The sequence below is a fragment of the Kordiimonas aquimaris genome (assembly GCF_025574485.1).
Lineage (GTDB): Bacteria > Pseudomonadota > Alphaproteobacteria > Sphingomonadales > Kordiimonadaceae > Kordiimonas > Kordiimonas aquimaris.
Genome location: NZ_JAOBPO010000006.1, coordinates 1 through 180,950 on the forward strand (window position 1 = coordinate 1; position 180,950 = coordinate 180,950).

Below are 180,950 nucleotides of genomic sequence, written 5' to 3' on the forward strand. Positions count from 1 at the left end.
GGTGGTGGTGATGATACGGTGTCTGGCGGCATTGGCACAGACAGTGTTGACGGCGGCGCAGGCAATGATGCTCTGCGTGGTGATCAGGGTGATGACACGGTGCTTGGAGGCGCGGGTAACGACACCATTGATGGTGGCAGTAACGCCGACTTCCTGCGCGGTGATGCGGGTGATGACAGTATATCTGGTGGTTCGGGTGATGACCGTGTGTTTGCTGGTCCTGACGACGAAGGCAATGATACGGTTGAAGGTAACCGCGGTAATGATGTTGTTGGCGGCGGTGCCGGTAATGACTTTATCGTTGGTGGTGACATTGACGGTAATGGCACAGATGCATCAGGTAATGACAGCCTGTTTGGTGGTGATGGTGATGATGTCATCATTGGTGGTTCGTTCGATACGACAACAAATATGGCAGTGAACGGAAACGGCGGCCGTAACACCATCTATGCTGGTGCTGGTAATGACAGCATCATTGGTGATGATGGTGGCGATACGCTTGGTGGCGGCAACGGAGATGACAGTGTCACTGGCGGTATGGGTAGTGACATTATCTATGGTGGTCGTGGCCCTGGTGAAGACACACTTTTTGGTGGCGGCGGCGATGATCAGGCATTTGGCGCATCAGACAATGATATGGTTAACGGTGGTGCTGGTAATGACACCCTGTTTGGCGGCGCGGGCGATGACACAGTTGACGGCGGTGATGACAATGATCTGATCTTCGGCGGTGCCGGTGATGACAATATCACTGGTGGTGACGGTAATGACACGTTCGCTTTCATCACAGGCTTTGGCAATGACACGATCACTGACTTTGGCACAGCGGACGGTGACAGTGACACGCTCGACTTCTCCGAGATCGAAGGCCTTGTGCTGGCTGACCTGCTATCCTCAGCCACGTTTGATGCGAGCGGTGCCACGCTCACCATCGGTACCCATGGTACACTGACCCTCGAAGGCATCAACCAAACCGAACTGCAAGCACTGTTTGATGCAGGGCAGGTGGTAGGTTAGACTTTCAGGTAAACCATACTCAATGAGGAATTGAACAGCTGCCCAATATGGTGATTCAAAGCATGCTTGCGTAACCAATACGATAAAAAGGCCCCACATGGGGCCTTTTGCTTTAGAAAATATAGCTAAGTTTTAAACATATAGATGAAAATATTGGTTCGTGTATAGGCGCAGATTATAGGTTCATAGCGAAGCGCTATGTTCTCTCGGTTGACACCACTATTTTACCAACTTGTTCTCCCTTAAGCATATAACGGTATGCGGCGATGGCATCGTTAAAACCGAAGACCTTATCAACCTTGGGCATTAATAGACCTTTTTCTTGGCGTTCGAGAACGTAGTTTACGCCGCGTTCTCGTTGATCTGCGTGGCGTATATGATTGAACAGCGAATAGGGGATAACGGTTGCGGCTTTGCGAACCATCTTTACGATGTCCACCTGAGCATGCATGCCGCGCAGAACACCGTATATAAACACGAGCGCATTTTCAGCAAGCGCCTCAACGTAATCATCGATGAAATCACCGCCAATCGGATCGTAGACAACGCGAACGCCTGCACCGTTGGTTGCTTTGAGAATTCGGGCGGTGAGGTCCTCTTCATCTGTCGCCACAACATAGTCTGCACCACTGGCAAAAATGTCTGCCATTTTCTTACTCGTGCGTGTTGTGGCAATAACGATTGCGCCAACATCTTTTGCGAGCGCAATGGCGCCAAGTCCTGCACTGGAACTTGCGGCAGGAATTAAAACGAAATCGCCCCGCGTCAGTTTTGCCGTTTCAATAAGAGGATAATAGGCAGTCAACATTTCCATCCAGGTCGAGGTTGCTTCTTCCTTAGATAAGGTGTCCTGCCAAGGGGCGATGAAATCTGCGTTAAAAACAGCATGCTGGGCGTGAACACCATATGTACTGTTAGCGTGCGGAAGTGTGCACACACCGTCGCCGACCTTAAAACCTTTCACATTCGAACCAATGGCTTCAATAATACCAGTGGCTTCTGAGCCTAGGCCAGAAGGCAAGGATGCAACAGAATAATGGTTGTCCTCTAAATACAGAATGTCGGCTCGATTGAGAGCAAAGGCTTTTACATCGATTAGCACTTCGTTCGGTCCAGGTTTTGGCCGGTCAATTTCTTCGATCCGAAGCGAGTCTACACCGTTCGTTTCGTGAAATTGCAATGCTGTTGTTTTCATTTGAAGCTCCCCATAAGTTAGTGGCGATAAAGCTGCCAATCAAAGATGGGTTGACAGATTCTTTTGAAATCAGGGTGAATTTTCACATTGCAACTAACGAGGAGCAATATCTAAAAAGGGTAGGGCGTCGACGAATAACCCACCCATAAGGGTGGCTAATAGCCATGGAATCCAACGTTCTTTCATTTCGAAGCCTGGTGTTTTTGGAATGCTGGCCTTTTTCATTTCAATCATGTGTTTGGTTAATTGGGTTTCTAAAAAGCGAGCTAGTTCTTTGTTGTAAAAGCCTTCTTGCGGAATGAATCTGCTCGTTTTGGCGTTGGGACTATCGAATTGTTGAAACAATAATCCGGTATGTAAGCTTGTAGCCCAAACTCTCATTCTACCTGAATCTGCGAATTAAATAGTATTGATATAGCTTGGTACATAAAGCTACTGTCGAAGCTCTCAGACAAGGGAAGTGGGGACAAATGCAGGACACAAGCTATTTTGGAAACTGGTTTATTCCGTCTAAAATTGAGCCGGAACGACCAAATATTAGGCTTGTGGAACGGCAGCGCTTAACGAATAGGCTGACCAGCTGGCTTCAGAAAAAATTGATCCTTGTGATCGCGCCAGCAGGTTTTGGTAAATCAACATTGATCTCTCAGTGGCGAGATTCGCTGCGTAAAGAGCAGATTCTGTGCCCATGGCTTTCGTTAGATGAAAATGACTTTGATGGCAGACAGTTTTTATCATACTTTACCTTATCGCTCGCAGCTGCCGGTTTTGAGCTGGATGAACTGGAGGTAGGGGCAAAAAATGGATTTGCCGATTCATCTGAACGAGTCATCCTGCGACGTTTGATTTCTGAAATTGAATTGAATGATACACCCTGCGTCATGGTGTTAGATGATTATCACAGGGTATGTTCACCGCAAATTGACACCTTGTTAAAGCAACTGATCAAAGAAACACCTCAATCCTTTACCATTTTGGTGAATAGTAGGGTGGTGCCTGATATTGATTGTGCGACACTGATTGCGTCTGGCATCGCGGTGGAACTCGGATCTGATGGGCTACGGCTTACCGAAGACGAAGCGAAGCAAGCCGTTGGCTCGGGTTTTGTCGCTAATGTTTTTTCTGCAATTTATGAGAAAACCGAAGGGTGGCCAGTGGCGGTACAGCTTGCCCGGCTTGGCAGTGGAAGCTTAAATACTTTCCCTGCTTCTGCCCCCGGGCACCCAAACAGTTTTATTGCCTCTTATCTTACCGAACAGGTCGTGAACTCTCTCGAAGATGAAGCGCAACAATTTCTGTTGTCCACCTCTGTTTTCAGTCGATTTAGTGCCGACTTGCTTAATCATGTATTTGAAAAACCAGATGCATGGGCAAATATGGAAATGCTTAGTCAATTGAGCGCATTCATAATTCCGATGGACCAGGAAGGTACATGGTTTAGATATCATCACCTATTTTCAGAGTATCTTTTTGAGACCTTGCGTAAAAGTAATTGGGATCGTGTTCGTCACTTGTGTTTTCGGGCCAGTGATTGGCACTGGGAAAATGGTCAGCCGGTGGAAGCGGCAAATTACGCATCAAAAATCAAAGATTATCAACGGTGTGCTGACATAATCCTTGAGCTTGGTGGGTGGCAAATCATTGTTACGCGCGGCATTGGTTTTATGAGGAAACTTCTTCGTTTTGTGCCGGAAGACGAATTGAAGAATTTTCCGCGTGTTGCCCTGGCAAGAACCTACTTGCATTGTAAGGACGGCGAGCTTCAGCAAGCGCGATTTCTGTTTGATAGCACTAGTTGGTCCAATCGTGATTGCGCGGAACCTAAATGGTTGCAAGACCAGTTGGTGGTTGGCCAGCTCCTCGGTGTTTATCAGGACATCATCATGGATGAGGCAGACTTGGATGGTTATATTGATCGAGCAAAAGACGGTTTGCCAGAGCTGGATTCGCTATCCATTGGTACGTTGAGGTGCATGGAAGTAAACGGTTTTTTTGCCAACGCTCAAATGATGCCTGTTGAAGACTGTCTGACAGATGCCTCTCAGCTTATGCGTCAAGGCGGGTCGGTTCTGGGGCTAAATTATTGCTATGTCCACGCTTGTGTCGCTGCCCTATATCGGTGTGACTTCGATGCGGCTGTGGCCCATGCCAAGATTGCTTATGAAGAAGCTGAGAAAAATTTTGGCGCCGATAGTGGCCTCAAATACATCGCAAAGTCACTTCGGTTTGCTATTGCTGTTTGGTCAGGCCGGGCGAGCGATAGTGACTTGCAAGCATTTGTGGCGTCGTTGACGGACCTTGAGGAACATGATGGCTGGACCGAGGTATATCTGATTGGGCTAGATGCCGGTTATCACCTAGCGGCCAGTAACTCTGACTGGGCAACGGCTTATTCGATTGTGGAGCGGTATCAAAGTGTCGCTTCCACTAGAGATCTGGCAAGATTGAAGCTTTTTTGCAAAGCCTTGAGGGTGGAAGCTGCTCGGCATGTTGGGTATGAGCACGAAGTTGCTCCTCTTGCGAGCAAGGTTGTAGCATTGGCTTGTGACATTGATGATCCCTCAAATTGGTTTAGCCGTGTCATTGCCTCGACAAAATTATATGCGTTGGGGTTGGTGCCTGGTCAGCAAGCAGAAAAGCTACTAACCGACAACATTATATGGACGCGGGGCCGAACCCTTAATTTTTATCATGTTAGGCTTGTGGCGGCCCAGGCTGAATTTTACCTTGTGCGAGGGAACAGCAAACGTTTAGTTGAGCAGTTGTCATTGCTGGTAGAACTGTGTGCTAAATATGATTTTTTCTGGCCGTTTAAAGTGAACGCAGACTTGAAGAAAGCTTTGTATAATCACCGTGATCACCTTGGAAGCTCCAGTGAGGGGGTCAACAAGGCTTTTGTTGACAAATTTCTCTCAGGCCAGTTTGAAAGCGATCAACCCAAAGGGCCTGATATATTAAGCTTACGGGAACGGCAGGTTCTAACCTGCTTGGCAGAAGGACAATCCAACAAGTTGATTGCCAGAGAGCTGGACCTCACAGACAACACAGTCAAATTTCACCTCAAAAACATTTACATGAAACTTTCCGTTGGTCGGCGAGGTGAAGCGGTATTTGAAGCTCGACGAAAAGGCCTGATTTAGCCTTGCAAAAGCCGACCTACCCATGTGGGCAGGTTACAGTTCGGCCAAATAAACGTATTCTCTGTTTAAACGACGGAGATACATATGAATGCCAATCACACAATGGCGATTGTAACACCGCTTGGGCAGTTTCGGATAAAATTGAATGAGGGCCGAGCGCCTGCGACTGTTAATTATTTCAAGAAACTGGTCGGAGAGGGGATGCTAGACAACACCTCTATTTTCAGGATCGTCAATAATCAGAACAATAGTTATAATCCGGATTGCCCTATTAATGTGGTACAGGGTGGCCTGCGTGAAAATGGTCGCGAGTTTCTTCCGTTTCTCAAGCACGAGTCAACTTTGCAAACTGGCATAACCCATACGAAATGGACTGTCTCTGCCGCTCGAATGGGAGTTGGAGAGGTCTACGGAAGTTTTTTCATAATGATGCGAGATGAACCTGCTCTCGATTTTGGTGGAGGGCGCCACCCTGATGGTCAGGGCTTCGCAGCTTTTGGTGAAGTCTGCGCGGGCTTCACCATACTAGATGAGATATTTCAGCGCGCGGAATCTGAAGAGTATTTACGCCAAGAGATCCCAATAATCAGCGCGAAACTAGAATAACTACCCGATTGGGTAGGGCTGACTTGTAGTGCCCCACCCAAATAAGGGCTAAAACTACCCCGATGCGATATTGCAGCCAATGTTTTCTAAGCTCACTATTAAGGGAACTAAATCCTTGGGAGGGAATAATGAAAAAATACCTGAAAATGAGTGTGGCCACCTGTGCTTTGACAATTGCAGGCATTAATAATCAGATATTGGCGCAGGACGAGCAGTCTGAAGACCCTGAGTTTGCATTTGAAGAGATAGTGGTAACGGCGCGTGGACGCGAAGAGTCTTTGAAGTCTGCGCCGCTTTCGGTATCGGTGCTGAGCAAGCAGACTATCGAAGATGCGCGGGTCAACCGTGTCGATGACTTTATAGCTTTGACATCTGGCATCACAATAGCTAATTCGCAAGATGCGGGTACAAATTTCATAACCATCCGAGGTATGTCGCAAACCAGAAATGGCGAGCCGCCTGTGGCTGTGATTGTTGACGGCGTGTTGCAGGTTAATTCTCGTACCTTCGACCAAACGTTGTTCGATGTTGAAAACATTCAAGTTCTGCGCGGGCCGCAAGGCGCCAGATACGGACGCAACGCCACAGGTGGCGCCATTATTATAAACACTGTTGGGCCATCAGAGAGTTTTGAAGGTTATGTTCGCGCTGGTGTTGGCAGCGGTGAAGAATATAGCGTTGAAGGGTCCATCTCCGGTCCGATAACGGAAGACACATTGTCTTATCGCTTGTCAGGTAGTTATACGAACCGAGACGGTGTGTTCGAGAATTTCGTTCTTGATGAAAATGTAGACTATTTTGAGGATGTTACTGTTCGGGGCCATTTGCTCTGGACGCCAACCTCTAATTTTTCTGCTGATGCGCGGGTGAATATCATAAGAACTGATGCTGGATCACTTAATTTTTCCTATCAGCCAGCGATTGTTGACCCTGTTACTGGTCTTCCCAATTTTGACTTCACCATTGCCGACGCAGATTTGGTTGAGCGCAACTTCTCGGCGAATAACTTAGGTCTTGATGACCGGGATGTTACGCAGTTTTCTCTGCGCATGAACTATCAGGCTGATTGGGGTGAGTTTTCATCAGTAACCAGCTATGACAGTATCACACAGAGCACTGGGAGTGATCAGTTCCCCTATACGGCGGCTTCAAGTGTTACCTTTGGTGCATTTCCATTTTTTGATGGCACTCAGTCACAGTTTTTCGACATTGATGCCTTTAGTCAGGAAATTCGTTTTACTTCAAACAGCGATCAACGCCTCCGCTGGATGGCAGGAGCTTACTTGCTGTTGACCGATCGTTTTGTATCTTCGTCTATTGCAAACGATTTGGAACAAGGCATCACGAGGGTTAGGCGCGAACCAGTGTCTCCTGCATCAAGTCCGCTGACGTCTTTCATTGCAGATGACAATGACAACACTGCCTATGCATTTTTTGCGGCTGTGGACTATGACATTGCAGAGAATTTGGAATTGTCTTTTGCCGGCCGGTATGACCGGGATGAACGCAAACAAACAGTTTCACCGGATCAGGGTTTGTATGCCAACGGCGTGGTGGTTACGCCTGTTGGGGCAGCAGGAGCCGTTAATCAGGCAAACTTCGGTAAGTTCCAGCCGAAAGTCAGTTTGCGGTATATCGCGACTGAAGATTTCTCAATCTATGGTTCTTGGGGGCAGGGCTTTCGTAGCGGGCAGTTTAACCAAAATGGTGTGGGTGCAATCGCTGCAGGAGCCGGGGTCTCTGGCGTTTCTGACCTATTAGGAAAGGAAACGACGGATACCTTTGAAGCAGGGTGGAAATCTACCTTTTTGGACAACCGCGTATCACTCAATGGTGCGCTCTATCACACCACAGTTAAAAACGCACCTTACTTCGTTTTCATTGGGGCTGTAAGTGCGCAGGTTCTCGTACCCATTGATGAGGTAACCATCAAGGGCGGCGAGTTGGAACTCACAGCAAGAGTGACACCAAACCTGGATTTCTACGCTGGTCTTGCAATTTCTGACTCGGAAGTTAATGAGTATAACGTGACACCTTCTGCTGTTGGCAATGAGGCTCCTTATGTACCGAAATCCGCCTTGAATATTGGCGGTCAGTACAGAACTGAAATTACCTCAGATATCGGTTTGTTCATGCGGGTCGACTATGAGCGACGTGGTCGCCAGTTCTGGGATCCGGAAAACACGACTGAGCGGTCGGCAATTAACCTGGTCAACGCAAGGCTGGGTATTGAAGATAATGACGGCGCATGGTCGCTCACCGGGTCCGTTACTAATTTGTTTGATGAAGTTTACAACTCCGAATGGGTATTGGGTGGGTTTGCCCACGCCGGGCAGCCAGACATCTGGCGCTTGGACTTCCGTTACAATTTCTAGCTCAGGTTGGGGAGGTGCCACAGGGCATCTCCTGCCAACAGTTATTACGGAATGAATTTCGCCGTTTAGGTGTGCACCGAGAGTGTTTTCGGCTGATGGTTTCTATTGCCTAATTTACATCAGTCTGCGGCGTTTGAACTAATTTTGGAGGAAAAAATGTATCGTGTAGCAGCTGATATTGGCGGGACATTCACCGATTTCGTGATCGAAGACCAGAAGTCGGGTGAGATAACGATTGGGAAAGTTCCAACCACGCCCGAAAATCCGGCCCGTGGGATCCTTAATGGGGTTAGTCAGTTAATTGGTGACCCTAAAGATATTGAGTTTTTTGTTCACGGCACGACTGTAGGCCTGAACGCTTTTCTGGAGAGGAAAGGCGCGCGAGTACTCCTCATAATGACATCGGGTATCAGCGATACATATACAATTGCCAGAGGGCACCGAGAGGAACTCTATAAACTTCACTACCGCAAGCCAAAGCAATTGGTGCCTCGCAAGGACGTTCATGAAGTGTCTGAGCGGCTGGGGTGGGATGGTTCCGTTGTTACGCCTTTGGATGAAAGTTCACTGCAACCAATCATTGACAAAGTTAAGGCAGAAAATATTCCAGCGGTGGCTATATGTTTGCTTCATGCTTACGCAAACCCGGCGCATGAACAAAAGGTTGCTGAAATATTGGCCAAAGAATTGCCCGGTGTTTCTATCTCCATGTCTCATAGCGTGGCACCGGAGTGGCGCGAAGTAGAACGCGCTTCTTCTACGGTTATGGATGCATATGTTGCACCCGTTGTGGAATTGTATCTGGAGACGCTTAAGCGCGAATTTCTCGAAATAGGCATGCAGCAAACCATTCATGTCATGCGTTCAAATGGCGGTGTTATGACAGATACGCATGCAAGCAAGCATCCTATTACAACGCTTCTATCTGGTCCCGTTGGCGGCAGTATTGGCGGCGTAGAGCTCTCGAAAAGCACCGGTGTAGAAAACCTTTTGTGCGTGGATATGGGCGGCACATCTTTTGACCTGAGCCTTGTTGTCGACGGTCAGCCTGAACTGTCAAACGAGACAGTATTGCAAGGGTTACCTCTGCTTATGTCGATTATCAATATTGATACTGTTGGCGCGGGCGGCGGATCGCTGGCATGGGTGGAAAATGGAGGCTTACGTGTTGGCCCTCAAAGTGCAGGCTCCGTTCCAGGGCCAGTTTGCTACGGCCGGGGTGGCACGCAGCCTACCATTACAGACGCCAATCTATTCTTGGGCCGCTTGGGCAAAGGCTCTCTTCTAAACGGCGACATGACACTGGATATGACGTCAACAGCAAGCGCCTTTGAAACGCTTGGCCGCGAAATTGGTCTGAGTGCAACAGAGTTAGCGGAAGGCATGATTGCAATTGGCAATGCAAAAATGGCCGACGCCATGCGGACCATTACTGTAGGCAGAGGGATCGACCCCCGTGAGTTTACGTTGGTTGCTTTTGGCGGTGCCGGGCCAATGCATGCCGTTGAACTGGCACGTGAACTTGATATTAAACAAATAATAATTCCCAGATTTCCCGGCACTTTCTCCGCTTGGGGTATGTTGCAAAGCGACATTCGCCACGATTTCAGTGTGACCTACTATGCCGTTTCGGATGAGGCCGATACTGATCGGCTGGCCGGGATGTTCAAGGACATGCTGGATGATGGTAAAAAAGTGCTGATTGAAGAAGGGGTGCCAGAGCCACATATGGAATTCACTCGCTCAATAGACCTGAGATATGTCGGGCAGGAATATACCATCAATGTTCCCCTTGCGGATGCCGCAAACCTTGATGCGGCGATCGAGAAATTCCATGATCTGTATCAGGCACGGTATGGCCATGCTCTGCATGAGGCAGCTGTTGAAATTATCAATTTGCGGCTGGCGGCCATTGGACGCCTGGAGCGGGCCGCGGTGTCTGGGTCTACAGAGCAAGCGTCACAAGAGCCGCTCGTTGCTCACCGGAACATAATTTTTAATGGGCGCTCTCATCGCTCCCCCATATACAAACGTGATTTTTTGCCCAAGGACGGTGTGTTTCAAAGCCCAGCCGTGGTGGAGGAAGCCAGCGCCACAACCATTATTCCGCCGGGCTACACATTCAAAATCGACGATATCGGAAATCTGCTTATCCAATCGGAGGAGGACGTATAATGACTACCGAAGTAAATCCAATTACGACAGAAATTATTCGCAATGCCTTCAATTCCATTGCAGAAGATATGAATGCGGCACTTATTCGCAGCGCTTACACACCGATCATCTATGAAGGTAAAGACTGCGCCGTCGCGCTCCTGGATGATACAGGCGAAGTGCTAGGTCAATCGTTAGGGCTGCCGCTGTTTTTGGGCAATCTGTCCCTGTGTGTGCAAATCGTTGCCGAAATGCACGGTTGGGATTATTTCGGCGAGGGCGATGTTGTCTTCCTGAACGATTCGTACATCGCGGGAACGCATCTCAATGACGTTACCGTAATTGTCCCCATATTCTGGAAGGGCGAAAGGATAGGCTTTGCTACCTCTCGTGCGCACTGGCTCGATGTTGGTGCTAAGGATGCAGGCCAGCCTACCGACTCCCATGAAATTTATCAGGAAGGTATGCGATGGGCGCCGACCAAGGCTTACCGGGCTGGTGAGCCAGTTGACGATATTTTGACTTTCCTGAAGCGAAACAGCCGGTTTGGTGACGCATTGCTCGGTGATTTGCATGCCCAGATCGCTGCAGGCAACACCGGTAAAGACCGCTTTTGTGCTTTGCTGGATCGCTTTGGCCTTGAGACAGTTTGGGCGTCGCGTGATGATATTTTCAGGCAGTCTGCTGAAATGGAACATGAAACAATCGCAGCTATTCCCAACGGCGTTTATTCTGCGGAAGGAGCGCTCGACAGCGACGGCCTTACGGACGACGCTGTGCCGGTTAAGCTAACCGTTAAAGTCGAAGGCGACCACATGACGGTTGATCTGACAGGGTCAGCGGAGCAGACCCGAGGGGCTGTTAATTGCGGCGCAACTCAAACAGTTTCGGCGGCAAGGGTGGCTTTTAAGCTGCTGGTGAACCCGAGGCGACCGGTTGACGGAGGCACATTTACTGCCCTTGATATTGTGGCGCCAGAAGGGTCGATTTTTAATGCCCAAGAACCTGCTGCATGCTCATGGTATTTCTCTTCGCTTGGTTTACTGATCGATTTGTTCGTCAAGGCCATGTCAGACGTGATGCCTGACACTGCTGCTGCTGCGCATTACGGCGATTCCATGGTGCTGATCCTAACGGGCTATGACCAGTCAAAAAATGATGAGCTTTTTGTCGCAGTAGAAGCCAATACCGGCGGCTGGGGCGGCTGGAATGGTAATGATGGACAGGACTGTTTGATCAACAATGTAAACGGCAGTTTCCGCGATTATCCAATAGAGGTCTATGAAAACCGTTACCCTATTCGCATCCAGAAATATGGCATCAGGGCCGATAGCGGCGGGGCCGGTAAATATCGAGGTGGAAACGGTAGTGTCCGCGAGTATCAGATCACTAATGACGCCAATATGTCGCTTTGGTTTGAACGGTCTAAGACGACTGCGTGGGGTTTATTTGGTGGCATGTCAGGCAAACCGCCGGAAGTTGTTGTTACACATCCTGATGGCACTGAACTGCGTGCGCTGAAGAGCAATGCAACCCCCCTGATGGCTGGTACGGTCATTCAGGTGAAAACCGGTGGTGGTGGCGGGTACGGTATTCCAGCGCAGCGCGACCCTGACCTTGTTCAGGCTGATATCGAAAACCATTATGTTACCGATACTGAGGCTGAAAAGTCATATGCCGTTTGATGTAATGGGTTGGACATAGAGTTTTGCCAATGGAACGTGAGTGCATTAACCTGTATCTGAAAAATGTCTCTGTTTTTAACGGACATGATGAAGAGGTTTTGCCAGCTCAGAACATCCTGATTGAAGAGGGGCGGTTTGCTAAAATTGGGCATACCGTTCCTTCATCTCAAAATGTTCACACCCTTGATATGACCGGTAAATTTCTGATGCCCGGCCTTATTGATGCGCACTTTCATGCCTACGCGTCCGATCTGGACTTTGCAAAATTAGACCAGTTGCCCCAGACTTATCACGCGTTGAAGGGCTCAGAGCTATTGTCGGGCGCACTTCGGCGGGGCTTTACCACCGTACGCGATGTGGGGGGCGCGGACTATGGCCTGTGGCAGGGATTGGAAGATGGGCTGTTTACCGGCCCCAGGCTGTTTTATGCGGGCAAAGCCCTTAGCCAAACGGGCGGCCACGGTGATATGAGGCCACCATCGCTAGAGCCTTGCGCTTGCGGTTCCAGTGGCATGCTTACCAAAGTTGTTGACGGCGTTGATAATATTCGCGCTGCTGCGCGCGAAGAATTAAGGCGCGGTGCAAGCCATATCAAGGTTTTTGTCTCCGGTGGAATTTCTTCCCCGAGCGACCCAATTTGGTCCTTGCAATACTCGGACCCGGAACTGGAAGCTGTTGTTGATGAAGTAACCCGACGAGGGGCATATGTGGTTGCTCACGCTTACACCCCTGAAGCGATAGCCCGGTCAGTCAAGGCTGGTATCAGGTCTATTGAGCATGCCAACCTGATAACCCCGGAAGTGGCCGGCGAAGCTCAAGCGGCGGGAGCCTTTGTTGTGCCAACATTGATAACCTATGACAGTCTTGGTCGTTATGGCCACGAGACTGGTGCGCCCGATACAATGATTGCCAAACTTGATGAAGTTGCTTCAAAGGGACTGGAATCTATTCGCATTTGTCGGGAAGCAGGCGTAAAAATCGGATTTGGTACAGACCTATTGGGGGAGCTACATAAATTTCAACGGCAGGAAATTTTACTTCGGTCAAAAGTTGAAACTCCCTTTCAGATATTAAATTCCGCGACAGCAGTTAATGCAGAGCTTATGGGTCTTGAACGTGAAATTGGAATAATTCAAGAGGGCACTTTTGCAGATTTTCTCATGCTGAATACTAATCCATTGCAAGAGTTGTCGTCATTGGCAAATGGCGAGGCAATTGAAGCTGTGTATCAAAGTGGTCGTCGTGTTGGATAATGCTCCACCTTGGCTTTCTTATAGCTTTTGAAAACGTTGTTGCTTATCTCAACGACAAAATAGCCTGTCACAGTTGGGATTTAATATGCGCATCAGCGGCCAAAACTGAAAGTTCACTTACTCTATCCAGATTTGGCGTCTAGATCATAACCTTGTTGTCCGAACAGGAAAGCCCAACAATATGCGAAGCGCCTGATCGTCAAGTTGCTGATCTTTCAAGAAGATTACTAGCTTACCATATCTCTGAGCCTCTAGATTGTACTTTTATTGTCTATGGTCTGAGTATTGAGTGTTATTAGAATTGTAGCAAATAGGTGTCCATGTCTAGCTCCAACTTTTGCGGTTATGGAATCTATATAGCTTAGCCCTGCAAGAAGTTTGAAACAGCTATTCCTGTTTAATTAAATCATTCGATGTCAGGTGTGTTCACCGTTATTTGTATTTACAAGTGAGGAGCATGTTCTCTAACAGTTGTGAGAGAACATGCTTTCTTTAACGAGTGTTTGTTTTCCATACGCACAAAGGGTTTTGGCTTGAAGGATCTATCTTCTGACAGCGTTTTATTAACGAGAGTTGCCGCACATGACCGTGATGCTTTGCACACGCTTTATGGACGATACGCAGAGAGCATAACGGCATTTGTTAAGAACTGGCTTAGTGACCCATTTGAAGCATCGGATATCTTGCATGAGACCATGCTTGAAGTCTGGCGGTCCGCTGAGAAATTTCAGGGACGTTCATCTCCAAAAACCTGGATATTCAGTATTGCGCGCAATAAGTCCATTGATCGCAACCGCAAAGCATCACGTTCCATAGTACAAGAGATTGACCCAAATATATCGGATGACGCACCTGATCCGCAAAGTATTGCCGAGCGGTTTCAAAGTGCTGACAAAGTTCGTGCGTGTATCGAAAAACTTAGTGCTTTGCATAAAGCAGTTATTCATTTGGCTTTTTATGAAGACCTAACGTATCCAGAAATTGCTGAAATAGAAAAACGACCGCTTGGCACTATCAAGACGCGGATGATGCATGCAAAAAAACTGCTAATGCGCTGTCTGGGCCAGTAAGAGGTTTACTTTTTGTAAACGCTTAAGACTATTTCAGGTTTTTCTTTAAAGATTTTTGTTGCTGACACTCGGCCAGCTTCATCTTTAAAAGTTACTTCGTAAATGCCAAGTGCACTTGGTCCGCGCGTAATATTTGCACCAGTTTTCAGAAAGAGAGTACGTATTTCACTTTCGGTGACATTGGGTGTGAATGTAACTTGAAGGCTAAAACCCTCCGAAGTTTCTGATACGGTTTCATATGTAGCTTGTTCGTTCTGACCTGTATCCTGAATAGTGAAAAATGTGGCTTGTCCTAGTGCAATAAAAGCAAGAGCAGCTGTTGCAAAACGCCATATACGATTATTGTCATTGGCTGCAATGGGTGCAGTATCTGTTTGCTTTTCCTGGTCGAGATCACGAACAAGGCGAGACCAGCCCAATTCATCAAAAGGCGCTGATTCAGCAGGCTTTTGTACAGCACTTGCAAGCCCATTATAATATGCAATTTCTTCAGCAACGTTCATGTCTGACTGTGCAACAGTATCTATATTGCGTCGAAGATCATCGCTAACGCGGCCTTTTACATAGTCTAGCAGCGCAGCACTTTTCTCGTCTTCGGTCATGTTTTCAAACAATTCAGACACTCGTAACTCCTCAGTCCAATTTACTTATTACGCGAACATTGTTGTCAAAACAATGTGCAGATACTTTCTCTGTCGTATCAGCATCACAATAAGTTCATTTATTTTTACAGCGCTCAGCCTTTTCCTGATTGGAATATTAAAATAGACACTCAGCATTGGTTGGGGGTGTTGTGTGATGAGCTGTTGTCGCACTTGCTTTGGTAAGGGGTTACCCTTGTTTTTTAAACGGTGTCTATATCTTATTAATCTAGTGCTTTCACATATGTTGTGGAATGGCGGCGATGTATTGGCATCGGACACACCTAGTGATTTCAGTATTTTTGGTCGTGCAATCACTCGACTTCAAATCGGAGATAATGATTTTTTATCGAGAAGGGCAACAGGACTCACCCAGTCGGTTCGTTTAGCTGCAGAAAAAACTATAACGCCACGTCTCACGTTTTTAGTTGAGGGTGAAGCGGTTGTTGCGATTGTCGATAAGTTTAACGACGGCACAGGAAACAATCCTAACCGTTTACTGATACCTGATCCCAATACACTGGAATTAAACAGGTTGCAGTTGCAATACTCGCTTGATGAACAGTCGTTTTTAACTGTGGGCCGGCAAATTCTAGCGATAGATGATCAACGTATTCTTGGTGCAACACCTTTCCGCCAAAACACGCAAACTTTTGATGCTGTGCATTTTTCAAAACGGTTTGGTAGTCAGGCAACGTTTCAGGCAGGTTACTTCAATAAAGTATACCGACCGCTTGGTGGTGACAATATAAATGGCCGATTTGCAGGTAATTCCTATTTTCTTACCGGTAATATTGAAACACCTTTAGGCCGTTTAGGTGGCTTTCATTATGCGTTAGATCTTGAATCTGGGCCTGATGTTAATGCTAACAATCGCGCTTCTTCGCAAACTACAGGTGTGCGGTTGGACGGGCGCTTACATAGAGAAAATTACGGGGTAGACTGGGAAGGTGCGTATGCACGGCAGCGTGATTATGCTGATAGCCCGTTAAATTATGACGCTAAGTATTGGCTGGCAAAAATATTGTTATACAAGGGTGAAACAAGGTTTGGTTTCAGTACGGAGGTTTTAGGCGGTGGAGGTGAGCAATCGTTTCAAACACCTCTTGCCTCGCTTCGAAAGTTTCAGGGTTTTGCAAATGTTTTTCTCATCACGCCCATTAATGGTGTCGTAGATATTGAGGCTAATTTTGCATGGAAAGCTGGTACAATTGCTGCTTTTGAACGAGTTTCTGCAAAAATAAGCCATCATTGGTTTTCAGCTGAGCGTGGTGGTGCAAATTACGGTAATGAAACAGATGTCACTATTGAAGGCACATACCGTGGTAATGTGTTGTCAGTCGGTGTTGCATCATATCGTGCAAGTACTTTTGCGACGGACACCACGAGGTTTTTTCTAAGTCTTCAGCGTCATTTTTAATAAAATTAAGTTTGAACCAAACAAGATAACAAGACGACTGATTGGAAAGTAACGCGTTAACAAGGCCATAAGTTATGCAACTACAATCTATATGTGCAGGATTGATTACACTTTTGACAATTACGGGATGCTCGCAGCAATTGCCTATTGCTTCCAGTAGTTCTGAGTTACTTGCTGTAAATCAGAATGTAACAGACGATACTAATGTCATTGTTTTGGTGAGCTCGAACCAGGCAGCCAATCGGTTGATGATAAATGCTGCCCGGCGTGGGTATCAATTAAATAGCAAAACTGGTCTGTCGTCGCTTAATCTTATCATGCTTGATTTCGAGCGTCCCATAGGGGTCAATGGCACCATTGCTATCAATGACATGAAAACCATGGAACCAAGCGCAACAGCAGAATTGGACCATCACTACACAATTCAGGCAGAGGAAAACATGCCTTCGCCGCGCCAATATGCAAGCACGATGATCAACTGGCCTGAGCATGGCTGCAGCGCCAAAGTAAACATTGGTATGATTGATGGCCTTGTGGATCAAAAAACGGAACGACTACGCTCTGCAATGATAACGACGCGTGACTTTACCAATAGCAAACCATTGGTATCTGCGCATGGTACGGCAATCGCTGACCTGCTTGTTGGGCCGGGTCGTTTAAAGGACGCGCATCTTTATAGTGCGTCAGTTATTGGTGCTGGTTCAAAAAATAATTCCAGTGCTGGGGTATCCGAAGTTATTGAGGCTGTTGATTGGTTGCTTTCCTCAAACGTAATGCTGGTTAACATAAGTTTGGCAGGGCCATACAATGCAGCGCTCGACCGAGTTGTTAAAGGTGCTGCTGCTCAAGGTATGATTATTGTTGCTGCTGTTGGCAATGACGGGCCAAATGCGCTTCCACGGTATCCAGCGGCATTTGAAGATGTGATCGCGGTAACTGCGATCGATAGCGCCCACGCGGTTTTTGCTGCAGCAGGCCGGGGTCATCATGTTGATTTTTCTGCTCCGGGCGTAGATGTCTTTGTCGATGATGGCCAGTCGCCCCGGTATCTTAGTGGTACATCTGTTTCTGCACCGTTTGTAACAGCGCTTATCGCAAGCGATAGTAAGCTTGCTACACTTGATGCTGTTGATTCCGTTCGGTCCCGTATGGCGAGCAGGGCAACCGACCTGGGCGCATCTGGGCGTGATCCTGTATTTGGTGCTGGCCTTGTACGCGTTCACGAGCAATGTACAGTTAAAAGCTGAAAACAGATAAATTTGAGTTGGTATAAAAGGCTTTTTCCAAGCCTTTTTGCTTTTTTAAGCCTAAATTTCTAATCTTTTATAAAAATAATTGAACCATCTTTGATGCTGATCCGACTGAGCCACATATCAGAAGGGTTATGCCATGAGTTGATGGTTTTAAAGCTCGTTATCGCTCTTCTGAGGTTTGACATTTTGTGACTAAGGAAGAGATCGATATGACACAGGCTATAGAGAACGGACGAACGAAGTCTAACAGGCTTTCAATGCTTAGGACTTCAGTATCAATACTAACACTTTTGAGTGCTCCAGGTTTTATTAGCGCTGCACATGCGCAGGCAACCGTTGATAACGGCGACAACGCGACAGTGACATCTCAAGCGGACGGTGAAACTATCACTGTATCGTCTGGTGTAACAAGCGAAGTAACCGGTGCTCCGGTCATCGTTGGGGCAACTAACAATGTAGTTGTCAACAACGCAGGTACTTTGCGCACGCGCGGCGTTACGCAAACAGTACAGTTTAATGCAGATACTGCAGGCAGCGTTTTGAACAATGCTGCAACGGGAGTGCTTGAGGCAGAATCTCGTGTCGTTAACATTGACGGTGACGATGTCACAGTTAACAACAGTGGTACAATCTTGGGCATTGGCAGCCAACGTAACGGCACAGTGTACGCAAATCGTACCGCAAACAACTTCAGCATTAATAACATTGGTGCAGCATCTGTAATTGACGCAGGTGCAGGCAATGACGGTGCTGGTATTGCGCTGGAAATTGGCGGTGGCGGTAATCCAATCGCAGGCTCAATTACCAATGAAGGTACTATTCAGGGTCGTGGTCAGTCGACAACAGGCGGCACAGCGGGTGACGGCTTACGTTTCTTCGGCCCAGGCCTTGCTCCAGTTTATGACTTTGCTGGCGACATAACTAACTCTGGAACAATCACTTCTGAAGGTGCTGCGAGTGTTGTTTCTGGCGTTCGTTTTAGCAATCGGATTAATTTTTCTGGTACACTGACTAATACAGAAACTGGCGTTATCTCAGGCGTAAATAATGGCTTGTATTTCGGTGATGCTGATCATGCAGACGGCGTTGTTGATAACGCAGGTACTATCTCATCTGACAGTCGTGCACTGAACATTGACGGTGTTGGCCTCACGGTTAACAACACAGGTGCAATACTTGGTACAGGTAATCAGCGTAACGGTACAGTTTATGCTGATAGTACAGCCCAAGACTTTACGCTGAACAACAGCGGCACAATTGATGCTGGTACTGGCAATGAAGGTGCTGGTTTCTCTGTTGAGCTTTCAGCAGAAGGCAACGACTTTAGTATTATCAACTCAGGTGATCTTATTGGCCGCGGCAATGCAGCAGCAGGTCTGGCAACAGCCGGTGATGGTATCAGACTTGAACGTACACGTGTTGCTGGTGCGCTGGATGGATCAACAACTGGCCTGTTCACTGGTACAATCACCAACTCAGGTAACATTACATCAGAAGCCGCTAACGGTACTGCAGGCGGTATTCGCGTTGTTAACGGTGTGTCTTTTCAGGGCACACTCACTAATGAAACTGGCGGCGTTATTTCAGGCATTCAAAATGGTCTGTACTTCGGTAATCCAACGCCTGCTGGCGGCGGTGACCACACAGGCGGTGTTGTCAACAATGCTGGCACAATTTCATCTGGTAGCCGTGCACTAAACATTGATGGTGTTGGTCTTGTTATCAACAACACTGGCTCAATACTTGGGCAAGGCAACCAGCGTAATGGTACAGTTTATGCTGATAGCACAGCCCAAGACTTCACACTGAACAACAGCGGCACAATTGACGCTGGTGCTAGCAATGAAGGCGCAGGCTTTTCTGTTGAACTTTCAGCTGAAGGTAATGATTTCACAATTACTAACAGCGGTGATATCACAGGTCGCGGTCAGGCAAGCGCTGGCGCAGCAACAGCAGGTGACGGTCTTCGTTTTGAACGCACACGTGTTGCAGGCGCGCTAGACGGTACAACAACTGGCCTGTTCACAGGTGCCATTGTTAACTCTGGCCAAATCCGTTCTGAAGCAACTGCTGGAACAACAGGCGGTATCCGCTTTGTAAACGGTGTATCCTTCCAAGGTACACTGACAAACGAAGCTGATGGTGTAATCTACGGCACAAACAATGGTCTGTATTTCGGTAACGCAACGCCTGCGGGCGGCGCAGACCACACAGGCGGTGTTGTGAACAATGCTGGCACAATCACTTCTGCAAGCCGCGCTCTCAACATTGATGGCACTGGTCTAGTTGTGAACAACCTCGAAACTGGACGTATCGTAGGTGCGGGTAATCAGCGTAACGGAACTGTTTACGCTGATGGTACAGCACAAGGCTTTACATTCAATAATGCTGGTCTCGTTGATGCTGGCGAAGGTAATGAAGGTTCTGGTTTTGGTGCTGAAGTGTCTGCTGCTGGCAACAACTTCACGCTAATCAACTCTGGCACAATCCAAGGTCGTGGTCAGGCATCTGCTGCTGCAGGCGGTGCTGGTGACGGTGTCCGCGTTGGTAACGTTGGTAATATCGGCACTGTTACTGGCGAAATCACCAACTCTGGTGCGATCCGCTCAGAGGCAACTGCTGGCACAACAGCTGGTATTCGTTTTGTAAACGGCATTGGCTTCCAAGGTACGCTCACTAACGAAGCTGGTGGCGTAATTTACGGCACAAACAATGGTCTGTATTTCGGCAACCCAGTGAGCGGCGAAGGCGCTGATCACACTGGCGGTGTTGTAAACAACGCTGGTACCATTACATCTGCAAGCCGTGCACTGAACATCGATGGTATCGGTCTAGTTGTGAACAACTCTGGTAATATCGTAGGTGCTGGTAATCAGCGCAATGGTACTGTGTATGCGGACAGCACAGCGCAAGACTTCACACTGAACAACAATGGTACAATTGACGCTGGTGCAAGTAATGAAGGCGCTGGTTTCTCTGTTGAGCTTTCAGCAGAAGGTAATGACTTCACAATCACTAACTCTGGCGACATCACTGGTCGCGGTCAGGCAAGTGCCGGTGCTGCAACAGCAGGTGATGGCCTTCGCTTTGAACGCACACGTGTTGCGGGTGCATTGGACGGATCAACAACCGGTCTGTTCACAGGTACAATCACCAACTCAGGTAATATCACGTCTGAAGCTACTGCTGGTACAACTGGCGGTATCCGTTTCGTAAACGGGGTGTCCTTCCAAGGTACGCTAAACAACGAAGCGAGCGGTGTTATCTCTGGTGTGAACAACGGCCTTTACTTCGGCAACCCAGTTCCTGCTGGTGGTGCAGATCATACGGGCGGTGTTGTTAACAATGCTGGTACAATCTCATCTGACAGCCGCGCACTGAATATTGACGGTGTTGGCCTTACGGTAAACAACACAGGCTCAATTCTTGGTACAGGCAATCAGCGTAACGGTACTGTATATTTTGACGGCACTGCCAACAATGTAACGCTGAATAACTCAGGCACAATTGATGCTGGTGCAGGCAATAATGGCTCAGGTGTATCTATTCAGGCACTTGCAGGTACACGCACGCATACAATTACAAACAGTGGCACAATTCAGGGCCGCGGTGATGCGCTGGCATCTGGGGCTGCTGCTGGTATTCGGGCGTTTTACCCGCCAAACATGATGCGCCCTGGCGTTGACTTGACCATTGATAACTCTGGTTCAATTGGTTCAGAAACATCTGCGGGTATCTTGCTTGAAAACATTACATTTACAGGTTCAATTACAAACTCTGGTGATATTTCAGGTGCAACCGCTGCGATTGATACACGTACATCATTTGGTAATGTCGTTATTAACCAGACGGCAGGTAGTCTGAACGGTGATGTTTTGACTGGTTCTGGTGACGATATGCTGAATATCACTGGTGGCGCATTGAATGGTAACGTTGATCTGGGTGCCGGTTCAAATCTAGTGAATATTACATCGACGTCAGGCTTTGTCGTTGACGCGGCTCGTACGATTGTGAGTGATGTTGCTATTGCCAACAATATCAATTTCGGCCTTGGTGGTGGACTTGCCGTTACTGGTGACGTGTCACTGGCGGCGAACACTGCTATTACACTCGGTACAGGTGATGTAACGGCAATTAATTTTGGCCAAAACCAAAGCCTGATTTCCACGACAGGTACACTGACAGATGCTGGTGCTTCATTAACTGATAACAGTTTCCTTGTAGACTTTGATTTGGTTTCAACAGCGTCTGGCCTTTCTGTTACGCCGACAGTTGCTAATCTTGGTGCTGTTTCTTCTGACGCAAACATCAATGCATTCGGTAATGCATTTGCATCAGCCCTGGCAGCAGGCGGAAATGCAGCATTTGCAGCTAACGCAAATGCTGTGGATGCTTTCACAAGCAATGCACAGTTTGAAGATGCTGCAGCAGCTCTATTACCGTCACTTAATAACGGTGTGCTGCGTGAAGTGTACGAAACTCAAAACGAGGTTCTGTCTCTGATTGAAGATCGCGTATCTCCATCTGCTCCTGATGCAAAAGGTGTTTGGGGACAGCTATTTGTTCGCAGTGCTGACCGTGACGGTGAAGGGTCAGCAACGCTGACAGGTTATGATGCTACGGCTTATGGCTTTGTGCTTGGTGCGGACACGTTAATTGGTGATGCAACGCGCGCTGGTGTTGCTTTCTCATACACAGACCTTGATATTGATGAGGCAGGCGGTGCACGTGAGAATACGTCAGTAGATGGTTACTCTTTGTCAGCGTATTTCTCATACGAGCAAGGTGCTGCTTTCATCAACGGCGCTGCGTCATATTCTTTCAACAATGCTGAGGCAGAACGTGGTGGCTTACTCGGAAATACAATTGCCGGTGAGTATGACGTTAATCAGTTCGCAGCAACGTTGAAAGCGGGCCATACACGCCAACTGGATACGTTTGAGGTGACGCCGTTTGCAAGCCTTGAGTATGCAACGCTAAGCCAGGAAGACTTTAGTGAGCTTGGTGGCTTGAACCTGAATGTTGATGCAAGTGGTATTGATCTGTTTGAGGCAGGTGTTGGCGTTAAGTTGGCTGCACCATCAGGCAAAACTGGCTTACAGTTTAGACCTGAAGTGTCTGTAGCTTACTACTATGACTTCATAGGCGACCAAAACCTCATCAATGCAAGCTTCGCTGGTGCAAATGCCTTCACTCTTGAAGGTGTTGACCCGAGCCGTAGTAGCTTTGAAGTAGATGCTGCTCTCGGCCTGTTCGAAAGTGAAACTGTATCGTTCAATGTTGGATATGACGGTGAGTTTCGTTCTGGCTATTCAAGCCACGGTGGTAGCGCACGTCTTCGCTTCAAGTTCTAAAGCGCATGGGGTCGGTGGTATGTTGTCGCCGACCCTTCTTGCCTTTCTTTTCCCTGAAGATAAAGATAACAGACAGTTGCTTATTCAATAAAAGTAGGCGCTGCGGCTATTCGGAGACCAACGGGATCGTTCTTAATGGTTTAAGCTTTCAGGCAAAACATGCTGGATTAGTAATTGAACAGCCGTCTAAAATAGTGCTTCAGAGTATGTTTCTGTAACCAATATGATAAAAAGGCCTCAAATGGGGCCTTTTTGCATTTAAAGCTGTAGGTAAGCTTTGCATCTGAAGGTTAAAACATTGGCTCACATCAGAGGCATCAATTCGCATTGAAATAGTCTATGGAGCGGGGCTCGCTTTACTTGTTACTTTGATCATGTTTCCTTACTTTGCAAGTCGACAAAAAGCAGCGAAGAAAAACACTGTTAGTAATGGCATTAAATAATCATTCTACAGTGCGGGCCAGGCATGTCATAAAAAGAACAGACTATGCGGAAAGTATAGTGGGCTATATGAGTGCTTTAGGTGTCAATTTTTTGAAGTCGGGTAAAGTAGTGAATACATTTAGGCATCTGTTTGAACTATGTTGAGACAGGTTGGACTCTATTTCAAAAGTGACTGCGTATATAGGCTTACAGCTATAATGGCCCTATTATTCGGGCTTGCTATAGTTGAGCCAATACGTTCACTTTCAGCATCAAACAGTATCTCTCATGAGATCGTTGTATCTGGCATTGAAGGTAGTGATTTCGCGAAAGTACGTAGCACTTTTAATGACGCTTCTTTATTAAGGGCGGCAAAGTCTCAGAAATTTAGATCAACTTCAAACTTTCGTGCACACGTCAAATCGGATGCTGACTTGATGCGCCGCGTCCTAAGGTCAAACGGTTATTATGCTGCAAAAGTAACGACACGCATTGCGAGCTCTGACAATCGGCTTAGGGTTGAGTTAATTGTATTGCCTGGCAGTCGGTATGTGTTTGGACATATAGAGTTTGAGTTTCAAGGTTCGACCCCGGCAACTGATATTATTGTAGAGTTTGAGAAGCATATTGACCTGACATATGGTTCTCCAGCTATTGCTACAGACTTTATTGCAGCCGAATCTCGTTTAAGTGATAGCCTTTCTGGGCTTGGATTTCCTTTTGCGCAAAAGGTAAAACATGACCTTGTTGTCGACCATCAAACCAAGCAGTTGAATATTACTTTTATTGTAGAGCCAGGAACTCGGCGGCGGATGGGCCGTGTGTTCTTTAAAGGGTCGGATGCCGTCAAGAAATCTTATCTGAGACGATTTATAATTTGGCAGGAAAAGGAGTATTTCCAGCAAGACTTTATTACGAATTTACGCACTAGTTTATTGCAGACCAGTTTGTTTTCACAGGTGTCCATTGATCTTGTTTCCCGAGAAAAGGACTATGTGGATATCTCTATTACTGTTGCGGAGGCAGCGCCGCGCACGATAGGGGCTTCAGCAGGTTATTCAACTGCTGAAGGTGTCAGCACAGAGGTGTTTTGGGAACACAGAAATATGTTTGCCCGAGGCAGCCTGTTAAAACTTACGGCACGTGGTGCTGAAATTGAACAATCTTTTTCTGGTCAATTGGAATTGCCACATTTTGCTCGATTGAATCAGACTTTGTCATTCGAGAGCCTGTTTAGACGCCAGAATACTGATGCTTTTTTATCATATGAGGCCGAGCTGCGAGCAAACATTGATCGAGTGATAACATCCAATTTTGCGCTGCAAGCTGGCGGCGTGGTTGAATATAGCGATGTTACCGATACCGAAGGAGACAGGGATTTCCTTATTGCTTCATTGCCGCTTGGTATTCGCTGGGATAGTTCAGATGATCTTCTTAACCCAACACAAGGCCTAAGGGCTTCATTGATTACAAGCCCTGCGTCCAACCTAACCAGTAACAACTTTAGTTTCCTGAAGAGTGAGTTTCGGTCCAGTGCTTATTTTTCATTTCACGAGAGCAAAAATATTGTTTTGGCCCTTAGAGCTCGTGTTGGCTCAATTGTGGGTGTTTCAAGTGAGGCTCTACCGGCAACGCATCGCTTTTTTGCTGGCGGTGGTGGTTCCATTCGCGGTTTTTCATTCCAAAGAGTAGGCCCGTTAGATGCTGAAGATGATCCTACTGGAGGCCGATCTGTTGTTGAGTTTGCTGCTGAGGCACGTTTAAAAGTTAATCGTGATATTGGTATTGTGCCCTTTATCGAAGGGGGTAATGCATACCGCGATCAGCTTCCTCAATTTTCCAATTTCAGATGGGGTGTTGGTATTGGCGCACGTTATCATACAAACTTTGGTCCCATACGATTTGATCTAGCGATGCCGTTAGACCGACAGCCAGATGAAGGTCGTTTTCAGATATATATCAGTTTGGGGCAAGCGTTTTGATGCGGAGTAGTGCTTTGAAATATGGGCGTATATTGGCCATTCTTGTAAGTATCGTTATCTTTGGGTTAATTAGCGGTCTTTTATATCTCGATACAGGTGCGGGTAAGAGAAATCTTGTCAGTTTGGTAAATTCTTATTCTGTAAATGAAGACAGTGGGGTCACGCTTGGTGCCATTGAAGGCTCACTATACTCCGGTTTCAATATTTCCAGCATTTCTTTGTATGATGAAAAAGGTGTGTGGCTTGATATTGAAAATGCCGAAGTTGAATGGTCTTTTTATGCATTGTTAACCAAGCATATCAATATATCGGACATGGCTGTGCAGAAGGCGCACTTGAAGCGCTTCCCAACAACCCAAGCAACAACAACGAAGCGCACGCCAACTTCATTTACACTGCCTGTTTTGCCAGTTGATGTAAGCATTGACCGTTTCAATGTAAGCCGTATTGAAACGAACACCAGTATTTTGGGCAAGCAAGCCGTCTTTCAAAGTAAAGGCGCATTACATTACTCGAAAGAGTATGACACCGTAAAACTCAAGGCAGAATTGGTCAGCGACGGCAAGTATCAGGATCAAATAACTGTTGATATAGCAATAGATAAGCCGGCAAATACATTGTTCCTAGATATGACAATGGAGGGCCCAAAGGGCGGTGTGTTTGGGCCAATAATAGGGATTAGCCCCGAATATGATGTTGTTGCAAACTTAGACGGGGAAGGTGCGCTAGATAGCTGGAAAGGGGTGCTGTTAGCTCGCGTTGACACAACGGAGATTGCTAACGCCACACTTGAAACGGCAGGTCCAACATTAACTCTTCGAGCAAATTTAAATGGCGGGAACTTTATTCCAGACACAGGTGCTGCATTGTTTGGCCGTACTGCAACATTGGCCATTGATGTTAAGCCCGCTGAGAAAGCAGAAGAGCGGTATGTATCGGTTGCGCTTCAGGCAGAAACGATAACCTTGGATGTCACAGGTTATGTAGCGCCAGACAATATAACGAAGACACGATCTCTTGGATATTCGCTCAAAATCATAGATGCAGAGCCTTTTAACCGCTTTTTAAAACCAGTTCATATTCGCCCATTCACACTGCAAGGTAAGCTTGAGCGTGTGAATGAAAACGTAAGCCTTTCAGGTGATTTTGCGACACTCTCCTTCTCGTATGAAGAAGGCCAGTTAAATGCAGACTTGGGCGGAGAGTTTTTGGCTGATTTTACGCATGGAGCAATAGATTTAGATACAAAAGGGATCATATCCAACATTAGCGGAGACAACCTTTCTTGGGATCAGGATGTTGTTGCCGGAGGGCTTGACTGGTCAGTTGGAGCTACGATTGACAGCCAGGATTTTGGTGTGGCTATCCATCAACTATCATTAACGAATGCGCTTATTGACTTTAGCAGTAAAGGGGAAGTGGCGGGTGAACTGTATCCTCTTCAGGCGTCTTTGGATGTATCGCTTAAGGATATTAGCACTGTGTTACCTATGGCTACAGGCCGTGTAAGAATGTTGGCAGAATTTCAAAAAGATAGTCAGAATAGTTTGCTTGAAGTAGTGGCTTCGGCCGATGCCGATGAATTAACGTTCGAGGATCCCAGTTTAAATGCTTTCATAGGAGCTAAACCGACAGCCAATCTAAAAACACAGTTGAAAAATGATGGCTCTGTGTCGCTGTCTAGCTTGTCAGTTAAAGGTTCTTCTTTGCTATTGCAGGCAACAGCTGACATATCATCCGATCAGGAAATACAAAGTTCTGCGTTTGAACTGGACTTGATTGAGTTGGAAAAGATCAACGAACTGGACGGCATGAGCTTGGCCGGAGGCGTTAATATTGCAGGTAACCTTTCAGGTCCAGTGAAGTCGCCCACGGTTAAGGTGGAAACTGAATTGAGTGAGCTGACACTGCAGGCAATAAGGTTGCAAAACCTTAAGCTACAGCTGGAGGCTTCTAATATATTGGCAACGCCTGATGGTACAGTAACAATTCGCAGTGATACGAGTGCAGGAGAGCTGATTGCTACGGCCGTGATGACAAGTGATGCACGGAACAGGTTTATCATTCCGAAACTTGATGTTTTACTCGGTCACTATAGTGTTACAGGAAAATTGGAGAAGCCAATTGGGCAACCGTTTATCGGTGCAATAAACGTAGTGACAAGCAATCAGGTTGCTTCAAGCAAGTTGCCATTTGGTCATGTAACCAGCGATATTACATTAGCTAATATTAACGAAAAACAACAAGTGGAAGTCTCCGCCGCGCTTAAAGACTTTGTGGTGCCGCTAAAGGTCTCTGATTTTGCAAGTGTTGAGTCTGGTATAGTTTCTGCAAAATTGTTGCTTGATGATACTCTCTCAAGCATTGAAGGCAATATTTTGTTAACAGACGTATTCCACCCAGACATACAAATAGATCATGCGGCCATAGCGTTGAATGGCACAAAGGATGCAATAAACTACACGACCCAGATCCAGAAGACGAAATTAAACGCCTATGATATCACTCTATTTGGCGACATTTCATTAAAACCCGATGATAAACGCGTCAGCTTGTCTTTAGATGGCACATTGGGTGACACGGTTGTTCGTACCTCGCAGCCTATCTTGTCAAGGTTTTCGGCTGATGCGCTAGAGATTGAACCATTTTCAATAACGCTGGGGAATGGCGAAATCCTTGGAGATATTACTTTATCCAGCGAGCAAGCTCACTTGCAGGTTAAGGCAAAAAATGCTGACCTTGGATCGTTCTATACCATGTTCCCAAGTTTGCCTGTATTAGGTGTGCTAGATGGAAGTGTGGCGCTAACAACGGAGCAAGGACGCTCAGAAGGTGTGATTGATCTTACTTTGTCTGAAGTTCAAGCGAGCGGTGGTGCTGTTGCTCTGGATGAAAATCTATTGATTGCATTAGATGGCAAATTATCCGATGGAATAACCACAATAGATGGCAAGATTATCTTGGCTGATACTTTACGTTCCAGTTTTTCTGCTGCAATACCTTTAAGAATGAAAGTTAACTCACTGGAATATGTTTTACCTCAAGACGAAGCCATAAACGGCGAAATAAATTGGCAAGGCAACATTGGTGCTATTTGGCCAATGTTTGAAATGATAAATCATGATCTGGATGGTGTGATAACGGCAAAACTTAACTTGAGTGGGACACTGGGAAGCCCGGACATTGACGGAGACGTTAATTTAAACGGTGGGAGTTACGATAATACGCAGACAGGTTTTGTCGCTGAAAATATTCAACTGGGAGCGACAATTGCCGACCGGCGCCTGACCATAGATCAATTAACCGCTACTGATGGAGGTGCAGGCCAAATCGAAGCAAGTGGTTCTGTTTTGATACTTGAAAATTTCTTACTAGACGCAGATGCCTCTTTATCTCTTAAGGAAGTGAATTTAGTGCGCCAACCAGAGATAGCGATTAAGGCTTCGTCTACCCTCAATTATGTTAAGCAGGGAGCTGATACGAGTTTAATGGGTGATGTTGTTGTGGAGAGCGCCAACATAGGGTCAGTTTTGCAAAGCCAGCCTTCAATCGTAGAACTTGATGTACGCGAAATAAATGGACAAACTGGCGAAAGTGACATTGTTAACAATGATTACCCTCGCGCATTCCCTCCGACACAGTTGGATATCAATTTCACCGTTCCCAACAGGCTGTTTATTCGCAGTTACGGATTGGATTCGGAATGGTCGTCGCAACTCAAAATTTCAGGTTCTTCGGAAGAACCTATAGTTAAAGGGACAGCAAACTTACTGCAGGGAACGTTTGATTTTTCAGGCAAGCGTTTTAGCCTAACCAAGGGTGATCTATTGTTTCAGGGGGATGATGTTGATGATCCGGTGCTGAATATCAGCGCGGAACATCAATTACCAAACCTTACGGCCATACTTTCAATTCAGGGCAGAGCGTCTGAACCAACACTTGAAATCAGTTCCGTGCCCAGCTTTCCGCAAGATGAGATATTATCTCGTGTCTTCTTTGGTACATCAGTGGCTGCATTATCACCGATAGAAGGAGTTCAGCTTGCATCAACGATACATTCATTCACAAATGGCGGTGGGCAGGGTGTTTTGGGTAATGTGCGACGCACGTTGGGTGTTGATAGGTTATCGATCAACCAATCAGCAGGCCGTGATTATGGTACGACAATAACAGGCGGGAAATATCTCACGGACAATATCTATGTTGAGGTAACATCGGCGCCCGCAACACAGGAAACGGCAACGGCTGTTGAGGTGGGGCTAACTAAGAATTTATCTCTGATTACACGGAGAACACTTGATCATGACAGCAATCTGGCGATCCGGTGGTCCTGGAATTACTAGATACTAAAGTGAAGATGTAATTTTTGTCGTATAAGTTTACGATCTTCACTTTAGCTGTTTCTCAGTTTTCTTTGCTTAGCAGTCTATAAGTATGATTGATAAACCTATGGCGCGGTGTGAGTCCTGCAACGGAGCTATGCTAGAGAAAATAGAACAAGCTTTCTCAGTGTTTTGAGAAACGGGTAACTATGAGCTTCAGGTAAAGTCAAACAACTTAGCGCAACTCATGTGTACCTTCATCTTCCACTTCTGGATCACAATTGATGATTTCGCCAGAAGGGCTCTTCACATTAATTGCCACATGATAATTAATAGGGCTTTCATTCTCGTTCTTATTTGCATTTATGATCTTTATCGAATTGCCGTCAGGAGCAAAGGACGGTGCAGTGAAGCTGCCTTCCGGAGGCTGAGGTTTGACGCCCCATGAGTGGATATTGTAACCAGATGTCTTAAGAAAGATTTCAATTGTAGATGTACCTTGTGGTATAATAACCGGCCCGGCCTTGGGCTCGTTACATTCTGGGTTGTGCCAATAGTAATGCTTTTCTTTTTCAATCGTTAGATAATAAGTCTTGGATAGGTCAGCGTTCATGAGAATCTCCTTTTGCATCTGCTTGTAGGTAAGGTGTGTCGGTAGTGCCGATAGGTAAAAATGTCGACAAGTCAGGATTTCGATAACTCGTTGCCATTAACTTGGCAGAAATTCCCTGATCGATCTCTGGTGATGCTAGTAGCTGAGAAAGAGCAAGAAGCAAGGCTTGCACCTTTGGAGGTCTTGGGTCTTTGGTTGCTTGGGTCAGTTTGACACCGGCCTCCCTAAGGTCTGCAGCAAAGTCAGGCTTACTGCCATCACAGCAAAAGCTGATTAACTGAGCCTTGGTGACCAGTAATTCGGCGTTTAGCGTAATAGCTTGCGCGGTATCCTGAGCGATCATACTTTGGGCGTCTATTGCTCTGTCTATCATGACGATTGCTGCTGAATTTTGATTCATAGCAGCAAACAGGCGCGCTTGTTCCTGTTGAATAAGAGGTATAAAGTCTTCAGCTGTATCTAGTGATATCGTTGCATACAACGCAGACGCCTCGCTTATTTGATTGAGCCCTTCATCAATCATATTCAAGTGGCGTAACACCTTTGTTCGCAATAACATCGACCAAAACATCCGTTGTTTGTAACGGTTGTTCATTGGGTCATTTGTCATTAGTTGCCTCAAATGGATCTGTGTGGCTTTGGTGTATTGATCGGCATATGTCAGCTCTCCAAGGTCATAGAGAGAGAGTGCCAAACGATGCTCTAGAAGTGCGCGCTGACGCACCCTTTTGTAGTCATCAGGCACTGATGACTGAAGAGTTTTTGCTTCTGCGAGAGCAGTTTCATATATGATGCGCGCTTGCTTAAGCTGCCCGGTTTTCATCAACGTAGTGGCTTGCCAGGAAAGGGTATTCGCCAAACCAGAGCGAATTGTTGTGTCATTGGGGCGGCGCTGTAAAATCTGCTGTTTCATATCTGCAGAAAGGCCTAGATATTGTTCAGCAGCTCTAAGGTTACCAGTTTTTTCAGCAAGCGAGCCAAGGTTAGTTAAAGCATATGATTTTTCGATGTGCCAATTAATATTTGAATTCTCTAATTCGATGAGTTGAGATGCGATATCAAGGTAGGTTTCCCAATGCTGTTTTACCGCAGCATAGTCACCTTGCTTGAATGGAATGTAACCTAGCCAATAGTGCGTGATCATGGCTTGCTCTAGTAGACTTGCCTTATTGAGAAACCCTTGGTGTGCACCATTCAATAACGCTGCGCTATTTTCGAAAAAAGGAAGCGCTCGATCATATTCCAGTTTTTCGGTGCGAACTTGTCCCATAATATTCAGGGCTTCTGCCCATTGCGTAAGTGATTCTTCCGTCAACTGATCTGTACCAGCTGCTTCAAAATAGTCTTGTGCTCGGGCACCAACAATTTCGATAAGTTCCAGCTTGTCAATCGGTTCAAGCTTTTGCTTCAAATCATGCAATACTGCTGAAATCAAGCTTTCAGCATTTTGCTTTGTCTGTTGCAACTGCGTATTCTTTTGAATAAGCGAATAGCTAAGGGCCGCTAACCCTATAGCTGCTGAACTAATCACTCCGATTGCAGTGTGCCGTATTCTTTTTCTGCGAGACATTTGAGCAGCAGATTTTTCAATGAATGTTAATTCATGCGGAAGAAACGCATATGAAGGATGATGCGATATCTGTCGTGCCTTGTTTGCGGTTTCCCGCGATATGCCAAGGTATCTCTCCTGTTTGTCATGGGATTTCCAGCGGTCAGCGGCCGTTTTAAGGTCATGGCGGGCGTACATTGTTTCGATATTAGTGCCTAGCCACGTGCTGCATATGCTCCATTTTTCAATAAGGCCGCGGTGTGCCAGTTGGACGCCAATCCAACCATCAACGATCGTTGCTTTTAAAATATTACTGTCGATAAGCTTTGCAATTAGTTGTTTTTCACTATCGCTTCCAAGCGTGTTTAATAGCATGGGGTCGGCGCAGACCAAATCATCTCCGGCTGCATTCAATTTTATGAAAGAAACAATTAGATATGAAAGACTTCTTCGTTCTTTTTCTGAAACTTCAGCCAGTACCTCGTCTGCTTGTTTCGCAAGAAATCCTGCAACACCACCCATTTGGCGATATTGTCTAAATGTAATTCTGTTTTGAGACCTACCATGGTAGAGGTAGAATAGCATCTCCTGTATAGCCCCTACAGGGACTTGCTGCTTAGATATATCGTGAACAATTATCGCATCAAGTGGTTCGCGGGCTGTTTCATCAAAATCAAATTCAAGACCTGCCGCAATTGCTGGAAAGCGTAGAACATCTTCTATTTCGCTTTGATTGAATTCTGGGACTGTATATCGAAATGCTCGTGCAAAGTTGACAGAACATTGATGTAAAATTTTTTTACTTGCAGGTTTAGCTGCTGTAATTAAGCGAAAATATCCACTTTCGCTTAATTTAGATAAAAGGAGACCTAACAAAGCAATATACTTTGTTGATCCACAATCTAACGGAATATTAAGATGATCAATTATAAGCGTTGATAGCTTATCTGTCGGTGCTTTATGTTGGTTTTTCCTGAATGCAACATTTAGTAAGTCCGCGGCACCGGTATCTCCCTCTAAGGATGAGACTAACAATTGTTCATAGTGAGACCGCGTTTTGTCCCTACTCATTAAGCCTTCTTGGAATAACCAATATAGTAGGGCTTGATGAGGGGCTATCTCTGCATGTTCCAAAAAATCGAATAGATATATTCCGCTCAGTTTACCCGCACAGCTTTCAGTTTTGTTTAGATATGGAATGATTCCTGCCTTGAGAAGCGAACTAACGCCGCATCGTGGTGCTCCTACGATGTGAATCCATGGGGTAGTTTTTCCGGATAATAAATATAGATGCTTGCTAATTTCTTCGATAACTTGAGTGCGACCAAAAAAAATTGCGGCTTCGGTTGTGTCATATGATCGTTTACCCGGATATGGTGTTCGGTCTAGCCAGAAATCTACAGCTACCGATCCGGATAATCCAATCTCGCTAACTTCCGCTATAATCATGTACCCTTTGCGAGGGATTGTTTTGATGTATTTGGGTGCTTTTGCTTGATCGCCCAAAAACCGTCTCAGTTCTGCGACACATTTGTGGACAGGGTTGTCCCCTAGGGCCTTGTTTGACCAACAAAGCTCAAGCAGCTTTTCTGCACTTAACACCCTACCGCGACGGCTGCATAATATCACCAACACATCCATTAAGCGTGGCTGGATATATGTCGGGCCTGACGGCAAATGAACCAGGTTTTTCTGGGGTTCAACAAGCAAGTCATCAAGATAAAAAGCTGTATTAATCATATGCTTCTGACCAACTGGGGTATTGAGCCTGAGGATGTAAACCAACGCCAATATGTTTGTTTTAAAGTCACCACCATCTTGATCTTTTTGAGTTAATATACAATCAAAAAGAGCATACATAAGCTTGTAGATTAATAAAAATTAACCGTAAGTTAAGTGAGAAATTATGGTTAATATATTGTTTTTATTTGATTATTTTCCTTGGTAAGATCGCAGTAAGAATAATCAATATCTTTGTAAGGACTACTCTCTTTAATTGTGTTTCGTTCCTAACCGTCATTACTGCAATCAATTTATCTCAACTCAGAATGACAATATTAACACATTCTATAATTAGGAAAGAACAGACCAATGTTACAAAAAGCAAATCAAAATGTGGATCAGATTTTCGAACTGAAAAAGACTTTCCGGGAAATATTTCCGGAAGAATCAAAGCTTCTTGAGAAGGCTAAATCAGACGAGCAAATCGAACAACTTCGCCAGAAGTTTTTTAATGAGCAAATCGCTAAACTAAAAGGTATTGTGGACGACGAAACACTTAAGACTCTTACTGAAACCGGTGGTGTGCCTATGATCCTTACACCTTCACAATATAAAGCGCTCAAAAATGCGCGAGGCGAAGCGATCAAAGTACAGCTTACGAGTATGGTTAATACTTTAGCCTATATCAAAAAGTTACAAGATCCCTCATCAGAAATGGTGGCCGGTGAATTGCTGGCAACCGGAGTCGGTGCAATCGCAACCGGAATTGCAGCTTTCAATGCAACCCTCAACGCTGGTGCCGCAGTGACAGCTGCGGCGCTTGCCGGTGTGGAAGTCCTTACTGTTGCCGGGATAGTTGGTATCATTGCCGCGGTTATTGTCGCTATCTTTATTCCTATCCTATTCTTCATGCTGAAACCTGCTGTATGTTTCACTTTTGTTATGAATGAGATAACGGACGGTGGTGGACAATTAACAATAAGCGGGGACAATAATCCATATTGTGTCCACGGTAAGGTTGATAGCGTTACACCTCAAATATCTAACGCTATACAGTTTGCTACGGACTTGTACCCCGTGGGCGGTTTTGTTGTAACAACAAAGAATGATAACGCGCTGGTGGGTACCCAAGCAGGCTTTGTTTATAACTACACAGACACATCGGGAGCTAGTCATGACTTTGCTTTTGGTACTGAATGTCCGCTGACAGGCATTTATGTTGACAATAACTGTTATTGCCAAGTGGGTGGGACTGCTCAAGGGGCGGCTGAGGCGACAGATGATCATAATCAGCAGTCCTACACAAATGCAGGGACTAATTACACATTGGAGATCAATTGTAATTCTGGCTCTGGCAGCCACGCCTATTATATTGCACGTGTAACACCAAATAGTGCTGGCTAATATTTGAACAACAAAGAAGGTCGGCCTGCTTGGCCGGCCTGTTATGGAAATCCGATGATGCTGTATCATGGAGTTAAAAGGCAGGGTATTGGCGTTGGGCTAGAGTAGTGTGACAGTATTGTTTAAGATGAACAATAAGTTGACATAACCTAACGTCGTTTCAACCACGATATAGATAAAACGCTGACGCAGATCGTTTTCGTAAAATGATTTTGTAATTAAGCACCTAAAATAGTTGTCATATAACCGACCACTTTCACATTAACTTCATTTACAGTCTGTAGAGAGAAAGGATTGATCAAAAGCAATAATCCTTGAGATGCGAAGTATCGGCGTTACAATGCAGTTTAGATACGCATGCTTTGTTAGTTGGGGAGTTAGCGAGCAGGGCTTTACATTTCCTATTTGGAGCAAAAAATGGTTTTAAAACCTACAATAGCGAACCTGTTTGCGCGTTCGCCGTTTAAGCCACTGCAGGAGCATATTGAGCTGGTCAGCCGTTGTGCAGCAGAGGTTGTGCCGCTTTTCGAAACATTGATTGCTGGTAATGACGCTGAGCACCAAGCTGTTATTGATAAGATATTTGCGCTTGAGAGTGAAGCCGACAAGATCAAGCATGATTTAAGAGAACACCTACCAAAAACACTTTTTATGCCGGTGGACCGCGGAGATATTCTGAAAATTCTAGACCTGCAGGACCAAATTGCTGATACAGCACAGGATATTGCTGGTTTGTTGCAAGTACGTAAGTTTGATGTGATTCCTTCATTCAGTGAGCCTCTTCTGGCTTTGGTACAACGCTGTATTGACGCATGTGTTTTATGCGAGAAAATTATTAATGAGCTGGACGAATTGATAGTTGTAGGCTTTAAGGGCCGTGAAAGCGAGATCGTTGGCAGCATGATAACAGAACTAAACAAGATTGAGTCAGATACGGATCAAATGGGTACAGACCTAACTCGCTTATTGTTTACTATGGAAGGCCAGATCAGCGACGTTTCACTAATTTTATGGTCGCGACTGATAAGAGATATTGGGGGGATGGCAGATTATGCGGAAATGGTTGGTAATCGCCTCCGCTTATTAATTGCCAGGTAAAAACAGAATAACATATTAGCTATACAGAGCTGGAAATAGAATGGATATTATTACGCAATACGGCACGATTTTTATAATCGTAGCTGTTGTTTTTGGCCTATACATGACATGGGGCATCGGAGCAAATGATGTTGCCAATGTGATGGGCACATCTGTGGGCTCAGGCGCCATAACAGTCGGGACGGCTATCGGAATTGCTGCGGTATTTGAGTTCGCTGGTGCGGCTTTGGCCGGTGGTCATGTTACACAAACAATACGAAAGGGGATCATTGATCCTTCGGCGATTGCGGGAACACCGGAAATTCTTATTTACGGTATGCTGGCAGCTTTGCTGGCTGCTGCAATATGGCTCATGGTTGCTTCCAATCGAGGTTGGCCTGTTTCCACGACTCATACTATAATTGGCGCCATTGTAGGCTTTGCTATTGCTGGGATTGGCATAGATGCCGTCAATTGGCCGAAGATTGGTGAGATTGTTCTCAGCTGGATTATATCGCCAGCTATCGGTGCTGTTATCGCATTCTTGCTTATGATTAGCATACGCTCTTTGATTTTAGACACGGATGACCCTTTCCGGCGTGCTAAACAATGGGGGCCTGTTTATATTTTTCTAGTTGGGTTTATCATTTCATTGGTGACTCTCTTTAAAGGCCTCAAGCATTTAGATTTGGAGCTTTCCATTGAACAAAGCTTCATGGCAGCTTCCGGATTTGGTTTGTTTACCGCATTTATCGGGTGGTTGATGATCAAACGCGTTAAAGTCGATGAACATGCCGATAAAGACTATCATTTCTCAAGCGTTGAAAAAGTGTTCATACCCATGATGATTTTCACCGCGTGTGGGATGGCATTCGCACATGGCTCCAATGATGTTGCCAATGGTGTAGGGCCAATTGCTGCGGTGGTTGGCATTGTAAATAGTGGTGGTGAGGTGCTTCAGTCATCTGGATTGCCGTTGTGGATACTGCTCTTGGGTGGTTTCGGGATTATTCTCGGCCTTGCTACATACGGTTATAAGGTTATGCGCACAATTGGCACCAAGATTACCGAGCTTACACCAACACGCGGTTTCTCGGCGACGATGGCTGCGGCGGCGACTGTTGTGCTAGCATCTCGCACAGGCATGCCTGTTTCCACTACGCATATTGCAGTTGGTGCAGTTGTTGGTGTTGGAATGGCGCGTGGTGTTGGTGCTATCGACCTTCGGGTTGTGTCAGGCATCGTAATGTCATGGGTTATTACATTACCTGTAGGCGGTGTGTTAGCTGCGTTGTTTTTCTACATTATACGAGGAATGTTCTCGTAAGAGTTTGGGCAATTTCAGACTTCAGGTTGTCCACTGATTAAATGCTGGTTCGTGAATTCTACAATGGGTTCACGAGCCAATTCATAGGCTTGTAATCCATTTTGTCGGCCAATCATGAAACCAAACCGGCTAACGCCAGAGCTGTAGAGTATGTGAAAATTCTTTATTCTAGTAAAGTTTTCCCATACACCTCCTTCCTCTGAGGGGCGGGTGTGTCCAACCAGAAATGGCGTCCCTTTTTTGACACGCAAAGCTTTCCTGAAGTTTTTAATATCGCCCTTTGTATATCCCATTGAAAACCCGGGGCGGATAACCCGATTATGCGTCACTTCATAGGCGTAACCTTTAAGTTTGGCAATATCTACCAATGTTTCGAATGACACGGTTCCTCTCGCTGGTGCTGCGTGCGTTGCAATGAAATCTTTTGATCTAACGATATAAGGTAAGCCTTGAAAAAACTGTTGTACTCGATCTCTATACTCGATGCCGCGTTGCTCTATCAATTGTTGTTCAAAGAGGACACCTTGCATTACATCAGCCTTGGAAACGTCAGCTGAGAATGATTCGTGATTGCCGCGTAACATAAAAAAGTTTTGCGGAAACCGACATTTCAATGTCATGATTAAATCAAGCATTAAAGTGGAACTTTCCATATTTTCCAGTTCATGATCCATGTCGCCGTGGACCATATCGCCAAGTAAGACCAAACACGATTGTCCACTCTCCATGCCTTGCAAACCTTCAGGGAGGGCAAGGATTTTCAGAAGGTTGTCTATTTGACCATGCAGGTCACCAACGATTACCGGCTTAACACCACTTGGCAGTTCAATAATCGCGCCCGGTTCACCCCATTGATTTAAAGGCCTGTATGCTTCATTTTTGAGAAGTTCATTAGTAGCATTAATTAAACTCAAAGCTTGATGTGGTGGCAGAATTTCAAAAGGGCCGCCAAAAATGGAATGCAAGCTTTCAAGAGCTGAGATACGTGTGTTGCGAAGCCTTTTAATGTCATAATCATCAGGTAAAGACTGAACAACTATCTTGGCCGTAGATTCGTTTCTATCAATATAAAGTACACCTTTTTTATTGATGAGTTTTATTGGCTCTTTATTTAGTATTTTGGGTAGAGCCAGAGTATGCATCGTTTTCGATTTTCCACCTAGCAGTACACTTGAATCGCTCTTCAAGTGCGTCATGCCACCTTCACCGTTAAGATATCTGTTCATGTCCAGGATGAGCCAGTCTTTCGGGTAGCTCTTTTCAGGATCACCGAGAGGCTGATCTTTAATAATGAGCAAGCGCTTGTTCCGAATAGTGAGATGAAACCTTTCTACAGCTGGTGGTAGTTTGTTTATACTTCCTAACGTTTGTGCATTAGGCGTGGGTGTTAATACGCTTATGTGGTCTCCGCGCAGCTTGCTAGCAATAGAACGTATCCATACGCCAGGAAGTGCGACAAGTGGGTCAGAATCTGCGAGTGCGATTACTGGCGTCGAGAATTGCTTAGGCGGAGAATTGTAGCCATCACGCACATGAACGGGCACTCCCTGAGTGTGCAGATGTTGTGCAATTTGGAGGTATGCTTTGCTTTGTGCCTTCACTATGTCGAGGTCAAGGTGCTTTTCAAAAGGGAATAAGCCGCTTTGCGCACGCTTTTGTCGCCAGAACAAGGCTTTTTCAGGCGGTGGAATAACAAATTCAAAAACAAATTTTTGCCGCAGGTTTTTAGCTGTGAAGCCAGCATGGTTTGGTGGAATTTGTACACGAGACCAATCCATTTCGAGCGAGCGGAAATTAGCCAACCAATCTTTGTCAAATACGGTTAAAGACTCTTTGCATTCAAATAATGGGACACCTATATGAACTTCTCTTGGACGAAATGTTAGTGTGCTGTCCAACCACCATTGTTTACTTAAATCCAGATATCCTTCAAGAGGCCAGCCGCGCAGACGCCTAATAAGTGTCGACTTTCCAGAGCCAGGAGGGCCTGTTACGAAAAGTTGACGATATTGAACACCACGCGGTAATAACACGCCGCGATAATCATAGACATCGTCACACTCTACAAGATCTCTGTAGAAACTCTTGAGCATTGCTCAATATCCTTTTCGTTAACAAAAAGGTAAGATAAAAGACTGTATCAGGCGACTACTATTATGGATGATTAGTATAATTTCTGCGATTTTCTATAAGTCTTTGCCTGTAACATTTTGACCGGACCTGAATTACCAATCAACCTGAAATCTCAGGCTTAAAGTATCCACACTATTTTCACCATCTTGGTTGTTCAGTGATACATTTAAAGCTTTGTCAATTTCATTGTGGCTATAATTGGCTGTAACGCGAGTATAACGATTCAAATACCAGTTTAAACCAATGAGATAGGTGTCTTGTTCGCCGCCGTATACACCATCGCTGGTAAGATCAATTCTGTCGAATTTAGCGGCTATTTGCCATGCCCCAATACCACCATCAGTTGCCGGGTTGATAATCTTTGGACGGCCCCAGATACCTTTCTTTATATCCAGTGGTTGGTGCTCACCAGTCAGAAAAAAGCCTGCTTCGAAGTAACCGCCATAAAACAGTGCATCTCTGCCGTCTGCGCCTGCATTATATGCGTCCGTAATACCAACTTCAGAGGCAGCATGAAATGATCCATATTGAACAGCAGATTCAAACCCGTAAAACAGATCTTCGGTGGCGACACGATCTGTTGCGATAAAGCTTGGGCTGAGGTGTAAATGCGCACGTTGGCGATAACGCAGAGGTGCTTCGTCTTTGGTGTTGCGGTACCTTGTAGACGCGCCAAGTAACCACTTGCCGTTTTCGAGCTCATCACCATATGTTGCGCGAGCTGCAAATACTTCGCTTTCATTTTCAGCATTAGAGTCTGCGTTACCTTTAAAGGCACCAAGTTCTATCATCCAATTGTCATTGCCGGTGATAAAGCCTATGCCAAAATGACGATCAAAATCGAATGCATCTGTGAAAGCTGCGCGTTCAGCAAATGTTATGTGCTTGAGAGATGTAATTTCTTCTAATGAATTGTTGGACTTGAAATGACCAAACCGGAATTTGCCAAACCCTGTTTTATATTCAATGTAAGCATCTTCAATAGACACTTCGTTTTCGGCAAAATCTGCGACCAAGCGGTAGCCTATATTTTTCCAGGCTTTACCTTCAACAGCAAGTCGGGCTGACCGAAACTCAGTCGCCCTGATGTCAGTAGAGTTATTTTCATCGGTGATACTGGCTACATCAGTGAGTATGCGTCCACGTACATTGAATTCAAATAGGCCATCTGGTGTGCCCAGGGCAAAACCAGGCTCAGCTTTTGTGATGATCGGTGTGTTTGCAACTGAAACAGTTTCTTTCGGTACAGCCTCTGAAATCGGTATTGGCATAGTCGTTTGGTTTTTTTCCAATTCTTCTATGCGTCTGGCGAGTGCCGCGATTTGTGCTTTCAATTCCTCAATAGACTGTGCTTTTGCTTGTGAAATCCCGGTTAGGAATAGTGCGGTAGCCGAAAGCAGTGAGACAGCAAGATTTGTGTTCATCTTCGAGGTCTTTCAAAAGGTTGTCTTTGTATTTACTTCGATCTCTAGTTATTGACTGACAGAGATGTTTTTTCTCAAAACCATACCAGTAGGCCATGCCTCTCCACAACGTTACCGCATGCTTTTATTCGCAACAGGATAGTTATTTGATAATGTATAATTAGCAAGTTTGTTACACTTTTATGACAAATGTCATATTTTTGAAATATTTATGTAACAAAATGTAGCCTATTGGAGGATAAAGCCTACTATATGCTTTTAAATGTTCAGGTATTTTGGGTTCGTGATAATCTGATCATGTGTGAAATAAAAAAGGATATGCGGCATGCGTTTGCGTCACATAGAGGTGTTTCATGCTGTTTACTCAAGTGCTTCAGTGAGCAATGCCGCAAAGCTTCTGAATGTATCCCAGCCTTCTATTAGTAAAGTACTAAAACATGCTGAAGACCAATTAGGTTACCGGTTATTTGAGCGGGTCAAGGGCAAGCTTATACCAACACAGGAAGCGCACCGGCTTTTTAAAGAAGTGACCAAAGTTTACACACACTTAGATAGCCTGCAGAAGCTCTCTGAAAACCTTGGCGCTAAACACGAAGGCGTTATTCGTATCGCGTCAACGCCTGCGCTGGGTTTAAATGTTATTCCGCAGGCTGTGGCGTCATTTATCGAGGCGAATGACGAAAGCCGTTTCGTACTTGAAACACTTCATCTTGATCAGATTATCACATCATTGCATGAGGGGAAGATTGATCTGGGTATCGTATTTGATCCTGCAAGCTACCCAAATGTTCAAGAATTTGTACTTGGTTCTGGCGAATTAGTATGTGTTGCACCCAGGAATAAAATTCTACCTGTGAACGATCGAATTTCACTTGCAGATTTAAACGACCTACAGTTCGTCAAGCTGCACGGGCGTGGTCCGCTTGGGCAACAACTCAACCGGCAAATTGATGCAAGTCGATTAGATTTTAATACGGTTGCAAGTGTGGAAACATACCACATGGCAAAGCAATTGGTTGCTATGGGGGCAGGGGTTGCCATCATTGATGAGATAACGGCCCGTTCTGATCCACAGTCGGACATACAAGTTTTACGCCTTGAATGGCCGACAAGGTTTCAGATCAAGGCGCTGGCACTGGAAAGCGAACCGTTATCTCTAGTGTGTCAGGATTTCGTTATTCATTTACAGCACACTATCGATCAATTTATGTCCGAAAAAATTACCTGATTTTCCTGTATTCGGCAGCTGTGTCACAAACAGCGTCAACCTATAACTTTTGGTTATGGGTTTGTTCATTAACAGAATTAGCCTACTTAAAACCTGTGGTTTATTGTGGGGGTAATAACCAATCACATTTGGCAAAGAACGCCATCATTTGAATCCTGGGGAGGAGTATCATGAAAAAACAACACAACCTGAGACGGTTGCTTTTATCAACTGTATGCACGTTTGTCAGCGCATCGGTTTATGCACAAGATACCGACACTGAGGCTGATGCAATTGAAGAAATTCAAGTTATTGGTTCACAAATCAAAGGCGCGCGTATCACTGGTGCATTACCAGTATCAGTATTAAACACTGAAGACATTAACCTAACCGGCGCAGTATCAGGTGATGAACTGTTTCGTTCCATTCCCCAAACAGGGTTTGTTGCCTTTAACGAAAACAATACTGGTGGTGGTGTCAATGGTGCTCGTGGTGATGTGAATTCGATCAACCTACGTGCACTCGGTACCGGTAATACACTAACCCTGTTAAATGGTCGGCGGATGGTATTACACCCAGGTTTCCAAACTGAAAACCTTGTGCCAGTTGTGTCGTCAAATACGAATACCATTCCTACCTTCGGTGTTAGCAGGGTAGAGGTGCTCCGCGATGGAGCCGCTGCGATTTATGGTGCAGATGCTGTTGCTGGTGTTGTTAATACTGTGCTGCGTGATGATTACGAGGGAATCACCATTGGTGGTCGATATGGCTTTGCTGACAATACGGGCAGGCAGGACTTGACTATCAATGCTAATGCTGGCTTTGAGCTTAATGGCGGAGCAACACATATTACGTTGTTTGGTAATTATTATAATCGCAATAGAACTGCTGCTACAGAGCGAGATTTTTCTGCATCCTCAGATCGTCGACAATTTTTGGAAGGAACGGATTTTGAAGGCGATAGTCAGTTCCGCAACACTTCCATTAGTTCACCGTTTGGTAGGTTCCGCGCAGGTATTCGCATTGATGAAATAGGTGATGATGATTTCCACGTGCAGCCAGCTTCAGGTGATTTTGCTGCTAGCTGCCTTGTTGATCGTGGTGATGGTGTTTGTTTTGATAATGGTACGACACTTGAAGATCCATTGCGTTACGATTTTGATGTACGCAGAAACCTACACTCACCGAGAGATCGCTTTAACTTTTTTGGGATGTTAACGCACGAATTGGAAAACGGTACCGAATTCTATGCCGAAGCAGGGTACTACAGAAGCGAATTTGAGTCTCAGGGATCACACGGTTCTGTTCTGTCATCTCAGCGTTTCTTCATTCCAGCTACTGCTTTTTATAATCCATTTGGTGCGACAACGTTGCCAGACGGATCACCCAATCCCAACAGGATTGCTGGTCTGACCAACGTGCCTGATGAAGGTGTAGACATTCAGGTGCGTAACTTACGCCCTGTGGATGCTGGTTTGCGTATTACTAACGTGACAGACGATAGCTATCGTTTCCTTGCCGGCTTCCGAGGGAGTTGGGGTGATTGGGATTATGATACTGCAGTATTGTATTCCGAGGCTGAAACTTCTGACGTAACGAGTAATCGCCTTTCGCTGACGTTGTTCCAGCAGGCAATTGCACGTACAGATGCTAGCGCATATAATCCGTTTGCGGGGGGAAGCTTAACTGACCTGGCAGGCTCAACGGCTCCTGCGAATAGTGAAGCCACTCTCGACTCGTTCCGAATTGACGTAAGGCGCGACAATAAATCAACGTTATTCCTGACGGATTTCAAGCTTTCAAATAGCTCTATTTGGTCTTTGCCTGCCGGTGATGTTGGCTTTGCTACAGGTATTGAAGCACGCCGCGAAGGTTTCTTTGATGACCGTGACGACCGCCTTGATGGCACAACAACATTCACCGACAGTGTTACAGGTCAATTTGTAACAACAAGTGATGTGCTGGGGTCAAGTCCGACACCTGATACTTCCGGCAGCCGCTGGGTACTTTCAGGTTTTGCCGAACTTGCTGTACCAGTTGTTAGTCCAGATATGGAAATCCCGCTTGTTCAAAGCTTTGATCTTCAAATTGCAGGACGCTATGAAGATTTCGAGATATCAGGTTCCACATTTAAGCCAAAAGTTGCGGCGTCATGGGTCGTTACTGACGGTTTGATGATCCGTGGTGCATGGTCAGAAGGCTTCCGTGCGCCAAATCTTGTGCAAATCTTTGATACCGGTATTCGCCGCGTTAACACACGCGATGATCTGGTGATTTGTCAGGCACGTGTTGAAGCCGGTGATTTGGAAGACCTTGGCGCTTGCCCTGGTGAGGGTGTTGAAAGCGTTCGCTCTGGTACTGAAGCTCTCGATAATGAAGATACAACGCAGTACAATATTGGTGTAGTTCTGGAACCAGGTTTTCTCCCTGGTCTAACGTTAACCGCTGATTATTGGCGTGTGGAACAAAGTGGTATTGTTGGTATTTTTGGAGATCAGAACCAAATCGCTCTTGATCTTCTGCTGAGAACACAAGGTAGTTCTAACCCTAACGTTGTTCGCGGTGCTGTTGATGCTGACCTTGAAGCAATTTTTGCAGCAAGTAGTCTTTCTCCAGCAGGTGAAATCATTGAGGTGCGCGATCCATACACCAATTTGGATGATCGAACTGTTGAAGGCTTTGATTTTGCTGCCGTATATCGCTTTGACACGGATAATGCTGGTCAGTTTACGTTCAAATTCAATGCGGCAAACCTGCAAACATTCACACAAACACCAGGTGTTCTTGGGCAGCAACTACTGGATGCTGTCAATTCAGGTAGTCTTCCAGACTCTGTTGAGGTAGCCGGTATTGGTGACTTGATTGAGCAAAATGGCCGCCCTGAATGGCGTTTCACATCTAGCATCAATTGGCGCAAAGACAATTGGGGTGCTGGCCTGTTTGGACGTTATGTTGGAGCATTCAATGATACCAGTGCGGACGCGACAATAAACGGAGAGCGTGTTCTATTCCGTGTGGATGATTGGTTCACCATGAACGCTAACGTTAGCTACAGCGTTGATGACGGTATTCTTGAAGGTACAAGGTTCCGGGTTGGGATTAACAACCTGTTTGATCAGGATCCACCACTTGCGGATGAAAGCTTTGGCTTCTATGGATCAATTCATTCTGCAACTGGACGTTTCTTCTTCATCGATGTTCGCAAGACGTTCTAATCGTGAGTTGGGGGCTTTGGCCCCCATTTCTCTAAACGGAGGAGTTTAGGCAATGCACGTTGCCATATTGGGGGCTGGAGTTATAGGTGTAACAACTGCATTTGCACTTGCAAAAAGAGGATGCAAAGTCACGATTTTTGATCAGGCAAATTCAGTTGCTGCTGGTGCAAGTTATGCTAATGGTGCGCAACTGTCGTATAGTTTTGTTGATCCTATGGCATCGCCTGCGATGCTTAAGAAATTACCGTCTATTCTGTTAGGCAAAGACCCTAATAGCAAACAGGAACTATCCCTCGCGCCTGACCATTTGAAATGGGGCGCGCATTTTGTTGGGAACTGTATCGAGCCCAAGGTTAATACAAACCTCAAGCAAGCTATCACACTTTCGCTGGAGTCCCGAGACGCATTACGTGAATTGCTGGACCAACACAATATATCTTTTCGCTATAAACGAGCAGGCAAGCTGGTTGTCACCAGAAGTGTAACTGGCCTTAAAAATATGCAACGAGCAGCGCGAGTTAAGTCGGCACGTGGCATAGAAATGCGCGTGCTAACCGCAGATGAGTGTTGGGAACTCGAACCCACAATAAAGCAACACTTTGGTGATATAGTTGGCGGCGTTTATGCTCCTGATGATCATGTAGGTGACGCTCGGCGTTTTACAACAGCTTTGTCACATATATGTACCGAAGAATACGGCGTTGCGGTCAAGTTGAAGCAAACAGTGCGCGGATTGGCTTCCGTGGGAAATCAGGTTGTTGGTATACAAACTGACAAAGGAGTTTTTGCTGCCGACAGTGTTGTTGTCTGCCTTGGAGCAGGGTCGGCATCTTTTCTTAAAAATTACGGTATTCCCGTACTTATTGAGCCAATTAAAGGCTATAGCTTTACAATCCCTGCAAGTGATCAGGCACCTTCAATCAGCTTAACGGATGCTGATAACAAGTTGGTTTTCGCGCGGCTACAAAGTGAAGTGCGTATTGCTGGATTAGCCGATTATGACGGCGATGACATGAGTTTACGAGAGCACCGACTTAATGCATTAAAGGATACCGCCAGGCGCCTGTTTCCTGCGATTGGAGATTATCATCATTCTGGTACAGGGTGGGTTGGTGCGCGTCCAATGACACCTGATGGCCTGCCCATCATAGGGAGGACCAAAATACAAAACCTGTTTTTGAATACAGGGCACGGTATGCTGGGCTGGACTTTTGCATGTGGTAGTGCGGAACGCATAGCCAAAATGATGACAAATAATGGCACCGAATATTTAAACGATCAAAGGGCAGCACAATGAAGGTATTTACAATTAAGAACATGTTTGTAGCTTTTCTTTCGTTGTTTGTTGTCGTTGTTCCGTCATCATTTGCTAATGCAGATCAACCGAAACAAATTTGCAAATTTGATGCATTGGTTATCAGTGCTGATTTCTCCGGTGGCAGGGTAAATGGTTGTAAGCAAATTGCTGCTTCACATTACAGAGTGTTTATTACGCCAGAAGATGAGCCACCAATTAACCCAAGTCCTTGGTATGCATTTAAATTGGTGCCATCAGAAGCTGGTGAGGTCAGCATTGAGATAAAATATACGCATGGTAAGCATCGCTATTGGCCGAAAGTTTCCAGTGACCAGGAAAATTGGAGCAGATTATCTCGCAATGCAGTTGATGTGCTTGAAGACGGTAGTGTCAAACTTTCTATCGCTCTTGAAAATCAGCCAGTTTATGTTGCAGGACAAGAAGTGCTCACCGCGGCATTTCACAAAAATTGGGCGCGAGAACTGACTGCAAGCCATGACTTGCTTTTTGAACAAATTGGTCAATCCAAACAGAAGCGTTCAATTTTTAAAGTTGAGACCAAAGGCGGTGCAGCACAAAAAGATTATATATTCGTTGTTGGGCGACAGCATCCTCCGGAAGTAACTGGTGCATTGGCATTGCTTCCTTTTGTTGATGAAGTTTTTGGTGGTTCTGATCTTTCGAAACAGTTCCTCGAAATGTTCGGTGTGATTGTTGTACCAATGCTTAACCCTGACGGTGTTGAAAACGGGCACTGGCGTCACAACACAGGTTCTAAAGATTTAAACAGAGACTGGGGTCCGTTTACGCAACCAGAAACTCAGTTAATGAGGGAAGAACTCAATCGTTTCAACGCGGATGAAAAATTGTGGCTGTTTTTAGATTTTCATTCAACGGGACGTAATGTTCTTTATACGCAAGGTAATGAAGAAATAACAGCGCCAGCCGATTTTGCAGTCACATGGTCGAAGCGTGCAAGAGAACGCTTGCCAAATTATGAATTTGAGCAAGCAGAGCGACCGGTAACAGAACTGCCAACTTCAAAAAATTATGTCTATTCGACGTTTGGTGCACCTGCAATCACTTATGAAGTTGGGGATGAAACTGATCGTGAAGCTATCGAAAACGCCGCCCGAGTTTTTGCTCAGGAAATGATGCATATTCTGCTTGAAGCAAAGGCGAAAACCAAGACAAAGGATTGATTTAATGCGCCAAATTACCCTGAGGGTATTGAGTATATGTATCTGTTTCGTTGTTAGTGCGTGTTCAGAGCAGCCCTATGACTATCTTATTCGTGGTGGCCTTGTTGTTGATGGTACCGGGAGTGCTGGCAGAATTGCAGATGTTGGTATTGTTGGCGATAAAATTGTCTTTGTTGGCGATGCAGGCAATCACGTCAGTCAGCATATTATTGATGCCAGCGGGATGGTTGTGTCTCCAGGTTTCATTGACCCACACACCCATGCGTATGGGGAACGGCCAGACGAGGGTGTTGACTATCTTAGAAGTTATATAACGCAAGGTACGACAACCGTCTTTTCAGGTAATGATGGTGGTGGGCCGGTTGATAGTGAAAAAGCATACCAGAGAATGACTGAGGCTGGACTTGGTGCAAATTTTGGCCTGTTTGTTGGTCATGGTCAAGTTAGACGTGCTGTTGTTGGTTTGGATAACCGTAAAGCAACCAGCGAAGAACTGGAACAAATGAAAGAGCTGGTTGAAAAAGCGATGAAGGCAGGTGCTCTTGGTTTGTCTAGTGGCCTGTTTTACGCGCCGGGCAGCTTTGCAGATACACAGGAAGTCATCGAGTTAGCGAAAATTGCTGTAAAATACGGCGGTGTGTATGAGAGCCACCTAAGGGATGAAAGCAATTATTCCATCGGTGTTGTTGGTGCTGTTCGTGAAGCAATCGAAATTGGAAGAGAAGCCAGAATACCTGTCCATATTGCACATATCAAAGCACTTGGCGTTGATGTGTGGGGACAGAGTGAAGAGATTATTGAGATCATTGAAGCTGCTCATGCTGAAGGCATTCGTGTTACGGCAGACCAATACCCCTGGCTTGCATCAGGCACAAGAGTTAGTAACGCGCTTATCCCGCGTGCAGCTATGGCTGGCGGTGTAGATGCGTTGCACGCCCGTTTGCGTGACGAAAATGGACTAAGTGAATTAAAACAAGCCATGGCTGAAAACCTAAGGCGTCGTGGTGGAGCTGAGTCAATTTTGTTAACAAGTGGCAGCGATGAATGGCGAGGCTTAAATCTTGGTCAATACGCAGCAAAATTAGACAAGGCACCAATAGATACTGCTGTGGAGATAGTTCTAGCAGGCGATGCGAAGATTGCATCCTTCAATATGAATGAAAATGATGTTCAAAATTTCATGCGACAAAAATGGGTGATGACAAGTTCAGACGGGGGTGATGGCCACCCTAGAAAGTTTGCTAGTTTTCCGCAGAAATATCGCCAGTATGTGGTTGATCATAAAACATTGTCGTTGGAAGAGTTTATTTATCGGTCTTCAGCTTTAACGGCTGAAACCTTTGGTATTAAGGATCGCGGAGTGTTGCGTGAAGGGATGAAAGCGGATGTTTTGATTTTTGACACTGCAACCTATGGACCCGTTGCGACATACGAAAAGCCAGATCAAATATCCAAAGGTGTGGTTTACCTTTGGATTAATGGGCAAATGGTAATTGAAAAAACAGTCGTTCAACCTTCGATGCCAGGTCAGGTAATTAAGCTGGTACAATAAGTTTTCATTAGTGATAATCACTATTTTTAAATTCACATTACCTGAACAGATTATCTTTGTAGTGAACCAGTTACCCCTATTTTCGTATACAGAGTATGAAAATATACAGGGTGAGTTCTGATCAATGAACAACATTGCAGTTATCGGCGCGTCTGGCGCTATTGGCGGCGCATTGATAAGACAACTTGCCTTCAATCATCCAGAGTCTGAAATACGGGCATTTTCCCGCTCACCAACGCAATTTGATCTGCCTAATGTTCATTCATCTCATATAGACTTGCTTGATGAAATGTCGATTGAAATGGCTGCGGGTTCCGTTGAAAATGCTTTAAGCCTCATTATAATTGCTAGCGGCATCTTGCATGATGATCAGGTGAGCCCTGAAAAATCGATGCGGGAACTTTCAGTGCAAAAGTTCGAACAACTTTTCGCAGTCAACACTATAGGGCCATCTTTAGCCATCAAACACTTTGCACCAAAACTAGACCGAAAAGAACCTTCTGCTTTGGCAGTTCTCTCAGCAAGGGTCGGTAGTATCAGCGATAATCAACTTGGTGGCTGGTATGCTTACAGAGCATCTAAAGCAGCTTTGAACATGGTTATTAAAACAGCGAGTATTGAGCTGGCACGCCGTAATAAGTCTGCTGCAATTGTTGGCTTGCACCCCGGCACTGTTGATAGCAAGTTATCGGAGCCGTTTCAGTCTAACGTACCTGACGGTAAACTATTCTCGCCTGATCACTCTGCCGATATGATGCTAAAAGTACTTGTTGATCTAAAAGCTGCTGACACAGGCTTTGTATTTGATTTTAACGGTAAACGCATTCCTTTTTAGGTAATATTAATGAAGAAAAAGCTATCAATAATGTGGTTTCGCCAAGATTTACGTTTGGCTGATAATCCTGCGCTGTGTAAAGCCGTCAAATCAGGTCATGTTTTACCGATATATATTCTTGACGATGTAAGCGCAGGTAACTGGCAAATGGGTGGAGCAAACAGGGTTTGGTTGCACCATAGCCTCCTTGCTTTATATAAATCTCTGGACGGCATGTTGTCGCTATATCATGGCAACGCAGCCGATGTATTCGAAAGTTTATTGTCTCGTTTTGATGTCGTGAATGTTTTCTGGAACCGCTGTTATGAACCATGGCGTGTTAGCCGCGATGGTATGATTAAAAGTATGCTTCAAGATCGGGGTGTTTCAGCCAAAAGCCTTTGTGGTTCATTATTGTGGGAGCCATGGGAAGTTGCTAAAGCTGACGGTACGCCGTACCGCGTGTTTAGCCCGTTTTATTACAAAGGGTGCCATGCAGCGAGCCCGCCTCGTGAACCATTACCTGTTCCATCCTCGATTTCGGCAGCTGTTGACGACTTGTCGTTACCGCTTGAAAAACTACAGCTTTTACCATCACACCCTCGCTGGGATGAAGCTATGATGGCTCATTGGGAGCCGGGTGAAGCAGGTGCTTATGAATGTTTGGAAATTTTCTTGGCAAATGGCCTTTCTGGATACAAAGAAGGCCGTAACGTTCCGTCAAAAGCCAATGTTTCACGTCTTTCTCCTTATCTTCAAACTGGCGAGATATCTCCAAACACTGTTTGGTATCGTGCTCGATCTGTTGCTGAAGGCAAGGACCTTGATCATTTTTGTTCGGAATTGGGCTGGCGCGAGTTCGCCTATCATTTATTGTATCATTTTCCCAACTTGCCAGAGGAAAACTTTCAGGCAAAATTTGATACATTTCCGTGGGGCGAAAATAATGATGCTTTAAGTGCTTGGCAAAGAGGCATGACAGGCATTCCGATTGTTGACGCAGGCATGCGAGAATTGTGGCAAACCGGATATATGCATAATCGCGTACGCATGATTGTTGCTTCGTTTTTGATTAAAAACCTTTTGATAGATTGGCGAAAAGGGGAGGTGTGGTTTTGGGATACACTTGTTGACGCTGATCTTGCAAATAATAGTGCGAGTTGGCAGTGGGTTGCTGGTTCTGGAGCAGACGCTGCACCTTATTTCCGTATTTTCAACCCTGTCAGTCAAGGTTTAAAGTTTGATCCAAAAGGAGTTTATATCAGGAAATATGTCCCTGAATTGCAAGATATGCCTGATAAGTATTTATTTGCACCATGGGAAGCACCTGCTGATGTGTTGGAAAATGCAGGGGTAGGTTTGGGAACAGATTATCCCAAACCTATTGTTGATTTGAAAACATCTCGAGTACGTGCCCTTGATGCTTTTAAAAGCCTGAAAAACCTTACTTAATTACTAATTTAGCGTCATTCACAATTATGCATGGCTGCAATTTTAGCCATTTCTGCAGAGTAACGCTCGTCAACTGGGATAAAGTTGCCGCTTGCTTCGTCGTATGCGGTAACGCCGCCGGATTTAATATCATAAACCCAGCCATGCAGTTGCACATCACCAATAGCTAACCGCATCGCGACAGTTGGGTGAGTTTTCAGGTGCTGTAGTTGCAGCATTACATTTTGCTCCAACAGCATTTTCATCTGCTCTTCTTCTGATAGGTCTGCGCCCATTCGCTTGACGATATCTACAGCTGCTTTTGAATAGCCCAACCATTCTTTAATATGAGGTAATGCGTTGAGGTCTTCGGGGTTGCCAATTGCGCCCTTCATTGCGCCGCACTCTGTATGGCCGCAAACGACGATATGCGGCACATTCAATGCAGCGGTCGCAAATTCAATAGATGCAGTCATCGCACCAGTGTTGTTGGTGTGCGGTGGTACAATGTTTCCCGCATTACGGCAGATGAACAGCTGCCCAGGTTCTGTTTGTGTAATCATCGCTGTTTCAATGCGCGAGTCAGAACACGTTATGAATAGTGCTTCTGGCGACTGGCCTGTGCTTAGTTTCTCAAAAAACTCTTTCTTTTCGGGAAAAACTTCTTTTTGAAATTTAACTACCCCTGCTGCAAAGTGTGGCATGATATGATTCTCCTGCTCAATATCAGATTAATTCTTGTATAGGCTTAAGTTTTATCTTTATCGAAAGATACAAAACCAGCACATTACTATTCAGAGTTATAACACCTTAATTTCTCAATGTATGTTACGCTTTATAAACATAGCGTGATAGTTATAAGCTATTTAAAGCAGTCACCTGTCATTGGTGTGGAGTATTTCAATAGTAATAATATATGTGATACTATATCATTACATAAAATAAAACAGCTCAATGAGGAAGCAATGAAACATATTACCGTGACCTTGACGCAGATGTTGACTTTAATGGCGTGCCTGGCCGGATTAAACCGCGGTTTATCTGCCCAGGAGTCTGAAGCAGTAAAAAGCGAAGCCGAAACATTTACCATCGAGACAATTACAGAAAACCTTGATGTTCCTTGGGCAATGACTTTTCTTTCAGAAAATACTGCATTGGTAACTGAGCGTGAAGCAGGTAGTCTTTACAAACTTGATGTGACTTCAGGTCAACGTGACGTCATTCAGGGCCTACCTGATATTTTAAGGGACCGACCGATCAGCTCCGGTATTTTTGATGTGAGAGCTCATCCAAACTTCAGTGAAAATGGCTGGATATACATGGCTTATGGAGTTGGAACTGTTGAAGGAAACGGACTAGCAGTTGATCGTTTTAAGTTAGCCAATAATACTATTCAAAGTCGTGAGCGATTGTTTGAAGCAACGCCAATGATAGCTGGAAAGTGGCACTTTGGTGGACGTTTAGTGCTTGCCGATGGTTATTTGTACATCTCTACAGGCGATGGATATGATCACTCTGCATTGGCTCAGGATCTATCGGCGCATGCCGGTAAAATACTGCGGTTGCATGAAGATGGGCGTGTTCCTGATGATAATCCTTTTATAAATCAGCAAGAAGCTTTGCCTGAAATATGGGCATACGGTGTGCGCAACCCTCAAGGTATGGCATTGGAGCCGGAAACTGGTGTTGTATGGTGGAATGAACACGGCCCCCAAGGCGGCGACGAAATCAACCGAGCAAGTAAAGGCACAAATTATGGTTGGCCGATAATCACTTACGGCGAAGAATATGGTGGTGGCCCGATAGGTGACGGCATCACGCACAAGGACGGTATGGAGCAGCCAACATATTACTGGGTTCCCTCAATCGCGCCAAGCGGTATGACATTTTATAATGGATCCGTATTCCCAAAATGGCAGGGCAACGCATTTGTCGGTGCTTTGGCATTAACACATATTAATCGTTTGGTGATCGAAGATGGCCGTGTTTTGCATGAAGAGCGGCTTTTAGCGGATAAAGGTTGGCGCGTACGTTTTGTAGAGCAGGGACCAGACGGTTATATCTATTTTGGTGTTGATGATGGCATGATTATGCGCTTGGTGCCGTCACAGTAACGGTTTGTAATCTATACTATTTTCTAGTCCTGATTCACTGGCGTTGCAGTGAAAGTCCTTAAGTCATATGGTCGCTGTGAAACCAGCATTTGGCTAACGATTGATGCAAAATCGCAATTAGTCGTTAGCGGAACCATAATTGTTAAGGAGCAATAAGATGACCAAAGCATATGACCCGAAGGATGATGGAGCAGAAATGTCATTTGATGGGCGTATGTCTTATGGTGACTATTTGCAGCTGCACAAAGTGCTGGACGCACAAAGCCCACTTTCTGAAGCGCACGACGAATATCTCTTCATAATACAACACCAAACATCTGAATTGTGGATGCGATTAGCATTGCACGAAATGAGTGCTGCCAAAGAAGCAATCCAAAAAGATGATTTGCCGACTTGTTTTAAGATGTTGACGCGCGTTGCACGTATATTTGAACAATTGAACTCTGCCTGGGATGTGCTGCGCACAATGACACCTAGCGAGTATACCCAGTTCCGGAACGCGCTTGGTCAGTCTTCCGGCTTTCAATCATATCAATATAGAGCAATCGAGTATCTTGCGGGTAACAAGAACGAGGCAATGTTACAGCCTCATGTACATGTTGAAGGCGTGCATAGTTATTTGAGTAAAATATTATCAAAAACAAGTATTTATGATGAAGTCTTAAAGTTATTATCTCGGCGTGGGTTTGATGTTTCCGTATCAAGTCTAGACAGGGATTGGACACAAGCTTATGTGGCGGACGACAGTGTAATAAATACCTGGAAGACAATATACGAAAGCCCGAATGAGTACTGGGATCTATACGAACTGGCTGAAAAACTAATTGATTTTGAGGATTATTTCCGGCGTTGGCGTTTCAATCATGTCACTACCGTTGAACGTATTATGGGCTTTAAGCGCGGTACTGGTGGCACTTCGGGTGTTGGTTATTTACAGAAAATGCTTGCCGTTGTTTTATTCCCGGAACTTTGGGATGTTAGGACATTATTGTAAAATAAATTACCGAAATTCACACCCTGTTTAACTTTTACGAGTATTATTTGAGGTGACATAGAAATATACGGCTATTCATATAGAGATGCTTTTGGGGGCTTTTATGAGTATTATTAAACACATACCGTGCGGGCTGAGTGTGATTGTCTTAACGACATTTTCTTCTATGCAAGCCAGTGCACAAGGGGGCAGCAAAGTTGACTTTCAGCTTGATGCTATTGTCGATGTGCGCGGAATATTAACCGATGACGAAGTCGGTATTTTTGATAATGGGTTCGGTAAAGTAAGGTTTGGCGGCGACCCTGATGGGAGTGGTAGCCGGCAACGTATTCGTTTTGGCGAAGTCGCTCTTGTTGGCAGGCTTGGGTTTGGCGACGGTTTCACGGCGGTTGCGCACATTCAGCATAACCCTGATGAGCGGGCGCCGCTTGACATTGTGGAAGCTTATTTACGTTACAAGCCTGTTCAGTTGCGCGCCGTTCAATATGGTGTGCGTGTTGGCGCATTTTTCCCGCCGGTCAGTTTCGAAAATGAGGCTCTCGCATGGGGAAATAAATACACCATAACCAATTCTGCTGCGAACACATGGATTGCTGAAGAAGTTAGGCCCATTGGTGCTGAATTTACCGCTGATTATCGCGGTGAGGTGCTGCGTGCTGGTATTCAGGCAACAATATTCTGGGGTAATGACCGTGTTGGAGATGCACTTGGTTTTCGTGGATTTACCCTTAACGATAGCAAGATCGGTTTGTTTGGAGATTTGCCTGTCGCTTCAGTAGAGGGGCTCCGATTAAATACTGAAAATCAGCCTTTTGTTGAAACTGATGGAAGACCCGGGTTTGCTTTGGGCGCTAATGTACGCCAACCGGGCCTCGGTGAGCTGCGTATATATGCATATGATAACAGGGCCGATTCTACTCAGGTAGGCTCTGAAGGCAGACTTTGGAGAGCGCGTTTTGTTAACATCAGCGCAAAGCCAGAGCTGGAAAACAACTGGACCTTGATAGGACAGTTTCAATTTGGTACGACCAGAGTGCAGCCTACAGATGATGATACTCGATTTTTTGGTACAAATTTTTCAACGGGATCTGTATTGCTTGCGAAACAACTGGGAAGTGTCCAGCTAGCAACGCGTATTGAGTATTTTGATCAAAATGACCCTTCTACAATAGGGTCATTCCCGCTTGGTGAAAATGGATGGGCTTCAACAAATAGTGTCCGTTTCAGAGCTGGGAAAAACCATGTTATTACCGCAGAATATTTGCACGTCAGTTCTGACCGTGCAGGCGGGCCGCAAAATACACCAATCAGTCTAAATGAAAACCTATTTCAGCTTAGTTATCAATTCCGGTTTTAAATTCGATTACCTCTAGTCAGAGCTGTGCTATTGCGTTACGGCATTTGATCAATGGTGATACGCGATTTATCGGGGGTTTGGATCTAATGGCTTGGGCAAACTATGGCACAAGAAGTGTTGATGGTAGGCTGAAGTCTGCTTTCTTCGCAATCTTTCCCAGCGTTTGCCTTACCGGTATATACTCTACCAATGCTTGGGCGTCAGACATCCCAATTGATTATAACGACATTGAAACCATTGAGGTTGCGGGCCTTGCTGTTGTTGGTAAAGATAACACAACAGGTACTGTTGATCTGATCACTGTTCAACCGACTACTTTAACACATGCCTTTGTTTTGCCTGATGTCATTGCAACAACGCCGTCGTCGAATATAAGAACTAATTCACGAGGTGAAACGCTGGTATCAATCCGCGGAAGTGGTGATCGACAGTTAGCTGGTTTTTTTGACGGGGCGTCAGTAAATGTTCCTTGGGACAATCGTATTGACCTGAATTTGCTACCTTTGAGCGGCGTATCTCTGATTAGCGTCTCATCTGGCCCGTCAGCTGTAAGTTATGGTGGTGGTACGGCAGGCGGCGTTATCGAGATTCAACCAATGACAGATCAAGCACCCGCTGTCGCTATTGAGGTTGGCTCGGGGCAACAGCGCCGTGTTGATGCCAGCTTTGGTTTGGAAAATAACGCAATAGACCTTGTATTAGCTGGCGGCCATTGGCAACGTGATGGCATAGTTGCTGAACGAGGCACGCGGTCTGTATTTGCAGCATCAGGTGACGGGCTAATCACCAACACAGATCGAAAGCAAAGCAATTTCCTGGCGCGGCTTTCACATGACTATGATGGCAGTAGCGGATTAGCCGCATCAATATTGTACAATACGGCAGATTACGGCGTGGCACCTGAGCAGGGCCCGAATTTCTCAAGCGATGATGCCAGGTTTTGGCGACTTCCTGATAACACATACTTGCTGGCAACACTTAATGGCCATTTTGGTATAACGGAAAACATTTCTAGCGATATTGCCATTTGGAAACAGACATTTAATCAGGATATCCAATCCTTTTCCGATGATACATACAGCGTGATAGAAGACACTCAGGAAGATCGTAATGATACATATGGCGTCAGAACTGTTTTAGCATACGCAGATGGTGCTCAACGTTTAACCATAAATGGCTCCGCATTGTGGTCGCGCCATGACCAGAAAGAACTCAAGCTATTAACAAATTTTACCTCTGAAGCTACGTTCACACAACAAACCTATGGACTTGGTTTTGATTACAGTCGCGAAATTAACAGCAATTTAAGTACAGTTCTTGGAGTGGGTTACGATGTATTTGATCCTAGGCGAACTGCTGGCCGTGAAGGTACTGGACGCTTCTCTGGTTTAAATGTTGTTGCAGAGATTAATTACAGGGCAAGCAATACGTGGTTATGGCGGGCAAGTGCAGGGCGACGTGTGCGACTACCTACAATGCGAGAGTTGTTCGGTGATGCCATAGGGCGCTTTATGCTTAATGCAGAGCTTAAACCAGAAGAAACGTTGCAATTTGAGGCGGCGGCTTCGTATCAGACTGAAGCAATGTCTGTTCAGATTGTATCTTTTCTGTCAGTTGCAGATAACACTCTGGATCAACGACGCGTTATTGTGGGCGAAAGTACGTTGCGGCAACGTTTTAATCGTAACGGGTCTCGTACTTTCGGCGTAGAAGCGAGCGGGGAGATGCAGCTCACTGATAGGTTATCAGTTGACGGTAATGCCACATGGAACAAGCATAGTGTTCAGCGGGAAATAGTTGATAATTCCACTCGTCGACTGTACCTTTCAGATCGTCCCAATTGGCTTGCGCGCGCAAACGTTGCATATCAATTAGGACAGCATACGACTTTTGGGCTGAATGTTGTATATAGGGGTGAGGCACGATCACAGGATGGGGAAGGTAATTTTCAACAAATAAATGCAGCAACGCAAGTTGGACTAGCATTAACGCACCAGCTTTTTGGTGTAACTGACAGCTTTGGTGTTGCACTATATGTGCGAGCCGATAACGTAACGGACACATTTGTTGAACCCCAGCTTGGTTTGCCTGATCAAGGGCGTACATTACGATTTGGATTGACCGCTAGTCTTTAACTCGCGGTTTGACACCACGAGAGGAAGCGGTTGAAAGCGCAAGTTCTATTTCGGAAAATTCATCACTGGGGGTCGATAGCTGTCGCGTTGCCTTTGGTGCTGATGATTGGTGCGGGTTTATTTCTTATGCTTAAGAAGGAAATAAACTGGATTCAACCAGAAACTCAACGCGGCAGTATTGTTGGCGTTCCTTCTCTCTCTGTTCAAGAGCTTTTCACAATTGCTAAATCAGTTGAAGTGGCTGAGTTAAGTTCCTGGGAAGAACTTGAGCGCGTGGATTTCAAGCCTGGCAAAGGTGTTGTTAAATTTGTTGGCGCAAATGATTGGGAAGTGCAGGTTGATACGCACTCCGGTGAGATTCTTCAGGTATCTTATCGACGATCAGATTTTATTGAATCATTACATGACGGTAGTTTTTTTGGTGACGGGGTGAAGCTTTACCTCTTTCTACCAGCCGGTATTGTGTTGTTTGTCCTGTGGTTGACAGGGCTTTATTTGTTTTTCTTACCGCACATCAAGAAAGGCCAAAAAAATCGAGCAAAAAAAGCTCAAAAAATTGGCAGTGTAGAGAGGAATACTCAACCAGCTGAATAATTGGGGCCAGTTATACGCATGTGTAAATTGGTTTGTTTAAGGGGAGCTACCAATATGTCGATTAAAAGTAAAATTGCAGCACTTATGGCTGCAACTACACTTGTTAGTAGTGCAGCGCTTATGCCTGCCTTAGCTGAGACAAAAGAAAAAGATTTCTTTGTTGAGCCAGCATTTTTAGACGGTCTTGAATTTAGAAATATCGGCCCATTCCGAGGTGGCCGTGTAACCACAGTTGCTGGTACTACGAGTGACAAGCGCGTGTATTATATGGGTGCAACTGGCGGCGGTGTCTGGAAAACTACAAATGCAGGCAATAGTTGGAAAAACGTATCTGACAAGTATTTCAAAATGGGTTCGGTTGGCGCACTGGCTGTTGCTCCGTCTGATCCAAATGTGGTCGTCGCTGGTATGGGCGAGTCACCGTTTCGTGGTGTAGCATCATCGCACGGTGACGGTGTTTATATCTCCCGTGACGCAGGTAAGACTTGGGAAAACGTAGGGCTGAAAGAAAGTCGCCAGGTTTCGACGGTTCATATTCACCCAACAAACCCTGATGTCATTTGGGTTGCTGTGCAAGGTTCCCCTTGGGCACCGACGGAAGAACGCGGCGTATATAAAACAACAGACGGCGGTAAAACCTGGAACAAGACACTGTTTGTTGATGAAAACAGCGGTGCAATTGATTTGTCAATTGACCCGAATAATCCGCGTATTCTTTATGCTGCGATGTGGGATACTGACCGCGAACCATGGCTTATTCGCTCTGGCGGCCCAGGATCGGGAATATGGAAATCTGTTGACGGCGGCGAGACATGGACAAAAACCATGAAAGGCCTACCAGAAGAAGTTGGCAAGATCGGCGTTGTGGCATCGCCAGCCAAATCAGACCTTGTTTGGGCTATCGTTGAAGCGAAAGAGAAGGGTGGTCTTTATAAGTCGACTAATGGTGGTGAAAGCTGGACTTTTGTAAACGGTGACCGCCGCCTGCATGCGCGTTCGTGGTATTACATGCACGTGTTTGCCGACCCGCAAGATGAAAATAAGGTGTTTGTTCTGAATGCCCCATATATGCAGTCTATCGACGGCGGTAAAACTTTCACACAAATCAGCGTGCCACACGGCGATACACATGATTTGTGGATTAACCCTGAAGATACAGATGTGATGATAAACGCCAATGATGGTGGCGGTACGGTGTCACTCGATGGCGGCGAGAGCTGGTCAACGGTTTATAATCAACCGACACAACAGTTTTATCGCATTAATGCTGACAATAATTTTGCTTACCGTGTTTATGCTGGACAGCAGGATAACAGCACGATTGCACTATTAAGCCGTGCGCCTGATGGTTCCATCGGCCCAGAGGATTATCATGCAGTTGCTGGGTGTGAAAGCGGCTTTGTTGGTCTCGACCGTGACAATCCGCGTTATGCTTACTCTGGCTGCTATTTGGGTCAAATCGGTGAATATGATTTTGAAACAGAAACAGTACGTGACGTTAGGGCATACCCTGAAACATCGTTTGGTAAAGAACCAAGAGAACGTAAATACCGGTTTAACTGGAATGCGCCTATTGTCGTTTCACAACATAACCCAACCGCGATATACCATGCTGGCAATAAAGTACTGAAATCGACAGATCGCGGTGTAAGCTGGACGGAGTTCAGTCCGGATCTCACACGTAATGACCCTGAAACGCAGGGTTTTGGCGGTGGCCCCATCACCAATGAAGTTTCAGAAAATTACAATACGATCGCGTACCTTACTGACAGTGTGCATGATGCAGGTACATTCTGGGCGGGCTCAGATGATGGTCTTGTTCATGTAACGCGTGATAACGGTGCAACATGGGAAAATGTTACACCGCGCGGCGTTGGTGTGGCGCTAGTGAATGCTATTGATGTGTCACCGCATGATCCAGCGACAGCATATGTAGCAATAACACGCTATAAAATGAACGATCACACACCAATGATCTATAAAACTACTAATTATGGTAAGCGCTGGACGCAAATCGCAGACGGTATACCTGATGGTGATTTTGTGCGTGTTGTCCGTGAAGATACAGAGCGTAAAGGCATGCTGTATGCTGGTACAGAAACTGGGCTTTATGTATCGTTTGATGATGGCAAAGCATGGCAACCTATGCAACTTAACTTGCCGCATGTCCCGATAACAGACATCAAAGTGCATGGTAAAGATTTGCTCTTGTCGACCCAAGGTCGCGGCTTCTGGGTTTTGGATGATATTGCACCGCTGCGTCAAATATCTGATGAAGTTGACGATACGCCGGCAACATTATTTGCGCCTTCAACCGCATATCATGTGACAACTGCTGGTTCGCGCAACGGCGGACCAACAGCGCCTAATCCACCGCAAGGTGCATTGCTGTATTACGCATTGGATACTGTACCTGAGGAAGGTGTTTCAATCGAAATCCTTGATGACAATGGTGCCGTTATTCGCACGCTTAAGTCTGACGAGAAAAAAGGCGGAAAAGGCGGCGGTAATGGCAGTGCTTACACGCTACCCATTAAAGCTGGACTTAATCGCGGCCTTTGGGACTTGCGCACTGATGCACTGAAGAAAATTGACGGACTATGGTCTGTTGCAGGTGGTGCTGATGGCAAGGTTGATGGTTATATTGTTGCACCGGGGACATACACAGCACGTATGACTGCGGGAGACAATGTTGCGGAACAGTCTTTTGACGTGTCATGGGATCCGCGCCTGGATGTCAGTGCTTCAGATATCAATCGTCAGGTTGATCTTGCTAAACGCACATATGCTATGCTCGATGAGTTGCAGCGTTCTGTTATTGCAATGCGCACAGCGAAGAAGCAGGCTAAAGTTCAATCTGAAGCCCATGGGGATGTTGAGAGCATTAAGTCGACAGGTGAAGCTGCAATCAAGGCCATTGAGGCATGGGAATCTGGTTTAATTAACGTTGATCGTGAATTTTTCCAGGATGTGCTGAACTGGCCTGATAAATTGCACTCTGATTTGCAATTCCTTGCAGGCGTTTTCAACGGTGGTATTCCTCCAGTTAATGCTGGCGCACAACAGCGCTTTGATGATCTAGTTCCTGTTTTCGACGCTGCAATGCGTGCACGTGATGCGGTTGTGTCGAGTGAAATAGCTGCGTTCAATGAAGCATTTGCTGCAAGTGGTCGATCAGCGATTGCGGCGCCTGACTTTGCTGCAGAGTAAATCAATATAATTCAACTTGAGGGGGCGCTTGGCGCCTCCTCTTCCGCGATTAAGAGGGTAATATGAAGAACATACTAAAATCAGCGGCTTGTGTGGCTGCTCTCATGATTGGTGCGAACAATGCATCTGCCGAAATTGATAATGATTTACTGTCAGGCATAAAAGCGCGCGTTATTGGCCCTGCGGCTATGAGTGGTCGTGTAGCTGCGATTGATGCTGTTGTTTCTGATCCTAATCATATTGTTGTTGGTGCTGCCACCGGCGGTGTGTGGATATCAAAAAATGGTGGTTTGAATTGGACACCAACATTTGATGGTGAAGAATGTGCCTCTATCGGTTCTGTTGCGATCAATCAAAGCAACCCTGACATCATTTGGGTTGGTACAGGCGAGGGCAACACACGCAACTCCACATCAATTGGTTGCGGTATGTTCAAGTCACTGGATGGTGGCAAAACCTGGAATAAAGTAGGTCTGGAAGATAGTGAGCGTATCAATAGCATTGCTTTGGACCCGACAAATCCAGATGTAGCTTATGCTGCAGTGCTTGGTAAGCTTTGGGGTGATAGTGACGATCGTGGCCTTTATAAAACAACCGACGGTGGGGAGACATGGAATATTGTCCTCGCTGGTGATGAAACTACTGGCGCGACAGATGTTCAGATGGATCCGTCAAATCCAAACAAACTGTTTGCGTCGATGTGGCAATTCAGACGCTGGCCGTTTTTCTTTAAATCAGGCGGTCCGGGTTCCGGGTTGTTTGTCTCACATGACGGCGGTGAAAACTGGAAACAATTAACAGAAGAAGATGGTCTACCAAAGGGTGAGCTTGGTCGTTCTGCATTCACCATTTCTCGCAGTAACCCTAACCGCGTATACGCTCTCATCGAGGCTAAAGAAAGCGCTCTATCACGTTCAGATGATGGTGGTCGCACGTGGACAAGTGTTAATACGGATACAGATATTAATGACAGGCCGTTTTATTATAACGGCATATCAGTCGACCCCCAAAACCCTGATCGCGTATACCGCGTTGGTTCACGGGTGAAAATGTCTATCGACGGCGGTAAAACGTTCTCATTTGTCGATAAAATAAACTGCTGCGCGCCGCGTAACGATATCCATATTGATAATCACGCCTGGTGGATTAACCCGAACAATTCAAAGCATATCATTGATGGTAATGATGGCGGATTGGGCATCACACAGGATGGTGGTGATACATGGCGTTTTGTTGCCAACTTGCCACTGGCGCAGTTCTACCATATCGCTGTTGATAACGATCTGCCTTACAACGTTTACGGTGGTTTGCAGGATAACGGTGCATGGCGTGGACCTTCGCAAGTTTTTGAAAACGGCGGTATTCGCAATCTACATTGGCAAGAGGTTGCCTTCGGTGACGGCTTTGACACAATCCCTGATCCAACAAACAGCCGCCGCGGTATCTCTATGAGCCAAGGTGGGTTCCTGGTTAGTTGGAATTTGGATACAGGAGAGCAACGTCTCATTCGCCCAAAAGGACCTGAAGACGGAACAGAGCTTCGCTTTAACTGGAACGCAGGCTTTGGACAAAGCCCATTTGATTCTAACACCATCTATTATGGCAGTCAGTTTGTACACAAATCGACAGACCGTGGACTGACTTGGGAAATTATCAGCGACGATCTGACAACCAATAACCCTGAGTTCCAAACTTTCAGAGAAAGTGGTGGTATTACACCTGATGTGACCGCTGCGGAAAACTACACGTCGATTACATCAATTAATCCATCTCCTGTAGATGAAAATGTGATCTGGGTTGGTACTGATGATGGCCGTGTACACGTAACGCGTGATGGAGGTACAACATGGAACAGTGTAGAAGATAATATTCGCCGCGGCCCTGACCGTGGCTGGGTACCTATGATTGAACCATCACGTTATGATGCTTCAATTGCATTTATTGCAGTTGATGACCACCGACGAGGTGATAATAAACCGTATTTTTATCGCATGGAAAATTACGGTGAACGGTGGCGTTCTATAGTGACCGACGACCTGACAGGTTATGCTCTATCCATCCGTCAGGATCACAAGGACGAAAACCTTCTGTTTGCAGGAACGGAATTTGGTCTGCATTTCAGCACCAACGGGGGCAGGGAATGGACTAAATGGGCCGAGGATGTGCCAACTGTTTCTGTGATGGATATTGCCATTCAGGAGCGCGAGAATGATCTTGTGCTCGGTACGCATGGGCGTTCAGCATACGTGATTGACGATTATAGCGCTTTACGCGGTATGAACGATGATACGTTTAGTGAGCCACTGAAAATTCTATCCATAACAGACGGCCAGCAGTATATTGCGAGCCAAACACCATCGACGCGTTTTCCGGGTGATGGCGAATTCAGGGCTGATAACGAGCCATACGGCGCCATGATTACATTTGTTGCCTCAGGTGACGATATTCCTCACGCTGATTTTGAGCAGGAGAAAGCACGCAAGATTGCTATGCGTGCAGCAACGGCTGAAGAAGACAGCGAGGAGAAGTCTGCGAAGAAAGCAACGGACAGAGTCACGGTTAAAATTAGTGATAGTTCGGGCAATGTAATCCGCACATTCAAGTCTGACATCGTGAAAGGTGTAAACCGTATTGTTTGGAACATGCGTCAGGACGGTGTGCAGGCTGCACCTCCAGCGCAGCCAAGAAAAGATGGTACACTGCCTGCCGGTATTGAAGTATTGCCTGGTAATTACAGTGTTACTCTGGAATACGGCGATATCACGGATAATAGCGATTTGCGTGTTCTAGCTGATCCGCGCAGCCAGTTTACGGTTGAGCAACAACGCGTGAACTATAATACGCGCGCTAAGCTTTCTGCATTACAGGCACAAATTCAAAAGGCATTGACACAAGTGATGAACGCACGGCGTGATGTCGATACCTTGATGACGCTGATTAAGTCGAATAATTCTGAAGAAAGTGACGCTTACAAAGATTTGAGCAAACAAGCTTCTGATGTGAAAAAAGCGTTTGAAGAAATGGAAAAACGTTTCCGTATTCCACTCGGAACACGCGGCATTGTTTTCCGCGGTGGAAACGTTAGTGCAATTCTCGGTACTGCCAATGCTTATGTGGGCAGCACACGTGATGTTCCAAACGAAGCGGCGCGCCAGCAAATTGCACGTGCGGAAGCGGCGATTACTGAGGCGGTGGATGCAACTAACAAGCTCATTTCTGATGATTTGGCTGCATTGCGGTCTGCAGTTGATGAAGCTGGTATTGGTTTGTTTAACCAGACCGAAATCACTGAAGTAGGCGAAGAATAAAACCTAAAGCCCCGGCTTTACCGTTGGGGCTTTTTCAAATCACGCGACACGCGAAAATACGGCTGCGTGTATCCTTGGGGGACAATCTATGACTACCAAACCAAAGTTTCCAAAATTGAAATCGCTGGCTATCTGTGCTGCATTACTTTCTGGTTCGGCATTAATGCCCGCGCACAGTGCTGACGCTAATCCTTTTGCAAGCTTGAAGCTTAGAAATATTGGGCCAGCCCTTACATCTGGTCGTATTTCCGACTTTGCCTTTCATCCTGACAAAAAGCATGAATTTTATGTGGCAACTGCATCAGGCAACCTATGGAAAACAAACAATAACGGCATTACTTGGCAAGCCTTGTTTGAAAAAGAGGCGTCCTATGCTCTCGGTGTTGTTACCCTTGATCCAAATAACAGCGATACCGTTTGGGTTGGCACCGGCGAAAATAATGCGCAGCGTTCTGTAGCCGACGGTGACGGCGTCTACAAATCTATCGATGGCGGCAAGACATGGAAAAATATGGGCCTGAAAGCATCAGGGCATATTAGCCAGATATGGATTGATCCAAATGATAGCGACATTGTTTTGGTGGCGGCGCAAGGCCCGCTTTGGAATTCTGGTGGAGATCGCGGCTTATATAAAACGACTGATGGCGGTGCAAGCTGGAACCATATTCTGGAGATAGACGAGCACACAGGCGTTAACGAATTTGTTGTTGACCCTAATGATCATGACAACATTGTTGTTTCAACATATCAACGCCGCAGACATGTTTGGGTTTTGATTAACGGTGGGCCCGGTAGTGGCATTCGGCGTACAACGGACGGCGGTGTAACTTGGACAGAAGTTTCATCTGGCCTGCCAAGCAAAGATGACATGGGGCGGATAGGTTTGGCACAAGCGCCTTCTGCACCGAACACATTATATGCCATCATTGAAGCCAGCGACGCAGAACGCGGTACATACAGGTCAGATAATTTTGGTGTGACGTGGCGCAAGCAATCAGGCCATATCACCACTAGCCCTCAATATTACAATGAGATTGTGGTAGATCCTAATAACCCGGACCGTATTTATTCTATGGATACTTTTAGCAGTGTTTCAGAAGACGCTGGTAAAACGTGGACACGCTTGTCTGCAAGATTCCGTCACGTGGATGATCATGCCTTCTGGATTGATCCGGATAATAGTGATCATGTCTATATTGGCGGTGATGGCGGTGTATACGAAAGCTGGGACCGTGGCCAGAACTGGCGCCACATGCGCAACCTGCCAATAACCCAGTTTTACCGCATTCAACCTGATAATGCATTGCCGTTTTACAATGTTTGCGGTGGTACGCAGGATAATAACTCTTTGTGTGCGCCGTCCAGAACAACAGATATTCACGGTATTGCAAACGAAGATTGGACAATTATCCTAGGCGGTGACGGGTACGAACCGCAGCCTGATCCAACAGACCATAATATCATCTACACACAATATCAGTACGGCGGGTTGGCGCGGTATGACAGGCGCACGCAAGAGCGCGTTTATATGACGCCGCAACCAGAGTCCGGTGAGAATATCCCCAAGTGGAACTGGAACACGCCGCTAGTGATTAGCCCGCACGATAACAAGCGTATCTATTATGCTGCGGAACGTGTGTACCGGTCAGATGATCGCGGTGATAACTGGGCATCGATTAGCCCCGATTTGACGCAAAAAGTAGACCGTAACCAATTAGAAGTTATGGGCCGTGTCTGGAGCGTGGATGCTATCGCGAAAAACGATTCTACATCGCTTTATGGCAGTATCATAGGCTTAAGCGAAAGTGCGATTGTGCCAAACCTGCTTTATGTAGGCACTGATGACGGCCAGATCAGCGTGTCTGAAGACGGCGGCGGTAACTGGCGTTCAGTCAATAGTTTCCGCGGTGTTCCAGACATGTCTCTTGTTGAGGATGTTCAGGCCTCGATGCATGATGAAAACGTTGCATACGCCGCAGTTGATAATCACAAACGCGGTGACTTCAAGCCTTATTTGTTGAAGACAACTAACAAGGGGCGCACGTGGCGTTTAATAAGCGGTAACCTGCCTGAACGGGGTTCTGTGCATACAATTATTGAAGACCATGTTGATCCGAATTTGTTGTTTGTTGGAACCGAGTTTGGTTTGTTCTTCACACAGGATGGCGGTGAGAATTGGCACCCGATGAAAGCAGGTTTTCCAACCATTGCTGTACGTGACCTGGAAATTCAGCGGCGTGAGAGTGACTTGGTCGTCGGTACATTTGGTCGTGGTATCTATATTCTGGATGACTATAGCCCATTACGTTTCAGTGCGGACCAGGTTGCTGGAAACGCTGCTACTACCTTCCCTATGAAAGACACGTGGCTTTACATTCAGGGTGATCAGTATGGAAACGAACTGAAAGGCAGTCAGGGTGATAGCTATTATACGGCTGAAAACCCGGATTTTGGTGCAATATTCACATATTACCTAAGTGATGGTTTCAAAACAAAAGCTTCTGTGAGGCGCACGGCAGAGCGTGCAATTGAAAAAGAAGGGGGTAATACACCTTATCCGTCTTGGGATGCTTTGCGTGCAGAGGATACAGAAGAGGCACCAACGGTATTATTAACCATTACAGATACCAGTGGTGATGTTGTGCGCCGTATTGAGGCACCTAAAGGCAAAGGCATGCACCGTATTGCCTGGGACTTGCGCCTTGATGCTGCTGAACGTGTTTCTCTGCGTACACAATCCGGCTATGTGCCGCCGTGGGTGCGTCCTCCTTTTGGTCCGCTGGCGTTACCGGGTGAATATACTGCCACACTTGCTGTGAGACAAAGCGGCGAGCTTAGTTTACTTGGTGAGCCGCAAAACTTTACTGTTAAGGCGCTTAACAATAGCCCGGAAATCACTACTGATCGGGCTGCATTGCTTGATTTCCAAAAGAAAACAGCAGCGCTTCGCCGAGCAGTGGATGGTACAAACGGTTTAATGGGTGAAATGCGCCAACGTATAGACCATTTGGGTGGTGCGCTTGTGCGCTCCGAGAAGTCAACTGAAGCACAAAAAGCAGCTTTGACAAGTATAGAAGCAGATCTGCAAGTGGTTAGTACAATGATGAATGGCGATCGCACGATTGGATCACGCAATGAACCTGTACCTATGTCCATTAACCGTCGTGTTGGCTCTATTATTCAAGGGCATTGGCGTTCTCAGGCACCAGCTACTGGTTTGCATCAACACGCATATGAGATTGCAGCGCGTGAGTTTACGGAAGCACTAAGTCGTTTGCGTAATATTGATGAATGCCTGCAAGCTTTTGAAGATGATATGAATGCTATTGGCGCGCCGTGGACGCCTGGGCGTGTTCCTGTTTGGCAGCCATAATAAACAAAACGAGATAATGATTACTAAGGGGCTTCGGCCCCTTTTTGTTTGCCTCTAAAGCGCTTGGAAAGAGTGGGGGCATGCTCAAAAATAAAATCCCGGAATGCTTTTAACCTGGCAGTTTCTTTGAGGTCACGGTGTGTTAAGACCCAAAATTCCATAGATGGTACAGGTTCGCTAAGCTGCACAAAAGAGTCGTCATCATCCATCAATATACATGGCAAGTACCCTAAGCCCATATCATTGCGAACGGCTTCGCGTTGAATAAGCGCATTATCATAATGACCAGATAATGCCAGATGAGGGTAGGGTGAACGTGCTATCCATGCTGGATTATCTTCAGGTGTTCCCCAGCCAATCCATTTCGCATCAGATGCAGGGTCGTTGGGGTTGGTTTTCTCAAGATAAGTTCTGCTCGCGTAAACGGCTTGGTATACCGTGCCGAGCTTGCGACCGACTAGATGAGGTGAGGGAGCATTAGTTACTCGCAGTGCAATATCAGCTTCGCGTCGGTTAAGGTCGTATATGCTTGCAGAATCATCAATCTTGATAGTGATGGCAGGGTGTTTTTGCTGGAACGCAGCAATAATTGGCATCAAACAGCTAATCGCAATCGCGTCAGGCATGGTTAAAGTGATATTACCTTCCATGCCTTTATCGCGACCCAAAGTTTTCAGGTGATAAGCGTCTACCTCTTGTCGTAGCTGCTGCGCAACAGGAACAAGGTCACGGCCTGCTGTTGTCAGTTTGTATCCTTCAGGTAAGCGATCAAACAAACGTGCAGAAAGGTTGCTTTCCAGGCTGTCAATACGGCGTGAAACTGTGCTGTGGCTTATGCGGAGGGTCTTCGCTGCGGCGCGCATTGAAGGTGCTTCTGCAACAGCGAGGAATATTTTTAGGTCATCCCAATTCATCATGGTGCATATATGGACCAATGTGTTTGATTTTCAATCCCTGTTTTAATTGATATTTATAAACACATGTCTTCAAGGCATTGCATTTTGCTATGCCGAAGTTCTATTCAAGGGGAAAATATTATGACACTTCCAATCACGGCGGCTACAGCTGCTGCTATCCTCGCAATTATTCAGGTTTTTTTGATGATTGCTGTCGGTAATAAACGCCGGGCAACTTCAATATCGTTTGGTGATGGGGGCGATGCAGATTTGTTAATGCGTATGCGTCGGCATGGAAACTTCATTGAGAACGCACCAATGTTCTTAATTCTATTATCTTTGCTAGAGATGTTGGGCGGTGCACCAGCAGCAGTGACTGCATTTGCTGGTATATTTATTGTAACGCGATTGTCGCATGCATATGCACTGTCAGGCGAAAGCAATGCTATTGCTTTCCGGGTTATTGGTGCTTTGGGTACTGCAGTCAGCTTACTAGGAACTGCAGGCTTTATCTTGTGGCAAACTAAGTACGTTGTAATCGTTTAGAGCGATTTATTTGTGCAAATAAATTGGTTAGACGAATAAATGAAATCACTGTAAGTAAAGCTCAACAGCCAAGCTAGGGAGATAGCAATGATTAATTTTCTACCACACACTGTATTTAAAACACGAGTTCGCAACGAAGCTTTGGATGGCCCCAATCCTTTTGAATGGAAAGACCTGACAACTGCTGAAATCTTTGAGAATAAAAAGGTTGTCGTATTTTCGTTACCAGGTGCTTTCACACCTACGTGCTCAACAAGTCACTTGCCACGTTATGAAGAGCTTTATGATGAATTTAAAGCGCAAGGCGTTGATGCCATTATTTGTGTGTCCGTAAATGATGCATTTGTTATGTATCAGTGGGGGCAGCAGCAAGGTGCCGAAAATGTTTTCTTGCTTCCTGATGGTAGCGGTGAATTCACACGTAAAATGGGTATGCTTGTATGCAAGGATAACTTAGGTTTTGGTATGCGTAGCTGGCGTTATTCTATGTTTGTGGATAATCGCAAAGTTGAAAAAATGTTCATTGAAGAAGGTTTTGATGACAATTGTCCAACAGATCCGTTTGAGGTTTCTGACGCGGACACAATGTTGGAATACTTGAAATCTCGCTAATAGTATCGACTGACAACAGTTTAATTTACTGACACCGCCTTGCATCAGTGAGGCGGTGTTTTGTTATTGAGGTAGTTGGTATGATCTTTTGACGGTGCCATAAGCTATGTGAGATTCGATGGAAGCGATACCAGGCACTGTGTGAAGACTAAGTTTTACGAAGCTTTCATAGTCTGAGAGGCTTTTACCTACTATGTGCACGAGATAATCAGCTGATCCAGCCATCAGAAAGCATTCCACAATCATATCCATGTTTTGTATGCGATTTTCAAATGCTTGTACTGTTGCTTCGTCGTGGCGTTCCAGGCGGATCATTGCAAAGACGCTAATAGGCCAACCGCATTTATTTTGGTCTAGAACGGCTGTGTAACCGGTAACAAAGCCCTTGCGTTCCAATTTTTTTACGCGACGCAAACAAGGTGATGGCGACAGGTTAACTTTAGCTGCTAGTTCGTTGTTGGTAATTCGGCCATCTTTTTGCAGTTCTTTGAGTATTTTTTGGTCAATAGTATCCATTTTTCACCTATATTAGCAGATTATGCCAATATATGGCCATATAGAGGTTGATATTGCAAGCCTATTGCTGCGTATTTTTGATATATTCTCAATATTGTTCGGCGTTCCGATGTGGAATGCAGATGCAGAATAAATGGGGAATGCACATGAAACAGTCAAAAACAGGCTTTGCAACACGCGCTATTCATCATGGACATGATGCCAGCACACATCATGGTGCATTAAACCCGCCAGTTTACATGACATCAACGTTTGCGTTCCAATCAGTGGAGCAGGGCGGAGAAATGTTTGCCGGTGAACGCGAAGGTCATTTCTATACGCGCATTTCAAACCCCACGCTTTCTTTGCTGGAGACACGTTTGGCAGATTTGGAAGGCGGCGAGGCTGCTCTTGCCACTGCCTCTGGTATGGGCGCGATCTGCGCCGCTATCTGGACTTTAATCGCGCCTGGTGATGAAATTATTACGGACGGCACACTTTACGGCTGCACCTTTTCATTTTTCCGTGAGTCACTGCAGAAGTTTGGCATTACCATAACGCATGTAGACCTGACAGAAGAAGGCGCGCTTGAAAAAGCGATAAGTGATAAAACCAAAGTGGTTTACTTCGAAACGCCAGCAAATCCAAATATGCGGATAGTCGACATTGAAGCAACAGCAGCTGTTGCAAAGCATGCTGGCGCAACTGTTATCGTTGATAATACTTATTGCACACCTTATTTGCAGCAACCGCTATCATTAGGGGCTGATCTTGTTGTGCATTCTGCAACAAAATATCTAGGTGGCCACGGTGATCTGATTGCGGGTGCTGTTGTCGGGTCCGCAGAGCTTATTCAGGAAATTCGTCTTGTTGGTCTTAAAGACATGACCGGCGCAGTTCTTTCACCGCAAGACGCCAACCTTATATTACGGGGTTTAAAAACACTTGAATTGCGTATGGAGCGTCACTGTGACAGTGCCGAAATTGTAACTGAATACTTGGCAGCGCATCCTATGGTAACCAGTGTTTACTTCCCTGGTCTGGAAAGCTTTAAAGGTCATGAGATCGCCAAGAAACAAATGGCGCGCTTTGGTGGCATGATCCCATTCGAGGTTGAAGGCGGATTAGACGCGGCCACAAAGTTGTTGAATAGCCTGAAGCTTATTCAAATTGCTGTTAGCCTCGGTGATGCTGAGACATTGATCCAGCATCCTGCAAGCATGACGCATTCAACATACACACCGGAAGAACGTGCAGAGTTTCATATCAGCGATGGCCTAATTAGATTGTCTGTTGGCCTTGAGCATGTTGATGATGTTATCGCTGATCTTGACGCCGCGTTTGATGCTACATATGGCATTTCACTTCTAAATAGCGATAAAGACCATGCAAGGGCAGCAGAGTAGAAAAACTTGAGATGGCCTTGCATGCTTAACGATTGAGAAAATCGGTTTTCTCTTTGTCGCGCAATAAAAACTTTAACCACTCTAGCAGGTCATTTGCGCGACCATAGTTGCGGAGAGAACCACGGCTATTTTTATAAGCTGTTTCAACGTCCATACGTAGCAACGCCCGTTGTTCTTCGGTCATTGAACGGTATAAAAATGTACCAACCCTTATCCTGTCATGCAGTACCTGTGGTTCATGTTCTGAAAGCTTGCGCGCTGTTTCCCATGCTATAACAGCTTCAGCGTGATCATTTGGATTAATTGCTTGCAAGTTTGCTAAGCGCCGCCACGCAGATTCAGATATTGGCGCCATTTCGATACTTGCTTTTACCGAAGCTATAGCTTTTTCAAGCTTTTCAGGAGTTGCGCCCAAGGCAACATATGCAAGACTAAGGTCGTTGGCTGCACGTGGCATATCAACTAAGCTTAAAGCGGTTTCCCGGCTTTCGATCAAAACGTTTTGATCATCTTCAGTTATCGTTTTTCCTTCTGCAATGTCCTGTAGAATAGGGTCTCCAGCGGCCATCCAGATTGATGCCAGAAAACGCGGTGCGCCGAAGCCAATCAAAAGCAATGCAGAAATAGCCATCAGTATATTTGAGAAACTCAGAGTTTTCATGTTTTGTTGTGCTGCTTGATATTAGGTTGTTCCAGAACTCAGCCAATACTGAGATTACATCGTACTTTATGCCATTCGACCCAAAATGAATCAATGATTCTGAAATAGTGTACGATATTTGTTGCTGTGAAATGCATGTGGATGGGATAAATATTCAATGCCTTGTATTTCAACCATGATGCGTGCTTCTATTAAGGCTGATAAGATGGGAGCAGGTTTTGTTAAATCAGTTAAGGTTACCAGTTCTTCTTGTGCCCATGTTTGTTCTGGTGTCCGGTGTTGCCGCCAGCCTTTATGATTTACCTTCTTTTTTGATGTTTGTCTCAGGGATAAACGAATGGATATTGTTCCATTTTTCGGATTTATTTAATTGGGCCAGCTTTTTGTTTGTGTTGACCTGTGTATGGGTGTGGTTTTCGCCTCTAGGTGAAGTAAAAATTGGTGGTAAAAATGCGGAACCGTTACTTTCTAAATGGCAGTGGTTTTCGATTACACTGTGTACAACAATAGCTATTGGTATCCTGTTTTGGGCAAGTGCAGAGCCACTATTCCATTTTTATGAGCCGCCTGCACAGAGTGGAATTGAACCAGCTTCACCCGCTGCTGCCAGGTTTGCAATTTCATCGTTGTTTATGCATTGGTCGATAACGCCGTACGCTATATATACCGTGCCGTCGCTTGCGTTTGCTCTTGCATACTACAACCTCGGCAAAAACTATTCACTTAGCGGGCCCTTGTCGGTGGTCTGGAAGCCGCTTTCATATCGCGGATCCCGCGATATATTTGATGCAATTGCGCTTTTTGCCTTAGTGGCTGGTATGGCTGCAACTTTAGGGGTGGGTATATTATCTATTGCTGGTGGTATTGGTTTAACATTTGGTGAGGCGACTAAAGGCTACCTTACTGCTGCTGTTGCGATTGCGATCATTGCCACATTCACTGTTTCATCGATTACAGGGTTACTGCGCGGTATCCGTATTTTATCGGATATTAATGTGCGTTTCTTCTTTATTTTATGTGGTTTCCTACTTGTGTTAGGGCCCACTGGCGACATATTTTTAACTGGAATTCTCGGTATCGCAGATTATGCGGTAGAGTTTTTGCCGCGATCTATCGGGATGGGAGCAACCGCTGACGATGGTTGGCAGCGATCATGGACCAGTTTTTATTGGGCAAACTGGTTAGCATGGGCGCCGATAACAGCCATGTTCCTTGGTCGCATTGCTCGCGGCTATACCGTTAGGCAATTTATAACGTTCAATCTTATATTACCGGCTGCTTTTGCCATTGTTTGGATGTCTATATTCGGCGCGAGTGCGCTGGGCGCGGATATGGCGGGCGGTGCGTTATATGAAACATTAAAAGCTGATGGGCCAGAGTCTGTAATTTATGCGCTTTTTAATACGCTACCTTATCCAAGCGTTTGGATTGTTTTGTTTGTTGTACTCTCATTTGTCTGTTTTGTAACAGCTGCGGATAGTAATACAGAAGCAATTGCAAACGTATGCCAAAAAGGCCCTGATGCGCACAGAGGAACTAAAGAGCAGGGTGGTCCTACAACGAACCTTTATATGAAAGTGATTTGGGCATCTCTCATTGGTATAACCGCCTGGACAATGGTTACGTTTTCAGGAGTTGATGGTGTGCGTATGCTGTCTAATCTGGGCGGACTGCCGGGATTGATTATTGTATTCCTAATGAATATAGCGCTTTTGAAGATGGGTACACGTTATCTGGATACCATCAGTAACGCGTAATAGTGAAACTTTCTGTTTCATTTTAATCTGCGCTGTATGCTCCGCTAGGTGTTTCTCCCTTGTAAAACTCATTGTGTTTTGTGTGCAGCGGTTTGGTGGCAGCCTTTAGCCTTTGTTTTTAAAGTAAAATAAACTTTATACGTCATTAGTATGCGCTTTCTAATTTCTCTCTGTAGATTACAGCCATGGTTAAGGAGCCGGTGGGAACAAATGACCCCAAGGCATGAAAATTAACGCTGCACTATATAAAACTAGGCAGCTAGGTAACAGAGAAGGAAAAGATTATGGCTATCATGGAAAACATTCAGAATTCACAGGTTGTTCGTGTTTATCGTCAAGGTTGGTTGGCATGGCTCGGCGCTCACAAAACTGCGTTTGATCTTGCACAAGACGGTGTTGAGAAACTCGTAAACAGCCGCGAGCAACTGGTAGAAGAGCTAGTTGAAAAAGGCGAAGCTGTTGAAGATATGGCTCAAGACAACTTTGGTAAAGTACGCGGCATGATCGAGCCTCGCTTTAACGAAGTAAGTGAAAAAGTTTCTGCAGCACGTAGCAAAGTGTTTGCACGTTCTACTGAGGCATCAACTGATCGTTTTGAAGAGTTGTCAACTGAAGTTGCTAAGCTTGCAAAGTCAGTGTCTGCACTGAGCCGCAAAGTAAACACGGTTAAGAAACCTGTAGCTAAAAAAGCAGCTCCTAAGCGCAAAGCTGCCGTTAAAGCGACTGCTAAAAAAGCTGCCCCAGCTAAAGCAGCTACTACACCAGCTACTGAAACTAAAACAGCGGCATAATAATTAGTCCTTCGGGCTAATCGGCTGACAGGTCAGGTCCCTCCCCCCATTTTATCGGGCCTGTCAGCCTCATTTTTTAATATAATTCATTAAATCTTTGTTTAGGCGCTCCATTTGGGCGCTTTTTTAATAGCATCATGTGAGGAAACTCGTCAGTATATTGATGTGCATTCAGCAGATGCGATGCTGATATACAAATGAATAAAGGGGAGTTGTTATGGCGCGTTCCAAGAAAAGTGTTGGCGAAAAAGCAGCTGAAACTACAACAGCGTTTAGCCCAATCGTTGGCGTTCATCGATCTGAACTGGTCAAATCTCTTGGTGTTGTATTGAAACAAGCTGCGTTAAATCCAGTAAATTTCGGGCAGCATTTCCTGAATTATGGCAAGGACATGGTTGATGTGGTCAAGGGCACGTCGGAGTATGCCCCGCACGCAAAAGACCGTCGTTTTCAAGATAAAGCATGGACCTTCAACCCACTGTATCGCCGCGGCATGCAGTCGTGGATGGCAATGAAGGAAAACCTCAATAACTGGCTTGACGAAGCCGAGATTGATGAACTCGACCGTGCACGTGCTCATTTCATTCTTGATGTCGTTGCAGACACGCTAGCTCCGACAAACTCGTTGATTGGCAATCCGGCTGCTATGAAGCGGCTATACGAAACAGGCGGTATGTCTGTCGTTGCTGGATTAAAGAATGCATATAATGACATGGTTAATGGTATTGGCATTCCCTCTCAAGTGGATGGGCGGCCATTTAAGGTTGGCGAAAACTTGGCAACTACGCCAGGCGACGTTGTTTTCCGCAGTGAGGTATTGGAAATCATTCAATACACTCCGACAACGGAGAAAGTGCATTCTATCCCCTTGATGGTCATTCCGCCGCAGATCAATAAATTTTACGCTTCTGATCTGACGCCAGACAAAAGTCTGTTCCGTTATCTTTTGGATCAAGGTATTCAGCTTTTTGCAATTAGCTGGCGTAACCCGGGCGTGGAGCAGGCGCATTGGGGTCTTGAGACATATATCGATGCTGTTATAGAAGCTATGGACGCGGTAATGAAAATTACACGTTCGAAGAAAGTTAACATATCCGGTGCCTGCTCTGGTGGAATAACAGTGGCGACCCTACTTAGTCATTTGGCAGCAGAAGGCGACGACAGGGTCAATTGTTCCACCTTTCAAGTTTGTGTGCTGGACCCTCGTCAGGAAGACAGTGAAGTTGGTGCGCTTGTTTCCGAGGAAACATTGGAGCTTGCACGTAATCGTTCTGCTGCAAAGGGTATTCTCTCGGGAGATGACCTTGCGCGCACCTTTGCCTGGATGCGCCCCAATGACCTGATTTGGAATTATGTCGTTAACAATTATCTTCTTGGCGACAGTCCACCTGCTTTTGATATTTTGTTCTGGAACAATGACACAACTAATCTTCCTGCAGCATTGCATTCCGATTTCTTGGACAGCTATATGTCCACACCGTTTGCAAACCCGGGAACAGTAGAATTTAAAGGCAATAAGCTGGATCTGGGTAAGGTTGATCATGATAGTTTTATTGTTGCGGGCTTTACAGATCATATTACGCCCTGGCGTGCCTGTTACCGCACAACAAAGCTGCTTGGTGGCAACAATGAATTCTACGTGTCAAATAGCGGCCATATTCAATCTTTGCTAAACCCACCTGGTAACCCGAAAGCAAAGTATTATTACAATTCTGACCTAAGCGAAGGTCAGGCTGATGCCTGGATGCAAAATGCGGAACTGAGGGATGGTTCGTGGTGGTCTGCGTGGTTTGAGTGGCTAACCGAGCGGTCAGGTGCAATGAAAGCTGCCCCTAAATCTGCAGGTAATAAAACTTATACATCATTAGCAAAAGCGCCCGGCGAATATATATTTGGCTAGAAATTATAAATAGTTAATCATTATTTTTAATGTAACAAATGCGCATATTGATATGCCTGATTGTGGAGTTCCAGTTATATGGGTCATATGCCCGATATTAATGTGAGCAGTAAAATGGCTCCTAGTATCTCAATGATTGATGTGGGGGGGCAGTTGCTGCGCACTGCTGTGTGGCGTGGTGACGGTAAAGCAAGGCCAATACTGTTTTTCAATGGTATCGGTGCAAACCTGGAAATGGTAGCGCCGCTTGGTGAAATGATGCGTGATCGCTGTGATGTCATTGTATTTGATATGCCGGGAATTGGTGGCTCGCCTTCACCTATAAAACCATACCGCCCCAGTACTGTTGGTAAATGGGCCAATAAAATTCTGGACTATTATGGTTATGACACTGTCGATGTAATGGGGGTTTCCTGGGGTGGTGGTGCTGCTCAGCAGTATGCGCGTGACTATCCTGATAGGGCAATGTCTCTCGTATTGCTGGCGACCAGTGCTGGCATGGTTATGGTGCCGGGACAAATAGGTGCAATTAGGCGGATGGCTAATCCGCGCCGGTATATCGACCCTGATTATATGATCAAAAACTTTGAAGCACTATATGGTGACGCTGTCGATGACAGTTCTAAGGGGCACACTAGCCGCATTATGCCGCCAACAAAGCGTGGCTATATGTACCAGCTAATCGCTATGTTGGGGTGGACCAGTGTTCATTTCTTGCCTAATTTAAAGCAACCAACGCTCATTATGTCTGGAGATCGTGATAGTATTGTGCCACTTGCCAATGCACGTATCCTTAAGTCATTGATACCGAGAGCGGATTTGCGAATTGTTCGAGGTGGTGGGCATCTGTTTGCGGTATCAAGGGCCAATCAGGTTGTGCCGATTATGTCGCGTTTTCTTGATGATCATGCTGATGACCGACTAGGCGGAGACAATTAGGTTGCTGCGTTGAAACTCTCATTTTTAAGGAGATCGTAATGTCTGGGAAATCTAAAAAAGATATGGATATCGCTCGTAAAGTCTGGCTTGCAGGAATAGGAGCCTACGGACGTGCGATCGGTGATGCGCAAGATGCATATGCCAAGATGGGTAAGGAAACCACTAAGGTTTTTGAAGAGCTTGTCGGGAAAGGCCAAGAGCTTGAAAACAAAGTGAGTACTGTCGCTAAGCAATATGCGCCTGAGATAGCAGAAAAACATCGCACTAATGTTGAAGACCGTATGGAGCGCATGAAAGCTGCTCTTGGTCTCGCTGAAACATCCGCTGATCAAGCTGAAACCATTGAACGCCTTGAGGCGCGGCTTGATAGTATCGACGCCAAGCTTGATAAATTAATTGCAGCTTCCAAGCCAACATCTGCGAAGCCGCGGACACGCAAAGCAAAGCCTGCAGCTAAGAAAGCGACAGCCGCTAAAAAATAGAAAGTATTCGTTTGCCTCATTAACCGGCGATAAAAAATGAAAACAAAAGACAAAATTCTGCAATGCAGCCTTAATCTTTTTAATGAGGAAGGGGAGCAGAATGTCACGCCGGTGGATATTGCCAACGAAATGGAAATCAGCCCAGGTAATCTGTATTATCATTTCAAGGGCAAAGACCCGATTATAAAACAGTTATTTTTAGACTTTGAAGAAGAGTTCCGTATGGTGCTGAATGCACCGGTTGAAAAACCGTTAGAGCTTTCGGATAACTGGATATATTTCTATATTTTATACGAAGAAATAGCTGACTTTCGGTTTTTTTATCGTAATTTACAGGCAATCTTGGAAAGGTACCCAGATATCGAACGCCGCTTCCGCGGTTTGGTGTCGCTTAAGGTTAAAGCTATGACATCGCTGATTAAGCGCTTAAGCGAGACAGGGTTTATTTCTATTTCAGATATTGAGCTTGAGCAAATGGCCGAACGTTTTGCCTTGCAGCTAACATATTGGCCTACATATCAAACGCTGATGGACGAAACGGCCTCAACACCTGCCTCAATTCATAAGGGCGTATTTGGCTTGATTAGTCAGTTAACACCCTATGTGGTTGAGGGGAGTGACACATTTCTTAAATTGCTCACTGATTTCCGTGATAAAATGCTTAAAGCAGCTGGCTAACAGTCTAGTTGCTCAGCGTATCTGTTTTCTGTTTTTCTCAGCTTATAGCGTATTCCAACAATAAAACACGCCAAAGGTGCCTAAATATTGTGCAGACCTTTGGTTTTTTGACTAAATATTGCACGGAGTGTTTGACGGCTGCTTTGATCACTGTCATTAATATGACCGAAATGTGACCGGGGAGGGTCCATTGATGACAATGGTCAGGAGAAATGTGTGTTTAATAAGTCTGGTAAAGTTAAAGCGCCTTCCGCTTTGTTAATTATGATGGAAGGGCGTGCTCTGTATGAATATGGAGCTATGAAATTATCTGCACCGTTCTTGAAACGTTTACCACGAGGCGATGGTCATCCGGTTCTAATCTTCCCGGGTCTAGGCGCTTCGGATTTTTCAACTAAACCCTTACGGTCTTTCCTTGATGATCGTGGTTATGCAACGTATCCGTGGGATTTGGGCCGGAACTTTGGCCTTCGCGAAGGCATTCTGGAAGGAATGCTTGCACGCCTTGAAGAGGTGTATGAAAAACATGGCCGGAAAGTTAGCCTTGTTGGCTGGAGTTTAGGCGGTATTTTTGCACGAGAAATTGCGAAAATGCGGCCGCAAATGGTGCGCGGCGTAATATCACTTGGCAGTCCGCACTCTGGCGATCCACGTTCTACGAATGCATGGCGCTTTTATGAGTTTGTTGCAGGTCATTCTGTTGACAAACCACCAATTGAGACAACGCTTCATAAGGCACCACCAGTGCCTACAACATCAGTGTATACGAAAACGGACGGTGTCGTAGCGTGGCAAAGTTGTGAGCAAGCCAAACCAGTTAGTCCCTGGAAGGCGCGTCACACAGAAAATATTGTTGTATCAGCAAGCCATTGCGGATTAGGGGTCAACCCAAGCGTAATGTATATCCTAGCTGACCGCCTGTCCCAGCGCGAAGGAAAATGGCGCCGTTTCTCAAATGTTGGTAGTCGAAAAATGTTTTTCGATACACCAGAGCTTGTACCAGAAGCTGCGGCATAAAAAATAAAATAATGGGAGGGTCTTATGGAGCCTCCTTTTTTCATTCTATGGCCTGTATGTGTCGTTGATGCTTGTTAGTAAGCATTTTCTAATTTTGTGTGTTATACATATTGAAAATGCGGGGGCAGTCATAATTTGATGCTCTTTTAGGGTCAGTTTTTCCATTTCGGATTTTCTGATGACACTGTGTTTAGGGTCTATGCAAGCCTATTGTTGTTGGACCACGGTGGATGTTGATGACAGGAGATATAAATGCATAAACTTTCGGGAATGGATGCAACTTTCCTTTATATGGAAACTGACGAAACGCCGATGCATATTGCCAGTTTGCTTATGTGTGAACCAGCAAAGGACGGGGACAACCCATACGAAGCATTAAAGTCTCAAATTGCATCGCGTATTCACGAAATCCCCTCGTTTCATCGTAAGCTAATGCATACACCTTTTTACATCGATCATCCTGTGTGGGTGAGCGCTGGTGAAATTGATATGGATTATCATATCAAGCATGCGAGGTTACCTGCTCCTGGAACTGTTGAGCAATTGCGCATCCTTATTCAGGGACTGCATTCCGCGACGCTTGATCGTGATCGTCCGCTTTGGCAATTTTATATTATTGAAGGTGTTGAGGATCCGGCTTTTGGCCTCAAAAAGGGTAGCTTTGCTGTATACAGTAAAGGACACCATGCTGGTGTTGATGGCGGAGCAGGGATATCTGCAATGGATATTCTTTCCGATCGTGCGCCTACACCGCGTCCACCTTTGCCGAACCGAGCAATTAGATTAAGCACAGAAAAACCAGGTTTCTTTGAGCTGCTTGGTAGCGCATACGGCAAGTTTATGCAGCAACAAGCTGATGTGATTGCAGCACTTCCCGCTTTGTCGAAGGCCATTGGTAACCTTGCTAAAGTCGTTATTGAAGACGGTAGCGGCATTTTGAAGACAATGCAGCCAGCGCCTAAAACGCGTTTTAATGTACGTATACAAAAACAGCGCGCATACGGTGCGCAGTCGCTTTCTTTGTCAGAAACTATCGCTCTAGCCAAACGCTCTGGTACGTCGCTTAACGATGTTGTTATGTCTGTTTGTGGTGGCGCTTTAAGGCGCTATTTTGAGCGACACAACGAGTTGCCAGCAAGATCGCTGGTTGCGGGTGTGCCTGTGTCCCTACGTGAATTGGGTGATACCAGCAATAACAATCAGGTTGCCGCTATTACCTGTGAGATTGGTACAGATGTTTCTGATCCACTAGAGCGTTTGCGCCGCGTGAACGAAAATGCCAAGCGCTCGAAAAAGCAACTTGGCGCAGTTAAAGAAGTTTTCCCAACAGATTTTTCTTTCTTCGGTGCGCCTGTACTGGTGTCAGCTGCAGCACAGTTTGCAAATAGAACAGATGTGGTTAACCGTATGCCAGCGGCGATGAACGTTGTTATTTCTAACGTTCCCGGACCACGCCGCCCTATGTATTTTGCTGGAAGTAAAGTTATTGCATATTTTCCAGTTTCTATTGCAACGCACGGCTCTGCGCTTAACATTACATTGCAAAGTTATGTAGACCGATTGGACTTTGGCTTAATTGCTTGCAAGATTGCTGTACCAGATGTGCAGGATATTGCAGACGATATTGTTGAAGAGTTTGCTTTGTTGAGAGCCGCCATCGATGCTCAAGAGAAGGTTGTTGCTGCTGCTAATGACGATAGCGCACCCAAGGCCAAGAAGTCGCCTAAATCTAAAGCTTCTGATGTAAAACCAGCGGCTAAAACGGTAACAGCGAAAGCCAAGGCGGCTAAGCCTGCTGATGTGCGAAAAGCTACGCTATAAAGATAATTTATGTGGTGGGTTTACTGCTTTGTAGTAGGCCTGCCAAATAATATTGCGTTGATTGTTCAATTATCTCGTCGGTCGATATATCTGGAACAAGATTCTGGAAATTACGATCAATCAGAAGACACGCAGTGCCATGTACCGTTGCCCACATTTGTGTTGAAACATGGAGTGTATTAGATGGGTCTAGCCCATTTTTCACAAGAAATACGGCAATGTTCTTTAACAGAAGTGAATAACAGCCGATGCCTTTTGTGGGGGCATCCCGCATGAGGGCATTAGCTGTAAAATCTGGGTTAGATACCTCAAAAATATCTATAATGGCAGCGCCTTTTTCTGGGCAGCCTTTCGACGGCAGCATTGTATTGAGGTTTATTTCCGGATCGTGTTGATGATCTCTAAACATTAATCTGAACAAGGTTGGGTAAGTGCTTGCAAAATCGACATAAGCGCAACCTAACTTCGATATAGTGTCTATCTCGCCGGGCTTCATATCGTTTGTTTTTGTGAGCATTAGGTTTACCAGCATTTGAAAGCCCTGCTCAGCAACTTCAAAAAGCAACTCAGCCTTGTCAGAAAAATGCCTATAAGGTGCAGCAACACTTACACCGGCGGCTTTGCTCGCGCCTTTTAGCGTGAACGATTCAGCGCCTTGCTCACAAACAAGATTAACAGCCGCGCCTATCAACGTTTCACGAAGGTCTCCGTGATGGTAGTTGGGCTTATCTTTCTTGTGGTTTATTTTTGAGTTCACTGTGTCTGCCTAAAAAGTGCAATGCTACTATTGTAATGTTAATGTCGATAACATATGTTAATCACACTAACATTAATCAAGCAAGGCAATTATAAGCCGGATGAATAGTAGGTTTAAAAGAACATGGCAGCGCAATCCAAAACTGTTTTAGAAATTACGCGACAAACTATATCCACTGTCGTTGCATTGGTGGCTATCGCAGTTGTTATCTTGCTCGTGACTGTAGGATTATACCAGCGGGCGGCGATCAGTAAGCAGACAGAAACTTTTACACTCCCTGTCAATACGTCCAAAGTCACGCTGCAACTCGAGTATATGGTGAATGATTTTTACGCGGGCAGGGTGGAAACGCTTCAAGCAAATGACCTTTCATTTGAACAGCCTGGAAAAATTCTAGCAATGTTTGTTGACGAAGGCACTGCCGTTAACAAAGGAGATGCAATCGCTCAACAAGATACGCTGATATTAGAAGCAAATCGCTCGCAGACAATGGCTTCATTAGAACGTATTGCAGCACAAGTTCAACTTGCACAACTAACAGAAGCGCGCCGCAAGAAATTGTTTGAGCAGGGTCACTCGAACGAACAGCAATATGATGAAGCGCGCTTGAATACACAGACATTACAAGCGCAATACAAAGAAATTGAAGCTGCGTTAAAAACGATTGATGTCAACATTGAAAAATCAACATTATATGCCCCTTTTGATGGTATTGTAGGGCAGCGTTTTGTTGATGTAGGTGGTGTCCTGAATGCGGGAACGCCTGTTGTTAATTTGATGGAAACAGGTGTGCAGCTTGCCCGTATAAGTATGCCTGCCATGCGAGTTGCTTTGCTAAATGCTGAACAAAATTACGAGATTGCTTATGGCGATAAAAAGATCTCCGCAAAGATATATTCAGTAAGGCCGGATGTTAACTCTCAAACGCGCACACAAGATGTACTTTTCAAGCTTGATACAGAAACACCAATCGCAATTGGTGAGCTGGTTGAGTTGCAGTTTGCCAATAGCCGAAAAGAAAATGGCTACTGGATGCCAACGGAAGCGTTGGTTGAAGGGACGAAGGGATTATGGACTGTATTTGCAGTTGGGGATGACAATGTTGTTGTTCGAAGAAGCGTGGAAATTATTCATGCAGAAACCAGCCGTGTTTTTGTTCGTGCGAATTTGGGCGCTAATAATCAAGTTGTGACTAATGGTACTCACAGGATTGTGCCAGGCCAGAAAGTGGCGCCAACCAATGAGCGGAGCAAGTAGCATGTTGACGCTCTTTTATCGCGAATGGCGCGTATTTGCGCTGGCTGTTGGCATTATTGTTGTTACTGGGCTGACCGGTATCAAGACAATCGGGCGACAAGAAGATCCTACCATTGTGAATCTTTTTACCACTATTTTGACGCCTGTCCCGGGGGCGAGCCCTGGTCGTGTTGAAGCGCTTGTCACTGAAAAAATCGAAGAAGAACTAAAGAAGATTGAAGAAATTGAAGAGCTTAACTCGACCTCACGAGAGGGCCTCTCCATTGTTGTTGTTGAGCTTTCCCAATATATTAGTGATACGGAAATAGAGTCTGCCTGGTCTGAAATTCGGGATGCGTTATCTGATGCCGCACGTAATTTTCCTGCCGGTGTGCCAGACCCGGAATTTGATTCAGATAAGTTCGGTGCCTTCACTGCGATCAGCGTATTGACGCCGCGCGATGCAGATTATTACGTGCCGGCGCAACTACAGCGGTATGCCGAGCTGCTACAAGATGAGTTGCGCCAGTTACCCGGCACCAAACAAGTACGGTTGTTTGGTGATCAAAATGAGGAAGTTCTTGTCACTGTAAATGCAGACCGTGCAAACAATATGGGCCTATCTCCAGATATGATTGTTGATGCAATCAGTCGCGGAGACAGCAAGGTACAAGCAGGCCAATTGCGTGGTACTGAAAACAATTATTTGTTGGAAGTGGTGGGTGAAATTCGCTCATTGGAACGTGTACGGAAAATTCCTGTTCTTGCGCTGCCTTCCGGTGCTGTTGTGCATGTTGGTGATATAGCCAGTGTTGAACGAACAACTATTCAGCCTATCAGTAGTATTGGTTACGCCAATGGCAGACCTGCTATTTTACTTGGTGCTTTGATGGAAGAAGGGCTTCAGGTCGATACATGGATTAAGCGTTTGCGTGAAGAAACCTCGAATTTCGAGCAAACTCTGCCTGAGGACATTGAACATAGAATTCTCTTTGATCAGAGTCAGTATACTGTCGATCGTTTGACAGATTTAACGATCAATATTTTAATCGGTTCTTCTCTCGTCATTATTGTGTTGTTTTTCACGCTTGGTTGGCGCGGCGCATTTATCGTCGCCTGTATTCTACCGTTAACAACGCTGCTTTCGATTTCTGTTTTGCAGTATGTTGGTATTCCAATTCACCAAATGTCAGTGACAGGCCTTATTGTTGCGCTTGGGTTACTTGTCGATGCAGCAATTGTTATGACGGATGATATTCGTCGTCGATTGATTAATGCTACACCGCGTTTACAATCAGTTGAGGAGGCGGTGCGACGACTTTCAGGGCCATTACTGGCTTCAACTGTTACAACAGTATTGGCTTTCCTTCCTATGGCTTTACTGCCTGGGCCAGCTGGAGATTTTGTGGGCTCTATCGCCATTTCTGTAATCGTTATGTTGGTGGCATCATTTTTCCTTGCTCTCACTATAACGCCAGCATTGGCTGGTTGGTTATTGCCAGCTAAGGGGGAAGGCAAATCCCATGCGTGGTGGGCGCGGGGTATGAAATCTGGCCGGGTAGGTGAACTGTTTGAGCGTTCCGTTGGTTGGGCTATCACACACAGACCTGTTGCTTTGTTTGCTTCACTTGCGCTTCCAATCATTGGATTGCTTGCGTTCCCCACACTCACGTCGCAATTTTTCCCCGGCGTAGAAAGGGACCAATTTCATATCCAAATGAAGTTGGATGGAAACGCATCCATCGAGGAAACACGTTTGCTTGCGCGCGCTGCGGATATTATTATTGCTGACTATCCTGATATAACGTCAGTGACATGGATGGTAGGAGAGAGTGCGCCGAGCTTTTACTACAACATGCAATCTAATCAGGACGGCGTTGCAAGCTTTGCTGAAGCGCTTATCACTACTTCCTCTGAGCAGGCGACGAGGCGCGTAATTCCGGAATTACAGGCCATACTGGACCGTGAGTTTCCGCAAGCTCAAACATTAGTAAAGGGGTTGGTTCAGGGTCCGCCAGTTTCTGCCCCAGTGGAGATTTTGGTTAAAGGTCCGGATTTGAACGTGCTGCGTGATATTGGTGAGCAGATACGCGTTCGTATGAGCCGTGCGCCTTACATTGAGCATACACGTGCGACTCTGATGGGCGGTAGCCCCAAAATCTTATTTAGCGCCAATGAAGATCAGGCCAACGTGTCTGGCGTACCTCTAACAGCGGTTTCGCGTCATCTTGAGGCTGTTCTTGAAGGTGTTTCGGGTGGATCATTATTGGAAGGTTCTGAAGAGCTGCCTGTACGCGTACGTTATGAAGATAAATGGCGTCAGTCGCTTGATCGCCTGCGTTCTGTTGATGTGCCAGTTACCGGTGTGGTTGGTGGGCGTTATCAGAGCATGCCGCTTAGTGCGCTGGGTAGTGTCACGATTGCTCCGTCTGAAAGTCCAATTACACGAAAAGACGGTGAGCGTACAAATACTGTTCAAGGTTTTACCCCTAACCATATTTTACCAGAGGTAGCGTTTGCTGCTGTTCAAGCTGAGCTGGAGCGTGATCCGATTGAAGTGCCCTTTGGGTATCGTTTTGATATAGGCGGGGACTCTGATGAACGGGCCTCAACTGTTGACAATTTGCTGGCACCGATCGGTTTAATCGTTGTGTTGACAATCGCAACGATTGTTTTGACATTTAACAGGTTTAAGCTGTCCATGATTACGGGTGTTGTCGCAGTGCTATCCATGTGTATGAGTGTGCTGGCACTCGAAATTTTCGCATATCCATTTGGTATTAATGCGCTCATCGGTGTTATTGGTTCTATTGGTGTGTCCATTAATGCCGCAATAATTATTCTAACAGCATTGCAGCAAGATGCTGGTGCAATGGCAGGCAATGTTGATCGGATACGCGAAATTGTTGTTGAAAGCAGTCGCCATATCATATCCACAACAACAACAACGTTTGGTGGGTTTTTGCCACTTATTATTGAAGGCGGAGGTTTTTGGCCACCGTTTGCCATGTCAATTGCAGGCGGAGTTCTCTTGTCTACGATTATTTCGCTGTATTTTACGCCTATAGCTTTCACAATTACAGTAGCTAAGCATAAGCGTATCAGCGGGGAGACAGAACCTGTAGCTGCATAATGAAAAAGGAGATGGCGGATCATCATCTGCTTTAGAAACTCAACACTGATAAAGTTTTGTTAGTCTCTAAGCATCTGCATTCCCAATGCGTAGCGGCGCTGGAAACCCTTCCAGTAAGCTTTACCGTCATGGTTGCCGCTGCTGTATTGACCTCCGACATAGCCACCAAGTTTCAAGGGCCACTGACCGTCATTGGATTTGATAGGTTTAACGTTTATAAAATCAGCCATTTCATCCTGTTGCTTCAAGTGCAAACCCATAAATGCGGTCACGAAATGCTGGTTTATGCCTGTGATGCGATCACGGCGCCAAACAGGTTCATTGAACCAATCAGTTAGATCAAAATGAGTGTCAGCTATTGGTGGCTCAGGGTTACCGCCAACGCTGTGTCGGGCATTGCTGTATACAAGCATGTGCTTTTTTGTGCTGGATGCATTGTCGTAAATCCAATGAATGCCGTCCTCGTAACCCGATACATCATCGGCGTCACCTGCAATAAAAAAGAGCGGCACTTGAATGCTGCATAGTGCTTTGGTTGTCCATGCGCGATTTGCAGGCGCACCGCCCCATGGTGCGATTAGTGTAACAGCCTTGAGGGCAGGGTGTGGCTCAATATCACGGCTATTTTCTTCCATGATGCCATCGCTGAGTGTCGCGGGTATTTGTGCAAAGCTTGGACTAGCTGCGTCATATGGTGCGCCCGCAGAAGCCACCGCACCAAAACCGCCCATGGAATAGCCTATCAGGCCAATGTTCTCGCTATCAATGATAGAACTGATAGGGTGATCAGGCGTTTCCGCTAGTTCAACTAGCTTGTCCATAATAAATCGCTGATCGCGAGCGCGGTTAATAATAGTGCTGCCAAACGAGATGCCAAAACTTTGTATGTCTGTATACGGTATATCCATATGATCAATGGCTGCAACGATGTAGCCCTTTGAGGCTAAATTCTCGGTAAGGTAACTGAGAAAAGTTGGCCAGTTACCGTAGCCATGTGAAACGATAATTAGCGGAAATTTCCCGCCCAATGCAGGTGTGGCATCTGAATGGGCAATACCTTTAATTGTGTATGTTTCCGGAAACCCTTCAGGCCTAACACCTGGTCGAAATGGTAGCTTTCCCGTGTACTCGGCTGGAGAACTATCTGTCGGAGTGTGAGCAGCTGGATACCAGATGTGTATGGGGATAGTTCTAGGAGCTGGTCCCTTGCCCTGCATGGCTTCTGTGATGCTTGGTCTTTTGTCATCAGTGAAAGCCATTTGCGTTACGCCGACTGCATATTTACCAAGTGCGGCCAGTTCCGGAGCATCTGCCTTGGGAATGCTGTAAGCGGTTTGATTGGTGACGTCGTGAGGGTCTTCGGCAAATGATGCCGTATGAGAAATTGACATAATTAATGGAGCCATAAACAAGATTGGGAGATATCGCATAACTACCTCTTTGGAATATGCTCTACCATAATCATAATTACTTCCATTATCTAAACGATTTATGCCTTAAAGCTTGCACTTGCTTGCGATTCAGTGTTGTTTGGGCGCCAGATTTTCGCTGGCTACTTACGGTGCTATAGCGGAGCATGAAATTTATGCCATGACGGCATACAACAATAGAATAGATTTAGTTGGGAATATAATGGCTAACAATATCGTACCTGTCACACGGGAAGAGCATCAAAATGTTAAAATTCGCACTGATGCTGGCATTGGTTACACAGAAAAAGTGCACGTTGTGCCGGTTGTGGTCAATGAGTTTGCAGATGTAGCGGCAAACAGTCCCATTGTTTTCCTTAAAGATGAGAAAAGCGATCGCTTCCGCCCAGCTTCAATGCTTGGCTTGCGTGTGGAAGAAAACCTTTTTTACCGTGATGGTGAGTGGGTTGGTACGCATATTCCTATGAATTTGGGCCGCGTACCTTTCTCCATTAAAGCCATTGGTGATGGGAAACAAGTTGGCGCAGCAATCGACATGGATAGTGATCTTGTTGGTGAAGAAGGCTCGGCTCTGTTTGACGAAAATGGTAAAGAAACAGAATATTTTGAGCGTGTAACGCGCTTTCTTGCTCAACTTTTCGAAGGTGAGGTTGCTTCCCAAAAGTTTATGGAGACTCTGGAAAAGCAGAATTTGCTACGTGAATTCCGTTTGTTGCTTGAAGATGTTAATGGCGTGAAAACCGAACTGACAGGTTTATGGACTCCTGATAACCAAGCCCTTCAAAATCTTCCTGACGATGTTGCTCTTGAGATGCATAAATCGGGTCACTTGGCTGCAACACATGTTGCTATTCAATCTATGGCGCAAATCAAGCGTCTGGTTCAGTTGAATAATCAAAAGGGCGGCACGCTTGTTCGTTCCATTAATGTAGATATGATTGATCCAACAAAACAAGACACATAGGAACTCTTAATGGCTGGCAAAGACTGCGTCCTTGCAATTGATCAAGGTACAACGAGTAGCCGTGCGATGGTCTTTGATCGGCGCGGTGCAGTCATTGCCACTAGCCAATATGAGTTCACACAGTATTTCCCGTCAGATGGTTATGTAGAACATGACCCCGATGAAATATGGAAGACAACTCTTAAAGCAGCGCAAGACGTTGTAACCAAAGTTCGAACCGAAAATTACAATGTGACGAGCATTGGCATTACCAATCAACGGGAAACATCTGTTGTTTGGGATAAAAAGTCCGGTGAGGTCATCCATAATGCAATTGTATGGCAGGACCGCCGGACAGCGCCCGTATGTCGCCGTTTAACGGCAGATGGTTGCGGTGATATGGTACAAGCAAAAACTGGCTTGCTACTTGATCCTTATTTCTCAGCTACAAAAGCTGCCTGGATTATAGATAACGTACGCGGGGCGAGAAAACGTGCTGAAGCAGGTGAATTGGCCTTCGGAACTATTGATAGTTTCCTGATTTGGCGCTTAACGGGCGGCAAAGTTCACGCAACAGATGCCACTAATGCTTCAAGGACCAGCTTGTTTAATATCGAAACGCAAAACTGGGATGAAGAGTTACTAACTCTGTTTCGCGTTCCAGCCTCAATGTTACCAGAAGTGAAGGATTGCGCAGCTGATTTTGGTGCAACAGATGCATCATTGTTTGGAAAGAGCATTCCTATTCTTGGCGTAGCAGGTGATCAACAAGCGGCGGCCATTGGGCAGTGCTGTTTTCACGAGGGGTCGATTAAAAGCACATACGGCACTGGTTGTTTTGTGCTTGTAAATACTGGCAACAAAATACTGCGATCTCAAAATCGTTTATTATCGACAGTGGCTTATCGGCTAAATGGCAAGCCCAGTTATGCTCTTGAGGGTTCTATATTTGTTGCTGGTGCTGCCGTTCAATGGTTACGTGACGGTATCCAGATTATTGATAGCGCACCAGAGTCAGAAGCTTTGGCAGAAACAGTCAGACCAGGGCACGGTGTTTATATGGTGCCTGCCTTTACCGGGCTTGGTGCGCCGTACTGGGATCCCGATGCCCGCGCGGCGGTTCTTGGTATGACACGTGCCACAGGGCGAGCCGAGTTAGCAAGCGCTACGCTCGAATCTATTTGTTATCAAACATATGATCTATTGGCTGCAATGGAGAGAGACGGGGTGAAACCAAACGCTTTGCGTGTTGATGGAGGTATGGTTGCCAATAACTGGATGAACCAATTTTTGGCTAACGTTCTTAACCTTCCCGTTGAACGGCCTAAAGTAATGGAGACCACCGCACTGGGTGCTGCATATCTTGCCGCACTCCAAACGGGTGTTACGATGAAGGACATTGAAAGCAATTGGAGTTTAGATAGAAAATTCACTCCTGAGCCATTCGACTCTAGCAAACTTCTGGCGGGTTGGCACAAAGCGGTAGAATGTGTGCGATCATTTTCATGATGAAAATGACATAAGTTAAAGTTTTCCACCTTCAATATCGGTAATTTGCATATTTAACGTGACATATTCCGACAGGTTTTTCTGCGCAATGCCGCGCATAATTGATGCCATCTTCCTGTAAAGTTCAGTTCTTGGTGAACCAGGGCGCCATGCTAAAACAACGCCGCGCATAAAATCCGTATAAGCAAATTTAACTGATGTAACATCACGGCGTGGTGCTATCTCGGATTTCACATACAAAGAAGGCAAGAATGCCAAGCCAAGACCTGTGCCAATCATGTGGCGCAATGTATCAAGGCTTGTTCCTTCATAGTCGCGCAGTAATCGTGCCCCGAACTGGGCAGCAATTGTTTGCATCAAATCAAACAAGCGGTGTTTTTCTTCAATAGCCAACAGGTTTTCACCCTTAAGTAACTCTGGCGACACTTCGTCCATGTTTGCAAACGGATGATCAAGCGCGCATACAAGAACCAGCGGTTCGTTAAATAGCGGCTCAATACTGAGATTAGGTATTTCCATTGGAAGCGTTGTAATGATGAGGTCATAATCACCATTTGTGAGACCCACCTCAAGGTCACGAGGTTCCTTTTCACGCACAAACATCTTTAGCTCTGTGAAGGTCTTGTGAATTGTAGGGATAACCTCGGGAAGGAAGTAGGGACCTAGCGTTGGTGGTACGCCTAAACGGTATGTTCCAATAAGATTACCTTCCGCATCCGCTGCAAGGCGTTTAATGGACGTCATTTCTTTTATCATAACTTCTATATGCGGCATGAACGCTCTACCTGCAGGTGTCAGTTCAGTGCCTTGGCGTGACCGCTGCAGCAATGTGACACCAACACGTTCTTCAAGCGTATTAATTTGTGCTGTCAACGTGGGCTGAGACACATCAAGTCGTTCAGCCGCTCGCCGTAAACTTTTGACTTGGCTGATGGCGTGTAAGTACTTTAGTTGTTTATATGTTGGATCCATATCGCTTTAGTTTAGCCTTTTCACGGTGCTGTGATCGTGTGTTACTGTGATATAGAAATACTATCACATGTAATTAAAAAGCATAGGCATTAATTGTAACGCCAACATGTTACATTATTTCATTGAGTTGAGACTCGCATCATGCAAGAGCGGCGAAAGATATTTCGCCACAAAACTCAATATTAAGGTTAAGGTAAAAATGAAAAAAGTAATCGACGGCGTTGCTAGATTTAAAAGCGAAGTTTACCCGCAACATAAAGATTTGTTTGAAGAATTATCTTCTGGTCAATCTCCAGAAGTACTTTTCATTACATGTGCAGATAGTCGCATTGATGCCAACATGATAACGCAAACGCACCCGGGTGACCTCTTCTTGGTCCGTAACGCAGGTAATATTGTGCCGCCGCATGGCCCAGCTGCTGGAGGGACTGTTGCTTCGATTGAATTTGCAGTTGGAGCACTTGGAACTACTGAAATTATAATTTGCGGACATACAGATTGCGGTGCCATGAAGGGCGCGCTTGCACCTGAAGGCCTAGAAGAATTTCCACATGTTTGCGGATGGTTGAAACATGCTGATGCAGCAACGCGCATTATCAAAGACAATCATGCAGAACTTGAGGGTGAAGAGAAACTAAATCGTATGATCGAAGAGAATGTAATTGCGCAGATACAAAACTTGAAGACACATCCATTTGTTGCTTCTCGTCTTGCTTCTGGACGTGTGCGTTTGCATGGCTGGGTTTATGAAATTAAAACCGGCACAATTAACGCCTACGATGAAACAACACGTGAGTTCAAGCCGCTGGATGGTGATACACTTCAGGCGGTTTATTCAATGACTGCTGCTGAATAGGAGGCTACAATAGCATTTTTTGACACGCGTAATATCCGCGGCGACGTAATGGGCGGTTTGACTGCCGGTATTGTCGCATTGCCACTTGCACTAGCATTCGGTGAAGCTTCGGGCGCAGGTCCGATTGCCGGTTTGTATGGTGCAATAATCGTTGGCTTCTTTGCCTCACTTTTTGGTGGTACTGGTGCCCAAATTTCAGGCCCAACAGGACCGATGATTGTGGTTTTTGCTGGCGTTTTCGCTGGCCTGTCCGGCGACCCAAAGCTGGTATTTCTAGCTGTTATTTTAGCTGGAATTTTGCAAATTTTGCTCGGCGTTTTAAAGTTTGGGCAATATATAAAATTGGTACCATATCCGGTTGTTTCCGGTTTCATGAGTGGTATCGGCGTTATCATTATCGCTCTGCAAACAGCGAGGCTATTTGGTCATGAACCAGAAGGAAAAGGTACAATACCTGCTCTTATCTCAATACCTGGTGCAGTATCTGACCCAGTATGGATTGCACTAGCTCTTGGTTTGCTAACGCTTGCTATCGTGTTTTTCTGGCCAAAAAGCTTAGGTAAATATATCCCTGGCGCTCTTGCTGCACTTCTTATCGGTACGCTTGTAAGTATTGCTATACCAGGTGCTCCACTGTTGGGCGATATTCCTACTGGATTACCCTCACTGATTATTCCGACCATATCATCTGATGCAATGTTCCTTGTGCTTGAAGCAGCTATATTGCTCGCGCTACTTGGTGCAATTGATAGTCTATTGACGTCTCTGGTTGCTGATAACATGACCAGAACACGGCATAATTCTGATAAAGAACTTATTGGTCAGGGTGTTGGTAATACTATTGCTGGTTTCTTTGGCGGCATCCCTGGTGCTGGTGCAACGATGCGTACTGTGGTTAACATTCGTTCTGGTGGACAGACAAAGATATCAGGCATGATTCATGGTGCACTTTTGTTCGCGGTTGCTGTTAGTCTGGCACCATTAGCGGCACAAATTCCTCATGCTGTTCTTGCAGGTATACTTGTTAAAGTTGGGTATGACATCATTGATGTGGCATACATCAAACGAGCACACAGAGGGCCGCGTTGGGACTTGGCACTGATGATTATCGTGTTAGGTCTGACGGTATTTGTAGACTTGATCACTGCTGTTGCTGTTGGCGTTGTCTTGGCCGCCTTGGCGTTTGTGAAACAAACAGCAGATCTTCAGCTGAAATCCCTAGCCAGTGCTGAGCCGCGTACAGACAATGAGCAAGAGCTTGAATTGCTAAATACTGTTAGAGGTAAGGTGACCATATTTGATTTTGGTGGTCCACTAAGCTTTGGTGCAGCGGCTGATTTTGGTCATCAGGTTCGTGAGAAATGGAAAGATGGTCAGGTTGCTCTTATCCTTGATTTTTCCCGCGTTCCAGATATTGACCTGTCGGCTATTATGGCGGTTGAAACGATCGCAGAAGACGCAATACTCGCTCATAAGCAAATCATAATCTCTGGTGCTTCCGGGAAGGTAAATGAACTTTTACATGGACTGGATGTTGGACAGAAAATACCTGAGAACCATTGGTTTGATGATCGACTTAAAGCACTACAATTCGCTATAGCGTCTCTTTCGGATAAGCCTGCTGCTGAATAAGGCAGTTAAAACTGATAGAGTTTGCTTATAATAACAAAAAACACCCGGTTACATTGTGACCGGGTGTTTTGCTACATCTGTATAGTACAAACAACGTCTGCGGTACCGTTAGATTCCTATAAATGGCTGTGCAACGCGAGCCAGCATGCTCTTGAGTTTTATAGGTGCTTCAGTAACAACAAGGCAGATACAATCCTCGCCCTCGTCGATCATCGGTTGATGATCTTTTATATGGTCAGCAGCAATCTCCAGATCTCCAACGCAAAAGCGGGTTTCACCAACGTGATAACTGCCCTGCAAAACAAGTGTCATTTCTTGACCGTTGTGATCATGCTTGGGCATCTCTGTGCCACCTTTCGCCTTAAGAAGCCATAGGCGTTCACCGTTTTCTCCCTTACACAGTTTTGCTTGACGCAGGCCAGGGCCCATTACACGCCATTTAGGTTGATGGCCAGTTAAGCGTACATAGTCGACTAGCGGTGCAGGGGCTGCCTTTGTTGGCATTATGTGTTCAAGCGTAAGCGGACGAGACGACACTTGTTTCTCGCTTGAGTAAGGGCGATCTAGCGCCGCTTCAATTTTATCAAATAATGTATTAGAAACTGATGCCTTCTCCGAGCTGTCAAGCAACTCGCCACCAATATCTTCAGCCGTTTTAAGCTTTTCCTTTAGTTCAGGATGAAAGCTAATATGTGTTGCGACAAGAGTTGCTTTTGCTTCTGTGAGTGTGCCAGCTGCATATGCAACAATCCATTCATCTGGAATGAGTTGTTCTTGCTTCATTAATAGTCTCCAAGTTCCGCACGCAGCTTTTGGAAAGCAATGCGTATCCGTGATTTCACGGTGCCCAGCGGTAAGTCTAAGTGTTCTGCAATTTGTGAATGAGACATGTCTTGATAAAACGACAACTCAATAACGGTTCTCAAATTATCCTTTAATTGGCTCATAGCCTTTGTAATACGTTTCTTGTCTTGACCTTGGATCACTGGTGTATCGGTTTTTTCGTCCGCTTCTACAAACTGAATATGATCATCTACATTAACTTCTACATATTTCTGCTTGCGTACCTGATCGATGAATTTATTTCTGGCTATGCGAAATATCCAGGTAGAAAGCTTAGCTTTCTTTGGGTCAAACATATGCGCTTTGTGCCAAACCGTAACCATAACTTCCTGTGTTAGGTCTTCGGCTGCCTCATCGGATATTTTCTGCTTAAGAATGAATGATTTGATTCGTGGTGCAAAGTGGTCAAACAGCTTTTTAAAAGCCTGTTTACTACGTTCTTTTGCAACTTGCGCGGCAAGCATTTCAAGCGTTTCGGATGGAACGGCGATGATATGTCTACCTTTGACATTGAGTTGGTCATGGAAAGCTCTTTGGGAAGACAAGCATTGGCGACTGGTTTGTGTCAAGGCATTGTAATGCGGCGTTTCAATAGTTTGGTGTTCGGCATACATATTTGATCTCAGTTATCCAATGTGACTTATTAAACACCTAAGTGCGCTTTACTATTTGGCTTGAGGAGAATTCCGGCAATCACATGTGCGGTGTGAGCAGCGAGGAATAAGTAGCTCTCGTACATGTTCAAATTTGCCTGCGGCACTAAGCGTGCAAGCAGTATTGTTCTCGCCGAATTCTCCTCATGTAATCTTTACGCACAGCATCGGTGTTTGGATCTATTCATATGGAATAGATTTTGGCCTGTATCCAAAGTTTATGCAGGTTATTCGTGTGTAATTTTAGGTAAAATTAAGACCGTTTTTCCGCATATTGATATCGAATTCTATCTTTAAAATCTCGTTAAGACTTTTGGTGCGATAACAAGTTCGACTCAGGGAATAAACAACCATCAGGCGATCAGGCAAGTATGTGTGAACAAGTGTTCTTGTGATAATTTGGAGTTTGTTGTGGCTATAAAGATCGTTCGGTTTCTCATTCAATCCTTTGTTTTAATGGTTAGTGTTTCTGCTTGCCAAACGGTACTTCCGGCATCGACATCGTTGCCTGTAGGCTCCACAGTAGCTCCGCCACTGGGTTATGATGCACTATGTGCCCGTACGCCGAGCGAGTGTGTTTTACCTATCTCCAAAGCAACTAACAATATGGTTGGCAGCTTACTTATTCAGGCAAAAAGCCTTGTTATTCCTACGTGGGAAGAAGGCGGTGGTGATTATTGGCAATCGTTGACGGAACGCGGCCCGGGAGACTGTGAGGATTTTGCCCTGACACTGAGAAGAAGTTTGCGTGAGGTACTGCCCGAATACGCTGGTGCGTTCAGGCTCGCCACTGCTTACACAGAAACAATGCAATATCATGCTGTATTAACAATCGAGACAAGCCAGGGCACAGTTGTTTGCGATATTCGCTTTCCTCAATGTGCTGATTGGAAAACATTCCCTTATAAGTGGCATTTAAGAGAAGTTGTTGGGCAACGAAATTGGCAGGATATTAGTGGCGAAGGGTCTCAATTTTTTGCATCTGTTCAATCGAGTATGCCATGAAATTTATTCACATGAATTAAAGATAAAAATAAAGACCGCCGCCGGCGGTCTTTAAATTGTTTGCCAGTAATGTTGATTTATAAATTTGCGTAGCGTTCAAGGTGATGCTCGGCATCACCGAAAAGCGTTTCATTCACTAACAGTCTTTTTACATAAGCACCCAATGCGTATTCATCGGTCATACCAATGCCGCCATGCATCTGGACACTTTCTTGTCCTATACTGCGGCATACATTACCTACTTTTGCTTTAGCTGCAGATATTACACGCATGCGAACAGTTGCATCAGGGTTGGTTGCTTCAACAGAAGCTTCCATTGCAATAGACTTTGCCTGTTCATATTCAACCATGACATCGACCATTCGGTGCGCCAGAACCTGAAATGATCCAATAGGTCGACCAAACTGTGTACGTGTGCGCAGGTATTCTTTGGTCATTGCAATAATTTCTTCGATAGCACCAATAGAGTCAGAAACCAGAGCAGCTGCGCCGCGGTCAACTGCCGCAATGATAATATCTTCAGACTTGGCCTGATCGCCCATTAAAGCATCAGTTGGAAGCTTGACGTCTGTTAACACTATATCCGCTGCACCACGTCCATCTAGTAATTGATATGCGCGAACAGAGACACCGTCTGTATCTTTGGGGACTAGGAAGAGAGAAGGGCCATCTGCGTCAGCAGAAACAATATAGTAATCCGCTGTGTCACCTCCTAGTACGACAGCCTTATGGCCATTTAAGCTCCAGCCGTCCGGCGTTTTTTGTGCGGATGTATTGGTACTAAGTGGATTATAACGATCACCAGGCTCGTAAAAACCTGCGGCAAATTTTTGCGTGCCACCAGCAATCGCTTCAAGATGCGCGAGCCCGGCATCACCCATGGTTTCACCGATAATATACGCAGCAAGAACTACATTGCTGACAAAAGGCTCTGGCACCAATCTACGACCAAGCTCAGCGCTGATAAGTGCAACATCTGTATGATTGCCATCGAAACCACCAGCCGCTTCAGGTAAAGGCATTGCCATTATACCTAGCTCAGTTAACGTTCCCCATAGTTTCGGGTCGTGGCTGGTCTTGCTTTCCAGCAAACTGCGGTATGTTTCAAAATCAAAATCTTTTGCTAATGTTCGCTCCAGCGACTGCACCAGCATTTTTTGTTCTTCTAAATAGTCAAAATTCATTTCTATTCTCTATCTACTATTTGGTGCTGTCTAGAAGCCGAGCATCATTTTGGAAACAATGCTGCGCTGAATTTCATTTGAGCCGCCGTAAATGCTGATTTTGCGGGTGTTAAGATAATGAGGCGCAGAGCGTGCTTGTGCAGTGCTTCCTGCAAGTTCGCCGTTCCAGCCTTCTTCCGCAGCTTCGGGCTGAAAGGGAAGAGCATAAAGGCCTGCTGCGTCCATTTTTAATTCATACAGTCGCTGCGCTACTTCACTACCGCGAATTTTTAGCATTGATGATACAGGCCCTGGGTCCATACCCCGCTCTGTTTCCACCAGCATACGTTTGTTAGTAAGGTCTAAAGCACGTAATTCGATCTCTACTTCTGCAAGTTTCAATTTGAATGTAGGATCTTCGCTTAAAGGTTTTCCGTTTTTCTTTTCCGTTGCTGCCAGGCGTTTCAGGTTTGCTAGTTGTGCTTTTGATTGACCAACTGCGGCAATTCCAATGCGTTCGTTTTGCAGCAGGAATTTTGCGTAAGTCCAGCCCATGTTTTCCTGACCAACAAGGTTTTCAGCAGGAACACGAACATCAGTAAACCAAACTTCGTTAACTTCGTGGGAACCGTCAATTGTAATGATAGGACGAACTTCAACACCTTCGCTTTTCATATCAATCAGAATAAACGAAATACCGGTTTGCGGTTTTGCGGCAGATGGGTCTGTGCGCACAAGGCAGAAAATCCAATCGCCGTATTGACCAAGCGTTGTCCATGTTTTCTGACCATTAACAATGTAATGGTCGCCGTCACGAACAGCCGATGTTTTTAAATTTGCCAAATCTGAACCAGCACCAGGTTCAGAAAAGCCTTGAGACCACCAGTCTTCGCCGCTTCTGATTCCGGGCAAGAAGCGCTCACGTTGTTCATCGTTACCAAAGTTAATTAAAACAGGCCCGAGCATTGATACACTGAATGGCAATACGCGAGGCGCGCCCATGAGGTGGCACTCTTCATCAAAGATTGCATATTCAACAGGGCTCCAGCCGGTGCCACCATGTTCCCGTGGCCATAAAGGTGTTGACCAACCTTTATCACCCAGAATTTTATGCCAACGGCGATATTGATCTTCTGAAAGATGCGCACCGCTACGCTGTGTTTCTCTAATATCTTCGGGTAAGTTTGCTTCTAGAAACGCCCGTACTTCATCGCGAAACGCACTCTGCGCTTCAGTGAGATTGAGGTCCATCTTTCACTCCAATATTCACAAGATTTCGCGGTTAATGTAGGCGGCGAAAGACAATTGTCCACTATTTTTAATGGTTCGTATTATACGGAAAACGAGAGAGTGGGGAATCTAACTTCGTCAGATAAGGTCAAGCGAGATATTCTAGTATCGTGTCATAGGTGAAAAAGTATTAAATTAGGCACCTAAATCCGCAGCAATGCGGGCTTTTACATTACGCTCTGCCGTTTCAAGAATACTTGAGCCTTGAGTGTTAACTTGTGTTGTAATTTCATTTTGGATTGAAATAAGGCGAGCAAAGTACGGTGATTTTTCTTTTTCAACTGCAAGAGACTCAAGTTCAGCAGCTCTAAAGAACTTACTGTAGGTCGTTGCCAATATATGTTCCCAAGCGCTTTTATGCTGTTCGCGCTCAAGAATAATTGCGTTTACCACGATGCCTTGTACAGCTTTTAGGCCTTTAGCTCTAATTGCGGAAAGGACAAGCCTGTCACGCTTCATAGTTTCGAGCAGCAGAAGCGAAAGATTTTTATTCAAGCCCGTTTTCTTTACGAATGTTAGTGCAGCATCAAACCCGCTTTGGTTTGGTGTTGAAAGAAAAGGGCTTGCTACATCAACATTTGATGGTGTGCGGCCAAGGCCAAGCGAACCAGGTGCGATCATTGAAGCGGATGCAACAACGGGCACGTTTGATGATGAGGCGGCATATCCGCTGAAAGATACAAAACAAGACCCAAGTAGTGTCAAAGCAACTATTTTAGTCTTACTTGCCAATAATGTTGTTTTCATTGTCATCATGCTCAAATGTTCAAAAGCCGTCACTTCATTAATCATTCAGACTCATAAAGTGCTGATGAGCGCCTATTAACGCGGTGTTAAATACTTTTCTGCTTTTTTTTACGAGTGTCATAAAAAATTCATATGAGAATTTCCGACTCGGAATGGAATGAGTAAGATGTTGAAAAATATATGGATTTTAATGTTTCACATTGAAAAAAAATATTATCTAATAAATTCAGTGAGTTAAATTAAGCTTGCTACAGAAAAATTACATATGTTACACAAAACTGTAACAAACGTGACGATAATAGAAAGATTTTGAAAAGGAGGTTCATATGCGTTTGATGAAAACAGGAACCTTGCTGAGTATGACACTTGCTGCGACAGTTTCACTGCTTGATAACAGTCGAATCGCCAGTGCTGCCAATATAGATCCCCAAGATTATGCTACAGAAGAAATGGGCTCTGCAGACTGGAGTGCTGCGGAAGCGGCACTACTCGGCATTAACGTCGCCGAAGAAGATAAAGTGTTCGCCAAACTTAACTTGGCATTTGTCTATAGCTCAACTGGTAGGCGGGATCTCGCTATCTCGCTCTATAATGAAGTTTTGCAAGAAGATAAAAATCCATATGCATTAACTGCAAGTGGTAAACCTCGGCGTGTTAAATCAATTGCGCGGTTGGCTCTTGCTAGTTTGAAAGAAAACTAGGAAACTCTCGCTAATTGCAAAGAAAAAGAGTGTGCTATAGGGCGCACTCTTTTTTTATGAACTCATTCTAATTAAAGAGTATGCAACCTTAATGGTGTGTATTTTAACGTTTGCTACATTATGACCCGGCGTTGTGCCGCCGTGGTTATAGGAATTTAGAGTGATAAATGCAGGCTGATAACAATCAATTTGATCTTCATCCGGTAACCATTGCGGCCATGACGCTGATTTTTGGCGGACCGTTAGTATTATTATTAATAACAGGTCAACCTTTAGTCTTGGCTATGGCTGTCTATGTGAACATGACGGCATTGTCATTTTATGACTTTCGTGAATATCGACTTCCAAATCTGCTAACCGGTAGTTTCTTCCTTCTCGCTACAGGGATTAGTTATGTATTTGGCCCATATGCGATGCAGCATCACGTCATTGGCGCTGTTCTGGGCGCTGGTTTGCCCTTGTTGTTGAACACTGTTTACCGTCACTGGCGTGGACGAGACGGTATAGGTATGGGAGACATTAAATTATTGGCCGGGGCAGGAATGCTCCTCGCTTGGCCAGCACTACCACTAATCCTGTCTATTTCGTCAACATTGGGAATCGGCTATATTTTGTTAAGGCATGGCCCGAATAGGGTTAAAGCGGGTGTAACATACATTCCTTTTGGGCCATTCATTGCTTTTGCCACAATTACCCTTTGGTTGTTTAATTAGCGAATAAGTAGAATAATGGTTGTATTTTTACCACAAATGCTCGTTTGCGGTTCATTTTTTGAACAATTTTAAAATATGACAACAAAGTAAACTTACTGAAAGAAAACTGAAACACTTCTCGCATACCCATTCGCCAGATGCGTGGGGCCGCATTGCTGCGTCCTGTCATCGTGATTTTTTTGGATGAACATTCCAGAGCTTATGCGCTCTAATGGGGACAGAGATGACCAACCTGAATATTCTAAAGAAGACTTTACTGGCAGCTGTTGCATCAGTAGCTCTTGTTGCATGCGGCGATGATAGCACTGAGTTAGCTTCTCCTGGTACACAGGGACCAAACCCTGGTACCGGTTCTGGTGGAGGAGATGGTGGCAGCGGCGGCGATGGCGGCGGCGGAACAGATGGTGGCGGTAGTGCAGGTAACTGTCCTACTGGAACAACCGATGTTGCTGTTGGTTCGGAAACGCATTGTCAGCTAAGTGGTACGCTTACGAGCGATGTTACACTTACTGCTGGCAACATCTACCAACTTTCTGGCCGTGTTGCGGTTGGTGTTGATGTTGGCGCTGACGGTTCTGCAGGTGCAGGTGACCCTGCGACCCTCAGCATTGAACCAGGCGTTTTCGTATACGGTGCCACAGCTTCAGATATTCTGATCATTTCACGCGGATCTGAGATCAACGCAGTTGGTACTGCAAATGATCCAATCATTTTCACATCTGCACTAGATCTGGGTTTTGCTGATGAACTGGGATTGAATGCAACACGCACTTCTTTCAGCGGTGCTATCCTTGACCAACCGTTCACGTCAGAATGGGGCGGTTTCATTGTTAATGGTCGTGCAACGCTTAATACATGCAACGGTAACGGCGTTTGTGAAGCTGACGGTGAGGGCGATAGCGGTCTATATGGTGGTAACGACGACACTGATTCAAGTGGTACAATGCGCTACGTTCAAATTCGTTATGCGGGCAATCCGATCACTGCAGATGATGAGTTAAACGGTATTGCATTCCAGGGCGTTGGTTCAGGAACAACTCTTGAGTTTATTCAAGTGCACAACGGCGCCGATGATGGTGTCGAATTCTTTGGTGGTACAGCTCAGGTTAAATACCTTGTAATCACAGGCGCAGATGATGACAGCCTTGACTGGACACAAGGTTGGCGCGGCAAAGCCCAGCATGTTGTAATTATTCAAAACCCTAATCAGTCTGCATCTGACCAAGGTATTGAAGCTGATAACTTTGGCGATGGTAATGATTTCTTGCCGCGTGCGCAGCCTCAACTCGCGAATATGACAATTGTTGGTAGTGCAAGTCGCGCTGGAGAAAGTGATATTGGAATACTTCTCCGTGAAGGTACGGGTGCAAATATTATTAATACTGTTGTTTCTGATTTTGGTGACGCTTGTCTGGATATTGATGATGCAGCCACATTTGCTGCAGCGGGTGCAAGTGCAACCAACTTAAACGGTTCACTAACAATTCAAAGTACACTTCTTGGCACTAACTGTGCGGAAGTGTTTAATACAGACAATGACAATACGTTTGATCTAGCAGAGTTCTTTAACGGTCAGTCTAATAATGTTGTTGGAGCAACATCACTATCAAATCGTTTCATCAATGGCTCAGCTGAAAATGCAGTGACCGCAGTAAACCCAGCTACGCTTGATACATTTTTTGATGTAACAGACTACGCTGGTGCTGTTCGTTCGTCTGATGCCACTGATAACTGGACACTTAATTGGACATTTGGTTTGAATGCAGAACCGTCTTGCCCAACCGGTACAACAGAGAATGCAAACGGCGCATGTGTGATTGCGGGTACTTATACCGAAAACCTGACATTGGTCTCAGGCCTTGATTATATCCTTGATGGTCGTGTGGTATTTGGTGTGGATGCTGGACCGGATGCCGCTAATCCGCTTGCAACTGCCGATACCGCAGATCTTACAATTGAGCCTGGTGTAACCATACAAGGTGCTGACCAGCAATCATTCCTAGTAATATCACGTGGCTCTAAATTGAATGCAAATGGTACGGTAGACGCGCCTGTTACCTTCACGGCGTTGAACCCTGAAACGCGTGACCTTGATGTTGATACATCGCTCTGGGGCGGCATTGTGATTAACGGTCGCGCTACACTCAACACATGCAACGGTAGCGGAACATGTGAAGCTGACGGTGAGGGTGACAGTGGTCTTTACGGTGGTGTTGATGATGCAGATGACAGCGGTCAACTATTCTACACGCGCGTAGTGTTTGCAGGTAACCCGATTACCGCGGACGATGAACTGAATGGTGTCGCTTTCCAAGGTGTTGGTTCTGGTACTGAAATTGACTTCCTGCAAGTGCATAATGGTGCAGATGACGGTGTTGAATTCTTCGGTGGAACAGCACAAGCAAAACATCTTGTTATTACTGGCGCTGATGATGACAGCCTTGACTGGACGCAAGGTTGGCGCGGTAAAGTACAGTTTGTGATCATTGCACAAAACCCTAACCAGCCCGCAACCGACCAAGGTATTGAAGCTGATAACTTCGGTGATGGTAATGACTTCTTGCCACGTGCGCAGCCTCAAATTGCCAACGCAACTATTCTTGGTGCTGGTGCTGCTGGCGGCGAGAGTGATATTGGCATTCTTCTTCGTGAAGGCACGGGTGGTAACATTTTCAACACTGTCGTTGCCGACTTTGGCGATGCGTGTCTTGATGTTGATGATGCAGCCACCTTTGCAGCCTCTGGTGGAAGCGCAACAAATCTGACAGGTACTTTAACATTACAGTCAACACTGCTCAGCACAACATGCGCGGAAGTGTTCAACACTGATGATGATAATGCCTTCGATCTGGAAGCCTGGTTCCTTGGCCAAAGCAATAATCTTGTTGCTGCAGATAGCCTGACTGAATTTGCTGGTGCAGCAAGCTTCAAAACATACATCAATGGCGCAACAGAAACTGGTGCAACAGCAACTGATGTAAGTGCAGTTGATAGCTTCTTTGAAGCGACAAGCTTTATTGGTGCTGTACCAAGTGCCGATAACAACTGGGCAGCTGGTTGGACTGTTTGGTTAAACGATCAATAAAATAAGAAATCGCGCGCCGCAATGAAGACATGCTCGTCTTTGTTGCGGCGCTCTTTGCATAACCGGTCATTGTTGATGGTAGCAGATATGAAACTGAATAATACAAAACTTAAAATGGCACTTCTGGCGTCAACCGTCTTCCTGGTGCCAACGCATGCCTTTGCTCAGGAAAATCCTGACCAGGAAGAGGACCGGGAGCAAGCAGCAAGGTTTGCTTTGCAAGGTCTTGATGTTGAAGAAATAACTGTAATCGGAAGATATATTCCTGACGAAAAGCGAGCAACGTCAGAGATATCAAACATTCTTGATGCCGAAGCCTTTACTTTAGCGGGAGACGGCGATGTTGGTTCTGCTTTGCAGCGCTTGCCCGGCTTGTCTTTGGTGGGCGGTAAATATGTTTATGTGCGCGGTCTTGGAGAGCGTTATTCAGCTACGCTTTTGAACAATTCAGGTATTCCTAGTACTGAACCACTGCGCAAGGTTGTACCGCTTGATATTTTCCCGACAGCAATTATTCAAGACGTTCTGGTTCAAAAAACATACTCTGCAACATATCCAGCGGAATTTGCTGGTGGTGTGATCGATATTCGCACCAAAAAAGTGCCTGATGATTTTGTACTGGAAATCGGTATTTCAGGAAAATATAACAGCGAAGCTACCGGAAAAACGGGCCTTAGTTATGATGGCTCGAATTCAGAAATTTTCGGTTTTGGCGGCTCTTTGCGCACAATACCAAGTGAAATCCTGCAAGATGTGACGCTAGAAAGCTTGACGCCTGATCAGCTTGAGGCCGCCGGAGAAGCTATTCCAAACATCTTTTCGATTGATAACGAGTCACTTTATCCTGGTTTAGGTTTTAACGCGATCTACGGCGACCGTTTCGAGGTCGGTGACGAGGGCGCGTTTGGCTTCTTTGCTGCTGTAGACTATGATGTGAATACGCGTAACCGTGTCGGTGTCCGCCGTGATTTTAACGTCGACAACTCAGGCCCTGTAGAGAACTTCAATTTCGCTCCAGAGATTTGTGATCGAACGGGCTTTGAAGGTGGCGGTGATGATTGTGGTTTACGTCAGACAAACCTTGATGTTGCCTTAAATGGTATTCTGTCGCTCGGTTATGAATTCAACTCAAGCCACTCAATCAATTACACAGGCACTGTTCTTCGTCAGTCAACAAAACGTTCATTGATTGAAAAAGGTATTTTTGCTGCTGAACGTGATGCTCTTAGAACACGTTCGACAATTGACTTTATTGAAAGTCAGGTTTGGACCAATCAGTTAAGCGGCGAGCACAATGTTTCGCTATTTGGTGATAGTGATACTTTCCAGGAAGCAAAAATAGAATGGCGTGCGAATATCTCACGTTCTGACCGTGATGCGCCTTTGCGCCGTAATACGGTTTATGAATTTGATGATGTGCTTGGTGAATTCCTTATTTTGGCTCGCCCTGATGGTAATGTCACATCATATAGCGCACTTGATGAAGAAACACGCGAGTTCGGGCTGGATATTGAACAGCCATCATATATTGGCGATTTTGCAGTCGATTTTGCTGGCGGTTTCACATATGCAGAAAAAGAAAGAAGCTTCGGTCTAGTTCGCTACAACTTTGCCATTCCTTCTGGTGCTTCAACTGATTTGCGCAGACTTGCACCAGAAATTATCTTTGGCCCTACAAATATTGACCCTAACGGTATTCGTTTAACCGAGATTTTTGATGCCTCTGATTTTTACGATGCAACGTTTGAAAACATTCAGGCTTATTTCAGTGCCGATATCGAGATTTCCGAGAAAGCACGCTTGTCTCTTGGTTTGCGTTATGAAGATTCAGAACAGATTGTAAATACTGTTGACCGAACAACACTTGACCCGATTCAGGTTACTCAGCTAGGCGAATTCTTGCTGCCTGCAGCCACATTTACATATGAGATCATTGAAAATATGCAAGTGCGTTTGGCATACAGCCAGACCATTACACGTCCTGATCTACGTGAACTTTCTGTTGCCCCGTTTATTGATGATGAGCGAAACATTACTGTTAGAGGTAACCCAACGCTACGTATTACCGAGATCAACAACTATGACGCACGTTTTGAATGGTACTTTGACGCTGGTGAAAGCTTAACTGTTGGCGCTTTCTATAAAGAGTTCTCAAACCCGATTGAACAGTCTGTCACTGCTTTTGGTGAAGGCCGCCTGATTACTTATATCAACGGTCAATCTGCAGAATTAAAAGGTGTTGAAGTTGAGGTTGAAAAAATTCTGTTCTTACAAGATTGGTTCGATTGGAACTGGCTGGGCACGCGCGAAGTGTTCATGAAAGCAAACGCATCATATATTGACGGTGAAACAATTACTGCCGAAGCTGATCTTGGTATCGTGACAAATGCAGTTCGTGCATTTCAGGGGCAGTCAGAATATCTGGCAAACTTCCAGATTGGTTGGCGCGATTATGATCGCGGTGAAAACCTTGCGTTTGTTTTAAATTATACTGGCCGCCGTCTTTCACTCTTGGGTGTTTTCGGTGCTCCAGACGAATTTGAAAGCCCGCCGATACTCTTGAATTTTGCATACAGCAAGGAATTCGAGGTTGGAGGTAGGCCGCTTACTGTTAGTTTTGAAGCGGATAATATCCTCAATGACAGTATCCGCTTCACGCAAGCAGGACTTGTTACCGAGGGATATGATTTGGGTACAACCCTATCGTTAGGCTTCAAATATTCCTTCTAATCGCATATAAGAGATCAATGATCTTTAATTGGCCTACTGCTGCGGCGGTGGGCCTTTTGTAAAACGAATGATTATGACCCACTCAAACGTATCAGTGACTGTGAATTCAAATACTGAAATAACCTCGGTTAAAGCCGTTAGTGCTGTTCAAGTGCCTAAAATGGGGCGCTGGCTCATTGGTTTCATTGAGGCTTTAATGATCGTTTGTCTGGCTTATCTGATCGTGAGTGTTTTCTATGCGTTCATTGCACCGCGGCCTGATTTTGCTGCTACATTTCATGCCGCTAGCCAAACTGTTTCGCGCACTAATGAAAAAGCGCCCTATGACACTATCGTTGCTTTCGACCCTTTTTATCGCAAATTAGGTGCTGTTGAGGTGCAAACTGCAGCACCTGAAAGTTCGCTTAAAATAACAATAGCAGGTTTACGTGTTGGTGATGATGGAAGCGGTGCTGCGATTATAGATGTACAGGGTGATGGGCAAAAGCTGATCAGCCTTGGTGAAGAAATCACACGCGGTATCACGCTATCCCGAATCTTCGCAGATCGTGTCGAAATCAATCGACGCGGCGTGCGCGAGACGGTTTATATGGCGAAGCAACCCACTATTGAACGAAACCAAGTTGCGAATGCATCACAGGCAGTATCAACTGTAGAAAGCAGAGGCAGCGGTGTTGACTTTGCTGATGTGTTAGCGCGTATAAGATTAGCGCCTTTGAAAGATGAAGCTAGCCGGCGGATTTCAGGGTTTCGCGTTACTAATGAAACGCCAGCATCACTGCTTGCAGGGACAGGGCTCGCGGTTGATGACGTTATAAAATCAGTAAACGGTTCGCGTTTATCGTCATTTGAGCGTATGCAGGAGTTGGGTGAAGAATTACAGACTGCAACAGCTATTACCATTGAGATTGAAAGGCGGGGTCAAAAAATGACGCTGACTTTATAGGAATGAATAATATGATCCCTAAAAATAGCACAATGGTTTTGGCGGCTTTCATTTTGTCCTTTAGCTTGTTCGTGACCAAAAGTGCTCATGCACAACAGTCGCAAATTCTAAACTACCGCGATGCAGATGTGCGTGTTTTCATTGACGATGTTGCCCAACTCACTGGACGGTCATTCATTATTGATCCTCGCGTTAGAGGTAAGATTAATGTTGTTTCATCGACGCCTTTATCACAGGAAGGGGTGTTTCAGACATTTTTGTCTGCTTTACGTGTTAACGGATTGACTGTTGTCCCGACGTCGAGCGGTGCGTTTAAAGTTGTTCCTGATGATGTTGCTGCCCAAGACGCAGGCCCAGTGGACGAGTCTCGTATAGGTGATCAGTTAGTTACACGTGTTTTTCGCCTGAATTATGCAGACCCGCTTGCTGTGCAAGCTGCAACCAAACCGTTTGTATTTAAGAATGGTAGAACTTTTGCGCGCAAAGGCATGCCAATTATGATCGTTACAGATTATGCAGATAATCTGGAACGTATCAGCAAACTGGTTGCTACAATGGATGTGGACAAATCAGTCATACGCACAATTGCACTAGAGAATACCTCTGCTACAGAAATGGCAGAGATCGCGCTGAGTTTGTCAACGCAGCCCGGCTTCGAAGATACTGCTCGCCAAACAATGACAGCTATCCCCGTTGAAAGTAGTAATACACTGATTTTGCGAGGACAAGCCGCTGTGATGGATACCTTCTTACCCATTATTCGCGATTTGGATGCTAACAATGCATCGCGTGGTGATCTTAGAGTGATATATTTACGCCATGCTAACGCCGAAAGTCTGTTGCCGACGCTTGAGGCTGTTACCCGTTCAATTACGCAAGCAGGTTCTGCTGGCGGCACTGCTGCTTCAGATGTGACGGTATCGGTATATTCAGGAGCGAATGCTGTTGTGATTAATGCCGCTGCTGAGATGCAGCAGAAAATTGGCAATGTTATTCGCATGCTTGATATTCCCCGAGCGCAGGTGCTGGTAGAGGCAATTGTTGTTGAAGTTTCAGAAGGTGCGGCAGAAGAGCTTGGCGTGCAATACATCCTGGCTGGTGGTGATGGTAGCAACATACCGTTTACTGTTTCTAACTACTCTAATACAGCCCCCAATTTACTTGCTGTTACAGGTGCTTTGCTCGTTGATGATACCAACAGCACGACCGATAGCGATAACAACACAACTACTACCACAAACAGTGCCACTACAGATCTATTGCAGGGAACTGCAGTTGAAAGCCTGCTTGGTTTAAATGGTTTTGCTTTAGGCGCTTTAGGGCAGGCGGATAATGGTACTATTTTTGGTGTTGTGTTGAATGCGCTTAATCAGGATACAGGGAGTAACATCCTTTCTACGCCGTCAATTTTGACAATGGATAACGAGCCAGCAAGGTTTTTGTCCGGTCAGGAAATTCCTATTACAACGGGTGAGGCACTAGGGAGTGCTAACGTTAACCCATTCCGAACGATTGAGCGTAAGAACGTAGGTATTCAGCTTGAAGTCACCCCTCAAATTAACGAGGGTGAAGAAATTAGATTACATATTCGCCAGGAAATTTCATCCATTGCCGGCCCTTTAAGCGCTAACTCGTCAGAGTTAATTACAAATAAACGTGAGATTGAAACCACTGTTCGCGTTAAAGACGGTGACATTATTGTGCTTGGTGGCCTTATTCAGCAGAACGAAGCTATCTCGGTCGACAAAGTACCATTTCTTGGTGATATTCCTCTTTTGGGGCGCTTGTTCCGTTCAGACCGTCAAAGTGCGACTAAGACAAACCTGATGATGTTTTTACGCCCCACAATTGTACGCACAAGTGAAGACCTGGCACCATTAACCGCTCGTAAGTACAACTACATGCAAGCGCGGCAGATTGGTGTTGAGTCACAATTGTCTATTGACCAGCTTGTGCAAGAAGTACTTGGCGGTGAGCCGCCTGCTGGCACGCAGCAACCAGTAAATAACAATTAATCCTTATGGCTGAAATGCAGGACATATCAGCGCAAGAAATTCCTAAGTTGAATTATGGATTTGCGCGCGATTTTGGTATTGCTGTAACGGGTGTTACTGAAGCAGGTATTGTTGTTGCCATTCGTGCTGGTACGGTGCCGCGTGCACTAACAGAAGTACGCCGTGTTGTTGGCGAGATCGTACAGATCGAGCGAAAAAACCCACAAGAATTTGATGCACTCCTATCTGACCTTTACACATCGGACGGCTTATCAATTGAAGATGAGGGCGCTCTTGATGATTTGGACAGTGCACTTGAAGGTATGCCTAAAACGGCAGACTTATTGGCTAATGACGATGATGCCCCCGTTATTAGGTTAATAAACGGATTGATGGCTGAGGCAGTGAAAACGAGAGCATCAGACGTGCACCTCGAGCCATTTGATAATAAGCTATCGGTGCGTCTGCGTGTGGACGGTGTGCTGGCTGAAGTTGCAAGTCTGTCTGCCAAACTCGCCCCATATATCGTGTCACGCGTGAAGGTTATGGCGCGGCTTGATATTGCTGAAAAACGCATTCCTCAAGATGGTCGGCTGTCATTGACACTTGGGGACCGAGAATTTGACGTGCGCGTCTCAACATTGCCTTCAAGGCACGGTGAGCGGGTCGTTTTACGATTGCTCGATACCTCACAGGCTCACCTGACATTATCTGACCTTGGCATGCAATCAGATGTTCATAAGCAATTGAAAGAGCTGCTCAAAGAACCGAATGGCATTATCCTTGTAACAGGCCCTACTGGATCAGGCAAAACAACGACACTGTATGCAGGTCTAAGTATTTTGAATGATCAATCGCGCAATATTATGACTGTTGAGGACCCTGTTGAATATGCGCTGGCTGGCATTAGTCAAACGCAGGTTAACAGTAAAGTTGGAATGACCTTTGCGTCTGGCTTGCGTGCAATATTACGACAAGACCCTGATGTTGTGATGGTCGGTGAAATTCGAGATCATGAAACAGCAGAAATGGCAATTCAAGCAAGTTTAACAGGCCATTTAGTACTTTCAACTGTGCATACAAATAGCGCCGTTGCAGCAATTACGCGGCTGCGGGATATGGGGGTCGAACAATTTTTGTTATCATCGACCATAAAAGGCATCCTGGCTCAAAGGTTGGTTCGAAAATTATGTGATAATTGCAAGGTTCCAGTAAAAGACCCTGCTGAGTATATAGACAAGTTAGACATCTCGTTATCAAACGCAACAACCATCTATGATGCTGCGGGTTGCGATACATGCAATCATACAGGATATACTGGCCGACGTGGCATATATGAGTTGGTGGTTGTAGACGATACATTGCGCCGCATGATTCAAGGCGGGGCCAGTGAACAAGAGATGCAAGCACACGCTTTTGCTAAAGCAGATACGCTCAGTACTAGTGGGCAGCGCCTGATTGCTGACGGTGTAACGACTGTTTCTGAAGTGCTGCGGGTTTCCAGGCTGAAGGAGGCCACAGGTGCCGGCATATGAATATCAAGCACTTGACGCACGTGGACGTAATCGCAAAGGCATTATCTCTGCTGATAGTGAGCGCGATGCACGTCAACAACTGAAAGCCTCCGCGCTTTTCGCAACAGCAATGGTGCCGGCAAAAGCGAGTATAGCTTCGCGCAGTAAGTTGTTTGATTTTGCTAACAAACTAAGCGCCAAGGATTTAGTGCTGATAACACGCCAGCTATCTACCATGCTTGAAGCAGCTACACCGCTTGAAGAAGCGTTAAATATCATTGCAACAGAGGCTGAAAAGCCTGTCATCCGGTGCGTGTTAACACGCGTGAGAACAAGTGTGATAGAAGGAACGCGCCTATCCGCAGCTCTTGAACAAGAAACCCAAAGCTTTGATCCGCTTTACTGTGCAATGGTTGGCGCTGGTGAAGCATCAGGCAATCTTGCTGGCGTGTTATCAAATGTTGCTGATCAGCGCGAAAAGACCGAAGAAACGAAACGTAAAGTGCAAACAGCCATGATTTACCCGATGGTGCTTGCATTTGTTGCGATTGCGGTCGTGACTGTGATGATGATTTTTGTTGTGCCGCGTGTCGTTGAACAATTTGCTAACTTTGGCGGGGAATTGCCGACGCTTACTATTGCTGTCATTGCAGTTTCTAACTTTCTAACAAGTTACGGTGGCAGCCTTGCTGTAGTATTACTGCTGGTAATTGTAGGGTTTGTACTTGGAATGCAGCAAGCAGGGTTTCGTTTGTCGGTGCATACGCTATTATTAAAACTACCTGTTATCGGTGGGTTGTTGCGTACAGTTAATGCTGCACGATTTGCCCGCGCATTAGGCACGCTAATAAATGGTGGTAGTCCTGTATTGGAGGGCTTATATGCGGCGCGTGCTACTTTATTGAATAAACGTATGCAAGCGAGCCTCGACACGGCTATTGCAGAAGTTCGGGAAGGTGGCAGCCTTTCTCAAACACTGCGCAGAAGCGGACAGTTTCCTGCAATGTTGTCATACATGATTGCCGCTGGAGAAAGGTCTGGTCAGCTTGCCGAGATGCTAACGAAAGTGGCTGACTATCTTGATCGTGACTTTGATGGATTTACCAAAACTGCACTTGGGCTTCTGGAGCCTCTCATTGTTATATTCATGGGTGTCGTTGTTGGTGCAATTGTTATTTCGATTATGTTGCCGATTTTGCAGCTTAATCAGCTTGTTCTTGCGTGAGGAGCGATAAAATGAAGGTGTTTTTAGCAATTAAGTCTTTAAAAGACCTGTTTGATAGAAAAAAACAGATATTGGCAAAAGACGAAGGTTTCTCGCTTATAGAATTGATGGTTGTGCTGGTCATTATGGGGTTGCTGACATCCATCGTTGTTGTTGTTGCTCTGCCAGGCCAGGACAAGGCGCTGATCACCAAAGCAAATGCTGATATACGTACAATTTCGCAAGCGGTTGATTTGTACCGTATGGATACGCTGCGTTATCCGTCAACGGAAGATGGGCTTGAGGTTCTTTTGACTGCGCCTAAGGCCGCATCATACCGAACAGAAGGCTATATACGTTCTATGCCCCTCGATCCTTGGGGTAATCCGTATTATTATTTGTATCCGGGTGAGAAAAGTACGTTTGACGTATTTTCACTTGGTGCAGATGGACGCCGCGGCGGCGAAGGTCTTAATCAAGATATTGGTAACTGGCAATAAAGTGAAAAATTGGCTCCATGACAAAGCACCTAGAAGCGAAGCAGGGTTTTCCCTGATTGAGCTGATGGTGGTTATGGTAATCATTGGTTTAATGACGAGTGCAGCGGTTATTCTGGTGCCAGAACAAACGCCGCCCCTAATGGAAAGCGCGCGTAAAGCCGCTACAACAATGACTGCGTTACAAAGACAAAGTGTAATGACAGGGCGTGTATATGCCATTGATCTACGGGCAGGGGCGCTTGATGTCCGTTATCAGACACAAATGGGCTGGGCCAAAGCGTCAGGTGTAATCACTGAAAACAGTATATTTCTTGAGGCTGCGGAAATCAGTTTGGGTGGTGTTCGAGTGACGAAAGCCAAGACTTCCAATGATTTTTTGCCACAATTATGGTTTTTGCCAACTGGCGAGTTTCAATCATTTCAGATGGTGGCTGAAACAGATAGTGGACAGATATCATTAGATGCGATTGCGGGTCAAAGCATAAGGGTTACCTCTGATGCGCAGTAAGAAATGCAAGTTGAACACCGACACAGGCTTTTCACTTATTGAATTGCTGGTTGCATTAGCGGTGTTTTCAATTGCTGTTCTTGCTTTATTAGAAAGTCAAGGTAGCAGCGCACGCGCGGTAAGCGCGGTTAAAACGCAAACGCTTGCAAACTTTGTCGCTGATAACCGTGTTGCATTGTTTTCAGGCAGTATTGCTTTGCCTGCTCCCGGTCAAACCAATGGTCAAAGTGAACAAATGGGTGCAGTATTTTCTTGGCAAGAAAGCCGGCAGGTAATTGAGGGTACGCCCTTAATGCGGATGACAGTTTCTGTCTTTGACCAAGAAAACATAGAACGGGCGTCATTAACAGCCTTCAGGAGGATAGATTGATTTATCCTTCGAATAAGTTTCGAGACAGTGGCTTTTCATTAGTTGAAATGCTGGTGGCGTTATCCATTTTTTCTGTGCTCAGTTTGATCGGGCTGGTTGTTCTTCGCAATTTTGTTGATGGTCAGTTTGCCTTACAGCAAGCCGATACGCGAATTAGCCAAATTCAACTTGCTAGTAATATAGTGCGTGATGACCTTGCTAATGCAGTTATTCGACCAGCCAGAGGCATTCTTGGTGAGAGCGGTAGGTATTTTGATGGTGGTGTTCAATCTGCAATATTCGGCGCAGATGATGCTCTTCTATTGAGGTTTGTTCGAAGCGGACATGCCGCCAGCAGCTTTGATCTGAATACTCCCAATATTCAAACTCTAAATTACGCTTTCGAAAACAATAATTTTGTTAGACGTAGCTATGCCCGCCCAGATGCAACTGACACAACACCTGTTCTAAGCCAGACATTGCTTGATCAGGTGAAGGGTATGGCCATCCGGTTTCGCGTGCAAGGTAATTGGGTTGATGGTTTGCAGTCTATTGTAGGTTCACGTCAAAGCTTGCCTGAATTCGTAGAGTTGCAGTTTGTGTTCATGAATGGTGAAAAACTGACGCGTGTGTTTAGTGTAGGCATAAGCGGATGAAGCAAATTTTGAACATCAAAAAACGCATTCGCAAAGATGATGGCGCAGCACTTGTTACTGTCCTGCTGTTGGTGTCTATCATGAGTATTGCTGCTGTTGTTTCGTTTGAGGCAGTTGGATATGCGGTAAAACGCACAGCTGCCGCGCGCATGTATGATCAAGCAAGATTATATGCGGTAGGGGGTGAGCACATTGCAAGTATTGCAGCAGGAAGGCTGGTAACAACAGATCAAGCCTTGTTAAGGACTATAGGGTTTGATGGCGTCAGCGATATTTCTTACCCCATTGAAGGGGGCTTTATCACAGGTCAGCTTATTGATGTTAGCAATTGTTTTAATGTGAATAGTTTGGTGAGTGGAGCTGATAATGGAACATTTGTTCCTGATGATGTTGCAGTAGCTCAGTATCAATATTTGCTTGAGCTTGTCGGGTTTTCTGAGGGTGAAGCCGATCATTTGTCTGCCAGTTTGCTTGATTGGTTGGATAGCAATAGCCGTCAATCTCCACGCGGCGCTGAAGATTATGATTATGCTGCTTTTGATCCACCATACCGGGCGGCCAATACTTTGATGGCTGATATTAGCGAGTTGCGATTGGTGAGTGGGTATACTGAAGCTACGCGTGAGTTGATGGTTCCTTTTTTGTGTGCCTTGCCTTCGACATCACCCGCAGTGCTTAATGTTAACAGCTTAAAGCCTCCGGGCGGTTTGTTGTTGGCGGCGCTTGTGGGGCGCGGGGTAACATACCAGCAAATGCAAGGCCTTATTGCCGAGCGTGCTGCACGAGGATATGAAACAGTTGCAGATTTCTGGAATGAGGCGATGTTTAATGGTCGTTCAATTAACCAGAATGTGCGCGCTTCTGTTGAGGTGAAACCTTCGCGGTTTATAGCTCAAATTCATGTTAATTATTATGATGCTCGCGTATATTTAACATCTTATATATGGGCTGCTAATAATGGAAAGACGCAAGTTTTGAGTAGAGCGTTTGGAGCTGTTCAGTGAGTAAATTAGGCTTTGTTTTCTTAAGTGACGGTGGCCGCCAGATTATGCATATGGTGCATTCTGATGGTGCCACATTAACTTTCGATGGCACTCCACAAGAGTTTTTAAATGACGACACCGGTATTGATCACATCATAGCAGTGCTGGCAGGCGAGGATGTTAGTACATGGTCTATTGATGTTCCTGATATAGCAGACAATAAGCTCCTTCAAATACTGCCCGTGCAATTGGAAGACATGAAGGCCGTTATAGGCATTGACGATCATTATGCATTACTGTCAAAAAACGAAGACGGTACAAGGTTGGTTGCCTGTGTTTCTGCCAAGGTAATGGAGGAGACCTCCCAAACGCTTGCTGTAAATGGTATTAACGCAGATTTGTTGATAGCGGATTACTTATTATTAAAGAAGACAAGCGAAGCAAACATTGTTCGTACATTTGATGATGATAGTCGATATATTTGTCGGTTATCTGATGGTTCAGGTTTTGCAGCTAACAAGCTGATAATAAATGAATTAACTCCTATTAATGATATTGATGAGTTAGGGCTTCATAATGTTTCACTGGATTCACTACAAAGCTTAAATCTACTGCAAGGTCGCTACAAACGAGGCGTAGCAATCGCAGCTTACCTGCCATTTCTATACCGGGCTGCGATTTTGGCCGGCATGCTATTACTCGTTTGGGCAGGTTCGGTGTTCATGAGTGCACAGCGTGATCAGGCTGAGGCTAACGCTTTAAGTGCTGAAACCGAGGCGTTATTTAGAAATGCATTTCCAGACATTACCCGCATCGTCAATATGGAAGCACAAGCTCGCCGGCTTATTACGCAAGGCACTTCCAGCGCAGGGGGAGCATTTCTCCGTATATCTGAAGATATTTTTGTAACGGTTGCTAATTTTGATGGAGCAGTGCTGGAAGGGTTGAGATTTAATGAAGAGCAAAGTTCGTTCTTTGTTAATGTTTCGTTTGCTGTTTTTTCTGAAAGCGATGATTTTCTTTCACAGCTTAGAGCTAAAGGCTTGCGCGTGACAGAAGGGGGCAGCAGGCAGGAAGATGGGCGTGTTATTACTGATATAGCCATTGAGTTAGCGCGATGAATGTTTATTGGAATAAGTTATCAACACGTGAGAGAGCTCTTATTATGGGAGCAGGTGGTCTATTCGTCCTTCTCATTCTCTCGCTTGTGATTGTACGCCCCTTGATAAATTATCAAGCAGGTTCTGAGGCAGAGCTGATTGCAGCAAAAGAAGAATATCGTGTGATTGCGTCTTTGGTAGCGTCATATAATACTACACAAGATAAACGTAGTATATCTGCACAGAAATTGCCTAGCTCACAATCTCCCCGTATTTTAATTTCTACGTCAGCCCGCGAAAAAGGCTTGATTGTGTCACGGATTCAACCGTCGGAAGATGGTAATTTAACTTTATGGATGGACAGTGTTTCGTCGATCGTTTTCTATGAATGGCTAAATACATTGGAGCAAAGACACAGCTTGTCACCAAACTTGGCATCACTGCAAAAGAATGGTGATGGTACACTTAGGGCACAGATTCAGTTTTCGGGTGTACAATAATGATCTCTGTGAGAACTGCAATCATACTGTTTTCTGTTAGCTTCGTATTTTTTATCGCTACTTTGTTGCCTGCCTCCGTAATTTTGACGCTAAAAAACTTTAGGACAAGAACAGCCTATAGTCACGTTGAGGGCTCGATCATGCATATGAATTTTACGGATTTGAGCGTCGATAGTGTCTATATAGGTAATTTTGAATTTTCTCCTGATTTTCCAGCTATTCTTTGGGGTGATGTTGGCGGGAATGCCAGTTTTTCAGGCTTGGGGCGACAAGCCGATATAGATTTCAAGTTAGAAAATTCTGATACTTTAGTGATTGATAAAATGACACTGCTAATGCCTGTGGCTTTGGATACAAACATAGGCAAGTTGAGCGGCGCACTTCGCTCTCAAAGTAACGGCGCCGTAATTTCTTTGTCCAGCGGTTGTCGTTCAGGCGGTTTTAACTTTACGACAACCATGTTTGATGACTTGTTCCAGCAAATAGGCATGACGGCACCTGAAATTTCTGGGCGAGGTGTTTGTGAAGCTGGTGGTATGATAGATGTTAATCTTGCTGGCCAATCAGACGCGCTAGAATTAACTATTTCGGGACAAGTGCACTCCAATCAAGATTGGAACGCTCCTTCATTTACACTTACAGCGGTTGTTGAGCCGCCTAGGGGGCGTTTTTTTGCCGATAATGTAAAGCAGCTGTTTTTAACGGCGGGCTTGTCACCTGTTGGACGGGGATATAGTCTTCCGCTGCAAACAGGAAGAGTAGGGAATTGATGATGAAATTCTACAGCGCTTTAACGCCGTTTACATTTTTTTCTACACTTCTGTTGCTAGCTGGTTGTGGTGTGATCAAGCCGCCTACGGAGCAGATTACCCAGTCACCGGAAGCCATTGAAGAAAGTACGAACAAGCGTTTAGGAGATGATGAAATATTGTCCCGTATTTCTGCATTGCCGGGACAGACCTTGGAGGATAGCACTTGTGGTTTGTTCTTGTGGTTGCGCCGTGATGATGCACCGTTAATTTTTTTCCAAAGATCGAACGACCCAAGCGCAACCATGATCCTTGATGGTGTAAGCCAATCCTTACCGCGTATTTCGGCCACTGAGTTAATTGGATTCAACTTTTTTGAAAATCAGACTTTTGAAAATAATGCATTTAAGCTTTCGGTAAAAACTAAAGCTGAAGCAGTGCGTAGTATTCGCCAAGGTATCAAAATTGAAACGGGTAGTATATCTATGACCACCAACAATGGCTGGTCTGCGGCGCTTCCTGTCGCTGGCGTTGTTGGCTGTAAGTAAATTAAGCATTAGCAATGTTACTGGCCGTAACAACTGGATTTTTGGAAACGTTGCCCTATGTCTTTGTTCAAAGGTAATGAGCTGTTATTAATGGCTTGAGGACTAATCGGTAAAATATAAATAAGTTAAAGGTTTAGCTGTGGTTGTATCTCTAGAAAAACGCGGTGAAATTGCTGTTATCAGCGTCAATAACCCGCCAGTAAATGCACTTTCCCATGGTGTCAGAGACGGTATTCTTACACATATTCAAGCATGCGATGCTGACGAAGCTGTAAAAGCAATTGTGATCGCGTGTGAAGGTCGTACATTCATTGCTGGTGCAGACATCAAGGAGTTTGGTGCACCGCCAAAGGCGCCGCATTTACCTGATGTTGTTCAAGGTATTGAAGATGTAAGCAAGCCCGTGGTTGCTGCAATACATGGAACTGCGCTTGGCGGCGGTCTGGAAGTAGCATTAAGTTGTCACTATAGAGTGGCACTAACCTCAGCAAAAATTGGCTTACCTGAAGTAAAACTTGGCATTTTACCAGGTGCTGGAGGCACACAGCGATTCCCGCGTATTGCAGGTGTGGAAAATGCACTTGATGCAATCATTAGCGGCCGTCATGTGAAAGCTGCTGAAGCTGCCAAGTGGGGTGTTATTGATCAACTTGTTGAAGATAATGTTCTGGATGCTGCTATTGCTATGGCAACAGCTAAGATTGCTGAAGGTCCTCGACGTACTGGCGAAATGGAAATTGATAGTAGTGTTTACGACCAAAGCTTTTTTGACGGCTTCCGGAAATCAATTGCTCGCAAAACACGCGGTTACTTTGCGCCTGAACGTTGCATTCGCTGTATCGAAGCAGCAGTGGTGTTGCCGCTAAAAGAAGGCTTGCAACGTGAACGTGAGCTATTCATGGAATGTATGCAAAACCCGCAAGCGCGAGCGTTGCAACATATGTTTTTTGCAGACCGTCAGGTATCGCGTATTCCGGGCATTGATAAAACAACACCACGCCGTGAGATTAAAAAGGTTGGTATTATTGGGGCTGGCACGATGGGCGGTGGTATTGCCATGAATTTTGCCAATGCTGGTATTCCGGTAACTTTACTTGAAGTTCAGCAAGACGCTTTGGATCGCGGCTTAGGCGTAGTCCGTAAAAATTATGATCGTACTGCTGCCAAGGGCAAATTAACAACTGAAGCTGTTGAGGCGCGTATGGCGCTATTTAACGGCACGCTTGATTATGCTGATCTATCAGACTGTGACCTTATTATTGAGGCCGTGTTTGAGACCATGGAAATTAAGAAGAAAGTGTTCTCATCGCTGGATGCAGTTGCCAAGGAAGGTGCAATTTTAGCCACAAACACGTCTTACCTGAATGTTGATGAAATCGCGGCCATCACCAAGCGCCCTGCTGATGTGCTTGGTCTTCACTTCTTCTCTCCGGCTAATGTGATGCGTCTATTGGAAATAGTTCGTGCTGAGAAAACGGACCCCGCCGTACTTGCAACATGTGTTGATTTAGCGAAGAAAATTGGCAAAGTCGGCGTAGTGGCGGGTGTTTGCCACGGATTTATTGGGAACCGTATGCTGGGTCATTATTTCCGAGAAGCATCTTTAAGCGTTATAGAAGGCGCGCTTCCTGAAGAAGTTGATGCGGCTATGTTTGACTTTGGTATGCCAATGGGGCCAATGACTGTGTCCGATATGGCAGGTCTTGATATTGGTTATTTGAACCGTAAAGGCATGGACAGGGCAGACTATGAGACGAGCGCAACAGACTGGATGGACCGTGTCGTTGAAATGGATCGTAAAGGTCTAAAAGTGGGCGCTGGCATCTATGATTATGATGAAGGTAGCCGCACGCCTAAACCTTCAGCGACTGTTATGGCAATCATTGAAGAAGAAAGCGCCAAGCTTGGCATTGCACGTGAGGGCAAAACCGCAGAGGAAATCGTGGAACGCTGTGTTCTGGCTCTTGTCAATGAAGGCGCCAAGATACTCGGTGAAGGTATGGCTTACCGAGCCAGCGATATTGATGTCGTATATGCCAATGGGTACGGCTTCCCGCCGTATCGTGGCGGTCCTATGCACTATGCGGACCATCTGGGATTGAAGAATGTATATGAGAAGGTTTGCGGTTTTGCCGAGAAATACGGCAAACGCTGGTGGAAACCTGCACCGCTTTTGAAAGAGCTGGCCGAATCTGGCAAAAGCTTTGCCGAATATGACCGAGAAAACGCGAAATAAGCCAATATGTGCACTGAATTATATGTAAGGAAAGATAATGTCTAACTATCTTGTCGATACTTTTGGCCTTGAAGGCAAAGTTGCTCTTGTTGCAGGGGCATCATCAGGCATTGGCGCGCAGTTTGCCAAAGCGCTAGCAAAAGCTGGTGCTAAGGTCGTGCTTGGAGCTCGTCGTGTTGACCGTATCGAAGCGCTTGCAGCCAGTATTGCTGATGAAACAGGTAGTAAAACACTTGCTGTTGCTCTTGATGTGACGGACCGCAAAAGTGTTGTTGCAGCTTTTGATAAGGCTGAAGAAGCTTTTGGAACCGTTACCGTTGTTTGTAACAATGCGGGTATTGCTATCCCCAACTGGTCTTTGGAAGAAAGTGAAGATGATTGGGACAAAACAATGAACACAAACCTTAAAGGTATGTGGCATGTGGCACAAGAGTCAGGAAAGCGTATGGTTGCAGCAGGTGTTGGCGGTTCAATCATCAATACGGCATCCATTCTTGGCCTTGGTGTTGGTGGTATGCAAACCAGCTACGCAACAAGTAAAGCTGGTGTGCTGCATATGACACGTTCAATGGCTACAGAGTTGCAACGATTTGGTATCCGTGTGAACGCTATATGCCCGGGATATTTCAAAACTGAAATTAATGATGAGTTTCTTGAAACCGAGCTTGGTCAGAATATGCTGAAACGATCACCAGCTAGACGGGCAGGGCGGTTGGAAGAGCTTGAAGCGCCAATGTTGATGTTGGCGAGCGATGCGGCCAGCTTTGTAACAGGTGTTGCATTACCTGTTGATGGTGCGCATTCGGTGACGCTGCCATAATCTTCTAGGGATATAGGCAAAAGAAAAAGGGTGAGAGCAGATGCTCTCACCCTTTTTCGTATGTCTTGTTTCGTCTTCTAGAAGTTTACGCGGAACGCTGCACCAATTACGCGAGGCTCGTTCACGTATGCAGTAAGGTTGTTGAAGTCGATACCACCTTTGATGTTTGCTTCGTTGGTAATGTTACGACCAAATAGAGCGACTTCGTATTTTGCGTCATCCCAGCGGTAACCAACCTTTAGGCCGCCTTCAAAATCACCAGTTGCAGTGTATTCTACTGACTCGTAGATAAAGAAGTTAGTGCGTCCCTGGAATGCCCAGTCAGTTAGAATGAAGAACTCTGTGCCATTCCCAACAGGAACGGTGTAGTCCGCAACAAGGTTAAGTGTCCACTCAGGCGCTTGTGGTAAAGGGTTGCCATCTACAAATGCACGTCCGTCAGTGGATAGTGGGTCAAGTACAGTACACTGGGCACAAACACCAACTTGGAGGTTAGGGTCGTCAAGTTCTGTGTAGTTGTAAGCAAAACCAGCTGTCAGTAATAGGTTCTCTGTAGCGAGGAATTCAATGTCTGTTTCAAAGCCATAACCGATAGCTTTGTCTGCGTTCACAAGCTGGATCAGGTTACCACCGCCGCCAACAGCACTAAGCTGCAGGTCGCTGATGTCCCAGTAGTAAACAGATGCGTTCCAGCGCAGGCGATTATCAACTAACTGAGATTTGAAACCTGCTTCATAAGAAATGATGGTTTCTTCTTCAGCAATTGAAGGTGCACCAAAGAAGGCAATATCGCGGCCTTGAATTGTAGGAGCACGGAAGCCTGATGCAACACGTGCATATACAGAAAGCTCGTCGTTAACTACATGATTGAGAGCAACATCCCAGCTTAGGCGAGACGCTGAAACTTCACGTACGAAGACTTCGCCTGTTCCACCTGATACAGAACGCATGTCACGCTCATCATCTGTGAAGCGTGCACCAACGGTCAGCGTTGTTGCGTCGCTCACATCATATGCAACATGACCAAACACGGCCCAAGCTGTATTTTCATGCCTTGCTGCAGTGTCAGGAATGAAGAACGGTGATGTTCTTACAACGTTTGTTGAGTCAAAGTAGAAGAAACCAGCTTGCCAGAACAAATTCTCTTCTGCTTGCTGTGCAAAACGGAATTCTTGAGTGAATTGAGCGGCATCGTCAGTTGAGCCTTGTGTCGTAGACTGGAACGGGATGAAACCCGGACCATTTGGGTTGCCGCCATCAATATCACCAAGACTGAAACCTTCAGCATCTTCAAACGCAGTGATAGATGTTGCAGTGATGCCGTTCGCAAACTCATAGTTCAAACGAAGTGAACCACCCCAGTTTTCATACTCTTGCGGGTTATTGTGTGTATCACTGAAGAAAACAGTATTACGATCGAAGTTGTTGTTCAACTGATTGCTGCCAGCCGTTAATACGTTGGCGCGGAACAGAGCCGAAGTACCTTCATTGTTACGGTAGTGAGCATTGAACAATGCTGAGAAGTTGTCACTTTCATGCAAGAGCTGGACACGGGCCGCTTTCTCGTTAAAGCCGCCAAGCGCGTCCTCGGTGCCAAGGAATGCATTGTCGATGTAGTTATCGCGGTCTTGCAGCAATACAGAAATACGACCAGACAGGTTATCTGTCATGCCGCCGCCGTATGCAGCTTCCAGGTTTTTCTGTCCGAGGCTACCGTAGCTAGCTGTTAAATAGCCGTTTTCTTCCTGGGTAGGCTTGCGTGTATCAAATTTAATGATACCCGCAGGTGTATTACGGCCAAATAGTGTGCCTTGAGGACCGCGCAATACTTCAACACGCTCAACGTCAAACAACGGGAAGCTTTTGAGAACAACGTTTTCCATTACGACGTCGTCCATAATGATGGACACCGGCTGAGAAGCTATCAGGTCGAAATCTGTATTACCCAAACCACGGAGGTAAAAACGTGGTGCAACACGACCATTTGAAGATTCAGCGTTCAATCCAGGAATACGTGCAGCAAGTAAGCGAATATCAGCACCACCAGCCGAAAATTCGTTGATGCTATCGCCTTGTAATGTAGATACAGAAATTGGAACATCGCGCAGGCTTTGTTCACGACGTTGTGCTGTTACAACGATTTCTTCAAGAGCAAATCCATCGTTATCGTTCTGTGCTGAAGCGCCAGTAGAGATCGCGAGCATCGAACAACCAGCAGCTAGAAAAGCACCAGTTTTTGAGAAGGTTTTTGTCATCGGTAGTTCCCCGTTTCTTTATGTCTAACAACCTACAAACCACAAGATACTTTAGTTTGTGTTGATCAGCGGTATTTCTATGGTTGGGATATATGTCAGAATTGAAAATTGCGACTAGAAAACGCAGATTTGGGAGCAGGCTGGTTGTTAGGGTCTTTCAACTGTTGCAGAACCGCAACCAGTATGGTCTTTTGAACTCATATGAAATGTAATTTGGAATGATGATGCAGTTTTCAAATCCGCTAGTCGAAGGTCGACTAATTAAGCGATATAAGCGTTTTTTGGCAGATGTAGAACTTGATGACGGAAGTGTTGTTGTTGCGCATTGTGCCAATAGTGGGTCAATGCTTGGGTGTAAGGAAGAAGGCAGCCGTGTTTTGCTGTCTCCTAATACTAATCCGAAGGCCAAATTAGATTGGCGCTGGGAAATGGTTGAAGTTGATGGGTTTCTTGTTGGTATCAACACGTCTCATCCAAATGGTATAGTAGAAAGTGCTATTCGAGACGGTATTATCACTGAGCTTCAAGGTTATGAAAGTTTGCGACGTGAGGTGAAGTACGGTGTTAATAGCCGTATCGACATTTTGCTTGAAAACCCCGGGTTATGTTATGTTGAAGTGAAGAATGTAACGCTGAAAATTGGCGATGAAGCACAGTTTCCGGATGCAGTAACCGTGCGTGGTACAAAGCACCTGAATGAATTAACTCAAATGGTGGCTGATGGGCATCGTGCAGTTATGGTATATCTGGTGCAGAGAGAGGATTGTGTGTTCTTTCGCCCAGCGGCAGCTATTGACCCCGTTTATGCAGATGCGTTAAAGGCAGCGAGCGCGGCTGGCGTTGAAATATTGGTTTACCAATGTAATCTTTCGTCGGACGCAATTACGGTGACGTCACCGTTGCCTTTTTCCGTTGATCCGGAATAAGAAATGAAACCCGAACTAGTACGCCAAGTATATAGATACGATAAGGACTGACAGAATGAATTATGTTGAAGGTGCAGTAGCTCCAGAGGTGCGTACTGGCGCTATTAAGTTATACGGTGACGATGCACTGGATGGCATGCGTGCCGCAGGACGCTTGGCAGCCGAGACGCTGGATTATGTCACTCCTTTTGTAAAAGCTGGCATTACAACTGATGAAATTAATACAATCTGCCATGATTTTATCATTAATCATAACGCTGTGCCTGCGCCGTTAAATTACCGCGGGTTTCCCAAGTCGGTTTGCACATCGATTAATCATGTTATTTGCCATGGCATTCCAGGACCCAAAAAACTGAAAGATGGTGACACTCTTAATATCGATGTAACTGTTATACTCGATGGATGGTTTGGTGATACAAGCCGCATGTTTTTTGTTGGTAAGCAGAAATTGCTCTCGCAACGTTTGTGTCAGGTTACCTTTGAAGCAATGTGGAAGGGTATTGAAGTTGTGAAGCCTGGCGCACACCTGGGAGATATTGGTGCCGCCATCCAGAAACACGTGGAATCACATCGCTACTCAGTTGTACGCGACTTTTGTGGACACGGAATAGGGCGTGTGTTTCATGACGAGCCCAGCGTCATGCATTTTGGCAAGGAAGGAACAGGTGTTGAACTGCGCAAAGGTATGTTCTTCACTATCGAGCCTATGGTTAACGCAGGCAAGCCTGGGGCAAAAGTGTTGGCTGATGACTGGACCGCTGTAACACGTGACAAGTCACTTTCCATGCAGTTTGAGCACACGCTTGCTGTTACCGATGACGGATATGAAGTATTTACAAAATCGCCCAAAGGATGGGAATGCCCGCCTTATGATCTGCCATCAGCAGGTTAGAATACCGTGACAGATCAAGAAGATCATCGGCACGGTCACCGCGAACGTTTGCGGAAACGTTTCTTGAGGGGTGGAGAAGATGCTTTAGCCGATTATGAGCTTCTAGAGTTGTTGCTAATGTTTGCTATTCCACGCAGGGACGTGAAACCTTTGGCAAAAGAGCTCATTGGTAAATTTGGCAGTTTTGCAGGCGTTATAAACGCAGATACTGATGTGTTGTTGAAAACGAAAGGTCTGGGTGAAAGCACTGTTGCTTTGTTAAAAGCTTCGCAGGCATCAGCAAATTTATTGTCTAAAACGCATGCGAGCAGCAAGCCGGTATTGTCAAATTGGCCTGCGGTTCAAGCATACTTGCAAACAAGTATGGCTGGCTTGTCACGAGAGCAGTTTCGCCTTCTGTTTTTGGATCGTCAAAATCGACTGCTTGCTGATGAAGTTATGAGTGATGGCACGATAGATCACACGCCTGTTTATCCACGTGAAGTAGTGCGCCGCGCGCTGGCAAACAATGCAACAGCGCTTATTCTGGTGCATAATCACCCATCAGGTGATGCAAGTCCCAGCAAGGCAGATATAACGATGACACACAATCTTAAAGAAGCGTGTGCAAAGATAGATATTCAAATTCATGACCATATAATTGTTGGTAAAATGGGGCAGTCTAGTTTTCGGGATTTAGGCTTGTTGTAAATTAGATACCTTGATATCAAAATATCGACTTGATGACGACTTGGATCAAAGAAGCATTTATGTATTGGCAGCAGAAATCGCAAAAGAAAGATGTACTACAGAGTTTACGTGTTTCAGCCAAAGTAGTTCTGGTGTCTAAGGACGGTAAAGTTCTGATGATGCGAAAAGCTAATGGTATTCCTGATTTACCAGGTGGGAAAGTCGATAAAAACGAAGATCTTTTTGATGGCCTTAAACGTGAAATCAAAGAAGAAATTGGCCTAAAGGCTAAGAAGTTTAAGTTTATAACATCGTGGATAAAAATAAAAAACGGTGCGCGCGATCGATTGGTCATCGTGTTTGAAGCGCGAACCAAGGCAAAAGCAAAAGCTGTAGATATAAAGCTCTCTAAAGAGCATGTTTGGGCTGAATTTGTTGACCGTGGCGGTTTCGAAAAGATCGAAAATATACCATATGGGTATGCCAACGCCGTCGAACTTTGTTTTAGTCGGTATGAAAAGCGCAAAGCTAAACTATAACTTTGCGCTTTATTACATTATTGGTTGCGGGCTGCGATATCCGCCAATCTTGCGTCTATCGTTGAGCGGCTATACCATCGACCTTCAGCCATAACGCCGGCTTGATCAAATAGGTTGCGGGCATCACGTCTTGGGTCATTGTTTAGCAAAACCAGATCGGCCCGTTTTCCGTTTTCGATAGTGCCAAAGTTTGCTTGTTCCTTGAAATATTCGCCAGCATTGCGAGTTGCGATCGCAAGAATATCTGATGGACTAAGACCTATATCAACTAAAGACTCAATCTCACGCCAGATAGAAAAGCCGGGCACACTGTATAACTGAGGTGCATCGCTACCCATCACAATTTTGGCGCCGCCGTTGTACAGTGCCTGCAACATCCGATTGCGGTTGTCCTTGGCATATGCATTGGGATTTTTATTGATGTCCGTTAATCTACGCTTCCATGTCTCGCGTGTTTCGCGTGGCATATATTTGTTTTCAAAGCGTGCAGCGAGTGTATCCGCCTCACCGCCAGCAATTAAAATTTCGAACAATGGATGGGTTGGTACAATCCAGCTCTGATATGTATTATTATAAAGGTCGACGGCTTGTTGCAGTTCTGCATCTGTAAGTGTGTGGTTAAAGCCATCAAGCAGTTGAATAAACCCATCCATATGGTCAATTGAGGTTTGCTTTTTTTCAAGAGCGCGCTGAATGCCAACATCTGCAGGGACATGACCACCGAAAGGAATGCCTACTTCATGTGCTGTATCTGCAATGGCATCATATTCTGCACGGCTTAGGCCAGGGTGGATTTTAAGAAGATCCCAGCCATCTCTTTTATATTTTTTTACCTTGGCAACACCGTCAGAGACCGAAGACACTGAGTTGCCGTTTAAGCTTGGTGCAGCGAGATATAAAGCTGGACCAGCCATTTCTCCGTCCTGTACCGCTTTTCGCATATCAAACTGTACAGTATTTCCAAGCATGCCGCGCACGGTCGTAACGCCACCAGCCAAGTATAGAAACAGTGTATCTTGAACGAGTTGTGATCTTGCAGCGCCTTGAGGTAGATGCCCATGCATTTCTGCCAAGCCTGGAATCAAAAACTTTCCATTACCATCGATGATCTCTGCGTCGGCGGATTGTTCGAAGCCTGCATTTGATGCACCAACATACGTAATGCGCCCATCCTTGACGTATACATATGCGTTTTCAATGACTTTATCACCTTCCATAGTGATAGCGGTTACACCGGAAAATAACGTATCAGCTGCAGCGGACATTGTTATTAACGCCGATAAAAGTATCATGATTAGAAAACGCATAGCTTACCTCCCCATATATGCAGGCCAGCATGCTTCAGTGCGATGTAGAAGATGTCAAGTAACAACCAGACGAGGTGATCATCCACTTGCGATAAATCACCGGTTCTGCTAGCAGAACCACATATATCTTGCCTTCAATTGTGCCTTAAGGAAAAAATAGCATGATTCCTCGTTATTCCCGTAAAAAAATGACTGACATTTGGGAAGCGGAAAACCGTTTTCAAATCTGGTTTGAAATTGAAGCGCATGCTTGTGATGCAAATGCTAAACTGGGCCGTATCCCTGAGGCTGCGGCAAAAGCTGTGTGGGAACGTGGTAAATTTGAAGTTGAGCGCATTGACGAGATTGAGCGCGAAGTAAAGCACGATGTGATCGCGTTTTTGACCAACCTTGCAGAGCATGTAGGTGACGAAGCACGTTTTGTTCACCAGGGTATGACATCTTCGGATATTCTCGACACATGCTTGTCTGTGCAGTTGATGCAGGCAGCGGATATTATTATTGATGACCTCGAAAAACTTCTTGTTGTGTTGAAGCGTCGTGCTCTTGAACACAAACACACAATCTGTATTGGCAGGAGCCACGGCATTCATGCAGAGCCTGTAACCTTTGGCCTGAAGATGGCGCAAGCCTACGCTGAATTTGACCGTTGCCGTGACCGTATGATTGCCGCACGCAAAGAAATAGCTACCTGTGCAATTTCTGGTGCTGTTGGCACATTCGCTAACATTGATCCATTTGTAGAAGAATATGTGGCCGAGCAGATGGGACTTGAGGTCGAACCTGTTTCCACACAGGTTATTCCGCGTGATCGTCATGCTATGTATTTTGCGGTTCTCGGTGTTATCGCGAGCTGTGTTGAACGCTTGGCTGTTGAGGTCCGGCACCTCCAGCGAACAGAAGTTTTGGAAGCGCAGGAATACTTCTCTAAAGGCCAGAAGGGTTCAAGTGCAATGCCACACAAGAAAAACCCGATCCTGACAGAAAACCTGACTGGCCAAGCGCGTTATATTCGCGCATTTGCTATGCCCGCGATGGAAAACGTTGCCCTTTGGCATGAGCGCGATATCTCGCACTCATCTGTTGAGCGTTATATCGGTCCAGATGCAACTGTTGCTCTTGATTTCTCGCTTGCGCGCCTTACGAGTGTGATGGATAAGCTCTTGGTGTATCCAGATAACATGCTTGATAATATGAACAAGATGGGTGGCTTGCCTAACAGTCAGCGTGTTTTACTCGAGCTGACACAAGCAGGCGTCAGTCGTGAAGATGCATACCGACTTGTACAGCGCAATGCGATGAAGGTTTGGGACAGCAAAGGCAGTGTGCATTTGCTTGATTTGCTTAAAGAAGACGAAACTGTAACAGCCAAAGTGTCTGTTGAGGAGTTGAACGAACTCTTTAACATGGACTATCATACCAAGCACGTGGACACGATTTTTAAACGCGTCTTCGGTGGATAGGCAGTTATACTAAAACGGTGGGGTCTAAGACTAGCCTGTAACAACACTCTGGAGGGTGCATTGGGTAAGGCTTTGAATAAAAACGATGTTTTTGGTGGAACGTCGGCGCGTCAGGTTGATGCTCCAACTGCACCTTTGACAAAACAGCTTTTTTCGCTTTGGCAATCCAAGTGTGGCGCTGATGATATGCCGTTACGTCATGAAATGGATGCTGCGTCATTACAAAGCATGATGCCCTATATCTACATTGTAGATATTCTTGATGACGGCGCTGATTTCTGTATGCGTTTTATGGGGTCAGCAATTGTGCAGTCTATTGGGCGAGATTATACTGGTGTAAAAGCGAGCGAGAATAAAGACGCGGAATCTAACTGGCGTGCTTTGGTTTATCGCAGCGTATATGAAGCGAGAAAACCCATGTTTACACGTGTGCCCTTGTCTGATTTTGAGCGGAGCCATGTCATGACTGAGTGTGCATTATTGCCACTTGCTAACCGTCACGGTGACTTCAGTATGATAATGTGCTGTGCAACGCCGTTACAATAAATACAGCAACGCTGCAATTTATGACCTTGGAGTCGCATATGGTTAATGCTGCACTGTTAATTATTGGCGACGAGATATTGTCTGGTCGCACGCAAGATAAAAACATTCAATACCTGGCTACATGGCTAAATGAAGCTGCGATCCAATTGGTGGAGGTGCGTATTGTTCCGGACGTTGAAGCAGAAATTGTCGCTGCCATTAATGCACTGAGAGAAATACGTGACTATGTTTTTACCACCGGCGGTATTGGGCCTACCCATGATGACATCACATCCGCAAGCATTGCCGCTGCATTTGGTGTGTCGCACGGCGTCGATGCAGAAGCTTATCGGCGTTTGAGCGAATATTACGGTGAGGAAGACTTCACGGATGCGCGTAAACGCATGGCCATGGTGCCTGAAGGAGCTTTACTTATTGATAATCCAGTCTCCATTGCACCAGGCTTTCAAATGGAAAATGTGTTTGTGCTGGCAGGTGTGCCCAAGATTATGCAGGCGATGCTGGAGAAACTGCGTGACCGTTTAAAGGGTGGACGCAAAGTTTGGTCACAGTCTTTAACGATTCATGCACCCGAAAGTAAAATGGCAGGCGCACTTGAGCGTATAGAGCGGGATACTGACAGTGTGAGCCTTGGTAGCTATCCATTCTTTCGTAATGGTAATGTCGGAACACAGATTGTTATTCGCTGTCCGGATAAGTCTTTGATTAATCAGGCAATGGACGCACTTTTGTCTGCGGTTGCTCGTATGAATTTTGAATTTGAACGACCTTCAGAAATCGCATAATTGCTGATTTATTAGGTGATGAAACAAAAGAAAATTCAATAAGCTGATTTTCCGCATTGTTTTTTTCTGTCAGCGTGGTTTATAACCCCATTGTCTTGTAGCCAGCGCTGCTACACTGTGTGCCCGCATGATGGAATTGGTAGACATACAAGACTTAAAATCTTGAGACCCTTGTGGTCGTGCCGGTTCGAGTCCGGCTGCGGGTACCACTAAACTTCTATATAGATTTAATCGCCGCATGAAATGCCTGAGCGCTTATTTGCGCTCAAACATCATAAAGGCTTCAATGCCGTTTCTCATGGCCAGCACATCCATTTTGTCACTAACGGCATAAGGCGTGTGGATGGATAATACAGGCGCGCCGAAGTCAATTGTATCAATGTTATGACGCGACATTTCACGGCCTAGTGTACCGCCGCCCGCGCGCGCAACCTTATAAGTGGCGGTTTGCCAGGGAATGTCCTTTGAATCAAGTGCGGCTCTGGTCCATGCTGTAAATTCGCTAGTTGCATCCAGGCCTTGGCCATAAAGTTTGAAATTAATCCCCATGCTCAAGCGCGGTGCATTTCCAACCTCCCATGCGCCGGGATTAAGGGGATTAATGCCTGGGTTAACATCAATAGACAGTGCTTTTGACTTAGCCAGTGCACGGGTTAGCAATGGTTGCCGGAAGTCATTACCCATCTCTGCGTAAAGCAGTTCACCAATCAAATCTGTCAAGTATGACGAGGAAGCGCCGGTGTGGTTTACGTTGCCTGTTTCTTCATTGTCGGCAAAGTTAACAACAACAGTTTGCGGTGGTGTTTTTATCTCCAGCGCCGCTTCAAGGCTGGTAAAGGCTGATAGCCTGTCATCCTGGCCGTATGCCGCGATGAGACGCTTGTCGAAACCCATGTCGCGTGGGCGCATGGCGGGCACAAGCGATAGTTCAGCGGAAATGAGATCAGCAGCTGAAATGCCGTACCGGTACTTAAGGTGACGTAACACCCATTCACTTGCACCGTATTCACCTTTTGAACCGTGTGGCCCTGAGGCAACGATAGGGTCTAGCTCTTCATACTGAACGAGTTCCCGCGCACTGCGCTTGTACTGGTCGCGTGAAACATGCGGCGAAAGATCAGGGATCATGAAGATTGGATCATCTTCATTGAGGCCTACAGATATCTCGACAGTTGTACCGTCTTTTTTGTCGACGCGCCCAACCAGCGCAAGTGGCAGGTTTGTCCATTGATAGGTTTTGATACCGCCATGGAAATTGGTCTGGAAAACAGCAAAACCTTCTTTGCCGTATAATGGGCGGCCTTTAAGTTCAAGGCGAGGACTATCGATATGGCTTGCAACAATGCGGACACCATCTGAAACAGGGTTTTCACCGCCAATGATGAGTGACAACGCGCGATCGCGGTTTATCCGATAATAACGATCACCAGCATTAACTTTTGTGCCAGCGCGCCATTCTTTGTAACCGGCGTCCTTTGCTGCTTTTACTGCCGCAGATACAAAAAGTAGTTCTGTTCGTGCGGTATGTAGGAAGCTTTTATATTTTTCACCTAAATCGGTCGCGGATTTTTGTTCGCGGTCACTGGCGTTAGTCCAGCTACTTATACAGGTACCCTGATTGCATGTTTCTTCTGCGTTCTGTGAATGAACTGCAGTAGTGGACAACAATAGCCCCAGCATTAGGGTTGATACTGTATATTTTGCTTTCATGGTTTCGCCTCTGTTTTTTTGGTTGTTGACGAATTTATGCATCATAAATTGCCTCAAGCCAATATTTAGCGGTGCGTTGTTCCCATGCTAAGACAAAGTGTCATTGACAGGTAATGTTAGTGGAAACGTGAAGGCCTATACAGCATTCAGTTCTGGTGTTACCGTGTATTTCTGTGTGTTATGCCTAGCATCCTGGAGGCCTATTGATGTCATCAAAAAACCGTTTGCACCCCATTCCAAAACCAGATGGAAACCCTGTTATTGGCAATGTGTTGTCGGTCGATCCGGATGCGCCATTGCAGGCGCTAATGGAAATTACGCGCGATTTAGGTCCAATATTCTGGCTAGACATGATGGGCGCGCCGATGGTGGTCGTTTCTGGTCCGGAACTGGTAAAGGAACTATGTGACGAAAGCCGTTTTGGCAAGGTGGTACGTGGTCCATTGAAGCGTATTCGCGCCGTTGGTGGTGATGGTTTGTTTACTGGTAATTCCGATGACCCTAACTGGTCCAAAGCTCATAACATACTCATGCCAACATTCAGCCAGAAAGCAATGGAGGACTATTTGCCGATGATGGCAGATATTGCGGACCAATTGCTGCTGAAATGGGAGCGTATGAATGCCGACGACGAGATTGATGTCGTTCGTGATATGACTGGGCTAACCTTGGATACCGTTGGCTTGTGCGGGTTTGATTATCGTTTTAACTCTTTTTACCGTGAAGATTTTCATCCTTTTATTGGGGCCCTCAATCGTACGCTTGAAACATGCATGGTGCAGCGAGGTTTGCCTTTTGAAAAAGTTATGTTGCGTAAACGGCTTGAAGAAATGGGCGATGATGTTTCCTTTATGAACAAGTTGGTGGATGATATTGTTCTTGAGCGAAGGCACGGCGGCGATAGTGCGCAAAAGGATTTGCTAAACTTTATGCTGGCTGGTGTGGACAAAGTCACAGGCGAAAGCTTGTCTGACGAGAATATTCGTTACCAGATTAACACCTTTCTCATTGCAGGGCATGAGACGACCTCGGGCCTGTTGTCATTCACTTTCTATTATTTGCTGAAAAACCCAGATGTGCTTGCCAAGGCATATGCCGAGGTTGACGAGGTGCTGGGCAACACGGTTGATGCTCCTGTCACGATTGCGCAAATAGGAAAGCTGGATTATGTGCGTGCTGTTTTACTTGAAGCGTTGCGCTTATGGCCAACAGCGCCTGTCTTTAGTTTGTCGCCTCATGAGGATGAGGTTATTGGCGGTGCATTCAAATTAAAGAAGAATACTTTTATCAATGTTTTAATCCCGATGCTGCACCGGGATAAAGCCATTTGGGGTGAAAACGCTGAAGAGTTTAATCCAGATAATTTCTCTCGTGAAGCAGAGGCTGCTCGTCCAGAGTATGCATACAAACCTTTTGGCAATGGAAAACGGGCGTGTATCGGCCGTCAGTTTGCGTTGCAGGAAGCTATCTTGGTTGTTGGTAAAATATTGCAACGATTTAAAATATTTGATCACAAGAATTACCAGCTGAAAGTGAAGGAAACGCTATCACTGAAGCCAGACGGTTTTGCAATGAAGGTAAAGCCACGGGCAAATTTAGTGCGAGGTACCGGTTTAACGACCGAAAACGACACCAAGAATAATGTTGAAGAAGTGCGCCGCCCGAAACACGGAACGCCGCTGTGTATTTTATATGGATCAAATTTAGGTACAGCGGAAGGTTTTGCCAGAGAAATAGCGCATGACGGTGATGTAAATGGTTTCGAGACTACACTGGCTCCGCTGGATGACTTTGCAGGCAAATTACCAACTGAGGGGGCTGTTATCATCGTTAGTGCTTCCTACAATGGTACAGCACCTGACAATGCTACCCAGTTTGTTGAGTGGCTGGAAGCTGCAGACAAAAACATTACGGAAGGCGTCACATATGCTGTGTTTGGATGTGGCAGTCGTGACTGGGCATCCACATTTCAGACAATTCCGCGATTAATTGATGACAGAATGGAAAAATTTGGTGCAAAACGGCTGATGCCGCGCGGTGAGGCAGATGCGCGTGAAGGGTTGGATGAGCAGTTCCACGAATGGATTGAAGATTTGATGCCTGCTGTTGGTGATGCGCTGTCTCTTGATATCGATTTTAGTAAAACCGTTGATGCACAACCGCTTTATAAGGTTGAAATTACGGAAAGTGTGACGGCTAATCCAGTTGCTTATCAGGCTGGCGCAATGCCTATGAAAATTTTAAGTAACTCGGAATTGCAAAATCACACAGGTGTTAATCCTTCCGCGCGGTCCACACGTCATATAGAGATCGAGCTACCTGAAGGAATAACATATCAGACTGGCGATCACTTATGTGTTGTTCCAGTGAATGATCCAACGGTTATTTCGCGGGCATTAACGCGCTTCGGTTTTGATGAAGATGCGTATATTCGTGTAGAGGTTAGTGGTGGTCGGCGCAGCCCATTCCCGCCAGGAAGTACTTTCTCCGTTAAACGTCTGGCTGAGGTGTGTGGAGAGTTACAGGCCGTTGCAAGCCGTAAAGATGTTCAGATATTAGCTTCACATACACGTTGCCCTAAAACCAAAACAGCACTGTCTGAGATGGCGGCCGCAAGTGACGGTGAAGTCGATGCATACCGCGCTGAGGTTTTCCTTAAAAGGAAATCAATTCTTGACCTTTTGGAAGAGTTTCCCGCTTGTGAATTGCCGTTCGCCATTTTCTTGGAAATGGTGCCTTGGATTTCACCGCGGTACTATTCGATCTCTTCATCCCCTAAAGGAAAGGCTAATAGATGCTCCATCACTGTCGGTGTTGTCGAAGGGCCTGCTTACTCAGGAGCTGGAACCTATAAAGGTGTGTGCTCCAATTACCTACGTGATGTTAAAGAGGGTGATATTATTCAGGCGGTAGTTAAAGAGCCATCAGCGGACTTCAGGTTGCCAGATGACTGTCTGCGCCCAATTATTATGATTGGCCCCGGTACAGGTGTTGCTCCGTTTAGAGGTTTTGTCCAGGAGCGACGAGCTCTTAAGGATAGCGGCGCTTCTATGGGAGATGCCATGTTGTTCTTTGGTTGTCGTAATCCTGATCAGGATTTTCTCTATAAAGAAGAGTTAACTAAAGCTCATGAAGACGGTTTAATAGAATTACACAAAGCCTTTTCCCGAACCGGTGGAGAGCGCGTATATGTACAGGACTTGGTTCGAAAAAATGGTAGTAAAATATGGCAACTTATAGAGCAGGGCGCCATCATTTATGTTTGCGGTGATGGTGCAAATATGGAGCCTGATGTAAAATCAGCGCTCACACGTATTTGTGCTGAAGAAAAAGACATTAGTATTGAGCAGGCAGACCTGTGGATGACTGATTTTGCAAAGCAGGGGCGCTATGTGCTTGATGTTTGGGCAGGCACGTAGCTGAAAATTAAAAAGGTATTAAGTTCAGCAATCCAGACTACCAATAGCAAGCATAACGCGCAGTACTTCTGATTTGGGCAGCCTTATTTCTTTGCTGGGGTTAAATTGCTGCAAAATTAATGTGTCATTACGCCATGCAACGAACTGCTTGATAAAACCTTTATGTTCCTTGGTTTCAACCAAGACAAACCGGCCTTTTGCTACAGCTCGAGAGGGGTGGACGTAAATAAGGTCTCCATTCTTGTACTTCGGCGTCATTGAAGCGCCGCTTACATAAACAGCAAAAGCGTCATTTACGCCTTGCAAATCTGCAGGCCGAAACGTCCAATCAATCGGGTTTTCTTCCACTATCACGTTTCCCTCACTGCCTCCTTGTGCACGTCCTCTAACAGGTAAAGATTTTCGGGTACTAAAAGGCAGGTCTTGTGTACTAGAGATGGGCCTTTTCTTAGTGTGTCGATATGAGCCTTGGGCGCCAACACAGTCGAAGAGTACAGGCTCAATCAGTATGTTGGCATTATCCTTTTCGCGTGTGTATTTATTTTTATTCATAATATGTTCCCTATTTGTTCTCATTATACACAACCATGCAGCGAATTGAACTTAAAAAACACACTCGCCGATATTTTATGAGAATTAGCTGTTCAGTAGTTAAAGTTGGTATCAATCATAGTAATTCGGCCTGTGCTGCCATTGGCACGCGCTTTGCTTAGTATTACTCACGTAATGCTAGCTAAGGCGTAAGTTTAAGTGACGAATGATATGATAATTTTATGTAAGCTGTTGAAATATTTAGAGATAACGCATTTGTTTACACTGCGTGATTTCTGCTGTTTTCACGAGAGAGTAGGTAAAAGTATTCCATCATTCCTGTTTTTAGAGGCAAAAGATTCCATGACAGTTGCTGGTAACAGGGAGATCATTCATGTCTCTTAATGGCATTATTTCAACATCTCTGTCGGGCTTGTTTACTAATCAGGAGGCAATCCGTGTAACGTCAAACAATGTAGCTAATGTTAACACTGAAAACTATGCGCGTGTGCGTGTAAATACCGAAGCCGCTGTTATTCAAGGCACTTCTTCGGGAGTAAGCATTGCTTCGATTGAGCGTGTTGTTGACCAGTTTCTGGAAACGGCTTTACGTACGTCTATCTCGAATACTGAAGAATTCTCTGTTCAGCGGGAGTTTCATGATCGGTTTCAGGGAATTTTGGGCGATCCTGCCTCTGATAGCTCTCTTTCAGCCCGTGTAGATCAATTTTTTAATTCAATTGCTGACCTTACCCTTAACCCAGCTGATGTTTTGCGCAGACAACAAAGCCTTAATGAATTGCAAAGTTTGCTTGATCAAGTAAGCGAGCTACAGGTTCAAATTCAAAATTTACGTTCGGAAGCTAGTCAACAAATTGATCAGACTGTTGATTCAATCAATGCGGAGCTTCAGCGAATAAACGGCCTTAACCCTTTGCTCGTGCGCCAATCAGAAGAATCCGGCGGGCTGGAGGGGCAGCTAGCCGACTCTTTGTCAGCCGTTTCGGAACTTATTGATGTTCGGGTCAACCGAGGTTCTACAGGTTCCGTTACCTTGACCACACAGTCCGGATATCCGCTTGTTGACAGTTCGCTATCTCAACTGAGCTATAATGCGCCTGGTGTGGTAAACTCCGACACTGTGTTTCCTCCGGTTACTATTAACCGTGTTGATGATCAAACTCTGTCAGCTGTTTCTTCACCTGTTGAACTTTCTTCGCATATTAGGTCGGGGCGCCTTGCAGGGTTACTTGATCTGCGTGACAAGCAACTTGTTGATCTGTCTTTAACAGTGGGTGAGTTTGCGGCTCAGTTAGCTGATCAGTTAAATGCCAATCAGAATGCATTTGTTTCTGTGCCACCTCCCAACACACTGACTGGTGAACCAACATTGGTTGACGGTGCTCATGCTACAAACTTTACTGGTGTCGTAACCTTTGCCGTTGTGAATGATCAAAACGTAACACAGTCATCTGTTCAGGTTGATTTCGATAGCACGCCGCCTGCAGATTTTGATGCGTTGGTTTCTCAAGTGAACACTGCGCTTGGAACAGATGGCACTCTTGCTCTCAATAATGGGGTTTTTAGTTTTAGCGCGTCAGACTCTTCGCACGGTGTTGTTATTCACGATGATGAAAACACAGCAAGTCAAAGAGCAGGGCGAGGTTTTAGTCACTTTTTTGGGCTGAATAATTTAATTGAGGCGGATGACCCTGGTATCTATGAAACCGGAATAACTGGTACCGAAGCGCACAACATTACAGCTGGTCAAAGTATTACGTTGCAAGTTGTTGGGGCAGATGGCTCTGAAGTTGATACAGTAAGCGTCACTATTTCAGGTGCCCCGAATGTTACGTATAATGATTTGATCAGCAATGATCTTGGTAATGTGGCAGGATTGGGCGCATATGTGAGCTTTAGCCTCGATGCAAACGGTGAGCTTTCTTATACGGGTCAGGCAGGTTTCGAAAATGTTTCCCTGCGAGTAATCTCAGACTCTACACAAATTGCCAGTACTGGACTGAGTTTTACACGCGCGTTTGGGATTGGTGACACTTTTCGTGCAGATGCGGCAAAGAATGTACGTGTTAGAGACGCTGTATCTGAAGATCCATCGCGGCTTGCACTTAGTGTTTTTGATCCAAGCGCCACACCTCCGAACGCGGCTTTAACAAGCGGTGATCAGCGCGGCGCTCTTGCGCTCCAAAACCTGGAAACATCCCTGGTTGCATTTAATGAAGCAGGCGAACTTCGTGGTGGCAACGTTACATTGACGCAGTATGTCGGCCGGTTGCTTGGAAATGCAGGTCTTATGGCCCAGCGTGCAGAAAATTTTCAGGAAGATAATCTTGCCTTGCAGCAAGAGGTTGCTCAGCGCAATTCCGATGTTTCAGGGGTTAATCTGGATGAGGAGCTTTCCAATCTCGTTATATTCCAGAATGCGTACAACGCTGCCGCTAGAATTTTATCAAGTGTCCAAGAGCTTTATGACTCGCTCTTGGCAGCCGTTTAAGGAGGCGTGTTATGGTTGGTCGGGTATCCAGTTTTGGACAGCAACAGCTTCTAATTCGCAATATATTTCAAAACCAACAAGCACTTTTTGAAGACCAACGGCAAGTGTCTACCGGTAAGCGTGTTGATGACTTTAAAGGTCTTGCGGGTGATACGGGGACAATCCTTGGGTCTCGTTCCTTCAAGTCACGGATTGAAACGTACCAACAAACTATTGATACGATCCGCGGCAAGCTGAATGCCAATGATGTGCAGTTAGGTGGTATTGTAACAGCAGCGGAAGAGCTGAAAGAAAACATCCAGACCGTACTGGCAAATGGTAATGCGCAAGGGTTTGGTGAATTGTTAGAGCAAACCTTTCGGTTTAGTGTAAACTCGTTAAATACTAATATTGACGGTACATATCTCTTTTCTGGTGCTGAGACAGGTACAGTGCCTGTTAATGTTTCAACTCTTGCGGAATTGGATACAACAGAAGCGGCTGGCTCAACGGCTGATGCATTTGATAATGCGTCAATTGCTTTTGAAGCTAGAATTGCTGACGGCGTAAACCTTGAGTTTGGTTTACTTGCGAGTGATGTTGCTACAAGCTTTTTTGATGAGATACTCGCCTTACATAGGCAAGACATAGCAACACCATTTCAAGGTGAGATTGACCCAAGCCAGTTCAGTTTTTTGCAAAACGCTTTACAAAGTCTGGATTCCACTATCGAAGAGTTGCGGCTTGACCAGGTTTCAAATGGGTTATCATTTGAGCGCCTCGAGGTTGTTGACGAGCAACACGCAGACTCTGTTGTATTTCTGGAAACGTTTATTGCAGACCAGGAAGACGTTAATATTGCGGAGGCTGTGACGCGCTTGAACAATGATCAGGTTGCGCTAGAGGCATCTTTCCAGGCGATCAGTTCTTTAAATCAACTGACGCTTTTACGTTTCCTCTAAGTTTGGTTTTCCCTGTATACGCACAAAACTCATTGCTTTTGCTTCTGGCGAGACTACATTGGCGTTTCTGTTTTGCAGAAGGTCTAACTGGTCTAGGGAACACACGTGTCCATCTCAGCCGATGAATTTAAAAAAGGCATGCGCCGCCTAGCGGGTGCGGTCAACATTGTTACCACAACGGATGGTTCTGTTAAGGCAGGTCTGACAGCTACTGCGGTGACTTCATTGTCAGCAGAGCCACCGCGTATTCTAGTGTGTGTGAACCGGGCAGGGGTGACATATGAAACTATTATACGTGGGCGTACGCTTGGTGTGAGCATACTGTCTATGCAGCACAAAGAATTAGCAATGCAATTTGCCGGTATGACGAACCTGTCTGAAACAGATCGTTTTGAAAAAGGTGCCTGGATGACTGATGTGACAGGTGCGCCCTTACTGAAAAACGCTTTAGCGTCATTTGACTGCGATGTAGAAGACACAATGAATGTTGGAAGCCACTGTATTGTCATTGGCAACATTCGCGCGGTACATACTTCAGGTGATGCTGAGGCTAGCCCGCTTTGTTATGCAGATGGGACATGGACGACATTAAGTCCGCTATAAACCGTGTATAAATTACGATTACAATTTTCTGCCTAATTTAATTGAATAAAATAAAGCCATGACGAATCGCAATATGTTGACTCTGTGAATCAACTCGATTCGATATGTTGTGTTTCTGGTGCTTTTTTGTACAACTTTAATGGAGTCCTAAAAAGCCTGATTTTGCTAAGGTATTGATTCTCTGTCCTGAATCTGTATTGTTTAAGTTGTATTAAGTATTTTGGTGGTAATTTATAGCCAAAAGTCGAATTTTGACTTGGTTATTGATTCACGGAGAGGTCGATTGGTCAGTAAAGAGCTTCAGGAATTGTTGCTTTTGGCCCGTGATAAGTCCACGGATGCACGTTCGCGTCTTGTAGAGAATATTACCGATCTATTTTTAACAGATGAAGGCCGCTTGAGTGAGCATGAGCGCGCACTGATGTCGGACATCTTAGGCAAGTTGGTCTCTCAAGTTGAAGCTGATATTAAGAAAGAGCTTTCGCATGCTCTTGCGTCTGGCGGGATTGATTTACCGGAAATTGCGAAGCAGTTAGCATCGGATAGTGTGGAAATAGCGCGTCCATTGCTTGAGCGCAGTAACCTGCTAAAGGATAAAGACCTTATCGAGATTATCCGTATGCGTACGGATGAACACCGTATAGCAATAACCATGCGTGAACAGGTTTCTGAGCCAGTGAGTAACGCGCTTGTGGAATTTGGTAATGAAGATGTTGTCGAGGCGCTTCTCAATAATCATGATGCACAACTAAATAAGCGAGCGATGGAATATCTGGTTGCTGAATCGCGCCGTGTTGATCGTTTTCAGGAACCATTGCTACGCCGTTCTGATTTGCCTGGTGATTTAGCATATCGGATGTACTGGTGGGTTTCTGCCGCTTTACGTAAAAAAATTCTGGCGGACTTTGAAGTTGATCCCGTGATTTTTGAGCATGCTATAAAACGTGCCGCTGGTGTAGCTATGATCGATCAGAATGATGAACAAGGTACCTACATTAAAGCACAGCGTCTTGTTAGGCGTATGTCTGAGAATGGTGAGCTTTCAGTGCAATTTCTTTTGAACGCACTACGACAACAGCGTATTGCTGTTTTTGTTGCTGGCATGGGAGAACTTGGCGGTATCAATTTTAAGACAGCTTGGCGCATATTTTCAGACAAAGGCGGCGAAAGCTTTGCCATTCTTGCGAAAGCTGTTGGCGTTGATCGAAACCAGTTCACTAATATATTTCTGCTTGTTGTTCAGGCGCGCGAAGGTGGAACAGCCATGGCACCTGGTGTGATTAAGGGTATCTTGGAACTGTTTGATGCAACGTCCGAGGAAAATGCGCGTGGAGCACTGCAGGTTTGGCAGCGAGACAGCGCGTATCAGCAAGCTATTGAGGAGCTGGATAAAGTTGGGTGATTGCCAATTGGTAATTGATTACAGGGGACAGCGAATACTGGAAGCAATGTAAATTGGGTAGTTGTTTCCGCTGAGGGAGGTCGAAAATGGTGAAAAGATCACGGGAAAACCTTAAGGTTGTTGATCTTTCGGGACGCAGAGTAAAAGCAAGTGGTGAAAGCGAATCTTTCAACACGACTTTTGCACGTGAAGGGCAATATCCATTGCCCGCTAACGAACAAATATTAGGTATTTTAGCCAATATTTTAGTTGATGAAACACTGCCTTTTTATGCTGCTGCATTAGATGGGACAGTGATTCACATAAATGAATATTACAGTAAAGTTGATGCTTCGCTCGGTGATACCGCTTTATCTCCGGGCGCAGCAGACTGCGTCGGTAAATATCAAGTACCATCACTCAAACCTGTGATAGCTGATGTGCTTGCTAGCGATACTACGGTTCGCGCAGAAGAAATAGTTAATATTAATGGACGAGAACGGGTTTTTCTTGGGCGGCACATGCCTGTACGCAACGAGCGTAAAGAGGTGGTTGCCGTTGCAGGAACGTATGAAGACGTTACTGCGCAAATCCGTGGCATAGAAGCGGCTAATAAAACGCAAGCTCAATTTCAAGACTTTGCAAGGGCTAGTTCCGATTGGTTTTTTGAATGCGATGCGGATCTTCGTATTCGATCTTTGTCCGAACGGTTTACCGCAATTGTAGGCCAGCCTGCATCACTGTTTATTGGCTCGAAATTTGAACAATTTGGTCGTTTTGAAGAAAACCTCGACGGAAAGTTTGAGTCTCGGCATGCATTCAATGCAAGAAAACCGTTCAGGGAACAACTATTTGTTGTTGAGGACCCTTCCGGTACAGAATTAAAGTTTCATCTTTCTGGTGTGCCTGTTTTTAAACGCCATGATGGTTCATTTGAGGGGTACCGCGGCGTTGGAATGGATGTGACTGCCAGATACACTCAAGCAGATGAGCGTCGCGCTGTTCATAATAATCTTGAATCACTTTTGGCCGAGCTAACACGTAAAAATATTGCGCTTGATGTTGCTACAGAACAGGCAACTACTGCTTTGCGGGCAAAAAATGAATTTCTTGCCGCCATGAGCCATGAACTAAGAACGCCTCTAAATGCAATTATTGGCTTTGCCGAAGCATTTCAGCAGCAAACGTTCGGTCAGCTTGATGACGCATATATTGAGTATGCTAGTGATATTGGAAGTTCTGGTCATCATTTGCTGGGTTTGATTAATGACATCCTTGATGTTGCAGTTATTGAAAGTGGCGGGCTTTCATTACAGTTCGACGAAGTGTCATTAGAGCCATTGATTAAAAAAGCAGTTAATATGAATTTAGAAGCTGCTCGTATCAAAGGTTTGAAAACAGACTCTTTGTTTCTAAAAAGTGATGTAAGTGTACTTGTAGACGACCGTCGTGCTACGCAAATTCTTGTTAATTTGCTTTCAAATGCAGTTAAATTTACGCCTGAAGGCGGTGAAATTGGCTTGGAAATCAGCCAGTTAACTGACAAGAATATCAGCCTGACTGTTTGGGACAAAGGTGTTGGTATTTCTGCAGAACATCAGGCAAAGGTATTTGAAAAGTTTCATCAAGTTACCACGCACATATACTCACGGCAGCAAGAAGGCACAGGTTTAGGGCTACATATCTCTCGCGAGCTTGCGAGAAAGATGAATGGCGATCTGACACTTCACAGTGTTGTTGGTGAAGGTAGTCGTTTCACCTTTACGATGCCGCTGGCAACCGGCGAACATAGTAATGATGATTTTATCTAGATAAATCCCGAAAAGGGACGGGCGATAGGTCTCTGCGTTTCGGCGTGGAGGCCTATTGATTTACATGTCATAGCTGCGGTGGTGCATCAGTACATAAATTGTTCGGTAAAAATGCGTTCTGCTAATGTATGTTCTGCATCAAACATCACAAGCAAGCGACGATCCGGTGCTTCCTCAATTTGTACATGGCGCACATCGCGCACTTCATGCATATCAGCCACAGCTGAAACTGGTCGCTTTTGTGGTTGATTTACTGTGACTTCAACTTTCACATGTTGCGGTAACAATGCACCACGCCATCGTCGCGGGCGAAACGCTGATAAAGGTGTTAATGCCAACAGGTCTGCACCCAAAGGTATAATAGGCCCATGCGCCGATAAATTATATGCCGTGCTCCCTGCAGGTGTGGCAACTAGTACACCGTCGCCGATTAGTTCAGGTAAGCGAATGCGTCCGTCGATCGCTACTTGTAGATGGGCCGCTTGTCGTGTTTCACGTAGTAAGGAAACTTCATTAATTGCCAAATGTTCAACAACCTCACCATCACAGCGTGTTGCGCGCATTCTCAAAGGGTGAAGCGTGTATGTGTCAGCGCCTAAAATGCGCTCCATTAAGCTGTCTTCGTTGAAGGCATTCATTAGAAAACCGACGGTTCCCTTATTCATACCGAAAATCGGTTTTTCATAGTCCATATATGTATGAAGGGTTTGCAGCATAAAGCCATCACCACCAAGGGCGACAATAACATCTGCTTCTTTAACGCTTACTGATTTTATGTTTTTTTTCAGTGCTTTAGCAGCGTTTGCGGCGTCGCCAAATTCACTGGCTATGATAGCAATTTTCATATTTTACCGCTTCCCTCGGTTGACCACAATGGTAACATATATCAGATGCATGGGAATGCAAAATTGAGGGTGAATTATTGATTTAGCCGCCGGTTTGACTCATGTGGCGGTTAACCTTGCCAATCATTCTGCCATTACTCATGGCAAAATCATGTCCACGCGGCTTTAAACCCATAGCTTTATCGAGTGCTTGCCCAAGTAGAATTTCAGGGTCATTGCTGCGGAGGGCGGCTCTTAGGTCAACATGATCATCTTGACCCAAACACATATAAATACGGCCAGTACATGTAACGCGTACTCGGTTGCAGCCATCGCAAAAATTGTTAGTGAGCGGCGTTATCAGACCCAAGCGGGCTCCGGTGTTGCCGACCTCAAAATAACGGGCAGGGCCACCTGTGCGATAAAGTGTTGGTGTAAGATTAAACGCTTGATCTAATTTGGTTTTAACGTCTGTCAGTGGAAGGTAGTTATTTTCGCGTGCATCCGAAACATCACCGAGAGGCATCGTTTCAATTAGTGTAATGTCGTTATTATTATTTGTTGCCCAATTAACAAGCTCAGGAATTTCATCTTCATTGAAATGCTTCATGGCAACGGTGTTGATTTTGACTTTAATACCTGCTGCCTTGGCAGCAGTGATGCCGTCTAGAACCGTTTGTAATTTATCGCGCCGACTGATGGCTTCAAATTGCTCTGGGTCAAGTGTATCAAGGGATACATTTATTCGCCTTACACCAGCATCGTATAATGGCTGAGCAAGTAGAGGTAGTTGCGTTCCATTAGTTGTAAGGGTTACTTCATCTAGCCGCCCATTCTCGATTTCTTGACCAAGTGCTTTAACCAACCAGAGTATATTCTTACGAACCAGAGGCTCCCCGCCGGTTAGTCGGATGCGCCGTACACCTCTGTCAATAAATGCACGACTGAGTGTGTACATTTCTTCCAAAGACAATACGTCGTGCTTTGGCAGGAAAACCATGTCTTCTGCCATGCAATACCGGCAGCGCAAATCACACCGATCTGTTACAGAAAGGCGTAAGTAGCTGATCTTACGTCCAAATTGATCCGTAAGTTGACTGTGAAGGCCATCTTTTTGGTGTGAATTATTCATATGAGCAATGTCGGCCTTAACTCTTAAAAGGTCAAGGCTCTAACGATGAATTGTATCTACTGTGCGATAACAAACATGTGTATGTTGTATGCATTGTATTTGTTATTATGCCGTGTCTAATGTTAGCAACTATTATACTGGTACTGTGTGCTATTCGAGTAATAGGGGAAGCTAATGGAATTGGATGTTGTTATTGATGTTGTGTGCCCATGGTGTTTTGTGGGTAAAAGACAGCTTGAAAAAGCGTTAGCAGCACGACCAAATATTGTTACAGCGGTTCGCTGGCGTCCATACCAGCTTTCAGCAGAAACACCTGTTGAAGGTGTGGACCGAGCGGCGCATTATAAGCGCAAGTTCGGTGATAACCCGCAGCTTGCTACTATGCGTAAACACTTGCTGGAAACGGGTGAAAAGCTTGGGATCAACTTTGATTTCGAAAGCCAGTGTTTAATTGCTAACACATTGGATGCACACCGTTTAATCAAATGGGCAATGAGTCCCGGATTGCAAAGTGAGGTTATTGAAGGCCTTATGGTCGCTTATTTTGAAGAAAGTAGGTTTATTGGAGATCATGACCTTCTTGTCAGCATTGCAAGCAAAGCTGGTATGGACGGAGAGCTCGTCAGAGACCTGCTGGCCAGTGATAAAGATAAAGATCTGATATCCGCTGAAGTGCAGCAAGCGCATCAAATGGGTATTCAAGGCGTTCCGATGTATATTTTCAATAACAAAGCTGGGGTTTCAGGTGCACAAGATGCTTCGGTATTGGTACAGGTTATTGATAAGATACAGGCAGAAGCCGCATAAAGTGCTGGTGGGATGATTTTGCAATCACCCCACCGTATATGATTAATAGTTTATCTTTCCTCGACGAACTGGGTTACTCGTAACAATTATTCCCATCGTTCAGTCTGTGGTTAGAATTTAACCAATAAACCTGCTTTAGATTGCCACTGTCCAACATTGTTGCCGTATGTGGTGTAGTCGCCTGACAAACGAAGGCTAAGGTTATCGTTTAATGCACGCTCATATCCGCCGCCAAAACGCCAGCCACCATCATTGAAACTGTTGCCGACTGTAGGGTCGAAGCGCGTTTCTACATAACCTGCTTTACCGTATAATAGATTTGCGCCATCGCCGAATGTTGAGCCCATCAATAAAGATGCGCTCCATTCGTAATCTGTAGCAATGCCTAGTGCGCGATTTTTGTAAGCACTATCACCAAACGTACCTTCGGCACCAAAAACGAACCCGTTATCCATCTGTGTGCGCAAGCCAATAACACCGCCGTAGTACAGGCTGCGATCGCGCTTTACGTCTGTTGCTAGTTTTGTCCAGTCAACACCGGCTTCAATACCACCGTACAAGCCATCAAAATGTTTAGTGTCTTGAGCAAATGCTGCTCCTGAGAAAAGCAGTGTTGCTGCAATTGCTGTCGTTATAGTCGTATTTTTCATTTCGTCCTCCAGAATATCTATAGTTCGCGGCGCCCTGTTTGGCTGTGCGCGAGACAGGGAGAAGATGCAAAACAATTTAGGCGGAGAAACGAGCAATAAGTGGCAACAAAGAGAATAATTAAGGCGGTTTATGGCAATTAGGGCACGCTAAAATACAAAGCTTTAATACCATCAAGGAATGCCCAAGTCTTAGTGGTACAGTTAGCTATGTTTGATAGTTAACTTGATGCTTGTGCGACTGTTGCAAGCTTGCGTGTTATGGCAGCTACAGCTTTTAGCCGTGCACCAATTTTATCCATACGCGCCATATAGACCAACTTATGGTCAGGGCGGAGCTTCGCGGTTGTGCCTGTTGAAGATATAAACTCAATTAAACCAGCCGGATTTGCAAATGTATCATCACGGAAACTAAGCACTAACCCTTTTGGTCCTGCTTCAAGTTTATCGATGCCGGCCCGTTTGCTGTGACCCTTGATAATCATGATGGCTGCCAGTTGTTTTACTTCTGATGGAAGAGGGCCAAAACGGTCGATCATTTCTGCACAAAAGGCGTCAACATCTTCGCGCGTATCCAAATCAGCAAGACGCCGATACAATGCCATCCGCTGTGTAAGGTCTGGTACATATCGTTCAGGGATCATGACAGTTGCGCCGAGATTGATCTGCGGAGACCAATCCGTTTCATTGTATTCATCATCCGGGTCACCTGACCGCGCCTCTTCAACAGCTTCTTCAAGCATTTTTTGGTACAGTTCAACGCCAACCTCGCGGATATGACCTGATTGTTCGTCGCCCAGCAGATTACCGGCCCCTCGGATGTCCATATCATGGCTTGCAATACTGAAACCTGCGCCCAGTGTATCAAGCGTTTGCAAGACCTGGAGGCGTTTCTCGGCACCTTCCGTGATCCTTTTGCCCGCCGGCGTTGTCAAATATGCATATGCCCGTGTTTTGGATCGTCCAACGCGCCCACGTAACTGGTACATTTGTGCGAGGCCAAACATGTCTGCCCTATGAATGACCATTGTATTTGCGGTTGGAATATCAATGCCAGATTCGATGATCGTTGTGGATAATAAAACATCATACCGACCTTCATAAAACGCGGTCATGACGTCCTCTATTGTTTTAGGCGGCATTTGACCGTGTGCCATAATGAATTTCACTTCGGGCACTTCTTCTCGCAAGAAGCGCGCGGCATCTTCAAGGTCCGCAACACGCGGGCATACATAAAAGCTTTGGCCGGCACGATAATGTTCACGCAGCAAGGCTTCCCGCACCACCATAGGGTCAAATGGCAATACAAATGTACGCACAGCAAGGCGGTCTACTGGCGGTGTAGCGATTAAAGACAGGTCACGGATGCCGGACATTGCCATTTGTAATGTGCGCGGAATAGGGGTTGCGGTTAGTGTTAAGACATGAACATTTGCTTTCAGTGATTTCAGACGTTCCTTGTGAGCAACACCAAAATGCTGCTCTTCATCGACGATTAATAGGCCCATTTCCTTGAACGCAACGTCTTTTGCAAGCAAGGCATGTGTGCCGATAACGATATCAAGCGTGCCGTTACGCATCTCTTCTTTTGTGGCTTTAGCATCCTTTGCACTTACAAGTCTCGAGAGCTGCGCAACACGTACTGGCAGTCCTTTAAAGCGTTCAGTAAAATTTAAATGATGTTGCCGTGCCAGAAGCGTTGTTGGTGCGACAAGGGCTACTTGATGACCAGCCATTACGGCAAGGAAAGCAGCACGCAGCGCGACTTCAGTTTTACCAAAACCTACATCACCGCAGACAAGACGGTCCATTGGCTTGCCTGATGCGAGATCGCTCGCGACATCGGCTATTGATCGTAATTGATCTTCTGTCTCAGTATAGGGAAAACGTGCACAAAATTCGTCGTACAAACCCTCAGGTGTGTTTATGCGCTGCCCTTCCTTTAGGGCGCGTGCTGCTGCCAACTTGATCAATTGATCCGCCATTTCGCGGATACGCTTTTTCATTTTAGCTTTGCGCGCTTGCCAGGCAACCCCGCCAAGTTTGTCTAATTGTCCGCCCGCGTCTTCACTGCCGTAGCGCGATAGAATTTCGATGTTTTCGACCGGAACAAAAAGCTTGTCGCCGCCAAGGTATGTAAGTTGTAGGCAATCATGTGCAGCACCAGAGACAGTAATTGTTTCCAATCCATCAAATCGCCCGATGCCGTGGCTTGCATGAACAACCAAATCGCCCGGGTTAAGCGCGCTGGCTTCCTTCAGGAAATTGTCTGCGCGTTTGCTGCGGCGTGATTTGCGCACCAAACGGTCACCCAGTATGTCCTGCTCTGAAATAATAGCTAGATCATCTGTTTCGAAACCAGATTCGATCGGTAATACAGTGACAGCTATGCCTTGTTTGTTCTCTGTGCGAATGCTTGCCCAACTGTCAGCTATTGCGACAGGCGAAAGGTCGTGGTCTTCGAGCACACCTTTCATGCGGTCTGCGGCTCCGGTAGAGTAGCTTGCAAAAACAATACGTTTGCCGTCTTTGCGCAGTGCATTCACATGGTCGCGTACAGCATCGTATACGTTAAGCTCTTTATTGTTGCGTTCTGGGCCGAAGTTACGCCCTTGGCGTGCGCTAAAACCAACTGCATCGAATGCTTTTGGAACATCAAACGGTGTGACGCGGCGTACGTTCAATTCTTCCAGCTGCTCTTCCCATTCGTCTTTGCTTAAATAAAGAGCGATTGCTGGAATAGGCTTGTATGGCGGCGCAGTATTATCTTTGTTTGCCTTGGCAATTTGCCAACCTTCATGGCGGGATTTGTAATAATCAGCAATGGCATCAAGGCGTTCGTTAATTGCTTCATCTGTTTGATGGTCAGTTAACAAAACAGGGTTTTTAACATAGTCAAATAGTGAAGCGAGCGTTTCATGAAACATAGGTAGCCAATGTTCGGCGCCCTGATGCTTACGTCCCTCGCTAATAGATTCGTAAAGAAGGTCGTCAGATCGTGCAGGGCCAAAGGTGGCAACATAGTTTTTTCTGAACCGCGTAATCGTGCCAGCGTCCAGCGCAAATTCACTCGCAGGCTTAAGGTTTAGACTGTTGGCTTTGCCCGTAGTGCGTTGATCAAGTGGGTCAAAACGGCGAATAGTGTCTAATTCATCACCAAAGAAATCCAAACGAAGTGGCTCTTTGTATGCAGGAGGGAAGATATCAATAAGGCCGCCACGAATAGCAAATTCGCCGGGCTCCATCACTTGTCCGGTGCGGTTATACCCATTTGCCGCTAAAAAATCGGCAAGGGTGTTCATATCAACTTTATCGCCGGGCGTAGCATTGAATGTTGCATCTTTAACAGAGTGCGCCGCGGGCATTCGCTGTAGGGCAGCATTAACAGTTGTGAGAATAAGGCGTGGTTTTTTTGTGTTTTCATTCGCAAGCGCGGATAGCGCTGCCATTCTCCTTGCAACAATTTCAGGCTGAGGGCTGACACGGTCATAAGGCAGACAGTCCCATGCGGGTAGTACGATTAGGTCGAGTTTTGGTGCAAAGAATTTAATAGCGCTAATAGTGGATGAAAGCCGTGCATCGTCGCGCAATATATGTAGGACAGGCCTTTTGTCGTCAGCAAATGCGCGCTCGGTTATTGTTGCAAGCAACATTGCATCATAACCAGCAGGTACACCTGCAACGGTTAAAGGAATGTCATTGCTAAGAATATCGTCTAAACTCATAACGGCTTAATAGTCCAATTACATAATTGAAGGCCTTTGCGGCAGTTACTTTGCTTTAAGGACCATGAAATCAAGCTTTTGAAGGCGGCTCATCATATTTCCTTGAAATTTCTCGGGAACGCCTTCACCGCTCGTTACCCATTGCAAGATTTCATGATCTTGTTCTTCAAATAGGCTTTCAAACCAGGCACAATCAGTTTCATCGAAGTTTTTGACATTGGCTTCTACGAAGTTTCCAAAAATCAAATCAAGTTCTTTAATGCCGCGATGCCACGCCCTGAACAAAAGACGCCTGCGCCGATTTTCCAGGTCAATATCGCCGTGTGGATCATAGCTGTTTTCAGTCATTTTTGCCTGCCTTTTCACGCTGCCCATTGGCGAGCGCGACACCATAAGCTATGGTCCAAAAAGGTCAAACTGAAACTTTGGCTTTGATACCAAATTTTTGGCTGAAAACAGCGATTTATAATGAGGTTTTGTGGCAATGCGGCCCGAGGTTCTGTTCGATTACTTTGCTGACATTGAGCGTTTGCCAGGAATTGGCAAGCGTAACAAATTAGCAATTGAACGCATTGCCGGTGACAGGATGGTGCATTTGCTTATGCATATGCCAACAGGCTTGATCGACAGGCGTTACAGGCCATCTTTAATTGATGCTGTTCCTGGCAGCATTGTTACAGTGCTTGTCACTGTTGATAAACATGTGAGGCTGGCGAACAGACGTGCACCATACCGTGTGCAATGCCATGACGACACAGGCGAGTTAACGCTTGTGTTCTTTAATCCACGCGCTGATTGGCTGAATAAACAACTTCCTGAAGGTGAACCGCGCCTGATTAGTGGGCGACTTGAGGAATATCAGGGCAAGCTTCAAATTACACACCCTGATTATATGGTAAATCCGGATAACACCGCCGAGATGCCTGAGCTTGAAACAATATATCCTTTAACAGCAGGTCTGTCTGGTAAGGTTTTGCGCAAGGCAGTTGCTGTTGCGTTGGATAGCGTTCCACCATTACCGGAATGGCAAAACTCCAGTGTAATGAAGCGCGATAGCTGGCCATCATTTACTGATGCATTAAAAACGGTCCATGCGCCTCAAGCGATAGAAGATTTGAATGCGAGTTCATTGGCGCGTCGACGTTTGGCATGCGATGAATTACTTGCAACACAGCTTGCCCTTGCGATTGTTCGTGAACGAACAAGGCGTAAACGTGGCCGTCGATTAGTCGGCGACGGTACTATTCGCGGCAAAATATTAGCGGCACTTCCATTTAGCCTGACCAATGATCAGCAAACAGCTTTGCAGGAAATTGTCAGTGATCTGGAGAACGAGCGTGCAATGTTGCGCCTGATGCAAGGTGATGTTGGTAGCGGCAAAACTGTTGTGGCGTTGTTGGCCGCTGCTGCCGCTGCCGAGGCTGGAGTTCAGACTGCATTGCTCGCGCCAACCGAGATTTTGGCGCGGCAACACCTGGAAACTATTGAACCACTTGCAAACGCCGCTGGGTTGAAAGTGGCATTATTAACTGGACGCAATAAAGGAAAACCACGCACAGCATTGCTGGAAACGCTTGCTGCCGGCGATATTGATATACTTGTTGGTACACACGCGATCATTCAGGATGACGTGGTATTTAAAGATTTGGGTTTTGCGATCATTGATGAGCAGCACCGTTTTGGTGTACAGCAACGCCTGACGTTGGCAAGCAAAGCGCAATTCGGTGTCGATGTGCTTGGTATGACAGCAACACCCATTCCTCGCACGCTTACGCTCACTGCATACGGCGATATGGATGTTTCGCTTATTCGCGAAAAACCACCGGGTCGTATGCCGGTTGATACACGCGTTGTAGCGCTTGATAGATTATCAGATGTAGCTGCCGGTATTGGCCGCGCAGTGCAAGCTGGTGCGCGGGCATACTGGGTGTGTCCGTTGGTGGAGGAAAGCGAGCTGCTCGACATTGCAGCCGCGGAAGAACGCTTCGCGACCCTTAGGCATATGTTCGGAGATCAAGTCGGTCTTGTACACGGCAAGATGAAAGCCCTTGAAAAAGATGCAGTGATGGAACAGTTCCAGCGCGGCGAGATTAGTATACTTGTTTCGACCACTGTAATTGAAGTGGGAGTGAACGTGCCGGAAGCTACAATTATGGTGATTGAGCATGCTGAACGTTTTGGTCTGTCGCAACTACATCAGTTGCGCGGCCGGGTAGGGCGAAGCGATCTGCAATCCCGTTGTATTTTGCTGCGCGCTAACGAAATCGGTGAGGTGGCGCGCTCGCGGCTTAAAATAATGCGGGAAACTGAAGATGGTTTCTTAATCGCTGAGGAAGACTTGCGTCTTCGTGGTGGCGGTGAAGTGCTTGGTACCAAGCAAAGCGGCTTGCCTGAGTTTAAGCTTGTTGACTTTGGTGAGCACGCGGACCTCATTGAACTTGCCCGCGACGATGCGCGCCTTATCATTAACAAAGATCCTGAATTAACCAGTGAGCGCGGGAAAAATTTACGTTGTTTGCTGTATCTGTTTGAACGGGATGAAGGCGTGCGCCTGATGCAATCGGGCTAATTAATTAGAGGCTATCTATGGCGTGGAAAAAAAAGCTGGCGGAAAAGAAAAAACGCGAGCGGCTTGCCGAAAGGATGGGCGGTGCTGATAAAGTCGCACGTCAACATAGTCGCGGCAAACTGGATGTGCGAGCACGTGTCCACAAAATGGCTGACCCTGGTAGTTTCCGTGAAATTGGTAAGCTCGCAGGCAAAGGGCATTACGATGCTGAAGGTGAATTAGAAGACTTCACACCAGCCAACATGATATTTGGTAAAGCTGAGGTTAATGGTCGTCCTACGGTTATCGTTGGTGATGATTTTACCGTGCGCGGCGGTGCGGCTGATGCAGCCATATGGCGCAAAGGCATGATGGCCGAGCAGATGGCCCACGAATACAAGTTGCCTCTTATTCGATTGATTGACGGTACCGGAGGCGGTGGCTCGGTGAAATCGCTTGAGGATATGGGGCTTACGTATGTGCCGTATCTGCCGGGCTGGGAACATGTGGTTAAAAACCTTGAAAGCGTGCCAGTTGTCTCGCTTGCGCTAGGCTCGGTTGCGGGCCTTGGTGCCGCGCGTGTTGTGGCATCCCACTATAGTGTAATGGTCAAGGGCATGTCGCACATGTTTACGGCTGGGCCTGCTGTGGTTGCCGCTATCGGTGAAACGCTTGATAAAGAACAACTTGGCGGTGCGGACATTCATGCCCGAAACGGTGCGGTGGACGATGTGGTGGACAGCGAGGAAGCGGCGTTTGAAGCTGCCCGTACGTTCCTGTCGTATTTGCCGCAGGCTGTTGGCATGAAGGCTGAAAGGCTGGAGACCACAGACGGTATTGAGCGCCGGGATGAAAGCCTTCTGAAAGCCGTGCCCGAAGATCGTCAAAAAGCATACTCCATGCGCGCAATCCTGAAGTCAGTTGTGGATAAAGGCAGCCTGTTTGAAATGGGGCGTTTTTGGGGGCAGGCTACGATAACAGCGTTCGCACGGCTTGATGGTTGGCCGGTGGCGGTTCTGGCATCCGACCCCAGTTTTCTTGGTGGTTCATGGACGGCCGATACTGCCCGTAAAGTTGAGCGGTTTGTTAAATTAGCGAACACTTTTGGCTTGCCGGTGGTACATTTTGTAGACAATCCGGGCTTTATGATTGGCCTTGAGGCTGAGAAAGCGGCAACTATTCGCTTCGGCGTTGATGCCCTGAACGGGATCTATACGTCCAAAGTACCGTGGGCGACGGTGATTATTCGCAAGGCATACGGCGTGGCTGGTGCCGCAATGAGCGATCACACACGGTTTCAGTATCGTTTTGCGTGGCCTTCGGGCGATTGGGGCAGTTTGCCATTAGAGGGCGGCATTGAAGTTGCCTACAAAGCTGAACTTGAGGCAAGCGATGACCCGGAAGCGCACCTTGCCGACATTAAAGCACGCCTTGATAAAGTGCGCAGCCCGTTCCGCACGGCAGAAGCCTTTATGATTGAAGATGTTATTGACCCACGCGAAACACGACCGCTGCTATGTGAGTTCACGAATTTGGCGCAAAGCAAATCATCATGATTAAAGAAGATATTGCAGGACGAAAGTTTGCTGTTTTTAGTAAAACTAAGCAAAAGAACTTTAAATTGATTTTGGCGTCTATCGGAGGTGCTGCGATTTTTGCATATTGGATTGTTACTAGCAAAAATAATGATGTAAACGCAACCGGCTTACGATTTATCGACTTTATTTATCCTGCTATTATTCTGATTGGGGGATTAGCTAAGACACTTTATGATGCGCATTTGGATATGCCGTATCTTAATTTTACGGAAGATCAATTTTATTTTGATAATGATGGTAAAGAGACACGTCATTATTGGCGGGACGTCATTGATATAAAAGAAGTCGAATTAATCGATAGAAGTGTGTCGCTTAAAGACAAGGTTGTGTTAATTGTTAAGAGCGATAAGAATGAATTTAAGATCGACCCAAGAGATATCAATTACAATAATTCGGATGTGGCCGCGATAGCTAAGGAATTTTGGCGTAGCGCAATTACAAAAATAAGTTAGCTAAGCTCTTTCTCATAAACTCTATACGTTTTGTAAACAACACAGCCGATTTCCTCGAGGATGGATCGCATCCCGTCATTGTCTTCCAGTATCCACCCCAGTTCGCCCCAATAAGCGCCGCGTTCTTGCACATGTTCGCGGCTAACATCAATCATCCACATTGACATAGCCGCACCTAGTGGCCCTTTCTGGAATTTCTTGCGTACACCCATTAATGGAACACGGCACCGGTCTTCTTTACCGTTCATCATGCGGTATAGCAGCTTGAAAATGCCTGTCGGGAACAGCTTTCCATCAATGTCGTGCATTTTGTGGTTCACGTCCGGTATGGTCAGCATAAATGCCACTGGTTCACCGTCATACTCGCAGATGTATGTACGGTATGGTTTAACAACAGGTTTCAGGCTTTTGGCACCATGAGCTACTTCATTTTCAGTGAACGGCACATAACCCCAATTGTCGCTCCATGCTTCGTTATAGATATCAAGAACAACAGCGACTTCTTCGTCAAAGCGCTTCATATCAATTGGGCGCATGGTCACACGCTTGTTCTTCTGCGCCATTTTTACAATGCGCTTGGCGCGGTCTGGCATGGGAATGGTGAGATCAAGCGAGTAGGCAAACATATCTTTGGCTTTGTCTAGGCCATGGTTTTTTAAAAAAGCATCATATTGCGGCCTGCCATGTGGCATCATAACGCATGGTGGTGTATCGAAACCATCTACAAGTGTGCCCACTTCTTCAGCAGAAGAGAAAGACCATGGGCCTTGCATTCGCTTCATGCCACGTTCCTTGAGCCATGCTTCTGCGGTTTTGAGCAGTTTGTCTGCAACGTCTTTATCGACAGCTTCGAAAAACCCGAAGTGACCAAGGTTTGGCCCCCACTTTTCTTGAGCGAGGCTATCAATTTGTGCGCTGATGCGCCCAACCAGCTTGCCTTCACGCTTTGCAATCCATAACGATACGTCGGCATGCTCAAAATATGGGTTTTTGTCTGCGCGCAACACATCCATGCGTTCCATTGTCAGAGGCTGAATCCATTGTGGATCATCCGCATAAACGGTGCGTGTGACATTGATAAAGTCTTTTAGGCCTTTATTGTCGGTAATTGGATGCACAGTAATGGCAGAAGATGCTGTCACGGTTATTCCTCTTGTCTTTCAAACATGCATTATCGATAACGCGTTACATGCATAATGCAAGGCGATTGCGTATTCGGGCGACAATTTAAGTGGAATAATTGCTAGCGGTTTTGTGCAGCTCTGCTTTCGCGCCATAACTGTGCAACTGCAGACCATAGATTTTTGCGACTAGCAGCAAGAAACAAGCGATTGTCAGGCAGTTCGTCCTTTAACCTAAAATAAGCGGTCTCCAACGCATGGTAAGGCATGCCAGGAAATAGGTGGTGTGTTGCATGGAAGCGAAGCCCCACTGGCGCCCACAAGCTTGAAATGTAGCGATTGCCAGGCACATCGACGCTATCCAAAAATTCCTGCTGCTGGTTCATGCGTTCGCGGCCGCCATTACGGTAGGCGTGAGCCGCTAGTGTGCGCAAACCATTGAGGATAAAGATAGCGACTGTAACAACATACCAAACGGCAAAGAAAGCGAGAGGCAACACATCAATATAAAACAGGGCAAACGCTGAGTAAGCGTATATTCCAGTAATGATATCCTCAATGAGCCAGCTGGATTCTTGATCTTTTTTAGGTAATGGACGGATATAATTGTAGTCGATCACAAGGCTACTTGCGCGCTGCCAGATGTAATTGCGGAAACGTGTGTTCAGAAGTGTTAAAGGCATAAGGATCATGTAGCGTGCGACAAGCAGCACCGGCACGAGCACAGCCTGAATGATAAAAGCAATGATTTTCCATGGCTTATCAACAGCAAAAGGCAAGTACTCACCGTCTTCTGCAGTGCCGTAGTGCTGCGGCTTATGGTGATCTATGTGCACATCAGCATATGTGTATGCAGGTACCATCATGGGCATGCCGCATGTGGCGTTCCAAAACCGTCGATACCAAGTAAATGTTCCTTTACGGAAATGAGCAAGCTCATGAATAAAGATAACACCGCGGTACAAGGCAAGTGTTGCAATAATTATTGCAATAATTTGTATGAAAGATCCCAATGGAGTTAGGGTTGCTGCTGCAACTGCACCCCAGCCAAGAGCCGCGCTTATCGTGAAATCTGTCCAGTAAATACGTGCATTAGGTTTCCAGAGGTCGCGCACCAGGCGTCGCGACTCTTTCAATGGAAAGTTTTCTGCTTCAGGATGCGCACCGGAAACAATTGTGGTTTCTTGTTCCACATCAATTTCATCTTTATTTACTACAGCTTGCATTATTACCTGTCATATTCTTGTCAGAACTTCTGACATCTATGGGATCGATTATTATATCTTGTCTCGTACTTTTACTTGGTTTTGCGGCTTACCCAAAGAGCCGGTTTTCCAAGTGCAGCAATATCTTCCATTTTAAGGCCAAAACGTACCAAAAGAAGTAGCGCGACAATAAGCCCAAATATGGCAATCATAAGACCAGTTGGAGCCGGGAAATTCGGGCCATACTCAGCATATGTTACAAGCGCTGTCGCAGAGATAAGTGAAATAAGCCCCGGTTTCAAGAGGTCGGCATTGTATGGCAATAGCTTGTAGAGGCCAACAACTTGTATAAGCGCAAGGCTTGCTGCGACATTTAGCCCGACAGTTGCTGCTACTGCAGCCCCCGTTACGCCGTGTGTTGGTATCGTCATAAGGCCAATAGAAATAAACGCCGCAAGACCAACGAGGCCATTGGCTAAAGGTAAAAACCTGTTGCCTAGCATTTCGATGATTGAAGAAGATGGACCTGTGGATGCCTCAATAACGCGCCCTATAACCAATATAGCAATTGCGGCTGCAGCAGCCTGAAATTCCGGGTCTAAGGCTGCCAATATATCCGTTCTTGCGACATAAAGCGCTGCACCAAAGGGCAGGGCAAGACATATCGACATTCTTGTTGCAAAGGCATACATGTGTTGCAGCATGGAACGGTCACCCATGCCTTCTTTTTCTGCAGCAAGCGGTGCCATAACATATTCAAAAGCAAGTTTCACAACTTGTAGAGCGCTGGCAATTTTGCGTGCGATAGAATAATAGCCACCAGCAGCTGCACCGGCAGCGCCCGGTAACATGAAGTTAAGCAACATTACGGGGAATTCACTAAACAGTTTTTTTATGAGGTTTGACGGCATAACGGTGAAGCCGTATTTGCGCATCTCTTTAGTGAGTGTACCGGTCATTGGTGCATTTAAAACATCTTTGAAATTATAGTTTTTTGATATGAGCCTGACCGCTAAAGTTGCTGCTAGCATAACGCTAATTAAATGCGCGAGAAAAAGTCCATAAGTATCTAATCCTAATGTAAAAAACAAAACGGCAGCTACAAGGCGCAACCCTTGTTCGTAAAAGATGCGCACTCGGATTTCAGGGCCGAAGTTTCGGCGTGCACGAATAGCTGCTGTACCAACTTCCACAGTGGTCCAAAACGGCAGAACCCAAACATATACCCGAATAACATTGGTAAGGTGCGCTGCGTCAGAAGAGCCAACATTGATGAAGCCAGCAATGTTGGGTGCAAAATAAGTACCGATTAAAGCGAATATACACGCGATACTGAAGCTGAGTTTTAATGCGTAACCTGCAACATATGCCTCTTGTTCTTTGGCTACTCTGGGCACAAATCGCTGCAATGTTGTGGTCATAGCTGCATCGGATAACGCCGTTGTAACCTTAACGTAACTCCATAGCACGGCAAAAAGGCCAAATGTTTCGGCACCGTACGCCCATGTGAAGACAACAACAGATACAGCCTCAATGAGGGCGCCTAAACGACCTAGGAACGCTAGACCAGCACCACCTGCAACGCGACCAAGGTCATGGCCATTTTTAGGGTCATTATTAGCTGTGCCAGGTATAGGTCTTATATCTTCTTCAGCCTTATCTGTTTTGTCTTCAGGCATTATTCGGCCGGCGTTTGTCGTTTGGGGGCGCGCCGCCAAAAGCTAATGTGTGATTTACCTTCTTCTGTATAAAAAATTACGGTGTAACCTACGAATAAAAATAGAAAGAATGGTGCCCAGGCGGCTAACAGGGGTGGTGCTACACCGAATTCTCCCATTGCTAACATAAAGTTATCAGCAACAAAGAAGCTGAAACCAAGTGCCATGCCAAATACGAGGCGTAAAACCAAACTACCGCCCCTAGATACACCAAAAGCCGCAACAGCGGCGAGCAGGGGCATAAGCAAGGTTGAAGCAGGCGCTGCAATCTTGTGAAGGAAACTTGCCATCAACCTGTCCGTTGGCAATCCTTCTTCTTCTAGCCGTTTAATAGAACGCCATAGCTGAGGCATTGAAACATGGTCAGCTTTAACCGTTAGAGCCAGAAAGCGTTCTGGTCTGGTTGGAATATTCCAATTAATAGAAGGAGTAATGGATAATACATGGGTATCCGCGTCAAACCGCCTTACCTCATGTAGCGTCCAACCGTCATTCTGGTACCATGCGAAGTCAGCTTTCACCATTGCTTCAAGGCGACCAGTGTCGCCACGCTCGAAAATAGAGACTTTGTCGAGAATAACTCGCTTGCCAGACCGGCTAACGGCTTCAACCACCACGATACTTCTGCCTTCACGCAGCCAGACGCGACCAGCTAAACTTTCATTCTCCGGTAAATCGATCGCATAATCGTTTTCTTCCCAGTATTCGAGCTCTGCGTTTGCCTCAACAACTACGGTTTCGTTGAAAACAAAATGAGCAAAGCCAATGAGCAAAGATGCCAAACCAAGCGGCAATAAAATGCGGTGTGCTGAAAGGCCGCTGGCCTTCATAACCGTTACCTCACTGCTTTGGTTAAGTGTTGCGAGGGTCAAGAGCGTGGCAAGCAAAGCAGCAAATGGTATGAATTGCGTTATTAATTGCGGTGCTCTGAGGCCAACATAAGATACGATGGATGTCCATGTAGCGCCGTCAGCTGCCATAACATTGTCAGCTGTAGCAAGCAGGTCCAACATCTGTAATATAACGGTGAGCCCAATTAAAATACCAAGGAAGCGGCTCAAATACATGCGTACCATGTAACGAGCGAGTGTGCGGGACGGGATGAGTACACGGCGCAGCGATCGGAATATCATGCTCTGTCTCCGATACCCGCAATACGTTTGCCCAATCGCTTGATTGGACCAGCTACAGTTGAAACAACAGCGTCCACATAAGCGAGCGGCTCGCCGCCTGCTTTGAATGCTGCAACCCGGAACAAAAAGAAACTAATGAACGCAAACGCTGCAAACAATGCCCAAATACTTAGGTAAGGAGAGACACCACCCTTAACGGCAGTTTCCATGCCTTCCATCAGCTCGTTATAGACAATCAGAAGTGCTAGTCCGATAACTATACCGGTACTACGCCCGGTTCTTTTGTTGGTTAAGCCCATAGGGATAGCAAGGAAGGGCAGTATGAAAAATGATAAACTGTGCATGATGCGCCAGTGAAAGTTGCCGGTAAACGCCGCGCGTTCTTCAATAGAGTTTTCAGGATTATCTTTTTCTACGAACAATTCCGGGAGAGTTAATTCCAGTTCTTGGCCACCTCGTTCCCTAAATACTTCGCGTTCAGGTAAGCGAATGGTTAAATCTTGCCGTTCAAAGGTTAAGACACGAGGTTTGTTCTGGCTTTCGTTCAAGTCAACAAGGACACCGTTAAATAAACGTAATAAAATCGTTTGATCATCGCCTGTTGCGAAGAAGCCGCCACGCTCTGCTGTCACGGATATGCTGTTTCCTTCACTACGGCGCTCAAGGAAAATACCACCAAGCTCTGCACCTTGTTGACGTGATTCTTCTATCATCAGCGTAATATCGTCACCAATCTCAACAAAATCGCCAACGCGGATACTGGCACCCAAAGCACCGCTTCTCAAGTCAAATACAAGGCCGCGGTAGGCATACTGGCTGTATGGTTGCACCCAGCCCACCAAAATAGTGTTTATGGTAGCTAGCAACAGCGCTAGCATGAGGAGTGGGCGTACTAATTGCATCAAGCTGGTACCAGAAGACGTAATTGCATCATACTCACTGGAAAGCGATATGTTTCGAAACGCAACTAAAACACCAAGCAATAAGCCCACAGGTAATGCTAACCCCATATAATGCGGTGTCAGGTTTGCAAGCATTCGAAATACGACTTCAACCGGTCCGCCTTGATTAACAACAAAATCAAAAAGCTTCAGCATACGTTCAAGAATCAAAAGCAATGCTGCCACACCCAAGGTTGTGAGCATTGGCATCATCACCTTCTTGAGGATGTACCTATCTATTCGCGATAAAACGGGACGTGCATACATATAATGGCGCTACACTGGTTAATAATATGATTCAAGTGTCAATTCAGTATCTTCCATAGGAAAATCATGGCAGAAAAAAGAAATGATAACCTATATTTGTAACAATTTGGGCCATAATTTAGCCACCATCAAGCGGCTATTTCTGAGATGTAACGGTTTTGATGTATTTTAACCGAAGAAAGCAATACAATTTATGATGACATATTCGCCTATTCAAAGATACTTTATACCTCAGCTTATAGTTCTGGGAATTCTGACATTTCAAGCGCAATTGGCACAGGCATATATGGAACGGGCTAATAATTCAGGTGTTGTAGCTGAAGATGGTTCATGTATTGCACCGGATGGTATTGCCGTAATTTCCGTGTCTGTTGATAATATCCAGGTTATTGAAGGCAATCTTCGGGCGCAAATATACAGCGGTGACCCAGAAGAGTTTCTTGAAAAAGGTAAAAAGCTCGTACGTGTGGACGTACCTGTTGTAACGACTGACACGTCAACAATATGTGTTCCGTTGCCTGCACCGGGTACATATGCGCTAGTGGTGATGCACGATAAAAACAGCAACGGTAAGGCAGATTTTTTTAGTGAAGGGTTTGGTTTTTCCAATAACCCGAAATTATCGTTCGGTCCGCCAGATGCAGAAGATGTAATGATTAATGTTGCCCCAGGTGTTAACGAACAATCCGTGACACTTAATTATATTTTCGGCGCTGATAACGAGAAAAAAGATAAGCGACGTAAACTCCGGCGACGTTAATATTGATAATTAATGAATATGCAGGTATTGATGCCGCAACATTTACAGACGGTCGCAGCTGAGTTGCGACCGTTTATAGTATTTATAGTTGACTAGTCACGTATGTGTAAATTGCAGTGACTAAACTATAAATAGATGGAGAATGAGGTTTTCATGGAAGTGAAAACAGAAACATTGAATAGCGGTGCAATTGTTCCCCTTGTGGTAATGATATCGAACCCGTTGAGCACAACTAACGCAAAAAACCTTGATGAAATACGCAAGATAGTCAATGCCAGTGCTAACGTTGTTCATTATGAACTGGACGGCATTGATACGCTTCAAGATGCGATCGAATTGTTCGCGCGTGCCAAGCCGTCATTACTGATTGTAAATGGCGGCGATGGCACCATTGGCGCTGCACTTGCTGCTATTCTTTACAACAACCCATTTAATGTTGTGCCGCCCATCGCGTTTCTACCTGGTGGTAAAACGAATATGACGGCGGCTGATTTAGGCTTTAAAGGAAACCCATCTAAAGTCCTCAAGAAACTATTGAAGTTAACGCAAGCAGGCGAAATTCCAAACAAACTAACAACAAGACACCTTATTGAAATGGACCTGGGTGATGGGCTGCCACCACGCGTTGGTACATTTTTTGGTACTGCAGGTATTGTTCGCGGCATTTTTTGGTGTCGTGAAAATGCTTATTCCAAAGGCTTGCCAAACTGGCTGGCTCATGTGTGGTCCGCATACAAGTTGATCACCGCGGCATTTGGTCTTTCACGCGATAAAGGCCTCATGATTTCGGACCCAATGGCCATTACTGTACCTGGTAATGCTAGAATTAAAGGGCGGTATTCTGTTGTTCTTACAACGACATTGGATAATTTATTATTTGGCTTAAAACCATATGGTCGAGAAGGAAAGGGTGGGCTTCGTTTTTCTGCTATTGAAGCAGGGCCTTCGAATTTCTTTCGTGGGTTTCTTGGATTAATTACAGGCAGATTTGGCCGGAAGACCATTAATGGTGTTCATGTACGCCGCGGTGATATGGTGCGCATTGAAGGTACTGATCCGGTTACGTTAGACGGTGAAATATATCAACCACTAGAAAATACTCCTATTACCCTAAAGGGCGATAGGTCATTGACATTTGTGTCGTTGAAGAAATGACGATGAAGAAAAAAACGGTAAAACCAGATGAGAGTGGTGCGGCGTCCAGCTCTCAATCCATGCAGCAATTTATCCTTGATGAGTGGCAGCGCGATGTTCCAGAAGCCGTAAAAATGGCAGCACATACAATTGGTGCACTATATGGCAGCGCAACTGCGGGCGTGCTTTTTTATGGATCATGCTTACGTACAGGGGAAATCGAGGAGAAAATACTCGACTTCTATGTTTTGGTGGATAGTTACCAAGCAGCATATGAAAAAGGCTGGCTTGCTACAGCTAACCAGATATTGCCGCCTAATGTCTTTTACCATGAAATGGTTGTTGATGGAGTGGTTGTTCGCTCAAAGTATGCCGTTTTATCGCTACAAGACCTCAGCTTCCGCGTTAGTTCTGCGTGTTTAAACGTATCTATTTGGGCACGCTTTTGTCAGCCATGTCTTCTGCTTAATGCGCGTGATGAAACAATACAGCAACAAGTGGCGGGTAATATAGCAGAAGCAGTAAACACGATGTTGAGCAACTTGTTAGCCCTTAAGCCTTGGGCTACTGAGCCGCGAGATTTGTGGGTCGCTGCATTCGAAGAGACGTATGCAGCAGAGCTGCGATCTGAACGTGGCGGCAAAGGACTTGAGATATACCTTCTAGATCAAGACCGGTACCATGCAGTTACACCTGTTGCATTGGAAGAGTTGCGAGCAAAGGGAGTGTTGGTGGCAGCGTCGCCTCCGCAAACGCAGCCTGCGCGGACTGAGAATTTTAATGCAAAGGTTTACTGGTTTTTAAGGCGTTTAAACGGCAAAACCGTTAGTTTCTTGCGCCTGATCAAGGCTTCTATGACTTTTGATGGCGGTATTGATTATTTAGCATGGAAGATACGGCGTCATGCCGGTGTCGAAATTGAGGTTAAGGATTGGATGCGACGGCATCCCGTTTTTGCAGGCATTGTATTGTTCTGGAATTTACGCCGCAAAGGTGCATTTAAGTAAGCTCTATGCGGGAAGGGAAGTACTCAATTTATCATTAAACTGAGTACTGGCCATTTATAGATCATAATAGTTAGGAATTTAGTCCTACAGCTTTAGCCGTTTTCTTGAATCGTTTAATGATCTCAGATATTTGTTCGCTGGTATGTTGGGCACACACACTAATGCGTAGTAAAAACATGCCAGAAGGAGTTGCTGGCGGTGCAGCCATATTGGCATAAACGCCTTCTAACAATAAGTGTTCCCAGAAACGTGTTCCCATCATCACATCAGGCAAATGAACTGCAATAATCGGACTTTCTGCGGTTTTTGTTGCCATTGAAAACCCAGCTTCTTTTAAACCCGTATGCAGTTGGCGTGCGTTTTCCCATAGATGTGCACGTCTATTGCTACCGCGTTTAATAGCTTCAATGGATTTTGTTGCTGAGGCAACGACACTTGGTGGCAAGCTTGCGGTGAAGATATAAGGTCGACTTACGAAGCGTAATACATCAAATTTTGGGTGGTTGGATACTGCAAATCCACCGACAGTGCCGACCGATTTGGAAAATGTTCCCACGAAAAAGTCGGATAAATGTTCAACACCTAATTCTTCAGCAACGCCACGACCAGTTTCACCGGTAAAGCCCATTGAGTGTGCCTCGTCAACAAGTGTCATGCAGCCGTACTTTTTACCAACTTCCAGTAATTCTTTCAGTGGTGCTGCATCGCCGAGCATAGAGTATATGCCTTCTACAACTAGTAGCTTGCCGGCATCTTCAGGCAACCTCTTAAGGCGTCTTTCCAGGTTTTCTGGGTCATTATGTTTGAAGCGAACAATAGTGGCATTGCCCATAGAACATCCATCGTAAATGGAGGCATGGCTATCAGCATCAATAATGACATAGTCGTCTTTACCACCAAGGGCGGAAATCATACCAAGATTTGCCTGATAGCCAGTGGAAAACACCATGCAGTGCTCCATGCCGTAGAAATCAGCTATGGTGGCTTCGAGCTTTTTATGTCCTTCGTATGTGCCGTTTAATACTCGTGATCCAGTGGTGCCTGTGCCGAATTGATCAAGTGCTTCTTTTGCTGCGTTGATCGATTCCTCATGAAATGTCATGCCCATGTAGTTGTTTGTGCCGGCAAGAATAGTGCGACGTCCGCCGATAACAGCTTCGGTTTCAGAAATAACTTCGTCGACGACAACTTTAAAAGGGTCAGCTTTTTCAAATGGTAGTGAAGAACGTAAGGCCACTACCTGGTCAAATTTATCAAACAGGTCCATAAGGAACTAACTTTCGTTCACAATTTTATCAACAGTATCAGCAACTTGTCCGATTGTTTCTAATTCGGGCAGAAGGTTTAATGGCAAAATAATGTCAAATGTATCTTCGATTTCAGCTACCAGATCCATAACAGTTAAGCTATCGAGTTCCAGATCAGAAGCAAACGTTGTCTCAGGTGCCAACGCAGCGTTTTTTTGATTAATAGGTGTAATCAAATCATAAATTGTTTTCAATGTAGCGGGCTGTGCCATTCTTTTTGCCAATCGTTATGAGGTGTCGTGATACCGGATAAAATAAATTACGTGTTATTGTTATATCCAGATGACCTTCATCATAAAAGGTCATTTTTTCGATACCAGTCCAAGGTATTCTGTAGACCTGATTTAAGATCAAATTGTGGCGCCCATTTTTCATGCCGAAACCTACGGTTTTCTGTGACTGTCCAGTCTGCATGACATAAGTAGCGTGCAGTTGAAACCGTTAGCATTGCTGGCTTGTTCAGCATGTGCGCGAATGTCTGGTTAATAAATCCTATGGAAGCCATAATTGTATATGGAACAGGCACATAATGCATTTTCGTATTATTTTTCGGTATGCAAGATGCAACATCTTTGACCGTGTAACCGCGTTTTGCACCATCATCAATCTCAAGGATTGAAGCTTTATTGCTTTGGTCAGATAGAACAGCAGTTGCTTTTGCCAAATCTGCCACGTGTATCATCGAAAATTTATTACGTGTACTCCCTGGTGCAGGTAAGAAGCCGTACTTGCTAGCTTTTAATAGCTTCAGGATTTCTTTGTCGCCGGGCCCGTATATGGCGGGCGGACGCAATATGGTCCAGCTAAAGCCCCATTTGCGCGCTGTTAACAGCATTTCTGTTCCGGCTTTACTAGCGCCGTAATGAGATAGCCTTGGTTCTCTTGCTGCGAGGCTTGAAATATGCAGCACATGTTGAACGCCGGATGTTTGAGCTGCATCAAATAGGCGCTTGCTACCAGTGACATTTACATCAAAAAATATGTCTCTAGTAAGTGCTTTAGTAAGTCCTGCTAAATGAATTAATGTTGATGTGCCTTGTGTTAGTAATTCAAGGCTGGTTTCATTATCCAAAGCACCAACAACCCATTCCACATTTTGTCTGTCAATTTGTGGGCTGCGGGTTAATGCCTTTACGCGATGTCCGCTTTCAAGCAGGGCATCTAGAACATGTTTTCCCAGAAAACCGGTAGCCCCGGTCAAAGCAATGGTTTGACCAGTTTTGTTTGCTTTAATTTTACTTGGCATTTCTGTTAACTTGCGACCGCTTGCAAATGGCCAGACAGATATTCATTGCGAGCCTTTGTCCGGCTTAATTTACCTGAAGATGTACGCGGTAAAGATTTCGGCGGCACTAACTCAATTATACAATTAACACCTGTTTCAGCTTGAATTTTCTTTTTCAATGCTTCGGTAAGTTTCACGCGCTCTGCAGGGTCGGAAACACGGCATTGTGCTAAAATAAGTGGTACTTCTTCTGCATTGTCACCTGGTACAGAAATAGCTGCTACATCGCCTTTCTTTAGGCCATCAACTTGTTCTGCTGCCCATTCTATGTCTTGCGGCCAATGGTTGCGACCATTCACAATGATCATATCCTTAGCCCGACCAACAATATATATGCAGTCTTCTTTCATGTAGCCCATGTCACCAGTGTCAAGCCAACCTTCAGGGCTTAAAACAGCGCGCGTTGTTTCTGGGTCATTGAAATATTCACGCATAACTGAAACACCGCGCAAAAATACTTTACCAACTTGACGATCAGAAAGAATCATATCGCCTTCATCACGAATTTCGATTTCGTACTCTGGCAACAATTTTCCGCAGTTAACTACTTCGCGCATCCGATCATCTTTGTCTTTACCGCTTACAAGCACTTGCCGATCACCAGTGAGAACAGATTCTTCAATCAAATCAACTTCAATGCCTTTACCAACTGTTCCAAAGCTTACACCGAGCGTACATTCCGCTAAACCATAACTAGGAAGGAATGCATTATAAGAGAAACCGATCTGGCCAAATGTATCGACAAATTCTCGCATGACTTCTGGGCGAATCATCTCCGCACCGATACCGGCAACACGAACACTTGTTAGATCAAGGCCCTCCATAGCACTTGTTCGCATGGCTGCACGGCGCGTACATATATCAAAGCCAAAAGTTGGGCTGTATGTAATGGTACCTTTATTTTGGCTTAGTACGCGTAACCAGCTTAATGGCCTGCGTGCAAACTCTTCCGTTGGAATAAAGTCTACGGATACCTGGCAAGTAAGGGTTGTCAGCAGTGTGCCAACCAAACCCATATCATGATAAAACGGTAACCACGAAACACAGCGATCACTGTCTTCGAGGTGTATACCATGGAAGCCCATACCGTGTGTGTTGGAAAGTAAAGAACGATGCGTAACTGACACACCGTGTGGGAACCGTGTGCTGCCTGAAGAATACTGTAGGTAAGCCAAATCATCGGGAGTAGGCAGAACAGTTTCACCAATTGTATCAACGTTCATGTAGTCTTCATAGTCACCGATGAATTTTAAACCCATATCTTCTGTAGCTTGATTTACAATCTCATCCATGAATGAAGGAGCCATCAAACCATTGGCTTTGCAACTTTCCATCTGCATACGCAGTTGGGAAACATAACCAACTTTGCCGCCGAATGATGTTGGAAGAGGTAATGGAACCGGTAGTACACTCGCGTACTGACAACCAACAAAGAAACTTACAAAGTTTGCTGTGGTTTCGGCGATTAAGGCAATACGGTCGCCTTTTTCAAAGCCCATACCTACAAGCCGTTTGCCAATAGCTTCCGCACGATCTCGAATTTCGGCCCATGTAATAACATCAGTTACATCACCGCGCGCATTGTAAAAGTTAACGCCGCGCACACCTTTAGCCGCGTATTCAATCGCGTCTACAAGTGTATCAAAATCGGAATAACGTCTTTCCAGTGACGGATCGTGTGTCGGTGTCACCACAATCTGCGTGTCATTGTTGACCATAATTACCCCAAGGTTATTGCCGTAGTACTCGTTATGCCAACATAGTTCTGCCGCGTCAATTGAGTGGCGATACTAGATCAGACTGTTATACGCTTATTTATATGTCAAAAATAACTTGCATTCGACTTAAAATCTACCGTTCATAAATGATCGGTTGTGCGCATGTTTGTTACGGCTGAATTACAATTTGTGAAGCTTCTTCGCAAGTTAATTTTGGTTAAGTGATCGGTATGTAACAGCATTTAAGTGAGGAATACGGCTAAATAATGTCACATTTTGTATCTGAATTTTGCGAAGACACACTATCTCGTATTTACGCTGAAACCCCTGGTTTAGCTGGGCGGAACCACTTGGATAGTGCCGGGTCATCTTTTATGTCAGTAGCTGTTATTGACGCAATGCAGGCAGCATTTGACCGAGAGGTCAAGTTTGGTGGGTATGTTGCGCAAGAGCAACAGACAGAAGCTCTGGAAGCCAGCTATCATGCCTTGGCACAACTTTTAGGCGGAAAAACTTCTGACTATGCATTTGTTGGTAATGCCGTTGATGGCTGGACCAAGGCTTTTTATAGTCTTCCGTTTAAGAAGGGCGATGTAATCGTCACTGCGTATAATGAATATTGCGCAAATTACATTGCCTATTTACAGGTTTCCAAAAACAAAGGTGTTGAAATTCGTGTTGCGCGCTCTCTTCCAGGAGGCGGCATTGATATTGACCATATGGAATCTTTGATAGACGCAAACACACGTTTAATTAGTGTTAGCCACATGCCGTCTTCTAGTGGTGAAATTATTCAAGCAGCAGAAATTGGCCGTTTAGCTAAAGCAAAAGGCGTCTTATTCCAACTAGATGCGTGTCAATCTACCGGTCATGTTCCAATTGATGTTAAGCAAATAGGCTGCGACATCATGACGGGAACCTCTCGAAAATTTCTGCGTGGTCCGCGCGGTATCGGGTTTTTGTATGTAAATGAACAAGCGCGTTCTCAAATGGAACCTGTTATTTTAACTAACATGTCCGCTGAGTGGTCATCGCTTGATGCATATAGTCTGCGCGACGATGCTCGTATTTTTGAAGCTTGGGAGCGTAGTGTTATAAACCAGGTTGGTTTTGGCGCTGCTATTAATTATTTATTGGAACTTGGGGTAGAGCGCGCCACAGCACAAATTCGTAACAACGCATCTTACCTGCGTACCTCTTTAGCGGCTCTTGACAGCGTATCAATGGTATGCCCTGAAAGTGCAAAATCAGCGATCATTACTTTTAATATTGATGGTATTAAGCCTGCTGAAGTCAAGTCACGTATGGAAAAGCGTGGAATTGCAGTTCAGGTTGCCAAACAAGCTCATACGCGCCTTGATTATGAAGTGCGTGATATCCACGAGGCCGTGCGTGTGTCGCCGCATTATTACACGCCCAAGATTGCGATGGATGATTTTTTGTCTGCGCTGGGTGATATCCAAAATGGAAGATAAGAAGTGGAATAAAATTGGCGCTGATGGCCCGGATAATAGCCAGGGCAGTAAGAAAGAGCGTCCTGAGAAGCGCCCAGAGAAAAACCGGGTAACGAAGGTAACTGAAGGTTACATTGAGCGGGCTGCGCTACATTATCTTGGGCGGTTTAGTAGTTCTGAAAGCAATCTTGTTAAAGTGTTGGAGCGCAAAGTCCGGCGACGCAATGAAGAACACGCGCCGGTCACTGACGAACAACAACAGTGGATTATTAGTGTCGTCGCGAAGTGTGTGCGTTTTGGCTATGTTGATGATGCACAGTATGCCAAGCAACGCGCAGCAGGTCTTCTACGCAAAGGTAAGCCTGTGCGCATTATTCTTCAGGATCTTAAATTTAAAGGTGTTGCTGAAGATCTAGCTTCGGATGTGATCAATAACTTGTCGGGTGATGACGATATAGAGCCAGACAAACGCGCAGCCGCAGCATATGTAAAACGCAGGCGTTTTGGTCCTTTTCGCCGGGTTAATGATAAACTTGAAGAAAAGCGCGAAAAAGAGATTGCATCAATGATGCGTGCGGGTTTTCGTTATGATCTAGTGAAAACAACGCTTGATATGAGTGAAGATGATATCATTGATCTACTGGTGTAACACCAAATTGCTTGAGCATTTCAGGTGTGTCCAGATCAATTAAAATCCCCGCATCCTCAACAGGCACTTCAATGACATGCTCTCGGGCTTCCTGTATGATTTGCTTACCACCAATATCGGCATTCAGCGCAATAAGCTTATTAAAATATTGCTGATGCCACACTACAGGGTGACCTCGCTTACCGTGGAATGTTGGGATAAGTATTGCACCTTCATGTGCTTGCTGCGCTGCGAGCGTAAGTTTTTCATACGTATCTGCCCTGATAAATGGCATGTCAGCAAGGCAGATCATTGCATAGCTTGGTTTGTTTTTAAGGCTATCTATACCACTAGCGAGGCTAACGCCCATACCTCTTTCATATTCAGCATTATGCACAACAGTAACATTAAGCTTGGTTAGAATATCATTTAAGGCCTGGGCATTATGACCCGTAACTACATGTATGGCTGATTTGGACTGTTTTGCTATATTTGTGATCGTTGTTTCTAAAACAGAGCGATCTTTAATTTTTGATAACAGTTTGCTGATGCCCTGTGCGCGGTTAGCTTTGCCAGCTGCCAAAACGACTGATGTAATGGAGGTGGAGCTGGTAGTTTTAATTATCGGCGCACGAGGTACTCGCCTTTCTGGCATTTCCTTGAGCAAGCCACCAGTGCCCATAAGTGTGAGCTCTCGATGGCCTAAGGGTAAGTTTGCGGCAATTCGCTCTAAAACAAAATCCAACCCATTAAGGGCAGGGGAACGCGCGCACCCTGGTAAGCCTATTACGTATTTTCCGCAGAGCTGCCCCAACATGAGTAAGTTACCAGGGTCAGTGGGGATGCCGAGCTTGATTATCTTGCCGTTTGCAGCTTCCAGTGCGGCAGGAATAACATCTCGATGGTCACTAATAGCCGATACGCCGAGCAAAAGAATAAGGTTTGCATCAGAGCGCTTAAGGTCATTTATAGCTTCTGTTACGGAAGTCTGGTTGTGTGCAACGACCCTGTAGTCTTCAATGTTGCTGTTGAGTCGGCTTAAACGGTGCTGAAGAGTATGTTTGATTTTATCCGTTATATCACTGCCTGTGACGATCGCTAAAGCCTTAAGTTTCTTATAGGCATGTACTTGAGCCATTGTATCATGTGTTGTCAGTTTGGATAAAACTACTTTTGACACGGCATACGGCACGACTTTAATTGTCGCAACTAGTTGGCCGGAATATACAGCTGTGTGCGATGGCAACGAAGCTGCGGAAAACGCATCATCAAGCAAGTTAATGCTATCGATAGCTTTATCAGGAATGAAAATACCGTCAGTGGTTGCAACAAGATTTGCACGTCCGCGTCCCACAGGAACGACATTCAACCCTTTTCCGCAAATATGGTTAGCCGCGGTTTCTGCTGCTTCATCTTCACTTATATCATCTGCGCCGAGTAGAAAAACCTGAACGTTCTCAACGCCCAAGGCGGAAAGAGGCTTTATGTTTTCCTCGGTAAGTGTGGAGCCTTTATGCCATTTTTTTCCAGCAACAGTGAGGCTGTGTGCCAATGACCAGCCTACAGATGATGTTATGTTCCGCCATTCAAATTTCATGGGTTTGACGCGCTGTTTCAATGAGTTGTGCAAGGACGGAAACAGCGATTTCAGCAGGAGTTGCTGCGCCGATGTTCAAGCCAACAGGGCCGTTTATTTTTTTTAGTATATCTTCTGTATGCCCCAGTTCGCTTAATCTTTTGATACGTTTCGCATGTGTTTTCCTGCTGCCCAAGCAACCGATATAAAATGCATCTGAATTGAGCGTTGTGTTTAATGCAGCATCATCCAGTTTTGGATCATGAGTTAATGTAATCACAGCTGTTGTTACATCAGGTTTATTATTGGCAAAGAACTCATCAGGCCATGCATTGATCATTTTTGCTGTGCCAAATGTCCTATTTTCAGTAAAGGCCTGTCTGGGGTCAATAATCAGAACACTAAATCCGCATTCTTCAGCCATAACGGCAAGGTGCTGAGCTATATGAACTGCACCGACAATATATAACCGTAATGATGGAATGACAGGCGTAACAAAGCTATCACCTTCTTCATGCGGGGTGTGTTTTGCTGGTGGGTGAAGCATTTCCTTAAAAACCATAGAGTTAACAGAAACATCAAATGTTAGAACACCCGAATTGCGCCTCTTTACTGCGGTACATGCCGCTTCAATCGCTGAGTAACTATCTGACGCAATTGGAAACAGACGAACCTCAATTTCACCACCACATGCAAGGCCAACGTCCCAAGCATCTTCAGAGGTAACGCTGAAAACCATTTTTTTTGATTTTATTTGTAGCGAGCGATTCAATATGGCTGTGGATTCTGAAATGACAGCGCCTTCCACACACCCACCAGAAACAGAACCTTCAAACGTGCCATCATCACGCACAACCATCAAACTGCCTGCACGTCGCGGCGCTGAACCCCATGTGCGTGCAACTATAGCCAATATGACGGTGTGGCCTGCTTCAATCCATTTTTGTGCAGTTAGTAACTCTCGTGCCACGCTGCTGTTTTCCTTATTATCTCGTTATTCGGTTAATCTAAGACGAAGATTTGATCCAAACAACCGGTGTTAATTAAATTCGATGAATGGTGTGCTATTGTAGGATGAACGGATAAGGTCAGGCCTGCGTTATATGTATATTCCATATCGACATGCTTGATTTGAGTGGCGTAGCAGCATAGAAACTGATGGAACATCTGAATTCAAGCGACATCTAATATAGGGGACAAGTATGTCACTTTTCGCGAATCCAGCAGGGCGGAATTTTCTAGGGAACTCCGCAGACTGGTATAAATGGACGATTTTAGTATTTTTAATCATCAACCCGATTTTGTTTTTCGGCGTTGATCCATACTTGGCTGGGTGGGTTCTTGTTCTTGAATTTATCTTCACGCTTGCGATGGCGTTAAAATGCTACCCGCTGCAGCCTGGCGGTTTGCTCGCTATTGAAGCGGTTGCGCTTGGTATGACAACACCTGGTAAGGTAATGCACGAAATTGAAGGTGGCCTTGAGGTAATTCTTCTCTTGGTATTCATGGTTGCCGGCATTTACTTTATGAAAAGCTTGCTGTTGTTTGTATTTACCAAAATTTTGGTGCATGTACGTAACAAGGTATTGTTATCATTACTATTTTCATTTTCTGCTGCATTTTTATCTGCTTTTCTTGACGCCTTAACTGTTACAGCCGTGGTTATCGCTATATCTGTAGGTTTCTACTCAATTTACCATAAGGTGGCTTCGGGTAAGAAATTTGATCATGATCATGATCATATGCATGACGGCGAATTGGATAAGTTCAATCAGGACGACCTTGAAGGTTTCCGTGCATTTTTGCGTAGTTTGATGATGCATGCGGCGGTTGGTACTGCGCTTGGTGGCGTTATGACAATCGTTGGCGAGCCTCAAAATTTGCTGATCGGGGAACGCGCTGGTTGGGAATTCATTGAATTCTTTATGCGTATGTCACCTGTAACAATACCAGTTTTGATCGTGGGCCTTATTACGTGTGCCTTACTCGAGATTACAGGTAAATTTGGTTACGGCTCTAAAATTCCACCCAAGGTTATGGCTGTTCTTGTCGATTACGATATATACGAAAGTGGACGTCGTACATCAGCAGATAAAGCAAAACTCACCGCTCAAGCATTGGTTGGCCTATGGTTAATCATCGGATTGATGTTCCATCTGGCATCTGTTGGTTTGATTGGTCTTTCTGTAATCGTTCTGGCAACAGCGTTTACTGGCGTTACGGAAGAGCATCAGATCGGCCATGCATTTGAAGAGGCATTGCCCTTTACTGCCCTGCTTGTCGTATTCTTTGCTGTTGTAGGTGTAATTAGTGATCTACAGCTTTTTGCGCCGATCACAAATTTTGTACTTAGCCTGGAAGGCACAGGGCAAATCACGATGCTTTATGTGGCAAATGGTGCCTTATCGGCCATTTCGGACAATGTTTTTGTGGCAACTGTCTATGTGACTGAAACCGCGAATGCGCTGGCGGCGGGCACAATAAGCCGTGATACCTTTGACCTTATGGCGGTGGCTATCAATACAGGAACGAATATTCCGTCAGTTGCCACACCTAACGGTCAGGCTGCGTTTTTGTTCTTATTAACATCTGCACTCGCGCCGCTTATTCGCCTCTCATACATGAAGATGGTGACTATGGCGCTGCCGTATACAATCACGATGGCAATCACTGGTTATTTCGCTGTAGCGCACCTGTTGGTGCCAGCTACCGACATGCTCTATGATGCGCATTTAATTGAGCATCATTCTGCTAGCACAGTGGAGGCTGTTAAGGATTCTGGTCACTGATTAGAGCTTAAAGTCGGAAAAATTGACCTCTAAACAAGAGGTTGCGTCTCAGCGCTCGCGACAAAACAGTTGCGGGCGCTGTTTTTTAATACTAGCATCTTCGAATGAACTACATGTTAGTGCATGTTCAGTGTTTCTAAGGGGGAAACCAGATGGACGGCCGGAGTACGCTATGTTCGGAAGAACAGGCGGTCGAAGTTGTTAACCGTATAACCGGAACAGTTAAGTGGTTTGATGCGGTAAAGGGGTATGGATTTGTGGTGCCAGATGACGGCGGCGCAGATGTTCTTTTGCATTTTTCAGTCTTGAGAGACGTTGGCCGGCGGTCGGTTCCGGAAGGAACAACTGTCGACTGTGACGCAGTTGCTCGTGATAAGGGACGCCAAGCAAGCGTCGTTCATTCATTGGACCTGTCAACAGCGGTGGCTCCTGAGGATATTGGGCGTTCTTCGTTTTCACACCCGGGAATGGATGTTGATGTTTCGCCTGACTTTGAAGATGTCGTTGTGAAATGGTTTAATCGTACCAAAGGGTATGGCTTTGTTTCGCGCGGTGAAGGCACACAGGATATTTTTGTGCACATTGAGACGCTGCGAAGGGCAGGTCTGACAGACCTTGAGCCAACACAGGAAGTGCGTGTGCGTATAGGGACGGGTGAACGTGGCTTGCTCGTTGCACAAATTGCTCTTCCAGGTGATGCGTAGTCAATAGTCAGTCTGACTCATTATGTTGCTTGAAATAGCGAATTTACGTGACTTACCTCAAATTCTTAGGGCAGCGTGATGAAAATGCCCCAAGGTAAGAGGGCAACGCCTGTAATGGTTGCTGCTGCCAACCCACCAAGCGGATATGCACCCATTGTTTCAACCTCTGCTTTTGGTTGGGAAAATGGCCCGATTTTCGAAAAAGTAGATAATGGTGTTTTTCAGCGCGGTTTTCGCGTGATGGCGAAGCATACGAATGCAGGCGGCGCTGTGCACGGCGGTATGATCATGACTTTTGCGGATATATTATTGGCTCGCGGTGTAGGTGATCTCGCCGACCCTCCATTCGTGACTGTTCGTTGCACAACGGACTTTGTTGGTCCGGCTTTTGAAGGTGAATGGGTGTTCGGAACAGCAAATCCGTACGCTGTTGGTGAGGATATGGTGGCCGTAAATGGTACCATAAAAACAGAAACGCGGATTGTTGCTTCAACTCAAGGCTTGTTTAAGCTTATTCGCCGCAGGTGAGGTTGCCTACTTTTCTGATAGTTTAAGAATAAGCAATGCTGCTTTTTGGATGTTTTTCTTGAAACTTGTCATGTCGGCAATTTCTTCTTTTGTGTGACCGCCAGATCCCATAAGACCAAGCCCGTCAAGCGCCATATCAACGTGATCGGCTGCGAAGGAGATATCTGCGGCACCGGCTTGTCGCGGTTTCACTGCTGTCACGTCACCGTATCCCAGTTCTTTGCTGGCAGCACTGTATAGAGCCAAAAGCTGTTTATTTGCCTGTGTGGGCGCCATTGGTGGATAACCTTCCTCAAAGGCGAGTGTAGCCGATGTATGCGGTAAGCTGGCTGCAACTATGCTCTGCATCTTCGCTTTTGCGTCAGCTAATTGCTCTGGCGATAGGGCTCTTATGCCGCCGGTTACACGCAATGTTTTAGAAACGACATTGCTTTTACCAAAAGCTGTACTTGTTGCAGTTGCGTTATCTTCATTAATGCGGGTGCCACCTGCGATGCGACCTGGATTAAAAGTAAGGTTTTCAATGACAGATAGCTCTTCTCTGAAACTATTGAGTATGCGTGCAGATTCAAGAATAGCGCCGTAACCAACGTTATCAGTGAAAATCTGTGAACTGTGGGCAGGGCGCCCAACAACATCAAGAGACCAGTTCACACTACCTCTGCGGGCGATAACCGCGGTTTTGATGTTACTGTCCCCGTCTTCAAATCCCAGCGCAATATCAGCCCATATGGCAGCGTCAATGATTGCTTTTTTTGATTTAGCAAGTGGTTTGCCACTGGCTTCCTCGTCACCTGTCATAACAATACGAATGCTTACATCATCAAGTACACCCGCTGCCTTTAGCGCCCGCACAGTCTCAATAATGATAACATCGCCGCCCTTCATGTCGGTGATGCCTGGTGCTTTAATTAAATCATTGGACAGGTTTTCTGCGCTTTGAAAGGCATCTTCTTGAGAAAAAACAGTGTCGAGGTGTCCAATCATAAGAATTTTAGGGCCTTTTGTGCCGTATTCAGCAACCAGATGACCTGCTCGGTTAAATACGCTGCCATCAATCCATTGGGTCTGGAAGCCAATATCATCCAGTTCTCGTTGGTATAGATCACCAACTGCCTTAACTCCTTCGAAGTTCATCGTTCCACTATTGATGTTTACTGACTTTTGGAGGGTTTTGAGAGCATGTGGCAGGTTGCTTTCAATTGCGTTGAGAAGTTTCTCTTTTTTGTCATTGGTTGCACTTGCACCACCAACACCAATCAAGATCACAGAAATTAACGACAATGATTTTAGCAACATTTGATTTCTTCCACTTGAATTCAACAGAGTGATGGCTGGTTTTCAATGTGCCACCTTAAAACGTGTTAAATGAAAGCCAAGTAATTAAATTAGCGTTAGGTTAAAATAGAGTTATGTCTATCAAGATTATCTGTGAATAATTCATATTCATTGTTGGTTAAATATGTTTGAGATGCCCCTAGTTTGTTAGACACCTTGCGATTTCATTTTAGTTTGTTGTTCAAAATCGACGGGAGACAACAACCCGTTGTTACCATGCTTTCTTTTTGGATTGTAAAACATTTCGATGTAATCGAAGACGTCTTGGCGAGCATCCTTGCGGGTTGCGTAGGTTTTGCGCCTGACGCGTTCGCGCTTTAACAGGTGGAAAAAGCTCTCAGCAACAGCATTATCATGGCAGTTGCCGCGCCTGCTCATGCTGGCTTCCAAATTGTGAGCGCCGAGGAACTTCTGCCACTCATGGCCTGTAAACTGGCTGCCCTGATCAGAATGAATGATCACCTTTTGCTTTGGTTTGCGACGCCAGACAGCCATCAGCAAGGCACTCAACACCAAATCCATCTGCATACGGGGTTGCATAGACCAACCCACCACGCGGCGGGAATAAAGATCAATGACAACGGCCAGATATAGCCACCCCTGATGCGTGCGAATATACGTAATGTCCGTGACCCAGGCATGATCTGGCAGGGCCACTTTGAAGTCTTGCTGTAATCTGTTGGCTGCAACAATCGCAGGTTTGCCACCGTAAAAACCAGCTTTGCGCCGGTAGCCTATTTGTGCTTTGACGCCCGCAATGCTTGCCAGTCGTGCCACACGGTTCGGGCAGCAGGTCTCACCGAGCGACCGCAGGTCGTCATGAAGTTTGCGGTATCCATAAACACAACCACTCTCAAGCCAGGCTTGTTTGATGAGCCCGATAAGCCGGTTGTCATCTCTGGCCCGCTTACTGAGAGGCTTCTTGACCCAGCCATAGAAACCACTGTGATGAACCTTCAGGACGCGGCACATCACCCGCACACGAAACACAGTTTGGTGCGCCTGAATGAAGGCGTACTTCACTACGCATCCCTTGCGAAGTACGCCGTTGCCTTTTTTAGGATATCTCTTTCTTCGGTGACTCGAAGCAACTCAGCTTTTAACCGCCTGATCTCAGCGCTGTCAGCAGCTTCCTGCTTGCGTTCCTTGCTTGGCTTTGAAAAAAGCTTCTTCCAATCATAAAGGGACTTTGTACAAACACCAAGCCGTTCAGCCACCTCTTTGACGCTGTACCCTCGGTCTGTGATCTGAGCGACCGCATCGCGCTTGAATTCTTCTGTATAACGAACACCTATCGGCATAATCTATAAACTCCTTGCTTCCATTTTATAATGAACAAGGTGTCTACAAATCTAGGGGCATCTCA

Annotated in this window: 134 protein-coding genes and 1 tRNA gene; 94 read left to right on the forward strand and 41 right to left on the reverse strand. The window is 45.7% G+C overall.

Features of this window, described 5'->3' with window-relative positions; all coding sequences use genetic code 11:
- A partial coding sequence (locus OEU88_RS15815) for a calcium-binding protein (protein ID WP_317279143.1) occupies positions 1 to 1,017 on the forward strand: 1,017 nt, incomplete at its 5' end.
- Positions 1,018 to 1,213: 196 nt separating this feature from the next.
- Here OEU88_RS15815 and OEU88_RS15820 read toward each other — a convergent pair.
- Both OEU88_RS15820 and OEU88_RS15825 read right to left on the reverse strand, forming a co-directional pair.
- Positions 1,214 to 2,212 carry a zinc-dependent alcohol dehydrogenase family protein gene (locus tag OEU88_RS15820; RefSeq protein WP_262696180.1) on the reverse strand — a complete coding sequence of 333 codons (999 nt, stop codon included), beginning with the start codon at positions 2,210 to 2,212 and terminating at the stop codon, positions 1,214 to 1,216.
- 93 nt (positions 2,213 to 2,305) lie between these two features.
- Complete coding sequence (locus tag OEU88_RS15825; RefSeq protein ID WP_262696181.1) at positions 2,306 to 2,593, reverse strand: hypothetical protein; 288 nt, start codon at positions 2,591 to 2,593, stop codon at positions 2,306 to 2,308.
- An 89-nt stretch (positions 2,594 to 2,682) separates the two neighbouring features.
- On the opposite strand from OEU88_RS15825, the gene OEU88_RS15830 reads away from it, so the two are divergent.
- From OEU88_RS15830 to OEU88_RS15860, 7 genes are all read left to right on the forward strand, one after another.
- A complete protein-coding gene (locus tag OEU88_RS15830) occupies positions 2,683 to 5,352 on the forward strand; it encodes a LuxR C-terminal-related transcriptional regulator (protein ID WP_262696182.1) in 2,670 nt (889 codons plus the stop codon).
- 84 nt (positions 5,353 to 5,436) lie between these two features.
- Positions 5,437 to 5,958 carry a peptidylprolyl isomerase gene (locus OEU88_RS15835; RefSeq protein ID WP_262696183.1) on the forward strand — a complete coding sequence of 174 codons (522 nt, stop codon included), beginning with the start codon at positions 5,437 to 5,439 and terminating at the stop codon, positions 5,956 to 5,958.
- A 128-nt stretch (positions 5,959 to 6,086) separates the two neighbouring features.
- Positions 6,087 to 8,333, forward strand: coding sequence for a TonB-dependent receptor (locus OEU88_RS15840; RefSeq protein WP_262696184.1), 2,247 nt, complete (start codon positions 6,087 to 6,089; stop codon positions 8,331 to 8,333).
- Positions 8,334 to 8,489: 156 nt separating this feature from the next.
- Complete coding sequence (locus OEU88_RS15845; protein ID WP_262696185.1) at positions 8,490 to 10,508, forward strand: hydantoinase/oxoprolinase family protein; 2,019 nt, start codon at positions 8,490 to 8,492, stop codon at positions 10,506 to 10,508.
- Entirely contained in the window at positions 10,508 to 12,172 is a 1,665-nt protein-coding gene (locus OEU88_RS15850; RefSeq protein ID WP_262696186.1) for a hydantoinase B/oxoprolinase family protein, read from the forward strand. Before OEU88_RS15845 ends, OEU88_RS15850 begins: the two co-directional genes overlap by 1 nt.
- A gap of 29 nt (positions 12,173 to 12,201) precedes the next feature.
- The gene (locus OEU88_RS15855; RefSeq protein ID WP_262696187.1) at positions 12,202 to 13,425 is read left to right on the forward strand and encodes a metal-dependent hydrolase family protein; all 1,224 of its coding nucleotides are present in this window, start codon (positions 12,202 to 12,204) and stop codon (positions 13,423 to 13,425) included.
- Positions 13,426 to 13,958: 533 nt separating this feature from the next.
- Positions 13,959 to 14,495 (forward strand): RNA polymerase sigma factor, encoded by a 537-nt coding sequence (locus OEU88_RS15860; RefSeq protein WP_262696188.1) that lies wholly within the window; start codon positions 13,959 to 13,961, stop codon positions 14,493 to 14,495.
- 5 nt (positions 14,496 to 14,500) lie between these two features.
- Here OEU88_RS15860 and OEU88_RS15865 read toward each other — a convergent pair whose 3' ends face one another.
- Positions 14,501 to 15,118: a hypothetical protein gene (locus OEU88_RS15865; RefSeq protein ID WP_262696189.1), complete on the reverse strand. Its 618-nt coding sequence runs from the start codon at positions 15,116 to 15,118 to the stop codon at positions 14,501 to 14,503.
- 214 nt (positions 15,119 to 15,332) lie between these two features.
- On the opposite strand from OEU88_RS15865, the gene OEU88_RS15870 reads away from it, so the two are divergent.
- The 5 genes from OEU88_RS15870 (at position 15,333) to OEU88_RS15890 (ending at position 29,911) form a co-directional block, all read left to right on the forward strand.
- Positions 15,333 to 16,556, forward strand: coding sequence for a hypothetical protein (locus tag OEU88_RS15870; RefSeq protein WP_262696190.1), 1,224 nt, complete (start codon positions 15,333 to 15,335; stop codon positions 16,554 to 16,556).
- A 74-nt stretch (positions 16,557 to 16,630) separates the two neighbouring features.
- The gene (locus tag OEU88_RS15875; protein WP_262696191.1) at positions 16,631 to 17,803 is read left to right on the forward strand and encodes a S8 family serine peptidase; all 1,173 of its coding nucleotides are present in this window, start codon (positions 16,631 to 16,633) and stop codon (positions 17,801 to 17,803) included.
- 215 nt (positions 17,804 to 18,018) lie between these two features.
- The gene (locus OEU88_RS15880) at positions 18,019 to 23,163 is read left to right on the forward strand and encodes an autotransporter domain-containing protein (RefSeq protein ID WP_262696192.1); all 5,145 of its coding nucleotides are present in this window, start codon (positions 18,019 to 18,021) and stop codon (positions 23,161 to 23,163) included.
- A gap of 641 nt (positions 23,164 to 23,804) precedes the next feature.
- The gene (locus OEU88_RS15885; protein WP_262696193.1) at positions 23,805 to 25,568 is read left to right on the forward strand and encodes an autotransporter assembly complex protein TamA; all 1,764 of its coding nucleotides are present in this window, start codon (positions 23,805 to 23,807) and stop codon (positions 25,566 to 25,568) included.
- A gap of 14 nt (positions 25,569 to 25,582) precedes the next feature.
- Entirely contained in the window at positions 25,583 to 29,911 is a 4,329-nt protein-coding gene (locus OEU88_RS15890) for a translocation/assembly module TamB domain-containing protein (protein WP_262696194.1), read from the forward strand.
- 214 nt (positions 29,912 to 30,125) lie between these two features.
- Here OEU88_RS15890 and OEU88_RS15895 read toward each other — a convergent pair whose 3' ends face one another.
- Both OEU88_RS15895 and OEU88_RS15900 read right to left on the reverse strand, forming a co-directional pair.
- Positions 30,126 to 30,503, reverse strand: coding sequence for a hypothetical protein (locus tag OEU88_RS15895; protein ID WP_262696195.1), 378 nt, complete (start codon positions 30,501 to 30,503; stop codon positions 30,126 to 30,128).
- Positions 30,493 to 33,792 (reverse strand): winged helix-turn-helix domain-containing protein, encoded by a 3,300-nt coding sequence (locus OEU88_RS15900; RefSeq protein WP_262696196.1) that lies wholly within the window; start codon positions 33,790 to 33,792, stop codon positions 30,493 to 30,495. The genes OEU88_RS15895 and OEU88_RS15900 overlap by 11 nt, the downstream gene beginning before the upstream one ends.
- 351 nt (positions 33,793 to 34,143) lie before the next feature.
- On the opposite strand from OEU88_RS15900, the gene OEU88_RS15905 reads away from it, so the two are divergent.
- The 3 genes from OEU88_RS15905 (at position 34,144) to OEU88_RS15915 (ending at position 37,582) form a co-directional block, all read left to right on the forward strand.
- On the forward strand, positions 34,144 to 35,178 hold the full coding sequence (locus OEU88_RS15905) for a hypothetical protein (protein WP_262696197.1): 1,035 nt from the start codon (positions 34,144 to 34,146) through the stop codon (positions 35,176 to 35,178).
- Positions 35,179 to 35,595: 417 nt separating this feature from the next.
- Positions 35,596 to 36,276, forward strand: a complete 681-nt coding sequence (locus OEU88_RS15910) for a TIGR00153 family protein (protein WP_262696198.1) — start codon at positions 35,596 to 35,598, stop codon at positions 36,274 to 36,276.
- Between the two features lie 40 nt (positions 36,277 to 36,316).
- Complete coding sequence (locus OEU88_RS15915; RefSeq protein WP_262696199.1) at positions 36,317 to 37,582, forward strand: inorganic phosphate transporter; 1,266 nt, start codon at positions 36,317 to 36,319, stop codon at positions 37,580 to 37,582.
- Positions 37,583 to 37,596: 14 nt separating this feature from the next.
- Here the strand turns inward: OEU88_RS15915 and OEU88_RS15920 are convergent, their stop codons facing one another.
- Positions 37,597 to 39,480, reverse strand: coding sequence for a metallophosphoesterase (locus tag OEU88_RS15920; RefSeq protein ID WP_262696200.1), 1,884 nt, complete (start codon positions 39,478 to 39,480; stop codon positions 37,597 to 37,599).
- A gap of 327 nt (positions 39,481 to 39,807) precedes the next feature.
- Positions 39,808 to 41,139 carry an OprO/OprP family phosphate-selective porin gene (locus OEU88_RS15925; RefSeq protein WP_262696201.1) on the reverse strand — a complete coding sequence of 444 codons (1,332 nt, stop codon included), beginning with the start codon at positions 41,137 to 41,139 and terminating at the stop codon, positions 39,808 to 39,810.
- A 325-nt stretch (positions 41,140 to 41,464) separates the two neighbouring features.
- Between OEU88_RS15925 and OEU88_RS15930 the strand changes: the two genes are divergently transcribed.
- The 7 genes from OEU88_RS15930 to OEU88_RS15960 all read left to right on the forward strand — a co-directional run bounded on the left by OEU88_RS15930 (position 41,465) and on the right by OEU88_RS15960 (position 51,878).
- A complete protein-coding gene (locus tag OEU88_RS15930) occupies positions 41,465 to 42,367 on the forward strand; it encodes a LysR family transcriptional regulator (protein WP_262696203.1) in 903 nt (300 codons plus the stop codon).
- Positions 42,368 to 42,537: 170 nt separating this feature from the next.
- A complete protein-coding gene (locus OEU88_RS15935; RefSeq protein WP_262696204.1) occupies positions 42,538 to 45,561 on the forward strand; it encodes a TonB-dependent receptor domain-containing protein in 3,024 nt (1,007 codons plus the stop codon).
- A gap of 52 nt (positions 45,562 to 45,613) precedes the next feature.
- Positions 45,614 to 46,858 (forward strand): D-amino acid dehydrogenase, encoded by a 1,245-nt coding sequence (locus OEU88_RS15940; protein WP_262696205.1) that lies wholly within the window; start codon positions 45,614 to 45,616, stop codon positions 46,856 to 46,858.
- Positions 46,855 to 48,060 carry a M14 family metallopeptidase gene (locus OEU88_RS15945; protein WP_262696206.1) on the forward strand — a complete coding sequence of 402 codons (1,206 nt, stop codon included), beginning with the start codon at positions 46,855 to 46,857 and terminating at the stop codon, positions 48,058 to 48,060. The genes OEU88_RS15940 and OEU88_RS15945 overlap by 4 nt, the downstream gene beginning before the upstream one ends.
- A 4-nt stretch (positions 48,061 to 48,064) precedes the next feature.
- A complete protein-coding gene (locus OEU88_RS15950; protein WP_262696207.1) occupies positions 48,065 to 49,612 on the forward strand; it encodes an N-acyl-D-amino-acid deacylase family protein in 1,548 nt (515 codons plus the stop codon).
- A gap of 124 nt (positions 49,613 to 49,736) precedes the next feature.
- Complete coding sequence (locus tag OEU88_RS15955) at positions 49,737 to 50,447, forward strand: SDR family NAD(P)-dependent oxidoreductase (protein WP_262696208.1); 711 nt, start codon at positions 49,737 to 49,739, stop codon at positions 50,445 to 50,447.
- Between the two features lie 9 nt (positions 50,448 to 50,456).
- The gene (locus tag OEU88_RS15960; RefSeq protein WP_262696209.1) at positions 50,457 to 51,878 is read left to right on the forward strand and encodes a cryptochrome/photolyase family protein; all 1,422 of its coding nucleotides are present in this window, start codon (positions 50,457 to 50,459) and stop codon (positions 51,876 to 51,878) included.
- Positions 51,879 to 51,892: 14 nt separating this feature from the next.
- Here the strand turns inward: OEU88_RS15960 and OEU88_RS15965 are convergent, their stop codons facing one another.
- Complete coding sequence (locus OEU88_RS15965) at positions 51,893 to 52,561, reverse strand: carbonic anhydrase (RefSeq protein ID WP_262696210.1); 669 nt, start codon at positions 52,559 to 52,561, stop codon at positions 51,893 to 51,895.
- A 261-nt stretch (positions 52,562 to 52,822) separates the two neighbouring features.
- Here OEU88_RS15965 and OEU88_RS15970 point away from each other — a divergent pair, with 261 nt between their 5' ends.
- The 8 genes from OEU88_RS15970 to OEU88_RS16005 all read left to right on the forward strand — a co-directional run bounded on the left by OEU88_RS15970 (position 52,823) and on the right by OEU88_RS16005 (position 68,942).
- Entirely contained in the window at positions 52,823 to 53,971 is a 1,149-nt protein-coding gene (locus tag OEU88_RS15970) for a PQQ-dependent sugar dehydrogenase (RefSeq protein ID WP_262696211.1), read from the forward strand.
- A gap of 157 nt (positions 53,972 to 54,128) precedes the next feature.
- Positions 54,129 to 54,965 carry a tryptophan 2,3-dioxygenase gene (gene kynA, locus OEU88_RS15975; protein ID WP_262696212.1) on the forward strand — a complete coding sequence of 279 codons (837 nt, stop codon included), beginning with the start codon at positions 54,129 to 54,131 and terminating at the stop codon, positions 54,963 to 54,965.
- Between the two features lie 103 nt (positions 54,966 to 55,068).
- Positions 55,069 to 56,322: a porin gene (locus OEU88_RS15980; protein WP_262696213.1), complete on the forward strand. Its 1,254-nt coding sequence runs from the start codon at positions 55,069 to 55,071 to the stop codon at positions 56,320 to 56,322.
- Between the two features lie 86 nt (positions 56,323 to 56,408).
- On the forward strand, positions 56,409 to 58,457 hold the full coding sequence (locus OEU88_RS15985) for a TonB-dependent receptor (protein ID WP_262696214.1): 2,049 nt from the start codon (positions 56,409 to 56,411) through the stop codon (positions 58,455 to 58,457).
- Positions 58,458 to 58,487: 30 nt separating this feature from the next.
- On the forward strand, positions 58,488 to 59,051 hold the full coding sequence (locus tag OEU88_RS15990; protein ID WP_262696215.1) for a PepSY-associated TM helix domain-containing protein: 564 nt from the start codon (positions 58,488 to 58,490) through the stop codon (positions 59,049 to 59,051).
- A gap of 54 nt (positions 59,052 to 59,105) precedes the next feature.
- Positions 59,106 to 62,261 carry a WD40/YVTN/BNR-like repeat-containing protein gene (locus OEU88_RS15995; RefSeq protein WP_262696216.1) on the forward strand — a complete coding sequence of 1,052 codons (3,156 nt, stop codon included), beginning with the start codon at positions 59,106 to 59,108 and terminating at the stop codon, positions 62,259 to 62,261.
- Between the two features lie 62 nt (positions 62,262 to 62,323).
- The gene (locus tag OEU88_RS16000; RefSeq protein ID WP_262696217.1) at positions 62,324 to 65,569 is read left to right on the forward strand and encodes a VPS10 domain-containing protein; all 3,246 of its coding nucleotides are present in this window, start codon (positions 62,324 to 62,326) and stop codon (positions 65,567 to 65,569) included.
- An 88-nt stretch (positions 65,570 to 65,657) separates the two neighbouring features.
- Positions 65,658 to 68,942 carry a glycosyl hydrolase gene (locus OEU88_RS16005; RefSeq protein WP_262696218.1) on the forward strand — a complete coding sequence of 1,095 codons (3,285 nt, stop codon included), beginning with the start codon at positions 65,658 to 65,660 and terminating at the stop codon, positions 68,940 to 68,942.
- Between the two features lie 23 nt (positions 68,943 to 68,965).
- Here OEU88_RS16005 and OEU88_RS16010 read toward each other — a convergent pair whose 3' ends face one another.
- On the reverse strand, positions 68,966 to 69,859 hold the full coding sequence (locus OEU88_RS16010) for a LysR family transcriptional regulator (protein ID WP_262696219.1): 894 nt from the start codon (positions 69,857 to 69,859) through the stop codon (positions 68,966 to 68,968).
- Positions 69,860 to 69,979: 120 nt separating this feature from the next.
- On the opposite strand from OEU88_RS16010, the gene OEU88_RS16015 reads away from it, so the two are divergent.
- Together OEU88_RS16015 and OEU88_RS16020 are read left to right on the forward strand one after the other, a co-directional pair.
- On the forward strand, positions 69,980 to 70,384 hold the full coding sequence (locus OEU88_RS16015) for an MAPEG family protein (RefSeq protein WP_262696220.1): 405 nt from the start codon (positions 69,980 to 69,982) through the stop codon (positions 70,382 to 70,384).
- Positions 70,385 to 70,471: 87 nt separating this feature from the next.
- Positions 70,472 to 70,996, forward strand: coding sequence for a peroxiredoxin (locus OEU88_RS16020; protein ID WP_262696221.1), 525 nt, complete (start codon positions 70,472 to 70,474; stop codon positions 70,994 to 70,996).
- Positions 70,997 to 71,059: 63 nt separating this feature from the next.
- On the opposite strand, the gene OEU88_RS16025 is transcribed toward OEU88_RS16020, so the two are convergent.
- Positions 71,060 to 71,512: an Lrp/AsnC family transcriptional regulator gene (locus tag OEU88_RS16025; protein ID WP_262696222.1), complete on the reverse strand. Its 453-nt coding sequence runs from the start codon at positions 71,510 to 71,512 to the stop codon at positions 71,060 to 71,062.
- A 146-nt stretch (positions 71,513 to 71,658) separates the two neighbouring features.
- Here OEU88_RS16025 and OEU88_RS16030 point away from each other — a divergent pair, with 146 nt between their 5' ends.
- On the forward strand, positions 71,659 to 72,897 hold the full coding sequence (locus OEU88_RS16030) for a methionine gamma-lyase (RefSeq protein WP_262696223.1): 1,239 nt from the start codon (positions 71,659 to 71,661) through the stop codon (positions 72,895 to 72,897).
- Positions 72,898 to 72,922: 25 nt separating this feature from the next.
- Here the strand turns inward: OEU88_RS16030 and OEU88_RS16035 are convergent, their stop codons facing one another.
- Complete coding sequence (locus OEU88_RS16035; protein ID WP_262696224.1) at positions 72,923 to 73,558, reverse strand: hypothetical protein; 636 nt, start codon at positions 73,556 to 73,558, stop codon at positions 72,923 to 72,925.
- 218 nt (positions 73,559 to 73,776) lie between these two features.
- Between OEU88_RS16035 and OEU88_RS16040 the strand changes: the two genes are divergently transcribed.
- The 8 genes from OEU88_RS16040 (at position 73,777) to OEU88_RS16075 (ending at position 82,943) form a co-directional block, all read left to right on the forward strand.
- Positions 73,777 to 75,315: a BCCT family transporter gene (locus tag OEU88_RS16040; RefSeq protein ID WP_262696225.1), complete on the forward strand. Its 1,539-nt coding sequence runs from the start codon at positions 73,777 to 73,779 to the stop codon at positions 75,313 to 75,315.
- Positions 75,316 to 75,599: 284 nt separating this feature from the next.
- Positions 75,600 to 76,106, forward strand: a complete 507-nt coding sequence (locus tag OEU88_RS16045) for a phasin family protein (RefSeq protein ID WP_262696226.1) — start codon at positions 75,600 to 75,602, stop codon at positions 76,104 to 76,106.
- A 217-nt stretch (positions 76,107 to 76,323) separates the two neighbouring features.
- The gene (locus OEU88_RS16050; RefSeq protein ID WP_262696227.1) at positions 76,324 to 78,006 is read left to right on the forward strand and encodes an alpha/beta fold hydrolase; all 1,683 of its coding nucleotides are present in this window, start codon (positions 76,324 to 76,326) and stop codon (positions 78,004 to 78,006) included.
- Between the two features lie 114 nt (positions 78,007 to 78,120).
- Entirely contained in the window at positions 78,121 to 78,945 is an 825-nt protein-coding gene (gene phaZ, locus OEU88_RS16055) for a poly(3-hydroxyalkanoate) depolymerase (RefSeq protein ID WP_262696228.1), read from the forward strand.
- Between the two features lie 38 nt (positions 78,946 to 78,983).
- Positions 78,984 to 79,427 (forward strand): phasin family protein, encoded by a 444-nt coding sequence (locus tag OEU88_RS16060; protein ID WP_262696229.1) that lies wholly within the window; start codon positions 78,984 to 78,986, stop codon positions 79,425 to 79,427.
- 36 nt (positions 79,428 to 79,463) lie between these two features.
- Positions 79,464 to 80,105, forward strand: coding sequence for a TetR/AcrR family transcriptional regulator (locus OEU88_RS16065; protein ID WP_262696230.1), 642 nt, complete (start codon positions 79,464 to 79,466; stop codon positions 80,103 to 80,105).
- A 264-nt stretch (positions 80,106 to 80,369) separates the two neighbouring features.
- On the forward strand, positions 80,370 to 81,122 hold the full coding sequence (locus tag OEU88_RS16070; protein WP_394805285.1) for an esterase/lipase family protein: 753 nt from the start codon (positions 80,370 to 80,372) through the stop codon (positions 81,120 to 81,122).
- 252 nt (positions 81,123 to 81,374) lie between these two features.
- Positions 81,375 to 82,943 carry a WS/DGAT/MGAT family O-acyltransferase gene (locus tag OEU88_RS16075; RefSeq protein ID WP_262696232.1) on the forward strand — a complete coding sequence of 523 codons (1,569 nt, stop codon included), beginning with the start codon at positions 81,375 to 81,377 and terminating at the stop codon, positions 82,941 to 82,943.
- A 7-nt stretch (positions 82,944 to 82,950) separates the two neighbouring features.
- On the opposite strand, the gene OEU88_RS16080 is transcribed toward OEU88_RS16075, so the two are convergent.
- Complete coding sequence (locus OEU88_RS16080; RefSeq protein WP_262696233.1) at positions 82,951 to 83,700, reverse strand: TetR/AcrR family transcriptional regulator; 750 nt, start codon at positions 83,698 to 83,700, stop codon at positions 82,951 to 82,953.
- 123 nt (positions 83,701 to 83,823) lie between these two features.
- On the opposite strand from OEU88_RS16080, the gene OEU88_RS16085 reads away from it, so the two are divergent.
- On the forward strand, positions 83,824 to 84,957 hold the full coding sequence (locus OEU88_RS16085) for an efflux RND transporter periplasmic adaptor subunit (protein ID WP_262696234.1): 1,134 nt from the start codon (positions 83,824 to 83,826) through the stop codon (positions 84,955 to 84,957).
- Positions 84,941 to 88,069 carry an efflux RND transporter permease subunit gene (locus tag OEU88_RS16090; RefSeq protein WP_262696235.1) on the forward strand — a complete coding sequence of 1,043 codons (3,129 nt, stop codon included), beginning with the start codon at positions 84,941 to 84,943 and terminating at the stop codon, positions 88,067 to 88,069. The genes OEU88_RS16085 and OEU88_RS16090 overlap by 17 nt, the downstream gene beginning before the upstream one ends.
- A 59-nt stretch (positions 88,070 to 88,128) precedes the next feature.
- Here OEU88_RS16090 and OEU88_RS16095 read toward each other — a convergent pair whose 3' ends face one another.
- Positions 88,129 to 89,499, reverse strand: a complete 1,371-nt coding sequence (locus OEU88_RS16095) for an alpha/beta hydrolase family protein (protein ID WP_262696236.1) — start codon at positions 89,497 to 89,499, stop codon at positions 88,129 to 88,131.
- 202 nt (positions 89,500 to 89,701) lie between these two features.
- On the opposite strand from OEU88_RS16095, the gene OEU88_RS16100 reads away from it, so the two are divergent.
- Together OEU88_RS16100 and glpK are read left to right on the forward strand one after the other, a co-directional pair.
- The gene (locus tag OEU88_RS16100; protein ID WP_262696237.1) at positions 89,702 to 90,463 is read left to right on the forward strand and encodes a SapC family protein; all 762 of its coding nucleotides are present in this window, start codon (positions 89,702 to 89,704) and stop codon (positions 90,461 to 90,463) included.
- A gap of 9 nt (positions 90,464 to 90,472) precedes the next feature.
- On the forward strand, positions 90,473 to 91,951 hold the full coding sequence (gene glpK / locus OEU88_RS16105; protein WP_262696238.1) for a glycerol kinase GlpK: 1,479 nt from the start codon (positions 90,473 to 90,475) through the stop codon (positions 91,949 to 91,951).
- Positions 91,952 to 91,966: 15 nt separating this feature from the next.
- Here the strand turns inward: glpK and OEU88_RS16110 are convergent, their stop codons facing one another.
- Positions 91,967 to 92,923: a hydrogen peroxide-inducible genes activator gene (locus OEU88_RS16110; protein ID WP_262696239.1), complete on the reverse strand. Its 957-nt coding sequence runs from the start codon at positions 92,921 to 92,923 to the stop codon at positions 91,967 to 91,969.
- Between the two features lie 199 nt (positions 92,924 to 93,122).
- On the opposite strand from OEU88_RS16110, the gene OEU88_RS16115 reads away from it, so the two are divergent.
- Together OEU88_RS16115 and OEU88_RS16120 are read left to right on the forward strand one after the other, a co-directional pair.
- Positions 93,123 to 93,779 carry a carbonic anhydrase gene (locus tag OEU88_RS16115; RefSeq protein ID WP_262696240.1) on the forward strand — a complete coding sequence of 219 codons (657 nt, stop codon included), beginning with the start codon at positions 93,123 to 93,125 and terminating at the stop codon, positions 93,777 to 93,779.
- A gap of 48 nt (positions 93,780 to 93,827) precedes the next feature.
- Entirely contained in the window at positions 93,828 to 95,411 is a 1,584-nt protein-coding gene (locus OEU88_RS16120) for a SulP family inorganic anion transporter (protein WP_262696241.1), read from the forward strand.
- Positions 95,412 to 95,519: 108 nt separating this feature from the next.
- Here OEU88_RS16120 and OEU88_RS16125 read toward each other — a convergent pair whose 3' ends face one another.
- Both OEU88_RS16125 and OEU88_RS16130 read right to left on the reverse strand, forming a co-directional pair.
- Positions 95,520 to 96,194 carry a ChrR family anti-sigma-E factor gene (locus OEU88_RS16125; RefSeq protein WP_262696242.1) on the reverse strand — a complete coding sequence of 225 codons (675 nt, stop codon included), beginning with the start codon at positions 96,192 to 96,194 and terminating at the stop codon, positions 95,520 to 95,522.
- Positions 96,194 to 96,868 (reverse strand): sigma-70 family RNA polymerase sigma factor, encoded by a 675-nt coding sequence (locus OEU88_RS16130; protein ID WP_262696243.1) that lies wholly within the window; start codon positions 96,866 to 96,868, stop codon positions 96,194 to 96,196. The genes OEU88_RS16125 and OEU88_RS16130 overlap by 1 nt, the downstream gene beginning before the upstream one ends.
- Positions 96,869 to 97,318: 450 nt before the next feature.
- Between OEU88_RS16130 and OEU88_RS16135 the strand changes: the two genes are divergently transcribed.
- Positions 97,319 to 97,912 (forward strand): transglutaminase-like cysteine peptidase, encoded by a 594-nt coding sequence (locus OEU88_RS16135; RefSeq protein ID WP_262696244.1) that lies wholly within the window; start codon positions 97,319 to 97,321, stop codon positions 97,910 to 97,912.
- Positions 97,913 to 97,989: 77 nt separating this feature from the next.
- Here OEU88_RS16135 and OEU88_RS16140 read toward each other — a convergent pair whose 3' ends face one another.
- The 3 genes from OEU88_RS16140 to OEU88_RS16150 form a co-directional block, all read right to left on the reverse strand.
- The gene (locus OEU88_RS16140; RefSeq protein ID WP_262696245.1) at positions 97,990 to 99,096 is read right to left on the reverse strand and encodes an acyl-CoA dehydrogenase family protein; all 1,107 of its coding nucleotides are present in this window, start codon (positions 99,094 to 99,096) and stop codon (positions 97,990 to 97,992) included.
- A 30-nt stretch (positions 99,097 to 99,126) separates the two neighbouring features.
- On the reverse strand, positions 99,127 to 100,326 hold the full coding sequence (locus tag OEU88_RS16145) for an acyl-CoA dehydrogenase family protein (RefSeq protein WP_262696246.1): 1,200 nt from the start codon (positions 100,324 to 100,326) through the stop codon (positions 99,127 to 99,129).
- Between the two features lie 174 nt (positions 100,327 to 100,500).
- Positions 100,501 to 101,157 (reverse strand): hypothetical protein, encoded by a 657-nt coding sequence (locus OEU88_RS16150; protein ID WP_262696247.1) that lies wholly within the window; start codon positions 101,155 to 101,157, stop codon positions 100,501 to 100,503.
- Positions 101,158 to 101,438: 281 nt separating this feature from the next.
- Here OEU88_RS16150 and OEU88_RS16155 point away from each other — a divergent pair, with 281 nt between their 5' ends.
- From OEU88_RS16155 to OEU88_RS16245, 19 genes are all read left to right on the forward strand, one after another.
- Complete coding sequence (locus OEU88_RS16155) at positions 101,439 to 101,813, forward strand: hypothetical protein (RefSeq protein ID WP_262696248.1); 375 nt, start codon at positions 101,439 to 101,441, stop codon at positions 101,811 to 101,813.
- A gap of 167 nt (positions 101,814 to 101,980) precedes the next feature.
- The gene (locus tag OEU88_RS16160) at positions 101,981 to 102,526 is read left to right on the forward strand and encodes a prepilin peptidase (protein ID WP_262696249.1); all 546 of its coding nucleotides are present in this window, start codon (positions 101,981 to 101,983) and stop codon (positions 102,524 to 102,526) included.
- Between the two features lie 223 nt (positions 102,527 to 102,749).
- Entirely contained in the window at positions 102,750 to 105,611 is a 2,862-nt protein-coding gene (locus tag OEU88_RS16165) for a hypothetical protein (RefSeq protein WP_262696250.1), read from the forward strand.
- A gap of 87 nt (positions 105,612 to 105,698) precedes the next feature.
- The gene (locus tag OEU88_RS16170) at positions 105,699 to 108,341 is read left to right on the forward strand and encodes a TonB-dependent receptor domain-containing protein (protein ID WP_262696251.1); all 2,643 of its coding nucleotides are present in this window, start codon (positions 105,699 to 105,701) and stop codon (positions 108,339 to 108,341) included.
- A 73-nt stretch (positions 108,342 to 108,414) separates the two neighbouring features.
- The gene (locus OEU88_RS16175) at positions 108,415 to 109,287 is read left to right on the forward strand and encodes a type II secretion system protein N (RefSeq protein WP_262696252.1); all 873 of its coding nucleotides are present in this window, start codon (positions 108,415 to 108,417) and stop codon (positions 109,285 to 109,287) included.
- Positions 109,288 to 109,298: 11 nt separating this feature from the next.
- Positions 109,299 to 111,302, forward strand: a complete 2,004-nt coding sequence (gspD, locus tag OEU88_RS16180; RefSeq protein WP_262696253.1) for a type II secretion system secretin GspD — start codon at positions 109,299 to 109,301, stop codon at positions 111,300 to 111,302.
- A gap of 5 nt (positions 111,303 to 111,307) precedes the next feature.
- Positions 111,308 to 112,816 carry a type II secretion system ATPase GspE gene (gspE, locus tag OEU88_RS16185; RefSeq protein WP_317279144.1) on the forward strand — a complete coding sequence of 503 codons (1,509 nt, stop codon included), beginning with the start codon at positions 111,308 to 111,310 and terminating at the stop codon, positions 112,814 to 112,816.
- A complete protein-coding gene (gene gspF / locus OEU88_RS16190; protein WP_262696254.1) occupies positions 112,803 to 114,020 on the forward strand; it encodes a type II secretion system inner membrane protein GspF in 1,218 nt (405 codons plus the stop codon). Before gspE ends, gspF begins: the two co-directional genes overlap by 14 nt.
- A gap of 11 nt (positions 114,021 to 114,031) precedes the next feature.
- Positions 114,032 to 114,499 carry a type II secretion system major pseudopilin GspG gene (gene gspG / locus OEU88_RS16195; RefSeq protein WP_262696255.1) on the forward strand — a complete coding sequence of 156 codons (468 nt, stop codon included), beginning with the start codon at positions 114,032 to 114,034 and terminating at the stop codon, positions 114,497 to 114,499.
- Position 114,500: 1 nt separating this feature from the next.
- On the forward strand, positions 114,501 to 115,007 hold the full coding sequence (locus OEU88_RS16200) for a prepilin-type N-terminal cleavage/methylation domain-containing protein (RefSeq protein WP_262696256.1): 507 nt from the start codon (positions 114,501 to 114,503) through the stop codon (positions 115,005 to 115,007).
- On the forward strand, positions 114,997 to 115,377 hold the full coding sequence (gene gspI / locus OEU88_RS16205) for a type II secretion system minor pseudopilin GspI (RefSeq protein ID WP_262696257.1): 381 nt from the start codon (positions 114,997 to 114,999) through the stop codon (positions 115,375 to 115,377). The genes OEU88_RS16200 and gspI overlap by 11 nt, the downstream gene beginning before the upstream one ends.
- The gene (gspJ, locus tag OEU88_RS16210; protein WP_262696258.1) at positions 115,374 to 116,012 is read left to right on the forward strand and encodes a type II secretion system minor pseudopilin GspJ; all 639 of its coding nucleotides are present in this window, start codon (positions 115,374 to 115,376) and stop codon (positions 116,010 to 116,012) included. The genes gspI and gspJ overlap by 4 nt, the downstream gene beginning before the upstream one ends.
- A complete protein-coding gene (gene gspK, locus OEU88_RS16215; RefSeq protein WP_262696259.1) occupies positions 116,009 to 117,016 on the forward strand; it encodes a type II secretion system minor pseudopilin GspK in 1,008 nt (335 codons plus the stop codon). The genes gspJ and gspK overlap by 4 nt, the downstream gene beginning before the upstream one ends.
- Positions 117,013 to 118,116, forward strand: a complete 1,104-nt coding sequence (gene gspL, locus OEU88_RS16220; protein WP_262696260.1) for a type II secretion system protein GspL — start codon at positions 117,013 to 117,015, stop codon at positions 118,114 to 118,116. Before gspK ends, gspL begins: the two co-directional genes overlap by 4 nt.
- The gene (locus OEU88_RS16225; protein ID WP_262696261.1) at positions 118,113 to 118,595 is read left to right on the forward strand and encodes a type II secretion system protein M; all 483 of its coding nucleotides are present in this window, start codon (positions 118,113 to 118,115) and stop codon (positions 118,593 to 118,595) included. Before gspL ends, OEU88_RS16225 begins: the two co-directional genes overlap by 4 nt.
- Positions 118,596 to 118,735: 140 nt before the next feature.
- On the forward strand, positions 118,736 to 119,365 hold the full coding sequence (locus tag OEU88_RS16230) for a hypothetical protein (RefSeq protein WP_262696262.1): 630 nt from the start codon (positions 118,736 to 118,738) through the stop codon (positions 119,363 to 119,365).
- A gap of 2 nt (positions 119,366 to 119,367) precedes the next feature.
- Entirely contained in the window at positions 119,368 to 119,892 is a 525-nt protein-coding gene (locus OEU88_RS16235) for a hypothetical protein (protein ID WP_262696263.1), read from the forward strand.
- Positions 119,893 to 120,031: 139 nt separating this feature from the next.
- The gene (locus tag OEU88_RS16240; protein WP_262696264.1) at positions 120,032 to 122,128 is read left to right on the forward strand and encodes a 3-hydroxyacyl-CoA dehydrogenase NAD-binding domain-containing protein; all 2,097 of its coding nucleotides are present in this window, start codon (positions 120,032 to 120,034) and stop codon (positions 122,126 to 122,128) included.
- Positions 122,129 to 122,165: 37 nt separating this feature from the next.
- A complete protein-coding gene (locus tag OEU88_RS16245; RefSeq protein ID WP_262696265.1) occupies positions 122,166 to 122,948 on the forward strand; it encodes an SDR family NAD(P)-dependent oxidoreductase in 783 nt (260 codons plus the stop codon).
- Positions 122,949 to 123,025: 77 nt separating this feature from the next.
- On the opposite strand, the gene OEU88_RS16250 is transcribed toward OEU88_RS16245, so the two are convergent.
- Positions 123,026 to 125,203, reverse strand: a complete 2,178-nt coding sequence (locus OEU88_RS16250) for a TonB-dependent receptor (protein ID WP_262696266.1) — start codon at positions 125,201 to 125,203, stop codon at positions 123,026 to 123,028.
- Between the two features lie 224 nt (positions 125,204 to 125,427).
- Here OEU88_RS16250 and sfsA point away from each other — a divergent pair, with 224 nt between their 5' ends.
- Genes sfsA through OEU88_RS16270 form a run of 4 tightly spaced genes read left to right on the forward strand, consistent with a single transcriptional unit; the run spans position 125,428 to position 128,229 of the window.
- Positions 125,428 to 126,129 (forward strand): DNA/RNA nuclease SfsA, encoded by a 702-nt coding sequence (gene sfsA, locus OEU88_RS16255; RefSeq protein WP_394805286.1) that lies wholly within the window; start codon positions 125,428 to 125,430, stop codon positions 126,127 to 126,129.
- Positions 126,130 to 126,184: 55 nt separating this feature from the next.
- Positions 126,185 to 127,021 (forward strand): type I methionyl aminopeptidase, encoded by an 837-nt coding sequence (gene map, locus OEU88_RS16260; RefSeq protein WP_262696268.1) that lies wholly within the window; start codon positions 126,185 to 126,187, stop codon positions 127,019 to 127,021.
- A 6-nt stretch (positions 127,022 to 127,027) separates the two neighbouring features.
- Positions 127,028 to 127,711 carry a RadC family protein gene (gene radC / locus OEU88_RS16265; RefSeq protein ID WP_262696269.1) on the forward strand — a complete coding sequence of 228 codons (684 nt, stop codon included), beginning with the start codon at positions 127,028 to 127,030 and terminating at the stop codon, positions 127,709 to 127,711.
- Positions 127,712 to 127,743: 32 nt separating this feature from the next.
- Complete coding sequence (locus OEU88_RS16270) at positions 127,744 to 128,229, forward strand: NUDIX hydrolase (protein ID WP_262696270.1); 486 nt, start codon at positions 127,744 to 127,746, stop codon at positions 128,227 to 128,229.
- A 17-nt stretch (positions 128,230 to 128,246) separates the two neighbouring features.
- Here OEU88_RS16270 and OEU88_RS16275 read toward each other — a convergent pair whose 3' ends face one another.
- Positions 128,247 to 129,536 carry an amidohydrolase family protein gene (locus OEU88_RS16275; RefSeq protein ID WP_262696271.1) on the reverse strand — a complete coding sequence of 430 codons (1,290 nt, stop codon included), beginning with the start codon at positions 129,534 to 129,536 and terminating at the stop codon, positions 128,247 to 128,249.
- 161 nt (positions 129,537 to 129,697) lie between these two features.
- Between OEU88_RS16275 and purB the strand changes: the two genes are divergently transcribed.
- The 4 genes from purB (at position 129,698) to OEU88_RS16295 (ending at position 132,539) form a co-directional block, all read left to right on the forward strand.
- Entirely contained in the window at positions 129,698 to 130,999 is a 1,302-nt protein-coding gene (purB, locus tag OEU88_RS16280) for an adenylosuccinate lyase (protein ID WP_262696272.1), read from the forward strand.
- A 60-nt stretch (positions 131,000 to 131,059) separates the two neighbouring features.
- On the forward strand, positions 131,060 to 131,545 hold the full coding sequence (locus OEU88_RS16285; protein WP_262696273.1) for a PAS domain-containing protein: 486 nt from the start codon (positions 131,060 to 131,062) through the stop codon (positions 131,543 to 131,545).
- A gap of 38 nt (positions 131,546 to 131,583) precedes the next feature.
- Positions 131,584 to 132,330 carry a competence/damage-inducible protein A gene (locus tag OEU88_RS16290; RefSeq protein ID WP_262696274.1) on the forward strand — a complete coding sequence of 249 codons (747 nt, stop codon included), beginning with the start codon at positions 131,584 to 131,586 and terminating at the stop codon, positions 132,328 to 132,330.
- Positions 132,331 to 132,451: 121 nt separating this feature from the next.
- A tRNA-Leu gene (locus OEU88_RS16295) sits at positions 132,452 to 132,539 on the forward strand.
- 46 nt (positions 132,540 to 132,585) lie between these two features.
- Here OEU88_RS16295 and OEU88_RS16300 read toward each other — a convergent pair.
- Complete coding sequence (locus tag OEU88_RS16300) at positions 132,586 to 134,040, reverse strand: zinc-binding metallopeptidase family protein (protein ID WP_262696275.1); 1,455 nt, start codon at positions 134,038 to 134,040, stop codon at positions 132,586 to 132,588.
- A 206-nt stretch (positions 134,041 to 134,246) separates the two neighbouring features.
- Here OEU88_RS16300 and OEU88_RS16305 point away from each other — a divergent pair, with 206 nt between their 5' ends.
- Positions 134,247 to 137,459, forward strand: a complete 3,213-nt coding sequence (locus tag OEU88_RS16305) for a bifunctional cytochrome P450/NADPH--P450 reductase (protein WP_262696276.1) — start codon at positions 134,247 to 134,249, stop codon at positions 137,457 to 137,459.
- 24 nt (positions 137,460 to 137,483) lie between these two features.
- Here OEU88_RS16305 and OEU88_RS16310 read toward each other — a convergent pair whose 3' ends face one another.
- Entirely contained in the window at positions 137,484 to 138,011 is a 528-nt protein-coding gene (locus OEU88_RS16310) for a S24 family peptidase (protein ID WP_262696277.1), read from the reverse strand.
- 373 nt (positions 138,012 to 138,384) lie between these two features.
- Here OEU88_RS16310 and flgK point away from each other — a divergent pair, with 373 nt between their 5' ends.
- The 5 genes from flgK (at position 138,385) to OEU88_RS16335 (ending at position 145,238) form a co-directional block, all read left to right on the forward strand.
- A complete protein-coding gene (flgK, locus tag OEU88_RS16315; protein ID WP_262696278.1) occupies positions 138,385 to 140,502 on the forward strand; it encodes a flagellar hook-associated protein FlgK in 2,118 nt (705 codons plus the stop codon).
- A gap of 11 nt (positions 140,503 to 140,513) precedes the next feature.
- Complete coding sequence (locus OEU88_RS16320) at positions 140,514 to 141,443, forward strand: flagellin (protein WP_262696279.1); 930 nt, start codon at positions 140,514 to 140,516, stop codon at positions 141,441 to 141,443.
- Between the two features lie 105 nt (positions 141,444 to 141,548).
- Entirely contained in the window at positions 141,549 to 142,046 is a 498-nt protein-coding gene (locus OEU88_RS16325; protein WP_262696280.1) for a flavin reductase family protein, read from the forward strand.
- Positions 142,047 to 142,329: 283 nt separating this feature from the next.
- Positions 142,330 to 143,448, forward strand: a complete 1,119-nt coding sequence (locus tag OEU88_RS16330; RefSeq protein WP_262696281.1) for a DUF2336 domain-containing protein — start codon at positions 142,330 to 142,332, stop codon at positions 143,446 to 143,448.
- An 86-nt stretch (positions 143,449 to 143,534) separates the two neighbouring features.
- A complete protein-coding gene (locus OEU88_RS16335) occupies positions 143,535 to 145,238 on the forward strand; it encodes a PAS domain-containing sensor histidine kinase (protein WP_262696282.1) in 1,704 nt (567 codons plus the stop codon).
- 86 nt (positions 145,239 to 145,324) lie between these two features.
- Here OEU88_RS16335 and OEU88_RS16340 read toward each other — a convergent pair whose 3' ends face one another.
- On the reverse strand, positions 145,325 to 146,083 hold the full coding sequence (locus OEU88_RS16340; protein ID WP_262696283.1) for an NAD kinase: 759 nt from the start codon (positions 146,081 to 146,083) through the stop codon (positions 145,325 to 145,327).
- Positions 146,084 to 146,165: 82 nt separating this feature from the next.
- Positions 146,166 to 147,194, reverse strand: a complete 1,029-nt coding sequence (moaA, locus tag OEU88_RS16345; RefSeq protein WP_262696284.1) for a GTP 3',8-cyclase MoaA — start codon at positions 147,192 to 147,194, stop codon at positions 146,166 to 146,168.
- A gap of 174 nt (positions 147,195 to 147,368) precedes the next feature.
- On the opposite strand from moaA, the gene OEU88_RS16350 reads away from it, so the two are divergent.
- Entirely contained in the window at positions 147,369 to 148,001 is a 633-nt protein-coding gene (locus OEU88_RS16350) for a DsbA family oxidoreductase (RefSeq protein ID WP_262696285.1), read from the forward strand.
- A 110-nt stretch (positions 148,002 to 148,111) separates the two neighbouring features.
- Here the strand turns inward: OEU88_RS16350 and OEU88_RS16355 are convergent, their stop codons facing one another.
- The 3 genes from OEU88_RS16355 to OEU88_RS16365 all read right to left on the reverse strand — a co-directional run bounded on the left by OEU88_RS16355 (position 148,112) and on the right by OEU88_RS16365 (position 152,721).
- Positions 148,112 to 148,651 (reverse strand): outer membrane protein, encoded by a 540-nt coding sequence (locus OEU88_RS16355; protein WP_262696286.1) that lies wholly within the window; start codon positions 148,649 to 148,651, stop codon positions 148,112 to 148,114.
- 218 nt (positions 148,652 to 148,869) lie between these two features.
- Positions 148,870 to 152,373 carry a transcription-repair coupling factor gene (gene mfd, locus OEU88_RS16360; RefSeq protein WP_262696287.1) on the reverse strand — a complete coding sequence of 1,168 codons (3,504 nt, stop codon included), beginning with the start codon at positions 152,371 to 152,373 and terminating at the stop codon, positions 148,870 to 148,872.
- Between the two features lie 45 nt (positions 152,374 to 152,418).
- On the reverse strand, positions 152,419 to 152,721 hold the full coding sequence (locus tag OEU88_RS16365) for an FAD assembly factor SdhE (RefSeq protein ID WP_262696288.1): 303 nt from the start codon (positions 152,719 to 152,721) through the stop codon (positions 152,419 to 152,421).
- 136 nt (positions 152,722 to 152,857) lie between these two features.
- Here OEU88_RS16365 and recG point away from each other — a divergent pair, with 136 nt between their 5' ends.
- From recG to OEU88_RS16380, 3 genes are read left to right on the forward strand one after another with little or no spacing between them, the layout of a single operon-like run.
- The gene (recG, locus tag OEU88_RS16370) at positions 152,858 to 154,942 is read left to right on the forward strand and encodes an ATP-dependent DNA helicase RecG (RefSeq protein ID WP_262696314.1); all 2,085 of its coding nucleotides are present in this window, start codon (positions 152,858 to 152,860) and stop codon (positions 154,940 to 154,942) included.
- 17 nt (positions 154,943 to 154,959) lie between these two features.
- Positions 154,960 to 156,477 carry an acyl-CoA carboxylase subunit beta gene (locus OEU88_RS16375; protein ID WP_262696289.1) on the forward strand — a complete coding sequence of 506 codons (1,518 nt, stop codon included), beginning with the start codon at positions 154,960 to 154,962 and terminating at the stop codon, positions 156,475 to 156,477.
- The gene (locus OEU88_RS16380) at positions 156,474 to 156,971 is read left to right on the forward strand and encodes a hypothetical protein (RefSeq protein WP_262696290.1); all 498 of its coding nucleotides are present in this window, start codon (positions 156,474 to 156,476) and stop codon (positions 156,969 to 156,971) included. The genes OEU88_RS16375 and OEU88_RS16380 overlap by 4 nt, the downstream gene beginning before the upstream one ends.
- On the opposite strand, the gene OEU88_RS16385 is transcribed toward OEU88_RS16380, so the two are convergent.
- The 5 genes from OEU88_RS16385 to lptF all read right to left on the reverse strand — a co-directional run bounded on the left by OEU88_RS16385 (position 156,968) and on the right by lptF (position 163,356).
- On the reverse strand, positions 156,968 to 158,113 hold the full coding sequence (locus tag OEU88_RS16385) for a GNAT family N-acetyltransferase (protein WP_262696291.1): 1,146 nt from the start codon (positions 158,111 to 158,113) through the stop codon (positions 156,968 to 156,970). The two genes, OEU88_RS16380 and OEU88_RS16385, sit on opposite strands and share 4 nt — an antisense overlap.
- A gap of 101 nt (positions 158,114 to 158,214) precedes the next feature.
- A complete protein-coding gene (locus tag OEU88_RS16390) occupies positions 158,215 to 159,318 on the reverse strand; it encodes a fatty acid desaturase family protein (protein ID WP_262696292.1) in 1,104 nt (367 codons plus the stop codon).
- Between the two features lie 71 nt (positions 159,319 to 159,389).
- Positions 159,390 to 160,976, reverse strand: a complete 1,587-nt coding sequence (locus OEU88_RS16395) for a lipopolysaccharide biosynthesis protein (RefSeq protein ID WP_262696293.1) — start codon at positions 160,974 to 160,976, stop codon at positions 159,390 to 159,392.
- Positions 160,976 to 162,148, reverse strand: a complete 1,173-nt coding sequence (gene lptG, locus OEU88_RS16400) for an LPS export ABC transporter permease LptG (RefSeq protein ID WP_262696294.1) — start codon at positions 162,146 to 162,148, stop codon at positions 160,976 to 160,978. Before lptG ends, OEU88_RS16395 begins: the two co-directional genes overlap by 1 nt.
- Positions 162,145 to 163,356, reverse strand: a complete 1,212-nt coding sequence (gene lptF / locus OEU88_RS16405) for an LPS export ABC transporter permease LptF (RefSeq protein WP_262696295.1) — start codon at positions 163,354 to 163,356, stop codon at positions 162,145 to 162,147. Before lptF ends, lptG begins: the two co-directional genes overlap by 4 nt.
- Before the next feature lie 286 nt (positions 163,357 to 163,642).
- Between lptF and OEU88_RS16410 the strand changes: the two genes are divergently transcribed.
- The 3 genes from OEU88_RS16410 to OEU88_RS16420 all read left to right on the forward strand — a co-directional run bounded on the left by OEU88_RS16410 (position 163,643) and on the right by OEU88_RS16420 (position 166,257).
- Positions 163,643 to 164,116, forward strand: a complete 474-nt coding sequence (locus OEU88_RS16410) for a DUF2141 domain-containing protein (RefSeq protein WP_262696296.1) — start codon at positions 163,643 to 163,645, stop codon at positions 164,114 to 164,116.
- Positions 164,117 to 164,269: 153 nt separating this feature from the next.
- Entirely contained in the window at positions 164,270 to 165,271 is a 1,002-nt protein-coding gene (locus tag OEU88_RS16415; RefSeq protein ID WP_262696297.1) for a diacylglycerol/lipid kinase family protein, read from the forward strand.
- Between the two features lie 2 nt (positions 165,272 to 165,273).
- A complete protein-coding gene (locus tag OEU88_RS16420) occupies positions 165,274 to 166,257 on the forward strand; it encodes a hypothetical protein (protein WP_262696298.1) in 984 nt (327 codons plus the stop codon).
- 70 nt (positions 166,258 to 166,327) lie between these two features.
- Here the strand turns inward: OEU88_RS16420 and spt are convergent, their stop codons facing one another.
- The 4 genes from spt to OEU88_RS16440 form a co-directional block, all read right to left on the reverse strand.
- Positions 166,328 to 167,524 (reverse strand): serine palmitoyltransferase, encoded by a 1,197-nt coding sequence (gene spt / locus OEU88_RS16425; RefSeq protein ID WP_262696299.1) that lies wholly within the window; start codon positions 167,522 to 167,524, stop codon positions 166,328 to 166,330.
- Between the two features lie 6 nt (positions 167,525 to 167,530).
- Positions 167,531 to 167,776 (reverse strand): acyl carrier protein, encoded by a 246-nt coding sequence (locus tag OEU88_RS16430; RefSeq protein ID WP_262696300.1) that lies wholly within the window; start codon positions 167,774 to 167,776, stop codon positions 167,531 to 167,533.
- An 80-nt stretch (positions 167,777 to 167,856) separates the two neighbouring features.
- The gene (locus tag OEU88_RS16435) at positions 167,857 to 168,810 is read right to left on the reverse strand and encodes an NAD-dependent epimerase/dehydratase family protein (RefSeq protein ID WP_262696302.1); all 954 of its coding nucleotides are present in this window, start codon (positions 168,808 to 168,810) and stop codon (positions 167,857 to 167,859) included.
- A 5-nt stretch (positions 168,811 to 168,815) separates the two neighbouring features.
- Complete coding sequence (locus tag OEU88_RS16440; RefSeq protein ID WP_262696304.1) at positions 168,816 to 170,567, reverse strand: fatty acyl-AMP ligase; 1,752 nt, start codon at positions 170,565 to 170,567, stop codon at positions 168,816 to 168,818.
- Between the two features lie 266 nt (positions 170,568 to 170,833).
- Between OEU88_RS16440 and OEU88_RS16445 the strand changes: the two genes are divergently transcribed.
- Together OEU88_RS16445 and OEU88_RS16450 are read left to right on the forward strand one after the other, a co-directional pair.
- Complete coding sequence (locus tag OEU88_RS16445) at positions 170,834 to 172,042, forward strand: aminotransferase class V-fold PLP-dependent enzyme (RefSeq protein WP_262696305.1); 1,209 nt, start codon at positions 170,834 to 170,836, stop codon at positions 172,040 to 172,042.
- Positions 172,032 to 172,670 (forward strand): regulatory protein RecX, encoded by a 639-nt coding sequence (locus tag OEU88_RS16450; protein ID WP_262696306.1) that lies wholly within the window; start codon positions 172,032 to 172,034, stop codon positions 172,668 to 172,670. Before OEU88_RS16445 ends, OEU88_RS16450 begins: the two co-directional genes overlap by 11 nt.
- On the opposite strand, the gene OEU88_RS16455 is transcribed toward OEU88_RS16450, so the two are convergent.
- Together OEU88_RS16455 and OEU88_RS16460 are read right to left on the reverse strand one after the other, a co-directional pair.
- Complete coding sequence (locus OEU88_RS16455) at positions 172,651 to 174,246, reverse strand: NTP transferase domain-containing protein (protein ID WP_262696307.1); 1,596 nt, start codon at positions 174,244 to 174,246, stop codon at positions 172,651 to 172,653. The two genes, OEU88_RS16450 and OEU88_RS16455, sit on opposite strands and share 20 nt — an antisense overlap.
- Positions 174,236 to 175,195: an XdhC family protein gene (locus tag OEU88_RS16460; RefSeq protein WP_262696308.1), complete on the reverse strand. Its 960-nt coding sequence runs from the start codon at positions 175,193 to 175,195 to the stop codon at positions 174,236 to 174,238. Before OEU88_RS16460 ends, OEU88_RS16455 begins: the two co-directional genes overlap by 11 nt.
- A gap of 232 nt (positions 175,196 to 175,427) precedes the next feature.
- On the opposite strand from OEU88_RS16460, the gene nhaB reads away from it, so the two are divergent.
- The 3 genes from nhaB (at position 175,428) to OEU88_RS16475 (ending at position 178,246) form a co-directional block, all read left to right on the forward strand.
- Entirely contained in the window at positions 175,428 to 177,014 is a 1,587-nt protein-coding gene (gene nhaB / locus OEU88_RS16465; RefSeq protein ID WP_262696309.1) for a sodium/proton antiporter NhaB, read from the forward strand.
- Between the two features lie 152 nt (positions 177,015 to 177,166).
- Positions 177,167 to 177,718 carry a cold-shock protein gene (locus OEU88_RS16470; protein WP_262696310.1) on the forward strand — a complete coding sequence of 184 codons (552 nt, stop codon included), beginning with the start codon at positions 177,167 to 177,169 and terminating at the stop codon, positions 177,716 to 177,718.
- Between the two features lie 78 nt (positions 177,719 to 177,796).
- On the forward strand, positions 177,797 to 178,246 hold the full coding sequence (locus tag OEU88_RS16475) for a PaaI family thioesterase (RefSeq protein WP_262696311.1): 450 nt from the start codon (positions 177,797 to 177,799) through the stop codon (positions 178,244 to 178,246).
- A gap of 6 nt (positions 178,247 to 178,252) precedes the next feature.
- Here OEU88_RS16475 and OEU88_RS16480 read toward each other — a convergent pair whose 3' ends face one another.
- Together OEU88_RS16480 and OEU88_RS16485 are read right to left on the reverse strand one after the other, a co-directional pair.
- Positions 178,253 to 179,545 (reverse strand): M20/M25/M40 family metallo-hydrolase, encoded by a 1,293-nt coding sequence (locus tag OEU88_RS16480; protein WP_262696312.1) that lies wholly within the window; start codon positions 179,543 to 179,545, stop codon positions 178,253 to 178,255.
- Positions 179,546 to 179,731: 186 nt separating this feature from the next.
- Positions 179,732 to 180,885, reverse strand: a protein-coding gene (locus tag OEU88_RS16485; protein WP_262694959.1) for an IS3 family transposase whose coding sequence is annotated in 2 segments (ribosomal slippage) — positions 179,732 to 180,645 and positions 180,645 to 180,885 — 1,155 coding nt in all. Because the reading frame shifts where the segments join, the coding sequence is not laid out codon by codon here.
- Positions 180,886 to 180,950 lie beyond the last annotated feature (65 nt).

Bases quoted from the DNA above. Each gene is read 5' to 3' on its own strand.
- OEU88_RS15820 (WP_262696180.1), bottom strand. From the start codon at position 2,212: ATGAAAACAACAGCATTGCAATTTCACGAAACGAACGGTGTAGACTCG.
- OEU88_RS15825 (WP_262696181.1), bottom strand. From the start codon at position 2,593: ATGAGAGTTTGGGCTACAAGCTTACATACCGGATTATTGTTTCAACAA.
- OEU88_RS15830 (WP_262696182.1), top strand. From the start codon at position 2,683: ATGCAGGACACAAGCTATTTTGGAAACTGGTTTATTCCGTCTAAAATT.
- OEU88_RS15835 (WP_262696183.1), top strand. From the start codon at position 5,437: ATGAATGCCAATCACACAATGGCGATTGTAACACCGCTTGGGCAGTTT.
- OEU88_RS15840 (WP_262696184.1), top strand. From the start codon at position 6,087: ATGAAAAAATACCTGAAAATGAGTGTGGCCACCTGTGCTTTGACAATT.
- OEU88_RS15845 (WP_262696185.1), top strand. From the start codon at position 8,490: ATGTATCGTGTAGCAGCTGATATTGGCGGGACATTCACCGATTTCGTG.
- OEU88_RS15850 (WP_262696186.1), top strand. From the start codon at position 10,508: ATGACTACCGAAGTAAATCCAATTACGACAGAAATTATTCGCAATGCC.
- OEU88_RS15855 (WP_262696187.1), top strand. From the start codon at position 12,202: ATGGAACGTGAGTGCATTAACCTGTATCTGAAAAATGTCTCTGTTTTT.
- OEU88_RS15875 (WP_262696191.1), top strand. From the start codon at position 16,631: ATGCAACTACAATCTATATGTGCAGGATTGATTACACTTTTGACAATT.
- OEU88_RS15880 (WP_262696192.1), top strand. From the start codon at position 18,019: ATGACACAGGCTATAGAGAACGGACGAACGAAGTCTAACAGGCTTTCA.
- OEU88_RS15885 (WP_262696193.1), top strand. From the start codon at position 23,805: ATGGCCCTATTATTCGGGCTTGCTATAGTTGAGCCAATACGTTCACTT.
- OEU88_RS15895 (WP_262696195.1), bottom strand. From the start codon at position 30,503: ATGAACGCTGACCTATCCAAGACTTATTATCTAACGATTGAAAAAGAA.
- OEU88_RS15900 (WP_262696196.1), bottom strand. From the start codon at position 33,792: ATGATTAATACAGCTTTTTATCTTGATGACTTGCTTGTTGAACCCCAG.
- OEU88_RS15905 (WP_262696197.1), top strand. From the start codon at position 34,144: ATGTTACAAAAAGCAAATCAAAATGTGGATCAGATTTTCGAACTGAAA.
- OEU88_RS15910 (WP_262696198.1), top strand. From the start codon at position 35,596: ATGGTTTTAAAACCTACAATAGCGAACCTGTTTGCGCGTTCGCCGTTT.
- OEU88_RS15915 (WP_262696199.1), top strand. From the start codon at position 36,317: ATGGATATTATTACGCAATACGGCACGATTTTTATAATCGTAGCTGTT.
- OEU88_RS15925 (WP_262696201.1), bottom strand. From the start codon at position 41,139: ATGAACACAAATCTTGCTGTCTCACTGCTTTCGGCTACCGCACTATTC.
- OEU88_RS15930 (WP_262696203.1), top strand. From the start codon at position 41,465: ATGCGTTTGCGTCACATAGAGGTGTTTCATGCTGTTTACTCAAGTGCT.
- OEU88_RS15935 (WP_262696204.1), top strand. From the start codon at position 42,538: ATGAAAAAACAACACAACCTGAGACGGTTGCTTTTATCAACTGTATGC.
- OEU88_RS15940 (WP_262696205.1), top strand. From the start codon at position 45,614: ATGCACGTTGCCATATTGGGGGCTGGAGTTATAGGTGTAACAACTGCA.
- OEU88_RS15945 (WP_262696206.1), top strand. From the start codon at position 46,855: ATGAAGGTATTTACAATTAAGAACATGTTTGTAGCTTTTCTTTCGTTG.
- OEU88_RS15950 (WP_262696207.1), top strand. From the start codon at position 48,065: ATGCGCCAAATTACCCTGAGGGTATTGAGTATATGTATCTGTTTCGTT.
- OEU88_RS15955 (WP_262696208.1), top strand. From the start codon at position 49,737: ATGAACAACATTGCAGTTATCGGCGCGTCTGGCGCTATTGGCGGCGCA.
- OEU88_RS15960 (WP_262696209.1), top strand. From the start codon at position 50,457: ATGAAGAAAAAGCTATCAATAATGTGGTTTCGCCAAGATTTACGTTTG.
- OEU88_RS15965 (WP_262696210.1), bottom strand. From the start codon at position 52,561: ATGCCACACTTTGCAGCAGGGGTAGTTAAATTTCAAAAAGAAGTTTTT.
- OEU88_RS15970 (WP_262696211.1), top strand. From the start codon at position 52,823: ATGAAACATATTACCGTGACCTTGACGCAGATGTTGACTTTAATGGCG.
- kynA (WP_262696212.1), top strand. From the start codon at position 54,129: ATGACCAAAGCATATGACCCGAAGGATGATGGAGCAGAAATGTCATTT.
- OEU88_RS15980 (WP_262696213.1), top strand. From the start codon at position 55,069: ATGAGTATTATTAAACACATACCGTGCGGGCTGAGTGTGATTGTCTTA.
- OEU88_RS15985 (WP_262696214.1), top strand. From the start codon at position 56,409: ATGGCTTGGGCAAACTATGGCACAAGAAGTGTTGATGGTAGGCTGAAG.
- OEU88_RS15995 (WP_262696216.1), top strand. From the start codon at position 59,106: ATGTCGATTAAAAGTAAAATTGCAGCACTTATGGCTGCAACTACACTT.
- OEU88_RS16000 (WP_262696217.1), top strand. From the start codon at position 62,324: ATGAAGAACATACTAAAATCAGCGGCTTGTGTGGCTGCTCTCATGATT.
- OEU88_RS16005 (WP_262696218.1), top strand. From the start codon at position 65,658: ATGACTACCAAACCAAAGTTTCCAAAATTGAAATCGCTGGCTATCTGT.
- OEU88_RS16010 (WP_262696219.1), bottom strand. From the start codon at position 69,859: ATGATGAATTGGGATGACCTAAAAATATTCCTCGCTGTTGCAGAAGCA.
- OEU88_RS16015 (WP_262696220.1), top strand. From the start codon at position 69,980: ATGACACTTCCAATCACGGCGGCTACAGCTGCTGCTATCCTCGCAATT.
- OEU88_RS16020 (WP_262696221.1), top strand. From the start codon at position 70,472: ATGATTAATTTTCTACCACACACTGTATTTAAAACACGAGTTCGCAAC.
- OEU88_RS16025 (WP_262696222.1), bottom strand. From the start codon at position 71,512: ATGGATACTATTGACCAAAAAATACTCAAAGAACTGCAAAAAGATGGC.
- OEU88_RS16030 (WP_262696223.1), top strand. From the start codon at position 71,659: ATGAAACAGTCAAAAACAGGCTTTGCAACACGCGCTATTCATCATGGA.
- OEU88_RS16035 (WP_262696224.1), bottom strand. From the start codon at position 73,558: ATGAAAACTCTGAGTTTCTCAAATATACTGATGGCTATTTCTGCATTG.
- OEU88_RS16045 (WP_262696226.1), top strand. From the start codon at position 75,600: ATGGCTATCATGGAAAACATTCAGAATTCACAGGTTGTTCGTGTTTAT.
- OEU88_RS16050 (WP_262696227.1), top strand. From the start codon at position 76,324: ATGGCGCGTTCCAAGAAAAGTGTTGGCGAAAAAGCAGCTGAAACTACA.
- phaZ (WP_262696228.1), top strand. From the start codon at position 78,121: ATGGCTCCTAGTATCTCAATGATTGATGTGGGGGGGCAGTTGCTGCGC.
- OEU88_RS16060 (WP_262696229.1), top strand. From the start codon at position 78,984: ATGTCTGGGAAATCTAAAAAAGATATGGATATCGCTCGTAAAGTCTGG.
- OEU88_RS16065 (WP_262696230.1), top strand. From the start codon at position 79,464: ATGAAAACAAAAGACAAAATTCTGCAATGCAGCCTTAATCTTTTTAAT.
- OEU88_RS16070 (WP_394805285.1), top strand. From the start codon at position 80,370: ATGATGGAAGGGCGTGCTCTGTATGAATATGGAGCTATGAAATTATCT.
- OEU88_RS16075 (WP_262696232.1), top strand. From the start codon at position 81,375: ATGCATAAACTTTCGGGAATGGATGCAACTTTCCTTTATATGGAAACT.
- OEU88_RS16085 (WP_262696234.1), top strand. From the start codon at position 83,824: ATGGCAGCGCAATCCAAAACTGTTTTAGAAATTACGCGACAAACTATA.
- OEU88_RS16090 (WP_262696235.1), top strand. From the start codon at position 84,941: ATGAGCGGAGCAAGTAGCATGTTGACGCTCTTTTATCGCGAATGGCGC.
- OEU88_RS16095 (WP_262696236.1), bottom strand. From the start codon at position 89,499: ATGCGATATCTCCCAATCTTGTTTATGGCTCCATTAATTATGTCAATT.
- OEU88_RS16100 (WP_262696237.1), top strand. From the start codon at position 89,702: ATGGCTAACAATATCGTACCTGTCACACGGGAAGAGCATCAAAATGTT.
- glpK (WP_262696238.1), top strand. From the start codon at position 90,473: ATGGCTGGCAAAGACTGCGTCCTTGCAATTGATCAAGGTACAACGAGT.
- OEU88_RS16110 (WP_262696239.1), bottom strand. From the start codon at position 92,923: ATGGATCCAACATATAAACAACTAAAGTACTTACACGCCATCAGCCAA.
- OEU88_RS16115 (WP_262696240.1), top strand. From the start codon at position 93,123: ATGAAAAAAGTAATCGACGGCGTTGCTAGATTTAAAAGCGAAGTTTAC.
- OEU88_RS16120 (WP_262696241.1), top strand. From the start codon at position 93,828: ATGGGCGGTTTGACTGCCGGTATTGTCGCATTGCCACTTGCACTAGCA.
- OEU88_RS16125 (WP_262696242.1), bottom strand. From the start codon at position 96,194: ATGAAGCAAGAACAACTCATTCCAGATGAATGGATTGTTGCATATGCA.
- OEU88_RS16130 (WP_262696243.1), bottom strand. From the start codon at position 96,868: ATGTATGCCGAACACCAAACTATTGAAACGCCGCATTACAATGCCTTG.
- OEU88_RS16140 (WP_262696245.1), bottom strand. From the start codon at position 99,096: ATGAATTTTGACTATTTAGAAGAACAAAAAATGCTGGTGCAGTCGCTG.
- OEU88_RS16145 (WP_262696246.1), bottom strand. From the start codon at position 100,326: ATGGACCTCAATCTCACTGAAGCGCAGAGTGCGTTTCGCGATGAAGTA.
- OEU88_RS16150 (WP_262696247.1), bottom strand. From the start codon at position 101,157: ATGATTAATGAAGTGACGGCTTTTGAACATTTGAGCATGATGACAATG.
- OEU88_RS16155 (WP_262696248.1), top strand. From the start codon at position 101,439: ATGCGTTTGATGAAAACAGGAACCTTGCTGAGTATGACACTTGCTGCG.
- OEU88_RS16160 (WP_262696249.1), top strand. From the start codon at position 101,981: ATGCAGGCTGATAACAATCAATTTGATCTTCATCCGGTAACCATTGCG.
- OEU88_RS16165 (WP_262696250.1), top strand. From the start codon at position 102,750: ATGACCAACCTGAATATTCTAAAGAAGACTTTACTGGCAGCTGTTGCA.
- OEU88_RS16170 (WP_262696251.1), top strand. From the start codon at position 105,699: ATGAAACTGAATAATACAAAACTTAAAATGGCACTTCTGGCGTCAACC.
- OEU88_RS16175 (WP_262696252.1), top strand. From the start codon at position 108,415: ATGACCCACTCAAACGTATCAGTGACTGTGAATTCAAATACTGAAATA.
- gspD (WP_262696253.1), top strand. From the start codon at position 109,299: ATGATCCCTAAAAATAGCACAATGGTTTTGGCGGCTTTCATTTTGTCC.
- gspE (WP_317279144.1), top strand. From the start codon at position 111,308: ATGGCTGAAATGCAGGACATATCAGCGCAAGAAATTCCTAAGTTGAAT.
- gspG (WP_262696255.1), top strand. From the start codon at position 114,032: ATGAAGGTGTTTTTAGCAATTAAGTCTTTAAAAGACCTGTTTGATAGA.
- gspI (WP_262696257.1), top strand. From the start codon at position 114,997: ATGCGCAGTAAGAAATGCAAGTTGAACACCGACACAGGCTTTTCACTT.
- gspK (WP_262696259.1), top strand. From the start codon at position 116,009: ATGAAGCAAATTTTGAACATCAAAAAACGCATTCGCAAAGATGATGGC.
- OEU88_RS16225 (WP_262696261.1), top strand. From the start codon at position 118,113: ATGAATGTTTATTGGAATAAGTTATCAACACGTGAGAGAGCTCTTATT.
- OEU88_RS16230 (WP_262696262.1), top strand. From the start codon at position 118,736: ATGCATATGAATTTTACGGATTTGAGCGTCGATAGTGTCTATATAGGT.
- OEU88_RS16235 (WP_262696263.1), top strand. From the start codon at position 119,368: ATGAAATTCTACAGCGCTTTAACGCCGTTTACATTTTTTTCTACACTT.
- OEU88_RS16245 (WP_262696265.1), top strand. From the start codon at position 122,166: ATGTCTAACTATCTTGTCGATACTTTTGGCCTTGAAGGCAAAGTTGCT.
- OEU88_RS16250 (WP_262696266.1), bottom strand. From the start codon at position 125,203: ATGACAAAAACCTTCTCAAAAACTGGTGCTTTTCTAGCTGCTGGTTGT.
- sfsA (WP_394805286.1), top strand. From the start codon at position 125,428: ATGCAGTTTTCAAATCCGCTAGTCGAAGGTCGACTAATTAAGCGATAT.
- map (WP_262696268.1), top strand. From the start codon at position 126,185: ATGAATTATGTTGAAGGTGCAGTAGCTCCAGAGGTGCGTACTGGCGCT.
- OEU88_RS16270 (WP_262696270.1), top strand. From the start codon at position 127,744: ATGACGACTTGGATCAAAGAAGCATTTATGTATTGGCAGCAGAAATCG.
- OEU88_RS16275 (WP_262696271.1), bottom strand. From the start codon at position 129,536: ATGCGTTTTCTAATCATGATACTTTTATCGGCGTTAATAACAATGTCC.
- purB (WP_262696272.1), top strand. From the start codon at position 129,698: ATGATTCCTCGTTATTCCCGTAAAAAAATGACTGACATTTGGGAAGCG.
- OEU88_RS16290 (WP_262696274.1), top strand. From the start codon at position 131,584: ATGGTTAATGCTGCACTGTTAATTATTGGCGACGAGATATTGTCTGGT.
- OEU88_RS16300 (WP_262696275.1), bottom strand. From the start codon at position 134,040: ATGAAAGCAAAATATACAGTATCAACCCTAATGCTGGGGCTATTGTTG.
- OEU88_RS16305 (WP_262696276.1), top strand. From the start codon at position 134,247: ATGTCATCAAAAAACCGTTTGCACCCCATTCCAAAACCAGATGGAAAC.
- OEU88_RS16310 (WP_262696277.1), bottom strand. From the start codon at position 138,011: ATGAATAAAAATAAATACACACGCGAAAAGGATAATGCCAACATACTG.
- flgK (WP_262696278.1), top strand. From the start codon at position 138,385: ATGTCTCTTAATGGCATTATTTCAACATCTCTGTCGGGCTTGTTTACT.
- OEU88_RS16320 (WP_262696279.1), top strand. From the start codon at position 140,514: ATGGTTGGTCGGGTATCCAGTTTTGGACAGCAACAGCTTCTAATTCGC.
- OEU88_RS16335 (WP_262696282.1), top strand. From the start codon at position 143,535: ATGGTGAAAAGATCACGGGAAAACCTTAAGGTTGTTGATCTTTCGGGA.
- OEU88_RS16340 (WP_262696283.1), bottom strand. From the start codon at position 146,083: ATGAAAATTGCTATCATAGCCAGTGAATTTGGCGACGCCGCAAACGCT.
- moaA (WP_262696284.1), bottom strand. From the start codon at position 147,194: ATGAATAATTCACACCAAAAAGATGGCCTTCACAGTCAACTTACGGAT.
- OEU88_RS16350 (WP_262696285.1), top strand. From the start codon at position 147,369: ATGGAATTGGATGTTGTTATTGATGTTGTGTGCCCATGGTGTTTTGTG.
- OEU88_RS16355 (WP_262696286.1), bottom strand. From the start codon at position 148,651: ATGAAAAATACGACTATAACGACAGCAATTGCAGCAACACTGCTTTTC.
- mfd (WP_262696287.1), bottom strand. From the start codon at position 152,373: ATGAGTTTAGACGATATTCTTAGCAATGACATTCCTTTAACCGTTGCA.
- OEU88_RS16365 (WP_262696288.1), bottom strand. From the start codon at position 152,721: ATGACTGAAAACAGCTATGATCCACACGGCGATATTGACCTGGAAAAT.
- recG (WP_262696314.1), top strand. From the start codon at position 152,858: ATGCGGCCCGAGGTTCTGTTCGATTACTTTGCTGACATTGAGCGTTTG.
- OEU88_RS16375 (WP_262696289.1), top strand. From the start codon at position 154,960: ATGGCGTGGAAAAAAAAGCTGGCGGAAAAGAAAAAACGCGAGCGGCTT.
- OEU88_RS16380 (WP_262696290.1), top strand. From the start codon at position 156,474: ATGATTAAAGAAGATATTGCAGGACGAAAGTTTGCTGTTTTTAGTAAA.
- OEU88_RS16390 (WP_262696292.1), bottom strand. From the start codon at position 159,318: ATGCAAGCTGTAGTAAATAAAGATGAAATTGATGTGGAACAAGAAACC.
- OEU88_RS16395 (WP_262696293.1), bottom strand. From the start codon at position 160,976: ATGCCTGAAGACAAAACAGATAAGGCTGAAGAAGATATAAGACCTATA.
- lptG (WP_262696294.1), bottom strand. From the start codon at position 162,148: ATGATATTCCGATCGCTGCGCCGTGTACTCATCCCGTCCCGCACACTC.
- lptF (WP_262696295.1), bottom strand. From the start codon at position 163,356: ATGTATGCACGTCCCGTTTTATCGCGAATAGATAGGTACATCCTCAAG.
- OEU88_RS16410 (WP_262696296.1), top strand. From the start codon at position 163,643: ATGGAACGGGCTAATAATTCAGGTGTTGTAGCTGAAGATGGTTCATGT.
- OEU88_RS16415 (WP_262696297.1), top strand. From the start codon at position 164,270: ATGGAAGTGAAAACAGAAACATTGAATAGCGGTGCAATTGTTCCCCTT.
- OEU88_RS16420 (WP_262696298.1), top strand. From the start codon at position 165,274: ATGAAGAAAAAAACGGTAAAACCAGATGAGAGTGGTGCGGCGTCCAGC.
- spt (WP_262696299.1), bottom strand. From the start codon at position 167,524: ATGGACCTGTTTGATAAATTTGACCAGGTAGTGGCCTTACGTTCTTCA.
- OEU88_RS16430 (WP_262696300.1), bottom strand. From the start codon at position 167,776: ATGGCACAGCCCGCTACATTGAAAACAATTTATGATTTGATTACACCT.
- OEU88_RS16435 (WP_262696302.1), bottom strand. From the start codon at position 168,810: ATGCCAAGTAAAATTAAAGCAAACAAAACTGGTCAAACCATTGCTTTG.
- OEU88_RS16440 (WP_262696304.1), bottom strand. From the start codon at position 170,567: ATGGTCAACAATGACACGCAGATTGTGGTGACACCGACACACGATCCG.
- OEU88_RS16445 (WP_262696305.1), top strand. From the start codon at position 170,834: ATGTCACATTTTGTATCTGAATTTTGCGAAGACACACTATCTCGTATT.
- OEU88_RS16450 (WP_262696306.1), top strand. From the start codon at position 172,032: ATGGAAGATAAGAAGTGGAATAAAATTGGCGCTGATGGCCCGGATAAT.
- OEU88_RS16455 (WP_262696307.1), bottom strand. From the start codon at position 174,246: ATGAAATTTGAATGGCGGAACATAACATCATCTGTAGGCTGGTCATTG.
- nhaB (WP_262696309.1), top strand. From the start codon at position 175,428: ATGTCACTTTTCGCGAATCCAGCAGGGCGGAATTTTCTAGGGAACTCC.
- OEU88_RS16470 (WP_262696310.1), top strand. From the start codon at position 177,167: ATGGACGGCCGGAGTACGCTATGTTCGGAAGAACAGGCGGTCGAAGTT.
- OEU88_RS16475 (WP_262696311.1), top strand. From the start codon at position 177,797: ATGAAAATGCCCCAAGGTAAGAGGGCAACGCCTGTAATGGTTGCTGCT.
- OEU88_RS16480 (WP_262696312.1), bottom strand. From the start codon at position 179,545: ATGTTGCTAAAATCATTGTCGTTAATTTCTGTGATCTTGATTGGTGTT.